211 protein-coding genes, 4 tRNA genes and 5 pseudogenes are annotated in these 220,287 nt (G+C 61.9%); 119 read left to right on the plus strand and 101 right to left on the minus strand.

Annotated elements, in window-relative coordinates:
* Positions 1–98: 98 nt before the first annotated feature.
* Positions 99–530 (plus strand): annotated as a pseudogene (locus BLS08_RS13745) (CHAD domain-containing protein); the annotation flags it as partial.
* An 802-nt stretch (positions 531–1,332) separates the two neighbouring features.
* Here BLS08_RS13745 and BLS08_RS13755 read toward each other — a convergent pair.
* The 3 genes from BLS08_RS13755 to BLS08_RS13765 all read right to left on the minus strand — a co-directional run bounded on the left by BLS08_RS13755 (position 1,333) and on the right by BLS08_RS13765 (position 3,354).
* Positions 1,333–2,082, minus strand: a complete 750-nt coding sequence (locus tag BLS08_RS13755; RefSeq protein WP_186351477.1) for a hypothetical protein — start codon at positions 2,080–2,082, stop codon at positions 1,333–1,335.
* Between the two features lie 51 nt (positions 2,083–2,133).
* A complete protein-coding gene (locus tag BLS08_RS13760; RefSeq protein ID WP_139204237.1) occupies positions 2,134–3,012 on the minus strand; it encodes a hypothetical protein in 879 nt (292 codons plus the stop codon).
* A 72-nt stretch (positions 3,013–3,084) separates the two neighbouring features.
* Positions 3,085–3,354: a DNA-binding protein gene (locus BLS08_RS13765; RefSeq protein WP_090336826.1), complete on the minus strand. Its 270-nt coding sequence runs from the start codon at positions 3,352–3,354 to the stop codon at positions 3,085–3,087.
* A gap of 130 nt (positions 3,355–3,484) precedes the next feature.
* Here BLS08_RS13765 and BLS08_RS13770 point away from each other — a divergent pair, with 130 nt between their 5' ends.
* From BLS08_RS13770 to BLS08_RS13825, 13 genes and pseudogenes are all read left to right on the plus strand, one after another.
* A complete protein-coding gene (locus BLS08_RS13770) occupies positions 3,485–3,700 on the plus strand; it encodes a hypothetical protein (RefSeq protein WP_013715705.1) in 216 nt (71 codons plus the stop codon).
* The gene (locus BLS08_RS26360; RefSeq protein WP_167375886.1) at positions 3,697–3,846 is read left to right on the plus strand and encodes a hypothetical protein; all 150 of its coding nucleotides are present in this window, start codon (positions 3,697–3,699) and stop codon (positions 3,844–3,846) included. The genes BLS08_RS13770 and BLS08_RS26360 overlap by 4 nt, the downstream gene beginning before the upstream one ends.
* Positions 3,843–3,965 (plus strand): annotated as a pseudogene (locus BLS08_RS26725) (Arc family DNA-binding protein); the annotation flags it as partial. The gene BLS08_RS26360 and the pseudogene BLS08_RS26725, both read left to right, overlap by 4 nt.
* A 121-nt stretch (positions 3,966–4,086) precedes the next feature.
* The gene (gene pflM, locus BLS08_RS26550) at positions 4,087–4,386 is read left to right on the plus strand and encodes a lysogeny maintenance protein PflM (protein WP_239690623.1); all 300 of its coding nucleotides are present in this window, start codon (positions 4,087–4,089) and stop codon (positions 4,384–4,386) included.
* A gap of 583 nt (positions 4,387–4,969) precedes the next feature.
* Complete coding sequence (locus tag BLS08_RS13785; RefSeq protein ID WP_090336832.1) at positions 4,970–5,353, plus strand: hypothetical protein; 384 nt, start codon at positions 4,970–4,972, stop codon at positions 5,351–5,353.
* Between the two features lie 15 nt (positions 5,354–5,368).
* Positions 5,369–5,548, plus strand: coding sequence for a hypothetical protein (locus BLS08_RS13790; RefSeq protein WP_090336834.1), 180 nt, complete (start codon positions 5,369–5,371; stop codon positions 5,546–5,548).
* 9 nt (positions 5,549–5,557) lie between these two features.
* Positions 5,558–5,761, plus strand: coding sequence for a hypothetical protein (locus BLS08_RS13795; RefSeq protein ID WP_012018527.1), 204 nt, complete (start codon positions 5,558–5,560; stop codon positions 5,759–5,761).
* 11 nt (positions 5,762–5,772) lie between these two features.
* Complete coding sequence (locus BLS08_RS13800) at positions 5,773–5,979, plus strand: major capsid protein (protein ID WP_021489699.1); 207 nt, start codon at positions 5,773–5,775, stop codon at positions 5,977–5,979.
* A gap of 549 nt (positions 5,980–6,528) precedes the next feature.
* Positions 6,529–7,488: a virulence factor TspB C-terminal domain-related protein gene (locus BLS08_RS26450; protein WP_090336835.1), complete on the plus strand. Its 960-nt coding sequence runs from the start codon at positions 6,529–6,531 to the stop codon at positions 7,486–7,488.
* A 1-nt stretch (position 7,489) separates the two neighbouring features.
* Positions 7,490–7,807 (plus strand): DUF2523 domain-containing protein, encoded by a 318-nt coding sequence (locus BLS08_RS13810; protein ID WP_017676836.1) that lies wholly within the window; start codon positions 7,490–7,492, stop codon positions 7,805–7,807.
* On the plus strand, positions 7,807–8,997 hold the full coding sequence (locus tag BLS08_RS13815; protein ID WP_090336837.1) for a zonular occludens toxin domain-containing protein: 1,191 nt from the start codon (positions 7,807–7,809) through the stop codon (positions 8,995–8,997). The genes BLS08_RS13810 and BLS08_RS13815 overlap by 1 nt, the downstream gene beginning before the upstream one ends.
* A 153-nt stretch (positions 8,998–9,150) precedes the next feature.
* Complete coding sequence (locus BLS08_RS13820) at positions 9,151–10,428, plus strand: hypothetical protein (protein WP_090336839.1); 1,278 nt, start codon at positions 9,151–9,153, stop codon at positions 10,426–10,428.
* Complete coding sequence (locus BLS08_RS13825; RefSeq protein ID WP_090336841.1) at positions 10,428–11,435, plus strand: phage integrase; 1,008 nt, start codon at positions 10,428–10,430, stop codon at positions 11,433–11,435. Before BLS08_RS13820 ends, BLS08_RS13825 begins: the two co-directional genes overlap by 1 nt.
* Before the next feature lie 55 nt (positions 11,436–11,490).
* Here the strand turns inward: BLS08_RS13825 and BLS08_RS13830 are convergent.
* A tRNA-Ser gene (locus BLS08_RS13830) sits at positions 11,491–11,580 on the minus strand.
* Positions 11,581–11,673: 93 nt separating this feature from the next.
* A complete protein-coding gene (locus BLS08_RS13835) occupies positions 11,674–11,892 on the minus strand; it encodes a hypothetical protein (protein ID WP_017676832.1) in 219 nt (72 codons plus the stop codon).
* Positions 11,893–12,079: 187 nt separating this feature from the next.
* Here BLS08_RS13835 and BLS08_RS13840 point away from each other — a divergent pair, with 187 nt between their 5' ends.
* Positions 12,080–12,769 carry a crotonase/enoyl-CoA hydratase family protein gene (locus BLS08_RS13840; RefSeq protein WP_017676831.1) on the plus strand — a complete coding sequence of 230 codons (690 nt, stop codon included), beginning with the start codon at positions 12,080–12,082 and terminating at the stop codon, positions 12,767–12,769.
* A gap of 124 nt (positions 12,770–12,893) precedes the next feature.
* On the opposite strand, the gene BLS08_RS13845 is transcribed toward BLS08_RS13840, so the two are convergent.
* Positions 12,894–13,286, minus strand: a complete 393-nt coding sequence (locus tag BLS08_RS13845) for a hypothetical protein (protein ID WP_003460092.1) — start codon at positions 13,284–13,286, stop codon at positions 12,894–12,896.
* A 154-nt stretch (positions 13,287–13,440) separates the two neighbouring features.
* Here BLS08_RS13845 and BLS08_RS13850 point away from each other — a divergent pair, with 154 nt between their 5' ends.
* The 12 genes from BLS08_RS13850 to cobA all read left to right on the plus strand — a co-directional run bounded on the left by BLS08_RS13850 (position 13,441) and on the right by cobA (position 29,059).
* Positions 13,441–13,755 carry a hypothetical protein gene (locus BLS08_RS13850; protein ID WP_017676830.1) on the plus strand — a complete coding sequence of 105 codons (315 nt, stop codon included), beginning with the start codon at positions 13,441–13,443 and terminating at the stop codon, positions 13,753–13,755.
* 387 nt (positions 13,756–14,142) lie between these two features.
* Positions 14,143–15,426, plus strand: coding sequence for a CmpA/NrtA family ABC transporter substrate-binding protein (locus tag BLS08_RS13855; protein ID WP_017676829.1), 1,284 nt, complete (start codon positions 14,143–14,145; stop codon positions 15,424–15,426).
* A gap of 12 nt (positions 15,427–15,438) precedes the next feature.
* A complete protein-coding gene (gene ntrB / locus BLS08_RS13860) occupies positions 15,439–16,290 on the plus strand; it encodes a nitrate ABC transporter permease (RefSeq protein ID WP_017676828.1) in 852 nt (283 codons plus the stop codon).
* Positions 16,291–16,472: 182 nt separating this feature from the next.
* Complete coding sequence (locus BLS08_RS13865) at positions 16,473–17,264, plus strand: ABC transporter ATP-binding protein (RefSeq protein WP_017676827.1); 792 nt, start codon at positions 16,473–16,475, stop codon at positions 17,262–17,264.
* Positions 17,265–17,360: 96 nt separating this feature from the next.
* Positions 17,361–18,050: a polysaccharide lyase family 7 protein gene (locus tag BLS08_RS13870; protein ID WP_017676826.1), complete on the plus strand. Its 690-nt coding sequence runs from the start codon at positions 17,361–17,363 to the stop codon at positions 18,048–18,050.
* A 48-nt stretch (positions 18,051–18,098) separates the two neighbouring features.
* A complete protein-coding gene (locus BLS08_RS13875; RefSeq protein WP_017676825.1) occupies positions 18,099–18,542 on the plus strand; it encodes a thioesterase family protein in 444 nt (147 codons plus the stop codon).
* Positions 18,543–19,241: 699 nt separating this feature from the next.
* Positions 19,242–20,453 carry a nitrate/nitrite transporter gene (locus BLS08_RS13880; protein ID WP_017676824.1) on the plus strand — a complete coding sequence of 404 codons (1,212 nt, stop codon included), beginning with the start codon at positions 19,242–19,244 and terminating at the stop codon, positions 20,451–20,453.
* A gap of 116 nt (positions 20,454–20,569) precedes the next feature.
* Positions 20,570–22,237: a bifunctional protein-serine/threonine kinase/phosphatase gene (locus BLS08_RS13885; protein WP_017676823.1), complete on the plus strand. Its 1,668-nt coding sequence runs from the start codon at positions 20,570–20,572 to the stop codon at positions 22,235–22,237.
* A gap of 356 nt (positions 22,238–22,593) precedes the next feature.
* Positions 22,594–25,050 carry a nitrite reductase large subunit NirB gene (nirB, locus tag BLS08_RS13890; protein WP_026088558.1) on the plus strand — a complete coding sequence of 819 codons (2,457 nt, stop codon included), beginning with the start codon at positions 22,594–22,596 and terminating at the stop codon, positions 25,048–25,050.
* The gene (gene nirD, locus BLS08_RS13895; protein ID WP_003460074.1) at positions 25,047–25,364 is read left to right on the plus strand and encodes a nitrite reductase small subunit NirD; all 318 of its coding nucleotides are present in this window, start codon (positions 25,047–25,049) and stop codon (positions 25,362–25,364) included. The genes nirB and nirD overlap by 4 nt, the downstream gene beginning before the upstream one ends.
* A gap of 87 nt (positions 25,365–25,451) precedes the next feature.
* A complete protein-coding gene (locus BLS08_RS13900; protein WP_017676821.1) occupies positions 25,452–28,169 on the plus strand; it encodes a nitrate reductase in 2,718 nt (905 codons plus the stop codon).
* A gap of 146 nt (positions 28,170–28,315) precedes the next feature.
* Positions 28,316–29,059: a uroporphyrinogen-III C-methyltransferase gene (gene cobA, locus BLS08_RS13905; RefSeq protein WP_017676820.1), complete on the plus strand. Its 744-nt coding sequence runs from the start codon at positions 28,316–28,318 to the stop codon at positions 29,057–29,059.
* Between the two features lie 115 nt (positions 29,060–29,174).
* Here cobA and BLS08_RS13910 read toward each other — a convergent pair whose 3' ends face one another.
* The 8 genes from BLS08_RS13910 to ppsA form a co-directional block, all read right to left on the minus strand.
* Positions 29,175–30,155: an OmpA family protein gene (locus BLS08_RS13910; protein WP_017676819.1), complete on the minus strand. Its 981-nt coding sequence runs from the start codon at positions 30,153–30,155 to the stop codon at positions 29,175–29,177.
* A 108-nt stretch (positions 30,156–30,263) separates the two neighbouring features.
* A complete protein-coding gene (gene sigX / locus BLS08_RS13915) occupies positions 30,264–30,854 on the minus strand; it encodes an RNA polymerase sigma factor SigX (RefSeq protein ID WP_017676818.1) in 591 nt (196 codons plus the stop codon).
* 82 nt (positions 30,855–30,936) lie between these two features.
* Positions 30,937–31,761: a mechanosensitive ion channel family protein gene (locus BLS08_RS13920; RefSeq protein ID WP_017676817.1), complete on the minus strand. Its 825-nt coding sequence runs from the start codon at positions 31,759–31,761 to the stop codon at positions 30,937–30,939.
* Between the two features lies 1 nt (position 31,762).
* Positions 31,763–32,008: a hypothetical protein gene (locus BLS08_RS13925; protein ID WP_017676816.1), complete on the minus strand. Its 246-nt coding sequence runs from the start codon at positions 32,006–32,008 to the stop codon at positions 31,763–31,765.
* A gap of 55 nt (positions 32,009–32,063) precedes the next feature.
* Positions 32,064–33,050: a zinc transporter ZntB gene (locus BLS08_RS13930; RefSeq protein WP_017676815.1), complete on the minus strand. Its 987-nt coding sequence runs from the start codon at positions 33,048–33,050 to the stop codon at positions 32,064–32,066.
* Between the two features lie 4 nt (positions 33,051–33,054).
* Entirely contained in the window at positions 33,055–33,543 is a 489-nt protein-coding gene (gene rraA / locus BLS08_RS13935; RefSeq protein WP_017676814.1) for a ribonuclease E activity regulator RraA, read from the minus strand.
* Positions 33,544–33,756: 213 nt separating this feature from the next.
* Positions 33,757–34,746, minus strand: a complete 990-nt coding sequence (locus BLS08_RS13940; protein ID WP_026088557.1) for an alpha/beta fold hydrolase — start codon at positions 34,744–34,746, stop codon at positions 33,757–33,759.
* Positions 34,747–34,915: 169 nt separating this feature from the next.
* Positions 34,916–37,288: a phosphoenolpyruvate synthase gene (gene ppsA / locus BLS08_RS13945; RefSeq protein ID WP_026088556.1), complete on the minus strand. Its 2,373-nt coding sequence runs from the start codon at positions 37,286–37,288 to the stop codon at positions 34,916–34,918.
* Between ppsA and BLS08_RS26555 the strand changes: the two genes are divergently transcribed.
* Both BLS08_RS26555 and ppsR read left to right on the plus strand, forming a co-directional pair.
* Complete coding sequence (locus tag BLS08_RS26555; protein ID WP_230874291.1) at positions 37,235–37,432, plus strand: hypothetical protein; 198 nt, start codon at positions 37,235–37,237, stop codon at positions 37,430–37,432. The two genes, ppsA and BLS08_RS26555, sit on opposite strands and share 54 nt — an antisense overlap.
* Positions 37,433–37,468: 36 nt before the next feature.
* On the plus strand, positions 37,469–38,287 hold the full coding sequence (gene ppsR, locus BLS08_RS13950; protein WP_017676811.1) for a posphoenolpyruvate synthetase regulatory kinase/phosphorylase PpsR: 819 nt from the start codon (positions 37,469–37,471) through the stop codon (positions 38,285–38,287).
* 65 nt (positions 38,288–38,352) lie between these two features.
* Here the strand turns inward: ppsR and prpF are convergent, their stop codons facing one another.
* The 5 genes from prpF to BLS08_RS13975 form a co-directional block, all read right to left on the minus strand.
* Positions 38,353–39,540, minus strand: coding sequence for a 2-methylaconitate cis-trans isomerase PrpF (gene prpF, locus BLS08_RS13955; protein WP_017676810.1), 1,188 nt, complete (start codon positions 39,538–39,540; stop codon positions 38,353–38,355).
* Between the two features lie 132 nt (positions 39,541–39,672).
* Positions 39,673–42,282: a Fe/S-dependent 2-methylisocitrate dehydratase AcnD gene (gene acnD / locus BLS08_RS13960; RefSeq protein WP_033377568.1), complete on the minus strand. Its 2,610-nt coding sequence runs from the start codon at positions 42,280–42,282 to the stop codon at positions 39,673–39,675.
* A gap of 14 nt (positions 42,283–42,296) precedes the next feature.
* A complete protein-coding gene (gene prpC, locus BLS08_RS13965) occupies positions 42,297–43,457 on the minus strand; it encodes a bifunctional 2-methylcitrate synthase/citrate synthase (protein ID WP_017676808.1) in 1,161 nt (386 codons plus the stop codon).
* Positions 43,458–43,649: 192 nt separating this feature from the next.
* On the minus strand, positions 43,650–44,537 hold the full coding sequence (prpB, locus tag BLS08_RS13970) for a methylisocitrate lyase (RefSeq protein ID WP_017676807.1): 888 nt from the start codon (positions 44,535–44,537) through the stop codon (positions 43,650–43,652).
* Positions 44,534–45,271 carry a GntR family transcriptional regulator gene (locus tag BLS08_RS13975; protein WP_017676806.1) on the minus strand — a complete coding sequence of 246 codons (738 nt, stop codon included), beginning with the start codon at positions 45,269–45,271 and terminating at the stop codon, positions 44,534–44,536. Before BLS08_RS13975 ends, prpB begins: the two co-directional genes overlap by 4 nt.
* A gap of 306 nt (positions 45,272–45,577) precedes the next feature.
* Between BLS08_RS13975 and rloA the strand changes: the two genes are divergently transcribed.
* Genes rloA through BLS08_RS13990 form a run of 3 tightly spaced genes read left to right on the plus strand, consistent with a single transcriptional unit; the run spans position 45,578 to position 48,637 of the window.
* Entirely contained in the window at positions 45,578–46,114 is a 537-nt protein-coding gene (gene rloA, locus BLS08_RS13980; RefSeq protein WP_026088555.1) for a retropepsin-like aspartic peptidase RloA, read from the plus strand.
* A gap of 5 nt (positions 46,115–46,119) precedes the next feature.
* On the plus strand, positions 46,120–47,646 hold the full coding sequence (rloB, locus tag BLS08_RS13985; RefSeq protein WP_017676804.1) for an osmotic stress tolerance membrane protein RloB: 1,527 nt from the start codon (positions 46,120–46,122) through the stop codon (positions 47,644–47,646).
* Positions 47,647–47,650: 4 nt separating this feature from the next.
* Positions 47,651–48,637 carry an alpha-L-glutamate ligase-like protein gene (locus BLS08_RS13990; protein ID WP_017676803.1) on the plus strand — a complete coding sequence of 329 codons (987 nt, stop codon included), beginning with the start codon at positions 47,651–47,653 and terminating at the stop codon, positions 48,635–48,637.
* Positions 48,638–48,720: 83 nt separating this feature from the next.
* Here BLS08_RS13990 and BLS08_RS13995 read toward each other — a convergent pair whose 3' ends face one another.
* On the minus strand, positions 48,721–51,444 hold the full coding sequence (locus tag BLS08_RS13995; RefSeq protein ID WP_017676802.1) for a helix-turn-helix transcriptional regulator: 2,724 nt from the start codon (positions 51,442–51,444) through the stop codon (positions 48,721–48,723).
* On the minus strand, positions 51,441–54,155 hold the full coding sequence (locus tag BLS08_RS14000) for a winged helix-turn-helix domain-containing protein (RefSeq protein WP_017676801.1): 2,715 nt from the start codon (positions 54,153–54,155) through the stop codon (positions 51,441–51,443). The genes BLS08_RS13995 and BLS08_RS14000 overlap by 4 nt, the downstream gene beginning before the upstream one ends.
* Positions 54,156–54,319: 164 nt before the next feature.
* On the opposite strand from BLS08_RS14000, the gene pabB reads away from it, so the two are divergent.
* Positions 54,320–55,663 (plus strand): aminodeoxychorismate synthase component I, encoded by a 1,344-nt coding sequence (gene pabB / locus BLS08_RS14005; protein ID WP_026088554.1) that lies wholly within the window; start codon positions 54,320–54,322, stop codon positions 55,661–55,663.
* Between the two features lie 61 nt (positions 55,664–55,724).
* Here the strand turns inward: pabB and thrH are convergent, their stop codons facing one another.
* Entirely contained in the window at positions 55,725–56,342 is a 618-nt protein-coding gene (gene thrH / locus BLS08_RS14010) for a bifunctional phosphoserine phosphatase/homoserine phosphotransferase ThrH (RefSeq protein WP_003460030.1), read from the minus strand.
* Between the two features lie 175 nt (positions 56,343–56,517).
* Here thrH and BLS08_RS14015 point away from each other — a divergent pair, with 175 nt between their 5' ends.
* The gene (locus BLS08_RS14015) at positions 56,518–57,138 is read left to right on the plus strand and encodes a phosphoadenosine phosphosulfate reductase domain-containing protein (RefSeq protein ID WP_017676799.1); all 621 of its coding nucleotides are present in this window, start codon (positions 56,518–56,520) and stop codon (positions 57,136–57,138) included.
* Positions 57,139–57,202: 64 nt separating this feature from the next.
* On the opposite strand, the gene cysB is transcribed toward BLS08_RS14015, so the two are convergent.
* The 5 genes from cysB to BLS08_RS14040 all read right to left on the minus strand — a co-directional run bounded on the left by cysB (position 57,203) and on the right by BLS08_RS14040 (position 61,164).
* Positions 57,203–58,177 (minus strand): HTH-type transcriptional regulator CysB, encoded by a 975-nt coding sequence (gene cysB, locus BLS08_RS14020; RefSeq protein WP_017676798.1) that lies wholly within the window; start codon positions 58,175–58,177, stop codon positions 57,203–57,205.
* Between the two features lie 106 nt (positions 58,178–58,283).
* Positions 58,284–58,784 carry a universal stress protein gene (locus BLS08_RS14025; RefSeq protein ID WP_017676797.1) on the minus strand — a complete coding sequence of 167 codons (501 nt, stop codon included), beginning with the start codon at positions 58,782–58,784 and terminating at the stop codon, positions 58,284–58,286.
* 129 nt (positions 58,785–58,913) lie between these two features.
* On the minus strand, positions 58,914–59,819 hold the full coding sequence (locus BLS08_RS14030; RefSeq protein WP_017676796.1) for a 5'-nucleotidase: 906 nt from the start codon (positions 59,817–59,819) through the stop codon (positions 58,914–58,916).
* Between the two features lie 2 nt (positions 59,820–59,821).
* Entirely contained in the window at positions 59,822–60,778 is a 957-nt protein-coding gene (locus tag BLS08_RS14035; RefSeq protein WP_017676795.1) for a putative 2-dehydropantoate 2-reductase, read from the minus strand.
* The gene (locus BLS08_RS14040; protein ID WP_017676794.1) at positions 60,778–61,164 is read right to left on the minus strand and encodes a YbbN family protein; all 387 of its coding nucleotides are present in this window, start codon (positions 61,162–61,164) and stop codon (positions 60,778–60,780) included. Before BLS08_RS14040 ends, BLS08_RS14035 begins: the two co-directional genes overlap by 1 nt.
* Between BLS08_RS14040 and BLS08_RS14045 the strand changes: the two genes are divergently transcribed.
* Positions 61,163–61,576 carry a PilZ domain-containing protein gene (locus tag BLS08_RS14045; protein WP_017676793.1) on the plus strand — a complete coding sequence of 138 codons (414 nt, stop codon included), beginning with the start codon at positions 61,163–61,165 and terminating at the stop codon, positions 61,574–61,576. The two genes, BLS08_RS14040 and BLS08_RS14045, sit on opposite strands and share 2 nt — an antisense overlap.
* 205 nt (positions 61,577–61,781) lie before the next feature.
* Positions 61,782–62,858: a 3-deoxy-7-phosphoheptulonate synthase gene (locus tag BLS08_RS14050; protein WP_017676792.1), complete on the plus strand. Its 1,077-nt coding sequence runs from the start codon at positions 61,782–61,784 to the stop codon at positions 62,856–62,858.
* A 97-nt stretch (positions 62,859–62,955) separates the two neighbouring features.
* Here BLS08_RS14050 and BLS08_RS14055 read toward each other — a convergent pair whose 3' ends face one another.
* Together BLS08_RS14055 and BLS08_RS14060 are read right to left on the minus strand one after the other, a co-directional pair.
* A complete protein-coding gene (locus tag BLS08_RS14055; RefSeq protein WP_017676791.1) occupies positions 62,956–63,228 on the minus strand; it encodes a GNAT family N-acetyltransferase in 273 nt (90 codons plus the stop codon).
* Between the two features lie 145 nt (positions 63,229–63,373).
* Complete coding sequence (locus BLS08_RS14060; RefSeq protein ID WP_026088553.1) at positions 63,374–64,747, minus strand: GntP family permease; 1,374 nt, start codon at positions 64,745–64,747, stop codon at positions 63,374–63,376.
* A gap of 271 nt (positions 64,748–65,018) precedes the next feature.
* Here BLS08_RS14060 and oprI point away from each other — a divergent pair, with 271 nt between their 5' ends.
* A complete protein-coding gene (gene oprI, locus BLS08_RS14065; RefSeq protein ID WP_003239826.1) occupies positions 65,019–65,270 on the plus strand; it encodes an outer membrane lipoprotei OprI in 252 nt (83 codons plus the stop codon).
* 150 nt (positions 65,271–65,420) lie between these two features.
* On the opposite strand, the gene BLS08_RS14070 is transcribed toward oprI, so the two are convergent.
* From BLS08_RS14070 to BLS08_RS14080, 3 genes are all read right to left on the minus strand, one after another.
* Positions 65,421–66,377 carry a L,D-transpeptidase family protein gene (locus BLS08_RS14070; protein ID WP_017676789.1) on the minus strand — a complete coding sequence of 319 codons (957 nt, stop codon included), beginning with the start codon at positions 66,375–66,377 and terminating at the stop codon, positions 65,421–65,423.
* 70 nt (positions 66,378–66,447) lie between these two features.
* Positions 66,448–66,729 carry a hypothetical protein gene (locus BLS08_RS14075; protein WP_017676788.1) on the minus strand — a complete coding sequence of 94 codons (282 nt, stop codon included), beginning with the start codon at positions 66,727–66,729 and terminating at the stop codon, positions 66,448–66,450.
* 89 nt (positions 66,730–66,818) lie between these two features.
* A complete protein-coding gene (locus tag BLS08_RS14080) occupies positions 66,819–67,424 on the minus strand; it encodes an arylesterase (protein ID WP_017676787.1) in 606 nt (201 codons plus the stop codon).
* A gap of 11 nt (positions 67,425–67,435) precedes the next feature.
* Between BLS08_RS14080 and BLS08_RS14085 the strand changes: the two genes are divergently transcribed.
* From BLS08_RS14085 to greB, 3 genes are read left to right on the plus strand one after another with little or no spacing between them, the layout of a single operon-like run.
* Positions 67,436–68,119, plus strand: a complete 684-nt coding sequence (locus BLS08_RS14085) for an ABC transporter ATP-binding protein (protein ID WP_017676786.1) — start codon at positions 67,436–67,438, stop codon at positions 68,117–68,119.
* On the plus strand, positions 68,119–70,623 hold the full coding sequence (locus BLS08_RS14090) for an ABC transporter permease (protein ID WP_017676785.1): 2,505 nt from the start codon (positions 68,119–68,121) through the stop codon (positions 70,621–70,623). The genes BLS08_RS14085 and BLS08_RS14090 overlap by 1 nt, the downstream gene beginning before the upstream one ends.
* A gap of 54 nt (positions 70,624–70,677) precedes the next feature.
* On the plus strand, positions 70,678–71,175 hold the full coding sequence (gene greB, locus BLS08_RS14095; RefSeq protein WP_017676784.1) for a transcription elongation factor GreB: 498 nt from the start codon (positions 70,678–70,680) through the stop codon (positions 71,173–71,175).
* Positions 71,176–71,271: 96 nt separating this feature from the next.
* Here greB and BLS08_RS14100 read toward each other — a convergent pair whose 3' ends face one another.
* Positions 71,272–71,580: a hypothetical protein gene (locus tag BLS08_RS14100; RefSeq protein WP_017676783.1), complete on the minus strand. Its 309-nt coding sequence runs from the start codon at positions 71,578–71,580 to the stop codon at positions 71,272–71,274.
* Between the two features lie 512 nt (positions 71,581–72,092).
* Between BLS08_RS14100 and BLS08_RS14105 the strand changes: the two genes are divergently transcribed.
* Both BLS08_RS14105 and BLS08_RS14110 read left to right on the plus strand, forming a co-directional pair.
* Positions 72,093–73,046: a triacylglycerol lipase gene (locus BLS08_RS14105; protein ID WP_017676782.1), complete on the plus strand. Its 954-nt coding sequence runs from the start codon at positions 72,093–72,095 to the stop codon at positions 73,044–73,046.
* A gap of 86 nt (positions 73,047–73,132) precedes the next feature.
* A complete protein-coding gene (locus BLS08_RS14110) occupies positions 73,133–74,164 on the plus strand; it encodes a lipase secretion chaperone (protein WP_017676781.1) in 1,032 nt (343 codons plus the stop codon).
* Positions 74,165–74,167: 3 nt separating this feature from the next.
* Here BLS08_RS14110 and gntR read toward each other — a convergent pair whose 3' ends face one another.
* From gntR to BLS08_RS14130, 4 genes are all read right to left on the minus strand, one after another.
* On the minus strand, positions 74,168–75,187 hold the full coding sequence (gene gntR / locus BLS08_RS14115; RefSeq protein ID WP_017676780.1) for an HTH-type transcriptional regulator GntR: 1,020 nt from the start codon (positions 75,185–75,187) through the stop codon (positions 74,168–74,170).
* A 177-nt stretch (positions 75,188–75,364) separates the two neighbouring features.
* Positions 75,365–76,378, minus strand: a complete 1,014-nt coding sequence (locus tag BLS08_RS14120; RefSeq protein WP_017676779.1) for a TRAP transporter substrate-binding protein — start codon at positions 76,376–76,378, stop codon at positions 75,365–75,367.
* Between the two features lie 57 nt (positions 76,379–76,435).
* Complete coding sequence (locus tag BLS08_RS14125; RefSeq protein WP_017676778.1) at positions 76,436–77,713, minus strand: TRAP transporter large permease; 1,278 nt, start codon at positions 77,711–77,713, stop codon at positions 76,436–76,438.
* 49 nt (positions 77,714–77,762) lie between these two features.
* The gene (locus BLS08_RS14130) at positions 77,763–78,884 is read right to left on the minus strand and encodes a gluconokinase, GntK/IdnK-type (protein WP_017676777.1); all 1,122 of its coding nucleotides are present in this window, start codon (positions 78,882–78,884) and stop codon (positions 77,763–77,765) included.
* 196 nt (positions 78,885–79,080) lie between these two features.
* Here BLS08_RS14130 and BLS08_RS26770 point away from each other — a divergent pair, with 196 nt between their 5' ends.
* Both BLS08_RS26770 and BLS08_RS26775 read left to right on the plus strand, forming a co-directional pair.
* Positions 79,081–80,334, plus strand: coding sequence for a TonB-dependent receptor (locus tag BLS08_RS26770; protein ID WP_330219713.1), 1,254 nt, complete (start codon positions 79,081–79,083; stop codon positions 80,332–80,334).
* The gene (locus BLS08_RS26775; RefSeq protein WP_330219715.1) at positions 80,316–81,173 is read left to right on the plus strand and encodes a TonB-dependent receptor; all 858 of its coding nucleotides are present in this window, start codon (positions 80,316–80,318) and stop codon (positions 81,171–81,173) included. Before BLS08_RS26770 ends, BLS08_RS26775 begins: the two co-directional genes overlap by 19 nt.
* A gap of 139 nt (positions 81,174–81,312) precedes the next feature.
* Here BLS08_RS26775 and sucD read toward each other — a convergent pair whose 3' ends face one another.
* The 9 genes from sucD to sdhC all read right to left on the minus strand — a co-directional run bounded on the left by sucD (position 81,313) and on the right by sdhC (position 92,718).
* Positions 81,313–82,200, minus strand: coding sequence for a succinate--CoA ligase subunit alpha (gene sucD, locus BLS08_RS14140; RefSeq protein ID WP_017676776.1), 888 nt, complete (start codon positions 82,198–82,200; stop codon positions 81,313–81,315).
* On the minus strand, positions 82,200–83,366 hold the full coding sequence (gene sucC / locus BLS08_RS14145; RefSeq protein ID WP_017676775.1) for an ADP-forming succinate--CoA ligase subunit beta: 1,167 nt from the start codon (positions 83,364–83,366) through the stop codon (positions 82,200–82,202). Before sucC ends, sucD begins: the two co-directional genes overlap by 1 nt.
* A gap of 244 nt (positions 83,367–83,610) precedes the next feature.
* Positions 83,611–85,047: a dihydrolipoyl dehydrogenase gene (lpdA, locus tag BLS08_RS14150; RefSeq protein WP_017676774.1), complete on the minus strand. Its 1,437-nt coding sequence runs from the start codon at positions 85,045–85,047 to the stop codon at positions 83,611–83,613.
* Between the two features lie 66 nt (positions 85,048–85,113).
* Positions 85,114–86,340: a 2-oxoglutarate dehydrogenase complex dihydrolipoyllysine-residue succinyltransferase gene (odhB, locus tag BLS08_RS14155; protein WP_017676773.1), complete on the minus strand. Its 1,227-nt coding sequence runs from the start codon at positions 86,338–86,340 to the stop codon at positions 85,114–85,116.
* Between the two features lie 65 nt (positions 86,341–86,405).
* Positions 86,406–89,237: a 2-oxoglutarate dehydrogenase E1 component gene (locus BLS08_RS14160; protein ID WP_021488967.1), complete on the minus strand. Its 2,832-nt coding sequence runs from the start codon at positions 89,235–89,237 to the stop codon at positions 86,406–86,408.
* Between the two features lie 249 nt (positions 89,238–89,486).
* The gene (locus BLS08_RS14165; RefSeq protein ID WP_003459986.1) at positions 89,487–90,194 is read right to left on the minus strand and encodes a succinate dehydrogenase iron-sulfur subunit; all 708 of its coding nucleotides are present in this window, start codon (positions 90,192–90,194) and stop codon (positions 89,487–89,489) included.
* A gap of 11 nt (positions 90,195–90,205) precedes the next feature.
* On the minus strand, positions 90,206–91,978 hold the full coding sequence (gene sdhA, locus BLS08_RS14170) for a succinate dehydrogenase flavoprotein subunit (protein WP_003459985.1): 1,773 nt from the start codon (positions 91,976–91,978) through the stop codon (positions 90,206–90,208).
* A 3-nt stretch (positions 91,979–91,981) separates the two neighbouring features.
* Entirely contained in the window at positions 91,982–92,350 is a 369-nt protein-coding gene (gene sdhD, locus BLS08_RS14175) for a succinate dehydrogenase, hydrophobic membrane anchor protein (RefSeq protein WP_024308045.1), read from the minus strand.
* On the minus strand, positions 92,344–92,718 hold the full coding sequence (sdhC, locus tag BLS08_RS14180) for a succinate dehydrogenase, cytochrome b556 subunit (RefSeq protein WP_003459981.1): 375 nt from the start codon (positions 92,716–92,718) through the stop codon (positions 92,344–92,346). Before sdhC ends, sdhD begins: the two co-directional genes overlap by 7 nt.
* Before the next feature lie 363 nt (positions 92,719–93,081).
* On the opposite strand from sdhC, the gene gltA reads away from it, so the two are divergent.
* Positions 93,082–94,365: a citrate synthase gene (gene gltA / locus BLS08_RS14185; RefSeq protein WP_017676770.1), complete on the plus strand. Its 1,284-nt coding sequence runs from the start codon at positions 93,082–93,084 to the stop codon at positions 94,363–94,365.
* A gap of 66 nt (positions 94,366–94,431) precedes the next feature.
* On the opposite strand, the gene BLS08_RS14190 is transcribed toward gltA, so the two are convergent.
* The 3 genes from BLS08_RS14190 to BLS08_RS14200 form a co-directional block, all read right to left on the minus strand.
* The gene (locus BLS08_RS14190; protein WP_017676769.1) at positions 94,432–95,031 is read right to left on the minus strand and encodes an START domain-containing protein; all 600 of its coding nucleotides are present in this window, start codon (positions 95,029–95,031) and stop codon (positions 94,432–94,434) included.
* Between the two features lie 66 nt (positions 95,032–95,097).
* A complete protein-coding gene (locus tag BLS08_RS14195) occupies positions 95,098–95,349 on the minus strand; it encodes a YkgJ family cysteine cluster protein (RefSeq protein ID WP_017676768.1) in 252 nt (83 codons plus the stop codon).
* A gap of 218 nt (positions 95,350–95,567) precedes the next feature.
* The gene (locus tag BLS08_RS14200; RefSeq protein ID WP_330219714.1) at positions 95,568–96,641 is read right to left on the minus strand and encodes an NAD(P)-dependent oxidoreductase; all 1,074 of its coding nucleotides are present in this window, start codon (positions 96,639–96,641) and stop codon (positions 95,568–95,570) included.
* Here BLS08_RS14200 and BLS08_RS14205 point away from each other — a divergent pair.
* From BLS08_RS14205 to rhtA, 3 genes are all read left to right on the plus strand, one after another.
* The gene (locus BLS08_RS14205; RefSeq protein ID WP_017676766.1) at positions 96,633–97,181 is read left to right on the plus strand and encodes a 3'-5' exonuclease; all 549 of its coding nucleotides are present in this window, start codon (positions 96,633–96,635) and stop codon (positions 97,179–97,181) included. The two genes, BLS08_RS14200 and BLS08_RS14205, sit on opposite strands and share 9 nt — an antisense overlap.
* A 121-nt stretch (positions 97,182–97,302) precedes the next feature.
* Positions 97,303–97,584 carry a pyrimidine/purine nucleoside phosphorylase gene (ppnP, locus tag BLS08_RS14210; protein ID WP_017676765.1) on the plus strand — a complete coding sequence of 94 codons (282 nt, stop codon included), beginning with the start codon at positions 97,303–97,305 and terminating at the stop codon, positions 97,582–97,584.
* Positions 97,585–97,657: 73 nt separating this feature from the next.
* A complete protein-coding gene (gene rhtA / locus BLS08_RS14215; RefSeq protein ID WP_017676764.1) occupies positions 97,658–98,509 on the plus strand; it encodes a threonine/homoserine exporter RhtA in 852 nt (283 codons plus the stop codon).
* Here rhtA and BLS08_RS14220 read toward each other — a convergent pair.
* Genes BLS08_RS14220 through BLS08_RS14240 form a run of 5 tightly spaced genes read right to left on the minus strand, consistent with a single transcriptional unit; the run spans position 98,506 to position 102,818 of the window.
* Complete coding sequence (locus tag BLS08_RS14220) at positions 98,506–100,263, minus strand: ABC transporter transmembrane domain-containing protein (RefSeq protein ID WP_090336842.1); 1,758 nt, start codon at positions 100,261–100,263, stop codon at positions 98,506–98,508. The genes rhtA and BLS08_RS14220 overlap by 4 nt on opposite strands.
* An 8-nt stretch (positions 100,264–100,271) precedes the next feature.
* Entirely contained in the window at positions 100,272–100,679 is a 408-nt protein-coding gene (locus BLS08_RS14225) for a DoxX-like family protein (protein ID WP_017676762.1), read from the minus strand.
* A complete protein-coding gene (locus BLS08_RS14230) occupies positions 100,672–101,106 on the minus strand; it encodes a thiol-disulfide oxidoreductase DCC family protein (RefSeq protein ID WP_017676761.1) in 435 nt (144 codons plus the stop codon). The genes BLS08_RS14225 and BLS08_RS14230 overlap by 8 nt, the downstream gene beginning before the upstream one ends.
* Positions 101,103–101,693, minus strand: coding sequence for a DUF1287 domain-containing protein (locus BLS08_RS14235; protein ID WP_017676760.1), 591 nt, complete (start codon positions 101,691–101,693; stop codon positions 101,103–101,105). Before BLS08_RS14235 ends, BLS08_RS14230 begins: the two co-directional genes overlap by 4 nt.
* Before the next feature lie 9 nt (positions 101,694–101,702).
* Complete coding sequence (locus BLS08_RS14240) at positions 101,703–102,818, minus strand: ATP-NAD kinase family protein (RefSeq protein ID WP_017676759.1); 1,116 nt, start codon at positions 102,816–102,818, stop codon at positions 101,703–101,705.
* A 290-nt stretch (positions 102,819–103,108) separates the two neighbouring features.
* Between BLS08_RS14240 and BLS08_RS26365 the strand changes: the two genes are divergently transcribed.
* Positions 103,109–103,282: a PA1571 family protein gene (locus BLS08_RS26365; RefSeq protein ID WP_017676758.1), complete on the plus strand. Its 174-nt coding sequence runs from the start codon at positions 103,109–103,111 to the stop codon at positions 103,280–103,282.
* Between the two features lie 41 nt (positions 103,283–103,323).
* On the opposite strand, the gene msrB is transcribed toward BLS08_RS26365, so the two are convergent.
* Positions 103,324–103,719 carry a peptide-methionine (R)-S-oxide reductase MsrB gene (gene msrB / locus BLS08_RS14245; RefSeq protein ID WP_017676757.1) on the minus strand — a complete coding sequence of 132 codons (396 nt, stop codon included), beginning with the start codon at positions 103,717–103,719 and terminating at the stop codon, positions 103,324–103,326.
* A gap of 273 nt (positions 103,720–103,992) precedes the next feature.
* Here msrB and BLS08_RS14250 point away from each other — a divergent pair, with 273 nt between their 5' ends.
* The 3 genes from BLS08_RS14250 (at position 103,993) to htpX (ending at position 106,624) form a co-directional block, all read left to right on the plus strand.
* Positions 103,993–105,204, plus strand: coding sequence for a pyridoxal phosphate-dependent aminotransferase (locus tag BLS08_RS14250; protein WP_017676756.1), 1,212 nt, complete (start codon positions 103,993–103,995; stop codon positions 105,202–105,204).
* A 6-nt stretch (positions 105,205–105,210) separates the two neighbouring features.
* The gene (locus tag BLS08_RS14255) at positions 105,211–105,657 is read left to right on the plus strand and encodes a hypothetical protein (protein WP_017676755.1); all 447 of its coding nucleotides are present in this window, start codon (positions 105,211–105,213) and stop codon (positions 105,655–105,657) included.
* A gap of 94 nt (positions 105,658–105,751) precedes the next feature.
* The gene (htpX, locus tag BLS08_RS14260; protein WP_017676754.1) at positions 105,752–106,624 is read left to right on the plus strand and encodes a protease HtpX; all 873 of its coding nucleotides are present in this window, start codon (positions 105,752–105,754) and stop codon (positions 106,622–106,624) included.
* Positions 106,625–106,682: 58 nt separating this feature from the next.
* Here htpX and BLS08_RS14265 read toward each other — a convergent pair whose 3' ends face one another.
* On the minus strand, positions 106,683–107,339 hold the full coding sequence (locus BLS08_RS14265; protein ID WP_017676753.1) for a thiopurine S-methyltransferase: 657 nt from the start codon (positions 107,337–107,339) through the stop codon (positions 106,683–106,685).
* 53 nt (positions 107,340–107,392) lie between these two features.
* Between BLS08_RS14265 and BLS08_RS14270 the strand changes: the two genes are divergently transcribed.
* From BLS08_RS14270 to BLS08_RS14275, 3 genes are all read left to right on the plus strand, one after another.
* Entirely contained in the window at positions 107,393–108,355 is a 963-nt protein-coding gene (locus tag BLS08_RS14270; protein WP_017676752.1) for a type 2 periplasmic-binding domain-containing protein, read from the plus strand.
* A gap of 94 nt (positions 108,356–108,449) precedes the next feature.
* Complete coding sequence (locus BLS08_RS26560; protein WP_017676751.1) at positions 108,450–108,623, plus strand: PDC sensor domain-containing protein; 174 nt, start codon at positions 108,450–108,452, stop codon at positions 108,621–108,623.
* Positions 108,624–108,715: 92 nt separating this feature from the next.
* Positions 108,716–109,483: a DODA-type extradiol aromatic ring-opening family dioxygenase gene (locus tag BLS08_RS14275; RefSeq protein ID WP_017676750.1), complete on the plus strand. Its 768-nt coding sequence runs from the start codon at positions 108,716–108,718 to the stop codon at positions 109,481–109,483.
* Here BLS08_RS14275 and BLS08_RS14280 read toward each other — a convergent pair.
* Positions 109,480–110,064 carry a TetR/AcrR family transcriptional regulator gene (locus tag BLS08_RS14280; protein ID WP_017676749.1) on the minus strand — a complete coding sequence of 195 codons (585 nt, stop codon included), beginning with the start codon at positions 110,062–110,064 and terminating at the stop codon, positions 109,480–109,482. The two genes, BLS08_RS14275 and BLS08_RS14280, sit on opposite strands and share 4 nt — an antisense overlap.
* A gap of 102 nt (positions 110,065–110,166) precedes the next feature.
* Between BLS08_RS14280 and BLS08_RS14285 the strand changes: the two genes are divergently transcribed.
* Positions 110,167–110,604, plus strand: coding sequence for a hotdog fold domain-containing protein (locus BLS08_RS14285; RefSeq protein WP_017676748.1), 438 nt, complete (start codon positions 110,167–110,169; stop codon positions 110,602–110,604).
* Between the two features lie 37 nt (positions 110,605–110,641).
* Here the strand turns inward: BLS08_RS14285 and BLS08_RS14290 are convergent, their stop codons facing one another.
* Positions 110,642–111,631 (minus strand): YhdH/YhfP family quinone oxidoreductase, encoded by a 990-nt coding sequence (locus BLS08_RS14290; RefSeq protein WP_090336844.1) that lies wholly within the window; start codon positions 111,629–111,631, stop codon positions 110,642–110,644.
* 61 nt (positions 111,632–111,692) lie between these two features.
* Positions 111,693–112,712 carry a protease SohB gene (gene sohB / locus BLS08_RS14295; protein ID WP_017676746.1) on the minus strand — a complete coding sequence of 340 codons (1,020 nt, stop codon included), beginning with the start codon at positions 112,710–112,712 and terminating at the stop codon, positions 111,693–111,695.
* 199 nt (positions 112,713–112,911) lie between these two features.
* Here sohB and BLS08_RS14300 point away from each other — a divergent pair, with 199 nt between their 5' ends.
* The 4 genes from BLS08_RS14300 (at position 112,912) to BLS08_RS14315 (ending at position 116,051) form a co-directional block, all read left to right on the plus strand.
* Positions 112,912–113,610: a histidine phosphatase family protein gene (locus BLS08_RS14300; protein WP_064495426.1), complete on the plus strand. Its 699-nt coding sequence runs from the start codon at positions 112,912–112,914 to the stop codon at positions 113,608–113,610.
* A gap of 56 nt (positions 113,611–113,666) precedes the next feature.
* Positions 113,667–113,978: an SCP2 sterol-binding domain-containing protein gene (locus BLS08_RS14305; RefSeq protein WP_003459932.1), complete on the plus strand. Its 312-nt coding sequence runs from the start codon at positions 113,667–113,669 to the stop codon at positions 113,976–113,978.
* A gap of 221 nt (positions 113,979–114,199) precedes the next feature.
* Complete coding sequence (locus BLS08_RS14310; protein ID WP_090336846.1) at positions 114,200–115,267, plus strand: phosphotransferase family protein; 1,068 nt, start codon at positions 114,200–114,202, stop codon at positions 115,265–115,267.
* A gap of 16 nt (positions 115,268–115,283) precedes the next feature.
* Positions 115,284–116,051 carry an SDR family oxidoreductase gene (locus tag BLS08_RS14315; protein WP_090336848.1) on the plus strand — a complete coding sequence of 256 codons (768 nt, stop codon included), beginning with the start codon at positions 115,284–115,286 and terminating at the stop codon, positions 116,049–116,051.
* Positions 116,052–116,309: 258 nt separating this feature from the next.
* Here BLS08_RS14315 and BLS08_RS14320 read toward each other — a convergent pair whose 3' ends face one another.
* Positions 116,310–116,957, minus strand: coding sequence for a membrane protein (locus tag BLS08_RS14320; RefSeq protein ID WP_017676742.1), 648 nt, complete (start codon positions 116,955–116,957; stop codon positions 116,310–116,312).
* Between the two features lie 102 nt (positions 116,958–117,059).
* Here BLS08_RS14320 and BLS08_RS14325 point away from each other — a divergent pair, with 102 nt between their 5' ends.
* Positions 117,060–117,839, plus strand: a complete 780-nt coding sequence (locus tag BLS08_RS14325) for a TSUP family transporter (RefSeq protein ID WP_003461436.1) — start codon at positions 117,060–117,062, stop codon at positions 117,837–117,839.
* A gap of 47 nt (positions 117,840–117,886) precedes the next feature.
* On the opposite strand, the gene nudC is transcribed toward BLS08_RS14325, so the two are convergent.
* The 7 genes from nudC to BLS08_RS14360 form a co-directional block, all read right to left on the minus strand.
* Positions 117,887–118,708 (minus strand): NAD(+) diphosphatase, encoded by an 822-nt coding sequence (nudC, locus tag BLS08_RS14330; protein ID WP_074856036.1) that lies wholly within the window; start codon positions 118,706–118,708, stop codon positions 117,887–117,889.
* Positions 118,708–120,387: a FimL-related protein gene (locus tag BLS08_RS14335; RefSeq protein WP_090336849.1), complete on the minus strand. Its 1,680-nt coding sequence runs from the start codon at positions 120,385–120,387 to the stop codon at positions 118,708–118,710. Before BLS08_RS14335 ends, nudC begins: the two co-directional genes overlap by 1 nt.
* Before the next feature lie 37 nt (positions 120,388–120,424).
* Entirely contained in the window at positions 120,425–121,237 is an 813-nt protein-coding gene (locus BLS08_RS14340) for a crotonase/enoyl-CoA hydratase family protein (RefSeq protein ID WP_090336851.1), read from the minus strand.
* A 201-nt stretch (positions 121,238–121,438) separates the two neighbouring features.
* Positions 121,439–123,682, minus strand: a complete 2,244-nt coding sequence (locus BLS08_RS14345; protein ID WP_055985718.1) for an Orn/Lys/Arg family decarboxylase — start codon at positions 123,680–123,682, stop codon at positions 121,439–121,441.
* 121 nt (positions 123,683–123,803) lie between these two features.
* Positions 123,804–124,562 carry a DNA polymerase III subunit epsilon gene (gene dnaQ / locus BLS08_RS14350; RefSeq protein ID WP_090336853.1) on the minus strand — a complete coding sequence of 253 codons (759 nt, stop codon included), beginning with the start codon at positions 124,560–124,562 and terminating at the stop codon, positions 123,804–123,806.
* A 73-nt stretch (positions 124,563–124,635) separates the two neighbouring features.
* A complete protein-coding gene (rnhA, locus tag BLS08_RS14355; protein WP_090336855.1) occupies positions 124,636–125,088 on the minus strand; it encodes a ribonuclease HI in 453 nt (150 codons plus the stop codon).
* 41 nt (positions 125,089–125,129) lie between these two features.
* On the minus strand, positions 125,130–125,888 hold the full coding sequence (locus BLS08_RS14360; RefSeq protein ID WP_090336856.1) for a class I SAM-dependent methyltransferase: 759 nt from the start codon (positions 125,886–125,888) through the stop codon (positions 125,130–125,132).
* 72 nt (positions 125,889–125,960) lie between these two features.
* Between BLS08_RS14360 and gloB the strand changes: the two genes are divergently transcribed.
* Positions 125,961–126,734, plus strand: a complete 774-nt coding sequence (gene gloB / locus BLS08_RS14365; protein WP_090336858.1) for a hydroxyacylglutathione hydrolase — start codon at positions 125,961–125,963, stop codon at positions 126,732–126,734.
* 121 nt (positions 126,735–126,855) lie between these two features.
* Entirely contained in the window at positions 126,856–128,430 is a 1,575-nt protein-coding gene (locus BLS08_RS14370; RefSeq protein WP_090336859.1) for a lytic transglycosylase domain-containing protein, read from the plus strand.
* Here the strand turns inward: BLS08_RS14370 and BLS08_RS14375 are convergent, their stop codons facing one another.
* Positions 128,431–129,873, minus strand: a complete 1,443-nt coding sequence (locus BLS08_RS14375) for an HDOD domain-containing protein (protein ID WP_090336861.1) — start codon at positions 129,871–129,873, stop codon at positions 128,431–128,433. It lies immediately after the preceding gene.
* Between the two features lie 147 nt (positions 129,874–130,020).
* Between BLS08_RS14375 and BLS08_RS14380 the strand changes: the two genes are divergently transcribed.
* From BLS08_RS14380 to BLS08_RS14410, 7 genes are all read left to right on the plus strand, one after another.
* The gene (locus tag BLS08_RS14380; RefSeq protein WP_039964729.1) at positions 130,021–131,850 is read left to right on the plus strand and encodes an extracellular solute-binding protein; all 1,830 of its coding nucleotides are present in this window, start codon (positions 130,021–130,023) and stop codon (positions 131,848–131,850) included.
* Positions 131,847–133,706 (plus strand): extracellular solute-binding protein, encoded by a 1,860-nt coding sequence (locus BLS08_RS14385; RefSeq protein ID WP_090336862.1) that lies wholly within the window; start codon positions 131,847–131,849, stop codon positions 133,704–133,706. Before BLS08_RS14380 ends, BLS08_RS14385 begins: the two co-directional genes overlap by 4 nt.
* Position 133,707: 1 nt before the next feature.
* On the plus strand, positions 133,708–134,793 hold the full coding sequence (locus tag BLS08_RS14390) for a microcin C ABC transporter permease YejB (protein WP_003461414.1): 1,086 nt from the start codon (positions 133,708–133,710) through the stop codon (positions 134,791–134,793).
* Between the two features lie 2 nt (positions 134,794–134,795).
* Positions 134,796–135,815: an ABC transporter permease gene (locus tag BLS08_RS14395; protein WP_090336865.1), complete on the plus strand. Its 1,020-nt coding sequence runs from the start codon at positions 134,796–134,798 to the stop codon at positions 135,813–135,815.
* Position 135,816: 1 nt separating this feature from the next.
* Positions 135,817–137,430, plus strand: a complete 1,614-nt coding sequence (locus BLS08_RS14400) for an ABC transporter ATP-binding protein (protein WP_090336867.1) — start codon at positions 135,817–135,819, stop codon at positions 137,428–137,430.
* Between the two features lie 28 nt (positions 137,431–137,458).
* A complete protein-coding gene (gene fabI, locus BLS08_RS14405; protein WP_017676726.1) occupies positions 137,459–138,253 on the plus strand; it encodes an enoyl-ACP reductase FabI in 795 nt (264 codons plus the stop codon).
* Positions 138,254–138,474: 221 nt separating this feature from the next.
* The gene (locus tag BLS08_RS14410; protein ID WP_017676725.1) at positions 138,475–140,022 is read left to right on the plus strand and encodes a phospholipase D family protein; all 1,548 of its coding nucleotides are present in this window, start codon (positions 138,475–138,477) and stop codon (positions 140,020–140,022) included.
* 54 nt (positions 140,023–140,076) lie between these two features.
* On the opposite strand, the gene BLS08_RS14415 is transcribed toward BLS08_RS14410, so the two are convergent.
* From BLS08_RS14415 to tig, 6 genes are all read right to left on the minus strand, one after another.
* Positions 140,077–141,924, minus strand: coding sequence for a SurA N-terminal domain-containing protein (locus BLS08_RS14415; protein ID WP_017676724.1), 1,848 nt, complete (start codon positions 141,922–141,924; stop codon positions 140,077–140,079).
* A gap of 194 nt (positions 141,925–142,118) precedes the next feature.
* On the minus strand, positions 142,119–142,391 hold the full coding sequence (gene hupB / locus BLS08_RS14420) for a nucleoid-associated protein HU-beta (RefSeq protein ID WP_003239952.1): 273 nt from the start codon (positions 142,389–142,391) through the stop codon (positions 142,119–142,121).
* A gap of 135 nt (positions 142,392–142,526) precedes the next feature.
* The gene (lon, locus tag BLS08_RS14425; RefSeq protein ID WP_017676723.1) at positions 142,527–144,923 is read right to left on the minus strand and encodes an endopeptidase La; all 2,397 of its coding nucleotides are present in this window, start codon (positions 144,921–144,923) and stop codon (positions 142,527–142,529) included.
* Between the two features lie 149 nt (positions 144,924–145,072).
* Positions 145,073–146,353, minus strand: coding sequence for an ATP-dependent Clp protease ATP-binding subunit ClpX (clpX, locus tag BLS08_RS14430; RefSeq protein WP_017676722.1), 1,281 nt, complete (start codon positions 146,351–146,353; stop codon positions 145,073–145,075).
* Between the two features lie 107 nt (positions 146,354–146,460).
* The gene (clpP, locus tag BLS08_RS14435; protein WP_004424103.1) at positions 146,461–147,102 is read right to left on the minus strand and encodes an ATP-dependent Clp endopeptidase proteolytic subunit ClpP; all 642 of its coding nucleotides are present in this window, start codon (positions 147,100–147,102) and stop codon (positions 146,461–146,463) included.
* A 94-nt stretch (positions 147,103–147,196) separates the two neighbouring features.
* Positions 147,197–148,507: a trigger factor gene (tig, locus tag BLS08_RS14440; RefSeq protein WP_026088550.1), complete on the minus strand. Its 1,311-nt coding sequence runs from the start codon at positions 148,505–148,507 to the stop codon at positions 147,197–147,199.
* Positions 148,508–149,037: 530 nt separating this feature from the next.
* Here tig and BLS08_RS14445 point away from each other — a divergent pair.
* The 6 genes and pseudogenes from BLS08_RS14445 (at position 149,038) to BLS08_RS26780 (ending at position 154,865) form a co-directional block, all read left to right on the plus strand.
* Positions 149,038–150,175, plus strand: a pseudogene (locus BLS08_RS14445) (contractile injection system protein, VgrG/Pvc8 family).
* 160 nt (positions 150,176–150,335) lie between these two features.
* Positions 150,336–151,511 carry a hypothetical protein gene (locus BLS08_RS14450; protein ID WP_055984928.1) on the plus strand — a complete coding sequence of 392 codons (1,176 nt, stop codon included), beginning with the start codon at positions 150,336–150,338 and terminating at the stop codon, positions 151,509–151,511.
* A 128-nt stretch (positions 151,512–151,639) separates the two neighbouring features.
* Positions 151,640–151,849, plus strand: a complete 210-nt coding sequence (locus BLS08_RS14455; RefSeq protein WP_055984925.1) for a hypothetical protein — start codon at positions 151,640–151,642, stop codon at positions 151,847–151,849.
* Positions 151,850–151,910: 61 nt separating this feature from the next.
* Positions 151,911–152,963 carry a hypothetical protein gene (locus tag BLS08_RS26090; RefSeq protein ID WP_139204239.1) on the plus strand — a complete coding sequence of 351 codons (1,053 nt, stop codon included), beginning with the start codon at positions 151,911–151,913 and terminating at the stop codon, positions 152,961–152,963.
* A gap of 426 nt (positions 152,964–153,389) precedes the next feature.
* A complete protein-coding gene (locus BLS08_RS26095) occupies positions 153,390–154,382 on the plus strand; it encodes a hypothetical protein (protein WP_139204240.1) in 993 nt (330 codons plus the stop codon).
* A 306-nt stretch (positions 154,383–154,688) separates the two neighbouring features.
* The gene (locus BLS08_RS26780; protein ID WP_330219702.1) at positions 154,689–154,865 is read left to right on the plus strand and encodes a phage regulatory CII family protein; all 177 of its coding nucleotides are present in this window, start codon (positions 154,689–154,691) and stop codon (positions 154,863–154,865) included.
* Between the two features lie 290 nt (positions 154,866–155,155).
* Here BLS08_RS26780 and BLS08_RS14470 read toward each other — a convergent pair.
* The 3 genes from BLS08_RS14470 to BLS08_RS14480 form a co-directional block, all read right to left on the minus strand.
* Positions 155,156–155,240 (minus strand) — tRNA-Leu (locus tag BLS08_RS14470).
* 56 nt (positions 155,241–155,296) lie between these two features.
* A tRNA-His gene (locus BLS08_RS14475) sits at positions 155,297–155,372 on the minus strand.
* Between the two features lie 39 nt (positions 155,373–155,411).
* Positions 155,412–155,488 (minus strand) — tRNA-Arg (locus tag BLS08_RS14480).
* Positions 155,489–155,757: 269 nt separating this feature from the next.
* On the opposite strand from BLS08_RS14480, the gene folD reads away from it, so the two are divergent.
* A complete protein-coding gene (folD, locus tag BLS08_RS14485; RefSeq protein WP_017676717.1) occupies positions 155,758–156,612 on the plus strand; it encodes a bifunctional methylenetetrahydrofolate dehydrogenase/methenyltetrahydrofolate cyclohydrolase FolD in 855 nt (284 codons plus the stop codon).
* A gap of 118 nt (positions 156,613–156,730) precedes the next feature.
* Here the strand turns inward: folD and BLS08_RS14490 are convergent, their stop codons facing one another.
* Genes BLS08_RS14490 through BLS08_RS14515 form a run of 6 tightly spaced genes read right to left on the minus strand, consistent with a single transcriptional unit; the run spans position 156,731 to position 162,670 of the window.
* A complete protein-coding gene (locus tag BLS08_RS14490) occupies positions 156,731–158,473 on the minus strand; it encodes an ABC transporter substrate-binding protein (RefSeq protein WP_017676716.1) in 1,743 nt (580 codons plus the stop codon).
* A 51-nt stretch (positions 158,474–158,524) separates the two neighbouring features.
* Positions 158,525–158,797, minus strand: coding sequence for a DUF2160 domain-containing protein (locus BLS08_RS14495; protein WP_003239937.1), 273 nt, complete (start codon positions 158,795–158,797; stop codon positions 158,525–158,527).
* A 12-nt stretch (positions 158,798–158,809) separates the two neighbouring features.
* Positions 158,810–159,610 (minus strand): carbohydrate ABC transporter permease, encoded by an 801-nt coding sequence (locus tag BLS08_RS14500; RefSeq protein ID WP_017676715.1) that lies wholly within the window; start codon positions 159,608–159,610, stop codon positions 158,810–158,812.
* An 8-nt stretch (positions 159,611–159,618) separates the two neighbouring features.
* Positions 159,619–160,482 carry a carbohydrate ABC transporter permease gene (locus BLS08_RS14505; RefSeq protein ID WP_017676714.1) on the minus strand — a complete coding sequence of 288 codons (864 nt, stop codon included), beginning with the start codon at positions 160,480–160,482 and terminating at the stop codon, positions 159,619–159,621.
* Positions 160,479–161,576, minus strand: a complete 1,098-nt coding sequence (locus BLS08_RS14510) for an ABC transporter ATP-binding protein (protein WP_017676713.1) — start codon at positions 161,574–161,576, stop codon at positions 160,479–160,481. The genes BLS08_RS14505 and BLS08_RS14510 overlap by 4 nt, the downstream gene beginning before the upstream one ends.
* Positions 161,576–162,670 carry an ABC transporter ATP-binding protein gene (locus BLS08_RS14515; RefSeq protein WP_017676712.1) on the minus strand — a complete coding sequence of 365 codons (1,095 nt, stop codon included), beginning with the start codon at positions 162,668–162,670 and terminating at the stop codon, positions 161,576–161,578. Before BLS08_RS14515 ends, BLS08_RS14510 begins: the two co-directional genes overlap by 1 nt.
* 259 nt (positions 162,671–162,929) lie before the next feature.
* Between BLS08_RS14515 and BLS08_RS14520 the strand changes: the two genes are divergently transcribed.
* Positions 162,930–164,759 (plus strand): sigma-54-dependent Fis family transcriptional regulator, encoded by a 1,830-nt coding sequence (locus BLS08_RS14520; protein ID WP_017676711.1) that lies wholly within the window; start codon positions 162,930–162,932, stop codon positions 164,757–164,759.
* Here BLS08_RS14520 and BLS08_RS14525 read toward each other — a convergent pair.
* Positions 164,749–165,645 carry a DMT family transporter gene (locus BLS08_RS14525; RefSeq protein ID WP_017676710.1) on the minus strand — a complete coding sequence of 299 codons (897 nt, stop codon included), beginning with the start codon at positions 165,643–165,645 and terminating at the stop codon, positions 164,749–164,751. The two genes, BLS08_RS14520 and BLS08_RS14525, sit on opposite strands and share 11 nt — an antisense overlap.
* 135 nt (positions 165,646–165,780) lie before the next feature.
* Here BLS08_RS14525 and BLS08_RS14530 point away from each other — a divergent pair, with 135 nt between their 5' ends.
* Entirely contained in the window at positions 165,781–166,218 is a 438-nt protein-coding gene (locus BLS08_RS14530) for an Lrp/AsnC family transcriptional regulator (RefSeq protein ID WP_017676709.1), read from the plus strand.
* Positions 166,219–166,230: 12 nt separating this feature from the next.
* Entirely contained in the window at positions 166,231–167,367 is a 1,137-nt protein-coding gene (ampC, locus tag BLS08_RS14535) for a class C beta-lactamase (protein WP_017676708.1), read from the plus strand.
* A gap of 43 nt (positions 167,368–167,410) precedes the next feature.
* Here the strand turns inward: ampC and BLS08_RS14540 are convergent, their stop codons facing one another.
* The 3 genes from BLS08_RS14540 to BLS08_RS14550 form a co-directional block, all read right to left on the minus strand.
* Positions 167,411–168,538, minus strand: coding sequence for an acyl-CoA dehydrogenase family protein (locus BLS08_RS14540; RefSeq protein WP_017676707.1), 1,128 nt, complete (start codon positions 168,536–168,538; stop codon positions 167,411–167,413).
* Positions 168,539–168,622: 84 nt separating this feature from the next.
* Positions 168,623–169,813 (minus strand): acetyl-CoA C-acyltransferase, encoded by a 1,191-nt coding sequence (locus tag BLS08_RS14545; protein ID WP_017676706.1) that lies wholly within the window; start codon positions 169,811–169,813, stop codon positions 168,623–168,625.
* 82 nt (positions 169,814–169,895) lie between these two features.
* Entirely contained in the window at positions 169,896–170,663 is a 768-nt protein-coding gene (locus BLS08_RS14550) for a 3-hydroxyacyl-CoA dehydrogenase (protein ID WP_090336869.1), read from the minus strand.
* An 87-nt stretch (positions 170,664–170,750) separates the two neighbouring features.
* On the opposite strand from BLS08_RS14550, the gene BLS08_RS14555 reads away from it, so the two are divergent.
* The 10 genes from BLS08_RS14555 to BLS08_RS14600 all read left to right on the plus strand — a co-directional run bounded on the left by BLS08_RS14555 (position 170,751) and on the right by BLS08_RS14600 (position 182,850).
* Positions 170,751–171,131 (plus strand): MerR family transcriptional regulator, encoded by a 381-nt coding sequence (locus tag BLS08_RS14555; protein WP_017676704.1) that lies wholly within the window; start codon positions 170,751–170,753, stop codon positions 171,129–171,131.
* 35 nt (positions 171,132–171,166) lie between these two features.
* On the plus strand, positions 171,167–172,330 hold the full coding sequence (locus BLS08_RS14560; RefSeq protein WP_017676703.1) for an isovaleryl-CoA dehydrogenase: 1,164 nt from the start codon (positions 171,167–171,169) through the stop codon (positions 172,328–172,330).
* Between the two features lie 139 nt (positions 172,331–172,469).
* Complete coding sequence (locus tag BLS08_RS14565; RefSeq protein WP_017676702.1) at positions 172,470–174,077, plus strand: carboxyl transferase domain-containing protein; 1,608 nt, start codon at positions 172,470–172,472, stop codon at positions 174,075–174,077.
* Between the two features lie 86 nt (positions 174,078–174,163).
* Positions 174,164–174,958 carry a gamma-carboxygeranoyl-CoA hydratase gene (locus BLS08_RS14570; RefSeq protein ID WP_055984921.1) on the plus strand — a complete coding sequence of 265 codons (795 nt, stop codon included), beginning with the start codon at positions 174,164–174,166 and terminating at the stop codon, positions 174,956–174,958.
* Positions 174,959–174,960: 2 nt separating this feature from the next.
* Positions 174,961–176,889: an acetyl/propionyl/methylcrotonyl-CoA carboxylase subunit alpha gene (locus BLS08_RS14575; protein WP_017676700.1), complete on the plus strand. Its 1,929-nt coding sequence runs from the start codon at positions 174,961–174,963 to the stop codon at positions 176,887–176,889.
* A gap of 186 nt (positions 176,890–177,075) precedes the next feature.
* The gene (locus BLS08_RS14580; protein ID WP_017676699.1) at positions 177,076–177,975 is read left to right on the plus strand and encodes a hydroxymethylglutaryl-CoA lyase; all 900 of its coding nucleotides are present in this window, start codon (positions 177,076–177,078) and stop codon (positions 177,973–177,975) included.
* 221 nt (positions 177,976–178,196) lie between these two features.
* A complete protein-coding gene (locus tag BLS08_RS14585) occupies positions 178,197–180,158 on the plus strand; it encodes an acetoacetate--CoA ligase (RefSeq protein WP_017676698.1) in 1,962 nt (653 codons plus the stop codon).
* A gap of 106 nt (positions 180,159–180,264) precedes the next feature.
* Positions 180,265–181,092: an alpha/beta fold hydrolase gene (locus tag BLS08_RS14590; RefSeq protein ID WP_017676697.1), complete on the plus strand. Its 828-nt coding sequence runs from the start codon at positions 180,265–180,267 to the stop codon at positions 181,090–181,092.
* The gene (locus BLS08_RS14595; protein ID WP_017676696.1) at positions 181,079–182,032 is read left to right on the plus strand and encodes a GGDEF domain-containing protein; all 954 of its coding nucleotides are present in this window, start codon (positions 181,079–181,081) and stop codon (positions 182,030–182,032) included. Before BLS08_RS14590 ends, BLS08_RS14595 begins: the two co-directional genes overlap by 14 nt.
* A gap of 68 nt (positions 182,033–182,100) precedes the next feature.
* Complete coding sequence (locus tag BLS08_RS14600) at positions 182,101–182,850, plus strand: substrate-binding periplasmic protein (protein ID WP_017676695.1); 750 nt, start codon at positions 182,101–182,103, stop codon at positions 182,848–182,850.
* Here BLS08_RS14600 and BLS08_RS14605 read toward each other — a convergent pair.
* Positions 182,847–184,067: a PilT/PilU family type 4a pilus ATPase gene (locus BLS08_RS14605; protein ID WP_026088549.1), complete on the minus strand. Its 1,221-nt coding sequence runs from the start codon at positions 184,065–184,067 to the stop codon at positions 182,847–182,849. The genes BLS08_RS14600 and BLS08_RS14605 overlap by 4 nt on opposite strands.
* Positions 184,068–184,215: 148 nt before the next feature.
* On the opposite strand from BLS08_RS14605, the gene BLS08_RS14610 reads away from it, so the two are divergent.
* On the plus strand, positions 184,216–184,494 hold the full coding sequence (locus tag BLS08_RS14610) for a peptidylprolyl isomerase (RefSeq protein WP_017362973.1): 279 nt from the start codon (positions 184,216–184,218) through the stop codon (positions 184,492–184,494).
* Positions 184,495–184,501: 7 nt separating this feature from the next.
* Here the strand turns inward: BLS08_RS14610 and BLS08_RS14615 are convergent, their stop codons facing one another.
* The 4 genes from BLS08_RS14615 to BLS08_RS14630 form a co-directional block, all read right to left on the minus strand.
* Positions 184,502–185,413, minus strand: a complete 912-nt coding sequence (locus tag BLS08_RS14615; protein WP_017676692.1) for a LysR family transcriptional regulator — start codon at positions 185,411–185,413, stop codon at positions 184,502–184,504.
* A 67-nt stretch (positions 185,414–185,480) separates the two neighbouring features.
* Positions 185,481–185,960, minus strand: a complete 480-nt coding sequence (locus BLS08_RS14620) for a nuclear transport factor 2 family protein (RefSeq protein WP_017676691.1) — start codon at positions 185,958–185,960, stop codon at positions 185,481–185,483.
* Between the two features lie 9 nt (positions 185,961–185,969).
* The gene (locus BLS08_RS14625) at positions 185,970–186,560 is read right to left on the minus strand and encodes a TetR/AcrR family transcriptional regulator (RefSeq protein WP_017676690.1); all 591 of its coding nucleotides are present in this window, start codon (positions 186,558–186,560) and stop codon (positions 185,970–185,972) included.
* Positions 186,561–186,681: 121 nt separating this feature from the next.
* A complete protein-coding gene (locus BLS08_RS14630) occupies positions 186,682–187,239 on the minus strand; it encodes a carboxymuconolactone decarboxylase family protein (RefSeq protein WP_017676689.1) in 558 nt (185 codons plus the stop codon).
* Between the two features lie 90 nt (positions 187,240–187,329).
* Here BLS08_RS14630 and BLS08_RS14635 point away from each other — a divergent pair, with 90 nt between their 5' ends.
* On the plus strand, positions 187,330–187,656 hold the full coding sequence (locus tag BLS08_RS14635) for a winged helix-turn-helix transcriptional regulator (protein ID WP_026088548.1): 327 nt from the start codon (positions 187,330–187,332) through the stop codon (positions 187,654–187,656).
* 7 nt (positions 187,657–187,663) lie between these two features.
* On the opposite strand, the gene BLS08_RS14640 is transcribed toward BLS08_RS14635, so the two are convergent.
* Positions 187,664–188,584: a LysR family transcriptional regulator gene (locus tag BLS08_RS14640; protein ID WP_017676687.1), complete on the minus strand. Its 921-nt coding sequence runs from the start codon at positions 188,582–188,584 to the stop codon at positions 187,664–187,666.
* Positions 188,585–188,723: 139 nt separating this feature from the next.
* Here BLS08_RS14640 and BLS08_RS14645 point away from each other — a divergent pair, with 139 nt between their 5' ends.
* Entirely contained in the window at positions 188,724–189,116 is a 393-nt protein-coding gene (locus BLS08_RS14645) for a RidA family protein (protein WP_017676686.1), read from the plus strand.
* A 45-nt stretch (positions 189,117–189,161) separates the two neighbouring features.
* Here BLS08_RS14645 and nfsB read toward each other — a convergent pair whose 3' ends face one another.
* Both nfsB and BLS08_RS14655 read right to left on the minus strand, forming a co-directional pair.
* On the minus strand, positions 189,162–189,812 hold the full coding sequence (gene nfsB, locus BLS08_RS14650) for an oxygen-insensitive NAD(P)H nitroreductase (protein WP_017676685.1): 651 nt from the start codon (positions 189,810–189,812) through the stop codon (positions 189,162–189,164).
* 125 nt (positions 189,813–189,937) lie between these two features.
* Complete coding sequence (locus BLS08_RS14655; protein WP_017676684.1) at positions 189,938–190,807, minus strand: LysR family transcriptional regulator; 870 nt, start codon at positions 190,805–190,807, stop codon at positions 189,938–189,940.
* 102 nt (positions 190,808–190,909) lie between these two features.
* Here BLS08_RS14655 and BLS08_RS14660 point away from each other — a divergent pair, with 102 nt between their 5' ends.
* The 13 genes from BLS08_RS14660 to BLS08_RS14720 all read left to right on the plus strand — a co-directional run bounded on the left by BLS08_RS14660 (position 190,910) and on the right by BLS08_RS14720 (position 202,978).
* Complete coding sequence (locus BLS08_RS14660; protein WP_017676683.1) at positions 190,910–191,332, plus strand: VOC family protein; 423 nt, start codon at positions 190,910–190,912, stop codon at positions 191,330–191,332.
* Positions 191,333–191,350: 18 nt separating this feature from the next.
* On the plus strand, positions 191,351–192,364 hold the full coding sequence (locus tag BLS08_RS14665) for a homoserine dehydrogenase (protein ID WP_017676682.1): 1,014 nt from the start codon (positions 191,351–191,353) through the stop codon (positions 192,362–192,364).
* 12 nt (positions 192,365–192,376) lie between these two features.
* Complete coding sequence (locus BLS08_RS14670; RefSeq protein ID WP_017676681.1) at positions 192,377–193,078, plus strand: glutamine amidotransferase; 702 nt, start codon at positions 192,377–192,379, stop codon at positions 193,076–193,078.
* 183 nt (positions 193,079–193,261) lie between these two features.
* Positions 193,262–194,176, plus strand: a complete 915-nt coding sequence (locus BLS08_RS14675) for an ABC transporter substrate-binding protein (RefSeq protein WP_017676680.1) — start codon at positions 193,262–193,264, stop codon at positions 194,174–194,176.
* Positions 194,176–195,177 (plus strand): FecCD family ABC transporter permease, encoded by a 1,002-nt coding sequence (locus BLS08_RS14680; protein ID WP_017676679.1) that lies wholly within the window; start codon positions 194,176–194,178, stop codon positions 195,175–195,177. Before BLS08_RS14675 ends, BLS08_RS14680 begins: the two co-directional genes overlap by 1 nt.
* Position 195,178: 1 nt before the next feature.
* Positions 195,179–196,243: a FecCD family ABC transporter permease gene (locus BLS08_RS14685; protein WP_017676678.1), complete on the plus strand. Its 1,065-nt coding sequence runs from the start codon at positions 195,179–195,181 to the stop codon at positions 196,241–196,243.
* Complete coding sequence (locus BLS08_RS14690) at positions 196,240–197,061, plus strand: ABC transporter ATP-binding protein (RefSeq protein WP_017676677.1); 822 nt, start codon at positions 196,240–196,242, stop codon at positions 197,059–197,061. The genes BLS08_RS14685 and BLS08_RS14690 overlap by 4 nt, the downstream gene beginning before the upstream one ends.
* Positions 197,062–197,272: 211 nt before the next feature.
* A complete protein-coding gene (locus tag BLS08_RS14695) occupies positions 197,273–197,806 on the plus strand; it encodes a Csu type fimbrial protein (protein WP_017676676.1) in 534 nt (177 codons plus the stop codon).
* Between the two features lie 52 nt (positions 197,807–197,858).
* Positions 197,859–198,359, plus strand: a complete 501-nt coding sequence (locus BLS08_RS14700; RefSeq protein WP_017676675.1) for a Csu type fimbrial protein — start codon at positions 197,859–197,861, stop codon at positions 198,357–198,359.
* A complete protein-coding gene (locus tag BLS08_RS14705; RefSeq protein ID WP_017676674.1) occupies positions 198,359–198,931 on the plus strand; it encodes a Csu type fimbrial protein in 573 nt (190 codons plus the stop codon). Before BLS08_RS14700 ends, BLS08_RS14705 begins: the two co-directional genes overlap by 1 nt.
* 3 nt (positions 198,932–198,934) lie before the next feature.
* Positions 198,935–199,693 carry a fimbrial biogenesis chaperone gene (locus tag BLS08_RS14710; protein ID WP_017676673.1) on the plus strand — a complete coding sequence of 253 codons (759 nt, stop codon included), beginning with the start codon at positions 198,935–198,937 and terminating at the stop codon, positions 199,691–199,693.
* Between the two features lie 28 nt (positions 199,694–199,721).
* Positions 199,722–202,016, plus strand: coding sequence for a fimbria/pilus outer membrane usher protein (locus BLS08_RS14715; RefSeq protein ID WP_017676672.1), 2,295 nt, complete (start codon positions 199,722–199,724; stop codon positions 202,014–202,016).
* Positions 202,013–202,978, plus strand: a complete 966-nt coding sequence (locus BLS08_RS14720) for a Csu type fimbrial protein (protein ID WP_017676671.1) — start codon at positions 202,013–202,015, stop codon at positions 202,976–202,978. Before BLS08_RS14715 ends, BLS08_RS14720 begins: the two co-directional genes overlap by 4 nt.
* Before the next feature lie 4 nt (positions 202,979–202,982).
* Here BLS08_RS14720 and BLS08_RS14725 read toward each other — a convergent pair whose 3' ends face one another.
* A complete protein-coding gene (locus BLS08_RS14725) occupies positions 202,983–203,288 on the minus strand; it encodes a hypothetical protein (RefSeq protein ID WP_026088546.1) in 306 nt (101 codons plus the stop codon).
* Positions 203,289–203,432: 144 nt separating this feature from the next.
* The gene (gene pdxY / locus BLS08_RS14730; RefSeq protein WP_017676669.1) at positions 203,433–204,305 is read right to left on the minus strand and encodes a pyridoxal kinase PdxY; all 873 of its coding nucleotides are present in this window, start codon (positions 204,303–204,305) and stop codon (positions 203,433–203,435) included.
* 282 nt (positions 204,306–204,587) lie between these two features.
* On the opposite strand from pdxY, the gene BLS08_RS14735 reads away from it, so the two are divergent.
* The 12 genes from BLS08_RS14735 (at position 204,588) to BLS08_RS14790 (ending at position 216,050) form a co-directional block, all read left to right on the plus strand.
* Positions 204,588–205,826, plus strand: a complete 1,239-nt coding sequence (locus BLS08_RS14735; protein WP_017676668.1) for an SfnB family sulfur acquisition oxidoreductase — start codon at positions 204,588–204,590, stop codon at positions 205,824–205,826.
* A gap of 3 nt (positions 205,827–205,829) precedes the next feature.
* On the plus strand, positions 205,830–207,029 hold the full coding sequence (locus BLS08_RS14740) for an SfnB family sulfur acquisition oxidoreductase (protein WP_017676667.1): 1,200 nt from the start codon (positions 205,830–205,832) through the stop codon (positions 207,027–207,029).
* The gene (locus BLS08_RS14745; protein WP_017676666.1) at positions 207,029–208,447 is read left to right on the plus strand and encodes an LLM class flavin-dependent oxidoreductase; all 1,419 of its coding nucleotides are present in this window, start codon (positions 207,029–207,031) and stop codon (positions 208,445–208,447) included. Before BLS08_RS14740 ends, BLS08_RS14745 begins: the two co-directional genes overlap by 1 nt.
* A gap of 19 nt (positions 208,448–208,466) precedes the next feature.
* Positions 208,467–209,261, plus strand: coding sequence for a MetQ/NlpA family ABC transporter substrate-binding protein (locus BLS08_RS14750; protein ID WP_090336871.1), 795 nt, complete (start codon positions 208,467–208,469; stop codon positions 209,259–209,261).
* A gap of 1 nt (position 209,262) precedes the next feature.
* Positions 209,263–210,360 (plus strand): methionine ABC transporter ATP-binding protein, encoded by a 1,098-nt coding sequence (locus BLS08_RS14755; protein WP_090336872.1) that lies wholly within the window; start codon positions 209,263–209,265, stop codon positions 210,358–210,360.
* On the plus strand, positions 210,350–210,994 hold the full coding sequence (locus BLS08_RS14760) for a methionine ABC transporter permease (RefSeq protein WP_026088545.1): 645 nt from the start codon (positions 210,350–210,352) through the stop codon (positions 210,992–210,994). The genes BLS08_RS14755 and BLS08_RS14760 overlap by 11 nt, the downstream gene beginning before the upstream one ends.
* A 128-nt stretch (positions 210,995–211,122) precedes the next feature.
* Positions 211,123–211,425, plus strand: a complete 303-nt coding sequence (locus BLS08_RS14765) for an ArsR/SmtB family transcription factor (protein ID WP_017676662.1) — start codon at positions 211,123–211,125, stop codon at positions 211,423–211,425.
* Between the two features lie 155 nt (positions 211,426–211,580).
* The gene (locus BLS08_RS14770) at positions 211,581–212,555 is read left to right on the plus strand and encodes a zinc-dependent alcohol dehydrogenase family protein (protein WP_090336874.1); all 975 of its coding nucleotides are present in this window, start codon (positions 211,581–211,583) and stop codon (positions 212,553–212,555) included.
* Between the two features lie 44 nt (positions 212,556–212,599).
* The gene (locus BLS08_RS14775) at positions 212,600–212,938 is read left to right on the plus strand and encodes an antibiotic biosynthesis monooxygenase family protein (RefSeq protein ID WP_017676660.1); all 339 of its coding nucleotides are present in this window, start codon (positions 212,600–212,602) and stop codon (positions 212,936–212,938) included.
* 185 nt (positions 212,939–213,123) lie between these two features.
* On the plus strand, positions 213,124–213,390 hold the full coding sequence (locus BLS08_RS14780; RefSeq protein ID WP_017676659.1) for a DUF2790 domain-containing protein: 267 nt from the start codon (positions 213,124–213,126) through the stop codon (positions 213,388–213,390).
* Positions 213,391–213,585: 195 nt separating this feature from the next.
* A complete protein-coding gene (locus BLS08_RS14785; RefSeq protein ID WP_017676658.1) occupies positions 213,586–214,002 on the plus strand; it encodes a hypothetical protein in 417 nt (138 codons plus the stop codon).
* Between the two features lie 143 nt (positions 214,003–214,145).
* Positions 214,146–216,050 (plus strand): patatin-like phospholipase family protein, encoded by a 1,905-nt coding sequence (locus BLS08_RS14790; protein WP_017676657.1) that lies wholly within the window; start codon positions 214,146–214,148, stop codon positions 216,048–216,050.
* A gap of 57 nt (positions 216,051–216,107) precedes the next feature.
* Here the strand turns inward: BLS08_RS14790 and BLS08_RS14795 are convergent, their stop codons facing one another.
* From BLS08_RS14795 to BLS08_RS14810, 4 genes and pseudogenes are all read right to left on the minus strand, one after another.
* On the minus strand, positions 216,108–217,124 hold the full coding sequence (locus BLS08_RS14795) for an ABC transporter substrate-binding protein (RefSeq protein WP_017676656.1): 1,017 nt from the start codon (positions 217,122–217,124) through the stop codon (positions 216,108–216,110).
* Between the two features lie 190 nt (positions 217,125–217,314).
* Positions 217,315–218,181 (minus strand): ABC transporter permease, encoded by an 867-nt coding sequence (locus tag BLS08_RS14800; RefSeq protein ID WP_090336876.1) that lies wholly within the window; start codon positions 218,179–218,181, stop codon positions 217,315–217,317.
* Between the two features lie 13 nt (positions 218,182–218,194).
* Positions 218,195–219,064, minus strand: a complete 870-nt coding sequence (locus BLS08_RS14805) for an ABC transporter ATP-binding protein (protein ID WP_017676654.1) — start codon at positions 219,062–219,064, stop codon at positions 218,195–218,197.
* Positions 219,065–219,069: 5 nt separating this feature from the next.
* Positions 219,070–219,939: pseudogene (locus tag BLS08_RS14810) on the minus strand (ABC transporter substrate-binding protein); the annotation flags it as partial.
* Positions 219,940–220,063: 124 nt separating this feature from the next.
* On the opposite strand from BLS08_RS14810, the pseudogene BLS08_RS14815 reads away from it, so the two are divergent.
* Positions 220,064–220,287: pseudogene (locus BLS08_RS14815) on the plus strand (IS21 family transposase); the annotation flags it as partial.

Raw genomic sequence — 220,287 nt, forward strand, 5'->3', positions numbered from 1 at the left:
CTGCTCAAAAATTGAGCAGAAGCAGTTGAACACCTGGGTCAGTTTTCAGTCGGCAGAACAGCCTCTACTGGGTCAGTTTTCGGTCAGCAGCAACACGCCTTGATCTATGGCCTGGCGAATTTCGTGCAGCTCAGCGAGAAGGCGACTTCGATAGCCTCGCAATAACCATCGTCAACCAGATAACCAAGCAGTCTCGACAGCTAATGTCTGCGCTTGGCAACACCAACCATGATCCGCACGAACTAAGGTTGCTCGCCAAACGTCTTCGCTATTGCGCTGAAGCCTTCCCACGACTGTCACCGCTGCCGTCTGCCACCTTTCAAGCACTCAAGCAGATGCAGTCAGTGCTTGGCGATTGGCATGACCGCTATCAGTGGTGCCTGCGCGCTAATCAAGAAGAAGACCTGCAAGGCCTGGTCCCTGTCTGGGAACAAGAGTCCGTCCAATTGCTGGCTGAGTCCGAACTTATTGCAGCTCGGCTGTCCTCACTGCTTCGTCCAGAAAAGAAAGGCTCTGCAACCTCGACATAGCCGATCCCTTAGTCGCCCTGGAGCGAGCTTACAAGCAAATCAGTTGCCATACTGCTTCCGGCTCTGCCCACTATGACCATGAACTAGACCTGCCTGGTCTTCGTTCCTGACCACTCCAGCGCTATCCCTTCCTTGTGTTCTTCGTCGATCAAGACACCCACAGCGATGTTTTGCGCGCACTGCATGATATGAAAGACATTCCTAATTGGCTTAATGCATAGAACCCAGCACTCTAGGATAGCGAATGACTTAAAGCATGGAATAAACTTTTACTAGCGGCGCACATATACCCAATAGAAATGGCAGCACGTGTTCACTCATGTGCTTTTTGTTAATGCAGTATTTGGATAAAATAATCAAACTCCAACCCATCATCAATAAGACAGGCATATCATAAGATGGCACCTCACCTTTTTTTAAAATTAACCTGATACTCGCTCCAAGTAACACACCACCTAAAAACACTTTTCCGCTTTAAAACATAACTCCCATCCCAATTAAAGCTTCTATCAAGTGAGTATTTTTTCTCACAATAAGCAATGGCTCTGTAACTAACTAGATCGTTCAAGTCCCTCCAAACATTGGCGTCTTTCTCGCTAGACCAGTACTGATAGTACCTTAGAAAAAAGTAAAGCCACACTACCCAGACAATAATGGATAGCGCTGCCGGATTTCCAACCTCAATAGATGTCCCCATCCACCCAACTTGCCTTATCTTAATCTCTGCAAAGTCATAAACAATAAGTACAGAACTTATTGATACAAGGTTGCGCCTCTGCCTTAAAAGCCCTGAATCCATTTTTCATCCCATCGGGTTAAAACTACTCGCCGCAGAGCAATAGCGCGTCTTCATGCGATCACTGCTCGTCTCGCGGTCACTGTCATAGCGGGCACGCCAGGTTCTACACTCTTCATGAAAGTGCTGCTTGGCGGCCTTGCGGCATTCTCTGTAATCGATTGATCCGCGCCGGTGATTGGCGCAAACGCTGGTGCCGTCGATGTAGTTGTTCACCGATAGCCACTCAGCCAGGTAGTTGCTGCCGCCGTTCCAGCTCTTGATCCATCTGGAAGTACGCTCGCGGCTTACCTGCTTGGCTTGGCGCTGCTGCGTCTGCTGGGGTGCCTGGGCTATGCGATGGGGTGCGGGCGGTGTGTAGGTGCTGGCCGGCTGCTTGGGCGTGTAGTTCTTGTCACTGAACACGTTCTGCGAACTGGCAATCGCCCTCGCCTTTTCTTCCTCTGTCCACTGGATCGATGCATGTGGCTGAGGCTGGCTTACCGGCTCGTATGCAACCCGTTGCGCGGGTGGATCGATGGGAATAGATGGCAGCCTTATAGGCTCTTCCGGCTCACTGTAGGGCTGTGGTGCCGGTTGCTGGCTGAACAGGGGTTTGCCGTCTACGTGGATCGCCTGCTTGAGCTGGTCAACATTGATCACGATTGGCTTAGCAAACAACGCGATCACGCTCCAGGTAATCGCGGAACCCACGCCCAGGATGGCCACCATTCGCCATGGGCCGGGCTTTTTCTTGCTCCGGAGATAGGTTGGCATATCTTCCCTGTCAGGTCTCACCTACGACTCCCTTTGTTAACAACTTCGAATTTAGCTCTTTATTTTAGGCTGCTCATGAAGCTTGAGAATGCGCTCTCTCTTTGTGATTATACGATCCTTATCTTTTACATACTTTTCATAAGACGAATCTTTTAGAAAGTCTTTTGCAATCACATCCAAATAAACAAGCTCGGGATTTATACCCCAGAGAGTTCTTTTAGCCTTTGCAATTCGAGGGTATAACTCCGGATATTCAACGCTAATAAAATGAATCGCAGCAGACATCAATACAGGACCAACAGCCGACTGAATCAGAGAATAATGTATCTGATTATTATTAAGCCCCTCCGCAATTTCCAGAAGATTAATAATCTTCCCGACCAACATATATTTGAACTCTCCAAAATCCACAGCACCCCCTGTCATAAATTTAAAGTAATTACCTTTAGATTTAAACCCTTTGTCTACTATTCCTTTCTGCTCCCCTGCTGAAACATAGCAATAAACCGCACTAAATAATGATTTCTCATGTTCAACCTTCTTACAAGCAAGAACAATCGCATTCTTCTCAAACTCCTCCATCACTTTAAAAAAAGTAACCTCTAAGGACTGCAAATGAATTGCTCTCAACTGCGACTCAAGCAACTCATTTCCCTCTTTAACTACAGCCCTAGCCTCTTTCAACTCTACTCTTTGCAGGTTTAGTGTAGAAACCAAAACCACAACAGATATAAAGCCAAGCAATGGATTTAGCGTGCCTCCTACAAAGTCACCAAACTGACCCCACGTATCTTGATCAGGGCTCCATCCTCCATGAAACTTAGAGAAGTAGGCATATAGAACACCACCCACAGCAATAGCAGCGAATGCCACTGCAACTTCCAAATATCGTTTAGAAAGAAAATCTTTGATACTGCTTAGAAAAGACAACGCAACCTCCTTGTCACTTGGTTAAATTAAAACTACGGGCATACCAACGCCTAGCTACTTCCGTCGTAATCGCTATCCCGCGTTTTGATTGGGCAAGTTTGAATTGGCCTCTTCGTATCCAGGCGAAACCTGGCCCTTTGCAGGGTCTACCTCCCCCCTCCACAGCCACAACTCGTATTGAGGAAATACCTTCAGCAGCTCCTCTAGATCCTCGATCCGGGTCTTCACCTTCCGATTGGTCGCCACGGTCTGCCACCTCTGGCGCTCCTTGATCGTAGTGGCCTCAGCCAGCTTCGTGGCCCCTATGTGCCTCACTAGGGTTCTAAGCCTTTCCTCGATCATTCCAAAAAGCTCTTATAAATGATGAATAATTTATTGATAAATAATTCATCAAAGGCCATCATGCCCCTGCATCGATAAATTATTTATTACACGTTTTGTGTAGAACCACACGAATAGTGACGGAACGAGCATGGAACTGGAAGAGCTGGAACCTTCGAAGCTGATAGGCCCGCAACAGGACGTGGAAACCGTCGAGTCCTGGGCCGACCGGAACGGCCTGACCTACGGCACCGCGCGTGCCTGGGCAATGAAAGGCGTTCTCCCCACCGTAAAGCTAGGCAAGCGCCGCATGGTCAACAGCGCCCTGCTCCGCACCTGGCTGCTGGAACAGGAGTGGACGGCATGAATCCTCCCTTCTATACGCAAGCCGCCTTCGCCGCCTTGGCTGGTGTTCCGGTCGAACAGGTCGCGTACTGGATCAGAACCGGCACCGTCGAGAGCGTGAAGCTCGGCAAAACCCGCGTGGTGTTGTTTACGGGGGTGAATCAATGAGCCGCACTGACCAGCAATTCAAGCTGCGCATGCCGCCAGCCCTCCGCGCCCAGGTAGAGCAAGCCGCCAAAAAGGCGAACCGCTCCCTGAACGCCGAAATCGTCACCCGCCTGCAAGCCAGCTTCGCCAAAGCAAAGCCCGAGGTGTCGGCCAATGACCAACACGAGTCAGTACCTGCTGTCACATCCCAGGGAGTGCGGCTGTCCGGGCTGCTTTGCCCGCAATCCCCAGGGCAAGTACATGGCGTTCGTGCGACACCCGCACCCCGAGAACTGCGACTGCTCTGTGTGCTACGTCAATCGAAACTGGGCGACGCTCCCAACATCGTCGAACTCGGCTACCTGCCGATCCACACCATGCACCGACTGCCGCCCCGCGCAATGGTCCGTGGTAAATGGTCGGACCCACGTTACGCCGGCTTATACCTGCGAGAAACACAAGCCGTCGAGCCGGCCGCCGAAGTACTGGAGCGTTGTGCTCGACACCGGCAAACCCACGCCCTTCGTGCCCCTGCGCGAACCGTTCGAACTGGTGGGGTGATCGCATGATTCAAGTCCTCCTGCTTCTCGACCTGCTAGCCATCGTTGGAATTGTGTCCTTCGGCCTTGCTCGTAACTCAATCCAACGCCCCGGCGAACCCACCGTCTGCACCTCGGCCCATCCGGTCAAGGGCCGCGCCCCCGGCTTGTCCGAACACGCTTCACCGTTCGGTCAAACGGAGGCACGGGCAGAGCGAACCCTTGAACACCCACCACCCTGAATAGCCTCCGCTCGTGAGTGTGGGGCAGCTCCACCGCCCCGCGCTCCCGAGCCCTCGGCGGCAAGAGTGGGATGACAAGGGCAAAGCCCTTGGTGTTAACCAGATTAATGATCAAAAGTTAATTATCGCCAAAGTTAAAAGTTCCATTGCGTCACTATTCGGCTCAATAAGTTTTAACCGATGATATTTATGCAAGAGTGACTTTTTAACTTTTCAGTAGCGTATAACTAGGCACATAGAAACCCGTTGCAAGCCGCGTAATCCCTGGCACTGGCGAACTTAGCAAGTTCCTCTGCCTGGGCTAATTCGGCCTGCTGAAAGGCAAAACCGCGCAATAACGCGCAACTAAGCGAGGAAAAACAGATGGCACGTTCGACTATGGAAGTTGCATTTCTCGGCACTCAGAAACTGGCGTTCAACCAAAACGGCACCGACGTAAAAATCGTCAAGGTGTTTTACGGCGATGAGCCAGACGGCATCACCGAAAACGGCCTGTCCATTGTGAGCATGGATGTGCCTGCCGACGTTGCAGATGAGGTGTTCGCCTCTGGCGCCCAATTTGCCCCGCTCGAAACGGTCCGCATCACCTTCGAAGTGGCGCGTGCTGGTAAGCAGAAAGGTAACAACCTGGCTGTGCATATCGAGGCGGTGAACCCGAAAGGCCAGGCCGCCAAGCCTGCTGCCCCGCAAGGCACCCAACAACAGCCCAAGCCGACCGGTGCTCAACCGGACGCGGCCAAGGCCTAACGGGAGGGCGCCGCCGTGCTGATCGTTGATCGCGTGCTGTGTGACTGCTGCGGGCAGTCCATGGGCCAGCTCTACAACCAGTCCGCCCCCCAGCCCGACCTGCTGCCCGATCTGAACACGGCGCCCGACCTCGTCATCTGCCCCGACTGCATCGCCATGGCTGAGGTCATCCGCGACCCCAGCTTGGCCGAGTAAGGGGGCGCCATGAATTTCATTGTGTGCGACGGCGTATGGGAGAGCGCAGGCCAGACCCCGGTTTGTGTCGGCACCCTCTCCACCGTCGCGCTCAGTGAGATAAGCCCGACCGGGCTAACCGCTGAAGACCATGCACAGATCCGCGAACACGCCCTGGTGCTGTTCGCCATCGTCTTCGGTGCTCTCGTGCTGAAAAAGGCACTCAACCTGTAGGAGACACACCCATGCAAAACCTGAAAGTCCTGCGCCGCTCGCTCGGTGCTTCCGCCGCTGTTGGCCTGCTGGCCGTACAGCAAGCTCATGCCGCCCTCCCGGCCGGTGTGACCACTGCCCTCACTGATGCGCAGGTCGATGGCGTCGAGGTCGCGGGCATCGTCCTCGGCGTGATCATCGCGATCGCCGCCTTCAAGTTCATCCGCCGCGCGCTGTAAGGCCGGCTGCAACCAACCAGCCCGGTAACTCGTTATCGGGCTTTTTCACATAAGGGCTTTTCATGGACGCCAACATGCTGACCACGATCATCATCGTTATGGCGTTCTGGGCTCTGTTCTTTGGGCGGGTTTGATATGCGCCGGACACGCTTTTATGTCGCGCTGGCTCTGCTGATTGTTTCGGCTGGGTCTTACTCGGGGCTAACTCAGGCTGAGGATTATTGGTGGATGTGTGGTCTCTCTCGCTGCAATGATATTCGCAACTCCACTCCTCAGGATGCTGCACACCTAAATCTCTCTTCCCAGAATTGGGATATGAATCTTGTTACCCTGTCTGCCTGCTCCCCTGGTAGTAGCGAAAATCTATTTTCTTGTCCTTATGAGCGCCGTAGCGCTACAACTGGCAACGTTGTTGCTCGTGGCGCTGTTACTGTCCAGCGCTCTGGCAATGGTTGTACTCAGCCCGCTGTCTATAACCCTCACACCGGCATCTGTGAGCCCCCGCCATCTCAATGCGAATCCAAAAAGGACCAAAGCACCACCTGGTCCATGCTTCGCCCCGACCTCAACGGCCTTGGCCCTATCGAACATGGTTGCGAGGCCGGTTGCCGTATCGCCCTGGGTACCTCTGAATGTGCCCCTGTTTCCGAAGGCGCTACCACTGGCGTTTGCTGGGGCGTAGGCACGTTCACCGGCGCTGAATGCCAGCCCGGCGACAACCCCACCGGTGGCACCCCGCCGACCGATCCCACCGACCCAACGGACCCGACCGACCCGCCGCCAGATTGCGGCCCTGGCCACTCATGGTCCGGCACCACCTGCGTGCCTGATGAACCTGAGGAATGCGACCCCAGCACCGGCGAAGTCTGCCCGCCCGATGATGGTGACGGCGAAGACGGCGATGGAGAAGACGGGGACGGCGATGGGGATGGAGAAGGTGACGGTGATGGCGAGGGAGACGGCGAAGGGGATGGCGAATGCGATCCCGCGACCGATCCGAATCAATGCAAGGGTGATGGCGATGGTGTGTGCGACCCGAAAACCGATCCCAACCAGTGCAAGGGCAACGATGACGGCGATTGCGACCCCAAAACCGACCCGAACAAATGCGTAAAGCCCAGCGTCGAGGGCGAAGATTGCGACACCGAGCTGAAGTGCGAAGGCGACGTCATCCAGTGCGCCATTCTGCGCGCCAACAAAAACCAGATATGCCAGTGGACGTACAACGAACAGGTTAAGCGCGACATCGAGAGCGAGCTGGCCGGCGAGGACTACCAGCTGGAAGAGAAGTCTATCGCCGTCAGCAGCCTGTTCACCGAAGCCGTGAACAAAGGCCGCTGGCTGCCTCAGTCGTGCCCATCACCACAAAGCTTTTCCGTCATGGGCCGCAGCTACTCGTTTAGCTGGGAGCCCGCCTGCCGTTTCGCCCAAGCCATCGGCCCGCTGATTGTGGCCCTGGCTTCGATCTTCTTTGCAGTCTCCATCGGACGCGGAATCAAGGGGTCTTGATATGCCACTACTACCACTACTCGCCACCTTCCTCGGCTCCATCGTTTCCGGGCTGGTCTTCCGGGCGCTGGCTTCCCTGGGCTTTGCCTACGTTGCCTATGTCGGTATCGGCCAACTGATCGACACCGTCGACAGCTACGTCAAAGGCCTGTTCGGGTCCATCCCGCCACCCGTCGCGGCCATCCTCGGCATGGCCAAGGTCGATGTGGCCATCAACATCATCATCGCCGCTGTCATCGCTCGCCTGATGCTGGCCGGGATGGACCGTATCACCGGCACCATCACCGGCCTCGCCCTGCTCAACAAGGCAGGTGGCTGATGTTCGTCCTGCGCACAGGTCTGCAGGGCAACGGCAAGACCTTGAACACCATCAAGGAAGTAGACGCCAAAGCCGCGAAAGAAGGCCGCCCGGTCTACTACCACAACATCCGCGGCTTCGATCCCAATGCCGAAGTCCTCGAGGCCGTTTGGCAAGAATTCGATGAGCCGCAGAAATGGCACGAGCTGCCGCAGAACGCCATGATCGTCATCGACGAAGCGCAGACCTTCTTCCGTGTGCGCCCTGCCGGCTCTGCCGTCCCCGCCTACGCCAGCGCCCTGGAAACCATGCGCCATCGCGGCCATGAACTGCACTGCATTACCCAGAACCCCGGCCTGATCGACACCCACTTCCGCAAGCTCTGCAACTCGCACATTCACTACGTGCGAGGCCACAAAGGCAAGGTCATCAAGCGCTGGGAGTTCGAGCGCGTGAACATGGACGTCGAGAAGAAGAACGACTTCAGCGACGGCCAGGCGACCCGCGTCCTACTCGATAAGAAGTACTTCGGCGTGTACCAGTCCGTGGCCGAAGGCTCTGAGCATCACATGAAGTTCAAGCCGCCTCGGGCGCTGTTCGTGTTTATCGCCTGCATCATCGGTATCGGCTACTTCGGCTACGGCATCTATGAACGGCGTATCGCCCCGCCCAAGCCCCAGGCCGAAGCCGTCGAACAGGCGCGCGCTACGTCACCGACCGGCGAACCCGTGGCGCAGCAGCCAGCCCCAAACAATGCCGCGCCGCTGTCGCCTGAAGAGTACGTCGCCCTGCGAGTGCCCCGCCTACCCGATGTGCCCAGCTCGGCGCCGATCTACGACGAAATCACCCGGCCCGTCACCTATCCGCGTCTGTCCTGCATGTACTCCACCGATCAACAGATGGTGGCCAGGAATCACAAGCGCCTCGTCCTGGGCTATCGCGACGGCAAGGTCTACGGCTGTCGCTGCAACACCCAGCAAGGCACTAGAGCGGTGGTGTCCTTTGAAGCCTGCATGGCCTACGTCGAAGAAGGTGCATTCGATCCTGCGAAGCCTGATCGCCTGCCCGATCCCAACGGCCAGATTGCTCAGACACAACCAGAACAACAGCCTCCCCAAAACCAGCCCTCGCGCCCTGCTCCTTCTGCCAGCGCTAACGCACCGGTAGGCGCTGCATGGCCGTCGCTGAGCGGCTATCAGGGTGCCCTGTGAGCGAACACCAACGGAACGCCATGCGCGGCGGCGTGGTTGCGTGCGAGGCACGAGCGCGCGTGTGCGCCGCCGCGCGGGCGCTGACGTCCCTGTAGCACGTCAGATAAACCAAGGTTAAACGTGTCGATTCGGCACTATTTGGAGCATTAGAAAATGGCAGTTAAAGACCAACTCCGCGTTGATCGTGAGTTCAAGAAAACCCCGACCGGTAGGCTGTTTTTCGACAGCATGACCGCTCGGATAACTGACCTTTCCAACGTCCGAATCCTGGCCTGCAGCGTCGATACCGTCCGCCAGTTGTATCGCGGCCTGATCCGCCCGGAAATCATGAGCCTGTTCGAGAAGCCAGGGACCATCGTCGACTTCGCTGGCCAACGTTGGCACTCGGGTCGCGTCAGCAAGGATTCTGGCTACCAGTACAAGCTGCAGAATGCTGACCTGGGCATCATCCTGCTGGTGAAGAACTTCAACGCCAAAATCGAGAATATCGGCCCCCACCTGAAAATCGAGGTGTCTCCGCATGCCATCGACCAGTTCTGCCCCGAGCGCCTGCAGGAACGCCTGGACTACTACGCCGACCACGTGCTGACCAACGTCGAACGCAACCAATGCGCGGTCCACCTCGCGCTAGACCTGCAGGGCTGGCAACCGCCCGCCGATCTGGTCGCCCGCATGCACTGCCGCGCACGCGCAGCCCGTGATATCTCCGGCATCAAGGAAATCCAGTGGACGCTGGAGTCTGCCACTTACGGCAAAGGTCAGTCCTACCTGTTCGGCTCTGCTGGTGGCGTCCAGCTCGGTATCTACAACAAGACCGAACAGGCCCGCTCCATCGATAAGCTCGACTATTGGGAAAACGTCTGGAAGCGTCGCGACAGCTTCGACGAAGCCGATCCGGACAACTACAACCCCGAGCAAGACGTATGGCGCGTAGAGCTGCGTTACCACCACTCGGTGATCCAGCAATTCGCCTCCGGCTCGTTCGACCTGCACAGCGGCGAGACCATCGAAACCAACAGCTATGCCGCCTTTGCCCCTCACCTAGACGGCCTGTGGCGCTATGGCCTGCGCCAATTCAAGTTGCTGGCTCGCCCTGGCTACTTTGAGCCCATCTGGACGCTGATCCGTGACGATGTTCGCGTGGATCTGCCGGTGGATTCCCTGGTCGATGAAACCGAGTACAAGCGCCAATACAAGACCTCGCGCGGCTTCTCCGGTAAGAACGTCGAGCTATTCCTGGGAAACTTCGTCAGCCTGCTGGCACGGGAGCGAGTGGGCGCTAGAAAGGCTTTCTATCGGCTCAAGGATTGGGAGTGCTGGCCGGTGATCCGCGACCACTATGCCGCCAAAGGCATGGATGAAGACGGGCTGTATAAGCACATCAAAGGCATCCTTGAAGAACGGCATGTGCGTTGGGGGCGTGCTGTCTGATGGCAATAGAGCAACTGCCTGACGGACGCTGGAAAGTCGACGTTGAACCCATCAAGGGCCGGCGCTTTCGCAAGACCTTCAAGACCAAGGGTGAAGCCCAGCGCTTTGAAGCGACCTGCAGGGCCAATTGCATCGACTCGCCAGCCTGGACGCCCAAGCCGAAAGATCGTCGCCGCCTATCTGAACTCTGCACCCGGTATCACGAACTCCATGGCCATGCTTTAGCTGATGGTGCCGCGATCCTCCGCACCCTGCAGAACCTGGCTAAAGACCTGGGCGACCCCATCGCGGTCAAGCTCACCGGCAATGCCTTCTGCGAAACACGCAGCGAACTGCTCAAGGCTGGCATTCAAGGCAAGACGCTAAACAACCGGCTCGGCTACCTGAAAGCCCTGTTCAACGAGCTGCACCGTCTCGGCGATATCGACTATCCCAACCCGCTGGCCAAGGTCCGCCCGCTACGCCTGCAGGAACGCCCTATTTCCTACCTCTCGACCTGCCAGATAGCCGAACTGCTCGAGGCCCTGGATGACCGCACGACCAGCCCTGGAATTGGCCTGATCGCTCGCGTCTGTCTGAGTACGGGTGCCAGGTGGGGAGAAGCCCAGGCGCTGACACCTGAGCGAGTGAGAAACGGCATGGTGACCTTTGCCAACACCAAGTCGAAGCGAACCCGGTCGATTCCTATCGATAGAGAGCTGGAAAAGGCACTGCAGATCTACTTCAAGCGCCACGGCCTGTTTACCAACTGCATGCTGACCTTTAGCCGTGTACTGGAGAAGACTTCGATCAAGCTCCCGGCCGGCCAGGCAACGCACGTGCTACGCCACACCTTCGCCAGTCACTTCGTTATGCGGGGCGGGAACATCCTGACGCTGCAGAAAATCCTGGGGCATACGTCGCTGGCAATGACCATGCGCTATGCGCACCTGTCGCCGGACCATCTGCAGGATGCTTTGACCCTGAATCCGCTTTTCGACACTTCTTCGACACCTGCCGAAAGCTGAAAAGCAAAAAGCCCCGAAAACTTCTCAGTTCTCAGGGCTTTAGGTATTACGAAAGTGGCGGTGAAGAAGAGATTCGAACTCTTGATACGGTTTCCCGTATACACACTTTCCAGGCGTGCTCCTTCAACCACTCGGACACTTCACCGGATCTCGACGTTTTGGCGTTTACCCCGTCGAGGCGCGCTAATGTAGTCGAATGTTTTCTCGATGGCAAATTTTTTTTAAAGGATTCATGCGCTTAAGAGCGCAGCGGGTTTTCCTCGTGCTTCTCACAGGGCTGCTCGTCGAAGCGAATGTGGCCGAACAGCAGAAAACCCAGGGACATGAACAGGCCCAAGCCGAATAGCAGCAGCACGCCGGATGGGCTGCGCAGGTAGAAGGTTTCGCTGAGCACGACCGATGCCAGCAACAGGCCGATCACGGCAAGCATATAAAGGATGGAGTAGAGGGTGTTCATGGGGCAGCTCCTTCGGTTCGCTGCTCACCATAAAGGCCTGGCTTTGCGTTCGACCAATTGCCATCCGGCATAGCCGCGATAGGCAAAAACACTGACCAGCCAGTCAGCCGCGGCGCTTTACCAGAGCGCTGCGGCTGAGTACCTTCTGCCCACATTCGCCCCCAAGGCTCTAACAAGGAAAACCGCCATGAGCGACCTGATCAGCTATCAACTCGAAGATGGCATCGCCACCCTCACCCTGAGCAATGGCAAGGTCAATGCCATCTCGCCTGACGTGATCGCTGCGTTCAATGCCGCCCTCGACCGCGCCGAGCAGGATCGCGCCATCGTCGTCATCACTGGCCAGCCGGGAATTCTTTCCGGCGGCTATGACCTGAAGGTGATGACCTCGGGCCCGCAGAATGCAATCAACCTGGTGGCTGCTGGCTCCACGCTGGCGCGACGCATGCTCGCCCACCCCTACCCGATCATCGTCGCCTGCCCGGGTCATGCCGTGGCCAAGGGTGCGTTCATCCTGCTGTCGGCCGATTACCGTATCGGCGTGGAAGGTCCGTTCAATATCGGCCTGAATGAAGTGCAGATCGGCATGACCATGCACCACGTCGGTATCGAGCTGGCTCGTGATCGTCTGCGCAAGTCTGCATTCCACCGTTCGGTGATCAATGGCGAGATGTTCGACCCGGCTGGCGCTGTAGATGCCGGCTTCCTGGACAAGGTGGTACCGGCCGAGCAATTGCTGGCCACCACTCAGGCGGTGGCGCAGCAGATGAAGAAGATCAACATGACCGCACACAAGAACACCAAGCTGAAGGTGCGCAAGGCGCTGCTGGAAACCCTCGATGCCGCCATCGAGATGGACAAGCAACACCTGCTTTAAACGCAACTCTCGGTAACCCATAAATGAAAAGCGCCGCTTCCGTTGAGGTCGCGGCGCTTTTTCTTTGCGCGTCTCGCCAATTACCCCGCCGGCGAATGTCGGTGCGCGCGGCGCACCCAACGGGTCAGCCGGAATAATCCAGGGCCGTCCAGGCTCGGCTCAGGCCTTGCGCGAGCACGCAGCCGGGCTTGCTCAGTTGCTCGTTGAAGGCGGCCGGCAACAGCGTGGTTTCACCCTCTGCAGCACCATGGCGCTCGGTCAGCCACTGCAGCTTGCCGCAGTTGGGCGTTTCGATCACGTAACTGGCGGCAATGTTGGAGTGATGGCTGGGCAGTCGAATCACGTCGAGCACTATGCCCGTCTCCTCGACACGCTGGCCATCGGAGACCAGCACGGCCCAGGCCTGCTCGCCCTCGATCACCAGGTAGGCACCGTTGGCCTGTGGTCGATCAATCTGCGGTTGCGCGCAGCCGCTCAGCAGGGCCAATAGCACAATCGTCATCAGCATCTGTTGCATTGCCAATACCCCCTCGCAAGGCGCCCACCTTCAGGTGGTGGACGGGTTGTTGTCGCCTAAGTGAGGCCAATATCACTCAATACTGTTTATTTGTACAGTATTTTTCGATTAGGCTATATCGCAGGTAAATGATCGATTGCACAGGAGCGCCATCATGCTGGACGTACTGCAGCTAAAACACCGAGTGAACCGCATGCCGCTGGAGCGGGTACGCGAGATGGTCGAGGAACTGCAGCTCGAGGGCATCGTCACCGAGAGCCGCACCCCTTTCAATCGTCAGCACTTCAATACCTGCTTCGCCGAGATCGAGGCGCTGCTGCAGCGCGCCGGCTACCATCGGCAACTGGATGTGGTCGGCTACCAGGGTCTGGCCTATGCGCTGTTCGATCCGACTCGCTGGGAAGCCGTCGAAGTGCTGCGCTGGCTGCGCGACTTCGTCGAGGAGGCGCGCGTTCAACCGGCTTCCTGAGCCTACGATACGAACCAAAAAGGCTCAGCGACGCCCGCTCATGCACGGCATTGGCTCAGAAGCATGCGGGGTGAGCCAAGCCTGCGCTCGCTCCACACACTTCAACCCCCCCTCAAAACACAGCTGCAACTTATTGATCCTAAACAGCTAGCCTCTGGAAAGCCGGCACCCAGCCCCTACCGGTCAGGTACCACATGCCGCTGCTCGGCCGCTGTGCACGAAAGCTGGCAAGCCCCTTGCTAAGTCCTTGTCAATCATCCTGCGTAGCACGCCAACGGCGGCGGGCCGAGGATCACGGACAACGGCGTCCGTCAGGTCACCTTCCTCTCATTGAGGTGGCCTGGCGTACGCCGTTTTTTGTTTATGCGCCTGACAAGGATTAGACCCATGACCGATCGTGATTCGAACAAGTCCCTGGCCACCAGCCGCCGTAACTTCCTCAAGCAATCAATCGCCCTGGCCGGCGCCGTGAGCGGCATCGCCGCACTTGGCCTGTCGGCGCCGGCTTCGCTGCGCAGTGCAGCCTGGGCGGCCGGCTCCGACGCGCCGGAAAAAGCCGCGCTAACCGTCGGCTTCATTCCCCTGACCGATTGCGCTTCGGTGGTGGTCGCCGCCACCCAGGGTTTCGGCGAGAAATACGGCCTGACCATCAATCCGAGCAAGGAAGCCTCCTGGGCCGGCGTGCGCGACAAGCTCAATACTGGCGAACTGGATGCTGCCCATGTGCTCTACGGCATGATGTACGGCGCTCAGCTCGGCCTGGCGGGGCCGCAACGGGACATGGCAGTGCTGATGGGGCTGAACCAGAATGGCCAGGCCATCACCCTGTCCAAGCAACTGCGTGAGGCCGGTGTGACCAACGGTGCGCAACTGGCCGAACACGTGAAAAAAGGCGGCAATCCGCTGACCTTCGCCCAGACCTTTCCCACCGGCACCCACGCCATGTGGCTGTATTACTGGCTGGCCAGTGTCGGCATCAACCCGATGAGCGATGTGAAGACCATCGTCGTGCCGCCGCCGCAGATGGTGGCGAACATGCGCGTCGGCAACATGGACGGCTTCTGCGTCGGCGAGCCCTGGGGCGCGCGGGCTATCTTCGACAAGATCGGCTTCACCGCCACCACCACCCAGCAGATCTGGCCGGATCACCCGGAGAAGGTGCTTGGCACCACCCGCGCCTTTATCGAGCAGTATCCCAATGCCGCCCGCGCGCTAATCATGGCGATTCTCGATGCCAGCCGCTTCATCGAGGCCAGCGAGGAGAACCGCAAGAGCACCGCCAAGCTGATTTCCGGCAAGGCCTACGTCAACGCGCCGGTGCAGGTGATCGAGCCGCGCTTTCTCGCCCAGTACGAGGACGGCCTCGGCAACAGTTGGAAGGACGAACATGCCATGGCCTTCTGCAAGGACGGCAGCGTCAACTTCCCCTATCACTCCGACGGCATGTGGTTCCTCACCCAATTCAAGCGCTGGGGCCTGCTCAAGGATGCACCGGATTACGCGGCCGTGGCCGCACAGGTCAACCAGACCGCGCTCTACGCCGAGGCTGCCGGGGCCCTCAAGCTGGCGGTGCCGAGCAGCCCGCTGCGCAGCAGCACATTGATCGACGGCGTGGTCTGGGACGGCAGCAATCCAGCCGCCTACGCCGACTCCTTCGCCATCAAAGCCTGACCGGAGGTGAGCATGAATGCGCCCCTGAAAACACCACTGCCGCCAATCGCCAAGCCGCGCCTCTCTGCGCAGGCCTTGCTGCCCAGCGCCGCCGCACTGGGCAGCCTGCTCAAGACCGGCATCGCCCCGCTGCTGGGCATCATCGCCTTCATCGGCTTCTGGTCGTTGCTGGCGCAATACAGCGAGGGCCTGCCCGGCCCCTTGAGCACCTGGCAAGCCGCGCTGGTGCTGTTCGCTGATCCTTTCTACGACAACGGCCCCAATGACATGGGCATCGGCTGGAACATCCTCAACTCGCTCGGCCGCGTCGGGGTCGGCTTCGGCCTGGCGGCGCTGGTGGGCATTCCCCTGGGGTTCGCCATCGGCCGCTTCGCCTTTCTCGCGGGGATGCTGGCACCGATCATCAGCTTGCTGCGGCCGGTCTCGCCGCTAGCCTGGCTGCCGATCGGCCTGCTGGTGTTCGAGGCGGCCGGCCCGGCGTCGATCTGGGTCATTTTCATCAGCTCGATCTGGCCGATCATCCTCAACACCGCAGCCGGCGTGGCCAGCGTGCCGCAGGACTACCTGAACGTGGCCCGCGTGCTCAAGCTGTCGGAGTTCAAGGTGCTGACGCGCATTCTGTTTCCTGCCGTGCTGCCGCACCTGATGACCGGCATCCGCCTGGCCATCGGCGTGGCCTGGCTGGTGATCGTCGCCGCGGAGATGCTCACCGGCGGCATTGGTCTGGGCTTCTGGGTGTGGGACGAATGGAACAACCTCAACGTCGAGCACATTCTCATCGCCATCATCATCGTCGGCCTGGTCGGCCTGGCACTGGAGCAGATGCTGCTGTTGATCGCCAAACGCTTTGACTACGCGAGCTGAAGAGGCGCGTTCGGCCAACTCGTAGCCCAGATGCAATCCGGGAACGCGATCTCCGTTTCCCCGGATTGCACCCGGGCTACGCAAGCTTACAAATCAGTTCAATAGTAGACGCCAAGTCTTTGTTTTAAATAAAAGTGTCACTGATTAAATTCGGGGCACAGCGCCAGAACGGGAGAACTCCGATGGACAAATTCGTGGAGCTGACCGCTGTCAGCAAGCACTTCGACACCAAGAAAGGCCGCTTCCAGGCACTGGCCGACGTCAACCTGAGCATCGCCCGCGGCGAGTTCGTCGCACTGATCGGCCACTCCGGCTGCGGCAAATCCACCGTGCTCAACCTGATCGCCGGCCTGCTCGACGCCAACGAAGGCGGGCTGATCTGCAATGGCCGCGAGATCGACGGCCCCGGCCCCGAACGCGCCGTGGTGTTCCAGAACCACAGCCTACTGCCCTGGATGACCTGCTTCGGCAACGTCCACCTGGCCGTGGAAAAGGTCTTCGGCGCGCGCGAAAGCAAGGCCCAGCTCAAGGCCCGCACCGAGCAGGCGCTGAACATGGTCGGCCTCAGCCATGCCATGCACAAGCATCCCAATGAGATCTCTGGCGGCATGAAGCAGCGCGTCGGCATCGCCCGTGCCCTGGCCATGGAGCCCAAGGTGCTGCTGATGGACGAGCCGTTCGGCGCCCTCGATGCCCTGACCCGTGCACATCTGCAGGACGAGCTGCTGCGCATCGTCGGGCAGACCCAGAGCACCGTGGTGATGGTCACCCATGACGTCGACGAGGCCGTGCTCCTGTCCGATCGCATCGTGATGATGACCAACGGCCCGGCCGCCACCGTCGGCGAAATCCTCGCCGTCGACCTGCCGCGCCCGCGCGACCGCCTGGCGCTGGCCAATGACTCGCAGTACCACGCCTACCGTACCGCCGTGCTGGAGTTTCTCTACCAGCGCCAGCAGCGCCCGGCCGCCTGAGGGTCAAAACCGCTCTGGCTCAAGGGCTGGGGCGGCGGAACCTCTGGCCCTTTGCAGGGACGAACAAGGGCCCTCAACCGACAAGCAGAGAACCCCGTGCTCGACCTCACCACCTGGAATCTGTCGATTCCCACCGAACCAGCGCCGACCACCATCACCACCGAACGGCTGAATAACGGCTATACAAGCCGTTACTTTCGGCGCAATGCCGACGGCAGCGTGACCTTCTGGGTGCCGGTCACCGGCTCGACCACCGCCGATGCCCGCTATCCACGCAGCGAGCTACGCGAAACCCAGCACGACGGCAGACTCGACAACTGGCTCCACGCCAGTTCGGACAGCTATCTCAGCGCCGTGCTGCAGGTTGACCAGGTGCCCAGCCGCAACAAGGTGGTGATCGGCCAGATCCACAGTACCGACGTGCCGGGCAGCCAAAACGACCCGCTGCTCAAGCTGCAATATCACTATCGACGTGGCGTTGGCCGGGTGGAGCTGCTGCTGCGCGCTCGCCCAGGCGACAGCGACGTGCAAAACATCCTGCTGGCCGAGAACATTCAGCTTGGCGAGCGCTTCGGCTACGACCTGCGCGTCACGCCCAGCGGACGCATCGGCATCAGCGTGGCCAGCACCGATGGCGACAATGGCTCGCTCTACCGCCAGTTGAGCAGCAGCTGGAGCAAGCAGTACCTGTACTTCAAGGCGGGCGCCTATATCCAGGACAATTCCGGAGCGGATAGCGAAGGTGGTCGCGTCACGTTCTATCACCTCAACAGCCTGCACCGCTGAGGAACGCGGCGGTTTACAATCGCCGCCCTCCTAGACGAAGGCTCGACCATGGCACGCCTGACCCTCGATTTTCCCGAAGACCAGTACTGCTACAGCACTCACCTGACCGTGCGCGTTACCGACATCAACGGCGCCAACCATCTGGGCAATGACTCGATGATCTCGATGATTTCCGAGGCACGTGCCCGTTTCCTCTTCGAGTTCGGCATCCGCGAAACCGACGGCAAAGGCACTGGAATCATCGTCACCGACCTGGCCACCACCTACAGGGCCGAGGCCCATGCCCGTGACCAGCTGCTGTTCGAGGTCGGGGTGATGGATTTCAACCGATATGGCGGTGACATCACCTTCCGCATCACCCGTCCGGCTGACGGCACGCTGGTGGCCATGGCCAAGTCCGGCTTCGTGTTCTTCGATTATCTGCAGTCGAAGGTGGTGCCAATGCCGGAATCCTTCAGCGCCAAGTTCCCCAAGGTCAATCGGCTCGACTGACTCAGCGATTCCACTGCTTCAGGGCCCAGGGCGAACAGGCGTCTGCAAACTTGCACAGTTATTGCTGCTAATAACGTGACACATCGTCATTCGTCTGCTACGCCTAGGTCAGAACAGAAAAAAGGGGGGATCGAGGATGACCGACACCTACCGCCGTGCCCGTCAGGCGGGGCTGCTCAGCAATCTGCTGGCGCTCGCCCTGCTGACCGCGCCGCTACCCACTCACGCAACCAGCGTTACCCAACTTTCCAGCGTCCAGTCTCAAGCCACTCTCAGTACGCAGCGATCGCCCCATTCGGGGGCATAGACGGCGCAAACGCCTCGTTTTACGGCAGTACTGCGCGTATTGAAGGTGCGTAGCGCCTGACCCCAGGGCCTCTGTTCGGTTGGCTCGGCTCTTGCTTATTCCCTCGCACCAGGTAGCCAACGGCGGCCACCTCCCTCACGACAAAGACGTCGCCTCACCTCGCCTTCATGGCCTGTGGTGAAGCGGCGTTTTTTTTCGTGTTCGCCCCAGTGACCGGGGCCGGCGCAGGCATCGCGATCCGAGCCTGCACCGCAATCGCTCAAACCTGCTGTGGCTTCGGCCGCAGGGCTCTGCACCACAAGTGCACGGCCTTCCCGGCAGGCACGGCCGCCGTGTCCACGACCACGGTTCGCCGCGCCTGGCCGGGCTCCTTCTCGCTGATGAGGTGATAGATGAATACAAGTTTCTGGAAAGCCGGCCACGCCCCCACACTGTTTGCCGCCTTCCTCTATTTCGACCTGAGCTTCATGGTCTGGTACCTGCTCGGCCCACTGGCGGTGCAGATCGCTACCGACCTCGACCTCAACGCCCAGCAACGCGGCCTGATGGTGGCCACGCCGATTCTCGCCGGCGCCGTGCTGCGTCTGCTGATGGGCTTTCTCGCCGACCGTCTGTCGCCGAAGACCGCCGGCCTGCTCGGCCAGGTGGTGGTGATAGTCGCGCTGTTCTGCGCCTGGCAGATCGGCATCGGCAGCTACGAGCAGGCGCTGCTGCTCGGCCTGTTCCTCGGCTTCGCCGGCGCGGCGTTCGCCGTGGCCCTGCCGCTGGCCTCGCAGTGGTACCCGCCGCAGCACCAGGGCAAGGCCATGGGCATCGCCGGCGCCGGTAACTCCGGCACCGTGCTGGCAGCGCTGTTCGCCCCCGGCCTGGCCGCGCTGTCCGGCTGGCAGAACGTGTTCGGCTGGGCGCTGATCCCGCTGCTGGCGACCCTGGTGATCTTCGCCCTGGTGGCCAAGAATGCGCCGGAGCGGCCCAAGCCCAAGGCCTTCGGCGACTACCTCAAGGCCCTCGGCGATCGCGACAGCTGGTGGTTCATGTTCTTCTACAGCGTCACCTTCGGCGGCTTCATCGGCCTGGCCAGCGCCCTGCCCGGCTACTTCAGCGACCAGTACGGGCTGAACCCGGTGACCGCCGGTTACTACACCGCCGCCTGCGTCTGCGCCGGCAGCCTGCTGCGCCCGCTGGGCGGCGCTCTGGCCGACCGCATCGGCGGCATTCGTACACTGCTGATGATGTATACCATCGCCTCGCTGTGCATTGCCGTAGTGGGCTTCAACCTGCCCAGCGCGAACGCCGCCCTGGCCTTTTTCGTCGCCGCCATGCTCGGCCTTGGTGCTGGCAATGGCGCGGTGTTCCAGCTGGTACCGCAGCGTTTTCGCAGGGAAATCGGCGTGATGACCGGGTTGATCGGCATGGCCGGCGGCATCGGTGGTTTCTTCCTCGCGGCAGGCCTGGGCACCATCAAGCAGCACACCGGCGACTACCAACTGGGCCTCTGGCTGTTCGCCAGCCTCGGCGTGCTGGCCTGGGTCGGCCTGCATGGGGTCAAGCAGCGCTGGCGCACCACCTGGGGTAGCGCCGCGGTGACCGCCGCACGGGTGTGAGCGAGTTCTCAACGACCGGCCACACTCCGTAGGGCGCGCCGCGTGCACCAGCGATTTGCGTCGAGCCTGGTACGCACGGCGCACCCTACGGTCCAAAGATCTACGGAAACCGCATCATGGCCCTGCAACTGAGCATCGGCGAAACCAGCGCCATCGGCCCGCGCAGCGAGAATCAGGACGCCCTGCGTGTGGTCACCCCGGCGCCGGCCCTGGCCGCCAGCAAGGGCTACCTGCTCGGTCTGGCCGATGGCGTCAGCCAGTGCGCCGACGGCGGCCTGGCCGCACGCGCGACCCTGCAGGCGCTGGCACTGGATTACTACTCCACCCCGGAAACCTGGCCGGTGCAGCACAGCCTGGACCGCCTGCTCATTGCGCATAACCGCTGGCTACAGGCCAACGGCGGCGGCCAGCCGCTGCTGACCACCCTCACCGCCCTGGTGCTGCGCGGGCGGCGCTACACCCTGGCGCACATCGGCGACAGCCGCGCCTACCTGTGGCGCGACGGCCAGCTGCTGCGCCTGACCGAGGACCATGTGTGGGAACAGCCGGGCATGCAGCACGTGCTCAAGCGCGCCATGGGCCTGGATCAACACCTGGTGGTGGACTACCGCGACGGCGAGCTGCAGGCCGGTGACCGTTTCCTGCTGGTCAGCGACGGCGTCTGGGCCTGCCTCAACGACAAACGCATCGGCGAGTTGCTGCAACGAGACGATGACGCCGAAGCGATCTGCCAGGCACTGGTCGACGAGGCGCACCACGCCGGTAGCCAGGACAACGCCAGCGCCTTGCTGGTGCACATCGAGCAGCTCCCAGAAGCCGCGCTGGCCGACACCCTGGCCCAGCTCGAACATTGGCCTCTGCCGCCGCGCCTGCGTGAAGGCCAGGAGTTCGAGGGCTGGCAGGTCGAAGGCCTGCTCGGCGAATCGCGCCAGTCGCTGATCTACCGGGTGCGCGATGCTGACAACCTGCCCTGGCTGCTCAAGACCATGCCGCCCAGCCGCGCCGGCGAGGAGCAGGCCGGCCCGGCGCTGCTGCAGGAGGAATGGTTCCTGCGCCGCGTCGCCGGTCGCCACTTTCCCGAGCTGCATGCTCTGCCGCAGCGCCAGCATCTGTATTACGTGCAGCGCGAATATGCCGGCCAGACCCTGGCCGCGCGCCTACGCCAGCACGGCCCGCTGAGCCTGGCCGACTGGCAGGACCTGGCGCCGCGCCTGATCAAGGCCCTCGGCCTGTTGCACAGGCGCAATATCATCCACCGCGACATCAAGCCCGAGAACCTGCTGCTCGGCGACGACGGCGAACTGCGCGTGCTCGACTTCGGCCTGGCCTACTGCCCGGGCCTGACCCGCGACGAGGCCCACAGCCTGCCCGGCACGCCCAGCTATATTGCCCCCGAAGCCTTCGCCGGCAGCCTGCCCAGTGCGCAGCAGGACCTCTACGCCGCGGGCGTGACGCTCTATCACCTGCTTACCGGACACTATCCCCATGGCGAAGTCGAAGCCTTCCAGCACCCGCGCTTCGGTCAGCCGGTGCCGGCCAGCCGCTACCGCCCGGACTTGCCTGCCTGGCTCGATGAGGTGTTGAGCCGCGCGGTAGCCGCCGCCCCAGCGCAGCGCTTCGAGACCGCCGAGGAGTGGCTGCTGGCCCTGGAAAGTGGCGAGCGCCAATCCCTGAACAACCGCCCACGACCGCTGCTGGAGCGCGAGCCGCTACTGGTGTGGCGCAGCGTGGCGTTGGTGTCGCTGCTGCTCAACCTGCTGCTGGCGTTCCTGCTGCTCAAATAGCCCACCCCGCACCAAAGCAGCGCAAAACGCCTCTCAACGGTGCATAAACCCAACCTACAGCGCCAGCCAAGTGACTGAAAAGCCTGAAAAACCGTGACCTGATCGAGTTGGCACAAGGGCTGCATTCACAACTACCACAAACCACATAAAGCGCGACCTTCAACGACGAAGGCTGCACTTCCCGATAGAACGGGACCTGGACAAAGGCGTCCTCGCTAGGTGACTAGCGGGACGCCTTTTTTGTTTTTTATGGCCTGCCATCCCTGGCGGCCACTCTTCGAGCCGTCGCGGAGCGACGTTAAAAATTGCTCCCGACAATTTTTTCGACCGTGATTTTTCTTCAGGAGATGGCCGGCATGCAAAAACTCAAGCTGGTGATGATCGGCAACGGCATGGCGGGTGTACGCACCCTCGAGGAGCTGCTCAAGCTCGCCCCCGATCTCTACGACATCACCGTGTTCGGCGCCGAGCCGCACCCCAACTACAACCGCATCCTGCTCTCCCCGGTACTGGCCGGCGAACAGACCTTCGAGGAGATCGTGCTCAACGATCTCAACTGGTACGCGGAAAACGACATCAAGCTGCTGCTCGGGCGCAAGGTGATCAAGATCGACCGCAAGAAGCGCCTGGTGATTGCCGACGATGGCAGCGAGGCCGAGTACGACCGCCTGCTTATCGCCACCGGCTCCAACCCCTTCATCCTGCCGATTCCGGGCAAGGACCTGCAGGGCGTGATCGGCTATCGCGACATTGCCGACACTCAGATGATGATGGACACCGCCAAGACTCATAAGCACGCGGTGGTCATCGGCGGCGGCCTGCTCGGCCTGGAAGCGGCCAACGGCCTCAAGCTGCGCGGCATGGACGTCACTGTGGTGCATATCGGCGACTGGCTGCTGGAACGCCAGCTCGATAGCACCGCAGGCCGTTTGCTGCAGAAATCCCTGGAAGACCGCGGCCTGAAGTTCCTTCTGCCCAAGCACACCGCCGAGCTGCTGGACAACGGCGAAGGCCGCGTCTGCGCGGTGAAATTCAAGGACGGCGAGGTGATTCCCGCCGACCTGGTGGTGATGGCCGCCGGCATCCGCCCCAACAGCGAACTGGCCGAGAGCGCCGGCATCGCCTGCAACCGCGGCATCCTGGTCAACGACACCATGCAGACCTATGACCCGCGCATCTACGCCATCGGCGAGTGCGCCAGCCACCGCGGCATCGCCTACGGCCTGGTGGCGCCGCTGTTCGAGCAGGCCAAGGTCTGCGCCAACCACCTGGCCCAGCTCGGTTTCTCCCGCTATCAGGGCTCGGTAACCTCGACCAAGCTCAAGGTCACCGGCATCGACCTGTTCTCCGCCGGTGAATTTATGGGCGGCGAGGGAACGGAAACGATAACGCTGTCGGACCCCATTGGCGGCGTGTACAAGAAGCTGGTGATCAAGGACGACGTGCTGGTCGGCGCCTGCCTGTACGGCGACACCGCCGACGGCGGCTGGTACTTCCGCCAGATTCGTGAGAATCACAACGTCAGCGAGATCCGCGACCACCTGATGTTCGGCGAAGGCGCCATCGGCGACGTCGGCCACCAGGGCGCCGACAAGACCGCCAACATGCCCGACAGCATGGAAATCTGCGGCTGCAACGGCGTGTGCAAGGGCACCATCGTCAAGGCCATCCAGGAGAACGGGCTGTTCTCGGTCGACGAGGTCAAGAAACACACCAAGGCTGCCAGTTCCTGCGGCTCCTGCGCCGGCCTGGTCGAGCAGATCCTGATCAGCACGGTCGGCGGCGCGGCGGATGTCAAGCCCAAGAGCGAGAAGGCCATCTGCGGCTGCAGCGACCTCAACCACGGGCAGATTCGCAAGGCCATCCGTGAGCAGCACCTGACGTCCATGGCGCAGACCATGGCCTTTCTCAACTGGAGCACGCCCAACGGCTGCGCCACCTGCCGCCCGGCGCTCAACTATTACCTGATCTCCACCTGGCCGGGCGAGGCCAAGGACGACCCGCAGTCGCGCCTGATCAACGAACGCGCCCACGCCAATATCCAGAAGGACGGCACCTACTCGGTGGTGCCGCGCATGTGGGGCGGCGTTACCAATCCCTCCGAGCTGCGCCGCATCGCCGATGTGGCCGACAAGTACAACGTACCCATGGTCAAGGTCACCGGCGGCCAGCGCATCGACCTGCTCGGCATCAAGAAAGACGACCTGCCGGCGGTGTGGAAGGATCTGGACATGCCTTCCGGCCACGCCTACGGCAAGTCCATCCGTACGGTGAAGACCTGCGTCGGCAGCGAGTTCTGCCGCTTCGGCACGCAGAACTCCACTCAGCTGGGCATCGACCTGGAGCACGACCTGTTCAACATGTGGTCGCCGCACAAGGTCAAGCTGGCTGTCTCCGGCTGCCCGCGCAACTGCTCCGAGGCCGGCATCAAGGACGTCGGCATCATTGGTGTGGACTCCGGTTTCGAGATGTATATCGGCGGCAACGGCGGGATCAAGACCGAGGTGGCCGAGTTCTTCGTCAAGGTCAAGACCGCCGAGGAAGTGCGCGAGTACAACGCCGCCTTCCTCCAGCTGTACCGCGAGGAGGCCTTCTACCTCGAGCGCACCGTGCACTACCTGCAGCGCGTCGGCATGGAGCACATCAAGAAGGCGGTGCTGGAAGACGAGGCCAACCGCAAGGCCCTGGCTGCGCGCCTGCACTACGCCCTGTCGTTCGAACATGATCCCTGGAAGCAGCGCATCGAAACGCCGCAACTGAAGAAAGAGTTCGACACCATCAAGGTCGTGCAAATCGAGGAGGCCACCGTATGAACTGGCTGGATATCTGCGCCCTGGAAGAGATCAACGTGCTCGGCTCGCGCATCATCGCCGGGCCGAAAGGCGATATCGCCATCTTCCGCACCAGTAACGATGAAGTATTCGCCCTCGACGACCGCTGCCCGCACAAGGGCGGGCCGCTGTCCCAGGGGCTGATCTACGGCAAGCGCGTGGCCTGCCCGCTGCATAACTGGCAGATCGAGCTGGAGTCCGGCGAGGCCGTGGCGCCGGACGTGGGCTGCGCCCATCGGCACCATGCCAAGGTGGAGAGCGGCCGCGTGTTGCTGGCATTCGCGCAACGCAACTAGCCAGCCCTGTGGGAGGCGCTTCAGCGGCGACGGTCGCGGCTGAAGCCCCTCCCACCAGAACGTCCCCGCGCCTCAGGAGCTCCGAACATGGCCAGCCCCACTCAAGTCACCGCCTCCACCTGCTGCTACTGCGGCGTGGGCTGCGGCGTGCTGATCGAGCACGACGGCGAGAAGATTCTCGGCGTCGCCGGCGATCCCAGCCACCCGGCCAACTTCGGCAAACTGTGCAGCAAGGGTTCGACCCTGCACCTGACTGGCGACCTTGATGCCCGCGCCCTGTACCCCGAGCTGCGCCTGGGCAAAGGCCTGGCCCGCACCCGCACGGACTGGGACAGCGCCCTGGACCACGCCGCGGCGGTGTTCGCCGAGACCATCCGCGAGCACGGCCCGGACAGCGTGGCCTTCTATATCTCCGGCCAGTTGCTGACCGAGGATTACTACGCCTTCAACAAGCTCGCCCGCGCCCTGGTCGGCACCCACAATATCGACTCCAACTCACGGCTGTGCATGTCCAGCGCGGTGGTCGGCTACAAGCGCAGCCTCGGCGCCGACGCCCCGCCCTGCAGTTACGAAGACATCGAGCGAAGCGACTGCCTGCTGATCGCCGGCTCCAACATGGCCTACGCCCACCCGGTGCTGTTCCGCCGCCTGGAAGAAGCCAAGGCTCGCCGCCCCGAGATGCAGATCATCGTCATCGATCCGCGGCGCACCGACACCTGCGAGCTGGCCGACCTGCACCTGGCGATCCTGCCCGGCACCGACGTGGCGCTGTTTCACGGCATCCTGCATATCCTGCTGTGGGAAGGCTGGATCGACCGCCGCTATATCGACGCCCATACCGAAGGCTTCGAGGCGCTGAAGAACCTGGTGCGCGACTACAGCCCGGCGGCCACCGCCGATATCTGCGGCATCAGCCTGGACAGCCTGCAGCGCTGCGCCGAGCTGATCGGCAAGGCGCCCTCCTTCCTTTCTCTGTGGTGCATGGGGCTCAATCAGTCCTCGTCCGGCAGCGCGAAGAACAGCGCGCTGATCAACCTGCACCTGGCCACCGGACAGATCGGCAGGCCCGGCGCCGGCCCCTTCTCGCTGACCGGCCAGCCCAACGCCATGGGCGGCCGCGAGACCGGCAGCCTGAGCAACCTGCTGCCGGGCCACCGCGAGGCAGGCAACGCCGAACACCGCGCCGAAGTCGCCGCCTACTGGGGCGTCGACGCCCTGCCGGAGACGCCGGGGCTGTCCGCCATCGAGCTGTTCGATGCGGTGCACGACGGCCGCATCAAGGCGCTGTGGATCGCCTGCACCAACCCGGCGCAGTCGCTGCCGAACCAGAACAAGGTGCACGAGGCTCTGGCCACCTGCCCCTTCGTTGTCGTTCAAGAGGCCTTCTTCACCACCGAGACCTGCCGCTACGCCGACCTGCTGCTGCCCGCCGCCAGCTGGGGCGAGAAGGAAGGCACGGTGACCAACTCCGAGCGCCGCGTCAGCCATGTGCGCCGCGCCGTGCCAGCGCCCGCAGAGGCGCGGCCCGATTGGTCGATCACCTGCGACTTCGCCCGTCGCCTGGAAACTCTGCTCCGCCCCGGCCTGCCCAGCCTGTTCGATTTCGCCGACAGCGAAGCGCTGTTCGAGGAATACAAGCACCTGACCGCCCAGCGCGACCTCGACCTCTCGGGGCTGAGCTACGCGCTGATTGATGACCAAGGTCCCCAGCAATGGCCGTTCCCGGCCGGCGCACGCCACGGCACCGCGCGGCTCTATGCCAATGGCCGCTTCCCCACGGCCAGCGGGCGCGCGCAGTTTCATGCCGACCCCTACCGTGCGCCGAAGGAAAAGCGCGAGGCGCGTTACTCGCTTACCCTCAATACCGGTCGCCTGCGCGATCAGTGGCACGGCATGAGCCGCACCGGCACCGCCGCGCGCCTGTTCGGCCATGTCGAGGCCGCCGTGCTCGGCCTGCACCCGGACGAGCTGCGTCGTCGTCGCCTGCAGGACGGCGATCTGATCAAGCTGCGCAGCCGTCGCGGCAGCCTGATCCTGCCGGTACAAACCGACGAATCGGTGCGCCCCGGTCAGGCCTGGCTGCCGATGCACTGGGGCGATCGCTTCCTCAAGGGTTTGGGCACCAACGTGCTGACCCAGCCGGCTTTCGATCCGTTATCCAAACAACCGGAGCTCAAGCATGCTGGTGTCGAGGTGGACAAGGTCGAGCTGCCCTGGCAGCTGTTCGCCCTGGTCGAGGGAGAGGTGCAGAGCCGCTTCGAGGCCCTGCGCCCGCTGTTCGAGGAGTTCGCCTACGCCAGCCTCACCCCCACCGGCCGCGAGCGCCCCGCTCTGCTGATTCGCGCCGCCAGCGCCGTGGCGCCGCAGCCAGAGCTGCTGGCGCAGATCGACCGCCTGCTGCGCCTAAATGAAGGTCCGGTGCTGGCCTACGACGACCCGCGCCGTGCGGTGGGCAAGCGCGTGCGCATCGAGGATGGCCGCATCGTCAGCATCCGCCTGGCCGGCGAAACCGCCGCCAGCGAATGGCTCAGGAGCCTGTGGCTGGACGGCCAGGCCGACGCCGATCTGCGTCGCTGGCTGCTCGCCCCGGTCTCCGCGCCGCCAGGCAATGCAGCCGCCAACACGCGCGGCAAGACCCTGTGCAACTGCCTGAACGTCAGCGAAGGCGCGGTGTGCGCCGGCATCGCACGCGGCCTGGACCTGGACGGCCTCAGGCAGGAGCTCAAGTGCGGCACCAGTTGTGGCTCCTGCGTACCCGAAATCAAACGTCTGCTGGCGCAACAGCCCACTGCAGTGAACGCATGAGTTGATCGTACCCACGCTCTGCGTGGGTACGCAGGCCGAGACGCTCCGCGTCTCATGGGACGCAGAGCGTCCCCCGAATCCTTTCCACGCCGGAGCGTGGGAACCAGCGGCAAACGCCGGCACGTGACACGAGAGAGGTGGTGAACATGAGTGCAAAAGTCTGGCTGGTAGGCGCGGGCCCCGGTGATCCCGAGCTGCTGACCCTCAAGGCGGTCAAGGCGCTGAACCAGGCCGAGATCGTGATGATCGACGATCTGGTCAACCCGGCCGTGCTCGAGCACTGCCCCGGCGCGCGTATCGTCTCGGTGGGCAAGCGCGGCGGATGCCGCTCCACCCCGCAGGCCTTTATCCATCGCCTGATGCTGCGCTATGCACGCCAGGGCAAGTGCGTGGTGCGCCTCAAGGGCGGTGATCCTTGCATCTTCGGCCGCGGCAGCGAGGAAGCAGACTGGCTCGGCGAGCACGGCATCGAAGTGGAGATGGTCAACGGCATCACCGCCGGACTGGCCGGCGCCACCTACTGCGGCATTCCTCTGACCCTGCGCGGTGTGGCCCGTGGCGTGACCCTGGTCACCGCCCACACCCAGGACGACAGCAGCCTGAACTGGGCGGCACTGGCGCAGAGCGGCACCACCTTGGTGGTTTATATGGGTGTCGCCAAGCTAGCGGATATTCGCGACGGCCTGCTCGCCGGCGGCATGAGCGCCGAGATGCCGGTGGCCATGATCGAGAACGCCTCGTTGCCCGCACAGCGTGAGTGCCGCAGCCAACTGGGCGCGATGCAGGACGATGCAACAGCCTTCGCCCTGAAGAGCCCGGCCATTCTGGTGATCGGCGAAGTCGCCCGCGCCAGCACACAGATCAGCATGCCTCAGCTCCTGCATGCCTGAAAGCTTCGCGCTCCTGCGACGAAGTTGTCTGCCCGTCGCCCCCTCGGCAGGCTTTTTTATTCCGGAAAAGAAAAAACCCGGCCGAGGCCGGGTTTTTCTTGGAGCTCCAGAAGCATTACTGCTGGATCTGGGCTTCCACTTCAGCTTCAACGCGACGGTTGATAGCGCGACCGGAGTCGGTGGCGTTGTCAGCAACCGGACGGGTTTCACCGTAACCAGCAGTGTTTACGCGGCTACCGTCAACACCGTACTGGTTGACCAGAACGTCACGAACGGCGTTTGCACGACGCTCGGACAGTTTCTGGTTGTAAGCGTCGCTACCAACGGAGTCGGTGTGACCTTCAACAGTGGTGGTGGTCTGCGGGTACTGGTTCATGAAGTCAGCCAGGTTCTTGATGTCGCCATAGCTTTCTTCTTTGACGCGGTCTTTGTCGAAGTCGAACTTGACGTCCAGCTCAACGCGAACAGCTTCCATCACCGGCTCAGGAGCGGGCTCAGGCATCGGCTCGGGCGCTGCAGCCACGACCGGAGCCGGAGCAGGCTTGCTGCCGCCACCGAAGTTCAGACCAACACCCACGCCAGCTTGCCACTCGGTGTCGCCCTGGTCGATGTTGTACAGAGCGTCAACGCCAGCACGGGCGTAGAACATTTCGGTGAAGTAGTACTTGGCACCAGCGCCAGCGATAGCCAGGGTGGAGTGGTTACGACCACCGCTGTTGGCGTCGCCGATGCTCTGATGGCCGAAACCGGCAGAGACGTACGGACGCAGACCAACACCCGGCTGACCGAAGTGGTAGATGGCCTTCAGGTCGGTCAGGTTGCCCTTGATATTCTTGCTGCCTTGCGAACCTTCGCCACGCAGGTCGTGGTATTCGCCATAGGACAGCGCCAGTTCGACGTCGTCAGTCAGGTAGTAGCCAATGCTGCCACCGAACAGGTTGCCTTCGTTGTGCGCGTAATCACGCTGAACGTCGGTGAAGTAGCGATTGACGAAGCCCTCCACCTCGACAGCGCCTTGGCCTTGCGCCAGCGCGCCGAAGGAGGTTGCGGCAACGAGAGAGCCAATGACTACGCCCAAGGTGTTTTTTACTTTCATCCGTTAAATCCCCATCTTGGTGGTTAATAAGTCGCCGTTAACTTCAGTCGGCAACTTGGCGGCGATTATATCAGGGTTCGCCACTCCCTTAGTGGTCGGGAAGCTGAACTAAGTTTCGGAAGTGTCCGAAAATTTATCCCGCAACCGATCCAATGCTCGCTTGTAGCGCATCTTCGTTGCGCTCAAGCCCATGTGCATGATGTCGGCAATCTCTTGAAACTCGAGCTCTGCGACAAAACGTAGCACCAGAATCTCGCGATCGATCGGGTTGACGTGAACCAACCAGCGATCCAGACCGCCTCGCTCCTCGACTTTGGGTGTCTTGTCGTCGGAAGCCTCTTCGAGCGGGTCCAAACTTAAGGCGTCAACCAATCGACGCTTTCGCCGCTCTTTTCGATACTGAGTAATGCATTCGTTGTAGGTGATGCTGTAGAGCCAAGTTTTGAACTTGGATTTACCCTCAAAGTTCTTAAGGCCATAGAGAACTTTGAGCATCACCTCCTGACAGACATCATCAGCATCCCTTTCGTTCCCCAAATAACGCGCGCAAACGTTAAATAATGTTCGCTGGTAGCGCCTCATCAGCTCTTCATAAGCACGAGTTATATGAAACAGCTCGTCGTGGGCGCGCGCCACCAGCTCTTCATCAGTGAGCTCGCGGGGGTCGTAGCGCGTGGGCAAGGGCTGGGCTTTGTTCAAAACGAGTCGGGCCGACAGTCAGGACGAAAAGTGCCCGGCAGGTCACGCCTGCCGGGCAGCGGCATAAAATAACAGATTGGCGTCAGCGACTGTTCACGCGTTGTTCGAGCATCACTCGATTTGCCACCGATACCAGCTCACCGGTATCGGTCAACAGGGTGGTTTTCACTGTGCCGATCTCTTCGATCTGCCCTTCGACCTCACCAACCTGCACTTGTTGCCCGACCTGATACAGCTCGCGCACATAAATGCCAGCGAGAATCTGGCTGGCGATATCGCGACTACCCAGGCCCAATGCCAGCGCGACCGCCAGGCCAACGGAAATCAGCACGATGGCGATCACGTTGTTGAGCAGGTCGGTCTTGATCTCCAGCTGACCGATGGCCACGGAGATGCTGATGATGATGACCAGACCTTGCGCGACCCGCCCCAGCCCGTTGGCATACTCCAGACCGACGCCTTCGGCAGCGCCGCGCACCAGGCTGCTGACCAGTTGCGCCAGCAGCACACCGGCAAGCAGCACCAGGGCGGCGCCGAAGACTTTGGGCAGGTACAGCGCCAGCACGTCGAGGGTCGCGGAAACCCGTTGCAGACCAAGCGATTCAGCGGCCGAAACCAGGAAGATCAGCAGCACGAACCAATAGACGATCTTGCCGATCAGGGTCGATACCGGCGCGTGAATGCCGACGCGCGCCAGCAGCTTGGTCAGACCGGTACCTGTCATCAGGCGATCCAGTCCGACCTTGCCGAGCAGCTTGGACAGCAGCGTGTCGAGCAACTTGGCCACGACGAAGCCAAGCAGTACCAACACCAGCGCAACGAACAGGTTGGGAATGAATCCGGCAACCTTGGTCCACAATGCGGTCATCGCGGAGATCAGGCTTTGGGTCCAGGGATCGAGTTCCATTTCAGTCAGCCTTATCAGCAGAAGCAGAGGATTGGGTACGGCGCGAAACCGGCGCGACATGCGCCGAACCGTTGTTCAGGGCGATCATCAGGGCCTGCGCCCAGTGGCCTACCAGGCTGAACAGGTCACCAGCGCCGACCTGGCGGTTGGCGGTCTTGAGAACCCGGTGCAGGCAAGCATCGTCGTCATGGCTGGACGACGAGGACTTGAGCAAATCGCGTAGAGACTCTTCGAATGGATCGTGCATGCGCACCTCACGGGATGTCACGGCTAGACGCAGTAGCCGGCGGATGAGTCACACATCACAGCCAACGCCAACGTCGAAAAAGCAGCAGTTGACCCAGCGCCAGAAGGACCATAAGGCCGCAGGCGATGAAGAAACCAATCGGACTTTCAGAACCCGGAATCCCGCCGACATTGATGCCCAGCAGCCCCGTGAGAAAGGTCAGCGGCAGGAACATCCCGGTGATCACGGTGAAGCGATACATGATGCGATTCATGCGCTCACCGAGACGCCGGCTTTCCGCCTCCAGTACCAGGCCGACGCGCTCGCGAATCAGCTCCAGCTCTTCCAGATAGCGGGTCAGGCGATTGTTAAGCTCGTTCCAGTAGTCACCGTCGTCCTCGACGAACCAGGGCTGTCGATTACGCACCAGCTGCGCGTAGAGATCGCGCTGCGGCGCGAGAAACCGACGCAAGCTGGCCGCACGCCGACGCACCTGCAACACCAGGCCGTGATCGGGACGATACCGCTCATCACCATCGAGGCCATCCTCCTCGACGTCGAGCTGCTCGCTCAACTCGGCGATCAGATCATCGACGCGACTGGTGAGGTGACGGGCGAGCTCCAGGAGTAGCTCTGACGACGTCTTCGGCCCCTTGCCCGCCAACAGATCGGCAATCAGTGCATCGGTCGCGAGCAATGGACGCTGACGCAGGGAGATAACCCGCCGGGCATCGGCGAAGATACGTACCGAAACCATGTCTTCCGGTTCTGCGCCGGGATTACGGTTGACCCCGCGCAAGAACAACAGCAGCTCATCGTCGGGCAGGGGCAATAGACGCGGCCGGGTATTTTCCTCGAGCAGCAGGTTGCAGCTGAATTCATCCAGCCCGCTGTGCTCACGTAACCAGCGCTGTGACTGCTCCTGGCCGCGATCCCAGTGCAGCCACAGGCTTTCCTGCTCGCCTAGCTGCAGGCCATCCAGTTCATGCCGAGTAATGCTGCGTGCACCGCCCCGACCATCGAGCACGAAGGCATGCAGCAACGCCGAATCCTGATCCTGCATCGGCTTATTCCGGCATGCTCAGGGCTTGCGGGGAAACGATGATGCCGTTGTTGTCGGCGTACAGATAATCGCCCGGCTTGAAGGTCACGCCGCCAAAGCTGACGGGCACATTCAGGTCGCCAATGCCGCGCTTGTCGGTCTTCATCGGATGACTGGCCAGCGCCTGCACGCCCAGATCGGTCTGCGCGATGACGTCGACGTCACGGATGCAGCCATATACGACGATGCCTTCCCAGCCGTTCTTCGCGGCCTTCTCGGCCAGCATGTCACCGAGCAGCGCACGTCGCAGGGAACCGCCGCCATCCACGACCAGGACCTTGCCCTGACCAGGCAGATCGACCTGCTCCTTCACCAGCGAGTTGTCCTCATGGCACTTGATGGTGACGATCTGACCGCCGAAAGAATCGCGGCCGCCGTAGTTGGCGAACATGGGCTCGACGACCTGAACCAGTTCCGGATAGGCATCGCACAGATCAGGGGTGATGTAGTGCATGACAGAACTCCTTTCGACAATGGATGAGAAGGCAGCCACCTTCATGGACCTGCTTGAAGCGGGACAATTCAGCATCGCGCTATCGCTGCGAACTCGCCCGACATGAACGACAAACAAGCACTTGAACCTGAAATGACCACCCACACATGATGCGTCACATCTTACCGCTAAGCCCGTGCCGAAGAAACGGCCGGGACGATCTCAAGCAGCAGCTCAAGATCCTATAGCAGAGGCCTGATCGGCAAAGCCGGCGGGCAGTTGCAGATGCTGCAACCAGTATTCGGTCAAGGGCCACACCTCGCGCTGCGCCTCCTTGCTGACCAGCATTTCGATATGCCCGAAGTCACTGGAGAAACCGTTCTCCTTGCCCAGCAGCAAGAACCGCGACGGCGCCGCACTGCACTGTTCCAGCAGCTTGCGACAGGCCCAGGCTGGATCCTGCTGATCGGCCGCAGCTCCTACCGCCAGAATCGGCACGCGCACCTGAGCCAGGCCCGCCCACCAATCCTGATCAGCATCACCGAAACGCCCGAACAGCCTGAGCCAGCGTAGGGTTTCCAGTGCCAGGCCGGTCGGCTCGTCTTCAGGGCCGCGCTTCAGCCGACGCCCGGACAGGTAGGGAAAGGCACGCAGCAGCAGGCGACCGCCCCACTCCACAGGCGGCAGCTTGAGCGGCCAGTAGATACGGCTGACCTGGCTGCCGAACAATGCCGCCGAACGCGCACGCGACTCGTCGAGATAACCGCCCCCCAGCGCCGCCGCCAGAATCACTCCACCGAGGGAGTGGCCGACCCAGTGCGCGGCTTGCCCGGTCTGCTCGATGATGAAATCAGCAATGGCTGGCAGGTCATAGCGCACGTACTGCGCCACGTGGTTGTCTCGATAGTTTTCGTTGCGCGGCGACAGGCCGTGGCCGCGCATTTCGGCGATCCACACATCGAACCCCGCGCGCGCCAGGTAAGGCCCCAGGCCAATGCCCTTGGGCGAATACCAGAAGCGCCGATTGGAAAAGCTGCCGTGCAGCAATACCACGGGCACGCCACGCTCGCCTTCTGCCCCTGCGCGGCCGAGCCGGGTCAAGGCCAGCTCGACGCTGGAGTCCGGGCTGTTGTTGGGCTTGAGAAGATAGACGTCTTCACTGAGATCGCCACGCAGTTCGGCACTCATCAGGGAAACGGGAAAAAGCTCACTACTGCTTTGCATGGATCAGATGACCGCACTGGCGAGACGCCATAAAAGAATAATGACACGCATAAAAAACCGCCGGGAGCGATATTGCATATCGCTGGCGACGGCTTGGGATGACTGGCAAAACACGATGACCACCAAAAAGGGCGGGATCAACCCGCCCTTTCTGGATCGATCACAGACCTCAGGCTGGCTGAGCCTCAGCCAGGAAGAACCAGGTGTCGAGTACCGAGTCCGGATTCAGCGACACGCTCTCGATCCCCTGCTCCATCAGCCACTTGGCCAGATCTGGATGGTCCGACGGACCCTGGCCGCAGATGCCGATGTACTTGCCAGCCTTGTTGCAGGCAGCGATGGCATTGGCCAACAGCTTCTTCACCGCAGGGTTACGCTCATCGAACAGATGGGCAACGATGCCGGAGTCACGGTCCAGGCCCAGAGTCAGCTGGGTCAGGTCGTTGGAGCCGATGGAGAAACCGTCGAAGAACTCGAGGAACTCTTCGGCCAGAATGGCGTTGGACGGCAGTTCGCACATCATGATGACTTTCAGGCCATCCTGACCACGGGCCAGGCCATTGCTGGCCAGCAGCTCGACCACTTGCGAGGCCTCACCCAGGGTACGCACGAACGGCACCATGATCTCGACGTTGGTCAGCCCCATCTCGTTGCGCACTTTCTTCAACGCGCGGCATTCCAGCTCGAAGCAGTCACGGAAGGATTCGCTGATGTAGCGCGAAGCACCACGGAAGCCCAGCATCGGGTTTTCTTCTTCCGGCTCGTACAGCTTGCCGCCGATCAGGTTGGCGTATTCGTTGGACTTGAAGTCCGACAGGCGCACGATGACTTTCTTCGGCCAGAAGGCGGCGGCCAGGGTGCTGATACCCTCGACCAGCTTCTCGACGTAGAAGTCGACCGGATCGCCGTAACCGGCGATGCGTTTCTCGACGCTGTCCTTGATCTCCGGCGGCAGGCTGGAGAAGTTCAGCAGCGCTTTCGGGTGCACGCCGATCATGCGGTTGATGATGAATTCCAGGCGAGCCAGGCCAACACCTTCGTTCGGCAGTTGAGCGAAATCGAAAGCGCGATCCGGGTTACCGACATTCATCATGATCTTGAACGGCAGATCCGGCATGGCGTCGACCGAGTTCTTGCGAATGTCGAAGCCCAGTTCGCCTTCGAAGATGAAACCGGTATCGCCTTCGGCGCAGGATACGGTCACGCCCTGACCGTCCTTCAGCACGCTGGTGGCATTGCCGCAACCGACCACGGCCGGAATGCCCAGCTCACGGGCGATGATTGCCGCGTGGCAGGTACGCCCGCCGCGGTTGGTGACGATGGCGCTGGCGCGCTTCATCACCGGCTCCCAGTCCGGGTCGGTCATGTCAGAGACCAGCACGTCGCCCGGCTGCACCTTGTCCATCTCGGATACGTCGTGGATCACGCGTACCTTGCCGGCGCCGATGCGCTGGCCGATGGCACGGCCTTCGACCAGCACAGTGCCCTTCTCTTTCAGCAGGTAGCGCTCCATCACGGTGGCGCTGGCGCGGCTCTTCACGGTTTCCGGACGGGCCTGCACGATGTACAGCTTACCGTCATCACCGTCCTTGGCCCACTCGATGTCCATCGGGCGGCCGTAATGTTTCTCGATGATCAGCGCCTGCTTGGCCAGCTCGCTGACCTCGGCGTCGGTGATGCAGAAACGCGCGCGCTCGGCACGGTCGACTTCGACGGTCTTCACCGAGCGACCAGCCTTGGCTTCGTCGCCGTAGATCATCTTGATCGCCTTGCTGCCCAGGTTGCGACGCAGGATCGCCGGACGGCCCGCTTCCAGGGTTGGCTTGTGCACGTAAAACTCGTCAGGGTTCACCGCGCCCTGCACCACGGTCTCGCCGAGGCCGTAGGCGCCGGTGATAAACACCACATCACGGAAACCGGATTCGGTGTCCAGGGTGAACATCACACCGGCGGTACCAGTTTCCGAACGCACCATGCGCTGCACGCCGGCAGACAGAGCGACCAGCTTGTGGTCGAAGCCCTGGTGCACGCGGTAGGCGATGGCACGATCGTTGAACAGGGAAGCGAAGACTTCCTTGGCAGCGCGAATCACGTTGTCCACACCGCGGATATTGAGGAAGGTTTCCTGCTGCCCCGCAAAAGAGGCGTCCGGCAGGTCTTCGGCGGTGGCGGAGGAACGCACGGCCACGGCCATGTTGTCGTTGCCGGCGCTCATGGTGGCGAAGGCTTCGCGGATCTGCTTGTCCAGCTCAGCCGGGAACTCGGCGTCCATCACCCACTGGCGAATCTGCGCGCCGGTCTTGGCCAGGGCGTTGACGTCATCGACATCGAGTGCGTCAAGCGCCGCGTGGATCTGCGCATTCAGGCCGCTTTGCTCGAGAAAATCGCGGTAGGCCTGAGCCGTAGTGGCGAAACCGCCGGGAACCGAGACACCGGCACCGGCCAGGTTACTGATCATCTCGCCGAGGGATGCGTTCTTGCCCCCCACATGCTCAACATCGTGATTGCCGAGCTTATCGAGGGAAACTACGTACTCTACCAAGGTGATCTCTCCACTAACTGTATTGGAAAAGCTCAGTGGGCTGCGCAATGTCGAACGACCGAGGTCGCGCGATTGTGGCCTTGCCCTTGTATAAGTAACAATGCCGAACCCGGTGGGCCCGGCGTAAAACGCGGCCTATCATAGCCAAGAATCGAACTCAGCTTAAGGCCTTTGGCGCAAATGAAACGAACCGCTTTCTTCATCTCCGACGGCACCGGCATCACGGCCGAAACCTTGGGCCAGAGCTTGCTCGCACAGTTCGAGAACATTCAGTTCACCAAACTGACGCGCCCTTATATCGACAGCATCGAAAAAGCGCGCGCCATGGTACAACAAATCGATGCCGCCGCTGAAAGGGACGGCGCCCGCCCGATCATCTTCGACACCATCGTCAACCGCGATATTCGTGCGATCCTCGATACCGCCAATGGTTTCATGATCGATATTTTCTCGACCTTCCTTTCCCCCCTGGAGCAGGAGCTGAGCTCGCACTCCTCCTACTCGGTCGGCAAGTCACACTCCATCGGCCAGCACTCCAACTACATGGAGCGCATCGAGGCGGTGAACTTCGCCCTCGACAACGATGATGGCGCCCGCACCCACTATTACGACAAGGCCGATCTGATCCTGGTCGGCGTGTCGCGCTGCGGCAAGACGCCTACCTGTCTGTACATGGCCATGCAGTACGGCATCCGCGCCGCCAACTACCCGCTGACCGAAGACGACATGGAGCGCCTGCAGCTCCCAGACTCACTGAAAAAGTACCGCGACAAGCTGTTCGGCCTGACCATCGACCCGGATCGTCTCACCGCCATCCGCCACGAGCGCAAGCCCAACAGCCGCTACGCCAGCTTCGCCCAGTGCGAGTTCGAAGTGCGCGAGGTGGAAGGCCTGTTCCGCCGCGAAAACATTGCCTTCATCAACTCCACGCATTTCTCGGTCGAGGAAATTTCGGCCAAGATTCTGGTGGAAAAAGGTGTTGAAAGACGCCTTAAATGATCGCTGCAAGCCCATGTTTAAAAAGGGAAAAGGCTCGAAACTTCGAGCCTTTTCTCATTCAGGGCCTAGAAGCTTTCAGCGGGTACGCGCACCCAGCCTTCCATCAGGATGCGCGCACTGCGGCTCATCACCGCCTTGGTCACCGTCCACTGACCATCGACCCGCTTGGCCTGCGCGCCGACACGCAAGGTGCCGGACGGATGGCCGAAACGCACCGCCTCGCGCTCGCCGCCACCAGCCGCCAGGTTGACCAGCGTGCCCGGAATCGCTGCCGCCGTACCGATGGCCACCGCGCAGGTGCCCATCATCGCGTGGTGCAGCTTGCCCATGGACAGCGCCCGCACCAGCAAATCGACCTCGCCGGCCTTCACGTCCTTGCCGCTGGAGGTGCGGTAGTCCTTGGGCGGACTGACGAAGGCGATCTTCGGGGTGTGCTGACGTGTCGCAGCCTCCTCGGCCGTTTTGATCAGTCCCATGCGCAGCGCACCGGCAACGCGGATCTGCTCGAAGCGCGCCAGTTGCGCCGGATCGCCGTTGATAGCCTCGCGCAGCTCGGTGCCTTGGTAGCCGATGTCCTCGGCATTGACGAAGATCGTCGGGATACCAGCCGTGATCATGGTCGCCTTGAAGGTGCCGACACCCGGCACTTCGAGGTCATCGACCAGATTGCCGGTGGGAAACATCGAGCCACCCTCTTCGCCGTCATCGGACGGATCGAGGAACTCCAGCACGATCTCCGCTGCCGGGAAGGTCACACCGTCCAGCTCGAAGTCGCCGGTTTCCTGCACCTGGCCATTGCTGACCGGCACATGGGCGATGATGGTTTTCTGGATATTGGCCTGCCAGATGCGCACCACGCAGGTGCCGTTCTCGGGAATCCGCGCGGGATCGACCAGGCCGGCGTGGATGGCGAAGGCGCCAGCCGCCGTGGACAGGTTGCCGCAGTTGCCGCTCCAGTCGACGAAGGCCTTGTCGATTGAGACCTGACCGTAGAGGTAGTCGACATCGTGATCAGGCTGGCTGCTTTTCGACAGAATCACGCATTTGGAGGTGCTCGACGTGGCGCCGCCCATGCCGTCGATCTGCGCCGAGTACGGATCGGGGCTGCCGATCACTCGCATGAACAGCCTGTCGCGCGCCTCGCCCGGCACCTGGCAACGCTCAGGCAGATCCTGCAGGCGGAAGAAAACGCCCTTGCTGGTGCCGCCACGCATGTAGGTGGCGGGGATTTTCACTTGCGGTAAATGGGACATACACGCAGCCCTGAAAAAGTAGCCCGGATGCAATCCGGGAATGACGACGCAGTTCTCCCCGGATTGCATCCGGGCTACGCGCACCTATAGGAGTTGTGCCGGCCCATTGACGGGCCGGCATGTCGCGTCAGGTCAAGCCACCGTGCCTTCGAGGAAGTCCTTGGCGAAGCGCTGCAGCACGCCGCCAGCCTGGTACACGCTGACATCGGCAGCAGTGTCCAGACGGCAGGTCACCGGTACGCGCAGCACCTCGCCATAGCGGCGATTGACCACCAGGATCAGGTCGCAGCGCGGCGAAATCTCGCCTTCCACGTCATAGGTCTCGGTGCCGTCCAGACCCAGGGTCAAGCGGGTGGTGCCCGGCTTGAACTCCACCGGCAGCACGCCCATACCCACCAGGTTGGTGCGGTGAATACGCTCGAAGCCTTCGGCGACGATCACCTCGACACCCGCCAGACGCACGCCTTTGGCCGCCCAGTCACGGGACGAACCCTGGCCGTAGTCGGCACCGGCGACGATGATCAGGTTCTGCTTGCGGTTCATGTAGGTTTCGATGGCCTCCCACATGCGCATCACCTTACCCTCCGGCTCGACGCGGGCCAGCGAACCCTTCTTCACCTGTCCGTCGATCACGGCCATCTCGTTGACCAGTTGCGGGTTGGCGAAGGTGGCGCGTTGCGCGGTCAGGTGGTCGCCGCGGTGGGTGGCGTAGGAGTTGAAGTCCTCCTCCGGCAGGCCCATTTTCGCCAGGTACTCACCGGCGGCCGAGTCCGCCAGGATGGCGTTGGACGGCGACAGGTGATCGGTGGTGATGTTGTCCGGCAGGATCGCCAGCGGACGCATGCCCTTGAGCGTGCGTTCACCGGCCAGCGCTCCTTCCCAGTACGGCGGGCGGCGGATGTAGGTGGACATCGGGCGCCAGTCGTACAGCGGGCTGTCGGCTTCCTTGACGGTGCCCAGATCGAACATCGGGATATAGATCTGCTTGAACTGCTCCGGCTTGACGCTCGCCGCGACTATGGCGTCGATCTCCTCGTCGCTCGGCCACAGGTCCTTGAGGGTGACCGGCTTGCCATTCAGGTCATGGCCTAGCACGTCCTGCTCGATATCGAAGCGCACGGTACCGGCGATGGCGTAGGCTACAACCAGCGGCGGCGAAGCAAGGAAGGCCTGCTTGGCGTAGGGGTGGATACGTCCGTCGAAGTTGCGGTTGCCCGAGAGCACAGCGGTGGCGTACAGGTCCCGGTCGATGATTTCCTTCTGGATCTTTGGTTCCAGCGCGCCGGACATGCCGTTACAGGTGGTGCAGGCATAGGCGACGATGCCGAAGCCGAGTTTCTCCAGCTCCGGCAGCAGGCCGGCCTCCTCCAGGTACAGCTTGGCGACTTTCGAACCCGGTGCGAAAGACGTCTTCACCCAGGGCTTGCGCACCAGGCCCAGCTCATTGGCCTTCTTCGCCACCAGACCGGCGGCGATGACGTTGCGCGGGTTGGAGGTATTGGTGCAACTGGTAATGGCGGCGATGATCACCGCGCCATCGGGCATCAGCCCCTGGGCTTCCTCGCCCTTGCCGGCTTGCAGCTTGACCTCATCAGCGATGCCGCGCTCGGCCAGAGCCGAAGTGGGCAGGCGACGATGCGGGTTGCTCGGGCCGGCCATGTTGCGCACCACGCTGCCCAGATCGAAGCGCAGCACCCGCTCGTACTCGGCGGTCTTCAGCGCGTCGCTCCACAGGCCGAGGGTCTTGGCGTAGTTCTCCACCAATGCAACCTGCTCCGGCTCGCGCCCGGTGAGCTTGAGGTAATCGATGGTCTGGCCGTCGATATAGAACATCGAGGCGGTGGCACCGTATTCCGGGCACATGTTGGAGATGGTGGCGCGGTCGCCGATGGTCAGGCTGTCGGCGCCCTCGCCAAAGAACTCGACCCAGGCACCGACCACGCGCTCCTTGCGCAGGAACTCGGTAATCGCCAGAACGATGTCGGTGGCGGTGATGCCAGGCTGGCGCTTGCCGGTCAGCTCGACGCCGACGATATCAGGCAGACGCATCATCGATGGATGGCCAAGCATCACCGTTTCGGCTTCCAGGCCGCCGACGCCGATGGCGATCACGCCCAGGGCATCGACGTGCGGGGTGTGCGAGTCGGTGCCGACGCAGGTGTCGGGGAAGGCGATGCCGCCGCGCGCCTGGATCACCGGGCTCATCTTCTCCAGGTTGATCTGGTGCATGATGCCGTTACCGGCCGGGATCACGTCGACGTTCTTGAACGCGGTCTTGGTCCAGTCAATGAAGTGGAAGCGATCCTCATTGCGGCGATCCTCGATGGCGCGGTTCTTCTCGAAGGCGTCCGGGTCGAATCCCGCTGCCTCGACGGCCAGGGAGTGGTCGACGATCAGTTGGGTCGGCACCACCGGGTTGACCTTGGACGGGTCACCACCTTTTTCTGCGATGGCGTCACGCAGGCCGGCCAGGTCGACCAGTGCGGTCTGGCCAAGGATGTCGTGGCAGACCACGCGCGCCGGGTACCAGGGAAAGTCCAGGTCGCGCTTGCGGTGGACCAGCTGCTCCAGCGAGGCGGTCAGATCCTGCGGATCGCAGCGGCGCACCAGCTGCTCGGCGAGCACGCGCGAGGTGTAGGGGAGCCTCGCCCAGGCGCCGGCCTGGATCGCCTCGACCGCCTCACGGGCGTCGAAGTAATCCAGCGCGGTGCCGGGCAGGCGCTTGCGGTATTGGCTATTCACGGTGTCATTCATGGTTATTTACGATCCTTGAGCGGCACGAACTTCAGGTCTTCGGGGCCTGTGTAGTTGGCGCTCGGACGGATGATCTTGCCGTCGATGCGTTGCTCGATAACGTGGGCGGACCAGCCGGCGGTACGGGCAATGACGAACAGCGGGGTGAACATGGCGGTGGGCACGCCCATCATGTGGTAGCTCACAGCGCTGAACCAGTCGAGGTTGGGGAACATCTTCTTGATCTCCCACATCACGCTTTCCAGTCGCTCGGCGATGTCATACATCTTGGTGTTGCCCTGCTCCACGGACAGCTCGCGGGCCACTTCCTTGATCACCTTGTTGCGTGGGTCGCTGACGGTGTAGACCGGGTGACCGAAGCCGATCACCACTTCCTTGCGCCCTACCCGCTCACGGATGTCAGCCTCGGCCTCGTCCGGGCTGTCGTAGCGCTTCTGCACCTCGAAGGCCACCTCGTTGGCGCCGCCGTGCTTCGGCCCGCGCAGCGCGCCGATGGCGCCGGCGATGCAGGAAAACAGATCGGAACCGGTACCGGCGATCACCCGCGAGGTGAAGGTCGAGGCGTTGAACTCGTGTTCGGCGTAGAGGTTGAGCGAGGTGTGCATGGCGCGCACCCAGGACTCCCGCGGCTTCTCACCATGCAGCAGGTGCAGAAAGTGGCCGCCAATGGAGTCGTCGTCGGTGTCCACCTCGATGCGTTTGCCGTTGTGGCTGTAGTGGTACCAGTACAGCAGCGCCGAACCCAGAGAGGCCATCAGCTTGTCGGCGATATCGCGGGCGCCAGGGTGGTTGTGATCGTCCTTCTCCGGCGCCAGACAGCCGAGCACGGACACGGCGGTGCGCATCACGTCCATCGGGTGCGCCGAGGGCGGCAACTGCTCAAGGGCGGCCTTGACCCCGGCCGGCAGGCCGCGCAGGGCCTTGAGCTTGGCCTTGTAGCCGGCCAGCTCGGCGACGTTGGGCAGCTTGCCATGCACCAGCAGGTGGGCGATTTCCTCGAACTCGCAACGGTTGGCGAAATCGAGCACGTCATAGCCACGGTAATGCAGGTCGTTGCCGGTGCGGCCAACAGTGCACAGGGCGGTGTTGCCGGCGGCGGTGCCGCTAAGGGCGACGGATTTCTTCGGCTTGAAGCCTGGAGTGGTGGTTTCGGTGGTGCTCATCGCTATCTCCTCGACTCTTTTTGTTCTATTGCGCTTTCCGTAGGGTGGGCTTCAGCCCACCAGCAGCACTGATGCGGTGGCTGAAACGGATCGCCGCCCGGGCCACCCTACTTGCTCGTGCTCTACGCGCGTGGCCCGGAGGCAATCCGACAACCACGATAACCATTCCCGGATTGCATCCGGGCTACAGCCTTACTTCTTGCCGGCGGCGAACAGCGCATCGAGCTTCTGCTCGAAGGCGTGGTAGCCGATGCGGTCGTAGAGTTCGGCGCGGGTCTGCATCAGCTCGATCACATCCTTCTGGTGGCCGTTCTGGCGGATCGAGGTGTAAACACTTTCGGCCGCCTTGTTCGCCGCGCGGAAGGCCGACAGCGGATAGAGCTGGATAGCCACGCCGACCGAAGCCAGCTCGTCGCGGGTGAACAGCGGCGTGGCGCCGAATTCGGTGATATTGGCCAGCACCGGCACCTTCAGCGCCTCGACGAAACGCTTGTAGGTGGGCAGGTCGTAGGCCGCCTCGGCAAAGATGCCATCGGCACCTGCCTCGACGTAGGCCTGGCAACGCTCGATGGCGGCATCCACACCCTCGGCCTGGATGGCGTCGGTGCGGGCGATCAGGAAGAAGTCCGGGTCGGTCTTGGCATCGGCGGCGGCCCTCACGCGGTCTACCATCTCCTCGCAGGAGACGATCTCCTTGCCCGGACGGTGGCCACAGCGCTTGGCGCCGACCTGATCCTCAATGTGCGCAGCTGCGGCGCCGGCCTTGATCAGGTTCTTGATGGTGCGCTCGATGTTGAAGGCCGAGGGGCCAAAGCCGGTGTCGATGTCCACCAGCAGCGGCAGGTCGCAGACATCGGTGATACGGCGTACGTCTGTGAGCACGTCATCCAGGGTGTTGATGCCCAGATCCGGCAAGCCGAGAGAACCGGCCGCCACGCCGCCACCGGACAGGTAGATGGCGCGAAAACCCGCACGCTTGGCCAGCAATGCATGGTTGGCGTTGATCGCACCGATTACCTGCAGCGGTTGCTCTTCGGCAAGGGCCTGACGGAAACGCTGGCCGGCGGAAAACTGGGTCATGAATCACCTCGAGTCTTGGATGAAGGGATGAGCGCTTGCTGTCCGTTTTGGGAGGCGTAGTGGCGCTCGATATTGCGCTTGGAGGCGCCGATGTGGCGGCGCATCAGCAGTTCGGCCAGTTCACCGTCGCGAGCTTCGATGGCGTCGAGAATGCGGTGGTGCTCGGCGAAGGCCTGATGCGGCCGATTGGGTGTGGTGGAAAACTGCAGGCGGTACATGCGCACCAGTTGGTACAGCTCGTCGCACAAAAGCTTGGCCAGGGTGCGATTGCCGCTGCCCTGGATGATCCGATAATGGAAGTCGAAGTCGCCTTCCTGCTGGTAATAGCCGACACCAGCCTTGAACGCAGCATCCTGCTCATGCAGCTCCAGCACCCGGCGCAGCTCGCCGATCTCCTGCTGAGTCATGCGCTCGGCGGCCAGGCGACAAGCCATGCCTTCGAGCGACTCGCGAATCTCGTACAGCTCGACCAACTCGGCATGACTGAGCGACACCACACGCGCCCCCACATGCGGCACGCGCACCAGCAGCTTCTGCCCTTCCAGGCGATGGATCGCCTCGCGCAACGGCCCTCGACTGATGCCATAGGTGCGCGCCAGCTCAGGCTCGGAGATTTTGCTCCCGGGGGCGATCTCGCCCTTGACGATGGCAGCCTGGATCAGACGGAAGACGTGCTCGGAAAGTGTTTCCGAATCCACCTGCGGCGCTGTAGACACATCTGATTCGAGCAGCATGATTGTCAACACCAATAGCTTTTCATGGCGATAAAACTACGCCATGAAGGCAAATTCGTCAAAGCAGACCAAAGTATTGTCGACAATATCTCCAGCTCGCCCGATCAGGCAAACCGCGACCCTACTTGCAGAAAGCTACATAAGCGTCTGTCGGCACGGAAAATCCCCATGTTAGAATCCGCCCGTTCGTGCCCGGCCATCGCCTTTTGCCATGCCTGCTAGACTTCACGGCAGAAAGTTGTATGGCAGGATGCCTGCCAGTTGCTGCCCTCCATCCCGCCCCTGGCAATACCTTCTCAAGGACACATGAGACTGAAACCCTTCTCTTTGCTGATCTGCCTGCTGACCTTGTCCTGCCCGGCTCTGGCCATGGGCAAGTCGATCTATGGTCTGAATGAATATATTCACGTAGAAGAACTGGACCTGCAGGTAGCCGCCAAACTCGACACTGGCGCCAAAACTGCGTCCTTGAGCGCCCGCGATATCAAACGTTTCAAGCGTGACGGAGAAACCTGGGTGCGTTTCGTGCTGGCCATCGACGATGCCCATGAGCGCACTATCGAGCGTCCGCTGGCGCGAATCAGCAAGATCAAACGCCGTGCTGGCGATTTCGACCCCGATGAAGGCAAGACCTATACGGCACGTCCGGTAATCGACCTTGAATTGTGCATGGGCAAGACCCTGCGCACGATCGAAGTGAACTTGACCGACCGAAGCGCATTCCAATACCCGCTTCTGATCGGCTCCGAAGCGCTCAAGCACTTCGAAGCCATGGTCGATCCAAGCCTTAAATATGCAGCCGGCAAACCCGACTGCACCAATGACGCAACCCCTGGCGAGTAATTCCCATGCGCTCTCTGAACCTGCATCTGAAAGTCCTGATCACCCTCTTGGTGGCCCTGGGCGTTCTGATTACGGCATACCAAATCTTCATTCTCGGCATTCCGGTGACCGAGGACGAGACCGACGATCTGTGGAACATCGATGCCAAGGTCGAATTCCAGGCGACGCCGCGTGAGCCGGTGAAGCTGCAGATGTTCGTGCCGCCGCTGAACCAGGATTACGTGAGCCTCAACGAGAGCTTCATCTCCAACAATTACGGCGTCAGCGTCAACCGTGTCGATGGCAACCGCCGCGTCACCTGGTCGGCACGCCGTGCCAATGGCAAGCAGACCCTCTATTACCGACTGGTTCTGACCAAGCGTTACAGCGGCGAGCAGACGCCTGCTAAAGGCCCGATCTTCCGCGACAGCATCCCGGTCGAAGGCCCCGAGAAGATCGCAGCCGAAGCCCTGCTCGCGCCCATTCGCCAGCACTCGGCGGATGTCGAGACCTTCATCAGCGAAACCATCAAGCGCGCCAACAACGTCAACGATGACAACGTGAAACTACTGCTCGGCGGCGATGCCTCCACCGCCAACAAGGCCAAGGTCGTCGACCTGCTGCTGTCCATCGCCCACGTGCCGATGGAGCGCGTACACACCATTCGCCTGCAGGCCGAGGTCGCTCAGTCGCCGGAGCTGTGGCTACGTAGCTTCAATGGCCAGAAATGGCTGTACTTCAACCCGGAATCCGGTGAGCAGGGCCTGCCGGAAGACCGCCTGGTCTGGTGGATCGGTGACGGTGATCTGGTCAGCCTCGAAGGCGGCCGTCAGGCGCAAGTCAGCTTCAGCCTGAACAACAGCGAGATGAACGCCATCCGCCTGGCCAAACTGACCGATGAGAACACCGACGCCAGCTTCCTTGAATACTCGCTGTACGGCCTGCCGCTGCAGACCCAGCAGACGTTCATGATCATGGTAATGATCCCGATCGGCGTGCTGGTCATCCTGATCCTGCGCAACCTCGGCGGCCTGCAGACCCTGGGTACCTTCACCCCGGTGCTGATCGCCCTCGCCTTCCGCGAAACCCAACTGGGCTTCGGTATCTTCCTGTTCACCGTGATCACCGCGCTAGGTCTGTCATTACGCTCCTATCTGGAACATCTGAAGCTGCAGATGCTGCCGCGCCTGTCGGTGGTACTGACCTTCGTCGTGGTACTGATCGCCGCCATCAGCCTGTTCAGCCACAAGCTGGGCCTGGAACGCGGCCTGTCGGTTGCGCTGTTCCCGATGGTGATTCTGACCATGACCATCGAGCGTCTGTCGATCACCTGGGAAGAACGTGGCGGCAGCCATGCCTTCAAGGTCGCCATCGGCACCCTGTTCGCCGCCACCATCGCGCACCTGCTGATGAGCGTGCCGGAGCTGGTGTACTTCGTGTTCACCTTCCCGGCGATCCTGCTGATCCTGGTGGGCTTCATGCTGGCGATGGGGCGTTACCGCGGCTACCGCCTGACCGAACTGTTCCGTTTCAAAGCCTTCCTCAAGGACTAAGACCATGTTCGGCCTGATCAAGACGTGGAAGGCCCTTGAAGCCAAGGGCATCATGGGCATCAACCGACGCAACGCGGACTACGTGCTGAAGTACAACAAACGGCACCTGTACCCGATCGTCGACGACAAGATCATCACCAAGGAGCGGGCCATCGAGGCCGGCATCGATGTGCCGGAACTGTACGGCATCATCGACACCGAGAAGGGAATCGACAAGCTCGACGAGATCATCGCCGGGCGCACCGATTTCGTCATCAAGCCGGCGCAGGGCGCCGGCGGTGACGGCATCATGGTCATCGCCGACCGCTTCGAGGACCGCTTCAAGACGGTGTCCGGCAAGATCGTCAGCCACGAGGAGCTGGAGCAGCAGATTTCCAGCATCCTCTCCGGCCTGTACTCGCTCGGCGGTCACCGCGACCGTGCGCTGATCGAGTACCGCGTCACCCCGGACACCATCTTCAAAAGCATCAGCTACGAAGGCGTGCCGGACATCCGCATCATCGTGCTGATGGGCTACCCGGTGATGGCCATGCTGCGTCTGCCAACCCGCCAGTCCAACGGCAAGGCCAACCTGCACCAGGGCGCCATCGGCGTGGGTGTGGATCTGGCCACTGGCGTCACCCTGCGTGGCACCTGGCTGAACAACAAGATCAGCAAGCACCCGGACACCACCAACGCGGTGGACGGCGTGCAACTGCCGAACTGGGACGGCTTCATGAAGCTTGCTGCCGGCTGCTACGAGTTGTGCGGCCTGGGTTACATCGGCGTGGACATGGTGCTGGACCAGGACAAGGGCCCGCTGATTCTCGAGCTCAACGCCCGCCCGGGTCTGAATATCCAGATCGCCAATGACTGTGGTCTGACCCACCGCGCCCATGCCGTGGAAGCCCGCCTGGAAGAACTGAAAGCCAAGGGTATTCAGGAAGACGCAGAAGAGCGCGTGCGTTTCTCCCAGGAGCTGTTTGGTCACATCGCCAGCAAGGAAATCTGACCAGCGAACGTCGTAAGGTGCCGCCGCACCTTACGACTCGCTCGATGCACCCTCGCCGGCTCGCCCCCCCTCACCCCACCGTCTCATGCCTCGCTCAGTAGCCCCAGGCTCTTGCCCTTGAGTACGGCTTGCGTGCGGCTGCGTACGCCCAACCTGGAAAACAGGTTATGCAGGTGCCATTTGATGGTGGCCTCGGACAAGTGCACCGCCTCGGCGATATCGCGATTCGACAGCCCCGCTGCCACGAGCCGCAATATCTCCCGCTCGCGATGGCTGACCCCCTGATTTTCCTCGAGACTTTCTGGATCGATAGCCAACCTGCGACACTGCTCGCGTAGCATTTCGGCAACGCCCTGCCAGACAGCGGCACACTTGGGCTCGGCGCGGCTCCAGGCATTCCAGAGTGGCAGCAGCCACAGTGCATCGTCCTGAAACAAGCGGCGATAGCCGCATTGCCAGGCCTCTTCGAGTGTCGCCTGCAACAGCGCGAAGGCTTTTTCGCCGTTACCTTTGCTCCAGTAAGCCACTGACAGCAGCAGGCTCAGGTGCAGGCGCCGATCACGCTGGTGGTCCGCTCCCTGCTTGGCCAGGCACGCCTCCAGGCTGGCCTGGGCTCTTTCCGCCCATTGCTCGCTCAGCGCCAGGCGCGCCTGGCTCAGCGCCAGCGCCGTGTGTGCATCGCCATAGCGCTCGATGGGCAATACAGCGAGATGACGCTCCAACTGCAGATAAATACGCTGCGCCTCGTTGGGCCTGCGTAGCCACAGCAGGAACTGCACCTTGCAACCCATGGCGATGGCAAATACCCGCTCGTAGCCTGGCCCCTGCAAACCGCTCAACCACTCGTCGAGTTCTTCCAGCCCCTGCTCACCGGCACCGGCAAAGAAGCGCGCACGCGCCATGACCAGCTTGCCGCGGCTGATCAACTCCACCGGCGTGGCAACATCACGCCAGGTGGTGGCCAGCGGCAGCTCGGCGAGAATCGCAGCGTGGCGATCCTGTTCGTAAAGCAGATCGGCATAGGCAAGCCCGAGCGGACCACCAACCCGGCTGCGCCGCCCAAATACTTGCTCGACCCTGGCCCGCGCGGCCTCGGCCAGGGAGCGACCGCGCTCCAGTTCGCCGTACTCCTTGCAGATCAGCGCCTCGATCAGGCTGGCCATCACGTGCAGGTACTCACTCTCGCACTGACGCAGGTTCTCCCGCGCCACGGCAATCGCCTTGGCCGCCTCACCGAACTCACCGAGCAGAGCGAACGCCGCTGCCTGCACGCAGGCCAGGCTGGCGCGAAATACCGGCTGATTCTTTGGTACCAGCGCCAGCCAGTGACTGGCGACCTTGAGGCAGGCGTCGAGTTTGTCCTGATAGAGCAACACCAGTGCCTTGAGCACCTGAGCGGCAGCCAGCAGCTCGATCAGGCCGAAGTGGATACCCTTGCCGCGCCCTTGCGTCAGGCGTGCGCTGACCTCCTCGATCAACGCCTCGGACTCGGCAAACTTCTGTTCAAAGGCCAGCTGCCAGGCATAGAAGATCTGGAACACCGGCTGCTCGGTGATCACCAGCGGTGGGATGTCCTTGAGAATGGCGAGGATGCCGTAGACCCGATTACCGGCGATCAGACGCGCGCCCTGACGCTCCAACAGCTCGGCGGCGAAAGCATAATCGCGAGCGCGCAGGGCGTACTTGATCGACTTGTCGGCCAGATCATGGTTTTCGCACCAGCGCGCAGCGGCGTGCAACAGATGAACCGGATCGCCGCGCCTGGCCAGGCGCCCCTGAAGAAAGTCAGCAAACAGGTGGTGATAACGGAACCATTGGCCCTGCTCGTCCAGCGCGATCACGAAGAGTTGCTCGGCCTGCAGCCGGCGCAGCATGTCGCGACCGTCCTGGCGCCCAGTCAGTGCGTTGCACAACTCAGCGTTGAATTCGTCGAGGACCGAGGTCTGGTCGAGAAACAGCTGCACTGTTTCCGGCAGGCTGGCCACCACATCTTCGGCCAGATAATCGGCGATGTTGCGTTCGGTCCCTGACAGCCCGGCGAGAAAGGCCTTGCGATCATGCTGGCGCGGCAAGGCCAGCGCCGCCAGGTGCAGCGCAGTGATCCAGCCTTCCGTGCGCGTATACAGCTGGTTGAGTTCACTTTCCTCAAGCGCGAGACCTTTGATCTTGCGCAGATACGCAGCCGCTTCCGCACGAGTCAGACGCAGGTCCTCGGCCTTGAGCCAGAACGCCCAGGCGCCGAGCGACGGCGGCTCTTCGAGAAAGCGCGGCTGATAACGCGTGCTGACCACCAGGCGCACTTGCTTGGGCAGGCGCTCGATCAGATAGCGCGCGCCTTGACCGAGGGATGGATGGCGAATGCGGTGAAAGTCGTCGAGCATCAGATAGAGCGTTTCCGGCAGTCCTTTCAGATCGTCGAGCAGCGCATCTATCACCGCCTCCAGCGGCCAACTGATCTCGCCCTGCAACAGCGCCGCGGCGCTACTGCCGAAGCCGGGACAGGTGGCGGCAACCGCCGCGACCAGATACTGCAGAAACCTCGCTGGTTCGCTATCGCTTTCATCGCACGACAGCCAGGCGACCCGCGTCCCCTGCCCCTGCAAACGGCTACGCAGCTGGCTGAGGACAGTGCTCTTGCCAAAGCCGGCGGGTGCGCTGAGCACGATCAGGCGCTGCTCGCTGGCGTCCAGCAAACGTTCGAGCAAGGCCACACGCTCCAGCAGCGGCGCGCCCTCGGCATGGGCGGGATACAGCTTGGTACGCAACAGCGGTGCGGCGGATTGGCAGGACGGATTCTGGCTGTTCATGATTCGAGTAGGCTCAGTTCGCGGGCACGGCGGATGGCTTGAGTACGATTACGCACCTTGAGCTTTTCGTAGATGTTGTGCAGGTGCCATTTGACGGTACCCAGGGCCAGCGCCAACTGCTGGCCGATCTCTTCATTGGACATGCCCTTGGCGGCCAGACAGACCACCTCACGCTCGCGCTCGGTCAGCCCCTCCTCCAGCACGACAATGGCATGCGGCGATTCCTGGCCGGGCCAGGCGCTCAACAAGCTGCGGATGAACGCCTGCAGCGCCGGCTGGCGCTCGACGGATTCCAACTGCTGCAGCAACTGGCGTATGGCCTCGCCTTCCTCGATGAACAGGCTGCGCGCTTCTTCCCGCTCGGCGCCGATCAGGCATTGCACCAGCAGGCTCTGCGCGCGTTCCCGGTAGCCCAGGCGCTGGTAGCTCAGCGCAGCGAGCAGATCCAGGCGCAGCTGATGCAGCCCGTGCCGGCCATCCTGCAACTGGTTGCGCAACTGGGTGATCTCATGCAGCGCCTCGCTGAAATGGCCCCGCGCCTGCTGCAGACGAACACGGGTCAGGCCGAGCACCCACGGCACCGGATTGAAACTGCGCTGCGTGTAATACCCCGCCAACTTGCTCCAATCCACCGATTTCAGGCGCTGTTCTGCACGCTTGCTGCGGTCAGCCATCGGCTCCTGCAGAATCAGCGCAATTTCCTCGCCCACGGCCTGCACGTAGAAACGCCAGGATTGATTGCGCGCCGCCAGGTTCTGCATCAGCACCAGGGTAGCAATCGCTTCTTTCGGCGCGTCCTGCTGGCGCTGAACCCGTGCCAGGCAAAGCATCGCCTGGGCATACAGGTCGATCGGGTTGATCACGTCGACCGTGGCCAACGCCCAGCGCAGCCGATCCTGTAGACCGTCCAGGCGGCCCTGGTGATAGGCGATCAGCGACTCGCTGATGGTTGGCAGAACCAGGGCTCGGGACTTTTCGCCGAACCAGGGCATCATCCGCGCACGCAACTGCTCGAACAGCAGCTGCGCCTGCTTTACCCGCCCTTGCTCCAGACACAGGAGCACTTCCACGTTGGCCAACTGCATGTCCAGGTAACGGCCTTCGAGGAAATGGTTGCGCTGCTGCGCCAGCGCCAGCAGTTTGCGCGCCTGCTCGGCCTGACCAAGCATGACGTTGGCCAGGGCGCCAACGGTGAGGATCGCCACTTCGAGAAACGCGGTGTGCTGCCCCAGCTGCGCCTCGATGCGCCGCGCCAGATCGACGCAGGTATCCAGGTCGTCCTTTTGCAAGGCGATCACCGCCTTGATCGCCAGCGTCGCCAGCACCTTGTCACTCAACGGCCCACTGGTGCGCGAATCGGCCCAGCGCTCCAGCAGCTCATCGAGCATGCCGTTGGCCTCGTTCAGACCCAGCTCGGCCGCACGGGTCCAGACATCGGCAAGCACCAGCACCGGAAAGCGCGCGGCGATTTCGTCCGGCACATGCTGTCGCCATTTGTAGATGAGGTTGAGCTGGCCGCGGTTGATCAGCTCCAGACCGCAGCCGTCGAGCAGCGCGGCGAGCATCTCGGCATCTTCGGCCAGGCAGGCGTGCTCGATAGCCAGGTTCTGCATATGGTGGTTGGTGAACCACAGGCTGGCATTGAAATGCAGCTGCTTGAAGCGCTCGGGATCGCGATCCTTGAGACGGCTGCGGAGAAACTCGGCGAACAGATTATGGAAGCGATACCACTGGCGTTCGCGATCCATGGGCAGGAGAAACAGCTGCATGGCCTCCAGCTCTTCCAGCAGCTGCTGGCCATCCTGACGCGCGGTCAGGGCGTTGACCAGCTCGCCACTGAGCTGCTGCGCCACCCCTAGCGCCAACAGCTGTTCCTGGCGCTCGCCAGGTAACTGCTCGAACACCGAGCGCAGCAAGTAATCGCCAACCACGTTCTTGTCTGCGCCCAATTCGGCCAGGCGCTCGGTCGGTTGCGGGTGGTTGCGCAGCCACAAGCAGGCCAGATGCACCCCCACCACCCAACCCTCGGTATGACGGTAAAGTGCGCCGAACGTCTCTGGATCGAGCTGCAGGCCGCTGCGTTCCAGATAACCGCGCGTTTCTTCAGGATTGAGCCTGAGCTCATCACTGCCCAGTTCCAGCAACAATCCCTTGGCGCGTAACGTGGCAAGACTCAGGGCGGGCTGCGAACGGCTGCCGATGGCCAGGGTGAAATTCGGGGGCGCCATCTTGACCAGGCGATTGAGTGCAACGAGCAGCTCGCCATCCTGGATCAGATGCAGATCGTCGAGCACCAGCAGCAGCGGCTCCGAACGCTGCGACAGATCCACCAGCAGACTTTCCATCACGGCCTCGACCGGCACCCGCATGGTATTGCGCAGGTAGCCCAGGGCGTAATCACCCAGGCCGGGCAGTGAACGCCCCAATGCTTCGATCAGTTGCTGGAAGAAACGTACCGGCTCATCATCAGCAGAGCCCAGCGATAGCCACGCAACAGCGCTGCCGCCCTGACGACGCTGCTCGACCAGCATCGCCAACGCGGTGGTCTTGCCAAAGCCAGCAGGCGCGCAAAACAGCACGAGGCGGGCGTGGGGGTGGGCCGAAAGCGCGGCTTCCACCTGGGGCCTTGTCAGATAGTCCACGGATGCCTGGGGCGGCGACAGTTTTGAACGCAGCAGGCTTCCAGCGGCTGGGCCGATCACTACATCCATGGCCTGGATTCCTTCATTCATTATTGTTTTGGTACGGCAGTTCAACATCCTGGCACGACTCCATACTAATCAGCCGAGCGTACCGGAGCAAACCTGGCCGAAGCCCTAGGATGAATATTAGCGGCGGACTACAATCGCTCTTTCAACCCATTCGACTGCCACGCATGCCCAGCTGCTCTCTGCACCCTCTTCCTTACCGCACCGACCCCAGCGACTACTTCCAGCGCATTCGCCAGGCCCCCGGCGCCGTACTGCTGGATGCCGGACGACCGAGTGCCACGCGTGGACGCTATGACCTTATGAGCGCCTGGCCATTGGCAGAACTGGCGCCCACGCCCGACGAATCGGCCAACGACTTTCTGCAACGCCTGCGAGGCGCATTGCAGAGCCTCGGGCCCGCCGAAGTGCCAGCGCAGCAGGAGCTGCCATTCGTCGGTGGTTTGATCGGCTACCTGTCTTATGACTTCGGCCGCCGCCTGGAAGTGCTACCCGAACAGAGCGTCGATGATCTCGACCTCGAGGATGCCCGTTTCGGTCTCTACGCCTGGGCGCTGATCAGCGATCACCAGCTGGGTACCAGCGCCCTGCTGTTTCACCCGGCGCTGCCGGAGGCAGAGCGCCAGCGCCTGCGGACGCTGTTCGATGCAGCGCATGGCGAGGAACTCGCGCCCTTCCGACTGACCCAACCGTTCCAGGCCGCTATCGACCAGCACCGCTATCGCCAGGCGATCGAACGCATCCAGGGCTACATCCTCGCTGGCGATTGCTATCAGGTGAACTTCGCCCAGCGCTTTCAGGCGCCCTGCGCGGGCGATCCCTGGGCGGCTTACCTGGCACTGCGCCAGGCCTGCCCCACGCCGTTCTCGGGTTTCCGGAGCCTGGGCGATGGCGACGCCATTCTCAGCCTGTCGCCCGAGCGCTTTCTCAAGGTCAGCAACGGTCAGGTGGAAACCCGTCCGATCAAGGGCACTCGGCGCCGCGGCGATAACACCGACGATGATCAGGCGCAGGCGCAGGAGCTGTTGGCGAGCAGCAAGGACCGAGCCGAGAACCTGATGATCGTCGATCTGCTGCGCAACGATCTGGGCCGCAGCTGCCGCATCGGTTCGGTGAAAGTACCGGAGCTGTTCGCCCTGGAGAGCTATCCCAACGTGCATCATCTGGTCAGTTGCGTCACCGCCGAGCTGGCGCCTGGCAAGGATGCGCTGGACCTGATCGCCTGCAGTTTCCCCGGCGGCTCCATCACCGGCGCGCCGAAGATCCGCGCCATGCAGATCATCGATGAGCTGGAGCCGACACGTCGCGGGCTCTATTGCGGCTCCTTGCTGTATCTCGACGTACGCGGTGAGATGGACAGTTCCATTGCCATTCGCAGCCTGCTGGTCAAGGACGGCAAGGTCAGTTGCTGGGGTGGCGGCGGTATAGTCGCCGACTCCAACTGGCAGGCCGAATATCAGGAGTCCATCACCAAGGTGAAAGTACTGCTGGAAACGCTGGAGGGGCTTTAGAAACGTAGGGCGGGTGCAACCCGCCAGATCGCGATGGCGGGTTGCACCCGCCCTACGTCAGCTACAGGCTCAGCTTGCGGTTCGATGCCTTGAGGAATTCCTGCTTCAGATCCTCGTAGGTATGCACCGCCGGGAATTGCGGAAACTCGCGAATCACGTTTTCCGGCGCATGGAACAGGATGCCGGCATGGGCTTCGCTGAGCATGGTGGTGTCGTTGTACGAGTCGCCAGCAGCGATAACGCGGTAGTACAGGCTCTTGAAGGCGATGACCGACTGACGCTTGGGATCCTTCTGGCGCAGTTGGTAGCTGACCACGCGATCGTTCTCGTCAGTGATCAGGCGGTGGCACAGTAGAGTCGGGAAACCGAGCTGACGCATCAGCGGCTGGGAGAACTCGTAGAAGGTGTCGGAGAGAATCACAACCTGGAAACGTTCACGCAGCCAGTCGACGAACTCCACGGCGCCATCGAGCGGCTTCAGGGTAGCGATCACGTCCTGTATGTCCTTCAACTTCAGGCCGTGCTCATCGAGAATGCGCAGGCGTTGCTGCATCAGTACGTCGTAATCGGGGATGTCGCGGGTGGTCGCCTTGAGCGACTCGATGCCGGTTTTTTCCGCAAAGGCGATCCAGATTTCCGGAACCAGAACACCTTCCAGGTCGAGACACGCGATTTCCACAGGCCACTCCTCGGTTGAGCCAAAAAGGAGCCGGCACTCTAGCCGCTGGGCCTGACTGGCGCAACGTAGCCTTCTTATAACTGAAACGAAGGACGTAAAATGCCTTAGTTATTTAGCCGCATAATCGGGCTTTGTTACCATCGCGCCCTCACGCACACGATCTGGAATCCTCACCATGGAACTCGACCTGGACGCGCTCAACGCCGAATTCGGTAACCAGCCTGAAAAGCTGGTGCAGTGGGCCATAGGGCTGGGCAAACCCGCCATCTGTACCACCAACTTCCGCCCTTTCGAAGCGGTGATCCTGCACATGGTCAGCCAGGTCAAACCGGATATCCCGGTGGTCTGGATGGACAGCGGCTACAACACCGAAGCCACCTATCGCTTCGCCGACGAAGTGACCCGCAAGCTGGGCCTTAACCTGATCACCTACCTGCCCAAGCGCTCGCGCGCGCACCGCGAGGCCATCGACGGCCCGGTGCCAGGCCTGGATGATCCGCGCCACGCCGCGTTCACCGAAGAGGTGAAACTCGAGCCTTTCGCTCGCGCTCTGCGCGAGACCGCACCCAGCGTCTGGTTCACCGCCCTGCGTGCCACCGACACCGCCGTGCGCGCGCAGATGAACCCCATCAGCATCAACCCGGACGGCCTGATCAAGGTCGCCCCGCTGCTGCACTGGTCCTCCAAGGATCTGTATCAGTACCTGGTCGCCCACGACCTGCCGAACGAGTTCGATTACTTCGACCCGACCAAGGGTGAAGACAATCGCGAGTGCGGCCTGCACCTCAGTCATTGATTGAAGCTGGCTAGAACGAAACATGGCGCCCAAGGGCGCCATGTTTCGTTTCAGTTGTTTTGCTTCAGTGCATCGGTAACTCGACACCTGCGAACAGCTCTTCGAGTTCGGATTTGTTGTGGCACTGCACCGCCTTGGCCAGCATCTCGCGGGTCAGGTGCGGGGCGAAACGCTCGATGAAGTCGCACATGAACCCCCGCAGGAAGGTGCCGCGACGAAAACCGATCTTGGTCACGCTGGGCTCGAACAGATCATCGGCATCGAGCACCACCAGATCCGGATCGAGCTTGGCGTCGACCGCCATCTTGGCCACGATACCAACGCCCAGGTTCAGGCGTACGTAGGTCTTGATCACGTCGGCGTCGGCGGCGGTGAACACCACCTTGGGCGTCAGACCGCGATGACTGAAGGCTTCGTCCAGTTTCGAACGCCCGGTGAAACCGAATACGTAAGTGACGATGGGGTGCTCGGCCAGGGCCTCGAGGGTCAGCTTCGGCAACTTGGTCAGCGGGTGCCCCTGCGGCACCACCACGCAGCGGTTCCAGCGGTAGCAGGGCATCATGATCAGGTCGTTGAACAGCTCGAGACCTTCGGTGGCGATGGCGAAGTCGACACTGCCATCGGCCGCCATCTCGGCGATCTGCGTCGGCGTGCCCTGGTGCATGTGCAAGGCAACGTCCGGGTACTGCTTGATGAAAGCGCTGATCACCGGCGGCAGCGCGTAGCGTGCCTGGGTGTGGGTAGTGGCGATGGACAGCGTGCCCTTCTTCTCGTTGGAGAACTCCTGGGCGATCTGCTTGATGCTTTCGACCTTGCGCAAAATCTCGCCAGCGGTGGTGATGATGCGCTCTCCGGCTGGGGTCACGCGGGTCAGGTGCTTACCGCTGCGGGCGAAGACTTCCACGCCCAGCTCATCCTCGAGCAAGCGAATCTGCTTGCTGATCCCTGGTTGCGAGGTGTACAGGCTCTGAGCGGTAGCCGATACGTTGAGGTCGTGGTGCGCAACTTCCCAGATGTAGCGCAATTGCTGAAGCTTCATATGTTTCCCTCAGAGCAGTAAGGCAGGCCAACAACTGCCAATGCCGTATATAACCATATTATTGGTTTAATCGAACAGCCTAGAACGTTTTATCAGGTTCCCCCTTTTACAAATCTCCATGACCTCGATGCTGCAGCATGGGCACCAGGTACACCGGCGCCTCCGACAACTGCACGATGCGCGCAGCCGTACGTCCCAGCGGCACGGCAAGGTCTGCGCCATGGCTATGACTGCCTACGACCAACAGATCCACCCCAAGTTTCTGCGCTTCCTCAAGAATCACCGCAGGCGGATCCCCCTGAAGCACCCGCACCGCACGAATCAACTGGAGATCCTGCTGACCATCACCCAGTTCGTCGCGAAAGCCCTCCAGCACACGCTGCTCGATACTGGCCATGACGGTATTCAGCCCATTACGACGCAGCTCCCCGAGGGTGTCCTCGTCCAGGTATGTCTGCAGCACGGATTCGGCGAATAGCCCCATGGGCTCAACCGCGTGCACCACATACAAATCGGCCTTGAAGCTGCGGCTCATAGCGAGGGCGTGCTGCAGCACGTAGGAGGCGTAAAGCCCCAGATCGGTGGCATAGAGTATCGAGCGGATCACGCGGCCTCCTCGACTGCTGGCGCAGGCCCTTGATTGAGCTTAGCAGCGCATCAGACAAAGCAAGATCGGCAGCGTTATTTAGGACGAATGGCTATATGCAGGCGCTTGGGCGCCTGCACAGGCACAGGCTCAGGGCACTAACTCGTTGCTGACGCCATGGGGGACATGACCGGTCGCCACCACCTGGCGAGCTTTTTCGCAGTGTCCGGTCTGGTCATCGAAGAACACATCGGCAGCGAAGGCCTCCAGCACCGCCGACTTGTCCAGCCCGCCAAGGAAGAAGGATTCATCCAGACGGATGTTCCATTCGCGCAGGGTGCGAATCACACGCTCATGTGCCGGGGCCGAGCGCGCGGTAACCAACGCCGTACGAATCGGGCATTCGGCTTCGGGAAATTCCTGCTGCAGCGCATGCAACGCGGCGAGAAACGGCTTGAAAGGCCCGCCTGGCAGGGCCTGCCGAGCAGCTTCGCGCTCATGATCCTGGAACGCGTTGAGGCCGCCACTCTGGTAGACGCGCTCGGAGTCGTCGGAAAACAGCACGGCATCGCCATCGAAGGCGATACGCAGCTCGTTGCTGTTCGCCCGCCGCGCGCCGCCGGAAAGCAGCGTGGCCGCGCCAAAACCGGCTTTCAGTGCGTTGCGCACGTCATCGGCGTGGGTAGACAGAAACAGATGACAGCCAAAGGCCGCCAGATAAGGATCGGGGCTACGACCGCCGACGAAGGCGGCGCGGGATATGCCGAGCCCGTAGTGCTGGATCGAGTTGAACGCACGCAGCCCGGTATCGGCGCTGTTACGCGACACCAGGATGACCTCCACGCGCTGTTCGCTGAGCCGTGTGTTCAGCCCAAGCAGCTTCTCCACCAGCGGAAAGGCGTCGCCCGGCATCAGCACTTCGTCTTCATGCTCGATCTGATAGCGGCGATAGGCTTCCACCCCTTCGCTTTCGTAGATCTGGTGACTTTCACTCAGATCGAACAGCGCCCGCGAGGAAATCGCCAGCACCAGTTTGTCCCCCAGCCCCTTACCCATGCTTAAGCCTCCCGGCGAGCCTGAATGAAACGTAGCGCCTGATACAGGGCGCGCACCTTGGGCATATCGAAACCTGCTGCATCGGCAGCCGCCAGAGGCGCTTCATAGATGGCGTGCAGCTCGGCCGGTCGCCCCTGGGCAAAGTCGTGGTACATGCTCGGCAGGTAATCGGGCATGCGCTGCGTGGCGGCCAGCAATTTGTCCGCATAGCTGTCCGGCATGACGTAGCCCAGTACCTGAGCAGCCTGCACCACTTCCTGCATCATGTCAGCGATCAGTGCGCGGCTGTCGGCATTACCCATCAGGCGCCGCGTATCGGCATCGAGCAGCACCGACAGGCCGTTATAAGGGATATTCCATACCAGCTTCTGCCAGCGCGTCTGCGCCAGATCACGCATCGCCGCCGAATCCAGACCGGTGCTGCGCAGCAGGCTGGCGCCCTCCTCGGCCAGCGCCAGTCGCGCCTCATCGTCGGTCAACGGTCCGGAGTGATAGGCCAGGTTGATCGCCCCCAGCGCCTGATGCTCGATCACGCCCGGCGCACTGCGATGAACGCAGATGTAACAGAGCCCGCCCAACAGATGCAGGTCATCGCTCAACAGTGGGCGCAGTTCATCTTCCACTGCCAGGCCATTTTGCAGCAGCACCACCTGGGCGCCCGGTGCAGCAGCCTTGGCAATCAGCGGCGCCAGCTCGGCATTGGCCGTGGTCTTGGCACCGACCAGCAACCAGTCGCACGGTGGCATCTCGTCGACATGCTGGTAGGCCTGTACCGGCGCCTGGTTCAGTGCGCCATGTACCGCGCTGTTCAACTGCAGGCCTCGCTCGACCACCGCGCCGTACTCGCTGCGCAGCAAAAAGTGCACGTCATGACCCGCGCGAGCCAGCAGCATTCCGTAGAAACCGCCAATGGCACCGGTGCCGATGATGCCGATACGCGGCGCAGGGTATTGAGACATCAGGGAAGCTCCTCAGCCGGGCGAAGCAGGGCCTCGCCCATGGCGTTAACCAGATCGGAATGGGTAAGACGCGTGTGCAATGCGCCAAAGAAATGACCGTCCTTGACCAGAAACAGCGCCGGCAGATGGAATACCTCGTATCGCGTCACCAATCCGGCGTTATGCCCGGCATCGACCCAGCACAGGCGTTCTATGGGCAGCGGCATGCCAGGCAAGGCCTGACGTGCCCAGCGGCAGCTGGCACAGCCCGTGCTTGTGAACACCAGTAGCGAGGTACCGGGAAGATCGAGTAGCCGGCGGTCGGCATCCAGATCGGTCAATTCCAATTGCGTCGCTATACTGAATTCATTGATGTCAGTTTGCCTGCATTCAAGGTCGGTGTTCATGCGTAAGTTTCTGCGTCATCCAAGCGACATGCCGGTTGAACTGGTGCTGCGCAAACAAGCCTGCATTCCTCGGCAGCGGCTGAACAATATCAGCCTGGGTGGGGTTGCATGCAACTCGACACGCGGCTTTCGCCGCGGCACCTCGGTCGAACTGCGCATCCCGCTACTGGGCGAACAGGCACGCTACCCCGGCGTAGTGGCCTGGTGTCGGCGCCAGGATACCGATTATCTGGTAGGCATCGCCTTTCTCGATGAAGACACTCTGTTCCGCGCGCGCATGGTCGAGCAGGTTTGCCAGATTCAGCATTACCGACAACAGCTGGAGCAGGCATCAGGCCACCCAATGGCCATCGAGCAGTGCGCTCAGGACTGGATTGCCAAGCATGCCGCCGAGTTTCCCTATCTCGCCTGAATACGCTGCAGCCACCCAATAACGAGGGTAATAAGCCACCTCATACTGCCACTCTATGAGGCTTATTGAACTTAACGCCCATTGTCGCGCAGCCCCGTACGCGCTAAGGTTCGGCTCCCCCTGCGCCAACTAGCTGTGCACCGCCATAGGGGATCGCTGGCGGCCGGCACCCGTGACCTGACGACCTGACCCGATGAATAGCACGATGGCTGATTTACCGATCGACGACCTCAACGTCGCTTCCAACGAAACCCTGATCACCCCCGATCAGCTCAAACGCGAAATCCCCCTGACCGATGCCGCACTGAAGACCGTGGCCCATGGCCGTCAGGTGGTACGCGACATCCTCGACGGCAAGGATCATCGCCTGTTCGTGGTCGTCGGCCCTTGCTCCATCCACGATATCAAGGCCGCTCACGAGTATGCCGAACGCCTCAAGGTACTGGCTGCCGAGCTGTCAGATAGCCTGTTCCTGGTCATGCGCGTGTACTTCGAGAAGCCACGCACCACGGTCGGTTGGAAAGGTCTGATCAACGATCCGTACCTGGACGACTCGTTCAAGATTCAGGACGGGCTGCACATCGGCCGCAAGCTGCTGCGCGACCTGGCGGAAATGGGCCTGCCCACCGCCACCGAGGCGCTCGACCCGATTTCCCCGCAGTACCTGCAGGACCTGATCAGCTGGTCGGCCATCGGCGCGCGCACCACCGAATCCCAGACCCACCGCGAAATGGCCTCGGGCCTGTCCTCGGCCGTTGGCTTCAAGAACGGTACCGACGGCGGTCTGACCGTGGCCATCAACGCCCTGCAATCGGTTTCCAGCCCGCACCGTTTCCTCGGCATCAACCAGGAAGGTGGCGTATCCATCGTCACCACCAAGGGCAATGCCTATGGCCACGTGGTACTGCGCGGTGGCAATGGCAAGCCGAACTACGACTCGGTCAGCGTTGCCATTTGTGAGCAGGAACTGACAAAAGCCGGCATTCGCCCGAACATCATGGTCGACTGCAGCCACGCCAACTCCAACAAGGACCCGGCTCTGCAGCCGCTGGTGCTGGAGAACGTGGCCAACCAGATTCTCGAAGGCAACAACTCCATCGTCGGCCTGATGGTCGAGAGCCACCTGGGCTGGGGCAGCCAGTCGATTCCAAAGAATCTGTGCGACCTCAAGTACGGCGTATCCATCACCGATGCCTGCATCGACTGGGATACCACTGAGAAGAGCCTGCGCGGCATGCACGCCAAGCTCAAGGACGTACTGCCCAAGCGCCCTCGCGGCTAAGGGCGCAGCAACAATGAAAACGCCGGGCATTGCCCGGCGTTTTTGTATCCGCATTCACACGTAGGGTGGGCTTCAGCCCACCACCCCGAACCGACTCCTACTGGTGACGCGAACGTCGCTCCATGTAGCGCTCGACATAGGAGCACGACGGAATCACCGTGTAGCCCTTGCCTTCGGCATATTGCAGGGCATGCTCGGTCAGCGCAGCGGCGATGCCACGGCCACGCAGCCCATTGGGTACGAAGGTGCGATAGATGTCCAACGTCTGCTTGCCCAGATCCATATAGGCCAGATAGGCACGATCACCGTCGACGGTGGTCACGAACTGGTGACTCGCCTGGTCATGGTGGATGGACAACCCGTCGCTCATCTTCACTCCTCTAGCCGCAAACCGTTAGCGGCGCATCTATTTTTACTTCATACCGGTGCTTTGGCAAAAGCGCAAATTCCGCTGCCACTTCCGACCATGCCATTGGCCAAGCTTATCAGCCGCCGAACCGCCCAGCCACGAGCAATCAGAAGCTCAAGACTGCAATGCAGAGCAGAGCCGCAATTACCGGGATAACTACCGTGATGACGAAGATATCCTTGTATGCCTGCTTGTGAGTCAGCCCCATGATCATCAGCATCGCGATCACCGCCCCGCAATGCGGCAGCGAATCGAGCCCGCCAGCAGTGATATTGGCGATACGGTGCAGCACCTCGGGCTCCACACCCATCTCGAGATAACGTGGCGCCAGGGTCTGCATGAAAATCTGCAGGCCACCAGACGAGGAACCGACTATCCCCGAGACCACGCTGACCGAGGCGAACACCGACAACAGCGGCGGCAGATCCACCCCCAGTATCCATTGGGCGAATTGGGCGAAACCTGCGGTCTGAGTGACCACCCCGCCAAAGCCGATTACCGCAGCAGTATTGAGCAGCGGCATGATCGCATCGTCAGCCCCCTGCCCCAGCAAGCCGACAGTATTGCGGCGCAACGCCGGAAACATCAGCACAGCCACCCCAGTAGCGATCACCAGGGCCAGACTGGGCCAGAGAATCGGCTGCGCCTGGCTGAAGGCCAACAGCCCACCCAGTGCCCCCTCACCTGGTACAGCCGCACCAGACAGAGCGAGCAGGCGCGGCAGGAGAATGATCCCCAGCACAACGATGATCGGCACCAACGCCATACCCCAATGCGGACCGCTACCCGGCACACCGGCCAACTGCTGCATACGCTCGTCCTGTGCGTTAGGCTCGAATCCCTCGCCGCGCTCGCGCGCCAGGCGCCACTCACGCTGCAGATAGGCCATGCCCAGGCCGATCATCACCAGCGAGGCGAACAGACCAATCCAGGCACCAGCGAACAGGTCCGTACCCAGCGCACTGGCTGCGATCACGTTATGAATCGACGGAGAGCCAGGCAAGGCCGTCATGGTGAAGGTCCCCGCCCCCAGTGCAGTGGCGGCGCAGAACAATCGCTTGGGCAGATTGGCCTCGCGCATCAGGGTGATGCCCAGCGGATACATGGTGAAGATCACCACGAAAACTACCACTCCACCATAGGTGAGAACCGCACACACCAGCATCGCCACCCAGAGCGTGCGCTGCGTGCCCAGGCTGCGGGTAATGGCCTGCGCAATACTGCTGGCTGCCTGGCTGGCCGCCATGACCTTGCCGAAGATCGCACCACAAAGAAACAACACGAAGAACTTGCCAGCAAAGGTGAATGCGCCCAAGGGGCCGAATGGAAAGTGCTCGAGCAGCGCACCTGATACGGCGACGCCATTGGTGAGAGCCACCAGAATCGAACACAGCAATGCGGCGATGAATATGTTCACCCCGCGCAACGCCATGAAGATTAGTAGCGACAAGCCCAGCAAAAGCCCCAAATTCCCAAGCATCTGCATCTCCCTCTTTTATTGTTTTAGTTTGAAAACCGGGACAGTTATAACAGCTCGTACAACCTCAGCACTGTATCGAATGCGTAACTGTCTATTTTTTAGCCAGCCCACGCAGGTTCTAGCCTTCAGCGTCCCGTCCAAAGAAAAAAAACTGCAACTCTTGCCCTGGCTCCGTTTACTTACTAAAAGTAATAGGTAGTATGTACGCCGGCTAATTTCCCGCAGTTGGGGAATTGCTCTTTATGGAAAACTCCACCTCAAGGGGAACACGATGAACAACGTTCTGAAATTCTCTGCTCTGGCTCTGGCCGCAGTTCTGGCTACCGGTTGCAGCAGCATGTCCAAAGAAACCGAAGCTCGTCTGACTGCTACCGAAGACGCAGCTGCTCGCGCTCAAGCCCGTGCTGACGAAGCCTACCGCAAGGCCGATGAAGCTCTGGCCGCTGCTCAGAAAGCTCAGCAGACTGCTGACGAAGCTAACGAGCGCGCTCTGCGCATGCTGGAAAAAGCCAGCCGCAAGTAATTGCGACTCGTTTTTTCGAAAGCCGCCCCAGGCAACTGGTGCGGCTTTTTTATTACCTGCTCATGCCTGACCCTCTCCGAACAGCTCGATTGCCGGGCAATAAAAAACCCGCATACACGAATGCAGGCGGGCTTTTACAACTTTGCCGAATCAGAACGGGTTGTCGTTGCTCGCCACCACATTATCGGTCTGCGCCGCGATAGGTACCGGCATACCGTCCTCGGCAGCAACCACCTCACGGACCATCTCCCAGTCAAGGCGCAGGCCGCTGAGTTCATCACGCTTGAGCAACGCATTGATCACCGCAGTGTGCTTGTCGACAACAGAGGGGTCACCCTCGTCATCCAGTGGCGCATGCGCTTCCAGATAGATCTTGCCGCTGCTTACACCAAACTTGTAGGGCTCGTTGATGATGCGTACCGGCGTGCCGACCGGTACCATGCCCGCCAGCTCCAGCACGTTGTGGTTGAGCATGCGGAAGCAGCCGTGGCTGACGCGCATGCCGATACCGAACTTCTTGTTCGAACCATGGATCAGGTAGCCAGGAAACGACAGCGTCATCTTGTAGGGGCCCAGCGGATTGTCCGGGCCAGGCGGCACCACGGTGGGCAGAATGTCGCCCTCGGCCGCATGCTCTTCGCGAATCGACTTCGGCGGATACCAGGCCGGGTTCGGCGTTTTCACGGTCACGCGGCCTGTGCCCAGCGGCGAACCCCAGCCCTCACGGCCAATGCCCAGCGGGAAGGTGTGCACCACGTTCTGGCCTTTCGGGAAGTAGTACATCCGGTACTCGGCCAGATTGATCACGATGCCTTCGCGCGGACCGGGTGGCAGCACGTAACGAGTCGGCAGGATGATCTCGGTACCCTCGCCCGGCAACCAGGGATCGACGCCCGGGTTGGCCGCGACCATTTCCAGATAGCCGAGATCGTTTGCCGTTCCCAGATCGGCGAAGGTGTCTTCGTACTTGGCCTTGATCACCTGTACCTGGCCCACCACATCCTCGCCCGGCGGCGGCAGTGGAAGTTCGAGTGCCTGTACCGCAGCGCTGGAGCACAGTGCGACCAGAGTCAGACAGCGGTTGACCGCAGAGAAGCGCGACAACATCCGGGAGTCCCTTGAAGAGTTGAATGATATTGCGGCGATTGTACACCGCCGTTCGCAAGCCGGGCAGACGTCAGCCATCCGCCCAATTCGAGCACAGCCCCTGGCGCTGCGCCTCGAATGCCGCCAGGCAAGCGGGACACAGACGACGGTCACGCAGCCAGACCTTTTCCAGCGCCCGCCAACGCGGTTGCGCCGGCAACAAGCCACCGCAAAGCGTGCGATCAGCATGCCCACCCAGGCGCAACTGGCGAGCCACCAGATGCACACGCACCTCACGACAAGCGAACAGATCCAGCTGCTCATCCGGCTCGATCAGTTGGTAGGCATAAAGGGACCAGGCGGGACGCGGCATCTGGGGCTCCGTGACAGGTCGGCCACATTAGCCGAAAGGCTTGAGGCGGAAAAGCCTGTGCCTACTGTGTTTCCGCCGAAAACAGGCACTTACAGCAGCGGTTTGAGCGTCGGCCAGACATTCTCCAGCAACACCGCCTGCGCGGACTCGGTCGGGTGAATGCCATCGGCCTGCATCATCCCCGGCACACCACCGACACCCTCGAGAAAGAACGGCACCAGCGGCACCTTCTTCTGCTCTGCCAAATCAGCGAAAACCTGGGCGAAAGACGTGGTGTAGCGCGCGCCATAGTTGGGTGGCAAACGCATACCGAGAAGCAGCACATCGGCACCGGCAGACTGCGACTTATCGATCATCGACGCAAGATTCTGTTGCAATTGCGCTGGGGGCTGGCCACGCAGACCATCGTTGCCTCCCAACTCGATGATGACCAGCTCCGGCTTGTGCTCTGCAAGCAGCGCAGAGAGCCGCGCAGCGCCGCCTGCGCTGGTGTCGCCGCTGATCGAGGCATTGACCACCGAGTGCTCGAAACCCTCTTCATTCAGCCGCTTTTCCAGCAAGGCGACCCAGCCCTGGCGGCTATCCAGGCCAAAAGCGGCGCTGATACTATCGCCGACCACAAGCAGGGTGCCTGCAACCGCCCCCTGAGCCCAGAGCATCAGGGTCAAGGCACCACTCAACCACCATGCACGCATTTGGAATCTCCATGACTTCGAGCATTCTCGCTGCGCGGAACCTTAGCAAAGTGGTCAGCAGCGCGGAAGGCGAGCTGACCATCCTCCATGATCTCGATCTCGAACTGAGCAAAGGCGACAGCCTGGCCATCGTCGGCGCCTCAGGCTCTGGCAAATCCACCCTGCTCGGATTGCTCGCCGGTCTGGACCTGCCCAGCGGCGGCGCGGTACTGCTGGCCGGCAAAAACCTTAGCGAACTCGATGAAGACCAGCGCGCGCGCCTGCGCGCCGAGCATGTGGGTTTCGTCTTCCAGTCGTTCCAGTTGCTCGACAGCCTCAACGCGCTGGAGAACGTGATGCTGCCGCTGGAGCTGGAAGGCCACGCCGATGCCCGCCAGCGCGCCCGGACTCTGCTCGAACGCGTCGGACTGGGTCAACGTCTGACGCACTACCCGCGCCAGCTATCCGGTGGCGAGCAACAGCGCGTGGCCATTGCCCGCGCCTTCGCTGCAGAACCGGACGTGCTATTCGCCGATGAGCCCACCGGTAACCTCGACAGCCACACCGGAGAACGCATCAGCGACCTGCTGTTTCAGCTTAACCAGGAACGCGGTACCACCCTGGTGCTGGTCACCCACGACGAGCGCCTGGCGCACCGCTGCCAGCGCCTGATTCGCCTGGAAGCCGGACACCTGATCGATCGCGTGGAGCCCTGATGAAACGCGTACCCGTCACTCGCCTGTTTTCGCTCGCTGCCCGCCAACTGCTGCGCGATGCCCGCGCCGGCGAGTTGCGGGTGCTGTTCTTCGCCTTGCTGGTCGCTGTGGCCGCCAGCAGCGCCATCGGTTATTTCAGCGCACGCCTGAATGACGCCATGCTGCTGCGTGCCAGCGAGTTTCTCGCTGCTGATCTACGCCTGAGTGGCAGCTCGCCGGCCAGCCAGCAACAGATAGACGCGGGGCTCAAGCTGGGTCTCGATCACGCACAAGCGGTGGAGTTTTCCAGCGTGGTGGCGGCCCAGGAAGGCATTCAGCTGGCCAGCGTCAAGGCAGCCAATAGCCTTTATCCGCTGCGCGGCGAACTGAGGAGCGCTGCTGAACCCTACGCACCAGAGGAAGCGGGTTCCGGCCCGCGCCCCGGAGAAGTCTGGGCCGAAGCGCGCCTGATGGTCGCGCTGAATCTGAAGATTGGCGATGAACTGGAAATAGGCGCCAAAACCCTGCGCTTGAGCCGTGTGCTCACCTATGACCCCGACACTGCTGGCGACTTTTACAGCCTGACGCCGCGCGTGCTGATGCACCTGGACGACCTTGCTGCGACTGAAGTGGTACAACCCGGTAGCCGCGTGCGCTTCCGCGAACTCTGGCGCGGCGATGCCAATGCCCTGGCGGCCTACCGTCAGGCAGTCGAAGCAGGCCTGGAACCCAATCAGCGCCTGGACGACGCTCGCGATAGCAATCGCCAGGTCGGCGGCGCCCTCGGCCGCGCCGAACGTTATCTGAACCTGGCCAGCCTGGCAGCCGTGTTGCTCGCTGGTGTCGCGGTAGCACTCTCGGCGGCTCGCTTCGCGGCGAGGCGCTTCGATGCCAGCGCGCTGCTGCGCTGCCTCGGGCTGTCACGGCGTGAAGCGTTGGCCCTGTTCGGCCTGCAACTGGCGTTGCTCGGGCTGATCGCCTGCCTGATCGGCGCGCTGCTGGGCTGGGCCGGCCAACACGTGCTCTTCTATTTGCTGCGCGGGCTGATCCCGGATGATCTGCCGCCGGCCGACCTGTGGCCCGCATTGGCCGGCATGGCCACCGGTCTGGTGGCGCTGGCCGGTTTCGCCCTGCCGCCGCTGGCCGCACTCGGCCGCGTGCCACCGCTGCGAGTGCTACGCCGCGATATGCTGCCGGTACCGGCCAGCTCCTGGCTGGTCTACGGCGCAGCGCTGATCGCACTGGGTTTGATCATGTGGCGCCTGAGCCTGGATCTGCGCCTGACGCTGGCACTGCTGGGTGGCGGACTACTCGCTGCATTGCTGCTCGGCGGTCTGTTGTTGCTCGGCTTGCAGAGCCTGCGCCGCCTGCTGCAGCGCGCCGCCCTGCCCTGGCGCCTGGGCCTGGGTCAGTTGCTGCGCCATCCGCTGGCTGCAGCCGGACAATCGCTGGCGTTCGGCCTGATCCTGCTGGCCATGGCGCTGATCGCCCTGCTGCGCGGCGAGCTGCTCGATACCTGGCAGGACCAGTTGCCGGAGGACGCACCCAATCATTTCGCCCTCAATGTGCTGCCTGCCGAGCGCGATGCGTTCGCCGCACGCCTGGCCGAGCTATCGCCGCATCCAGCCCCGCTGTATCCCGTGGTGCCGGGCCGACTGATCATGATCAACGGTGAGCCGGTTCGCCAACTGGTAACCAAGGAAAGTCGCGGCGAGCGCGCTATCCAGCGCGACCTGAGCCTGACCTGGGCCGAGGATCTGCCATCCGACAACCTGATCACCGCTGGCAATTGGTGGGGCGCCGCGCACGCCAGCGAGCTGCCTGGCGTTTCCGTCGAATCCGAGCTGGCCGAAAGCCTGCAACTGAAGCTCGGCGACCAGTTGCGTTTCAATGTCGGCGGTATCGAACGCGACGCGCAGGTCACCAGCCTGCGCCAGGTGGATTGGGACAGTTTCCAGCCCAACTTCTACATGATCTTCGAGCCGCAGACCCTGCAGGACCTGCCTGCCACCTACCTGACCAGCTTCTACCTGCCGCCCGGCCAGGACGCGGAGCTGGTAGCCCTCAGCCGCGCCTTCCCCAGCGTGACGCTGCTGCAGGTCGACGCCCTGCTGGCGCAACTGCGCAGCATCCTCGCTCAGGTCACCCTGGCCATCGAGTACGTACTGCTGTTCGTGCTCGCCGCCGGCATCACCGTGCTGCTCGCTGGGCTGCAGGCGACACTGGACGAGCGTATTCGCCAGGGCGCGCTGCTGCGCGCACTGGGTGCCGAACGCCAGCTGCTGATCAGCGCTCGCCGCGCCGAGTTCGGCCTGCTCGGCGCTGCCGCTGGCCTGCTGGCCGCGCTGGGCTGTGAGCTGGTGAGCTTTCTGCTCTATCGCTACGCATTCGACATGAGCTGGCAACCGCACCCCTGGCTGCTTCTGCTGCCGCTGATCGGCGCGCTGCTGATTGGTCTGGCCGGCGTGCTCGGCACTCGCCGCGCACTGAATGCCAGCCCGTTGAGCGTGCTACGCGAAGGCTGAGAACCGTGAGAGGGGTTTGCTAAACTTGGCGCCCCTCTTCCTACCCGAGACACCATGAGCCGCTATCGCCCCCCTCGCCCTGCCGGCACACCACTGATCACGCCAGAGGGCGAAGCGCGCCTGCGTGCCGAGCTTCACGAGTTGTGGCATGTACGCAGGCCACAGGTGACGCAATCGGTCAGCGAAGCGGCGGCCCAGGGCGATCGTTCGGAGAACGCCGAATACACCTACGGCAAGAAGATGCTGCGCGAGATCGACAGCCGTGTGCGCTTTCTCACCAAGCGTCTGGAGAAACTCAAGGTCGTCAGCGACAAGCCGTCCGATCCGAGCAAGGTGTACTTCGGCGCCTGGGTCACCATCGAAGACGAAGACGGCGAACAGTCGCGCTACCGCATCGTCGGCCCCGACGAGCTGGACCTGAAACAGGGCCTGATCAGTATCGACTCGCCCCTGGCCCGCGCCCTGGTCGGCAAGGAGCTGGACGCCGAAGTGCGGGTGCACAGCCCCAGTGGTGAGAAGACCTGCTATATCGTCGAGATCGAATATCCCTAGGTGCTGTAGGAGCTCTGCTCGCGAATACTGGCGCTTAAAAAGCTTCGCGAGCAGAGCTCGCTCCTTACGCAGATGGCCGGCTTCCCCACAGCCCAACTAGCGCCGGGTGATCAGCCCCTGACGCGCCACCCGCACCAGCTCACCGACGGTTTGTGCCAGGTCCTCGGCGCTGGGGGCCTGGATCACGGCAAGGTCGAAGCTGTCGCGCGCGAAACGACTCAGCGACTCGCCGTTCTGCACGAACTGGATGCGAAAGGCACGCGACCCGGCCCAGCGCTTGGGCCAGCCTTCGAGATAACGCAGCAAGGTAGGCTGGTGGCTGCCGCCCAGCAGCACGCGTGGATTGCGCAGCAGCAGGCCCGAGGTGATGGGCGCCAGACGAATAAGGGGTTGGGGACAGATCATGGTCGAGTCTCCGCCTCGAGAATCCCGCTGGGCAGCGGTGAGAGGCGACACCGAACCAGCGCTTTAGCGGAATTTCAGGCGTTGATGACAACCCCCTGTGGCGCCCCGCAAGTAGCTGTTTAAATCGGCGCAGGGCGCATCCTAGAGAAGCCCACGGCAAACTGTCAAGGCGCCCCCGACTTCGACCCCAACCTTCGATTGGGCCCCGGTCAATTCGCGCATTTCCATCCGCTCAAAAGACCCGTTCCTGGCCATGGACGCCCCGCCTGGCCAGATCGATTGCGGCCCTCGGCGCGACCTGACGTTTCGGCACGTAACAGAAAGTACGCAGCGATATCGAGGCCAAGTCGCCCGAAAATCCTGGAAAGCGCCTGTATAGAGGGTTCGCCGGAAACTGCAGGACGATGGCATGTTTCCTGCCATCGTTCTTGCGCCGTACGCGCCACGGAATGGGCGTGATCTGTGTTGCAGGAAGCAGCTGACTGCCTCAACAAACCCCATCGAGAGCACCCATGAAGAACAATAAAACCCTGCTCGCCCTCTGTCTCGGTACCGGCCTGCTCGCCAGCGGCCAGACCCAGGCTTTCTGGTTCGGTTCATCCGGCTACACCCAGACCAAGTACCCGATCGTCCTCGGCCACGGCATGCTCGGCTTCGACAGCATCCTCGGCGTCGATTACTGGTATGGCATCCCGGCGGCACTGCGCCGTGACGGTGCCAGTGTCTACGTCACCGAAGTCAGCCAGTTGGACACCTCCGAAGCACGTGGCGAGCAATTGCTGCAGCAGGTCGAGGACATAGTCGCCATCAGCGGCAAAGGCAAGGTCAACCTGATCGGCCACAGCCATGGCGGCCCAACCACCCGCTACGTCGCCGCCGTTCGCCCGGATCTGGTGGCATCGGTCACCAGCGTCGGTGCACCGCACAAGGGTTCGGCCACCGCCGATTTCCTCAAGGGCATCAGCGACGGCCCGGCCGGTCCGGTCGCCACCCCGCTGCTGGTTGGCATCGTCAACGGCCTGGGGACGCTGATCAACTTCCTCTCCGGCAGTTCCAGCACCACCCCGCAGAATGCGCTGGGCTCGCTGGAGTCGCTCAACAGCGAGGGCGCAGCACGCTTCAATGCCAAGTTCCCACAAGGCATACCCACCAGCGCCTGCGGCGAAGGTGCCTACAGCGTCAACGGCGTGCGCTACTACTCCTGGAGCGGTACCAGCCCGCTGACCAACCTGCTCGACCCGAGCGACCTGCTGATGGGCGCCTCCTCACTGACCTTCGGCAACGAAGCCAATGACGGCCTGGTCGGCCGCTGCAGCTCGCGCATGGGCCAGGTGATTCGTGACAACTACCGAATGAACCATCTCGACGAGGTCAACCAGACCCTGGGCTTGACCAGCCTGTTCGAGACCGACCCGGTGACTGTCTATCGCCAGCACGCCAACCGCCTGAAGAACGCCGGGCTCTGAACCGCTGCGCTTCGTAGGGTGCGCCGCGCGCACCCTGCGAGGTACCAGCGCTGAGCAATGGTTCGAACGCCTTACTGGAACCTGCCGTGAAGAAAACCCTGTTCGCCCTGCCTTTACTGATCGTTACCGGCCTGGCATTGATGCTTTACCTGCAACCCGGACACCAACCGACCCAATTCACGCCTCCCGCCGCCACTGCCACGCCTACGCAGTCCGGGCCGGCGCCGGCTGCAGAGGCCTTAACACCGCCCAACCAAGATACCCAGAAGAAGGCCACAACGCCGGCCCTGCCCCGCTCCTTCGTCGGCACCAAAGTCGACGGCAGCTTTCGCCTGGACGCTGCCGGCAATCTGATCATCAGCGAAGACATCCGCCGGATCTTCGATTACTTCCTCGCCAGCATCGGCGAGGAAAGCCTGGATGCCAGCGTGTCACGCCTGCGCAACTACATCGACAGTCAATTGCAGGAACCTGCGCGTGCCCGCGCGCAAGCACTGCTGGAGCAATACCTGAGCTACAAGCGAGAGCTGGTGCTGCTGGAGCGCGACCTGCCGCAAATGGCCAGCCTGGATGCCATGCGCCAGCGCGAGACCGCCGTGCAGGCCCTGCGCGCAAGACTGTTCGACAGCGAAACCCACCTGGCCTTCTTCGCCCGCGAGGAAGGCTACAACCGCTTCACCCTGGAACGCCTGGCCATCCAGCACGACAGCACAATGAGCGCAGAGGAGAAAGGCGTTGCCGTCGACCGCCTGCGCGCATCCCTGCCTGAAGAGCTGCAGGACGCCGTACTGCCGCAACTGCAGCAGGAACTGCGGCAGCACACCGCGCGCCTGCAGGCCGAAGGCGCCAGCGCGGCGCAGATCCGCCAGATGCGTCAGCAGTTGGTAGGCGCCGAAGCCACCACGCGCCTGGAGGCGCTGGATAGCCAACGACAGAGTTGGCAGCGGCGTCTGGATGACTACATCACCGCCAAGACGAAGATTCAGGTCAACGAGGGACTCAGCAGTGGCGACAAGCGCGCGGCGATCGAGGCGCTGGCTGCAGAACGTTTCGATGAGCGTGAACGCCTGCGCCTCGACGCCGCCGAGCAATTGGCGGCGGCCAACAAGAAGCAGTAGGTCTCAGGCGCTGTCGCGCATCACCAGCTCGAAGCCAACGTCGATGCAATGCTGCTCCGGCGTTTCACCACGCATCAGCGCCAGCAGCATGTTCGCCGCCAGCTCACCGACACGACCACGGGTGGTACGCACGGTACTCAAGGCCGGATGCATCCAGGCTGCCGCTGGCAAATCGTTGAAACCGGCGATGGCCAGGCGTCCCGGCACGTCCAGGCCCAGTTGACGCGCGCGGAACAGCGCGCCCATGGCCAGGTCGTCGTTGTTGAAGAACACCGCATCGATCTGCGGCTGCTGCGCCAGCAGGCGATCGAGCAACTCGGCGCCCAAGCCGATGGATGACAACTGCGGTGTCAGCAATTCCAGCGCCGGATCATGTCGATTGAGGTAGCGCATCACCTGACGGTAGCCTTCTGCACGCTGCAGGGTGCGTGGGTCAAGCTGCGCTGCGGCGAAGGCGATATGGCGGTAACCACGCTGCACCAGGGCACGGGTCATGGCAGCGCCGGCTTCGACCTGAGAGAAGCCGACGCAGTAATCCTCCGGCTCCTCGCTCAGCTCCATCAACGTCACCAATGGGCAACTGCTGGCGCCGAGGATTTCGCGCGCCGCGTCGCTGCGCTCGAAACCCGTAAGCAGCAAGCCAGCTGGCTGGTGCGCCAGATAGGAACGCAACAGACGCTCATCCTCCTCGACCCGGTAGTGACTGACGCCGATCATCATTTCGAAGCCGGCCGGCATCAGCACCCGCTGGATGGCCTCCACGGTATCAACGAACACCGAGTTCGACAGCGACGGGATCACCACAGCCACGAGGTTCGAGCGTGAACTGGCCAATGCCCGCGCTGCCGGGTTGGGCACGTAACCCAGCGCCTGGGCCGCGCGCATCACCTGCTCGCGCAACGCATCAGACACCCGCCCCGGTTGCGACAGCGCGCGCGAAGCGGACATCAACGAGCAGCCCGCGGCCTTGGCCACGTCGGACAAGGTGACACGTTCTGCGGACCGGCGACGGCGTTGGCTCATAGCGCCTCCAATGATTTCAGCGGCCGATTCTACCAGCCCCGCCGGGGAATAAAGCGCGGGACACGCCGCCCGGGGTAACGCCACCATGCAAGGAGCGATACCACCTGCGTGCCCCGCGAAACTGCGAACCTGCCCAGAATCAGCGGCGCACTGGCCTAGCCGATCCTGGGCAAGCCCTTATAGAGCGGCCTTTTCGGCCTCAGTCTGCACCTGATCGAACAGTTGCTGACCGACTGTGTCGACGACCTTCTGGATCGCCGGCGCGGCCTGCTCACGCATGCGCTGCACTTCGGTTGGCTCCACTTCGTTGATCTGCATGCCCTTGTCTTTCAGCTCGGCCAGGGCACGGGCTGCTTCCTCGCGGGTGTCCTTACGCTCGAAGTCACGCGCCTTCTTGGCCGCCTCCAGCAGGATGTTCTGCTCGGTCTGCGACAGACCATCCCACCAGCGCTTGGATACGGTGACGATCCACGGGCTGTACACGTGGTTGGTCACGGTCAGGTACTTCTGCACCTCGTAGAACTTCGAGGAAAGAATGGTGTTGAAGGGGTTTTCCTGGCCGTCGACGGCCTTGGTCTCCAGCGCGGTGAACAGCTCGGAGAACGGCAGCGGCACGGCATTGGCGCCCATCAGCTTGAAGGTCTCGAGGAATACCGGGTTGGGCATCACGCGCAGTTTGACGCCGGAGAAGTCCTCCAGCTTGCTGATCGGCCGCGTGTTGTTGGTCAGGTTGCGGAAGCCGTTCTCCCAGTACACCAAGCCGACCAGGCCCTTCTCCTCCAGCTTGTCCATGACCTGGCGGCCCACCGGGCCGTCGAGCACGGCATCGGCCTGCTCAGCACTGCTGAACAGGAAAGGCGTGTCCCACACCGCCATTTCCTTGGTGATGCCCACCAGGGTCGCGGTGGAGCCGACCATCATTTCCTGCGCGCCGCCAATCAGCGCACTCTGCATCTGATCATCCGAGCCCAGGCTGGCGGCACCGAAGGTACGCACCTTCAGTTTGCCGTCGGAGGCCTTGGCGACCTCCTCGGCGAACAGCTTGGCCGCGCGGCCCTGATTGCTGTTCTCGTTGAGACCGTAACCGAAGCGGATCATGCGCGAACGCACGTCATCGGCATGGGCGGTGAAACTGGCGAGCGGGCTGCACAGCATGGCAGCGGTGAGGATGGCGAGCAGTGGACGTTTCATCGGGACTACCTCTTATTGTTGTGAATGATGTCGGCGCACCAACGCCGTCAGGTCAACTCAGCGCAGCCAGGCCAGCGGCACGGTGACGATGGACGGGAACGCCACCAGCAACGCGACGATGATCAGGTAAATCAGGAAGAACGGCATGACGCCGCGTACCAGCACCTCCATGCGCAACTTGCCGATACCGCCGACGACGTTGAGCACGGTGCCCACAGGCGGCGTGATCAGGCCGATGGAGCCGATCAGCACGAACATCACGCCGAAGTACACCGGATCGACCCCTGCCTTGATCGCGATGGGCGCCAGCACTGGCGCCAGAATCAGGATGGTCGGCGTCAGGTCCAGCACCATGCCCACCGCGATCATCAGCAGCATGATCGCCAGTACCAGCAGTTTGGGGTGCTCGGCCAACGGCCCGAGCATGGCGCCGATTTCGTCAGGCAACTGCGCCAGGGTAATCATGTAGGCCGAGACCGTGGCCGCGGCGCACAGGAACATCACCGAGGCCGTGGTGCGACTGGCACGGGTCAGGGTCTCCATCAGGTCGTTCCAGCTCAGCTCGCGGTAGAGCAAGGTGGACACGGCCAGCGCGTACATGGCGGCTACCACGGCGGCCTCAGTGGGCGTGAAGATGCCGAAGCGCAGACCGCCAACGATGATCACCGGCAGCATCAGGGCAGCGGCGCCGTCGATCAGCACGCGGCGACGCTCGGCAGCAGTGGCCTTGGGCGGCGTCGGTTCGGTGAAGCCGCGAGCGATCAGTGTCCAGGCGACGATCAGGCCGGCGCCCATGATCAATCCCGGCACCAGGCCGGCCATGAACAGCTGGCTGATGGAGGTGTTGGTGACCACGCCATAGATCACGAACGGCATTGACGGCGGAATGATCGGCGCGATGATGCCGCCAGCGGCTACCAGGCCCGCCGAGGAATGCACCGGATAACCGCGCTGACGCATCATCGGCAACAGCAAGGTGGCCAGTGCCGCGGTATCGGCCAGTGCCGAACCGGACATGCTGGCCAGCAGCACGGCGGCCGCAATGGCAACGTAGCCGAGGCCACCGCGCAGGTGGCCAAAGTAGGCCTGCGCCATGGCGATGATGCGCCGGGAAATGCCGCCGGCGTTCATCAGCTCGCCGGCCAGGATGAAGAACGGCACCGCCAGCAGCGGGAAGCTGTCAGCGCCGGCGAGCAGGTTCTGCGCCAGCAACTGCACGTCCCAGAAATCCAGGTACCACATCAGTACGGCCGCAGTGAGGATCAGGGCGAAGGCGATGGGCATGCCGAATGCCATGAACCCCAGCAGGGAAGAAAGAAATACCGCGACAGTCATCGGCAGGTCCTCGCTGGGCAGTGCCCGTCTTGTTGGAATTGGGCCAGCATCATTCGACGTGCGCCTGGGTCAGCGTCGCCTGCGGCGTACGCCGCCAGAGGTTGACCAACTGCACCACCGCCAGAATCGCCAGCACCAGCATGCTCGCCAGCACCGGCAGCATCGCCAGCACCACCGGATAACCGACCACGGTACTGACGTTGCCCCAGCCGAACTGCACCTGATTCCAGGCGCCCAAAGCCGAGAGCAGGCTCGCTCCTGCCACGAGAATCCAGCTCAGCGAATCCACCAGTCGCTGCGCCAGCAGCGGGAAGCGGTCGCGAATCATGCGGAAGGTCATCAGCTCGCCACGGCGCATACCAGAGGCCACACCGACGAAGACCAGCCAGACGAACGCCAGCCGTGAAAGCTCCTCGGCGCCCGGCCAGCCGGTGCCGAAGGCGTAGCGCAGTACCACGTTGGTGAACACCGCCACCACCATGAAGGCCATCAGCACCGCCATCAGGCCATCGGTCAGGCGATCGAACATACGCGCGATGCGACCCTCATAGATCGGTTCGGCGCCTAGCTGGGCTGCTTGGTTAGCGCTATCAATTTCGCTATCGAGCATATCCTGGGCCTGGCTCGACACGGCCTCCGTGGCTTCGCGACGAACCCAGGCCTGGATATCGGCCACCAACGCTTGCCGCGACTGCTGCGCATCGACGACTCGTACGTATGGCTCACCTGCCGGTTTTTCGAGGGTGGCGAACTGGCTGTCGACCAGCGAAGTCGGCATGAAATGTCCGGGCCGAGCGCCGACACGTTGCACCGCGGTGGCGTGATCGATATCCAGATGCACGAACTGCAACCCCGGAACCGCCTGACGCAGGCGCTCGCGGTAAGCGCGCTTGAGCGCCGAGCAGGCCAGCACGAAGCATTCACCTGCGGCCTGCGCGGCCAGCATCTGCTCGCACAGTGCATCCAGCCAGTGGCGACGGTCTTCGTCGCTCAGCGGGATGCCCGCGCGCATGCGCTCTACGTTTTCGGGAGGATGGAAATGATCGGCTTCGATATGGCGCCAACCGAGTGCGGTGGCGACCGCCTGGCTGATCTCGCTCTTGCCGGAGCCACTGACCCCCATGACCACCAGGGTGGTACGGGCAGGCAATGCGCAAGGCTGCTGTTGCATGGGAACTCCATGGGCACCATCGAGGTGGCGCCGCTCATTGTTTGATCCGGATGTTAGCGCTATCCAAATCATCCGACAACCCTATTTCGGCAACATTTCGTAGAGCATTTCCGCTAATGGCTATCACCCAGCTCTGGTCCGCTGCTGACTGACACGTTCAATATCGCCTACCTGCCACAAGAGAGACATTTCGCTTATGTACCGGCTGAGCCCCTGCTTCTGGCTGCCCGCATTGTTCCTGCCACTGACTGCACAGGCCGAAAACGCCACCTACCAGGGCGACCCACTGGTAGTCACCGGCAGCCGTTATCAGGCCAGCGGCTGGCAACTGCCCTTCTCGGTCAACCGCATCGATGCCGAACAAGCCACCCTGGGCAAACCAGGTGTCAACCTCTCCGAAGCACTCGGCAGCGTCCCGGGGCTGGTGGTGCAGAATCGACAAAATTATGCGCAGGACCTGCAAATATCCTCACGCGGCTTCGGCGCCCGCTCGGCCTTTGGCATTCGTGGCATCAAGCTGCTGGCCGATGGTGTGCCGCTGTCCAACCCGGACGGCCAGGGCCAGGCGGCGACCTTCGACCTCGACACCCTGGAGCGCATCGAGGTCCTGCGTGGGCCATTCGCCAGCGTCTACGGCAGCAACTCAGGCGGGGTCATCCAGCTGTTCTCGCGCGATGGCGAAGGTGCCCCCAAGGTCGCGCTCGACACCTCCCAGGCCGCGTACGGCACCAGCCGTACCCGCGTCTCGGCCGAAGGCGGCAACGACAGAGCCGGTTTCATCATCAACCGCTCGCATTTCGAGACAGACGGCTACCGCGACCACAGCGGCGCCATCCTCGACAAGACCTTTGCCAAGCTGACCCTGTACCCGGATGACCTCAGCAAGCTCAGCCTGAGCTTCAGTGAACTGGATCAGAACGACACCCAGGACCCGCAGGGTCTGACCTGGTCTCAGGTACAGAGCAATCGCCGCGCCGCCGCCCCCAGCGCACTGCAGTTCGATACGCGCAAGACCGTCGATCATCGCCAGTTCGCCCTCAACTACGAGCGCAGCTTCGCCGCCGGCGCCTGGCAGAACACGGTCTACAGCGGCACGCGACGGGTAATTCAGTACCAGTCGATTCCTGTAGCCGCGCAGATTCCGACCTCTCAGTCCGGTGGCGTGATCGACTTCGAGCGCCGCTTCCATGGCATCGGTAATCGCTGGATCCAGTCGTTCGACCTGGGTAGCAGCCTGCTGACTGTCACCACCGGCCTGGACTACGACTATTCGCGCGATGACCGCCAGGGCTACGAGAACTTCATCGGCACCACCCTGGGCGTGAAAGGTAATCTGCGCCGCGACGAGCGTAATGAGGTCACTAGCCTGTCGCCCTACGTCCAGGCAGCCTGGCAGCCTGGCAGCTGGGCAAACTCGACCTGCAGGCTGGTCTGCGCCACAGCCAGGTAGAGTTCGACGTGGATGACCGCTTCCTGAGCAATGGCGACGACAGCGGCTCGGTCACCTACCGTGAGCTCACGCCCACTCTTGGCGCCAGTTACGCCCTGCTACCAGATCTGAATATCTATGCCAGCTGGGGCAAGGGGCTGGAGACACCGACGCTGAATGAGCTGTCCTATTCCGGCCCCGACAACAGCTTCGGCTTCGAGCTGAAACCAGCCACCAGCGAGCAAATTGAAATTGGTCTCAAGGCCCGCCTCGCACAAGCGACCAGCCTGCAACTGGCGTTGTTCCAGATCGACACCGATGACGAGCTGGTGGTGGAGTCGGCCAACGGTGGCCGTAGTCGCTTCCAGAACGCCGCGCAGACTCGCCGCAGGGGCCTCGAGCTGGCACTGGAAAGCCGCTTGAGCGACACCCTGCGCGCCAACCTCGCCTACACCGAGATCGATGCCACCTACAGCAAGGATTTCACCAGCAACGGCCGCCTGATCGAAGAAGGTAACCACCTGCCCGGCATTCCCGCGCGCACGCTGTATGGTGAGCTGGCCTGGCAACCGCTGGACTGGTTCAGCACCGCCGTCGAAGGACTGTACCGCAGCCAGCTCTATGTCGAGGACAGCAATACCGCCAAGACGGCGCCCAGCCATGCGCTGTTCAACTGGCAGGCGCGCTTCGAGCAGAAGGCCGGCGCACTGACCTTCAACCAGGTGCTGCGCATCGACAACCTGCTGGATCGCGAGTACATCGGGTCGGTGATAGTCGGTGACGGCAACGGCCGCTACTACGAACCCGGCCCGGAGCGCGCCTGGTATGTTGGCGCGGGCGTGCAGTACCAGTTCGATTGAGCTTGGCGAAGCATGCGCGCATCCAATACCCGGCCCTGAGCCCCCTGCCCCACTTGTGGGGTAAGGCTCCAGATACGCACGCGTTCAAAAACAAAAAGGCCACCCGAAGGTGGCCTTTTCGCGAGCAGTCAGCGAAGGCTTAGGCCTTCTTGACTTCCCAACCGGTCAGCTCGGCCAGGGCCTTGCCGATGTCAGCCAGGGAGCGCACGGTTTTCACGCCGGCGTCCTGCAGTGCAGCGAATTTCTCGTCTGCAGTGCCCTTGCCGCCGGAGATGATGGCGCCAGCATGGCCCATGCGCTTGCCGGGAGGAGCGGTCACACCAGCGATGTAGGAAACTACAGGCTTGGTGACGTTGGCCTTGATGTAGGCAGCCGCTTCTTCTTCAGCCGAACCGCCGATCTCACCGATCATGACGATCGCTTCGGTCTTCGGATCTTCCTGGAACAGTTTCAGGATATCGATGAAGTTGGAGCCCGGGATGGGGTCACCGCCGATGCCCACGCAGGTGGACTGGCCGAAGCCGGCGTCAGTGGTCTGCTTAACGGCTTCATAGGTCAGGGTGCCGGAACGCGACACGATACCTACCTTGCCTGGCAGGTGGATGTGACCCGGCATGATGCCGATCTTGCACTCGCCGGGAGTGATCACGCCCGGGCAGTTCGGGCCGATCAGGCGAACGCCCAGCTCGTCGCAGATGACCTTGGCGTCCAGCATGTCCAGGGTAGGAATGCCTTCGGTGATGCAGACGATCAGCTTGATGCCACCGAATGCAGCTTCCAGGATCGAGTCTTTGCAGAACGGAGCCGGAACGTAGATGACCGAAGCGTCAGCGCCAGTGGCTTCGACAGCTTCTTTCACGGTGTTGAACACTGGCAGGCCCAGGTGGGTAGTGCCACCTTTGCCCGGAGTCACGCCGCCAACCATCTTGGTGCCGTAGGCGATGGCTTGTTCGGAGTGGAAAGTACCCTGCGAGCCGGTGAAGCCCTGGCAGATGACTTTGGTGTCTTTATTGATCAGGACGCTCATTACTTGCCCTCCGCAGCTTTGACGACTTGCTGAGCAGCGTCGGTCAGGCTGGTTGCCGCGATGATGTTCAGGCCGCTTTCAGCCAGGACCTTGGCGCCCAGCTCAGCGTTGTTACCTTCCAGGCGGACGACCACCGGAATTTTCACGCCGACTTCTTTCACGGCGCCGATGATGCCTTCGGCAATCATGTCGCAACGAACGATGCCGCCGAAGATGTTCACCAGAACGGCAGCGACGTTGCTGTCGGACAGGATGATCTTGAAGGCTTCGGTCACGCGCTCTTTGGTTGCGCCGCCACCTACGTCGAGGAAGTTGGCTGGCTTGCCGCCGTGCAGGTTGACGATGTCCATGGTACCCATGGCCAGACCGGCACCGTTGACCATGCAGCCGATGTTGCCTTCCAGGGCCACGTAGTTCAGCTCGAAGCTGGCAGCGTGGGCTTCACGAGGATCGTCTTGCGACGGGTCGTGGAAGGTCTTCAGCTTCGGCTGACGGTACATGGCGTTAGCGTCGATGTTGATCTTCGCGTCCAGGCAGTGCAGGTCGCCGTCGGCCTTGATGACCAGCGGGTTGACTTCCAGCAGAGCCAGATCGTGATCCTTGAACAGCTTGGCCAGACCTACGAAGATCTTGGCGAACTGAGCGACCTGCTTGCCTTCCAGACCCAGCTGGAAAGCCAGCTCGCGACCTTGGTACGGCTGAGCGCCGACCAACGGATCAATGGTGGCCTTGAGGATCTTCTCAGGGGTTTCGTGGGCCACTTTCTCGATGTCCACGCCACCTTCGGTGGAAGCCATGAACACGATGCGACGGCTGGAGCGGTCCACTACAGCGCCCAGGTACAGTTCCTTGGCGATGTCGGTGCAGGATTCGACCAGGATTTTGCTGACCGGCTGACCATTGGCGTCAGTCTGGTAAGTCACCAGACGCTTGCCCAGCCAGTTGGCGGCGAAGGCCTTGGCGTCTTCTTTGCTCTTGACCAGCTTTACGCCACCGGCTTTACCGCGGCCACCAGCGTGGACCTGAGCCTTGACGACCCACTCGCTGCCGCCGATTTTTTCGCAGGCTTCTGCGGCTTCTTCCGGGGTGTCTACCGCGAAGCCCTTGGATACAGGCAGGCCGTATTCAGCGAACAGCTGCTTACCCTGATACTCGTGAAGATTCATGCTTGTCTACCGTCTTCGTTTAGGTATTGCGCATTCGGCGCTGTACTTGTGATACCGCGCCACCTGTGACTGCCGAAGCAGTCCGCCGGGCCTTCCGCCGCGAGTCGAACTCGACGCGGGCCACCCGACGTGGTTCTGCTTGCAAACACCACCGTGGCGATGAGGCGATTACACGACGCCCCGCCTACCACGGCGGCTTACAACAACTACTGCAGTGGCCGGACGCTACCGGCCACTTGCACACTCAGCGCTTCTTGCGATTGGCGATATGAATCGCGCCACCGTTGACCGCCAGGGCCGCTTCGTGCAGCGCCTCGGACAGGGTCGGGTGGGAGAAGACCATCATGCCCAGGTCTTCGGCGCTGGTGCCGAATTCCATGCCGATCGCGCCTTGCTGTACCAGCTCGGCAGCGCTTGGGCCGATCACGTGAACGCCCAGTACACGGTCAGTGTTGGCGTCAGCGATGACCTTGACGAAGCCGCCGGTGTCGTTGGCCGCCATGGCACGACCGCTGGCAGCGAACGGGAAGGTGCCGACGTTGACGGCAACGCCTTCGGCCTTCAGCTGCTGCTCGGTCTTGCCGACCCATGCAATTTCCGGGTGGGTGTAGATCACGGACGGGATCAGGTCGTAGTTCATCTGCGCCTTGTGGCCGGCGATACGCTCTGCAACCATCACGCCCTCTTCCGAGGCCTTGTGCGCGAGCATGGCACCGCGCACCACGTCACCGATGGCATAAACGCCTGGAACGCTGGTTTCGCACTGGTCGTTGACGAAAATGAAGCCGCGCTCGTCCAGGTCCACGCCGCTGTCAGCAGCCAGCAGATCAGTGGTCACCGGACGACGGCCTACGGCCACGATCAGCTTGTCGAAGGTCATTTTCTGCTCGCCATTGGCGTCAGTGAAGCTGACCACAACCTGCTTCTTCTTGACTTCCGAAGCGGTCACGCGAGCGCCCAGGCGGATGTCCAGGCCCTGCTTGGTCAGGGTCTTCTGGGCTTCCTTGGCGATCTGCTCATCGGCAGCAGCGAGGAACTTGTCCATGGCTTCCAGGACAGTGACTTCGGCACCCAGGCGAGCCCATACCGAGCCCAGCTCCAGACCGATCACGCCAGCGCCAATAACACCCAGCTTCTTCGGTACGCTCTGGAATTCCAGGGCACCGGTGGAGTCAACGATGACGTCCTGATCGACCGGGGCCGGCGGGATCTCGACCGGCTTGGAGCCAGAGGCGATGATCACGTGAGCGGCTTCGACCACCTGGGTCTTGCCGTCGGTGCCAGTGACTTCCACTTGCTTGCCGGCCAGCAGCTTGCCGTGGCCTTCGAGCAGGGTCACGCCATTGGCCTTGAACAGGCCGGCAACACCGCCGGTGAGGTTCTTGATGATGGTGTTCTTGCGCGCCACCATGGCCGGAACGTCGATGGTCACGCCCTTGGCTTCGATACCATGCACGGCGAAGCCGTCTTTCGCTTCGTGGTACTTCCAGGAGCTGTCCAGCAGCGCCTTGGACGGAATGCAACCGACGTTCAGGCAGGTGCCGCCGAGAGCGACCTTACCGTCGCTGCCCTGGTACTTCTCGATGCAGGCAGTCTTCAGGCCGAGCTGCGCTGCTTTGATGGCGGCTACATAGCCACCAGGGCCGGCACCGATGACTACCACGTCGAATTTCTGGGTCATAACGTATTCCTTCTCGAATAAACCGGACGGCCCTGAGAACAGGGCCGCCGTGGAGGAGACTGGCTTTTAGATTTCCAGCAGCAGGCGAGCCGGGTCTTCAAGCAAGTTCTTGATGGTCACCAGGAAGGTCACGGCTTCCTTACCATCGATCAGGCGGTGGTCGTAAGACAGCGCCAGGTACATCATCGGACGGATCACCACCTGACCATTGATCGCCATCGGACGCTGGATAATGTTGTGCATACCCAGGATGGCAGCCTGCGGCGGGTTGACGATCGGCGTCGACATCATCGAACCGAAGGTACCACCGTTGGTGATGGTGAAGGTGCCGCCGGTCATTTCTTCGATCGACAGCTTGCCGTCTTTGGCTTTCTTGCCGAAGGTAGCGATGCCGCTCTCGATTTCAGCCAGGCTCATCTGCTCGGCATTACGCAGCACCGGAACGACCAGACCGCGGTCGCTGGACACGGCAACGCCGATGTCGGCGTAGCCGTGGTAAACGATGTCGTTGCCGTCGATCGAGGCGTTGACTGCCGGGAAGCGCTTCAGGGCTTCGGTGGCGGCCTTGACGAAGAACGACATGAAGCCCAGGCGCACGCCATTGTGGGACTTCTCGAACAGGTCCTTGTACTTCGAACGCAGGGCCATGACTTCAGTCATGTCGACTTCGTTGAAGGTGGTCAGCATGGCCATGGAGGACTGAGCCTCGACCAGACGCTCGGCGATCTTGGCGCGCAGGCGAGTCATCGGCACACGCTTCTCGGTGCGATCGCCAGTGGCGACGACAGCAGCGGCGGCAGCAGGAGCAGCAGCCGGCTTGGCAGCAGCGGCCGGAGCGTTCTTCTTGGCTTCAACGGCAGCGACCACGTCTTCCTTGGTCACACGGCCACCTTTGCCGGTGCCAGCGATGCTGTTGGGGTCGATGCCGTTCTCTTCAGCCAGCTTGCGCGCGGCAGGCGAGAGGATGGCGTCGTCGCCAGCGGCGGCCGGGGCAGCAGCCTGAGCCGGAGCGGCGGCAGCGGGCGGAGCGGCAGCCGGAGCAGCGGCGGCAGCGCCACCTTCGGACAGCTTGCCCAGCAGTTCGTTGGAAAGAACGGTGTCGCCTTCGTTCTTGATGATTTCAGCCAGAACACCATCGGCCTCGGCCAGTACTTCGATCACCACCTTGTCGGTTTCGATGTCGACGATCAGCTCATCGCGCTTGACCGCTTCGCCCGGCTTCTTGTGCCAGGTGGCCACGGTGCCGTCGGCAACCGATTCCGGGAAGGTTGGGGCTTTGATCTCGATAGCCATTGTATGCGTTTCCTTAAATTCGGTTTTACCGCCAGGTGGCACCTGCCACCTGGCGGATGAAGGCGTTAAACAGTAAAGGCGTCCTGCAGCAGTTTTTCCTGCTGCTCGGCGTGCATCGACGCATAACCGCAGGCTGGCGCTGCCGACGCATCACGACCGGCGTACTCCAGGAACAGCGACTTCTTGTGCGCGGTAGCGACGCGACGCATGTGGTGCTGGCTGCAGTACCAAGCGCCTTGGTTCATCGGCTCTTCCTGACACCAGACGATGTGCTTGAGGTTCTTGTACGGCGCCAGCGCCTCGGCCAGATCGTCTTCCGGGAACGGATAGAGCTGCTCGATACGAATGATGGCGATGTCTTCGCGACCCTCGGCACGACGTTTTTCCAGCAGGTCGTAGTAGACCTTGCCGCTGCACAGCACCAGACGCTCGACCTTTTTCGGGTCCAGCGAATCGATCTCGCCGATGACGGTCTGGAAGGAGCCTTCGGCCAGATCTTCCAGGGTCGAGATGGCCAATTTGTGACGCAGCAACGACTTGGGCGTCAGCACCACCAGCGGCTTGCGCAGCGGACGAATCACCTGGCGACGCAGCATGTGATAGACCTGCGCCGGGGTGGTCGGCACGCACACCTGCATGTTGTGCTCGGCACAAAGTTGCAGATAACGCTCCAGACGCGCCGAGCTGTGCTCAGGCCCCTGCCCTTCATAGCCGTGCGGCAGCAGAACGGTCAGACCGCAGAGACGGCCCCACTTGGTCTCGCCGCTGGAAATGAACTGGTCGAATACCACCTGGGCACCGTTGGCGAAATCGCCGAACTGGGCTTCCCAGATCACCAGCGCGTTCGGCGTGGTGGTGGCATAGCCGTATTCGAACGCCAGTACCGCTTCCTCGGAGAGGTAGGAGTCGTACAGTTCGAACTTCGGCTGACCGTCGTACAGGTTCTTCAGCGGAACGTAGGTCGAGGCATCCTTCTGGTTGTGCAGCACCGCGTGACGGTGCGAGAAGGTGCCACGGCCGATGTCCTGACCGGTCATGCGGATCGGATGACCTTCGACCAGCAGAGTGGCGTAAGCCATGGTCTCGGCGAAGCCCCAGTTGATCGGCAAGCCGCCCGCGCCCATCTTCTGACGGTCTTCGAGGATCTTCGCCACCTGACGCTGAACCAGGAAGCCCTCAGGGATTTCCAGCAGCTTGGCAGACAGATCCTGCAGGGTCTTCAGATCGAAACGGGTGTCGTGACGCGCGGTCCAGGCATGACCCAGGTAAGGACGCCAGTCGACGAACAGCTCCTTGTTCGGCTCCTTGACCAGGCTCTTGACCACGTGCTGACCGTTGTCCAGCGCGGTGCGGTACTCGTCGATCTTGGCCTGCACGTCGTCGCTGCTCTGCACGCCGGCGGCAATCAGTGCATCGGCGTACAGCTCACGAGTAGTGCGCTGCTTGGCGATCTGCTGGTACATCAGCGGCTGGGTACCGTTCGGCTCGTCGGCCTCGTTGTGACCACGACGGCGGTAGCAGACCAGATCGATGACCACGTCACGCTTGTACTGCATGCGGTAATCGACAGCCAGCTGAGTCACGAACAGCACGGCTTCCGGATCGTCGCCATTCACATGGAAGATCGGCGCCTGGATCATCTTCGCCACGTCGGTCGCGTACTCGGTGGAGCGCGCATCCAGCGGGTTGCTGATGGTGAAGCCGACCTGGTTGTTGATCACGATGTGGATAGTGCCGCCAGTCTTGTAGCCGCGGGTCTGCGACATCTGGAAGGTTTCCATGACCACACCCTGACCGGCGAAAGCCGCGTCACCGTGGATGGAAATCGGCAGTACCTTGTCGCCAGTAGCGTCACTGCGACGATCCTGACGAGCACGCACCGAGCCCTCGACCACCGGAGAAACGATTTCCAGGTGCGAGGGGTTGAACGCCAGCGCCAGGTGCACTTCGCCACCGGCAGTCATGACGTTGGAGGAAAAGCCCTGGTGGTACTTCACGTCACCGGACGACAGACCTTCGGTCTTCTTGCCTTCGAACTCGTCGAACAGGTCGCGCGGGTTCTTGCCGAAGGTGTTGACCAGAACGTTCAGACGGCCGCGGTGGGCCATGCCGATGACCACTTCCTTGGTGCCGTAGGAGCCGGAGCGCTGGATGATTTCGTCCAGCAGCGGGATCAGGCTCTCGCCACCCTCCAGGCCGAAACGCTTGGTGCCCGGGTATTTGGTGCCCAGGTACTTTTCCAGACCTTCGGCAGCGGTGACGCGCTCGAGCACATGCGCCTGCACTTCGGCAGAAAACTGCGGACGACCGCGCACGCTTTCCAGGCGCTGGGCGAACCAGTTGCGCTGGCCGGAATCGACGATGTGGGTGAACTCGGCACCGATGGTGCGACAATATGTCTGCTGCAGCGCATCGCGGATTTCGCGTAGCGTTGCCTCTTCCTTGCCGATATACAGCTCGCCAGTGCGGAATGTGGTGTCCAGATCCGCGTCGGTCAGGCCGTAGTGATTGATCGACAGGTCAGACGGCGCAGTGCGCACCCACAGACCCAGCGGGTCGAGCTGGGCGGCCTGATGGCCACGCATGCGGTAGGCCTGGATCAAGCGCAGCACTTCCACCTGCTTCTTTTCGTGCTCGCTGCTGACGGCCCCGGCGGAAACCGGCTGGGCACGACGCGAATTCTTGGCGAGCAGGACGAAATGATCGCGAATGGTTGAATGCGATACATCCGTTGCAGCGCTGCCGTCGGTCGGCAACTTCTGGAAGTAAGTGCGCCACTCTTCTGGCACAGCGTTGGGATCGTGCAGGTAGAGCTCGTAGAGCTCTTCCACGTAGGCAGCGTTGCCACCGGATAGGTGGGCACTGTCCCACATGCGCTGCATCACGCTTTCTTGCATGCTTGGTCACCCTCGGTAAGGGGACACCACCGGCGCGAATACCGCATGGTCCTGATCAAAGTCATGATGCTGCGACTCGGATAAAGCCACTTGGGTTCCCGCAGATAGTCCGGGTACCAGCCCGGATGCCCCTGCTGGTCGTCATATTTTTCGAGTATGAGCCGCGGCTTTGTGGGCTGCGGCTCTGGCTTTACTGCGAGGCCGGCCTGAGCCGGACTCGCAGGTGTTACAGGTATAGCAACTTGCGAATCAGGTACCGCTCTGCAGCAGCATGTTACGCACGTGACCGATCGCCTTGGTCGGGTTCAGACCCTTGGGGCAAACGTTCACGCAGTTCATGATGCCGCGGCAGCGGAACACACTGAACGGATCGTCCAGCGAGGCCAGGCGCTCAGCGGTCTTGGTGTCACGGCTGTCGGCCAGGAAGCGATAGGCCTGCAGCAGTGCAGCGGGACCGAGGAACTTGTCAGGGTTCCACCAGAACGACGGGCAGCTGGTCGAGCAGCATGCGCACAGAATGCACTCGTACAGGCCGTCGAGCTTCTCGCGCTCTTCCGGAGTCTGCAGACGTTCGATGGCCGGAGCCGGCGTATCGTTCTGCAGGAACGGCTGCACCTTCTCGTACTGCTTGTAGAAGATGCTCATGTCGACGACCAGGTCACGAATGACCGGCAGGCCCGGCAACGGACGAATCACCAACTTGCCGCCCTTGAGGCCGGCAGCGGAGATCGGCGTGATACAGGCCAGGCCGTTCTTGCCGTTGATGTTCATGCCGTCGGAACCGCATACGCCTTCACGGCAGGAACGACGGTAGGAGAAACCTTCATCCTGTTCCTTGATCAGCGCCAGCACGTCGAGGACCATGATGTCCTTGCCGCCGGTGTCGACCTGGAAGTCCTGCATGAACGGAGCAGCGTCCTTCTCCGGGTTATAGCGATAAACACTGACTTGCAACATATCAGTCACCCTTAATAAGTCCGAACCTTGGGTTCAAATGCCGGAACGGTCTTCGGCGCGAAGTTGACATCACGCTTGGCAACGCGCTTCTCGCCTGGGAAGTACAGGGAGTGGCACAGCCAATTCTGGTCATCGCGCTCCTCGAAGTCTTCACGAGCGTGGGCTCCACGGGACTCTTTACGAGCCTCGGCGGCAACCGCAGTCGCTTCAGCCACTTCGAGCAGGTTTTGCAGTTCCAGCGCTTCGATACGCGCAGTGTTGAACGCCTGGCTCTTGTCCGCGATTTTGACTTTCGCGATGCGCTCACGCAGGTCGGCCAGTTGTTGGATGCCCTTCTGCATGTATTCGCCAGTACGGAATACACCGAAGTAGTTCTGCATGCACTGTTGCAGCTCTTTACGCAGCGGGGCGACGTCTTCACCGGTGCTGCGCTCGTTGACACCAGCCAGACGCGACAGCGACTGTTCGATGTCGGTTTCGCTGGCACCACGGACTTCCACGCCTTCTTTCAGCGCTTTTTCCAGGTGCAGGCCAGCGGCGCGGCCAAATACCACCAGATCCAGCAGCGAGTTGCCGCCCAGACGGTTGGCACCGTGTACCGATACGCACGCCACTTCACCTACGGCGAACAGACCTTCGATGATCTTGTCGTTGCCGTTGGCGTCCTGAGTGATGGCCTGGCCATGAATGTTGGTCGGCACGCCGCCCATCATGTAGTGGCAGGTCGGGATCACCGGGACCGGAGCGACGACCGGGTCGACGTGAGCGAAGGTCTTGGACAGTTCGCAGATACCCGGCAGACGGCTGTGCAGCACTTCTTCGCCGAGGTGGTCGAGCTTCAGCAGTACGTGGTCCTTGTCCGGGCCACAGCCGTTGCCGGCGATGACTTCCTTGACCATGGAGCGGGCAACCACGTCGCGGCCAGCCAGGTCTTTGGCGTTCGGCGCATAACGCTCCATGAAACGCTCGCCATGGGCGTTGATCAGATAACCACCCTCGCCACGGCAACCTTCGGTGACCAGTACACCAGCGCCGGCGATACCGGTCGGGTGGAACTGCCACATTTCGATGTCCTGCACCGGCACGCCGGCACGCAGGGCCATGCCCACGCCGTCACCGGTGTTGATCAGGGCGTTGGTGGTGGAGGCGTAGATACGACCAGCACCGCCGGTGGCCAGAACCACGGCCTTGGAGCGGATGTAGACGGTTTCGCCAGTCTCGATGCAGATGGCGATGACGCCGACGATGGCGCCGTCCTGATTCTTCACCAGGTCAACCGCGTACCACTCGTTGAGGAACGAGGTGCCGGCTTTCAGGTTGGCCTGATACAGGGTGTGCAGCAGTGCGTGACCGGTACGGTCGGCAGCAGCGCAGGTACGAGCAGCCTGAGTCGGATTGTCCGGACCCTTGGACTGACCACCGAACGGACGCTGGTAGATGCGGCCCTGCTCGGTACGGGAGAACGGCAGGCCCATGTGCTCGAGCTCGAACACCGCTTCCGGACCGACGGAGCACATGTATTCGATAGCGTCCTGGTCACCGATGTAGTCGGAACCCTTGACGGTATCGTACATGTGCCAGCGCCAATCATCGTTCGGGTCGGCCGAAGCGATGGCGCAGGTGATGCCACCCTGAGCGGAAACGGTGTGCGAACGAGTCGGGAACACTTTGGTGACCACGGCAGTCTTGTGACCGCCCTGGGCAAGTTGCAGCGCAGCACGCATGCCGGCGCCGCCGCCACCCACGATGATGGCGTCATAGGAAAGAGTACGGATGCTAGCCATGAATCAGAAACCCCACAGAATCTGCACGCCCCAGACGAACATCGCGAACATCGCGATGCCACACACGGCCTGGAACAGGAAACGCACACCAGTCGCCCACTTGCCCAGCGCCATCGGCGTCAGGTAGTCGGTGGAGATGGTCCACATGCCAACCCAGGCGTGCACGCTCAGTGCAACAAGGGCCAGCAGGCTGAAGATGCGCATTGCGGTATGCGAGAACAGACCATGCCATTCGGCGTAGCCCATACCCGGATTACAGATCACATAGCCCAGCAGAAACAGCGTGTAAGCCGCGAGAACGACCGCAGAAACGCGCTGAGCCATCCAGTCATAGAGGCCCGAACGCGAGAAATTCGTGACATTAGTTACCATATCCACACCCCCAGCAGCACGATCACGACCGCCGAGACGGCGATGACGATTTGCGAGCCCAGCTTGCCGCCTTCCAGCGTCTCACCGATGCCCATGTCCATGATCAAGTGGCGTACACCGGCCACCAGGTGGTACAGCAGAGCGGACAACAGACCCCAGATCACGAACTTGGCCAGCGGACTGGTCAGGCATTCTTTCACCTGGGCGAAGCCCTCCTCGGAGGTCAACGACTTGTCGAGGCCAAACAGCAGAATGGCGATACCGACAAAGAGGATGACACCGGAGATACGGTGAAGAATGGACGTGTAAGCGGTGATCGGAAGCTTGATAGTCCGAAGGTCTAGGTTTACAGGTCGTTGGCTATTCACGGCTTTTTTATCACACTGAGAGCCCCTAACGATCAGGGCAAAGTTGTTGGGAAGTGCACTGGCAAGGTACCCATCACCCAATGAGTGACAACCGCCATGACACGGCCCTAAAGCCTGTGGCGGTCGGCCGCAGAGTATAGACAGTTAGCAGACTAATGACAATGCAATGCCCTCCCCCAAAAAGCGCATTGCAGCCTTTAAACAAATGGCGTAAATAGCGGCCTTTTTTCGTTGAAAACACCGTTCAAACCCTTCTACTGCCTGGGTTCTCGCAAATTGACTTTCGGATTTATCCCACTATAGTGGTGCGGGCCCTGCGTGGGGGGCTGTCTGATGATTTCAAGCATAACTAGGAGGCCACATATGGCTGACAAAAAAGCGCAGTTGATCATCGAGGGCAATGCCCCCGTCGAACTGCCCGTTCTGACCGGCACTGTTGGTCCCGATGTAATCGATGTGCGGAGCCTGACCGCCACGGGTCGGTTCACCTTTGATCCTGGTTTCATGTCGACCGCCTCTTGCGAGTCGAAGATCACCTATATCGACGGCGACAAGGGCATCCTGCTGCACCGCGGCTACCCCATCGAGCAGCTCGCCGAGCAGTCTGACTACCTGGAAACCTGCTACCTGCTGCTCAATGGCGAACTGCCGAGCAAGGAAGAAAAGGCCAAGTTCGTCAGTACCATCAAGAACCACACCATGGTTCATGAGCAGCTGAAGACCTTCTTCAACGGTTTCCGCCGCGATGCCCACCCGATGGCCATCATGTGCGGGGTGGTTGGCGCCCTGTCCGCCTTCTATCACGACTCGCTGGACATCAATAACCCGCAGCACCGCGAAGTGTCGGCCATGCGCCTGGTGGCCAAGATGCCGACCATCGCTGCCATGACCTACAAGTACTCCATGGGTCAGCCCATGATGTACCCGCGCAATGACCTGAATTACGCGGAAAACTTCCTGCACATGATGTTCAACACCCCGTGCGAGATCAAACCGATCAGCCCGGTGCTGGCCAAGGCGATGGACAAGATTTTCATCCTCCATGCCGACCATGAGCAGAACGCCTCCACCTCCACCGTACGCCTGGCTGGCTCCTCGGGCGCCAACCCGTTTGCCTGTATCGCAGCCGGTATCGCCGCGCTGTGGGGGCCGGCACACGGCGGCGCCAACGAAGCCGTACTGGCCATGCTCGACGAGATCGGTGACGTTTCGAACATCGACAAGTTCATTGCCAAGGCCAAGGACAAGAACGACCCGTTCAAGCTGATGGGCTTCGGTCACCGCGTGTACAAGAACCGCGACCCGCGCGCCACCGTGATGAAGCAGACCTGCGACGAAGTCCTCGGCGAGCTGGGCATCACCAATGACCCGCAGCTGGAACTGGCCATGCGCCTGGAAGAGATCGCCCTGACCGATCCGTACTTCAAAGAGCGCAACCTGTACCCGAACGTCGACTTCTACTCGGGCATCATCCTCAAGGCCATCGGCATTCCGACCTCGATGTTCACCGTTATCTTCGCCCTGGCACGTACCGTGGGCTGGATCTCGCACTGGAAGGAAATGCTCTCGGGTCCGTACAAGATTGGCCGTCCGCGCCAGCTGTACACCGGTTACGAGCAGCGCGATCTGCCGACCAACCGAGACTGATAGCGCCCTGAGACGAAAAAGGCTGCCAATCTGGCAGCCTTTTTTATTGCCTGGCGAGTATCTCGCTCAGCGCCCTTCCACCTTCGCTCGCAAACCCTGCAGCGTCTGCAGCGGCGCATCGACGACGAAGCTGTTGGCCAGCCAGGAGGGCACGCTTCCACCCGGCTCGGTGTGCACCTCGTAGGTCACCTCCACCCTGCCCTGGTCCAGCGGTTTGAGATGCCACTCGCCATCGACACGCTGCACCCGCACGAAATCCTTCTCCTCCGGCAATCGCTGCGGCACCGCCTTGAGCAGGCGCGTGACAGCGCCGTCAGCATCGGTGCGCGTGGTCACCTGGATCACCGAATCACGCGCCTTCACCGGCCAGGGCATCTCGAAACGGGTGTACAGCTCGCTCACATTACCCTCGGTCTCGAGCAGTCGCTGCTGCTGGCAGCTGAATATCCAGGAGCAGGACCCCGCGACATCCTCCTGCGCCGCCTGTACCGCGGCCAGGTCAGCGTTGATCGTCACCACACCGCGATAGGCCTTGTACTTGGATCCAGGCACGTCAGCCAGGTAAACGCTGACACCGTCTTCTTCGCGCTCCAGCTGCCACTGCCTCTCGGCAGCCTGGACAGCGGTCGCGCACAACAGCATGGCCAGAAAGGAATAACGCATCATCTTCGAGCAACTCCCGGCGGGACTGTTTGCGTTTCGACCCGCACGGGCCGTGAGCGGTTCACATCGTCAGGCAGTCGCCTGCTCCAGCCAACCCAACATACGAATGGCGCTTTCGCGATCATCCGCACACAGCTGCTCTTCCGCCTTGAACCCACCGCACACTGCGGGCCTCTCCGGGCGACCGAAGATGGCGCAGAGAAACTCGGCATTGAGATGGATACAGCGCACGCCAGCGGGCTTGCCGTCAGGCATGCCCGGAATCGGTGAGCTGATGGAAGGCGCGATGCAGCAGGCACCGCAACCGGCACGACACTCCATGAAACGACCTCGACTACAAACGAACGGCGGCAATCCTAACAGGCCGCTGAAAAACTACCTACGTTGCCATTGCTGCGTTAAAAACAGCCTCAAAATGCTCATTTACGAAACGTAAACTGCGCTTTTTCGGCTGCTTTTGCCTTGCACTGGCTGCCTCGCCTACGTTTTTTCAACGGCCTGCTAATGAGGCGCGCGCCGTCCGTCGAGGCCTTTGGCGATCAGCGGTTACGCTGCAGGCGAGCCAGCAGGCTGGAGGTATCCCAGCGCCCGCCGCCCATGGCCTGAACGTCGGCGTAGAACTGATCGACCAGCGCCGTCACAGGCAGTTGGGCACCGTTGCGACGCGACTCCTCGAGCAGGATCGATAGATCCTTGCGCATCCAGTCGACTGCGAAGCCGAAATCGAACTCGCCCGCCAGCATGGTCTTGTAGCGGTTTTCCATCTGCCAGGACTGCGCCGCGCCCTTGCTGATCACATCGACCACCGCATGGCCATCCAGCCCTGCGCACTGAGCGAAGTTGAGCGCCTCTGCCAAGCCCTGAACCAGACCGGCGATGCAGATCTGATTGACCATCTTGCTCAACTGGCCGCTGCCGGCCGGCCCCATCAGGCGCATCATGCGCGCGTAGCTCTGGATGACCGGCTCGGCAACCGCATAGGTTTCGGCCTCGCCACCAACCATCACGGTCAGCACGCCATTGACCGCACCGGCCTGACCACCGGATACCGGCGCATCGAGAAAACCCAGGCCACGCTCGGCCGCAACAGCCGCCAGCTCACGCGCCACACCGGCCGAGGCGGTGGTGTGATCGACCAGAATGGCGCCCGGCGCCATACCGGCGAACGCACCCTGCTCGCCCAGAATCACGCTGCGCAGGTCGTCATCGTTACCGACGCAACACATCACCAGTTCGGCGCCCGCCACCGCCTCACGCGGGGTCGGCGCAGAGCTGCCGGCATATTCCCCCATCCATTGCTCGGCTTTGCCCGGCGAGCGGTTATAGACCGTCACCTGATGCCCTTTGCGAGCCAGATGCCCGGCCATCGGATACCCCATGACGCCCAAACCGAGAAACGCGACCTTTGCCATAGCAACCTCCTGCAGATATAGGCGCCAGAGCCTAACACGACGTTTGCCCTGGTCGAAAAGGCCTTCCATACTGCCTGCGGTTCGATTCAGAACGGGTGTTTGAGCTTGGAGCCTTGGCCCTGATGCCAGGAACCTTTTCCATGCAGCGAGGCCGAAGCGCAAGAGATCGCAGACAGGTTCTAAGGAGCGCCCATGGGGCATTGGCTAGTCATCGACCTGGAGGCCACCACCGATGAGGGCGGCTGGGCGATGGAGGAAATGGAAATCATCGAGATCGGCGCCAGCCTGGTTGGTGTGGACGGCCATGAGCGGGATCACTTTCAGCGCATCGTCAAACCACAGCGCCGCCCGTGCCTGACCGACTTCTGCCGCGAACTCACCCACATCAGCCAGACCGACGTCGACAATGCAGCGCCCTTACCTCAAGTCTGGGCTCAGTTCGAACGCTGGCTGATGCAGCATGCATCGCGCCTGGTCGGCTGGAGCAGCTGGGGGGATTATGATCGACGCCAACTGGAACAAGAGTGGCGCCAGCACCGCTTGCATAGCCTGCTGGCCGATGTGCCACACCTCAATCTCAAGCAGGCTTTCGCCAAGGCTCGCCAGCTACAGCGCCCGGTAGGCCTGCACAGCGCGCTGCAGCTGGCGGGCATGCAGTTTCAGGGACAACAGCACCGCGCCCTCGAAGATGCACGCAACACCTCGCGCCTGTTGCCGCTGGTACTGCCTCTCAAAGACTGATGACGAAGAAAAGACGCTTGGGCATACTGGCGACCCTTTTAAGGCCTGCCTTCGGGTCGTCGCGACGCGGCGTTTAAAATGGCTCCCTGCAACTTTTCCAACCCCTTTCGAGGAATCGCAGATGTTCAAGGTCAACGAATACTTCGACGGCACCGTCAAATCCATCGGTTTCACCATGGCTGAAGGCCCCGCCACCATCGGCGTAATGGCCCCGGGCGAATACGAATTCGGCACCAGCCAACTGGAAGTCATGCATGTCGTTGCCGGCGCCCTGACTGTCAAACTGCCGGGTAGCGACAACTGGAACACCTTCGAAGCCGGCAGCAAGTTCACCGTCGAGGCCAACAGCAAGTTCCAGCTCAAGGTGGCCGTAGACACCGCCTACCTCTGCGAATACCGCTAAGCAACTAGGCGCCACGAAGAACCGGCCCCAGCGGCCGGTTTTTTCTTTGATGATCACCACCAGGACATAGCCCATGCCACGCAGTGCACTTCTCGTCCCCATTGCCTTGTTGCTGGTGGCCATGGTTTCGATCCAGAGCGGCGCGTCGCTGGCCAAGAACCTGTTCCCGCTGGTCGGCGCCGAAGGCACCACAGCCCTGCGCCTGGTGCTCGGCGCGATCATTCTGTCGCTGGTGATGCAGCCCTGGCGGGCCAGACTGGATCTGCGCAAGTGCCATGCCCTGCTCGCTTACGGCCTGGCATTGGGCGGCATGAATCTGATGTTCTACATGTCCCTGCAGAGCATCCCGCTGGGCATCGCCGTGGCGCTGGAGTTCACCGGGCCGCTGGCTCTGGCGCTGTTTTCCTCGCGCCGCCTGCTGGACTTCGTCTGGGTGATTCTGGCCATCATCGGGTTATGGATGCTGCTGCCAACCGGCGCCACGCAAAGCGCCATCGACCCTCTCGGCGCAGCTCTGGCCCTTGGCGCGGGTGTGTGCTGGTCGCTGTACATCATCTTCGGGCAGAAAGCCGGCGCCCAGCATGGCCGCCACACCGTCGCCCTGGGCACCTGGGTCGCCGCCTTGCTGGTACTGCCCATTGGCATCTGGCATGCCGGCACGGACCTGCTGAGCGTGGACCTGCTACCCATCGCCCTCGGTGTCGCGGTGCTGTCCTCGGCCCTGCCCTACAGCCTGGAGATGGTCGCCCTGACGCGCCTGCCAGCGCGCACCTTCAGCGTGCTGATGAGCCTGGAGCCGGCAGTCGCGGCAATGTGCGGCCTGGCCTTTCTCGGCGAGAAGCTGCTCTGGGGCCAGTGGCTGGCCGTCGGTGCGATCATCATCGCTTCGGCCGGGGCAGCCGCCACCATCAAACCCAAGAGCTAGTTGCCGAACTGCAACTCGGCCAAACGCGCATAGAGCGGACTACTCTCGATCAGCTCGGCATGACTGCCGATGGCAGCCAAACGGCCATGCTCGATCACCGCAATGCGATCCGCCTGCTTGACCGTAGCCAGGCGATGGGCGATCACCAAGGTGGTACGCCCGGCCATCAGTGACGGCAGCGCCTGCTGGATCAGGTGCTCGCTCTCGGCATCCAGCGCGCTGGTGGCCTCATCGAGCAGCAGGATCGGCGCATCGGCGAGCAAGGCACGAGCAATCGCCAGGCGCTGACGCTGGCCACCAGAAAGCCCAAGCCCAGCCTCCCCAAGATGCGTCTGGTAACCCTGCGGCAGGCGCTGAATAAACTCATGCGCATGCGCCGCCCGCGCGGCCGCCTCCACCTCGGCCTGGCTGGCATCCAGGCGACCATAGCGAATGTTGTCCTCCACCGAGCCGAAGAACAGCGCGGGATTCTGCGAGACCAGGGCGAAACTGGCGCGCAGCTCGCGCGGGTCGAGCTGATCGATCGGCACACCGTCGATGAGGATGCGCCCGCCCTGCGGATCGAAGAAACGCAGCAGCAGATCGAACAGCGTCGATTTGCCAGCCCCGGACGGCCCCACCAGTGCCAGCGTCTCACCCGCCGCCACCTGCAGGTCGACGCCATCGATGGCGTAGCTGTCCGAACGCGACGGATAGGCGAAACGCACATCCTGCAGCTCGATACGCCCCTGTACCGGCTGCGGCAGATGCTGCGGCTGCTCCGGCGCCACGATGGCATTACTGGCGCGCAATAGCTCGCCGATACGCTCGGCGGCGCCTGCGGCGCGCTGCAATTCACCGATCACTTCGCTCAGAGTGCCGAAGGACGAGCCAACGATCAGGCTGTAGAACACGAAAGCCGCCAGCTCACCACCGGAGATACGCCCGGCGATCACGTCCATACCGCCGACCCAGAGCATCACCCCCACCGCACCGAGCACCAGCACGATGACCACGGTGATCAGCCAGGAACGCTGGGCGATGCGCTTGCGCGCCACATCGAAGGCCGCCTCGGCAGACTCGCCAAAGCGGCGCTTGTCCTCTTCCTGGTGGTTGTAGGCCTGTACCGTCTTGATCTGCCCCAGCACCTCGCCCACGTAGCTTCCGACATCGACCACGCGGTCCTGGCTCTGCCGCGACAGCGCACGCACACGGCGGCCGAACAGCAGGATAGGCGCCACCACCAAGGGTAGAGCCAACAGAACGATACCGCTGAGCTTGGGATTGGTGACCACCAGCAGCACGCTGCCACCGATCAACATGATCAGGTTGCGCAGTGCCATCGACAGCGACGAGCCAATCACCGACTGCAACAAGGTGGTATCGGCGGTCAATCGCGACTGGATTTCCGAGCTGCGATTGCTCTCGTAGAAGCCAGGATGCAACTCGATCAGGTGATCGAACACCCGCCGGCGGATATCCGCGACCACCCGCTCGCCGATCCACGACACCAGATAGAAGCGCGTGTAGGTGCCGAAGGCCAGCGCCAATACCAGCACGAAAAACAGCAGCAGGGATTGGCGCAGCGCGGCCGGCGACTGTGTGGCCAGTCCCTGATCCACCAGCAGCTTGATGCCCTGGCCCATGGACAGGGTGATCGCCGCCGTGAACATCAGGGCCAGCAGCGCGCCCAGCATTCGGCCGCGATAAGGCGCGATAAAGCGCCAGGCCAGGCGTATGGCGCCACGCTGGCGAGAAGAAAGCATCGATGTCATGACGGGTCTCAGGAGTCAGCAGCCGAGGGCGCTTCAGCCAGCCAGGCCACTGCGCACAAGGCCAGCGCAGCCAGGTTGGTCGAAAGCGGATTGAACGCCTGAATCAACAGATGGGGGCTCAGCAGCACAACATCAAGCAGCAATACCAGCAACACACCGCCAGCGACCAGCAAGGGCCAACGCTGGCGACGCAGCGTCAGCAGCAGGATGCCCAGAAGGATCTCGGCAATACCGCCGGCAGCCGCGATCAGCTGCGGCGCGAACAGCGGATGATCTGGCAGGCCATGGGCCGCGATCATCGCTACCTCGTCAGGGCTGAGCCAGAGAATTTTCGGCACCAGGCCATGCCAGATGAACACCAGTGCCAGAGCCAATCGAGCGAGCCAGGCGATCTGCGCCAGGCGTCGTTCAGTCATGCAAAAAGCGCTCGGCATGGTCGGCGCTGGGCAGCAGGCAGACCTCGTGCCGCCCGAATAGGCGATAGCGATTCAACGCGATGCGGTCATAGCACCAATCGCGCAGCGGGCGCGGGATAAGACGCAACCAGGCAAGCGCACGCCAGGGCTGTGGCAGGCGAGCAAGGATGCGCAGCAGCGCACCCGAGCGTACATGCAGCCCCGCCTCATCGATCAGCGCCATGGTGTCGAAACGGTCGGTCGGCAGCCCATACCAGGCCAGCAATGCCTGGCCTTGCTCCGATTGCACCGAGGCCAGACGAAACAGCAGCTGCCGATCATGACGAATGAGAAACTTCGCCCAGCTGTTGCACAGCTTGCAGACGCCGTCGAACAGCACCACGCGCTCGCCAGCGGCAAGACCGGGCGGCAGCGATTGCCTGGTCATTGCGCAGCGCTCGCCCGCTGGGCAAGCGGGCGGTAATGGCCGGTGATGCGGTAGGCGAACAGAATGTCCTCCTCCTGCGTGCCGCGACCAATGTTATGCAGCACCAGCGGCGTAGCCGTTGGCGCCTGACGATCACTGACGATGCCGATATGAGTGAGGCCACGGCCCAGATCCCAGGTGACGATATCACCGGGCTGGTATGCCGCGGCATCCTGCTTGACCGGCAGCGACCAGCCCTGACGCTTGAACCAGGTCATCAGATTGGGCACGCGGCGGTGATCGATATTGCTGTCCGGGCGACTCAGCCCCCAATTCTTCGGATAGACGGAGAAGTTGCCGCGCATGTCGCGATGCACCGCTTCCTGCAGATCCAGCCCCTGCTGACGCAGTGCACGGATCACCACGTCGGTGCAGACCCCGGTGGCCACGGGCACATCGCCGCCCGGATAGCTCAAGCGGCGATAGGCAGGGTCATAGCTCAGGGTCACGCCCACCTGCTGGCGCGCATCGAGCACCAGCCTGTCCGCCTCGATGGCCTGCACGGCAAACGCCAGCGACCCGAGCAGCAGTGCAATCAGCATGCGCATATCGATCTCCTATCGACTCAGGGGGTACAGCAGTTCTTCCTTATAACCAGCCCAGACCCGCACGGCATCGGGAAACGCGTCGTCCAGGCTCACGTCGCCACTGTCGACCAGCAGCGGCCGACCTTCCAGCGTCGCCAGCTTGCGCTTGGTCGCCACCACGCGCAGGCGCTCCAGCCCCCCGGCGCGCAGCACGCGCGGGCTGATCTGCTGGTTGCCGCGGCCGATGATATGGCCCTGACCGCCAATCGCGGTCACCAGCAGATAAGTCGGGTGCCCTTCGACCAGGGCGAACAGCTCGGTTTCATTGACGTCGCGGGCGATGACCCGGCCATCCTCGATCACATCGACGCCGAGCAAGGTGGTTTCCAGACCAAGATTCTGCGCCAGACCGTGCAAGGTCGAGCCGGGACCGAACACGTAGCGCGCACCCGGCTCCCACTCGCTCTCGAGCCAGGCGGCCAGATCAGCCAACACCAGCTCTTCGGACTCCACGCCACCCTGCTTGACCGCCTGCACGTAGCCGCCCTCCTGCGGCACGCACAGCTCGCCGTACCAGCGCGCGGTGACGCGGCCTTCGCGCAGGGCGCTCTCGTCGATGTCACGCACCTCGCCGCTGGCCAGTCGTACCAGGCCGCCCTCCACCAGGCGCGCAGTCAGCTCGCCTGCCGCTCGCGGGCTGATGGCGTAGACGCCGGACTGGATCTTCACACCGGCCGGAATACCCAGCACCGGCTGGCCGTCCCTGGCTGCGGCACAGACATCACGCGCAGTACCATCACCGCCAGCGAAGAGAATCAGCGCCACACCGGCGTCCTGTAGCTGCTGCACTGCCTGGCGGGTGTCTTCGGCAGTGGTCGGCTGCGCACCGACCTGCCCCAGCAGACGATGCTCGAAGCCCATCTGCGCCAAAAGATCGCCACCCATGGCGCCCGGATAGCTGACGAACTCGATGCGCTCACGCAGGCTCAACAACTGCTCAAGCGCGGTGCGTGTACGTTGCGCCGCCTTTGGCTCGACACCCAGAGCCAGCGCCTGCTCGGCCATGCCGTCGCTGCCCTTGAAAGCTGCAGGACCACCCAGCCCGGCCAGTGGATTGATGATCAAACCGATATGAAAACGCGACATGAATTCCTCGTTCCACACAGGCTGGCACGCAGCCTGCAATACGACTTTCGCAATGTGTTTTGTGACGGAGTTCCGCCGTCTTGGAATCTGCTTAAAGTATCGCGAGCTAGAGCCAGGCAAGGCGAAATCGGGCGAAGAAGCGGAGTTTACGAGTAGTAAATGAGCTTTCTGAGCCCGATTTCAACGCAGCATGGCCGACGCGCAGCAGACTTTGAGCAGGTTCCCAGCTGTCACCGCGCCTTCATCTGGATGTCCTAGACTGGCGCGCATTACTGATGAGGAGACAGGCCATGAGCTTGCAAGACAACGCTGCCCAGTACCCCACCACCAAACATCAACAGGAGCCGGTGGGCGGTTTTATCATTGATGGTCAGGGCCGCGAAGTGCCCATTACCGAAGAGATGATCAAACAGGCCTGCGACGCCCTGGAAGAAGGCCGCCAGCGCGCCAGCCAGCAGGCTTGAACCTACGGCGCCAGGCACGCAATGTGCCTGGCGTGCCTGCCTCAATCGCGTGGCACCAGTTTCAGCGACAGTGAGTTGATGCAGTAGCGCAACCCGGTCGGACGGGGTCCATCGGGAAACACGTGCCCCAGATGCGCGTCGCACTTGGCGCATTTGACCTCGATTCGATGCATACCGTGGCTGTAGTCGTCGAGGCTGGCGATCACCTCGTCGTTGATCGGCTGAAAGTAGCTCGGCCAACCGCTGCCAGAGTCATATTTGGCATCCGAATCGAACAGCGCCTCACCACAGCAGGCGCAGTGGTAGATGCCGGGGGTCTTGCTGTCGTGATAAGCGCCGGTGAACGGCCGCTCCGTGCCGCCCAGACGACAGACATGAAATTGCTCGTCAGTCAGCTCTTCGCGCCAGCTATCCAGGGGTTTGTCGACTTTATCCACGAACGGGGTTCCTCCTCGGTAATTGGGCAATACGCAGCAGTACAGGCAGCACCAGCATTTGACAGCTTCGAGGGTGAGGCTTCTGCGACTACAGCGCCTCTGTGCGCCGCGTGGCAGGCCAGAAAAAAGCAGGACTGATACCTTTGCCGCGCTCAGGTCGCCACGTATGATTCGACCCCAGTCTGTCACCCACGTTACGGGCTGCCAAGATTCCCCGCCGGGAGAATTTTGCAGCGTACTTCAGTGGGTTCTCCATAGCTCGGGAATCCTTACATGCAGGTCAGCAAATCGAACAAGCTCGCCAACGTCTGCTACGACATTCGCGGGCCAGTGCTCAAGCACGCCAAGCGTCTGGAGGAGGAAGGCCATCGCATCCTCAAGCTGAACATCGGCAATCCGGCGCCGTTCGGTTTCGAGGCCCCGGAAGAAATTCTTCAGGACGTCATCCGCAACCTGCCCACCGCCCAGGGCTACAGCGACTCCAAGGGACTGTTCAGCGCGCGCAAGGCGGTGATGCAGTACTACCAGCAGAAGCAGGTCGAAGGCGTCACTATCGAGGACATCTATCTCGGCAACGGGGTCTCCGAGCTGATCGTGATGGCCATGCAGGCACTGCTCAACAACGGTGACGAGGTACTCATCCCGGCGCCCGACTATCCGCTGTGGACCGCCGCCGTGGCGCTGTCCGGCGGCAAGCCGGTGCACTACCTGTGCGACGAGCAGGCCGGCTGGTTCCCGGACATCGCCGACATGCGCGCCAAGATCACGCCCAATACCAAGGCGCTGGTGCTGATCAACCCGAACAACCCCACCGGCGCGGTGTATTCGAAGGAAGTGCTGCTGGATATCGTCGAACTGGCACGCCAGCACAACCTGGTGATCTTCTCCGACGAGATCTACGACAAGATCCTCTACGACGAGGCCGTGCACATCAGCACCGCCTCGCTGGCACCGGACGTGCTCTGCCTGACCTTCAACGGCCTGTCCAAGAGCTACCGTGTAGCGGGTTTCCGCTCCGGCTGGGTGGCCATCTCCGGGCCCAAGCACCGTGCACAGAGCTATATCGAAGGCCTGGATATACTGGCCAATATGCGCCTGTGCGCCAACGTGCCGAGCCAGCACGCGATCCAGACCGCGCTCGGCGGCTACCAGAGCATCAACGATCTAGTGCTGCCCAACGGCCGCCTGCTGGAACAGCGCAACCGCGCCTGGGAACTGCTCAACGACATTCCCGGGGTCAGCTGCGTCAAACCCATGGGCGCGCTTTACGCCTTCCCGAAGATCGACCCCAAGGTCTGCCCGATCCACAACGATGAGAAGTTCGTCCTCGACCTGTTGCTGTCGGAAAAACTGCTGATCGTCCAGGGCACCGCCTTCAACTGGCCGTGGCCGGATCACTTCCGTGTGGTCACCCTGCCCCGCGTCGACGACCTGGAGCAGGCCATCGGTCGTATCGGCAACTTCCTCAAAGGTTACAGCCAGTAAGCCGACATGGACCTGCAGATCGACGATTTCTACAAGGACGCCGCCAGCGGCCTGCTCATGCTCTATCAGGCCTTCCCGCGCAAGCTGGCGCTGTACGTGGAAGACCTGATCGGACGTGAGGAGCCGGATGAATTCGGCCTGCCCAGCAAGCGTCACCAGGCCTGCCTCGGCGCGCTGCTGTGGCTGGCCGAGGAAGGCTATCTGCGTTTCGAGTCGACCATCGCTTACGACGCGTTGGATCAGGCGGTACTGAGCGAGAAAGGTTTTCTGCGCCTGTCACGCGCCATTCCCCACGCTTTGCGCGAGGGTGAAGTGCTGCCGCCAAGCGTGCGCCGCGTACATGCCACATTGGCATTTCAGCTGCGCGAGGCCCTGGCCCAGCAGCACGGCGAGCGCACCGCCCGCCTCACTCGTCTGCTGTTCGAGAGTACGCTACAAGGTCAAGAGACATAGTTTGAAATAGTCGCTGGTTGAAAGCCCCGGGGGTGCGCCCTTATATAGCCGGCATTACTCGTACGTCTTTCCCCGTGAGGAGTCCGTTCACACCATGATGCGCATTATGTTGTTCCTGGCCACCAACCTGGCGGTTCTGGTTATCGCCAGCATCACCCTCAAACTGCTGGGGGTCGACCGCTTCACCGGCCAGAACCATGGCAGCCTGCTGATTTTCTGCGCCGTGTTCGGTTTCGCCGGCTCGCTGGTGTCGCTGTTCATCTCCAAGTGGATGGCGAAGATGAGCACCGGCACACAGATCATCACCCAGCCGCGCACCCGTCACGAACAGTGGCTGCTGCAGACCGTCGAGGAGCTGTCGCGCGAAGCCGGGATCAAGATGCCTGAAGTCGGCATCTTCCCGGCCTACGAGTCCAATGCCTTCGCCACCGGCTGGAACAAGAACGACGCACTGGTCGCGGTCAGCCAGGGTCTGCTCGAGCGCTTCTCCCCTGATGAAGTGCGCGCGGTACTGGCTCACGAGATCGGCCACGTCGCCAATGGCGACATGGTCACCCTGGCACTGATCCAGGGCGTGGTGAACACCTTCGTCATGTTCTTCGCGCGCATCTTCGGCAACTTCGTCGACAAGGCGATCCTGAAGAACGAAGACGGCCATGGCATCGGCTACTTCGTCGCGACCATCTTCGCCGAGCTGGTACTGGGCATCCTGGCCAGCATCATCGTCATGTGGTTCTCGCGCAAGCGCGAGTACAAGGCCGACGAAGCCGGGGCTCGCCTGGCCGGCACTGGCGCGATGATCGCCGCGCTGCAACGCCTGCGCGCCGAACAAGGCGTACCGGTGCAGATGCCTGACAGCCTGACTGCCTTCGGCATCAACGGCGGCCTGAAGAACGGCCTGGCCGGTCTGCTGATGAGCCACCCGCCGCTGGAAGATCGTATCGAGGCGCTGCGCCGCCGCGGCTGATCCATCCGGCACGGACAAAAAAGGCGACCTTCGGGTCGCCTTTTCATTGGGACTGCCGCTAACGGCGGGTCAGATGGACGACTCGCTCATCCACTGCAGCGAGACCGCTGTCGCTGAAACGCGGATTACCAGCCAGCACGTCCTTTTCCTCGACCATGCGCAGCGCCCAACTGGCCGCGAAATGTCGCTCCACCTCGGCGTCTTCGACCGAGAATGGCGGGCCATCCATCCGTTGCTGGTCGTACACCAGGGTCACCAGCAAGCCCTGGCAGGCTTGCGGCAAAATCGCCTGCAGGTGGGCGGCGTAGCGCTCGCGCATTTCTGGCGGCAAGGCGATCAGCGCAGCGCGGTCATAGAAAGCCCGGCACTCGGCAACCTCGTCACGGCTCAAGGCGAAAAAGTCGCCGCACAAAATCCGCAGCGCGCCCGCCTGGTAGACCTTGAATGCCCCGTGCTGCGACACCTGCGGCTGTACATCGCGCTCAGCGAAGAAATCCTGCACCGCGCGCTCGGCCAGCTCCACACCGATCACAGCATGCCCCTGCTCCGCCAACCAGACCAGGTCGAGACTCTTGCCACACAGCGGCACCAGCACCGCCGCACCTTTCGCCAGCCCGAGCGCGGACCAGTGACGACGCAGGTAGCCGTTGACCTTTTCCTGATGAAAACCGATCTGATCGCGCGCCCAGCGCTCCTGCCAGAATGTCGCGTGCATACCCACTCCCCTCACCTAAACTGGAAATAACAACCCATACGCCAAATGACTCGATGCCAGCCCGCCATCTGCTGCCCTGCCTGTTACTGGCTGTCTCGACCTTGGCGCAGGCCAATGACCAAGACAACTCAACCGTGCGCCTCGACACCAGCCTCGAGGATCCTTACCAACTGGTGGTAGACGGCGAACTCAGCGGTAGCTCGGTAACTGTACTCGAATGCATCTTCAATCGATTGCAGCGGCCTTATCAGATCCAGCTCACATCGCTGAGTCGAGCCCGTCAGAATGTCAGTAGACGCATCGCCGATGGTTTCTTCAGCTCGGCACCAGACAGCCAGGTCGATGGCTACGCGCAGCTGTCCGCCCCGCTTCTGATGGAGAAATGGTACTGGTACGCCCAGGATCCGCTGATCCTCAACAAGCCGATTTGGGACCGCGAGCTGCGCATCGGCAGCGTGCTGGGGAGCAACAGCATGACCTGGCTGGAGGCTCGCGGCATCGCCGTAGCGCAGAAGGTACCGCGCCTGGAGCAATTGATCGAATTGCTGCAACGTGGGCGCATCGATCTTTTCCTGGCCGATGACAATGCCATGCGTAGCGCCCTCTCTGAGCAGCCACCCCAACAAGCTCTGCAGCGACGCTTCGTACGCTACTCACCACTGGGCGTCTATTTCTCTCACGATTTCCTGCAGCACCACCCTGATTTCCTCAGCGCCTTCAATCGTCAGGTAGAACACTGCGCCCCCGAAAGTAGCGCGCTGACTGAAGCCGAAGCCCATTATCTGCGCCAGTTGACCGCCCAGCATCTGAAGCGCTGGGCCTACCATGACGAACTGTTGAACGCCCTTCGCCAGGTAGCCGCGCGCAATACGAGCATGGAGCGCATTAACGAACTGGACCGGCAATGGCTGCGTGAGCTCCTGCTTGAGGAAAAGCCACTGATCCGTCGCCTGCTGCAGACGCCGCCGTCACGCCTGCTGGCCAACATAGCGCGTCAACATCCTCCTGTTCAATGAGATCTTCCTCAGCGACCACTCCGGCCAATTAGTCGCCATCAGCGAGGTCACCAGCGATTATTGGCAAGCTGACGAAGATGACTTTCGACAAGCCATGCGCCTGGCGCCTGGCCAGATCCATATCGGCGATATCGAGTACGATGGTTCGACCCAGAGCTTTCAGAGCAAGGTTTCTGCGCCTATCCACGACCCACGGAATGGGCAGTTTCTCGGCGTGCTCAGCCTGGGCATCAATATCGAGACCGCTTTTGGCGACAACCTGCGCTAAACATCTAACCAGTCGATTGATACCGCGGAAAAACATCATTATTAATCGATGAAGACCTCGGAGAAAATGTGAGCACATTTCTGGAGGTCGTCATGCTGCCCAGCCTGTTCATTTCCCACGGTTCCCCCATGTTGGCCCTGGAGCCCGGTGCCAGCGGCCCGGCGCTGGCCAAACTGGCCGCCGATATACCCAGACCCAGCGCCATAGTGGTGGTATCGGCGCATTGGGAAAGCCAGCGCCTGCTGCTGACGGCGGGCGAGCACCCGCAGACCTGGCACGACTTCGGCGGCTTTCCAGCCGAGCTGTATGCCGTGCAGTATCCGGCCCCCGGCGCACCGAAGCTGGCCGAGGAGATCGCCCAGCAGCTGAACGACGCGGGTCTGCCTGCACAGCTCGATGCGCAACGCCCCTTCGATCATGGTGCCTGGGTGCCGCTGTCGCTGATGTATCCGCAAGCCGACATCCCCGTTCTGCAGCTATCGCTACCCAGCCGTCTCGGCCCCGAGTTGCAGACCCGCGTGGGCCGCGCTCTGGCCAACCTGCGTGCACAAGGCATCCTGTTGATCGGCTCCGGCAGCATCACCCACAACCTGGGCGAGCTGAACTGGCGTGCCGGCCCGGACGTCATCGCACCCTGGGCCAAGGCGTTTCGCGACTGGGTGGTGGAAAAGCTCGAAGCGAACGACGAAGAGGCCTTGCACCATTACCGCCTGCTGGCGCCGGATGCCGTACGCAATCACCCCACCGAAGAACACCTGCTACCGCTGTTCTTCGCCCGAGGTGCTGGCGGTACCTTCACGATTGAGCACAGCGGTTTCACCTACGGCGCCCTGGGGATGGATATCTATCGCTTCGGCTAACCGCTGTTTTTCACACTATCCCAGGCGATCTGCGCCAGTAGCTCGCGGCACTCGCCAAGATTGCTCTGGGTGCGGCCAGCCAGCCAGTTGCGCGCCAGATCATGCGTCGGGCCGATCACCACCGAAGCGAAACAGTCATCCGGCAGCGCCTTGAACAGTCCCTGCCGACGGTACTCGGCGAGCGCCGTGAGAATCTGTGCGAAATGCTGGCGATTGGCTTCGCGCAGTGCATCGCCCATTTCCCCCGCTTCGACCCGACTACGACTGTGCAGGATGAAACGCGCCCAATCAGGATTGGCCAGCACCCAGTCGATGTAGCTGGTCACCAGCAACTTGACACAGGCCTCGGCGCTGGCCGCGCTGGCAAATCCGCGCTGCAGCAGCTCGGCGTATTGTGCGGTGCCGGCCAGATAGAGCGCGGCGATGATCCGCTCCTTGTTGCCGAAGTGGTGATACAGACTGCCGATGCTCGCACCAGAACGGTCACGGATCATCTCGATGGTGGTGACATCGACGCCGTGCTCGGTGAAGCAGGCCAGCGCAGCCTGCAGGATCTCGTCTTTGCGTGATGGACGGGCCATGCCGCTCCTTATGACTAGAATATTATTCTAGAATAACTTTCTAATTCTCGTATACTGCTCCGGCGCGCGCTCATCTTCAATCGCAAACAGCAGGAGAGAGTCATGAGTCAGATGTTGCAGATGTTCCAGCAGGCCGGCGCTGCCCAGTTCAGCGCGATGATCGGCCAGGTCGCCCCCTACTTCGCCAGCATCGCCCCGCAGATGGTCGAGCTGCGCCCCGGCTATGCCGAGGTCCGCTTCGCCAAACGCCGTGAAGTGCTGAATCATATCGGTACGGTGCACGCCATAGCCCTGTGCAATGCTGCCGAGCTCGCCGCCGGCAGCATGACCGACGCCTCCATTCCTGACGGTTACCGCTGGATTCCCAAAGGGATGACGGTGGAATACCTGGCCAAGGCAGACGGCGACATCCGCACGGTGGCCGATGGCAGCAAGGTGGATTGGGATCGGACCGGCGACATCAAGGTGCCGGTGATGGCCTACGTCGGTGACAAGCCGGTGTTCCGCGCAGAGATCACCATGTACGTCAGCCAGGCCTGAAATGCAGAGGCCCGTCATCGACGGGCCTCTGATCCACTCAGTCGAGTCGCACCAGGATACGGCCCACCATACCGCCGGAGAGTATCCGCTCGATGGCCGTCGGCAACTCCGTCAGGCCTATTTCCTCGCATAGCGGCGAAAGATTGAGCTTCCACTGCAGCGACAGCTTGTCCCACATCGATGCCTTGACCACCAGCGGCAGCTCCACCGAGTCCACGCCCAGCAGGTTGACGCCACGCAGGATGAACGGCAGCACGCTGGCCTGGAAGCCGACGCCGGCAGTCAGCCCGCAACAGGCCACGCTGCCGCTGTGGCGCAGCGACTTGACCACATTGAACAGGATGTCGCCACCCACTGTGTCTACCGCTCCCGCCCAGCGTTCCTTGAGCATCGGCCGCTCATTACCTTGCTGCAGCTCTTCGCGGCTGACGATCTCGTCTGCACCGAGACCACGCAGGAAATCGCCCTGTTCGGCCTTGCCGGTCGCAGCGGCTACGCGATAACCGAGCTGCTTGAGCAGCACCACGGCGATGCTGCCAACGCCGCCCGTGGCGCCGGTGACCAATACGGTGCCTGACTCCGGGGTGACACCGGCCTGCTCCAGCTTGTCCACACAAAGGGCAGCGGTCAGGCCGGCGGTACCGAGAATCATCGCCTCGCGCAGCGGCAAGCCTTTTGGACGCTTGATCGCCCAGGCGGCCGGTACGCGGATGTACTGGCCGAAACCACCGGCTGTGTTCATGCCCAGGTCGTAGCCAGTGACGATCACCTCGTCGCCCACGGCGAACTCGGCAACACTGGAGGCTTCGACTACACCGGCCGCGTCGATACCGGGCGTATGCGGGTAGGCCTTGGTCACACCTCGATTGCCGCTGGCGGACAGAGCGTCCTTGTAGTTGAGCGAGGAATAGCGCACGCGAATCAGCAGCTCGCCCTGCGGCAGTTGCTCGACGTTGCGCTGGACCACTTCACGCTGGAAACCGCCATCGGCGCCTTCGCTGACCAGCAAGGCCTTGAACTCGGTCATCACCCTCTCCTCTTGTCGTGGTTCGCGGCTACGCGGCGCGCAGCCCATCATGAACGAAGCGTTACCAGAAGCGCTGCTGATTGAGCCTGCTCAACCAGGTCAGGACGAAGCGATCTGCCGCCATGCTGGCCGCCAGCCCGACACGCTCCTGCAAACTCTTTTTATGAGCGAAATGCAGATGGAACAATTCAGCCTCGGCGGCGCGCTCGGCCAGGTACTGGTCGCTGGTCTTCAGTTCGTCAACCAGCAGGCGCTCTTGCGCCGCCATGCCCAGCCAGACCTCACCGGTGGCGATGGCATCGATGTCCAGCTGAGGGCGGTAGCGGGCAACGAAGCCCTTGAACAGTTCGTGGGTGGTCTCCAGGTCTTCCTGGAATTTCTCCCGGCCCTTTTCGGTGTTCTCACCGAATACGGTCAGCGTGCGCTTGTATTCGCCGGCCGTCAGCACCTCGAAATCGATTTCGTGCTTCTTCAGCAGACGATGCACGTTAGGCAACTGCGCCACCACGCCGATGGAGCCGAGGATGGCAAAAGGTGCACTGAGAATCTTCTGGCCGATGCAGGCCATCATGTAACCGCCGCTGGCCGCTACCTTGTCCACGCAGACGGTCAGCGGGATGCCCGCATCGCGGATACGCACCAGTTGCGACGAAGCCAGGCCGTAGCTATGCACCATGCCGCCACCACTTTCTAGGCGCAGCACCACTTCGTCCTCGGCCTTGGCCATGGACAGCAGCGCCGTCACCTCATGGCGCAGGTTGTCGGTGGCTGAGGCCTTGATATCGCCATCGAAATCCAGCACGAACACCCGCGGTTTGCTGGGCGGCGCTTTCTTTTCCTGCTTGGCCGCCTTGGCCTGCGCCTTGCGCGTGGCCTTGAGCTGATCCTTGGACAACACGCTGTGCTCCAGGCGCTCACGCAGATCCTTGTAGAAATCATTGAGCTTCTGCACCTGCAACTGACCACTGCCGCGCCGCCCTCTGCCGCGCGTGGCGGCGATCGCCACCAGCACCACGACGATGGCGACCACCAGGGTCAGGGTTTTCGCCAGAAAACTGGCGTACTCGCTAAGAAACTCCACGGATCCCCCTTGGACAATGCAGCGGCGCCTGAGCGCACAAAGGCCCAAGCATACCGGCGCAGCGCCTCGCCGGCCAAGCGCGGCAGCACTGCACAATGGACATACAGGCAATTCAAACAAGCGTATGTTTTTTCGTTGACAGCCCCCAAGCTTCCTCATACCCTCGCCAAACATTCAACGTGCCGGGACCAATACGGACGTGGGCAGCATCTATCTGATTCGACATGGCCAGGCCTCATTCGGTGCAGACGACTACGATGTCCTGTCTCCCGTCGGCGTGCGCCAGGCCGAAGTGCTGGGCAAGCACCTGGAGCAACTCGGCATCAGTCTCGATCGTTGCATCAGTGGCAGCCTGCGCCGCCAGCAACACACTGCCAACGCCGCCCTGGAGCACATGAGCAGGGCACCGGCGCTGGATATCGACGAAGCCTTCAACGAATTCGATGCCGATGCGGTGATTCGCACGCTGCTGCCGGATCTGCTCCCGGAAGAACCCGAAGCCCTGCATATCCTGCGTAACGGTGCACAGAACCGCGCCGAGTTCCAGCGTCTGTTCGCCAAGCTGATCGGCCGCTGGATTTCCGGGGAGCATGACAAGCCCGGCCTGCAAAGCTGGCAGGCCTATGTCGAACAGGTCGAAGGCGGTCTGCGGCGCATCCTCGAACAGGCCACCAGCAAACAGAATATCGCCGTGTTTACCTCCGGCGGCACCATCACCGCCCTGCTCCGCCTGATTACCGGCGTCCCGGCGGCAAAGGCCTTCGAACTGAATTGGCAAATCGTCAATACCTCGCTCAGCCAGCTGAAATTCCGCGGCAGCGAGGTAAGTCTGGCTTCCTTCAACAGCCATGTGCATTTACAGCTGCTGAAGGCGCCGGAGCTCATCACCTACCGATGAGCTCCAGCCCACTGCGGCCGTGAGGCTGCGCGAAAAAACCGAAAAAGGATAAGACCATGAGTGTTGCTGACATCGCCCAAACCATGCAGTCCAAGTTCAACGCCAGCGCCGCTGCAGGCCTGGATCTGGTATTCCAATTCAACATCGAAGATGGCGAGAACTACGCGCTGATCGTAAAAGACGGCACGTGCGCCCTCGAGCAAGGCGACAACCCGAACGCCAACGTGACCCTGATCATGGACAGCGAAACCCTCAAGGGCATCGTCAGCGGCGAAACCGACGGCATGCAGGCTTTCATGGCCGGCAAGCTGCGCGCCGAAGGCGACATGATGCTGGCGATGAAGCTGGGCGAACTGTTCCCGGTCTGATCGGCGAGCTGAGCGCAAAACACGAAAACCGGAGTCCTGGCACTCCGGTTTTTTTTGCCCGTGATTTGCGGCCAAGGTGACAAACCGAAATGACTGATCAGGCAGTTTGATCGAGGTGCAACACGCCCGCCTATAACGGCGCGTATTGCTTGTGACAGCCTGAGCACAGCATTAGATTAACCAATTATCTAGGGCACCCATCATAAGCAGAAGGGATAAGCATGGCGCTCACCGACCAATCCACCCGCATCCGCACTGGCGAAGAACTCGATGCCGACGTCATCGACGCTTATCTGAAAGCCAATATTCCGGGCCTGAGCGGCACAGCCAAGATCAGCCAGTTCCCCGGCGGCGCTTCGAACCTGACCTACCTGATCGAATACCCGCAGCAGGAATTCGTCCTGCGCCGCCCGCCGTTCGGCCACAAGGCCAAATCGGCCCACGACATGGGCCGTGAGTACCGCATTCTCAACCAGCTCAACGCTGGCTTCCCTTACTGCCCCAAAGCTTACGTGCACTGCACCGACGAGTCGGTGATCGGCGCCGAGTTCTATGTGATGGAGCGGGTCAAGGGCATCATCCTGCGTTCGGAGATGCCGGCCGAGCTGAACTTCAGCCCCGAGCAGACCAGCACGCTGTGCAAGAGCTTCATCGACAAGCTGGTCGAGCTGCATAACGTCGATTACAACGCCTGCGGCCTGGGTGATCTGGGTAAGCCCGAGGGTTATGTCGGCCGTCAGATCAAGGGCTGGAGCGAGCGCTACGAGAAAGCCCTGACTCCGGACGCACCGACCTGGGAGCCGGTCAAGGCCTGGTTGAATGACAAGATGCCGGCCGATCACCACAAGCCGGGCATCGTGCATAACGACTACCGCTTCGACAACGTGATCCTCGACCCCAGCAACCCGATGCAGATCATCGGTGTGCTCGACTGGGAGATGACCACCATCGGTGACCCGCTGATGGACCTGGGTAACACCCTGGCCTACTGGATCGAGGCCAGCGACCCGGCGCCAGTGCAACTGATGCGTCGCCAGCCGAGCAACGCGCCGGGCATGCTTACCCGCCAGCAGTTCGTCGACTACTACGCTGAAAAAGCCGGCATCGAGATCAGGAGTTTCGACTTCTACTACACCTACGGCCTGTTCCGTCTGGCCGGCATCGTGCAGCAGATCTACTACCGCTTCTACCACGGCCAGACCCAGGACAAGCGCTTCGCCCAGTTCATTCAGATGAACAAGCTGCTGGAGCAGATGTGCCTGCAGGTCATCGGCAAATCCACTCTCTAACCCCGGGGTAATCACAATGTCCAAGACCCAACTGTTCGATCTCGACGGCAAGATCGCCTTCGTTTCCGGCGCCAGCCGCGGCATCGGCGAAGCCATTGCCAAGCTGCTAGCCCAGCAAGGCGCCCACGTGATCGTATCCAGCCGCAAGATCGAAGGCTGCCAGGCCGTAGCTGACGCCATCACCGCCGAGGGTGGCAAGTCCACTGCCATCGCCTGCCACATCGGCGAGATGGAGCAGATCACCAACGTCTTCGCGCAGATCAAGGAACAGTTCGGTCGTCTCGACATCCTGGTCAATAACGCTGCTACCAACCCGCAATTCTGCAACGTGCTGGACACCGATCTGGGCGCCTTCCAGAAAACCGTGGACGTAAACATCCGCGGCTACTACTTCATGTCCATCGAAGGCGGCAAGCTGATGAAGGAAAACGGTGGCGGCTCGATCATCAACGTTGCCTCGATCAACGGCGTCTCCCCCGGCGAATTCCAGGGCATCTACTCGGTGACCAAGGCCGCGGTGATCAGCATGACCAAGGTGTTCGCCAAGGAGTGCGCGCAGTTCGGCATTCGCTGCAACGCTCTGCTGCCAGGCCTGACCGACACCAAATTCGCCTCGGCACTGACCAAGAACGACGCCATCCTCAAGCACGCGTTGCAGCGCATCCCACTCAAGCGCGTAGCCGACCCGAGCGAGATGGCCGGCGCGGTGCTGTACCTGGCCAGTGAAGCATCCAGCTACACCACCGGCGTGGCGCTGAACGTGGACGGCGGCTTCCTCTCCTGAGGCCAGACGCCATGAACGACAAAGGCACCTCAGGGTGCCTTTGTCGTAAACAGGATAGGCCTAGCGCACCACAATTGTAGGGTGGGCCGGGCGGCGCTCCGTTTTATCCCACCAATGAAGCCCACCCTACAAAAATTGATGAACCTCTCCCGCTTGATGGGGAGGGTGCGTGAAGGGCGGGAGAGGGGAGCGAAGTTGGCGTTAGCGTTGGTGACGTAGGGTGGGCTAAAGCCCACCCTACATCCCCCCGCCCGGCCGCTACCAATCCTTAAGCGCAGCTTCGGCTGCGGGGTTCATCGGCTCAGCCAACAGGCCGGTCGGCGTCAGGCTGACGCTATAGACCGCATCGGCGGCAATCGGCAGGTAGTTCACACGCAACGCCTGTGGGTCGAACAACAGCAGATCACGCTGACTCATGCGCAGCCAGCGCCACAGGTCCACGCCATAAGGGCTCTCGGCCAATTGCACGCGACCATGTTGCGCCAGCGCCTGCTGCTCGATGGCCAGAAAACGCCCGGATAGACGTTCCAGACGGTAGCCAGGCTCAAGACCAATCAGCTCAGCCAGGCCTTTCCAGCGAATCAGTCGGCCGTCGAGTTGCCACATGTCGCCCTCGAGCGTGACAGTGCGCTCGCGCCCCCCTTCGAGCAGCGTCACCTGATAACGCTGCGGACCATCAGCCTTGAAGCTCAGCGTCACCAGCGGCTTGCCCGGCTGCAGCGGCTCGTAGGCATACAGATCGTAAGCTACCAGACCGACCAGGCCGGCCAGGGCGAGAAATGCCAGACCACAGGTGCCACGCAACCAGCCGAGGAACCAGCCCGTATTGAGCAGAATGCGCAATGCCACCAGCAGCGCCAATACGGCCAACAGCGCCACGGCCCAGGCCAACCCGTCGTATTGCATCGATTGCGTTCCTTCTCTGACGAAATCCCGGCATTATGCGCAGCTCTCCCCACGACGAACAGCCAGCAGGCTGCGCACTCGCCCACAAGTCGACACTTTAATATGCCCTTCGCTCTCGAGCTCGCCATCGATCCCAGCACACTGGCCATTCTCGCTCTGGTCGCCTTCATCGCCGGCTTCATCGACGCCATTGCCGGTGGTGGCGGCCTGCTGACCATCCCTGCTCTGCTTACCGCAGGTTTACCGCCGCACCTGGTGCTGGGCACCAACAAGCTGTGCGCCACCTTCGGCTCGGGCACCGCGGCTCTCACGTTTTATCGCCGCAAGCTGTTCGATCCGAAACAATGGCGCAACGCGTTGCTGGCAACCCTGATCGGCGCCCTGCTCGGCGCCGTCATCGCGCACTGGATGCCGGCCGCCTGGCTCAACCAGATGCTGCCGGTGATCGTCTTCGCCTGCGGTGTTTACCTGCTGTTCGGACGTATGCCGGAGGCACCAGCCGAACACGACCTGCCGATAGCGCGCGGTCGGCAATGGCCGCAAGGGCTTGGCCTGGGACTCTACGATGGGGTGGCGGGCCCCGGCACCGGCGCATTCTGGACGGTCAGCAGCCTGCTGATGTATCCACTCGACCTGGTGCGTGCCAGCGGCGTGGCGCGTACCATGAACTTCGTCAGCAATGCGGCGGCGCTGGCGGTGTTCATCGCCTTTGGTCAGGTAGCCTGGGGGCTCGGTCTGAGCATGGGCGCCGCCTTGATGGTCGGCGCCTTTCTCGGTGCGCGCACCGCGATCAAAGGCGGTTCGAAGTTCATTCGCCCGGTGTTCATTACGGTGGTATTGGCGCTGGCCGCGCGCCTGGTCTGGCAGCACTGGGTCGCGTAGGGCGGGCGCAACCCGCCAGAGTATCGATTTGGCGGGTTGCACCCGCCCTACGACAGACTCGGCTCGGGCAGACCGAGGCGGCGCGCAACGTAGAGGTCGATCAGATGGCGAGCGATGGAGCGCGACGCCGGCAACGGCGGCAAGTCATCAACGCGAAACCAGCGCGCATCCTCGATTTCGTCTTCCTGCATGACGATATCGCCACCGGCATATTCGGCATGGAAGCCAAGCATCAGCGAATGCGGAAACGGCCAGCCCTGGCTGCCGATGTACTGCAGATTCTTCACCTCGAGCCCGACTTCCTCGCGCACCTCGCGTGCCACGCAATGCTCCACCGACTCGCCTGGTTCGACAAAGCCTGCCAGGGCGCTGTATACCCCTGTCACGAAACGCGGCGAGCGCGCGAGCAGGACTTCATCGCCACGCGTCACCAGCACGATCATGCTCGGCGCCAGGCGCGGATAATGCTGCGATTCGCAGCTGTCACAACGCATGGCCCGCTCGCCAGGAAGCTGTCGGGTCGGCGTACCGCAACTGCCGCAGAAACGATGCTCGGCGTACCAGGTGCCGATCTGCGCGGCGTAGGCGAGCATGCGGAAGGTTTCCGCCTCGCCCTGCAACATAAACTGGCGCAGGCTCTGCCAGTTGCAGCCATCCAGCGCGGCCGACGGTTTGACCTGTAGGAGATAGACGGCGTCCTCACCGAAATGGCCAATGCCCTGCTCGCCGATGATCGGCAGATCCTGGCGCTTGATCCAGTCACGCGGAAACAGCACGCCATTGCTGTCGGCAAGAAAGTTCTGCTGGCTGTAGAGCAGCGCCCAGCCACCCGGCTGGGCCGGATCGAGGAACGTATTACGCCAGACCATCAGGCAGCCACCGGCATGCCCAGCGCCTTGACGCTCTCTTCGGCGAGGTCGAGCACGCTCGGGCGGGTTTCAGGACGCATCACCGCGCCCGCTTCCAGGTAGTACTCCAGGCTGCTCAGCGCATCAGCCAGGGTTTCCAGCATCTGCTCCGAAGGCATCTGACCGCTGTCGAGCATGCGCGTCTGGATGTAGTCGGCACAGGCACCGACCAGTATCGCGGCACGACGCTGCTCGAGAAACCACAAGCCGCCACGCACGGCCTGCAGGCTGAACGGCACGTTGGACAGGTGCATCTTGTCGCCAGCCGACTCCAGATACGCGGTGATCGCGCGCTTGGCCAGAGCCAGACCGGCCTGTGCCTCGTCGACCACGACGATACGGGCTTCGTTGAGCTGATGAGTAGCGAAAGAATCGGCCTCATTGCCCGGCTCGACGGCAGCCGGCCTGATATCGCGACCTTCGCCACGTTCCAGGCTGGCCACCATGCCTTCGACATAGAGCACGGCATCGGCCAGCTTGTGCAACTGCTCAGCCTGTGGCGGCGCGTCTTCGCTCCAGGCGGCGACCAGCGGCAACTGCGCACCGAGTGAGTTGCCGGCAGAGGTCAGACCGACCATGCCCAAGGTCTTGGCCAGCTTACCCAGCATTGCATGCAGGGTGCCCAAGGTTTCGCCTTGCAAGGTGCCGCGCTCGAGCAGGTCGAGCATGTCCTTGACGCTGGCCAGCTCTTCGCGAATCGCCGTGGACAACGAACGCATCACCGCCTGGCCCGGCCCGGCCAGGCGCCGGTATTCCTCTTCCAGCAGGTGGTCAGTGAACGGCAACGGCGTGAGACCGAACACTCCGCGCATGGCGCTGGCGTGCGGGCCGTGGCTGTCAGCCAGCGCGACCAGATACAGCAGCTCTTTCAGCAAGCTGCGCGGTGCTTCGTACTGGGGGTTGCCGAGCATCAGCTTGAGTTCGCGATCGACCCGCGAGAACAGCTGCTTGCGCGATTTACGTGGCAGCAGTTGACCATCGCACTGCGCTTCGATGGCGGCAGCGCCAATCCAGCACATGCGCCCACGCGGCTCATTGGCGAACAGGCTGTCCAGGCGCGCCATCGCACGCATCATCAGCTTGAGGCTGGCCTGCGGATTCTGCTCACGAATGAAGCCCAGCAGCCCTACCTGATACATGTGACGCAGGCGCTTGCCTTCGCTCAGTTTGGCCGCGCCATCGAGTGGCTGGGTAGCCGTATGTGGCCGCGCATGATCGAGGCGCACGCTGAAGAAGAAACTTTCCGGCAGCGGCTGCTGCGCGCCAGCCTGACGCAAATCGTTGATCGCCGGCAGCAGCAGTTCAGGCATTTCCTGCCGATGAGTGTCGACGTTTTCCAGATAACGGCGCAGCACATGCAGGGCATTGCTCAGGGCCGCCAGTTGTACGTCGCGCTCCTCACCGGCACCGGCCGGGATATCGGTGGCCTGATCGAGCACTTCCTGCGCCAGCAACTCGGCACCGGCCAGCTCGATCAGGTTGAGCGTACCGCGCACCTGCTGCAGGTTTTCCACCGCCTGCTGCAGCAGGCTGCCGTTGTGTCGCTCGGCGATGAAGTGCTCCAGGCTCTGCTCGGCCTCCTCCATGGTGACGAACAACTCGTCGCGCACCAGGTTCAGCGATGTGGCTCCACTTACCATGCTCTGGGCCTCGCAGCGAACATCAGCGAATACGGCATCAGTCGGCGAACTCCGGCTTCTGTTTGGTCATGTGCGCGGCCATGGCCAGGCGCAGGTCTTCCGACTGCAGCATGGCGGCGTTCCAGGTGGCGATATATTCGAGGCCATCTTCGACGCGGTGGTCGCGCATGTAGCGAATCATTTCCTTGGTACCGCGCACGGCAATCGGTGACTTGGCGGCGATCTGCTCGGCAATCTCCATGACACCAGCCAGTAACGTCTCATGGTTTTCGTAGGCCCGGTTGGCCAGACCGATGCGTACGGCCTCGTGACCATCGATGCTGCGCCCGGTATAGGCCAGCTCACGCATCATGCCGTCGCCGATGATGCGCGGCAGGCGCTGCAGCGTGCCGACATCGGCGGCCATGCCCATGTCGACTTCCTTGATCGAAAACTGTGCATCGACCGTGCAGTAACGCATATCGCAGGCGCTGACCAGATCGATGGCGCCACCGATGCAGTAGCCCTGAATCGCCGCCAGCACGGGTTTGCGGCAGTTGTCGACAGCGTTGAAGGAGGCTTGCAGCTCGAGAATCTTGCGCCGCAGCGCGGTGGCGTTGCGACCGACATCCTTGCCCAGTTGCGCACCGACCGAGGCCAGCAGCATCAGATCGATGCCCGAGGAAAAGTGCTTGCCGGCACCGGAAAGCACCACCACGCGGACCGCATCGTTGTCATCGACCCACTGGAAGATCTCGATGATCTCGCGCCAGAAGTCGGCATTCATGGCGTTGACCTTGTCCGGTCGATTGATCTGCACGTGAGCGATCTTGCCCACCAGCTCGATGCGGAAGGCTTTGTAGTCGGACATGGCAGGCATCCTCAGCAACGGCGTGGCAGCGCGATGATTATTTTGTGATTAATAACCGGACAACTATAACAAGCGCGTCATAAAAGTCGATGCTTGCCAGCGTGACGCAGGCCACAGCCCGGGCGTTATCAACTGCTTTGAATATCAGAGATAAGCATTTGATCTGCCGAAGAACTTGCGCTTCGGCAGATCCGGGGTGGTTTATTCCACCAAGCAATCCACCGTGTAGTGTCCGGCGTCGGTTTGCAGGCCATGTACATCGACGTCAAAGCCGGGGAAAGCCTTGTCGAAGGTGCGCGCGAACGCCAGGTAGTCGAGAATCGAACGACTTTGCGTGGTAAAGCGCTCACCCGGCATGATCAGCGGAATGCCGGGCGGGTAAGGCACCAGCATCACCGCCGCGATACGCCCCTGGAGCTGGTCGATCGGTACCGCTTCGACCTCGCCCCGCACCAGGCGGTCATAGGCATCAGCCGGTTTGATCGCAATCTCTGGCAGTGCCGTGTACATGCTTCGCAGCGCCTTGGCCGTGGCGTTGTCGCGGTAGCACCCATGCAGCGCATCGCACAGATCGCGCAGCCCCATGCCGTGGTAGCACCCGCTACCGGCATGGGCGATGGAAGGCAGCACGTCGATCAGCGGCAAGTTGGCATCGTAGCTGCGTTTGAACTCCAGCAACTCGGTCAGCAGCGTGCTCCACTTGCCCTTGGTGATGCCCATGGAGAACAGCACCAGAAAGGAATACAAGCCGGTTTTCTCCACCACCAGGCCGCGCTCCCAGAGGAACTTGCTGACCACCGCAGCAGGAATCCCCTGCGGCTCCAGCTTGCCGGCGGCGCTGAGCCCCGGCATCACCAGGGTGACCTTGATCGGATCGAGCAGCACATAGTCATCGGCCACTTCGCCAAAGCCATGCCAGTCGGCGTCCGGCTGCAGCACCCAGTCGGCCGTGGCAAGGCTGTCGGCGCCATCGGCTGCACCCGGCTGCCAGATGCTGAACCACCAGTCCTCGGCGCTCAGGTTACGCCGCACATTGGCCAGGGCACGGCGGAAGCTCAGCGCCTCGTCGAAGGTTTCCTGAATCAGCGAACGCCCGGCCGGGCCCTCCATCATCGCCGAGGCCACATCCAGCGAGGCGATGATGCCGTACTGCGGCGAGGTGGAGATGTGCATCATGAAGGCTTCGTTGAAGCGGTCGCGATCCAGCTGGCGCTGCCCGCCATCCTGCACGTGAATCATCGAGGCCTGGCTGAAGGCTGCCAGCAGCTTGTGCGTGGAATGGGTGCTGAACACCAGCGGTGAATGCTCGTCGTACTGGGTGCCCATGCCATAGCGGCCAGCGTAGAACTCGTGAAAAGCGGCGTAGGCGTACCAGGCCTCGTCGAAGTGCAGCACTTCCACCGAGTCTCCAAGCGCCTGCTTGACCATCTCGGCGTTGTAGCAGAGCCCGTCGTAGGTGGAGTTGGTCACCACCGCCAGCTTGACCTTGGGCGCCCTGCCGCGTGCCAGCGGGCTGGCGTCGATCTTGGCCTGGATCGACTCTTTGCTGAACTCGGAGAGCGGAATCGGCCCGATGATGCCCAGCTCGTTGCGCTCCGGGCACAGGTACAGCGGAATCGCGCCGGTCATGATGATCGAGTGCAGGATCGATTTGTGGCAGTTGCGATCCACCAGCACCAGGTCATCGCGGCCGACCATCGAATGCCAGACGATCTTGTTCGCCGTCGAGGTGCCGTTGATCACGAAAAAAGTGTGATCGGCGCCAAAGTTGCGCGCCGCACGCGCCTCGGCCTCGGCCAACGGTCCGGTGTGATCGAGCAGCGACCCAAGCTCCGGCACCGACACGGACAGGTCGGAACGCAGGGTGTTCTCACCGAAGAACTGGTGGAAGGCCTGGCCCACCGGGCTCTTGCGATAGGCCACGCCCCCGCCGTGACCTGGCGTGTGCCAGGAATAGTTGGATTGCGCGGTGTGCTGCACCAGCGCCTTGAAGAACGGCGGCAGCAGACCGTCGAGGTAATTGTGCGCCGCGCGCGCCACCTGACGGGCCAGGAAGGACACGGTGTCTTCGTAGAGATAGAGGATGCCCCGCAGGTGATTGAGATCGGCCATGGCTTCGGCCGGCGCATTCTCGATAGTGACCTGCTCGCCCAGGGCGAAGATCGGCAATTGCGGCGCCCGCACCCGCGCCACACGAATCAGCTCGACCATGTCCTGCAGCAGGCGGCTGTTCTCCCCCGCCCCCTCGGCCGCCACCAGGATGCAGGCCAGACCGTGATGGGTGGAGGCGACGATGCGCCCCTCGGCAGCGCTGGCCGTGGGCAGGATGCTGAAACCGTCCTGGGTGAGTTCCTGAGCGATGGCGCGCACGCGATCACCGGCCACGGTGTCGGCCTTGATGTCGCGATGCACGATAAGGACGGGGAATTTTAGATCTTTATACATTGTGACGTCCTGAAGGCTGGCAGGCTTGGCCTGCCCATCGCCTCAGGTTAGAGGCTCGCTCTGATCGGCGGAACCCCCTGTGCATCACGCTATAAGAAAAGGTCGCAATTGCGCTGTTCGGTTATTCCGGCGCCTTTTCCAGCTGCGCCCACAGCGATGGGCCACCAGCTGATTTCTCGATCACGGCCAGACGTGCCATGTGCGCCGCAAGTTCGTCGTCGCTGGCGCGAATGACGCGAGTGCGCGGACGAGAGGCGTCCAGACGGCGGATCGGCGTGGCCTGCTGGCGCCCGCTGCCATCGCCATCGGCGTCCTCACCGGCCAGAGACAGATTGGTCTGCCCACCAGTCATTGCCAGGTAGACGTCGGCGAGAATCTCCGAGTCGAGCAAGGCGCCGTGCAGTTCGCGGTTGGAGTTGTCGACGCCGTAACGCTTGCACAACGCATCCAGGCTGTTGCGCTGCCCCGGATGACGCTCGCGCGCCATCATCAGGGTATCGAGCACCGAGCAATAATCACTGACGTCGGCGCGTTCGCTCTGCCCCAACAGGGCGAACTCGTTGTTGATGAAGCCAACGTCGAACGCCGCGTTGTGGATGATCAGTTGGGCGCCCTTGATGAACTCGTAGAATTCATCGGCGACCTCCCGGAAGCGCGGCTTGTCGGCCACGTATTCGTTGGTAATGCCGTGAACCGCGATGGCGCCTTCGTCGATCTCGCGATCAGGGTTGAGATAGACATGGAAATGACGCCCGGTCAGGCGGCGCCCCAACAACTCGACACAACCGATCTCGATGATGCGGTGCCCGTCAGTGACCGGCATACCCGTGGTTTCGGTATCCAGCACTACGTAGCGTTTGACGGTGTTCTCGGTTGTCACGCCTTGCCTCTCTCATCTATTCGGGTTGCCGCACATTCAGCGCAGCATCTTAACTCAGGTGCCATGTCACCGCTCAGCGCGCCGTACGCACATCGTCGACACCGCGATTGGCCAACTGGTCCGCTCGTTCGTTGCCGGGGTGGCCGGTATGGCCACGCACCCACTGCCAGCTCACCTGATGACGATTCACTTCCTCGTCCAACTTCTGCCAGAGGTCGGCATTTTTCACCGGCTCTTTCGAAGCCGTCTTCCAGCCGCGCTTCTTCCAGTTCGGCAGCCATTCCTGAATACCCTTCATCACGTACTGCGAGTCGGTCACCAGCTTGACCGAACAGGGCCGGGTCAATGCGATCAGGCCGGCGATCGCCGCCATCAGCTCCATGCGATTGTTGGTGGTATTCGGGTCACCGCCCCACAATTCCTTTTCTGCGCCTTTATAGACCAGCAGCGCACCCCAACCTCCGGGACCAGGATTGCCCTTGCAGGCGCCATCGGTGTAGATCACCACTTCATCGGTTTCGGACATTCATAAGCTCTGTACAGATTTGACGGGCCCGGGCATGGCCTTTAGTTGTCGACGTCTCGCCGACTGATCTTGGCCACCGGCATCGGCAGCAACTTGCCCATTGACTCACGGCGCGACTGGCGCAAGGGGCGCAAGCCGACCACCAGTTTGCGCGCCACCAACAGGTAGAAGCCGGCACCCGGCAAATGCCAGGCATTGCCCCAGCTTTCCATTCGCCGCAGGCGCATTTGCCAGGCCAGCGAAGCGAGCGGCGGACGATAGCACCCGAAGCGGCGTTTCTCCAACGCAAAGCCCAGCAGGCTCAGCCAGTCGACGACACGATTGGGCGCGATACAACGCGCTCTGGCCAGGCCATCCCGAGCAAACAGACGCCGTGCCCCCCAGGCGCTCCAGGGGTGAATACCGAGAATCAACAGATGCCCGCCAGGCCTGACACTGCGCGCCGCTTCACGTAACAGACCATGCGGTGACAGGCTGAAATCCAGACCATGCTGCAACACCACCACATCAGCGGCATGCTCACCCAGGGGCCAGGACTGCTCCTCGCAGACGATCTGCACACCCGGCATTGGCGCCCCCAGGCGCACGTTATGCTGGATCTGCCCGGCCTTAGGCGGGCCTTCGGCGCCAGGGCCGAAGCTCACCAGATAACCGCCGAAGAAGCGTGCCAGCTCTTCTTCCAGCAAGCGTCGTTCTTCCTCCAGCAACAGCTGGCCGAGCGGCCCGGCAAGCCAGTCGCGCGCCTCGCCAATGAGCTTGAGCCACTCAGGGTCAGCCTGGGCGAATGCCTGATCAGTCATCGCTGCCTCCGCATGACAGGTTCTGCATGTCCTGTCTAAGATGCACCTTTATCAACAGCTTAGCGACCCGCAATGATTCAGATCGACGCGTTGCCCGCCTTCAATGACAACTATATCTGGCTGCTGCAGGATACCGACACCAGGCGCTGCGCCGTGGTCGACCCCGGTGATGCTGCACCCGTTCTGGCCTGGCTGGAAAGCCATCCGGGCTGGACGCTCAGCGATATCCTCATCACTCATCATCACTTCGACCATGTCGGTGGCGTCGAGACGCTGAAGCACGCCACCGGTGCCCGTGTCGCCGGCCCGGCAGCGGAGCAGATCCCGGCCCGCGATATCGACTTGAACGACAACGACACCATCGAGGTCCTCGGCCTGCGCTTCGAGGTCATGGCTGTCCCTGGCCACACGCTTGGTCATATCGCCTACTACCAGGCTGAACAGGCTTTGCTGTTCTGTGGTGACACCCTGTTCGCCGGTGGCTGCGGCCGTCTATTCGAGGGCACGCCACAGCAGATGCATCAATCCCTGAGCCGCCTGGCCAATCTGCCCGGCGAAACAGCAGTGTACTGCACCCACGAATACACCCTGAGCAACCTGCGCTTCGCCCATGCCGTCGAGCCAAGCAACACACGCCTGAATGCACGCCTGGCCGAAGTCACGCGATGGCGCGAAGACGGTCGAATCAGCTTGCCGTCGACCATCGAACTGGAACGCGCCACCAACCCCTTCCTGCGTACCGCCGAACCTGCGGTAATCGCGGCGAGCAAGGGACACGACGACCGGCAGTCGAGCGAGCCAAGCGCCGTATTCGCTAGTCTGCGTGCCTGGAAAGACAGGTTTTAGTCGCTGAGAAAAAGGTCGACAGGCCCGCAAAAGACCAGATTAAGACTGGTGAAAACTTGACCACCCCCGGCCCGATTCCTAGAATCGCCCGACCTTTTCGCCGGGACATACACCTCACCCAATGCCTTTATCATCACGCAAACCATTGAATATAAAGGCGTTAGCGCGAAACTCCCGAGCGCTCGCGGTGATGTGCAGCATGATCCTGGCCGGCTGTCAGAGCCTGCCCAGCGATACTCCGGACCGTTCGGCTGATACCTCTCGAGCCGTGGGCCTGGAGCGCGAGCCGGAGTGGCTCAACAATCAGGTCAAGCCGCGTGAATACGCCGATATCTGGGAACGCGTACGCGACGGCTTCAAGCTGCAGGATGAAATCGGCATCAACCCGCGCATCGAACGCGTGCGCCTGTGGTACGCCAGCAATCCAAAACACGTCAATACCGTCAGCGAACGCAGCGCGCCTTATATCCACTACATTGTCGAGCGCCTTGCCGAGCGCGACATGCCGATGGAGCTGGCGCTGCTGCCGGTGATCGAAAGTGCTTACGATCCACTGGCCTACTCCTCGGCACATGCGGTCGGCCTCTGGCAGTTCATTCCCTCGACCGGCCGCCATTACAACCTGCGCCAGACCAACTGGTACGACGGCCGCCGCGACGTCACTGCATCGACCGAGGCAGCGCTCAATTATCTCAGCCGCCTGCATGAAATGTTCAACGGCGACTGGCTGCTCGCCCTGGCCGCCTACAATGCTGGCGAAGGTCGCATCAGCCGCGCCATCGAGCGCAACGAAAAGCTCGGCCTGCCCAGCGACTACTGGAACCTGTCGCTGCCCAAGGAAACCGAGGACTACGTGCCCAAGCTACTGGCGCTGTCACAGGTGATCCTGACGCCCGAAGCCTACAGCGTGAGCCTTTCGCCAATCGCCAACGAACCCTACTTCGAACAGATCGCAATCAAGCAGCACATGGATCTGTCGCGCGTCGCCAAACTGGCCGACCTGGATGAACAGGAGCTGCTGCAGCTCAACCCCGCCTACAAGCGCGGGACTACCCTCGACGGCCCGCAACACCTGCTGGTGCCGACCGATAAGGCAGAAATGCTCAGCGCCAACCTGGCCCTGATGAAACCGCAGGAAATGGTCGACTGGCAAAGCTATACCGTACGCTCCGGCGACAGCCTGCACGCCATCGCCAACCGTCACCACCTGTCGGTCAACATGCTCAAGGACGTCAATCGTCTGAGTGGCAACAACCTGAGCATTGGCCAGGTGCTGACCATTCCCGCCAAGCCCGGTGCTCAACCGAGCGAACCGCTGTATCAGCAGCGCAGCGTCGCGCAGAGCGCGAGCACGCGGATCTATCAGGTAAAGAACGGCGACAACCTGTGGCAGATCGCTCGCGCCAACCAGGTCGCGGTGCACGACCTGAAGCGCTGGAACAAGCTGCAAGGCAATGCGTTGAAAGTCGGCCAGGTGCTCACACTGGCAGCCGCCGACAGCGGCGCGCGCGCCGCCAGCGCCAATCGCAGCACCGCCACCTCACGAGACAAGGCTACCTACTACCGCGTAAAGCATGGCGACTCACTGTATGTGATCGCCAAGCGCTTCAATATAGACCTCAAGCGCCTGCAGGCCTGGAATCCACGCAGCAGCAAGCTGCAACCAGGGGAAAAGCTGACCCTCTATCTGCCGTGATCAGCGCTTGCTGATCGCCTCCAGGCAACGCCTCGCCAGTTGCGTGAAACGCTGAAACGCCACGAATTGCTCGTGTCGCAGCGCCCGCCCGGACAGCCTGCTGTCGGCATACAGCACGCCGATTTCCCGGGTACCCGCGATGATCGGTGCAATGAAGAACATGCCGGCGCCAAGACTGCGCCGAATCGGCTGGGTCACCAGCTCGGCCAGGTTGTAGCTGGCGGGCACGCCCATCCAGATCGCCTCGCGATGGCGCAGCGCATAACTGAAGATATGCGGCTGCTCCACCTGCTCGGCAGGCAGCACGAAGTCCTCCAGCCATTGCTGAGACTTTTCACCGATCACCCGTTTGGCGCGGAAGCGGCTTTGCCCATCGGCCAGCACCGCGAGCATCACCCGCTCCAGGCCAACGCCCCGATGCAGGCCTTTGAGCAAGGTGTCGAGCACCAGCCCGACATCGGCCCTGGCATTGACCATCAGGCCAAGATCCTGCAATGCCTGCTGCATCACCAACAGATCCGGCTGCAGCAAACACGCACGACGCGCCTCCTGCTGCTGGCGAATCTGCTCGAGATCGGTATTGGGAATCAGCCGGCACAACTTGCTGGCACCGAAGGTCGAGGCAACCTTGACCGCCTCATCAGCACTGGCCAGCACCTGCTGCAGGGTTTCCTCCGGAGTCAGGTCGATAAACGCCGCCACCTTGCCCAGCACGCCCTCCATTTCTGCACAATCCCAGCCATCCAGCGCCGCCTCGCTGATGCGCACGCCCAACTGTACGGCGTAGGCGGCCGGATCATGCTGGCTGGCGCCCGCCTGGGCGAGGATGGCGGTTTCGCCGAGGTTCCAGCTTTTCAGCAACGCCTGGGTAAGTTGACGAAAGCTGGCACCGAGCATCTCACGCACTGCCTCATCGACATCGACACCGGGGCGCTCAAGGTCATCGGCCAGTTCGTCAGCCTGCGCCCCACCACAGCCCCAGAACGCCAGCTCGCCCAGATGATGGAGCAGCGCAGCGATGAACACTTCTTCGCTGTGCCTGGAAATGACATAGCCAGCCAGGTTGCGCGCCTGCACCGCGGCATGGAAAGAACGCGCGAGTAACATCTGCAACTGCTCACGCGGCGCGCGGGTAAGCAGCCCGTCTATCAGGCTCACCGAAAGACTGATCAGGCGTACATTGTCGAAGCCGATCAGTACGATGGCCCGCGAAATGGTCTTTATGGTTTCCTGGGACGGGTTGTAGTAGACGCTGTTGCCGACCCGCAGCACCTTGCTGGTCAGCGCCGCATCACGCAGCAACACATCGGCCAACTGCTGTACTGAAGCAGAATCCTGCTGCGCAAGGCGCTGCAGATCCTGCACCACTGCAGCCAGCGCGGGCAGTTCGGCTTGGTTCAGGCGATCGATCCATGACTGCAAACCATGGCTTCGTTCCGACAAATTCGTACCCTCATGGTGTGTCCCTGAAGTGTATGCCGTAGCGTCGTAAGCGAGCGCCCACCGCTGCACTCTTTTTCCTGCCCATACAAGCTGTTACTGTACCGACCCAGAAGCCCAAACGCCGCCATGGATCGGATCTCACCCCCGATGCGTCCCCTCCTACTGCTGTTCCTCAGCCTGGCCTTGAGCTTTCCCGCCTCTGCGACTATCAGCGAGAGCCACGGCTACGCCCAGTTCGGGACACTCAAGTATCCTGCCAGCTTCAGTCATTTTGACTGGGTCAACCCCGATGCGCCCAAAGGCGGCACGTTGCGCATCATGGCGTCGGGTACTTTCGATACGCTCAACCCCTACACGTTCAAGGGCAGCAGCCCGATCTCGACCGCACATTTCCTGCAGTACGGCGCCAATGAGCTGAACGAACCCTTGATGGTCGGCACTGGCGCTTACGACCCCTCGGGGGATGAGCCTGCCTCCAGCTATGGCCTGATCGCCAGAAGCGTCGAGTACAGCGAGGACCGCAGTTGGGTGGTCTTCAACCTGCGTCCGGAAGCGCGTTTTCACGATGGCAAGCCGATCACGGCCTACGACGTGGCCTTCTCCTATCGCCTGCTGCGCAATGACGGCCACCCGCAGTACCGCACCAACCTGCAGGAAGTGAAACGCGTCGATATTCTCGGCCGCCACCGCATCCGTTTCGTCTTCAAGCGCACCGGTAACCCACTGTTGATCCTGCGCCTGGGTGAACTGCCGGTCCTGCCGCAGCACTACTGGAAAGATCGCGACTTCAAGAGCACCACCTTCGAGGCGCCGCTGGGCAGCGGTCCCTACCGCATCGTCCAGGTGGTACCTGGCCGGCGCCTGGTATTCGAGCGGGTGAAGGACTGGTGGGGCAAGGATCTGCCGGTCAATCGCGGCAAATACAACTTCGACCGCGTCGAGGTGGAGTTCTACCGCGACAACCATGTCGCCTTCGAAGCCTTCAAGGCCGGCGAATTCGACTTCTATATAGAGAACCAGGCAAAGAACTGGAGCAACGGCTACCGCTTTCCGGCCGTTACCCGCGGCGAGGTGATTCGTGCCGAGATACCGCACCAGATTCCGACCCAGACCCAGGCGCTGTTCATGAACACGCGCCGCGATCTGTTCAGCGACCGCCGGGTGCGTGAGGCGCTGGGGCTGATGTTCGATTTCGAGTGGACCAATCGCACGCTGTTCAACAACGCCTACGTGCGCGCCGCCAGCTACTACCCCAACAGCGAATTCTCGGCCACTGGCAAGCCCGAAGGCGCGGAGTGGCTGTTGCTCTCGCCGCATCGCGACAAGCTACCCGCACGCCTGCTCACCGAGCCACCGACACAACCGGTAACTGACGGTCGCGGCATCCCTCGGGAAACCTTGCGCCGCGCCCTCGGTCTATTGACCGATGCCGGCTGGAAACCCTCCGGCCAGGAGCTGCGTAATGCTCGCGGTCAACGCCTCGAGTTCGAGATCATGCTGGTCAACCCCAGCCTCGAACGCATTCTCCAGCCCTATACTGCCAACCTCGCCAGTATCGGCATACGCGCCAACCTGCGCACTGTCGATCGCGCCCAGTACAAGCAGCGCCTTGACCAGTTCGACTACGACATGATCCTGCTGACCCTGCCGCAAACCCTCAGCCCGGGGCTGGAACAATCGCTGTACTTCCATTCCAGCCAGGTGAACATCAAGGGCGGCAAGAACTATGCCGGCGTCAACGATCCGGTGGTCGACGAGATGATCGACAAGCTGCTCTCGGCGCAGACTCGAGACGAACAGGTAGCCGCCACGCGGGCCTTGGACCGAGTCCTGCTCTGGCAGCACTACAGCATTCCCAACTGGTACATCAATTATCACCGCCTGGCGTACCGCAATCGGTTCGCCTTCGTCACCACGCCGCCCTACACACTGGGCCTGCGCACCTGGTGGCTGAAGCCTACGGAGAACGCTCGATGACCCACCCGCTGCGCAGTTTCCTGCTCCACGGTAGCAGCCTCATCCTGCTCGGTCTGGCCGGCCTCGCCTTCGCCGCCCCCAAGCATGCCGTCACCCTGTATGACGAGGCGCCCAAGTACCCCGCCGACTTCACCCACTTCGAATACACCAACCCCGACGCCCCCAAAGGCGGTACCTTTCGCGAAGCGGGTTTCGGCGGCTTCGACAGCCTCAACCCCTTCATCAGCAAAGGCGTGGCCGCCGACGAGATCAACCTGATCTACGACACCCTTGCCGTGCAAAGCATGGACGAACCCTTCACCGCCTATGGCCTGGTGGCAGAAAAGATCGAGAAGGCACCTGACAACGCCTGGGTGCGTTTTCTACTGCGCAAGGAAGCGCGCTTTCACGACGGCACGCCGATCACCGCCGAAGACGTCAAGTTCACCTTCGATACGCTGATGGAAAAAGGCGCGCCGATGTACCGCGGCTACTACGCCGATGTCGAGCAGGTTGAAGTGGAATCGCCGCACAGCGTGCGCTTCGTGTTCAAGCACGCCGGCAACCGCGAGCTGCCGCTGATCGTCGGCCAGTTGCCGGTGCTGCCCAAGCACTGGTGGGCCGAGCGCGACTTCGCCAAGAGCAATCTCGAGGTACCGCTGGGCAGCGGCCCGTACAAGGTCGGCCGCGTCCAGGCCGGCCGCAGCATCCGCTACGAGCGTGTCGACGACTGGTGGGCCAAGGATCTGCCCGTGAGCCGCGGCTTCTACAACTTCGACAGCATCCAGATCGACTATTACCGCGACAACACCGTGGCCCTGGAGGCGCTCAAGGCCGGCCAGTTCGACTACTGGCTGGAAACCAGCGCGAAGAACTGGGCCACGGCCTACAACACCCCGGCGGTTGCCAACGGCCAGCTGATCAAGGAAGAAATCCAGAACCGCAACCCCACCGGCATGCAGGGTTTCATATTCAACACCCGCCGTCCGCAGTTCCAGGATCGCCGCGTACGTGAGGCGCTGGGCCTGCTGTACGACTTCGAATGGGCCAACAAACGCCTGTTCTACGGCGCCTATTCCCGCACCCGCAGCTATTTCGACAATTCCGAACTGGGCTCGCAGGGGCTACCCGGTGAAGACGAACTGGCGATTCTAGAACCGCTGCGCGGCAAGATTCCGGCCGAGGTGTTCAGCGAGGAATTCCGTGTACCGGTCACCGACGGCAGCGGCATCATTCGCGAGCAACAGCGCCGCGCCTACCAACTGCTGCAACAGGCCGGCTGGCGCATCGAAGGTGATCGCATGCTCGATGCCAACGGTCAGCCGGTCAGCTTCGAGTTCCTTCTCGCACAAACCGAATTCGAGCGTGTGCTGCTGCCATTCAAGCGCAATCTGGCTGACCTTGGCATGGATCTGGTGATTCGCCGCGTCGACGTTTCGCAGTACATCAACCGCCTGCGCTCGCGTGACTTCGACATGATCGTCAGCGGCTTCGGCCAGTCCAACTCGCCGGGCAACGAGCAACGCGAATACTGGCACTCCTCCAGCGCCGACAATCCCGGTAGCCGCAATTTCATCGGCCTCAAGGACCCGGCCATCGATCAGATCGTCGAAGGTCTGATCAACGCCGACTCGCGGCAGAACCTGATCGCCCATACCCGTGCCCTCGATCGCGTGCTGCTGTGGGGCTATTACGTGATCCCCAATTGGCACATCAAGACCTGGCGTGTCGCCTACTGGAACCGTTTCGAGCACCCAAAGGTGACGCCACTCTACGATATCGGCCTGCACACCTGGTGGATGCGCCCAGGCCTGGAGCAGCCGAGCGAAGCTCAGCAGCAAGCCGCCGAACAAGCGACCGAAGAGGCGAAGCAATAACATGCTGGCCTATATCTTTCGTCGCCTGCTGCTGATCATCCCGACCCTGTTCGGCATTCTGGTCATCAACTTCATCATCATCCAGGCCGCGCCCGGCGGCCCGGTCGAGCAGATGATCGCCAAGCTGGAGGGTTTCGATGCGGCTGCCGGCGGCGCCACGGGGCGCATCGGTGGTGGCGGCGCCGAAGTGTCGGTGGCCGGCTCCAACTATCGCGGCGCCCAGGGCCTTGACCCACAACTGATCGCCGAGATCGAGAAGATGTACGGCTTCGACAAGTCGGCGCCCGAGCGTTTCTGGATCATGCTGAAGAACTACGCTCAGCTGGACTTCGGCTCCAGCTTCTTCCGCGACGCCCAGGTCATCGACCTGATCATCGAGAAGATGCCGGTGTCGATCTCGCTCGGTCTGTGGAGCACCCTGATCATGTATCTGGTGTCCATACCGCTGGGGATCGCCAAGGCCACCCGCCACGGCAGCGCCTTCGACGTCTGGACCAGTTCGGCGATCATCGTCGGCTACGCCATTCCGGCGTTCCTCTTCGCTATCCTGCTGATCGTGCTGTTCGCCGGCGGCAGCTACTGGGACTGGTTCCCGCTACGCGGTCTGACCTCGAACAACTTCGAGCAGCTCAGCCTCGGCGGCAAGATTCTCGACTACCTCTGGCACCTGGTGCTGCCGGTTACCGCCCTGGTCATCGGTAACTTCGCCACCCTGACCTTGCTGACCAAGAACAGCTTCCTCGACGAGATCAACAAACAGTACGTGGTGACCGCCCGCGCCAAGGGCCTGACCAACCACCGCGTGCTCTACGGGCATGTGTTCCGTAACGCCATGCTGCTGATCATCGCCGGCTTCCCCGCCGCCTTCATCGGCATCTTCTTCACCGGCTCCCTGCTGATCGAGGTGATCTTCTCGCTCGACGGCCTGGGCCTGATGAGCTTCGAGGCAGCGATCAACCGCGACTATCCGGTGGTGTTCGGCACCCTGTTCATCTTCACCTTGCTGGGGCTGATCGTGAAATTGATCGGTGACATCACCTACACCCTGGTCGATCCACGCATCGACTTCGAAAGTCGGGAGGGTTGAGCATGAAACTATCCCCTCTCAATCAGCGCCGCTTCGACCGTTTCAAGGCGCACAAGCGCGGCTGGTGGTCGCTGTGGTTGTTCCTCATCCTGTTTGGCCTGAGCCTCGGTGCGGAGCTGATCGCCAACGACAAGCCACTGGCCGTGCGCTACGACGGGGAGTGGTATTTCCCGGTACTCAAGCGTTACCCGGAAACCGTGTTCGGCGGCGAATTCCCGCTGCAGGCCAATTACAAGAGCCCGTACATTCAGGACCTGATCACGGAAAAGGACGGCAAGATGATCTGGCCGCCGATCCCCTTCAGCTATTCGAGCATCAACTACGAGCTGGAAGTACCAGCCCCCGCACCACCCTCGGCACAGAACTGGCTGGGCACCGACGATCAGGGCCGCGACGTCCTGGCGCGGGTGATTTACGGCTTCAGGATCTCGGTACTGTTTGCCCTGATCCTGACCCTGGCCAGCTCGGTGATCGGCGTGATCGCCGGTGCGCTGCAGGGCTTCTATGGCGGCTGGGTCGACCTGCTTGGCCAACGCTTTCTGGAAATCTGGTCGGGCCTGCCGGTGCTCTATCTGCTGATCATCCTCGCCAGCTTTGTGCAGCCGAACTTCTGGTGGCTGCTGGGCATCATGCTGCTGTTCTCCTGGATGAGCCTGGTCGACGTGGTGCGCGCCGAATTCCTGCGTGGCCGCAACCTCGAGTACGTGCGCGCGGCGCGGGCGCTGGGCATGGAGAACGGCGCCATCATGTTCCGCCATATTCTGCCCAACGCCATGGTTTCGACCATGACCTTCATGCCCTTCATCCTCACCGGGGCGATCGGCACTCTGACCGCCCTGGACTTCCTCGGCTTCGGCCTGCCACCCGGCTCACCATCGCTCGGCGAGCTGGTGGCCCAGGGCAAGAGCAACCTGCAGGCGCCCTGGCTAGGCATCAGCGCCTTCGCCGTGCTGGCGATCATGCTGAGCCTGCTGGTGTTCATCGGCGAAGCCGCCCGCGATGCCTTCGACCCGAGGAAATGACATGAGCCAGAACGAAACCCTGTTGCAAGTGCGCGACCTGGCCGTCGAGTTCGTCACGGGCGAGCAGTGCCAGCGCGTGGTCGAAGGCGTCAGCTTCGACATCCGCAAGGGCGAGACCCTGGCCCTGGTTGGCGAGAGCGGCTCGGGCAAGTCGGTCACGGCGCACTCGATCCTGCGCCTCTTGCCCTACCCGCTCGCACGCCACCCGCACGGCAGCATCGAGTACGCCGGCGAAAACCTGCTCAAGCTCAGCGAAGGTCGCCTGCGCGGCATTCGCGGCAACCGCATCGCCATGGTCTTTCAGGAGCCCATGACCTCGCTCAACCCGCTGCACAGCATCGAGAAGCAGATCAACGAAGTGCTCGCTCTGCACAAGGGCCTGCGCGGCAAGGCCGCCAGCGCGCGCACCCTCGAGCTGCTGGAACTGGTCGGTATTCCCGAGCCGAAGAAACGCCTCAAGGCCTACCCGCACGAACTCTCCGGCGGCCAGCGGCAGCGCGTGATGATCGCCATGGCCCTGGCCAATGAACCACAGCTGCTGATCGCCGACGAGCCGACCACCGCTCTGGACGTCACCGTACAGCTGAAAATCCTCGAATTGCTCAAGGATCTGCAGGCACGCCTGGGCATGTCGCTGCTGCTGATCAGCCACGACCTCAACCTGGTTCGCAGAATTGCCCACCGCGTATGTGTCATGCAGCGCGGTCGCATCGTCGAACAGGCGTCGTGTGAAGAATTGTTCCAGGCTCCGCAGCATCCCTACACCCAGGAACTGCTCGGCGCCGAGCCCAGCGGCGACCCTGCGGCCAATCCTGCGGGCCAGCCGTTGCTGGAAGTGGACGACCTGCGCGTGTGGTTCCCGATCAAAAAGGGCCTGCTGCGCCGGACGGTGGATCATGTCAAAGCGGTGGACGGCATCAACTTCAGCCTGCCCCAGGGCCAGACCCTGGGCATCGTCGGCGAAAGTGGTTCCGGCAAGTCCACACTGGGCATGGCCATTCTGCGGCTGCTCGCCAGTCGCGGTGATATTCGCTTTCAGGGCCAGCAGTTGCAGGGCCTCAGCCAGCAGGAAGTACGTCCGCTGCGGCGGCAGATGCAGGTGGTGTTTCAGGACCCCTTTGGGAGCCTGAGCCCACGCATGTCGGTGAGCCAGATCGTCGGTGAAGGTCTGCGCATTCACGGCATGGGCAACGAGGCGGAGCAGGAACAAGCCATCATCGACGCGCTTTTGGAGGTAGGGCTGGACCCGCAGACGCGGCATCGCTACCCCCACGAGTTTTCTGGCGGGCAACGGCAGCGGATTGCCATTGCCCGGGCACTGGTGTTGAAACCGGCGCTGATCCTGCTGGACGAGCCCACTTCGGCGCTCGACCGTACGGTGCAGCGTCAGGTGGTGGAGTTGTTGCGCGGCTTGCAGGCCAAGTACAACCTGACCTATCTGTTTATCAGCCATGACCTGGCGGTAGTCAGAGCGCTGAGCCACCAGTTGATGGTGGTCAAGCAGGGCCAGGTGGTCGAACAGGGGTCTGCCGAGTCGATCTTCAGTGCACCGCAACACCCTTATACGCAGCAGTTGCTGGAAGCCGCTTTTCTGGCCCCGGCAACGGCTCACTGATCCTTGAAACAGGAAGAGGAATAGCACAATGGGTTTTCTAACCGGTAAGCGCGTACTCATCGTTGGCGTTGCCAGCAAACTGTCCATCGCCTCGGGTATCGCCGCCGCCATGCACCGCGAAGGTGCCGAGCTGGCCTTCACCTACCAGAACGAGAAGCTCAAGGGCCGTGTGGAAGACTTCGCTGCCGGCTGGGGCTCCAGCGCCGACCTGTGCTTCCCTTGCGATGTGGCCAGCGACGAGGAAATCGCCGCGGTGTTCGAAGCACTGAGCAAGAAGTGGGATGGCCTGGACTGCATCGTCCACTCGGTCGGCTTCGCTCCGGGCGACCAGCTCAATGGCGACTTCACCGACGTCACCACCCGTGAAGGCTTCAAGATCGCCCACGACATCAGCGCCTACAGCTTCGTCGCCCTGGCCAAGGCCGGTCGCGAGATGATGAAAGGCCGCAGCGGCAGCCTGCTCACCCTCTCCTACCTGGGCGCCGAGCGCACCATGCCCAACTACAACGTCATGGGCATGGCCAAGGCCAGCCTGGAAGCCGGCGTACGCTACCTGGCCGGCAGCCTCGGCCCGGAAGGCACTCGCGTCAATGCCATCTCTGCCGGCCCGATCCGCACCCTGGCTGCCAGCGGCATCGCCAGCTTCCGCAAGATGCTGGCCGCCAACGAGAAGCAGACCCCGCTGCGCCGTAACGTCACCATCGAGGAAGTCGGCAATGCCGGCGCCTTCCTCTGCTCCGACCTGGCCTCGGGCATCAGCGGCGAGATCATGTACGTCGACGGCGGCTTCAACACCACCGCCATGGGCGCCATGGAAGACTGAGAAGGTCGCCGGACATCGTAGAGCGATGCCCGGCTCTGCCGTACCTCATGCACGGCCCAGCCGTGCCTGAACCCACAACGCCGCATATTGCTCAGCAAGTGCGGCGTTGTCGTTTCTGGCTTTTGTCAGCATTCAGCTACCCGAACCGAAACGCCATCGCTACTCGGCACGCTTCAACCTTGGCGTTGTCCTAGCTGGAAGCCTGGAACCGAGATGGGTCAATGATCCCGACAGACAAATGGCGTGCCTGCCTGATCTGCGTACTATGCAGCCTTGTGGTCGGCTGCGCCTTGCCACCGCTGGATGGCCGTACCGAGAGCCAGGCCTTCACCCAGGCCGAAACGGCCAATACCACGCTGGGGCAAGCACTGGGCAGCGAACGCGACGCCCACCCCGGCCTGTCCGGCATTCTTACGCTGGCGGCTGCCCGCGATGCCTTTGCCGCGCGCATGCTCCTGGTCGAAGCGGCCGAGCGCAGTCTAGATGTTCAGTACTACATCTGGCGCAACGACATTACCGGCACCCTGCTACTCGATGCGCTGCTCAGAGCCGCCGAACGAGGCGTTCGCGTTCGCCTGCTGCTGGACGACAATGGCATCGCCGACCTCGATCAGACCCTGAGCACGCTCGATCGCCACCCCAACATCGAAGTGCGCCTGTTCAATCCCTTCTCCCTGCGCCAGGCCAAGGCGCTGGGTTATCTGACCCACTTTCCACGCGCCAACCGGCGCATGCACAACAAGTCCTTCACCGTGGACAACCAGGCCACCATCATCGGTGGACGCAATATCGGCGACGAATACTTCGACGCCAGTGAGGGGGTGCTCTTCGCCGACCTCGATGTACTGGCAATCGGCCCGGTCGTGGCCGATACCTCCGCCGACTTCGACCGCTACTGGGCCAGCGACTCCAGCTACCCACTGGAGCTGATCGTGCCTCGCAGCCGGAGCGCTCCACAACCCCTGCACGATATCGCGGCAGACCTTTCCAGCTCGCCTGCAGCCAGCGGTTACGTAAAGACCCTGCAGGAAAGCGAGTTCATTCAGCGCCTGCTGGACAAGAAGCTTGGCTTTGAATGGAGCGAGACCACACTGGTCAGCGATGATCCCGCCAAGGGTCTTGGCAATGCCAGTGACGGCGAGCTGCTGATCAGCCACCTGGGCGAAATGCTCGATATTCCACAGGCACGCGTCGACCTTGTATCGCCCTACTTCGCCCCCACGCAAACCGGCGTCGATATCTTTACCGGCCTGGTACAACGCGGTGTTGAAGTGCGCATCCTGACCAATGCGTTGGAGGCAACGGACGTGACGCCAGTACACGCCGGCTACGCCAAGCGCCGGCGTGCCCTGCTCGAAGGCGGCGTCAAACTCTATGAAATGCGTCTGGGTGCGGACGACGAAGGCCTCCGGGAGAAAGCCGGCCCATTCGGCAGCTCCGGCTCGAGCCTGCACGCCAAGACCTTCGCCCTCGATGGCCAGCGAGTGTTCATCGGCTCATTCAACTTCGATCCACGCTCTGCCAGCCTCAATACGGAAATGGGTTTTCTTATCGAAAGCCCGAAACTGGCGGCAGCCATCGGCCAGGCATTCGAAAGCGATATCCCGGCCAATGCCTACGAGCTGCGACTGGACGAACACGACCGAATCTACTGGCTGCAGCGCGTGGATGGCGAGCAACGGCGATTCGATAGCGAGCCCGGTACAGGCCTGCTCAAACGCCTGGGCATTCATCTGCTCTCGTGGCTGCCCATCGAATGGTTGTTGTAACCCAGAAACAACAAAGCCCCGCACTTGGCGGGGCTTTCTCGTGACGGACAGCGATCAGAAACGCTCGATATCAGCCTTGGCTTCCAGCTGCTTGCGCAGCGCGGCGAAGTCCTGCTGGCCGGCACGCGACGCCAGGAAGTTGCGGTACATGGCGAGCTCTTCGTCAGCCAGCGCTTCTTCCGGCACATTCACACCATCGAGGCGCAGCACGACGTAATCGCCATTGTTCAGCGTCACGCCGGCGAAGGTGGGCTCGCTCGCCTTCGCTGGCTTGGGCATACGGAACAGCGCCTGCAGCACTTTGGGCTCGATGCCGTCCTGGCTACGAGTGGCCGCCTCCTGAACCTGCCAATCAGCAGCAGACTGCTCACCGGCCTGGGCAGCAGCCAGTTGCTTCTCACCTTCGGCCTTGGCCGCGGCACTGGCACGCTCCTGCTGCAGATGGGCACGAATGCTTTCAGCAACCTGCTCCAGGGGCAACTGCTCGGGCTTTTTGTGTTCCTTGACGCGCACGACGACCACGGTGCTCGGGTCCAGCTCGATGGTCGAGCTGTTGGTGCCATCTTCCAGAACTTCAGGACTGAATGCAGCCTGCAGCACCTGGCGGTTGGCAGTGATGCCAGTTGCACCACCCTCACGACCGAAGGCTTCGCTGGTTTTGACCTCAAGACCCAGCTCCTGGGCAGGCTGAGCCAGATCCGATGCTTCGAACGCGGCGTCTTCCAGCTGCTTGGTCGCCTCGACGAAGCGCTGCTCGACCTGTTGCGCTTTGAAGTCACGCGCCAGCTTGTCCTTCAGACTGTCGAAGCTTGGCACTTCTGGAGCCTGAACACCCAGCAGCTTGATCAGGTGCCAGCCGAACTCGCTCTGCACGGGGTCGGAAACCTGGCCCTGCTGCAGCGCATAGAGCGCCTCCTCGAAGGCCGGATCGTAAACGCCAGGGCCAGCGTAACCCAGATCACCGCCATCGGCAGCCGAACCTGGGTCCTGCGAGAACTCCTTGGCCAGGGCAGCGAAATCTTCGCCAGCATCCACACGCGCCTTGATCTCTTCGATCTTGGTACGCGCAGCCTGGTCATCGCCCTCGATAAGTATGTGCGCAGCCTGACGCTGCTCAGCCAGGTTGGCGATCTCGCTCTCGTACAGCGGCTGCAGATCTTCATCGCTGACTTCGACCTGATCGAAGAAGCTGTCCTTGTGCAGCTCGACGTACTCCAGCACGACCTGCTCAGGGCTCATGAACTCGCCAGCGTGCTCGTCGTAATAGGCGTTGACGTCGCTGTCGCTCAACTCGATCGCAGCGCTATCGGCCTTGATGGTGAGACTGGCGAAGTCACGGGTCTGGCGCTCGAGATTGGCGAAGGCACGCGCCTCCTGCTCGGTGACGAAGCTGCTGGCGCCGAGACCGGCACGCAGCTGCCCAATCAGCATTTCCTCTTCCAGCATCTGGCGGAACTGCAGGCGGGTGTAGCCCATCTGGCGAATGACCTGATCGAAGCGCGCGGCATCGAAGCGGCCATCTACCTGAAATTCGGGAGTTTGCAGAATCACCTGGTCCAGCGATCCCTGCGAGAAGGCGAAATGAGCATCACCGGCTGCCTGAAGCAGCAGCTTGCGCTCGATCAAGCCCTTGAGCGACGCCTCACGCAGCAGGTTGTCATCGAGCAGCGAGGCATCAAAATCGCGACCCAGTTGCTGCAGCAGCTGACGACGCTGCATTTCAACGGCCTGGTTGAGCTCGTTGAGGGTAATGGTGTCACCGTTCACGTCAGCCGCATTGTTGCGATTGCTGGTCCCCGTGACGATGGCTTCGAAACCGGTAAACGCCATCAGCATCACAATGAGGCCGATGATGATTTTGGCAATCCAACCGCGTGAATTGTCCCTGATGTTTTGCAGCATGCTTCCCCCAGAACGACTGTACAGAGTCACCAGCCGCGCAGTGTGGGTAATGTCCAGATAGAAGAAAGGCGCATCCTTGGATGCGCCTTCTCGTAACGCGTTAAGCGGTCAGAGCAGAAGAGTCTAGGACTACCTGCGCTGCCCCCTAACAGCCGCCAGACGGAGCCTGACGGCGAGGCAAACCCAGAAGACGCTTAGTTGACGGCGTCTTTCAGAGCCTTGCCAGCTTTGAAGCCTGGGATCTTGGCAGCAGCGATGCTGATCGGCTTGCCGGTCTGCGGGTTGCGACCAGTGCGAGCAGCACGCTCTTTGACAGCGAAGGTACCGAAGCCTACCAGCACAACGGAGTCACCAGCCTTCAGAGCGCCAGTGACGGATTCAATCACTGCATCCAGCGCGCGGCCAGCAACAGCTTTCGGGATATCAGCAGATGCAGCGATGGCATCGATCAGTTCCGACTTGTTCACTCTAAGTCCCCTTATTTCTGTTGAGTTTGTTTCTTGATTTTTAGTGTAAGCAAAGCGGGTGCTGGATGGCCTGCCGACACAATAAAAGCCGCTTTATAACAAGGGCTCAAAAATTGTGTCAAGGAAGCCCCCCGGCTAATGCGTGCTGATTCGCTCCTTGGAATCAGACTCGCGCTTGTCATCCGTTGCAACCATCTCCGGAGCCGCATCGGGCAAGGGCTCCGGGGCGTATTGCAGCGCAATTTGCAGGACCTCGTCAATCCATTTAACCGGTTTAATCTGCAGGTCTTGCTTAATATTTTCCGGAATTTCCTTCAGATCACGCACATTTTCTTCGGGAATGATCACGGTCTTGATCCCACCCCGATGAGCCGCCAGAAGTTTTTCCTTGAGACCACCGATAGCCAGCACCTGACCACGCAGGGTGATTTCCCCGGTCATGGCCACGTCCGCCCGCACCGGAATCTGCGTCAGGGCCGATACCAGTGCCGTGCACAAACCAATGCCCGCGCTCGGGCCATCCTTGGGCGTGGCACCTTCGGGCATATGGATGTGAACGTCGCGCTTCTCGTTGAAATCAGCCGGGATCCCCAGGCTTTTCGCGCGACTGCGAACCACCGTCATGGCCGCCGTCATCGACTCTGCCATGACATCACCCAGCGAACCGGTCTTGATCAGATTGCCCTTGCCAGGCACCACGGCCGTCTCGATGGTGAGCAGCTCACCGCCGACCTGAGTCCAGGCCAAACCGGTCACCTGACCGATCTGATCCTGCTGTTCGGCAAGGCCATAGCGATGCTTGCGCACACCCAGGAAGTGCTCCAGGGAATCGGCGCTGACGGTGACCTGAAAGCGTTTCTCGCGGACATGCTCCTTGACCACCTTGCGGCAGACCTTGGCGATTTGTCGCTCCAGACTGCGCACACCAGCTTCACGCGTGTAGTAACGAATGATGTCGCGAATCGCCGACTCATCCAGTTCCAGCTCGCCCTTCTTCAGGCCATTGGCCTGTATCTGCTTGGGCGCCAGGTACTTGATGGCGATGTTGACCTTCTCGTCCTCGGTGTAACCCGGCAGACGGATGACCTCCATCCGATCCAGCAGCGGGCCGGGGATGTTCATCGAGTTGGCGGTGCAAAGGAACATCACATCCGACAGGTCATAATCGACCTCCAGATAGTGATCGTTGAAATTATGGTTCTGCTCAGGGTCGAGGACTTCGAGCAATGCCGAGGCAGGATCGCCGCGCATGTCCTGGCCCATCTTGTCGATCTCGTCGAGCAGGAACAACGGGTTGCGCACGCCGACCTTGGTCATCTTCTGAATCAGACGACCCGGCATCGAGCCGATGTAGGTACGGCGGTGCCCCCGAATCTCGGCCTCGTCACGCACGCCGCCCAAGGCCATGCGCACGAACTTGCGGTTGGTCGCGGTGGCGATGGACTCGGCCAGCGAGGTCTTGCCCACACCGGGCGGGCCCACCAGGCACAGCACCGGCCCCTTGAGCTTCTTCACCCGCTTCTGCACGGCGAGATATTCAAGAATGCGTTCCTTGACCTCCTCCAGACCGTAGTGATCGGCATCGAGAATGCTCTCGGCACGCGCCAGATCCAGTCGTACCTTGCTTTCGGCCTTCCACGGCACATTGACCAGCCAATCGATGTAGGAGCGCACCACAGTAGCTTCAGCGGACATCGGCGACATCTGCTTGAGCTTGTTCAGCTCGGCATTGGCTTTGGTCAAGGCTTCCTTGGTCAGCCCCGCGTTATCGATGCGCTTGCGCAGTTCGTCGAGCTCGCTATGACCTTCATCGATATCGCCAAGCTCTTTCTGAATGGCCTTCATCTGCTCATTCAGGTAGTACTCGCGCTGACTGCGCTCCATCTGTTTCTTCACGCGACCGCGAATACGCTTCTCGACCTGTAGCAGGTCGATCTCGGCATCCAGCAGGGCCAGTACATGCTCGACGCGAGCGGACAGCGCGGTGATTTCGAGGATTTCCTGCTTCTGCTCGATCTTCAGCGCCATGTGCGCGGCCATGGTGTCGACCAGGCGGCTGGGCTCATCGATGCTGTTGAGCGAAGACAGGACTTCGGCCGGGACCTTTTTGCCCAGCTGCACGTACTGCTCGAACTGACTGAGCAGACTGCGGGTGAAGACTTCCGATTCGCGCTCGGCAGTTTCGCCCTCCTCGATCAGTTGCACCTCGGCACGGCAATGATCATCGAGATCGATGAAACGCTCGATCGAGCCGCGCTGCTCACCCTCGACCAGCACCTTGACGGTGCCGTCGGGCAGTTTGAGCAACTGCAGGACGGTGGCAACGGTGCCAACGCGATAAAGATCCTGATCATCCGGATCATCGACGGCCGGGTTCTTCTGGGCTACCAGCAGGATCTGCTTGTCACCCGTCATCGCCGCCTCGAGGGCCTCGATGGATTTCTCACGCCCGACGAAAAGCGGGATGACCATGTGCGGATAGACCACTACATCGCGCAATGGCAGGAGAGGCAATTCGATGGTTGTCTTCATGATTTCGGCTCAGCGGCGGCCATAAGGCCGTAAACAGGCGGGATTACCCTTGGCTTTTAAGATGGGGGTAGCTCCCGTAAAAAACAAGCGCAATGTCCACAAAAGCGAAGGGGCCCGAGGGGCCCCTTCTTTGCATCGTGTAACAGCCGTCAGGCGTCTGGCGCGGCCTTCGCCGGCGGTTCGCTGTTCTCGTAGATCAGCAGCGGCTTGGACGAACCCTCGATGACGCTCTCGTCGATCACCACCTTGCTCACGTCCTGCTGGGACGGGATCTCGTACATGGTGTCGAGCAGAATGCCCTCGAGAATCGAACGCAGGCCACGCGCACCGGTCTTGCGCTCCAGTGCCTTCTGCGCCACGGATTTCAGCGCATCGGAACGGAACTCCAGATCCACACCTTCCATCTCGAACAGCTTGGCGTACTGCTTGGTCAGCGCGTTCTTCGGCTCGGTGAGAATCTGCACCAAAGCAGCCTCGTCCAGCTCCTCCAGTGTCGCGATCACCGGCAGACGACCGACGAACTCGGGAATCAGGCCGAATTTGACCAGATCGTCCGGCTCGACCTCGCGCAGAGACTCGCCGATCTTCTTGCCTTCCTGCTTGCTACGCACTTCTGCACCGAAACCGATACCACCTCGGGTGGAGCGAGCCTGAATGACTTTCTCCAGGCCGGCGAACGCACCGCCACAGATGAACAGGATGTTACGCGTATCAACCTGCAGGAACTCCTGCTGCGGATGCTTGCGCCCGCCCTGCGGCGGAACCGAGGCCACGGTGCCCTCGATCAGCTTGAGCAGCGCCTGCTGCACGCCCTCGCCCGACACGTCACGAGTGATCGACGGGTTATCGGACTTGCGCGAGATCTTGTCGATTTCGTCGATGTAGACGATACCCATCTGGGCCTTCTCGACATCGTAATCGCACTTCTGCAGCAGCTTCTGAATGATGTTCTCGACGTCCTCACCGACATAACCGGCTTCGGTCAAGGTGGTGGCGTCAGCGATGGTGAACGGCACATTGAGCAGGCGTGCCAGCGTTTCGGCCAGCAGCGTCTTGCCCGAACCAGTCGGACCGATCAGCAGAATGTTGCTCTTGCCCAGCTCGACATCGTCTTTCTTGTCGCGCTGATTGAGACGCTTGTAGTGGTTGTATACCGCTACCGACAGCACTTTCTTGGCGCGCTCCTGACCGATCACGTACTGATCGAGGATGCCGCTGATTTCCTTGGGTGCCGGGAGTTTGTGCGCGCTGCTCTCGGCCTGTGCTTCCTGCACCTCCTCGCGGATGATGTCATTGCACAGGTCGACGCATTCGTCGCAGATGAAGACGGAAGGACCGGCGATCAACTTGCGCACTTCATGCTGGCTTTTGCCGCAGAAGGAGCAATAAAGCAGTTTGCCGTTGTCCTCACCGTTACGGGTATCAGTCATTCGATCAATCCAATACGGTAGGCTTGAAACACAAGATGAAGGCAAATGCGGGCATTTTCAAGGGCGCAAGTCGCGCCAGTGAAGGATGCCCACAGCCGGCGCCTCATCTAGACCGGCATTTGACGCTTTTCATGGACGGCATCGACGAGACCGTATTCCACGGCGCGCGAAGCGCTCATGAAGTTGTCGCGGTTGGTATCACGCTCGATGGTTTCCAGGCTCTGACCGGTGTGCTGAGCCAGCAGCTCGTTCAAGCGCTCACGGATAAAGAGGATTTCCTTGGCGTGGATCTCGATGTCCGAGGCCTGCCCCTGGAAGCCGCCCAGCGGCTGGTGAATCATCACGCGCGAGTTCGGCAGGCAGAAACGCTTGCCCTTGGCGCCGCCAGCCAGCAGGAAAGCACCCATGCTGCAGGCCTGACCAATGCAGGTGGTGGACACATCCGCCTTGATGAACTGCATGGTGTCGTAGATCGCCATGCCGGCAGTCACCGAGCCACCCGGCGAGTTGATGTACAGATGGATGTCCTTGTCCGGATTCTCTGCTTCCAGAAACAGCAACTGGGCGCAGATCAGGTTGGCCATGTAGTCCTCGACCGGGCCAACCAGAAAGATCACGCGCTCCTTGAGCAGACGCGAATAGATGTCATAGGCACGCTCGCCACGAGCGGATTGCTCGATGACCATCGGCACCAGGCCGCCAGCGGCCTGGATTTCAGGCATGTTTTGCATAAAAGGATTGCGGGACATGTCTTGCGCTCACTCCCTAATAGTCATGTCTCAAATACACATAAGCCAGCACGGAGGCTGGCTTAAGGTGGTGTACTCGAACGAGGTTACCAGATCAGTCGGCTTTAGGAGCTTCCGCCGGCTTGACTGCGTCTTCGTAGGAAACCGCTTTATCGGTCACGTTGGCCTTCTGCAGAACAGTATCTACAACTTGCTCTTCCAGTACAACCGAACGCACTTCGTTCATTTGCTGGTCGTTCTTGTAGTACCAGGCAACGACCTGCTCAGGCTCCTGGTAAGCCGAGGCCATCTCTTCGATCAGCTCGCGCACGCGGGCTTCGTCAGGCTTGAGTTCGAACTGCTTGACCACTTCAGCGACGATCAGACCCAGCACCACACGGCGCTTGGCTTGCTCTTCGAACAGCTCGGCCGGCAGTTGGTCAGGCTTGATGTTGCCACCGAATTGCTGAACGGCCTGCACGCGCAGACGATTCACTTCGTTACCGATCAGCGCCTTCGGCACCTCGACCGGGTTGGCAGCCAGCAGACCGTCCATTACCTGGTTCTTAATCTTGGACTTGATGGCCTGACGCAGTTCACGCTCCATGTTCTTCCGAACTTCGACACGGAAACCTTCCAGACCGCCGTCCTTGATACCGAACAGGGCGAAGAACTCGTCGTTCAGCTCAGGCAGTTGCGGAGCGGAAACGCTGTTTACGGTAACGGTGAACTCGGCGGTTTTGCCGGCCAGATCGAGGTTCTGATAGTCCTCGGGGAAGGTCGGGTTGATCACGCGCTCTTCACCAGCCTTGACACCGACCAGGGCGTCTTCGAAGCCCGGGATCATGCGGCCGGAGCCCAGCACCAGCTGGGTGCCCTTGGCGCTACCGCCAGCGAATGCTTCGCCGTCGATCTTGCCGACGAAATCGATGTTCAGCTGATCGCCGTTCTCGGCAGCGCGCTCAACAGCTTCGAAACGAGTGTTCTGCTTGCGCAGGATGTCGAGCATGTTGTCGACGTCACTGTCAGCCACATCGGCTTCGAGGCGCTCGATGGCGATGGACTCGAAACCGGAAACCTGAAACTCGGGGAATACTTCGAAGGTAGCGACATATTCCAGATCCTTGCCCTTCTCGAAGGACTTCGGCTCTACAGCCGGAGCGCCGGCCGGGTTCAGCTTCTGCTCGACCACGGCCTCATAGAAGGTAGCCTGGATCAGGTCGCCCAGCGCTTCCTGACGAGCGGCATCTTCATAGCGCTGACGAATCACGCTCATCGGCACCTTGCCAGGACGGAAGCCAGGAACCTTGGCACGACGGGCAGTCTGTTGCAGACGCTTGTTGACTTCGGTCTCGATGCGCTCGACGGGTACGCCGACAGTCATGCGGCGCTCAAGAGCAGAAGTGCTTTCAACAGAAACTTGCATGGATATTCCTCGTTGCACAGACATAAGCCGGCTCGAACCGGCCCCGAATCAAGGCCAAGCATTCTAGAGGGTCAATGTGCAGAAGTCACCCTAGAAGCAGGCGGCAGTCGGGAGGGGCTATATAAAGATGGTGCGGACGGAGAGACTCGAACTCACCACACCCCGACTGCCAGGCCTGGAGGCCTTGATTTGTGTGAATGGGCGCAAGTGCGTGAGCGTGAATCTGTTCCCAGCTTGTTCCCAGTGAGAACGAGCACGGGTGCTCAGCACCGCAGGCGGCGGCATTCTACACGGATTTATTTTGAGGCAAAGCAAAAAGGTAATTTTGGCAATCGGCATGCTCTATATGCCTGAAAGCCAGCTTTATCAAAGGGTTAGCGTGGATTCAGAAACGTCATAAATTGGTAAGCCCCAGGCAAGGAAATCACCTAACCAGGCGACTAAAGCGACTCAAATTAAAACCCTTAAAAATCAATAACATAAAATAAATCACCGTCCTTCTCAAGCGCACTAATAACAGTCGCACCGATATGCCCGGCAGCCAGGAGCCGCGCCTTATCAGCATCGAGCTGACTGACAATCGCGAGCTGGAGGCCGACCAGCGCGACTTCACCATCAGTGACCACGACGGCCTGCTCGCCATCCCACCGCGCGGCGCCACCCTAAACTTGTGGTAACACCGGGCTGATCGACAAAGGCACCTACACCGTCGACGAAACCGAGCACAGCGGCGCGCCGGACATCCTCTGCATTCGCGCCCGCCGCGCTGACTTGCGCGGCGGCCTCAAGGTGCGCCGGGAACGTTCCTGGGACGCCACACCACTGGCCTTCATCATCAGCGCCATCGCCGCCTATGGCCTCACCCCGCTGGTCAGCGCCGTGCTCGCCGGCATCGAGCTGCTGCAGGTCGATCAGGCCAATGAGTCAGACGCCAACCTGCTCAGCCGCCTCGGCCGCGAGCATGACGCCATCGCCACCATCAAAGCCGGCCGGCTGCTGTTCCTGCCCACCGGCAAGGCCACCACCGCCAGCGGCCTCGCCCTGCCCCACGTCACCCTCACCAGGGCAGACGGCGACCAACACCGCTTTCTGCAGGCCGACCGCGACGCCTACACCGGCGTCAAGGCCTACTACTACGACGTAAACAGCGCGGACAAAAAAGAGGCCATCGCCGGCGCCGGCGACAACCTCAAGGAACTGCGCCACAGCTACACCGAACAGGCCAGCGCCCTGCAGGCCGCCCGCGCCGAGTGGAAGCGCCTACAGCGTGGCACCGCCACGCTCAGCTACACCCTGGCCAAGGGCCGCCCCGAGCTGATCCCCGACCAGACCTACAGCCTCACCGGCATCAAGGCCGAGATTGCCGCCATCGTCTGGCTCGGCGGCAACATCCGCCACAGCTTCACCCCCGACGCCTTCACCACGTCCCTGGATCTGGAATCGCAATTGCCGGACGGCGACGATATCGCCGGCCTGGCCGACCAGGGCGCCGGCTATACCGGCATCGTCGCCTGGTACCGCGACGCCACGACCGGCAAGCAACACAAGATCACCGAGGGCGACCAGAGCAACCCGCGCCGCCTCACCCACCTCTACGAGAGCAAGCCCAGCGCGCAGCGGGCGGTCAAGCGGGAGTGGATGCGCACTCAGCACGCTGAGTCGCTGTAACAGCTACATCACCAGACTAGCGTCGAAATCGAAGCTATCTGACAACCAGTTGTAAGATTTGCCAGCAACATAGCCCTCGACTATACCAATTAAATAGCCTGTCATTCTAAAACCACTAGCCAGCATAACAATAAAGCGAGTTATTTCAGGGAAGACCTAAATGATCACGTTAGCAATGGCCCGCTGGACAATCTCCCTCATTCATAGCAGTCCAATACCTGGTTTTTTTCTCGAACAAGGTAATCGCCATAATTTCCACATGGATATGGTTGCCATGTACAATCGTGACCTAATTGCAGACGTTGGGTATGAAGGTGCCGCACATACGGAATATAGCAATAACGACGAGACGTATATTTCTTGGGTAACTCAAGCTTTTATAACTGTTCCATGCCTTCGACTCGAATTAGAAGACCCCAACGGCGAATTCATGCTTTATATCAGGGAGGTAGATCGCAACCACACTCGTACATTAGCACTATCCAATCCGCAAGTATTACTTTCATTACTTGACATTCTGAATGTGCCTTCCGTTGCCTCAAAAATTGTTGACTACTTGAGTGTGAAGGACGCTGCCTCACTTGGCTCTACCACCAAGCAGGTAAGAGCTTCGATTGGGTATGACCCTTTCAAGGGCCACAATCGCCATGAAATGCTCGGCTCAACCAGCCACTTGTTCAACAACAGTCGCAAGGATTTAATTGAAGCATTGGCACTGCATGCGTTCAACAATATCTACGACGTTATACAGCCGCATGTAAAAAAAGGAGGTCTATCCAGAAGGCTGGACCTACAAGTAAAAAATATATCAACAAGAACCACATTCGGGAAGTATGCAAGACCACTTATAGCAACCAACTGTTTAGCGCTAACCACAACAGCCAGTGGCGAAACAGAGGGCGCCGTGAATTTCATTTTCAATGACCGGCAAGCCCTCCTCGACAACAGCGAGCTCCATCTTAGAGCGGGGGATTACGACCGAATATCTAACATGCACGCTGAATTACGTCTAATGGAGCGCCAACACGACAGAGGCATTTTTCGACCTATATACGTGGATAAGCTTTGCTGCCCATTTTGCGCTGTACAATTCATTGCTATGGGGCTCATTAGCTTTACCCCTGGGGCCGTGAACAACACGCTGGCCTGGTATACATTTACGCCTTACATCATTTATTTTAAATCACGCCGTGCACGCATGTGGGGCCAAGATATAGAAAGTAAGTTTTCGCAACTTACACCAAGCGAAAAGTCATACTTTTTATATAAGCTCGCATTGGCGTGCTCCCTAACAAAGCATAATGTGCCCATCCCTATGTATCGAATCAATTTCTAGACGCGCCCGAGCCACAACGTTCTAACTCGCATCACGGCGGCAACAGCGCTGCCGTCTGGCTCGGCGGCAACATCCGCCACAGCTTCACCCCCGACGCCTTCACCACGTCCCTGGATCTGGAATCGCAATTGCCGGACGGCGACGATATCGCCGGCCTGGCCGATGAGAATGCCGGCTATACCGGCGTGCTGGCCTGGTACCGCGACGCCAAGACCGGCCAGCAACACAAGCTCACCGAGGGCGACCAGACCCCCCCCCCGAAGCGCCTCACCCACCTGTACGCCAGCAAGGCCAGAGCGCAGCGGGCGGTTAGACGAGAGTTTGCTTCGCAGCCTTGAAAGGGCATGGCTTTATGCCATGCTCCATGGTGTATACCCCAAATCCCAGGGAAGATTCATCATGAAACTCGCTCTCCAGAGTCTGACGATCGTCGCCTGTGTGGCACTGCAAGCGTGTTCAATCCTCTCTCCATACACCCCCGTAGCGGAGGTTTACTGCTCCGAGACAACAGGGGACAGCAAGCCTGACCCTAAATCAGGTAAAGAAATGGCTTGCCACTTCAGCCGTGAGTACGAGTCAAACGCAATCACCGCTTCGTATTACTCAAGCACGTCAACCATTGCCTTAGCGGGAGTTCTAGGGTTAGGCGCTTACAAAGCGGCTGTTGCAAGTAGCGGCCACCAATACCTTGCACTCGCAGCAGGTGGAGGTGCTCTCTATGGCACTGGTTTGGCTTTATACAAACCCACCAGAGAGCAAATCTGGATGGGGGGCTCGGCTGCAATGTCTTGTCTCATTGAATTCTATAGCGTATTCGATACTAAAGAAGCAGTAGAACTTTATGGAAAGAACCATACAGCTTTAGAGCCATATGAGGGCAGATACAACGCAGCAATCAAGATTGCACATAAGTACGACCTGCAGATGAAGACCAACATTCGCATTACGGCTAACGCTGTAAATAGACTACAAAGTAATTTACAGCCCACCACAGCCGAATCTTACAAAGCAGTATCAGATGCAGTGCAAGAAAGCATGCCGTCTAAAGACAAAAATCTTAGACTCGATGACAATGTAGATCCAAACGTGCTAGCGGTTATTAATTGGATTGATTCAGTAGAAGAGCGACATGCGGAAATTCAAAGAGATTCATTAAAGCCTCAATGCAGCATATTTAGCTCAGACTTTGTGATTGCAGGCTTTCCAAGCAACGGCAAGCTCACCATAAAGATTGGAGAAACAAAGAATTACCAGATACTTGATGGCTCTGGCTTCTTTACTATCAAGTCATCACCAGAGTCCACGGCAATTGAATCAAAGTTTGAGTCAAACAACGGTATTCGCTCAATTGTGCTCAAAGGGAAGACGAAAACCACAGCACCTGTATTCCTTACCTTCATTGACTCAGATACAGGAGTTTCGAGAACCCTAGAGGTGACAGTGACCGATTAGGTTCTGTCTCTTGAGAAAGCCCCGCATCGGCGGGGCTTCTTCTTTCACTTGGGCGAATCTCGCGTCACCATGGCTTCAATCGCACGGCGCATAAACGCCTGTTCGCCCTGATCAAGCTGGCGATAGAACCTCAGCAATAGCCGTTCCTCTGGCGTGACCCACTCTTGTAAGGGCTGCACACCCTGATCCTCAGGTTGACCGGCGCAGCCTCTCGAACATCACTACGCATCTGCATACTCCGTCATTGGCAGTTGTCCGCAGACCATACTGCCGCTTCAGGATATGCACGCTCCTAAGCACCGGCTGCAGGGCACCGGCTTCAACCATCCAGGGGCTCAACTCCCCCAAAGCATGAGTAACAGATGAACAAGACCACTCCGCGATGTTAAATTGCCTGCTTTGCACTCCTGGACAGCGAGACACCGAATGGATGCGCTTTACCTAATAGCAGTTATCTACCTGTATTTCCCTATCATGTGGGGGCTGCTTGCCAACCACGCCAGTCGTCATGGTCACCCGGATATCTCAACAGCTCGGTACGCCATAAAACTCGCCAAAACACTTGAGCGCGACGAAAGAACCATTTATTTTCTTTCAGTCATATTTGCACTCTTCCTGCCTTTAGCCTTTTATTCTATTTTAACAAAGAGCAGTGATGGTCTTGTCACATCCTCGGCAGTTACACTACTTCTAATAGCCACCGTATTGTCCGCCATATCAGTATTCACCTCCCCAACAATTAGAGCGATATACAAGAAATACACCGCACAACTGAATGCCAGTGCAGTAATTTTAGTGGCAGTAAACTATTCAGTAGCGACTAGCTACGCAGAAGGTGTGATTGGACACCTGACAGGCGTTAGAGCCAGCGAACTACCAACAGCCATGTCTTGGCTGAGCATCATTATGGTTCCGCTCGCATGGATAACCATGTTAGCAACTGTATTCCTGGTATTGTATGCAGCAGCCCTATTTGGCGCAGGTGTTAAATCAGGGGTGAAGAAGCCACTGAGCAGCCCATTGGGTCAGGTACATGTTAAGTCTCGTGCACCCGAAGAACACACCAAGCTTTATGCGCTCTCGTTTTGCTGCGCAATTCTGGCGCTGAACCCTATAATTCTTATAAGCGCGCTACTTAAAACGGACTGGGCAGAAACAAAGATCCGCGAGCAACTTGTGAGCGCCAGCTTTCATATTAAACCGAAAGCCTGTGACCTTGATGAAGTCGAGGGTGCAAAAATTGCTCTCTTAGAGGTAGGCAAAGCAATAATCGCAATTCCCGACCAAAGATACGGCTATAAGTTCGGGCTAGTACAGTGCACAAGAGAGTGGATGACGCCTGACGAGTTTAGGAAAGCGTACAACACAGAAGTCGCCGAGAAATCGCAGAGGCAATCTTCGTCAGCCGACATCAACTAGATTCACAACGGATCGCCCACCAGCACGGCCTTGCCGATATCGCCCTCGCATTCCCCCTCACCGGGGCGCCTTCCCAGGGGGCCGCGAATGCGCCGCCACCTGCCCGGGGCTGGACCTCAAGCAGTTCGACAACAAGCTGTACGAGAACCCCGGCAACCGCCCGCTGACGGACGAACAAGTGCGCCAGCTGGAGAAGGTCGCCGGCACCAGCTATCTGCCCGACTACCTCACCAGCCTCTACAACGGCGTTTACGTCCCCTGCCCGAGCTGACAGACACGGACAACATTGACCTGCTGGCCCGCGCCATGGGCACGGCGGTAAAGCGCGGCAAGGTCGACGCGATGATCCTCAAGGCCCTGGAAGACGGGCAAATCGACGAAGCCGAGCTGGCCAGCATCATCACCGCCCACCGCCAGCACATCGCCGCGCGCCACGCCGAAGTGGGCGCCATCCTCGCCCTGCACAGGAAGCCCCAGCCATGACCACCAACAGCGGCGGTTACAAGTGCCTCTGCCCAGCCTGCGTCAGCCGTATGGAAGCACACGACAATCGCAATGCTCGAACGTCATTACGGCAAGTACATCAGCAAGGACGGCCCGGACATGATCCCGCTCCTGGAGCACGCGCTAAAGCTGTGAATCCAGGCCCTAGAAACGACAAAAGGCAGCCCTCGCAGGCTGCCTTTTTCGTTCCACCATTCCCAAAGTGTTCCCAAAACGCTCCCATCTGAGAAGCGATCCGGCTAGAACCCCCGGAAATACTGGCTTGTACATGGTGCGGACGGAGAGACTCGAACTCTCACACCTTGCGGCGCCAGAACCTAAATCTGGTGTGTCTACCAATTCCACCACGTCCGCGTGGCTTTGCAGCTTAAAACAAAAACGCCAGGCTTTTGGCCTGGCGCTTTGGAATATGGGGTGGACGATGGGAATCGAACCCACGACACCAGGAGCCACAATCCTGTGCTCTACCAACTGAGCTACGCCCACCATATTGCATTTGCTTACTCAACTTGCCTGACCGCCAAATGGCGCACCCGGCAGGACTCGAACCTGCGACCATCCGCTTAGAAGGCGGATGCTCTATCCAGCTGAGCTACGGGCGCTTATCCATCCGCTAGTGCAGACTTACAAGCTTTCGACTTGAGCCTTGCCACGAGGACTTGACTCTTGCCGTCTCACCCAGCGAGTGGCTGTTCCTGAGAAGCGGGGCGAATGTTATAGACGGCTCCCAACCTCGTCAACAGAAATTTTCAAAAAAATTCAGCGATTTAAAGGAGTTACGCGAAAACGATGGCAGGCGCCTTTGCCCAGGTGAGCGCCCATGCGAGAATGCGCGTCCTTTTTTCATCCTTATTAATGGTTAACCAGCGCAATGACCGCACAACTGATCGACGGCAAGGCGATCGCCGCCAGCCTCCGCCAGCAGATTGCCCAACGTGTCGCCGAACGCCGCCAGCAAGGCCTTCGTGCGCCAGGCCTGGCCGTGATCCTGGTCGGCACCGATCCCGCCTCCCAGGTCTATGTGTCACATAAACGCAAGGATTGCGAAGAAGTCGGCTTTGTTTCCCGCGCCTATGATCTGCCGGCAGAGACCAGCCAGGCCGATCTGCTCGCCCTGATCGACGAGCTCAATGAAGACCCGGCCATCGACGGCATCCTGGTACAGCTGCCGCTGCCGGAGAATCTCGACTCGTCCCTGCTGCTCGAACGCATTCGCCCGGATAAAGATGTGGACGGCTTCCATCCCTACAACATCGGCCGCCTGGCCCAGCGCATGCCGCTGCTGCGCCCCTGTACCCCCAAGGGCATCATGACGCTGCTGGAAAGCACGGGCGCCGATCTCTACGGCATGCATGCAGTGGTAGTTGGCGCGTCCAATATCGTCGGCCGACCAATGGCCATGGAGTTGCTGCTGGCCGGTTGCACCGTGACCGTCACCCACCGCTTCACCAAGGATCTGGCTGCTCACGTCGGCCAGGCCGATATTGTCGTGGTCGCTGCCGGCAAGCCTGGGCTGGTCAAGGGGGAGTGGATCAAGCCAGGCGCCATCGTCATCGACGTCGGCATCAACCGCCAGGAAGACGGCAAGCTGGTCGGCGACGTGACCTTTGATGCCGCCCTGCCCCGCGCCAGCTGGATCACCCCGGTTCCAGGCGGCGTTGGCCCAATGACTCGCGCAGGTCTCTTGGAGAACACCCTGCACGCGGCCGAGCATCTGCATAAATAAGCGGTACGGCTGAATGAAAAACGGCACCCTAGGGTGCCGTTTTTTATCGCGGCTGAAGCCGCTCCCACAGGGAAGGAAGCCCCCTCGCCGAAGGGCTTCAGCCACTGCGCCACTTAGATCAGTTGCGCGACTGTTCCCAGGACTTGAGCAACTCGTCGTAGGCAATAGTCTCGCCTTTGGGTTTCTCGTTGGCCAGCTTGGGCTTCGGTGCGCCCGGCTGATCGAACCAGTACTGCGGATCACGCGGCTCGTTCAGCTTCGGCCCGCATTCGCCCAGCACGCCGGAGCGCTCCAGGCGGCCGAGCATGGTGTCCTGCGCAGCCGCCAGGCCATCCAGTGCCTGTTGCGGGGTCTTGTCGCCGCTGGCCGCCTCGGCAATGAACTGCCACCACAGCTGAGCCAGACGCGGATAGTCTGGTACGTTGGTGCCGGTCGGCGTCCACTGCACGCGCGCCGGGCTGCGGTAGAACTCCACCAGGCCACCGAGCTTGGGCGCGGCGTCGGTCATGGCCTGGGAGTTGATGTCCGACTCGCGAATCGGCGTCAGACCGACCAGGGTCTTCTTCAGCGACACGGTCTTGGAGGTGACGAACTGGGCGTAGAGCCAGGCGGCCAGACGCTGCTTCTCCGGCGTGGACTTGAGGAAGGTCCAGGAACCGGCGTCCTGATAGCCGAGCTTCATACCCTCCTCCCAGTACGGTCCTTTCGGCGAAGGCGCCATACGCCACTTCGGCGTACCGTCTTCGTTGACCACCGGCAGGCCCGGTTTGGTCATGTCGGCGGTAAAGGCGGTGTACCAGAAGATCTGCTGGGCGATGGCGCCCTGCGCCGGCACCGGGCCGGATTCGGAGAAGGTCATGCCCTGCGCTTCCGGCGGTGCGTACTGGCGCATCCAGTCGACGTATTTCTGCGTGGCGAACACCGCCGCCGGGCCGTTGGTATCGCCGCCACGGGCAACGCTGGAGCCCACCGGACGGCAGCCATCGACGCGAATGCCCCACTCGTCCACCGGCAAACCGTTGGGCAGGCCCTTGTCGCCGCCGCCGGCCATGGAGAACCAGGCATCGGTGAAGCGCCAGCCCAGCGACGGGTCTTTCTTGCCATAGTCCATGTGGCCGTAGACGCGCTGACCGTCGATTTCCTTGACGTGCACCGAGAAGAACTCGGCGATGTCCTCGTAGGCCGACCAGTTGACCGGTACGCCCAGCTCGTAGCCGTAGATCTCCTTGAACTTGGCCTTGAGCTCCGGGCGCTCGAACCAGTCGGCGCGGAACCAGTAGAGGTTGGCAAATTGCTGGTCGGGCAATTGATACAGCTTGCCGTCCGGCCCGGTGGTAAAGGAAGTGCCGATGAAGTCTTCGAGATCCAGAGTCGGTGAAGTGAAGTCCTTGCCCTCACCCGTGATCATGTCGCTGATCGCCACTGCCTTGCCGTAGCGCGCGTGGGTGCCGATCAGGTCGGAGTCGTTGACCCAGCCGTCGTAGATGTTCTTGTCCGACTGCATCTGCGTCTGCAGCTTCTCGACCACGTCGCCTTCCTGCAGCAGGTCGTGCTTGAGCTTGATCCCGGTGATCTCGCTGAACGCCTTGGCCAGCACCTTGGACTCGTACTCGTGGGTAGTGATGGTTTCCGACACCACGCTGATGTTCATGCCACGAAACGGCTCGGCGGCCTTGATGAACCATTTCAGCTCTTCGAGCTGCTGCTCAGGCGTCAGGGTAGATGGGTTGAATTCATCGGCGATCCATTTCTTCGCGGCCTCTTCATAGGCATCCGCCCAGGCCGCACCGCTCAAACCGGACAACGCCAGCAAGGCGGCCAACGCCATGCTATGTCGGGTCTTGTTGTTATTGTCGAACATAGAGACCTCCATCTCAGGATTTGGGGAGAGGCATACCGGCGGCAGCCCGGCTCAGCCCCAGCGCATGACTGCGCACAACCACAACAGCGATAGCAGCGATGCTATCCACACGCTCCAGTCGGTCACGCCTATCACCAGCAGGTGCAGGTAGGCGCTGCCGAGCAGACCGATGAACAACCGATCACCCCGGGTGGTGGTGATCGGCAGAAAACCCTTGCGCTCGACGCACGGCCAGCGCAGCTCGACCAGCGTCATGCCGGCCAGCAGTACGGCGATGCCGCCGAAGAACAGCGCGGTTGGTAGAGTCCAGGCCATCCAGCTCATGACGAACCTCCCTTACACGCGACCGAGGGCGAAGCCCTTGGCCACATGGTTGCGAACGAACCAGATCACCAGCATCCCCGGAAGGATGGTCAGTACCCCGGCAGCAGCCAGCACGCCCCAGTCGATGCCCGAGGCGGACACGGTACGGGTCATCACCGCCGCGATGGGCTTGGCGTCCACCGAGGTCAGGGTGCGCGCCAGCAGCAACTCGACCCAGGAGAACATGAAGCAGAAGAAGGCGGTGACGCCAATGCCGGAGCGGATCAGCGGGATGAAGATCTTCACGAAGAACTTGGGGAAACTGTAGCCGTCGATATAGGCCGTCTCATCGATTTCCTTCGGCACGCTGGACATGAAGCCTTCGAGGATCCACACCGCCAGTGGCACGTTGAACAGACAGTGCGCCAGTGCCACGGCGATATGGGTGTCGAACAGGCCGATGGACGAATACAGCTGGAAGAACGGCAGCAGGAACACCGCCGGTGGTGCCATGCGATTGGTCAGCAGCCAGAAGAACAGGTGCTTGTCGCCGAGAAAGCGGTAGCGCGAGAATGCATAGGCTGCCGGCAGCGCCACGCTGAGCGAGATCAGCGTGTTGAGGCTGACGTAGTACAGCGAATTGAGGTAGCCCTCGTACCAACTGCGGTCGGTAAAGATCACCCGGTAGTTGTCCAGGGTGAAGCTCTGCGGCCACAGGCTGAGGCCACCGAGGATCTCGGTATTGCTCTTGAACGACATGTTCAGCAGCCAGTAGATCGGCACCAGCAGGAACAGGAAATAGATCAGCAGTACCAGGCGTTTGCGTAGCGTCATGGTCGGCCTCAGCGGGTTTTGTCGTCGTGGGTCATGGCGGTGTAGAACAACCAGGACACCAGCAGGATGATCAGGAAGTACACCAGCGAGAACGCCGCTGCCGGGCCCAGATCGAACTGGCCGATGGCCATTTGCGTCAAGGTTTGGCTAAGGAAGGTGGTGGCGTTGCCCGGCCCGCCGCCGGTGAGCACGAACGGCTCGGTGTAGATCATGAAACTGTCCATGAAGCGCAGCATCACCGCGATCAGCAGCACGCTTTTCAGCTTGGGCAGCTGGATATGGCGAAACACCGCCCAGTTCGACGCGCGGTCGATGCGCGCCGCCTGGTAATAGACGTCAGGAATGGCGCGCAGGCCGGAGTAGCACAACAGCGCCACCAGCGAGGTCCAGTGCCAGACGTCCATGATCAGCACCGTCACCCAGGCATCCATGGTGTTGGAGGCATAGTTGTAGCTGATGCCCAGCTTGTTCAGCGCCCAGCCCATCAGGCCGATGTCGGCGCGGCCGAAGATCTGCCAGATAGTACCGACCACGTTCCACGGGATCAGCAGCGGAATGGCCATCAGGATCAGACACAGCGACGCCCAGCGCCCGCGTGTCGGCATGCACAAGGCAATGGCGATGCCCAGCGGGATCTGGATCAGCAGCACGCAGGCGGAAAAGATGAACTGGCGCAGCAGCGAGTCGTGCAGGCGCGGGTCCTGCAACACCTGGCGATACCAGTCGACGCCGACGAAGTAGCGCGTGGACGGGTCGAAGATGTCCTGCACCGAGTAGTTGACCACCGTCATCATCGGCACGATGGCGCTGAACGCCACCAGCAGGAATACCGGCAGCACCAGCCACCAGGCCTTGTTGTTCTGCACCCTCATGGCGCCACCTCCACCAGGTAGTCGTCGGCATAGAGCATCAGCCACTGTGCTGGGAAGCTGAGGTAGACCTGCTCGCGCGGCACAGGCTGATCCTCCTGCAGGCGCACCTTGAGCACCTGGCCGTCGAGATCGAAGGTGAGAATCTTGTAGGTGCCGAGATCCTCGACATGCAGCACCCGGCCACACAGCGCGTCCTCATAGGCGCCATCCCAGACATGCACGAACTCGGGACGTATGCCCACCTGCAGGCGCTTGCCGTCCAGCTCGGCCAGGCGCTGGTTGAGCGCGGCGGACAGCGGCAACACCGTCCCGGCAAAACGCACGCCGCCCTCGCAGCGCTGCACCTCGATCAGGTTCATGCCCGGGCTGCCGATGAAGTAGCCGACGAAGGTATGTCCGGGGCGCTCGAACAGCTCGCGCGGCGTGCCGAACTGGACGATCTGTCCGCCATACATCACCGCGATCTTGTCGGCGAAGGTGGAGGCCTCCAGCTGGTCGTGGGTGACGTAGACCATGGTGATGTTGAACTGCTCGTGGATCTGCTTGAGCTTGCGCCGCAGCTTCCATTTCAGGTGCGGGTCGATCACCGTCAGTGGCTCGTCGAAGAGAATCGCCGACACGTCGTCGCGCACCAGGCCACGACCCATGGAGACCTTCTGCTTCTCGTCGGCGGTGAGGTTGCGCGCCTTCTTGTGCAGCAGCGGATGCAACTCCAGCACCTCGGCGATCTCGTGCACCTTGCTCATCACCCGCGCCTCGTCCATGCCCTGATTGCGCAGCGGGAAGGCCAGGTTGTCGAACACCGTCATGGTGTCGTAGACCACCGGAAACTGGAAAACCTGGGCGATGTTGCGCTCCTGCGGCGACAGCCTGTTGACCGCCTTGCCGTCGAACTGCACTTCGCCCTGCGACGGGCTGAGCAGGCCGGAGATGATGTTGAGCAATGTGGACTTGCCGCAGCCTGACGGCCCCAGCAGCGCATAGGCACCGCCCTGCTGCCAGACATGGTTCATCTCGCGAATCGCGTAGTCTTCCGGCGCCTTCGGCACGCCGCTGTAGCTGTGCGCGAGGTTGTGCAAGCGAATCTCGGCCATCAGGCGGCCCTCCCCTGGCGGCGGCTGGGCGCCTGCACCAATTGCCCATCGGCGGCGAAGACGAACAGCTTGTGGGTCGGGATGTAGATCAGAATCGGCGTATCCACCGCATACTCGTGCACCCCCGGCAGGTGCAGCACCAGCACGAACTGCTCGTTGCGCACGTGGAGGAAGGTTTCCGAACCGCTGATCTCGGCCAGCTCGACGGTTACCGCCAACTCCAGATCATCGTCATTGGACGGCACCAGGCCGATATGGCTGGGGCGCACGCCGAAGCGATATTCACCCTCGGCGATGCCGCGCAGATCGGGGTTGAGCGGAAAATGCACGCAATCGGCGAAGCTCACCTCAGTGCCACTGATGCGTCCAGGCAGCAGGTTGATCGCCGGTTCCGAGAACAGCTCGGCGGCCAGCATCTGCTGCGGACGGTGGTAGACCTCGGCGGTCCTGCCGCTCTGCACCACCCGCCCCTCGTGCAGGATGGTGGTGGTGCCACCCAGGGCCAGCGCCTCGTTGGGCTCGGTGGTGGCGTAGATGGCGATGGTGTGGCGCGCCTGGAACAGCTCGCGCATTTCCTGGCGCAGCTCCTCACGCAGCTTGTAGTCGAGGTTGACCAGAGGCTCGTCGAAGAGAATCAGCGAGGCATCCTTGACCAGCGCCCGGGCCATGGCCGTGCGCTGCTGCTGGCCGCCGGACAGCTCCAGCGGAAAGCGCGACAACAGTTTGTCGATGCGCAGCATGCGCGCGGTAGCCTCGACCTTCTCGACGATCTGCTCCTTGGCCACACCGGCCTGACGCAGCGGCGAGGCGATGTTCTCGAACACCGTCAGGGTCGGGTAGTTGATGAACTGCTGATAGACCATCGACACGTTGCGCTGGCGCACCGGCATACCCGTGACATCGGCGCCGTTCATCAGCACCCGGCCGCTATTGGGCCGATCCAGACCGGCCATCAGCCGCATCAGGCTGGTCTTGCCGGCCAGGGTGCGGCCGAGCAGGACGTTGAATGAGCCGGGTTCGAAACTCAGGCAGGCATCGTCGATATGCACCTGGCCATCGACGATACGGGTGACGTGTTCGAGCTTGAGCGACATGGCCTGTCCTTTTTCTTGTCGTGCCATTCGGTTGCGAACATCGATAGCGACAAGCGTGCCAGTGCCCAAAAATCAGACGTATCTCTTTGATAGAAATCAAAAAAGCCATTCAAGCTCATTAGCACGCGGGTATTCCACTGAACACTTTTGAACAGTCGAATGTGAACAACTGAACAATTCGTTCGTTGACTTTGAACAGGCTTGAACGAAACTGGATCGATCGCGGCGCAGATCGCGAACCAACAAGAAGAGATCATGTATGACAGAAGCTGCCCGCGCCCCGGCGCACGACACCCTCATCCAGGAGTCCTGGTCGCGCTGTCGTGACTATGGCCTGACCCATCAGAGCTCGCCGCGCTTCGACCCACCGCCTGCCGGCGAACTTTCGGCCCTGCTGGAAAGCCGCCAGGCCCTGGTGCAAACCACCCACCAGGAAGTGCTGCCCTACTACGGCACCATCCTGTCCAACTCCAACTGCCTGATCATGCTCGCCGACGACCAGGGCCGGCTGCTGCAATCCTGGGGCGACCAGCGCTTCATCGAACCGCGCCAGGCCGCCGGCTTCGTCGCTGGCGCCAGCTGGCTGGAGCGCTACACCGGCACCAACGCCATCGGCACTGCGCTCAGTTGCGGCCAGGCCGTGCATATCCAGCACGACGAGCATTTCCTCAAGGCCAACCGTTTCATGACCGGTTCGGCCTCGCCGATCTTCGACGAGCAACGGCGCATGATCGCCGTGCTCGACGTGTCCAGCGACAGCTACCTGCCGCCAGCGCACACCTTGGGCATGGTCAAGATGATGAGCCAGTCGGTGGAGAACCGCCTGATCCTCAAGCTGTTTGCCGACCAATATCACCTGCTCAGCTTCAACACCAGCCTCGATAACCTCGACAGCCCCTGGGCCGGCCTGGTCGTGTTCGACGAGCAGGGCCACGTGGTGTCCGCCAACCGCCGCGCCGATAACCTGCTGGGCCAACCCCTGACCTACGGCGCCATCGAGCAGCTGTTCGACGTGCCGCTGCAACAGTTGCTCAACCAACCGGACGGTCAGCCCTTCAGCCTGCGCACCAGTGGCCATTTTCGCTTTCACGCTCGAGTACGCCGCCCTGCCCGGCCGGCGCCGATCCAGGCCCGCGACTTCCGCCCGCAAGCTACCCAGAGCACGCCGCAAGAGCCACACCTGCATACCCTGAGCGCTGGTGATGCGCGCATGGACAAGGTCGTGCGCCAGGCCGAACGCCTGCTGGAGAAGGACATTCCGATCCTGATTCAGGGCGAAACCGGTGCCGGCAAGGAGGTTTTCGTCAAGGCGCTGCACCAGGCCAGTTCGCGCGCCAGTCAGCCGTTCATCGCGGTCAATTGCGCAGCCATTCCCGCCGAGCTGGTGGAGTCGGAGCTGTTCGGCTACGAGAAAGGCGCCTTTACCGGCGCCAGCCAGAAGGGCCACATCGGGCTGATCCGCAAGGCGCACAAGGGCACGCTGTTTCTCGACGAGATCGGCGACATGCCGCTGCGCGTGCAGGCGCGCCTGCTGCGCGTGCTGCAGGAACGTTGCGTGCAGCCGCTGGGCAGCAGCGAGCTGCATCCGGTCGACGTGCGCCTGGTCTCTGCCACCAACCGCCCGCTGCGCCAGGACGTCGACAGCGGCCAGTTCCGCGCCGACCTGTACTACCGCATCAGCGGCCTGAACCTGGAGCTGCCGCCACTGCGCGAACGCAGCGACAAGCAGGCGCTGTTCCATAAACTGTGGGAGCAGCACCGCGAACCCCACCAGCGCGCGGGTATCAGCCGCGAGGTACTGGAGCTGTTTCAGCACCACCCATGGCCAGGCAACCTGCGCCAACTCAGCAGCGTGCTGCGCGTGGCGCTGGCCATGGCAGACGATCAGCCCATCCGCGCCGAACACCTGCCGGACGACTTTTTTCTCGACCTGCCGACGGACACGACCCTGCAAGCACACCCCGAGCCCGACGATCTGGCCAGCCAGTACCAGGCCTGCGGCGGCAACATTTCCTACCTTGCCCGCCACCTCGGCCTGAGCCGCAACACACTGTACAAGCGCCTACGCGAACAGGGCGTCAGACCCTGACGGCACGCCGGGTCTTTATGCCCAGCCGCCAGCCCTGCTGCATGCCCGCGGCCGCTAGCAGAATGGCCGCCACACCGAGCCACTGCAGCGGGCTGAGCCAGTGATCGAAGGCCAGCCAGTCGACGAGGATCGCCGCCACCGGATAAATGAACGACAGCGCGCCGGTCAGCGCCGTCGGCAGTTTCTGGATGGCGCCGTAGAGCAGCATGTACATCAGCCCGGTATGCACCACACCCAGGGTTGCCAGGCTGGCCCAGGCCGCCTCGCCTTGCGGCAACTGATGCCCAGCCAGGGGGGCCAGCATCAGCACACCGGTCAGCAGCTGAATAAGCGCGATCAGATGCGGCGGCGTAGCGCTGAGGCGTTTGACGATCAATGCGGCGACCGCATAGAGCAGCGCCGCCCCCAGCGCCAGGGCGATGCCCAGCAGGTAGTTGCCAGCGGCCACCGCGCCCCGCCCGTGGGCACTGACGATGGCCAGCATGCCGATGAAAGCCAGCGCCAACCAACCGAGCTTGAGCCAGGTGATGCGCTCGCCGAGAAACAGCGCCGCCAGGCCCACCAGCATGAACGGCTGGACGTTGTACACCACGGTGCTGACGGCGATGGAGGCCTGCGCGTAGGAGGCAAACAACAGCAACCAGTTGCCGACGATGGCCACGCCGCTGAGCGCCGCCAGCAGCAATACGCGCCGCCCCAGAAGCTCGGCACGCAGCAGGCCGAGCACGGCGCAGACCAACAGCAACATGCCGCCGCCGATCAGGCAGCGCCAGAACACCACATCCACCACGGCCTGGCCGGATACCAGGACGAACCAACCGATGGTGCCGGAAATCAGCATGGCGGCGACCATTTCCAGCGATCCGCGTTTGAGGTTGTTATCCATGAGGGGAGCCTCTTCGAGAGATGACGATAATTATCCGAAGGTGCAACTTCCCTCTCCATGGAGAATCTGAGGCAGAATCCAGTCCTCGCCTTTTTTACAACGGCATATTCCGGCTTTTACCTAACGAGGCCTGCAATGACCGATGAAATCGACCAGACCCTGATCGCCGCCCTGATGGAAGACTCGCGGCGTTCACTCAAAGCCCTGGCGCAGATCAGTGGCCTGTCCTCCCCCAGCGTGGCCGAGCGGCTGCGCCGTCTGGAGGAACGCGGCGTGCTCAAGGGCTATACGGTGGAGATCGATCCGCGCCATTTCGGCTATCAGTTGCAGGCCATCGTTCGCGTGCGACCGCTGCCCGGCAAGCTGCATGAAGTGGAGCGACTGATTCAGGCCACGCCCGAGTTCACCGAATGCGACAAGGTCACCGGCGAGGACTGCTTCGTGGCTCGCCTGCACGTGCGCTCCATGGAGCAACTGGACGAGGTGCTCGACCGCATCAACGGCTATGCCGAAACCAACACTGCCATCGTCAAGAAGACCTCGGTGCCCCGCCGCCTGCCCCCGATGAACTGACAAGGAACGATCATGCGCCCATCCCTTCGCCCCCTGCTCGTCACGCTCGGCCTTTGCCTGGGTAGCCAATCGGCCTTCGCCGAGCTGAACCAGGCCGTCGATGCTGCCGTGAAACCGATGATGCAGACCTATGCCATCCCAGGCATGGCCATCGCCATCAGCCACAAGGGCCAGCAGCATTTCTTCGAATACGGCGTCGCCTCACATGAAAGCGGCCAGGCGGTGGATCGCCACACCCTGTTCGAACTGGGTTCGATCAGCAAACTGTTCACCGCCACCCTCGGCGCCTACGCCGAAGCGCGCGGCACGCTGAACCTCAGCGACAACGCCAGCCAATATCTGCCAGAGCTGCGCGGCACTGCCTTCGATCACATCAGCCTGCTGGATCTGGCTACCTACACCCCGGGTGGCCTGCCACTGCAATTTCCGGACGCGGTCAGTAGCGAACGGCAGATGCTCGACTACTACCGCAACTGGCAGGCGGTTTATGCGCCGGGTATGCAGCGGCTGTATTCCAACCCCAGCATCGGCCTGTTCGGTCACCTGGCAGCGGCCAGTATGGCCAAGCCGTTTCAGCAGTTGATGGAGAAGGACCTGTTGCCGCAACTGGGCATGCAGGAAAGCTACGTGCAAATACCGGCCGAGCAGATGACGCGTTATGCCTGGGGCTACCGCGACGACAAGGCCGTGCGCGTGAGTCCCGGCGCGCTGGATGCCGAAGCCTACGGCTTGAAATCCACTGCCGCCGACATGCTGCGCTTCATCGACGCCAACCTGCACCCCGACAAGTTGCCCGCACCGCTGCTTCAGGCCGTCAGTTCCACCCATCGCGGTTACTACCAGGTTGGTGACATGACCCAGGCCCTGGGCTGGGAGCGCTATGCCTACCCCATCAGCCTGGCGAAACTGCAGGCCGGAAATTCTGCAGAAATGGCGCTGCAACCCCAGCCGGTGGAGCGTTTCAGCGTGCCCAAGCCAGCCGAAGGTGACCTGCTACTGAACAAGACCGGTTCGACCAACGGCTTCGGCGCCTACATCCTGCTGCTGCCGGCGCGTGATATCGGCCTGGTGATACTCGCCAACCGTAACTATCCCAATGCCGAGCGCGTGCGCCTGGCGTTGCAGTTGCTCGAGAGCCTCGAACCCTAGGCTGGTTTGCAAGGCATCGGTGCGCAGGATGCGCACCTTACCCTTACAGACTGCGCGCGATCACCATCCGCTGCACGTCGCTGGTGCCTTCGTAGATCTGGCACACGCGCACGTCGCGGTAGATGCGCTCGACCGGGAAATCTTTCAGGTAGCCATAACCGCCCAGGGTCTGGATCGCCGCCGAACACACCCGTTCGGCCATCTCCGAAGCGAACAGCTTGGCCATCGACGCCTCGGTCAGGCATGGCTGGCCTGCCTCGCGCAGGCTCGCCGCGTGATGCACCATCTGCCGCGCCACGGCGATCTGCGTGGCCATGTCGGCCAACCGGAACGCCACAGCCTGGTGTTCGATGATCGGCTTGCCGAAGGTCACCCGCTCGTGGGCGTAATCGCGCGCCGCCTCGAACGCGGCGCGGGCCATGCCCACCGACTGCGCGGCGATGCCGATGCGTCCGCCTTCCAGGTTGGCCAGGGCAATGCGATAGCCTTCGCCCTCCTCACCCAGGCGCAGCTCGGCCGGAATGCGCACTTCGTCGAACTGGAGCTGGCAGGTGTCGGAGGCGTGCTGGCCGAGCTTGTCCTCGACCCGCACCACCGAGAACCCTGGCGTATCGGTGGGTACGATAAAGGCGCTGATGCCCTTCTTGCCCGCCTGCGGATCGGTGACGGCGAAGACGATGACCATGCCGGCATGGCTGCCGGAGGTGATGAATTGCTTGGCGCCATTGAGGATGTAGTGATCGCCATCGCGCCGGGCGCGGGTGCGTAGATCGCTGGCGTCGGAGCCGGCCTGCGGCTCGGTCAGGGCGAAGGCACCGAGCATGCTGCCCTCGGCCAGCGGACGGAGAAAACGCTGTTTCTGCGCCTCGCTGCCGTATTTGAGGATCGGCATGCAGCCCACCGAGTTGTGCACGCTCATGATGGTGGAGCAGGCGCCGTCGCCCGCGGCGATCTCCTCCAGGGCCATGGCGTAGGCCAGATGACCGGTTTCGGCACCGCCCCACTGCTGCGGCACCAGCATGCCCATAAAGCCCAGCTGGCCCATTTCGGTGATGGCCTCGGTTGGGAAACGATGCTCGCGGTCCCAGTCGGCGGCGAAGGGCTTGAGCCGTTCCTGGGCGAACTGGCGGGCCATGTCACGGATCAGTAGTTGTTCTTCGTTGGGCAGCATGGCTGGCTCCATACGTAGGGTGCGCCGTGCGCACCGCTGATTGGCAGAAACTCTCGGTGCGCACAGCGCACCCTACGGGTCGGTTCAATACAACTCGATGGCTACAGCGGTGGCCTCACCGCCACCAATGCACACGGACGCCACACCACGTTTAAGACCTCGCTGCTGCAACGCTGCCAACAGGGTCACCAGGATGCGAGCGCCGGAGGCGCCAATGGGATGTCCCAGGGCGCAGGCGCCGCCGTTCACGTTGAGTTTGGCGTGGTCGATGCCCAATTCACGCATGGCCACCATGGGCACCACGGCGAACGCCTCGTTGATCTCGAACAGATCGACCGTCTCCAGCGGCCACTCGATGCGCGCCAGCAAGCGCTGGATCGCCGACACTGGGGCCGTGGTGAACAGATTCGGCGCCTGGGCATGGCCGGCATGACCGATGATGCGCGCCAGCGGTTTCAGACCACGTTCCTGAGCCTCGGATAGGCGCATCAGCAGCAGCGCGGCAGCGCCATCGGAAATGGAACTGGCATTGGCCGCCGTGACCGTGCCGCCCTCACGGAACGCCGGCTTCAGGCCAGGGATCTTGTCCGGCCGAGCCTTGGGCGGCTGCTCGTCGGTATCGACCAGGCGCCGCTCACGCCCCTGCGGCGCCTCCACGGCGACGATCTCACTGGCGAAGCTGCCGTCCGTTATCGCCTGCTGGGCGCGGCGCAGCGACTCCAGGGCATAGGCGTCCTGCTCCTCACGACTGAAGCGATACTGCTGCGCACAATCCTCGGCGAAGGTGCCCATCAGCCGGCCGCGCTCGTAGGCGTCCTCCAGGCCGTCGAGAAACATGTGGTCGAGCACCTGACCATGGCCCATGCGATAACCGCCACGGGCGCGCGTCAGCAGGTACGGCGCGTTGGACATGCTCTCCATGCCGCCAGCCACCAGCACCTCGCTGCTACCGGCGAGCAACTGGTCATGACCGAGCATCAATGCCTGCATGCCCGAGCCACACATCTTGTTCAGCGTGGTGCACTGCACCGCCTGGCTCAGCCCGGCGCCCAATGCGGCCTGGCGCGCCGGTGCCTGGCCCTGGCCGGCCTGCAACACGCAGCCCATCAGTACCGTGTCCACCGCCTCGGCCGCGAGCCCGGCAAGCTCCAGGCTCGCACGGATGGCTGCAGCACCCAGTTCGGCCGCCGTAAGGCCGGCCAGATCACCAAGAAAGCCCCCCATGGGCGTGCGCACTGCACTGACGATAACGACGGGACCGAGTTGCTGTTTCATGAGTTTCACCTTCGAATCACATGGCCCGGATGCAATCCGGGAAATATGTGGGGGCCCGGATTGCATCCGGGCTAGCTATCGGTTACTTCGCCGCCATGCGCAGCGCGCCATCGAGGCGGATCACTTCACCGTTGAGCATCGCGTTCTCGACGATATGCCGTACCAGTGCGGCGTATTCGTCCGGCCGACCCAGCCGTGGCGGGAACGGCACGTTGGCCGCCAGCGAATCACGTACCTCCTGCGGCATACCGGCCATCATTGGCGTCTCGAACACGCCGGGGGCAACGCACATCACACGGATACCCGAGCGCGCCAGATCGCGCGCCGCCGGCAGCGTCAGTGCCGCGACGCCGCCCTTGGACGCAGCGTAAGCGACCTGGCCCATCTGCCCGTCGAACGCCGCCACCGAGGCGGTATTGATGATGACCCCGCGTTCGCCCTCGGTGTTCGGCGTGTTCTGCGCCATGGCCTCGGCAGCCAGGCGCAACAGGTTGAAGCTGCCGATCAGATTAATCTCGACGGTACGGCGGAAACTGTCCAGGCCATGTGCACCGTTGCGGCCCAGTACCTTCTCGGCCGGCGCGACCCCGGCGCAATTGACCAGCCCGTGCAGTGCGCCGAACGCCGCCAACGCCTGCGCCACGGCGGCCTGGCCATCCTCTTCACGGGTGATATCGGCGCATACGAAACGGGCGTTGCCGCCCAGCTCGGCGAGGGCCTGCTGGCCCGCTTCTGCGTTGATATCCAGCAGCACCACCTTGCCACCGCGCCCGACCAGCTCACGGGCTGTGGCCAGGCCAAGACCAGAGGCGCCGCCGCTGATCAGGAATACGGATTCGTCGATACGCATGCTCAACCTCTGTGATTGTTGTGGAGTGAGATTGACAGCCAGATTTGCACAGGTTTACGTTAACGTAAAGGTAAACGAGCAATGACCATGGCAACCACCTACTCCATCTCCGATCTGGCCCGCGAACTGGACATCACCACTCGCGCCATCCGCTTCTACGAGGAGCAAGGCATGCTCGCGCCGGAGCGGCGTGGCCAGGAACGCGTCTACAGCGCCAAGGACAAGGTGACGCTGAAACTCATCCTGCGCGGCAAGCGCATCGGCTTCTCGCTGGCCGAATGCCGCGAGCTGATCGAGCTCTACGACCCGGAAACCGGCAGCCGCAAGCAGCTGGAGACCTTCATGGGCAAGATCGCCGAGCGCCGTCTGCAGCTTGAACAACAGTTACTGGATATCCAGCAGATGCAGCTGGAACTGGATACCGCCGAGGAGCGCTGTCTCGCTGCCTTGGCCGAAACGACCGCGTAATCGCCCCCACGACAAGAACAACAGCAGGTGACCCCATGAGCTACCCCACCCTCAATTTCGGCCTCGGCGAAACCCTCGACATGCTGCGCGACTCGGTACATCAGTTCGCTCAGAACGAGCTGGCGCCACGTGCCGCGCAGATCGACCGCGATAACGAATTCCCCATGGACATGTGGCGCAAGTTCGGCGACATGGGCCTGCTCGGCATGACGGTCAAGGAAGAGTATGGCGGCACCGACATGGGCTATCTGGCGCATGTGCTGGCCATGGAAGAGATCAGCCGTGCCTCGGCCTCGGTGGGTCTGTCCTACGGCGCGCACTCCAACCTCTGCGTCAATCAGATCCACAAGAACGGCAGCCACGAGCAGAAGCTCAAGTACCTGCCCAAGCTGTGCTCCGGCGAGCATATCGGCGCTCTGGCCATGAGCGAGCCCAATGCCGGTTCCGACGTGGTGTCGATGAAGCTGCGCGCGGAAAAACGCGGCGACCGCTACGTGCTCAACGGCAACAAGATGTGGATCACCAACGGCCCGGACGCCCACACCTACGTGATCTACGCCAAGACCGACATCAACGCCGGCTCGCGCGGCATGACCGCCTTCATCGTCGAGCGCGACTTCAAGGGCTTCTCCCGCCACCAGAAGCTGGACAAGCTGGGCATGCGCGGCTCCAACACCTGCGAACTGGTGTTCGAGGACTGCGAAGTACCGGAAGAGAACATCTTAGGCGTCGAGGGCGGTGGCGTGCGCGTGCTGATGAGCGGCCTGGACTACGAGCGCACCGTGCTCTCCGGCGGCCCGACCGGGATCATGAGCGCCTGCATGGACGTGGTGCTGCCCTACGTGCATGAGCGCCAGCAGTTCAAGCAGTCCATCGGCGAATTTCAACTGGTGCAAGGCAAGCTCGCCGACATGTACGCCGGCATGAATGCCTCCAAGTCCTACCTGTACAACGTGGCCAAGGCCTGCGACCGCGGCGAGGAGTCGCGCAAGGACGCCGCCGCCGTGATCCTCTACACCGCCGAGATGGCCACCAGGATGGCCCTGGATACCATCCAGCTGCTGGGCGGCAACGGCTACACCAACGAATACCCGGCCGGCCGCCTGCTGCGTGACGCCAAGCTCTACGAGATCGGCGCCGGCACCAGCGAAATCCGCCGCATGCTGATCGGCCGTGAGCTGTTCAACGAGACCAAGTAAGGCATCTGTGATGGTTCCCACGCTCTGCGTGAGAACCTGAAACCGGACGCTCAGCGTCCGTTCTGGGGACGCTGAGCGTCCCTGGCGAAACTCCCACGCAGAGCGTGGGAGCGATCAAATCAAAATCGGAGCGCCACCGATGGCCATCCTGCATACCCAGATCAACACCCGCTCCCCAGAGTTCGCCGCCAACAGCGCGGCCATGCGCGAGCAGGTCAGCGACCTGCGCGCCCTGCTCGCCCGCCTGCACGAAGGCGGCGGCGCGAAGGCCCAGCAGCGCCACACCGCACGTGGCAAGCTGCTGCCGCGCGAACGCATCAACCGCCTGCTCGATGCCGGCTCCCCCTTCCTCGAGATCGGCCAGCTCGCCGCCCATGAGGTCTACGGCGAAGACGTGCCGGCCGCTGGAGTGATCGCCGGTATCGGCCGCGTCGAAGGCGTGGAATGCATGATCGTGGCCAACGACGCCACGGTTAAAGGCGGTTCCTACTACCCACTGACGGTGAAGAAGCACCTGCGTGCCCAGGCCATCGCCCGCGAGAACCGCCTGCCCTGCATCTACTTGGTGGACTCCGGCGGCGCCAACCTGCCGCGCCAGGACGAGGTGTTCCCGGACCGCGAGCACTTCGGGCGGATCTTCTTCAACCAGGCCAATATGAGCGCCATGGGCATCCCGCAGATCGCAGTCGTGATGGGCTCCTGCACTGCCGGTGGTGCCTATGTGCCGGCCATGAGCGACGAGACCATCATGGTGCGCGAACAGGCGACCATCTTCCTCGCCGGCCCGCCGCTGGTGAAGGCCGCTACCGGCGAAGTAGTCAGTGCCGAGGAGCTCGGCGGCGCCGATGTGCACTGCAAGACCAGTGGCGTGGCCGACCATTATGCAGAGGACGACGAACACGCCCTGGCCCTGGCCCGGCGCAGCATCAGCAATTTGAACTGGCGCAAGCTCGGCCAACTCGACGCCCGCGCCCCCATCGCCCCACGCTACGCCGCCGAGGAGCTGTACGGGGTGATCCCGGCCGACGCCAAGCAGCCCTTCGATGTACGCGAGGTGATCGCGCGTATCGTCGACGATTCGCAGCTGGATGAGTTCAAGGCGCTGTTCGGCACCACCCTCGTGTGCGGCTTCGCTCGCATCAATGGCTACCCTGTGGCGATCCTGGCGAATAACGGCATCTTGTTTGCGGAATCGGCGCAGAAAGGCGCGCACTTCGTCGAACTGGCCTGCCAGCGCGGCATTCCGCTGCTGTTCCTGCAGAACATCACTGGCTTCATGGTGGGCAAGAAATACGAAGAAGGCGGCATCGCCAAGCACGGCGCCAAGCTGGTCACCGCCGTGGCCTGCGCCCAGGTGCCGAAGTTCACCGTGATCATCGGCGGCAGCTTCGGCGCCGGTAACTACGGCATGTGCGGCCGTGCCTACGACCCACGTTTTTTGTGGATGTGGCCCAACGCACGAATTGGCGTGATGGGTGCGCAGCAGGCCGCCGGCGTACTGGTGCAGGTCAAGCGCGAACAGGCCGAGCGCGCCGGTCAGCATTATTCCGACGAGGACGAACAGCGCCTCAAGCAACCCATCGTCGAGCAGTATGAGAAGCAGGCGCATGCCTACTACTCCAGCGCGCGGCTGTGGGACGACGGCGTGATCGATCCGGCGCAGACCCGCGAGGTCCTGGCCCTGGCCTTGTCCGCCAGCCTCAACGCACCGATCGAACCGACCCGTTTCGGCGTGTTCCGCATGTAACACCAGTCTGTAGGAGCCCGCTTGCGGGCGATCAAAAGCATCGCCGGCAAGCCGGCTCCTACACCAGAGTTCTGAGAGCGACAGACATGACCGAATTCACCACCGTACAACTTGAGAAAGACCCGCGCGGCTTCGCCACCTTGTGGCTGAACCGCCCGGAGAAAAACAACGCCTTCAACGCCGAGATGATCCGCAAGCTGATCCTCGCCCTCGATGCCGTCGGTGAAGACAAGAGCCTGCGTTTCCTTATGCTGCGCGGCCGTGGCAAGCACTTTTCCGCTGGCGCCGACCTGGCCTGGATGCAGCACGCGGCGACCCTGGATTACAACGCCAACCTTAGCGATGCCCGTGAACTGGCCGAGCTGATGTACAACCTGCACGGTCTTAAGATCCCGACCCTGGCCGTGGTGCAAGGCGCCGCCTTCGGTGGTGCAGTGGGTCTGGCCAGTTGCTGTGACATGGCCATCGGTAGCGAAGACGCACTGTTCTCGCTGTCCGAGGTGCGCATCGGCCTGGCCCCGGCGGTGATCAGCCCCTTCGTCGTGCAGGCCATTGGCGAGCGCGCCGCCAAGCGCTACGCGCTGACCGCCGAGCGTTTCGACGGCAAGCGTGCCCGCGAACTGGGCCTGCTCGCCGAATGCTTCCCGGCCGATGAGCTGGACGCTCAGGTCGAAGCCTGGGTCGCCAACCTGCTGCAAAACAGCCCGCAAGCCATGCGCGCCAGCAAGGATCTGCTGCGCGAAGTCGGCAGCGGCGAGCTGACCCCAGCCCTGCGCCGCTACACCGAGAACGCCATCGCCCGCCTGCGCGTCAGCGCCGAGGGCCAGGAAGGCCTGCGTGCGTTCCTGGAAAAACGCCAACCTAGCTGGCAGGAGCAATGACCATGATCGACACCCTGCTGGTCGCCAATCGTGGCGAAATCGCCTGCCGTGTGATGCGTACGGCCAAGGCCATGGGCATTCGTACCGTCGCCGTACACAGCGCCATCGATGCCAATGCACGGCATGTGCGCGAAGCCGACGTCGCGGTGAATCTCGGCGGCGCCAAGCCTGGCGAAAGCTACCTGCTGATCGACAAGATCATCGCCGCCGCCAAGGCCAGCGGCGCGCAGGCCATCCACCCGGGCTACGGTTTTCTCTCGGAGAACGCCGGCTTCGCCCGCGCCATCGAACAGGCCGGATTGATCTTCCTCGGCCCGCCTGCCTCGGCTATCGACGCGATGGGCAGCAAGTCGGCGGCCAAATCGCTGATGGAAGCTGCCGGCGTACCGCTGGTGCCGGGCTACCACGGTGAGAAGCAGGATCTTGGTACCTTCCGCGAGGCCGCCGCACGTATCGGCTACCCGGTACTGCTCAAGGCCGCTGCTGGCGGCGGGGGCAAAGGCATGAAGGTCGCCGAGTCGGAAGCGCAGCTCGCCGAGACGCTGGAATCCGCGCAGCGTGAAGCGCAGTCGTCCTTCGGCGACTCGCGCATGCTGGTGGAAAAATACGTACTCAAGCCGCGCCACGTGGAGATCCAGGTATTCGCCGACCAGCACGGTAACTGCCTGTACCTCAACGAGCGCGACTGCTCGATCCAGCGTCGCCACCAGAAGGTGGTGGAAGAAGCGCCGGCGCCGGGCCTGAGCCCCGAGCTGCGCCGCGCCATGGGCGAAGCTGCGGTCAAGGCGGCGCAGGCCATCGGCTACGTCGGCGCCGGCACCGTGGAGTTCCTACTCGACGAGCGTGGCGACTTCTTCTTCATGGAGATGAACACCCGCCTGCAGGTCGAGCACCCTGTCACCGAAGCCATCACCGGCCTCGACCTGGTGGCCTGGCAGATTCGCGTCGCCCGTGGCGAGCCGCTGCCGCTAACCCAACAGCAGGTGCCGCTCAATGGCCATGCGATCGAGGTGCGCCTGTACGCCGAAGACCCGGATCACGATTTTCTCCCCGCCACCGGCACCCTGGCGCTGTACCGCGAGGCGGGTAATGGCGACGGCCGGCGCGTCGACAGCGGCGTGGCCGAGGGCGACAGCGTCTCGCCCTTCTACGACCCGATGCTGGGCAAGCTGATCGCCTGGGGCGAGAACCGCGAGCAGGCGCGCCTGCGCCTGTTGGCCATGCTCGGCAATACCCTGGTCGGCGGCGTGAAGACCAACCTGGCGTTCCTGCGGCGCATCCTCGCCCATCCGGCCTTCGCCGCGTGCGAGCTGGATACGGGCTTTATCCCGCGCCATCAGCAGCAGTTGCTGCCTGCACCGGGCGAGTTGCCGGAGGCCTTCTGGCAACTGGCAGCCGATGCCTGGGTACAGAGCGAGGCGCCGATAGAGCGCGACGACGACCCGCATTCGCCCTGGGCGACCCGCAGTGGCTGGCGCGCCGGTGGCGTGACGGAAATCGAGCTGCACCTGAGCAGTCAGGGCGAGAGCCGCAAGGTACGCGCGAGCAACCGGGCGTGCTTGCAGGGCGAAGAGCTGCTGGCGGAGATCGACGGCACGCGCCAGCGTCTACGAGCCATTCGCCGTGGCGAAAACCTCTACCTGCAATGGCGCGGTGAACTGCACGCGATCACACGCTTCGACCCCATTGCCGCCGCAGAAGCCAGCCATGCCCAGCACGGTGGCTTGAGCGCGCCCATGAACGGCAGCATCGTCCGTGTACTGGTCGAACCCGGCCAGGCGGTCGAGGCCGGCGCAGCCCTGGTGGTACTGGAGGCGATGAAAATGGAACACAGCATCCGCGCGCCCGAAGCCGGGACGGCCAAGGCGCTGTATTGCCGTGAAGGGGAAATGGTCAGCGAAGGTGCGGTGCTGGTGGAACTAGAGCCGTAGGGTGGATCACGCTTCACCGATCTACCGCATTCGCCTTGGATAAGGTGGGCTGAAGCCCACCCTACCAGCAGATCTTCGTAGGGTGGGCCGGGCGGCGATCCGCTTCAGTCGCGTAGGGTGGGCTTCAGCCCACCGTTTTGCAGAAGGTGCGCACGGCGCACCCTACGATGAAAACGAGGACATCCGATGAACCTGCCCACATCCGTACGCCTGGTCGAAGTCGGCCCGCGCGACGGCCTGCAGAACGAGAAGCAACCGATCAGCGTCGCCGACAAGGTGCGCCTGGTGGACGATCTAACAGCAGCCGGTCTGAGCTATATCGAGGTAGGTAGCTTCGTCTCGCCCAAATGGGTGCCGCAGATGGCGGGCTCTGCCGAGGTGTTCGCCGGCATTCAGCGCCAGCCAGGCGTCACCTACGCAGCCCTGACACCCAATCTGAAAGGCCTCGAAGCCGCGCTGGAGGCAAAGGTCGAGGAAGTGGCGGTGTTCGCCGCCGCCAGCGAGGCCTTCTCGCAGAAGAACATCAACTGCTCCATCGCCGACAGCCTGCAGCGCTTCGTACCGCTGATGGAAGCGGCGAAGGCGGCGGACGTACGCGTACGCGGCTACGTGTCCTGCGTACTGGGCTGCCCCTACGATGGCGAAATCGCGCCCGAGCAGGTCGCCAGCGTCGCCCGTGAGCTGTACGCCATGGGCTGCTACGAGGTATCGCTCGGCGACACCATCGGCACCGGCACCGCTGGCGCCACCCGTAAGATGTTCGAGGTCGTCGCTCGCGACATCCCGCGCGACAGGCTCGCCGGGCATTTCCACGACACCTATGGCCAGGCCCTGGCCAACATCTACGCCAGCCTGCTCGAAGGCATCAATGTGTTCGACAGTTCGGTCGCCGGCCTCGGCGGCTGTCCCTACGCCAAGGGCGCCACCGGCAACGTCGCCACCGAAGACGTGCTCTACCTGCTGCAGGGCCTGGGTATCGAAACCGGCGTGGACATGGATAAGCTGATCGCCGCTGGTCAGCGCATCTGCGAGGTACTGGGCAAGGCCAATGGCTCGCGGGTTGCGCGTGCTCGCCTGAGCCGATAGATGCCATCGCCTTCTGCACTTTAGGAGCGGATTCATCCGCGATTTTCGCGGCTAAAGCCGCTCCTACAAGGGGCTGCAGCGTATCGCCCCGTCGTTTTATCCAGAGTTTCGGAACCGATGAGAAAGTCGGTGCGATAGCAGCAAAGGTCGTCTGAGTTAAAGGTCAAATGCCCCGAACGCACTAAGCTGAAGCCCAGGGACAAGAACGACGAGGACTGACCATGCAGCAACCTCTGTGGACGCCTTCCGCCGAGCGTATCGCCGCCAGCCGAATGGATGCCTTCCGCCGCTTCATAAACGACCGCCATGCCCTGCACCTGGCCGACTACCCTGCCCTGCATGCCTGGAGCGTCGAGCAACGCGAAGCCTTCTGGCAGGCCATCGTCGATTTCTTCCAGATCCACTTCCACGCGCCCGCCGAACGAGTACTACGCGAAGGCCCGGCAATGCCCGATGCACAGTGGTTTCCCGGTACCGCCCTGAATTTCGCCGAGCATCTGCTGCGCCGCCGTGACGGTCATCCAGCGCTGGTGGCCATCGGCGAGGATGGCAGTCGCGAACAGCTCAGCCATGCGCAACTGGCTGCCCATGTCGCCGGGCTGCAACGCGCCCTGCACAACGCGGGCGTGGGCATCGGTGATCGGGTGGCTGCATTCATGCCCAACACCTGGCAAACCGTGGTGGGTATGCTCGCCACCGCCAGCATCGGCGCCACCTGGTCGAGTTGCTCGCCGGATTTCGGCACCCAGGGGGTGATCGACCGCTTCGGTCAGATCGAGCCCAAGGTACTGATCGCCGCCGCCGGCTACCGCTACGCCGGCAAGCGAATCGACCTGACCGACAAGCTCAACGAAATCCTCCCGCAACTGCCCAGCCTGGAACGGCTGGTTATCGTGCCCTACTCACGCGACGAGGCCAGCCCTACTGATTACAAGTCAGTTGCTCTAACGACCCTCTGGCAGGACTTCTACCAACCCGGCGGCGCGCCGCAGTTCACGCCTGTGCCCTTCGACCAACCGCTGTATATCCTCTATTCCAGCGGCACCACTGGCGTGCCCAAGTGCATCGTCCACGGCGTCGGCGGCACCCTGCTGCAACACGTCAAGGAGCTGGGCCTGCATACCGACCTTGGGCCCGACGACACTCTGTTCTACTACACCACCTGCGGCTGGATGATGTGGAACTGGCTGATTTCCGGCCTGGCCCTGCGCGCCACCCTGGTGCTCTACGACGGCTCGCCCTTCCATCCCGAACCGGCCCGCCTGATCGATCTGATCGACGCCGAGGACATCTCCATCTTCGGCACCAGCGCCAAGTTCATCGCCGCACTGGAGAAAGCTGGCGTCATACCTCGTGAAAGCCACAAGCTGAGCAGGCTCAAGGCCATTCTTTCCACCGGCTCGCCACTGGCCCACGAGAGCTTCGAGTACATCTACCGCGACGTGAAACGTGACCTGTGCCTGTCGTCGATTTCCGGCGGCACCGACATCGTCTCCTGCTTCGCCCTGGGCAACCCGACCCTGCCAGTCTGGCGCGGTGAACTGCAGTGCAAGGGCCTGGGGATGGACGTGCAGGTGTGGAACGACAATGGCCAGGCGGTGACAGGGGAAAAAGGTGAACTGGTCTGCGCCAGACACTTTCCTTCAATACCCGTGGGCTTCTGGAACGACGCAGATGGCGAGAAATTCCACGCTGCCTATTTCGCCACGTTCCCCGGCGTCTGGGCCCACGGTGATTATGCCGAGGAAACCGCGCATGGCGGCCTGGTCATCCACGGCCGCTCCGACGCCGTGCTCAACCCGGGCGGCGTACGCATCGGCACCGCAGAGATCTATCGCCAGGTGGAAAAGGTGCCGCAAGTGCTGGAGTCAATTGTCATTGGCCAGGATTGGCAGGGCGATGTGCGCGTGGTGCTGTTCGTGCGTCTGCGTGATGACGTGACGCTGGACGACACCCTGCGCGAAGAGATTCGCCAAGTGATCCGCGCCAACACCACGCCGCGACACGTGCCGGCGAAAATCATCCAGGTCGCCGATATCCCGCGCACCCTCAGCGGCAAGATCGTCGAGCTCGCAGTACGCAATGTCGTCCACGGCCGCCCGGTGAAGAACACCGATGCCTTGGCGAACCCACAAGCGCTGGAGCTGTATCGCAGCCTGGCAGAGCTGCGAAACGAGTTGTAGCCATAAGCCACCAGTCAGAAAAAATCACTATACTGGCGCCATTTTTTCGTCTTCACAGCAGCTGAGTCCTGGCCAAGACCAACTCGGCAAATGGCAAGGTGGCGACATGAACATCATCCAGCGCAACAACGTTCAACGCTTGAAAGCGGAAACGACCGATGCCCCAACGTTCATCTACGGCCACGGCTTCGGTTGCAATCAGGAGATGTGGAGCAAGGTCACGCCGGCCTTCAGCCAGCACTGGCACCAGGTGCTGTTTGACTATGTCGGCAGCGGCCGCTCCGATGCCAGCGCCTTCCACCCTGCCCGCTATGCCCAGCTGGAGGGTTACGTGGAAGACCTTCTGGAAGTATGCGATGTGCTCGAACTCTCGGGTGATCTGACCTTCGTTGGCCACTCGATCAGTTGCAGCGTCGGCATTCTTGCTGCCATCAGGCGGCCCGAACTGTTCTCCCGGCTGATTCTTCTCGGCCCCTCCCCCTGTTTTCTCAACGATCCGCCCGACTATCGCGGCGGGTTCGAACGCAGTGACCTGGAGGGGCTGCTGGAGCTGATGGCCCATAACTATCTGGGCTGGGCCCAGCAGTTCGCACCACTGGTATCGGCCGACGAGACTCCCGCAGTCACCCGGCAGCTCTCCGACAGCTTCTGCTCGACCGACCCAATCATGGCCCATGCCTTCGCTCAAGCCACCTTCTTCTCCGATATCCGCCCGGCGCTACAGTCGTGTCCGTCGCCCAGCCTGATCCTGCACCACCAGCGTGATGCACTGGTTCCCACATCAGTTGCCGACTATCTGCATACCGCACTCACGGGCAGCACCCTGGAAACGCTGGACGTCAGCGGTCATTGCGCGCACATGAGCCATCCTGAACTGGTGAGCGCCGCCATGCATCGCTACCTGCAGGGAGCACGCACACGTGTTCTATCTTGATCGCCTACCCGGCCCGGTACTGGTCACTGACTGCAACGGCCGAATCAAGCACTCCAATTGCGATTTCAAGCGCCTGGCAGGTGCGGGCGCGGCCGAAGGCATGGATCAGTTCTTTCCGCCGGCCAGTCGCATCTTCCTGCATACCCACGCCTGGCCCCTGTTGCTTCGCAACGGCGAGTTCAGTGAGCTTTACCTGCAACTGCAATCAGAAAACGGCCAGTCAATACCCGTCATGGCCAACGCACGCATCAGCGAAGTCGATGGCGCGCCGGAGGTCATCTGGCTGTTCTTCGTCGCCAAGGATCGCCAACGTTTCGAAGCAGAGCTGCTCAAGGCTCGCGAACAGGCGCAGGAAAGCGCAGCACAACTGGCCAAGGCCAACCTGGCGCTGCAGAGCGCCTACGCCCAGTTGGCCAACTATGCGGTGGAAATTCAGAGTGAAGCCGAGCAGCTTGCACAACTGAGCCATACCGACCCACTGACTGCGCTGAGTAATCGCAGGGCACTGTCAGTGCATGTCGAGCAGTGGCTCGGCAACGTCAGCGACCTGGCTTGCGGCAGCCTTTTGTTGATCGATATCGACCACTTCAAACAGATCAATGATCGCTTCGGCCATGCCGAGGGAGATCGCGTTCTGGTGGATATGGCGCAACGTCTTCTGGCCAGCGTGCGCAGTGGCGACAGCGTGGTGCGCTACGGCGGCGAAGAGTTCGCGATATGGCTGCCCAACGCCGATCTCGCTGAAGCCAGCGACATCGCCGAGCGCGTGCATGATCAGATCAAGGCGCTTGAGGTCGCCAACGAACCGGTCACGGTAAGCATCGGCATCGCCAGCCTGAAACCCTGCGAACGCTACCTGGAGCGTCTGCTGGCGGCAGCCGACAAAGCCCTTTACACAGCCAAAGCCCAGGGCAGGAATCGCAGCATTCGGCACGAGTAGCCGGCTCAGGATCGGTCGCTGCATCGGGCCGCAAACGCCTCCTATACTGGAGCGACAATGACAACAGGATGTTCGTCGTGAACACGTTTTTCTGCCTGCTGCTGGCGTTGATGCTAGCTGGAACCGCATCCGCCCACGAGCCCATCAAGCTATACATGCCAGACGCGCCACCCCTGACGCTGCATCACTACGAGGGCGGCCATGGCATGGCAGGTGACGTGGTACTGGCTGCGCTGGCCAGGATCGGCAAACTCACCGACATCGTCGCCGAGCCCTGGCCACGCGCCCAGGTCAACGTGTCCAGGGGCAGAAACATGCTGATCATTCCCCTGTCACGAACGCCCGAGCGCGAGGAGCTATATACCTGGATTGCCTCGATCATGGAGCTGGAGCGCGCCTTCTTCAGCCTCGACGAGCCGGTCACCAGCTTCATGCAGGCCCGTCAGCGTTATCGCCGCATAGGTGTCGGCATGGGCACGGCGCAGGTGGGCATCCTGCAGCGCCAGGGTTTCAGCGACGAGCAGATCGTGCAACTCAAGCTGGGCGAAAACCCGGCCCATCTGCTCAGCCTTGGACGTATCGACGCCTGGTTCACCGGGGTGCCGGAGGCGCTGTACATCTGGGAAAGCTCGGCCTATCGCGAACAGAACCTGCGCAGGAGCCCCACCCTGGCCAGCACCGGCCTGTATCTGGGCTGCTCGAAGGACTGCGATGCGCAACTGGTCGAACAGCTGCGCGCCGCCATCAGCGAACTGGAAGAGGACGGCGTCAGCCAGCGGCTGCGTCAGGCCTATCTGCCGCTGCAGCCCGACCCTTAAATCCCCTGTCGCCCCGGGTCTTCCGGCGGTTGCTCCTGCTCGATGTCCTCCAGTTTCAGCTCCAGCCCCCAGTCGCCTGCAGCAGCGGCTTTCGCTGCAGGTGCCGGCGTGACAACCGGCGCAGCGGCGGCGGGTGCAGGCATGGCATTGGCCGGATTGTCGCGATGGAGCTTGAGCTTCAGGCGCACGTTGTTCGCCGAGTCAGCGTTCTTCACCGCCTCCTCCTCGTCGATCGCACCTTCGTGCACCAGGTCGATCAGCGCCTGATCGAAGGTCTGCATGCCGAGGTTCTTGGATTTCTCCATGATTTCCTTGAGCTCGGAAAACTCGTTGCGCTTGATCAGATCGCGCACCGTCGGCGTACCCAGCATTACCTCCACCGCGGCGCGGCGCTTGCCATCGACGGTTTTGACCAGACGCTGCGAAACGAATGCCTTGAGGTTGTTGCCCAGGTCGTTCAGCAGTTGCGGGCGGCGATCCTCGGGGAAGAAGTTGATGATGCGATCCAGCGCCTGGTTGGCGTTGTTGGCATGCAACGTGGAAATCGCCAGGTGCCCGGTATCGGCGAAGGCCAGGGCATGCTCCATAGTCTCGCGGTCGCGGATCTCGCCGATCAGGATCACGTCCGGCGCCTGGCGCAGGGTGTTCTTCAGTGCGGCATGGAAGCTGCGGGTATCCACGCCCACCTCGCGCTGGTTGATGATCGACTTCTTGTGCCGGTGCACATACTCCACCGGGTCTTCGATGGTAATGATATGGCCGCCGCTGTTGCGGTTGCGGTAGTCGATCAGCGCCGCCAGGGAGGTCGACTTGCCCGAACCGGTACCGCCGACGAACAGCACCAGGCCGCGTTTTTCCATCACCGTGCCGAGCAGCACTTCGGGCAGTTTGAGGTCTTCGAAGCGCGGAATATCCAGCTTGATGTTGCGCGCGACGATGGATACCTCGTTACGCTGTTTGAAGATGTTGATGCGAAAACGCCCCACACCGGCCAGCGATATCGCCAGGTTCATCTCCAGTTCGCGCTCGAATTCCTCACGCTGGGCACTGTCCATGATCGAATCGGCAATGGCCGCCACATCGCCCGCCTTCATCGGCTCCTGGCTCAGCGCCTTGAGCACGCCATTGAACTTCGCGCAGGGCGGCGCGCCGGTAGAAAGATAGAGATCGGAACCATCCTGAGTGGACAGGATTTTCAGCATTGCTTGGAGATCCATGGCGGCGTTTCCGTGAGCGCGATTGAAATACCATAGGCCATGATTGATCCGCGCTGCGGACAACACACAACCCATAAAATTGACGCCATTCTGCTGGCGCAATGAATGCTGGCACAATAGCGCCCTGACAGATTTGAGGACCCCATCAATGGCAAAGGCAATGGCCCGCCACATCCTGGTCAAGACCGAAGCGGAAGCCGCCGCGCTGAAGAAGCGCATTGCCGCCGGCGAAGCCTTCGATGTGCTGGCGCGCAAGCACTCCACCTGCCCCTCCGGCAAGAAAGGTGGCGACCTAGGTGAAGTGCGGCCCGGGCAGATGGTGCGTGCGGTGGATCAGGTGATCTTCAAGAAGGCGCTGCGTGAAGTGCACGGCCCGGTGAAGACCCAGTTCGGCTACCACCTGATCCAGGTGTTCTATCGCGACTGAGCCCTGCTCAGGCGCCTGGCTCGCCCATGAACTCGATGATCTTGCTCCTCAGCCAGCGCTCGGCGGGATCGTTGTCGGTCACCCCACTCCAGACCATCGACAGATCCGAATTGACCAGCTCGAATGGCGGGTCATCGGCACGCAGGCGGGTCCCTTCGATCAGTGCTGCCGCGGCGAAATCCGGTACCGTGGCGAGCATTTCCGTACCGGCGATGATCGAGCGCAAGCCACTGAACTGCGGCACCGCCAGCACCACGCGACGCGAGCGATCCAGGCGCGCCAGGTCGTTGTCGATGTTGCCGCACAGATCTCCCGAAAACGACACCAGCGCATGCGGACGCGAACAGTACTCGTCCAGCGTCAGCGCGCCAGGGCGGTCGTCACCGCGCAGCACCTTGACCTTCATCTCGCGCAGCTTGCGCCGCTTGGCGTTGGCCGGCAGCTCGGTGGTGTAGCTGACGCCAACGGAAATTTCCCCCGAGGCCAACATCGCTGACATCAACAGGAAGTTGACCCGGCGCACCACGATCACCACCTCCGGCGCCTCTTCGCGAATCTGCTTGAGCAACGCCGGGAACAGACCGAACTCGGCATCATCGGACAGACCGATGCGGAAGGTGTCGCGGTTGCTGGCCGGGTTGAACTCTCGGGCACGGCTGACCGCGCCCGAGATGGTATCCATGGCCGGCTGCAGCTCCTTGAGAATCGCCAGCGCTCGCGCCGTCGGTTCGAAACCACGGCCGTTGCGCACCAGCAACGGATCGTCAAACAGATCACGCAGCCGGGCCAGCGCCGCACTGACCGCCGGCTGGCCAAGAAAGAGCTTCTCGGCGGCACGGGTCAGGTTCTTCTCGAACATCAGGGTTTCGAAGATCACCAGCAGATTCAGGTCGACGCGGCGCAGGTCGTTGCGATTCATTCAGGGCTCTCGAGCACGGTGTGATTGACGCATTAAAGCAGCAACCTCCGTGCCCACATAGCCCAGATCAGAGGCCCAGCTCGGACAACCCCGGATGATCGTCAGGACGACGCCCCTGGGGCCAGCGAAACTTGCGCTCGGACTCCTGAATGGGCAGATCGTTGATGCAGGCATAGCGATTGATCATCAGGCCGTCGGCGCCGAACTCCCAGTTCTCGTTGCCGTAGGAGCGAAACCAGTTGCCCGAATCGTCGCGCCATTCATAGGCATAGCGCACGGCAATGCGGTTGTCGGTGAACGCCCAGAGCTCCTTGATCAGACGGTACTCCAGCTCCTTGGCCCACTTGCGCTCGAGGAAGGCACGCGCCTGATCGCGGCCATTGGCGAACTCGGCGCGGTTGCGCCAACGCGTATCGAGGCTGTAGGCCAGGGCTACCCTGGCGGCATCACGGCTGTTCCAGCCATCCTCGGCCAGGCGCACTTTCTCGATGGCGCTCTCGCGAGTGAACGGCGGCAGCGGCGGACGAACTTCATTATTTGACGACATGACGGCACCTCAGGCTTGCGGGGGATTTAGCCCATCACTGGGCAACAGGGTTTGCAGGAGCAGTTGCGCGGTGCGACCAGCACTGTCGGCCGCGTCGGCCTGGCCGGTGACCATGGCGACGGCCGTTGCGCCATCGATCAGCAGGAGAAACTGCCTGGCCATCGCCTCGGGATCGGCAAAGCCGCAAGCCGTGGTCAGCTCGTTCAGGTAGGCCAACAGGCGTTGTTTGTGCAGCAACGCGACGGCGCGGATCTCGCTGTCGGGATCACCGACCTCCCCTGCCGCATTGATGAAGGCGCAGCCATGGAAGTCAGGTGCGCAGAACCAGCTGCGCAGCAGTGGGAACACGGCCAGCAGCCGCTCGCTCGGCGATCCCGCAGAAGTGCCGGCGATGAACCATTGCATCCAGCGTTCATCACGCGCGCGCAGCGCAGCGGCAACCAGCATTTCCTTGGTTGGATAGAGGCGGTAAATGCTTTTACGCGCCACCCCCGACGCCTTAACGATGGCGTCCATGCCAGTGGCGTTGATACCACCGGCATAGACCAGGCTTTCGGTGGCTTGCAGCAAGCGCTGCTGTAGAGAGACATCTTCGAGCATGGTTCAAACCATAGAGAATGATCGTTCTCAGCAAGATAGAACGATCATTCTCAAAGGTCAAGCAAATGCATAAACGTCGGGTCAAGTCCCCCTGCGAAACGTCAACTGGCGCCAAGCTACGCTAGCTGCAAAGGAGGTATTCACTGAATCTCGCCACCCCCTGCTCCAGCGGTAGATCAAGTCCGTTGGCAAGGTAGGCGACCGTTCGATAGAAACCAGCCAGCATCAATATCTCCAGAACCTGCTCATCATCGAAGTACTCCCGGATGCGGGCGAACTCCTCATCGCTCAGCGTTGCACGCTCGTGCAGCGCATCGACGGTGATCAGCAAAGTAGCTTCTTCGACAGACCACATTTCAGGACGCAATGGCCTGTCCAACGTAGCGCTCACCTCCTCCCTGCTCAAGCCAGCCGCTTCGCCGAAGACCGTCACATGAACGCCCCATTCGTACTCACAGCCAGTCAGTGCGCAGCATCTGTCGATGACCAGCTCGCGCTGACGCAGCGTCAGCAGCTTGCCGTCCAACAGGGCTCCCGCCGTGAACTTTTGCCATGCGCGCCTGCTGCTCGCCAGGGTCCTGAATAGCACCAGAGGCGGTACACCTGCGCCCATGATCCTGTCGAAGGACGCCTGGATTTCCTCCGCATAGGGTTCGTTCAGTGCCGAGATTCTGCTCATGCTGTATTCTCCGCTATCGAATATGTAGCAACAGTATTGCTACATATTTTGTAGCAAACAAGAGCGATAAACAGAGGTGATAAGCCCAGCATGACTTCATCGATTATCAATGGACGCCGCCCGATCATGGCGCTGCTGGACCTGCTCGGGCAGAAATGGGCGCTGCGGGTTATTTGGGAGCTGCGCAATGGCGCGCTCAACTCCAGGGCCTTGAGAAGTGCTTCAGGGGAGATATCGCCAACGGTGCTGCAGAGCCGAATCAACGAGCTACGAGCAGCAGGCATCGTCGTATCGGGCGACAACGGTTACTCACTGACTGCCTTGGGGGTCGAGCTCTCAGAGACGTTCATCCCGCTTTATCACTTTGCCGGCAAATGGGCGGATCATCTCGAGCAGAATTCGGAGCAAGACGGTTAGTCGAGCATCAGCGCCGTGACAACACTGGCGCATGCTCGGCCATCAGCGCTACCACCCAGTCGATGAATACCCGCAGCTTGGCACTGACATGGCGGTTCGGCGGGAAGGCCAGGTACATCGGCATCGGTTTCATCTGCCAGTCCTCGAATAAACGCACCAGCTCCCCGCTGGCCAGGTGTGGTTTGGCCATGTAGTGCGGCAGCCAGAGCATGCCCAGGCCCGCCAGGCCCGCAGCCAGATAGGCGTTGCCATCGTCGACCGTCAGCAGCGGGCGGCCATGGGCCTCGATGCGTTCTTCACCCCGCTGCATCGCATAGGGCAAGGCCTTGCCGGTGCGCGACCAGAGAAAACCCACCGTGTGATGGCCAGCCGCCTCCAGCTCGCGCGGATGCATCGGCGTGCCGGCGCGTTGCAGGTAACCCGGCGTGGCGTAGATGCCGAGCTGCAGATCGCCGACATGGCGCGCGATCAGCGATTGATCGGTGATCTCACCGCCGCGCACCACGCAGTCGACGTTCTCACCGATGATGTCGATGAGCCGATCACTAACGCCCATGGTCAGCTGAATTTCCGGATAGCGCGCATAGAAAGCCGGCAAGGCCGGGATCAGCAGCATGCGCGCGAAGGGGCTGGGCACGTCCACGCGCAGGCGGCCACGCGGCGCCATCGATGCGCTGGACAGGCTGGTCTCGGCATCGTCGACATCTGCCAGCAAGCGCACGACGCGCTCGTAGTAGGCGGCCCCGTCAGCGGTGACGTTGACCTTGCGCGTGGTGCGGTTGAGCAGGCGCACGCGCAGCCGCGCCTCCAGTTGCTGCACGAGTTGGGTCACGCTGGTCTTGCTCATGTGCAGGGTGGCGGCTGCCTTGGTGAAACTGCCGGTTTCCACCACGCGGGCGAAGGCCTGCATCGCATCGAAACGATCCATTTCACGTCTCTCTCGGCTATTGATTGTTTGGATTCTACAAACAGTCATGACCAGAGTTGCTCGTTTATCCAGCCCCGCCGTGTTTTTAAAGTGATTCCATCGTTAACAGCGGGCCGTAGTGGCCCAGATGGAGGCAACAATGACCAGCAAACGTGATGTGGTTTTCCCGGCCGACCGCCATGACCTGTATGAACTTCATCGCTATTCACCGGCGATTCGTTCCAACGGCTTTCTGTTCGTTTCCGGCCAGGTCGGCAGTCGCAAGGACGGCTCGCCCGAGCCCGACCTGAAGGAGCAGGTACGCCTTGCCTTCGCCAACCTCAATGCGATCCTCGCCGAGGCCGGTTGCAGCTTCGAAGACGTGGTTGACACCACCGTGTTCATGGTCGATCCGCACGCGCAGTTCGAGACCATCTGGGAGGTGGTAGCCGACTATTGGGGCGAAGCCCCTTATCCGACAGTGACCGCTATCGGCGTGACCTGGCTGTCCGGCTTCGACTTCGAGATCAAGGTGATCGCCAAACTGCCGTAATGAGCAGCGGTTGCGCCCCTGCAGACGAGGGCGCGACCGAAAGGCTTAGAGGTGAGTGAAGACGCGCTCGGCTGGCAGACGCGACTTCGGCAGCGCGGCATTGAAATCGCCGTCGCTGTGATACCCCAGCGCCACCGCGACCATGCTGCTCAGCCCCTGAGCGGCCAGCCCCAGCTCTTCATCCAGCGCCTCGCGGTCGATGCCCTCCATCGGCGTGGCGTCCACGCCCTTGGCCGCAGCGCCCAGGAGCAAGGTGCCCAGCGCCAGATAAGCCTGTTTCTCCGCCCAGTGCGGGATATCGCCGAGGCCACGGTGCAGTTCGACGTAGCTGCTGCGGGTGTTGTGCTGGGTGGTGCGCGCCGCGTCATCGCGGAAGCGGCCATCATCGGCCTCCTGCTGCAGCACATCGGCCAGGTACGCATCATCGAGGTCACGACGGGCGCAGATCAGGATCACGTGCGAGGCATTGAGGATCTTCGACTGGTTATAGGCGAAACCGCCCTGAGCGCCCTTGGCCAGGCGCGCCTTGCCTTCTGCAGTGCTCGCCACGACGAAGTGCCAGGGCTGCGAGTTGACCGAAGACGGCGACAGGCGCAGCAACTCCAGCAGCTCGTCGATGATCGCCTGATCCACCTGGCGGCTGGCATCGTAAGCCTTGGTGGTGTAACGCTGACGCGCGAAGGAAATGGGGCTCATGAACACTCTCCTGATCGATGGATGACGCGAAGTGGACGCCAGTCTGCAGCATGCCTGTGCACGAAAAAAGCTGGCAAAGCCGCTAGGAGTTTCAAAGCAAAGATGAAAATGCAGGCATCAGCCCTCTAGCGAGCCACGCCAGCGGTCTGCAAACACTCGATAAAACCCGCCACGGCCGCCGAACGACTGGCCTTGGGATACAGCGCGCCGATCTCGCGATGAATTGCCGTCGGGCCGAGCGCGATTGCGCGAACACTGGCCGGCAGCGGCAGGATGGTTTCCGTCAACGGCACCACGGCCACGCCAAGGCCACTCTCGACCATCGACAGCATCGCCTGTATATCGTCGACCTCGATCCACTCCTGCAGCGTTAAAGAATGGTCGCGTAGAAAGCGCTCCACTTGGCGACCTCCGAAGGAGGAGCGGCTATAACGGATAAAAGGCTGCTCGCGAATCACCGACAGCCAGTCATCGCCAGCCACGTTGCTGGCGGCAAGCAGCACGTAGTTCTCGCATGCCAGCGGCGCCCACTCCAGTTCCCGCGGCGGCTCGAACGCCGGACGAATGAGGATCGCCAGGTCGAGCTCCCCCGCTTCGACTCGATCCATCAACTGCAGGGAAACGCCTGGCGACAGATTCACCCGGCAGTTGGCAAAGCGCTGGCGGAACGGCACCAGGGCGCGCGTGAGGATGGTCGCGTGCACCGAGGCGATCGCGCCGATCTCCAGCGGTTTGGCCCATTCCTCGTCCTGGGTCGGCTCGCCCAAGGCATCGAAACCAGCGACCAGCGCCTCGGCACGCGCCAACGTACGCAGCCCTGCAGCATTCAGCGTGGCCGAGCGACCGGTGCGATCGAACAGGGCGAAACCCAGGCTTTCTTCCAGGCGGCGCATATGGCCACTGACGGCCGCCTGGGTCAGGCCGATACGCTCACCAGCGGCGCTGAAGGTGCCATAGCGCGCCACCGCGATAAGGGTTCGCAGTTCGATGATCATGTCGATTGATAAGATTCTGTTTTGCTCATGATCAGAACATATAGTTTTTTAAGAGGCTTGTCGCCGAATAGGATGATTCCACTCACCAACGAGGGAACCCCGATGACCGCACTATGCCCGTTCCACCTGGCCTTTCCGGTTGACGACCTGACCGCCGCTCGCGACTTCTACGGCAACCTGCTCGGTTGCAGCGAAGGTCGCAGCTCGTCAGAGTGGATCGACTTCAATTTCTACGGCCACCAGATCGTCGCCCACCTGGCGCCTGACGAAGCAGGCGCAGTACCGGCCAACGCGGTCGATGGCCACGGCGTGCCGGTGCGCCACTTCGGCGTCGTCCTGCCGATGCACGACTGGCAGGTCGCTGCCGATAAACTCAGCGCCGCCGGTGTCGAGTTCATCATCAAGCCCTATATCCGCTTCAAGGGCGAGCCAGGCGAGCAGGCGACGATGTTCTTCAAGGACCCGAGCGGCAACGCCGTCGAAATGAAGGCGTTCGCCGACATCAACAACCTGTTCGCCCGCTGACAGCGAAAGGAACACCCCATGCAAACGCTCAAGGTTGCAATTGCCGGTTTCGGCGGTGTTGGCCGCACCACGGCCAACCTGCTGCTGCAACGTCGCGACCGCTATCGCCAGGTCTATGGCGTGGATGTGCGACTGGTTGCCGTATGTGGCTCACGCGCCGGCCTGGCCGATGCCAATGGCCTGCAGGCCAACCAGCTGGACGACCTGCTGCCCGGGCTGTCCGGCCCGGACTTCGTCGCAGCGAGCGGTGCCGAGGTGCTGATCGAGGCCGGCCCCAGCGATTTTCGCAGCGGCGGGCCAGGCCTGGACTACTTGTGTGCGGCACTTTCCGCCGGGCGGGACTGCATCGTCATCTCCAAGGGCGCGCTGGTGCACAGCGGGCCGCGCCTGCGCGAACTGGCGCGCGCCTCCGGGGCGCAGCTGAAGCTCAGCGGTGCAGCCGCGGCCGCCCTGCCCACGCTCGACCTGCTCGAGCACAGCCTGGCCGGCTGCAAGGTGCTCAGCGTCGAGGGCATTCTCAACGCCACCACCAACTACCTGCTCGACGCCATGCGCACCCAGGGGCTTGGCTTCGATGCGGCGCTACGTGAGGCGCAGGCCGGCGGCTTCGCCGAGGCGAATACGCGCAACGACACCGAAGGCTGGGACACCGCCTGCAAACTCCTGCTGCTGGCCAACTTCGGCCTTGGCGCCGAGCTGACAATGGCTGACGTCGAGGTCGATGGCATCCATTCGATCACCGCGCAGCGTATCGAAGCCTGGCAAGCACAGGGCCTGGTTCCCCGTCTGGTCGGCAGCCTCAGCTACGTGAACGGCGCGATCCGCGCCAGCGTCGGGATCAAGACCTACCCGCTGTCCGATCCCTTCGCTCAGGTGAACGGGAAGAACAAGGCCATCCGCATCAGCAGCGACGCCATGGGCGAGACGATCGCCATCGGCGGCGGCGCTGAACCCCTCGCCACCGCTGCCGCCGCGCTGAAGGACTTCGAACATATTCTCCAGGCCAGGGGGCGCTCCCCCCTGCTTTATTGACGGACATTGCGCATGACCCAACTTACCCTGCAAGCCATCCGCCACGTCGGTTTCGAGGATCTCGGCAGCTTCGAGGCACCGCTGCGTACTGCCGGCTACCAGATCGAGTACATCGACGCCGCGGAACGTGACCTCAGCCAACTCGACCCGCTCGCAGCCGACCTGCTGGTGGTGCTTGGCGGCCCTATCGGCGTCTATGACCACGACCGCTACCCGCTCGTCTCCACTGAACTGGAACTGCTGCGCGTACGCTTGGCAGCCGATAAGCCGACGCTGGGCATCTGCCTCGGTGCGCAGCTGATGGCAGCAGCACTGGGCTCCAGCGTCTATCCAGGGCCAGCCAAGGAAATCGGCTGGTCGACCCTGGAACTGGCAGCCCCCGACTATCAGCCACTTGCCGCCCTGCGCGATATCGCCGTACTGCATTGGCATGGCGACACCTTCGACCTGCCGGAAGGCTGCACCCTGCTCGCCTCGACCCCGCTATGCCGCCAACAGGCCTTCGCTCGCGGGCAAAACGTGCTGGGCCTGCAATTTCACCCGGAAGTGCGCGGCGACCTCTTCGAGCATTGGCTGCTGGGCCATGCCAGCGAACTGGCCAACTCGGGCATCGATCCCGTCACCCTGCGTCACGACGCCAAGCGTAATGCCAGCGCCCTCGAACAAGCGGGCACCATCATGCTCGGCGCTTGGCTGGCCAAGCTGAAGCACTGAGCACAGCAGCAGGCCCGAGCCTCATGAAAAGGCTCGGGCACCGCCGCCTCATTCAGCGCCTACAGCCTGTAAACACTTCGTAAATGCGATGGATTTTCATTAACTCACCTAGTAAAAGATAGCTTGCTTTCGATCCTGTCTGGAGCAGCGCTTGCTGCTGCTCGTTTCGCCCCGGAGTCCAGCATGTCTATCCGCTCTCACCTGCAACGCACAGCGGCGGCGATTACCACGTCGCTGCTGCTCGCCCTGCCCCTGCATGCCAGCGAACGCACGCTGGACAGCGCCTACGGTCCAGTGACAATCAGCGGCACTGTGCAGCGCGTGGTGGCACTGGGCGACAGCGCCCTGGATGCGGCGCTGTCGCTCGGCGTGCAACCGGTCGGTACCCTGGCCAGTCGCGGCGGCGACGACGTGCCGGACTATCTCAAGACCACGGCAGGCAAGATCACCCTGGTGGGCAGCGTGCGTGAACCCAACCTGGAAGCCATCCTGCGCCTGCAGCCGGACCTGGTACTGGCCTCCAGCGATCTGTCACGCGACCTGTACGCCAAACTGAGCCTGATGGCGCCCACCGTGGTACCCGCCGGCAATTCCTTCCAGGACTGGCGCGAGACCTACATGACCTATGCCCAGGCCCTCGGCAAACAGGAAGAAGGCCAGCAACGCCTTGCCGAGATCGAGAAACGCAGCGCCGAACTGCGCCAGCGTCTGCCGCAGGGCCAGGCAGTCAGCGTAGTGCGCTGGAACCCGCAGGGGCCGGTGATCATGTCCAGCCACCTGTTCGTTGGCCAACTGCTGAAAGACCTCGGCCTGCGTGCCAACGAACTGGCCGCAGCCCAGGCGCAGAAACCACACAGCGACGTACTGAGCCTGGAGAACCTGTCACGCATCAATGCCGACTGGATCTTCCTCGCCACGCTCAATCCAGATGGTCGCAAGGCCCTGGAAGACGCGCGCAAGCAGCCTGCCTTCACCCGCCTGCCAGCCGTCGCCGACGGTCATGTGGTAACCGTCGACGGCCAGATCTGGAGCAGCAGCTCCGGCTACCTGGCGGCTCAGCAGGTACTCGATGACGTGGAGAAGGCCCTGCTCGACTGATGCTCGCGTCACGCCTTTCCGTTCCCAAGGCATTGGCCGGCGCAGCGCTGTGCCTGATGCTTTTGTGCGTCGCCAGCCTGCTGTTGGGCGCGGGTGACATCGGCCTCCTGCCCAGCCTGCAAGCCCTGCTCGGGGGCAGCGATGACGATGCCCGCTTCATTGTCTTCGAATTGCGCTGGGTGCGTACCGAACTGGCCCTGTTGGTCGGCCTCGCCCTAGGCGCGGCCGGTGTACTGCTGCAAGCGGTGACGCGCAATCCGCTGGCTGAACCCGGACTGCTCGGGGTCAGCGCCGGCGCCTCGTTCGCCGTGGTGCTGGCGATCAACCTGGGCGCCTCGGCTGCAAGCCTGCACATGGGCGTCGCCATGCTGGGTGCGCTGGTGGGTTGCGTGCTGGTGCTGCTGGTCACGCGCATGCGCGGCGTCGGTGATGACCCTGTGCGACTGGTGCTGGCCGGCGCTGCTTTCTCCGGCATGCTCGGCGCGTTCAGCAGCCTGCTGCTGTTATGGGATCAGCGCACCGCCGATGAAATGCGCTTCTGGGTCATCGGCGCCCTGGCGGGCCGTCCGCTGGACACGCTCGACTGGAGCCTGCCCGGACTGATCGGCGGACTATTGGTGGCGCTGCTGGTGGTGCGTCCGCTGGCCGCCCTGGCGCTGGGCGAACGCGTCGCCAGCGGCCTTGGTCATCATCCGCAACTGACGCGCCTGGGCACCCTGCTGGCCGTGGCGATACTGGTCGGCACCGCTACGGCTGCCGCCGGCCCCATCGCCTTTATCGGCCTGATCGTGCCCTATATCGCTCGCCGCCTGGTGGGCTCCGATATCCGCCGCACCCTGGGCCTGAGCATGCTGCTCGGCCCCTGCGTCCTGCTACTGGCCGACGTCATCTCGCGCCTGCTGGTACGCCCCTACGAACTGCCGGTGGGCGTGGTGACCGCCTTCGTCGGCGCGCCGATCCTGATTGCCGTGGTGCGCAACCAGCGCCTGCCGACCCTGTGACATGAACATTTCTTCCTCACGCCCCCTACTCGCCCCGGCCGGACATCACCTGCTGCGCCTGGGTGACTGCAGCCTGCTGCTGCACCGGCGCAGCATGGTCGTCGCATTGCTCCTCAGCCTGCTGCTGGTCGCTGTCGCCACCTGGATACTGGCGGCAGGCGACGACACCCTGACGCCCTGGAAAGCCCTGCAGGCCGCCTTCGGTCAGGGCGAGGCGTTGCAGGTGTTCCTGATTCAGGAGCTGCGCATGCCCCGGCTGATCGCCGGCCTGCTCAGCGGCGCCGCCCTTGGCGCTTCCGGCTGCCTGCTGCAGACCCTGGCGCGCAATCGCCTGGCCACGCCAGGGGTGATCGGTATCGACAACGGCGCAACCGCCTTCGCCGTCGCCTCCATCGTCGCCGTGCCCACCAGCCTGGCGCCGTCGGCCCTGGCGCTGAGCGGCGCCGCCACCGCAGCGGTATTGACCTTTGCCCTGGCCGCTGGCGGTGGCGCACGTGGCTATCGCTTCATCGTCGTTGGCATTGCCATCGGCGCGTTGTTCGGGGCGCTGACCAACCTGATGCTGGCACGCAGCGACATGGACGCCGCCAACGCCGCCTACCCCTGGACGGTCGGCAGCCTTAATGCACGCCCGGCCGACTCGGTGCTGCTGCTCGGCATCGGCCTGGCCGTGGGCCTGCCGCTGGCCAAGTTGCTGGTCAATGCCCTGAGCCTGATGCGCTTTTCCGACAACGTCGCCATCGGCCTTGGTGTACGTCTGCAACGCATGCGCCTGCTCACCCTGGCGCTGTGCGTCTGGCTCACGGCGTTGGCCGTTGCCGTGGTCGGCCCGGTCGGCCTGATCGCCCTGGCGGCGCCGGAAATGGCCCGTCACCTGGGCAACCGACACGGCGTGCCGCTGCTCAATGCAGCGCTGTCCGGCGCGCTGATGATGATTCTCGCCGACTGGCTCGGCCGTACCCTGCTGGCGCCCATCGAAATCCCGGTTGGCATCATCGCCGCCGTGGTCGGCGGCCCCTACCTGCTGTGGATTCTGCTGCGTCAGGCCCCACGGAGTTCGACATGACCCTGCTTTCCTCACTGCTCGGCGACGCGCGCCAGTCCGACGTGCACCTCGAAGCCCGCGATCTGAGCATGGGCTACGCCCAGACCCGCATCATCGAAGACCTCGACCTGCTGATTCCCAGTGGCCAGGTCAGCGCCATCGTCGGCCCCAACGGCTGCGGCAAATCCACCCTACTGGCCGGTCTTGCTCGCCTGCACAAGCCCATCTCCGGCAGCGTACTGCTCGACGGCAAGGCCATCGGCAGCCTGCCGTCGCGTGAAGTGGCGCGCCGGCTCGCCCTGCTGCCCCAGGACGCCTCAGCTCCCGATGGCCTGACGGTCAGCGAACTGATCCGCTTCGGCCGCCAACCGCACCAGAGCCTGCTGCGCCAATGGAGCGAGGAAGACCAGGCCATCGTCGACGCGGCATTGGTAGCCGCCGATCTGGTCGAACTGGCCGATCGACCGCTGGAGTCGATGTCCGGCGGCCAGCGCCAGCGCGCCTGGATCGCCATGGCCATCGCCCAGGCCACGCCTCTGCTGCTGCTCGACGAACCCACCTCGGCACTGGACCTGGGCCATCAGATCGAAGTGTTCGAGCTGATCCGCCAACTGGCCGCCGCCGGCAAGACCATCGTCATGGTGGTGCACGATCTCTCCAGCGCCTGTCGCTACGCCGACCACCTGATCGCCATGCATCAGGGCCGGATCGTCGCCAGCGGCCGCCCCGACGAGATCGTCACCTCGGCGCTGGTCGAGCGCCTGTACGGCGTACGCTGCACGCTGCTGCGCGATCCAATGAGCGGCACGCCGGTGATTGCGGGGGTGAGCAGGCTCTGATCCCGAAATCATCTTGCAATCTTCGTCTGAAAAACATGTAGGTAATTGGCTAGTGAGATGTGTCGCCATCTCTTACGCGAGCAGAGTTTTTGTTGACCAATCAATCAGTTATATGTGCCCTCTGACCTGCAAACCGAGAACGCGTATTTTTTGAGCATGAAGGAGGTCTGGACTATGGTCCAAACAACTCCATTTCGAAGGGACTCGACCGATGAAGCCCATCACGAGAACCGCCACCCTGGCACTTTCGCTCTTCGCTGCACCGGCGTTCTCAGCCGGTGAGCTGCAAGGTCAACTCAACGTTCAGATCACCATCGGCACCGGTTGCACGGTAACCAACGGTACGGCCAGCGGCTCCAGCAACACCTTCGGCTCACTGTCCTTCGGTGACTACAACGACCTCGCCAACCTGATCGATGGCCGCTCCTTCGGCAGCGCCGGGGGCAGCTCGTTTGGCTTGCAATGCAGCCTGGGAACCGACTACAGCGTTGCACTGAACGCCGGGCAGAACGCTTCCGGCAGCCAAAGGCGCATGATCAATGCCGGTGAGTACGTCGCGTACAACCTCTATCAGGACAGCGGCCGTACCGAACCCTGGGGCGACGGTGGCGCCACAGGCACAGTGCTTTCCGGCACTGGCACCGGTGCCAACGAAGAAGTGATCGTCTACGGCCGCGTGCCCTCGCAGGACACCCCAAGCCCAGGCACCTACACGGACACCGTGCAAGTCACCATCGCCTGGTAAGTACCGCACAGTCAAAGCAAGAGGATCTCGAACCTTTCCGGGAAGAATCGCCATGCGCTGCCTGATCGCCTCCCTGCTTTTGATGGCCCCGGCAGTCCTGCCGGCGGTCGACAAGACCGCCACCATCGGCCTGAATGTCGAGGTGTTACCGGCCTGTCAGGCAGGTAGCAGCAGTGGTTCGGGCGTCAGCTTCGGGACCCTGGATTTCGGCACCCACCTCAGACTCGACAACCTGATAACCCAGGTCGGTCAACCGGACGCAGGCGCCCTGCGCGTCAATTGCCAGCAGAATATCCCCTATCGCGTGCTGATCAATGCCGGCCACAGCGGCACCACCAGCAATCGGCAGATGGTCGGTCCCGGCTCCGCCGTACTCAGCTACAACCTGTATACCGGCGCGGACTACACCACCGTCTGGGACAACAGCACGGGGGTCAGCGCCGTTGGCAATGGCCAGGATCAGTGGCTTGCGATCTACGCCCGGGTGCCAGCACAGAATGTTCCGCCCCCGGGAAGCTACAGCGATACCCTGACCGTCACGGTGAGTTGGTGATGCCGTGCCGGGCCCATTCACTCGCGGTCACTCACCTTCTCTGCCTGACCGTACTGGTCATGCACGCCTTGCCTGCTCGTGGCGACACGGGCATCAACGACCAGATCGTCAGCCAGAGCTTCCAGTTGCGCGCGGAAATCGTACCGGGTTGCCTGCTCGGTGCCGGGGGCAGCGACGCCACCTCGTTCGGCAGCATCTCATTCGGCCAGATCAGCACCCTGCCCAGCAACCTGGATGCGGCCAGCACAACGGACAACGGCTCCATCGTGCTGCAGTGCTCACCCGGTACGGCCGTCACGCTGTCGCTCAATGCCGGGCTCAATACCGGCAACGTGGGCGGTGGGCGCTACCTAGCGCGTGGCGCGGAACGCCTGCGCTACCAGCTCTACCAGGACGCTGCGCGCAGCATCATCTGGGGCGATGGCAGCAACGGTGGCACGCGCATGAGCATCAATTTTCCCGTGGGCGGCGCCACCCAGACCTACACGGTCTACGCCCGCCTGTTCAGTGTCAGCCCGCTACCTTCGGCCGGCATCTACACCGACACCATCACCGTGACCGTGAGTTATTGAGCCATGAGGACACGCACCCTCTTCGCCTGCTGCCTGACGCTGACCACAGCGCTGGCGAGTCTGGCCACACAGGCCGCCAGCTCCATTCTGATCTGGCCGATCAACCCACTGATCGAAGCCGATCGCCAGAAATCAGCCGCGCTGTGGCTGGAAAATCGCGGGCAGGAAGCGGTGGATTTACAAGTACGCGTACTGGCCTGGGAGCAGGAGGAATTCGAAGATCGCCTGACGCCGCAGAAGCAGGTAGTGGGCAGCCCGCCGATGGCAACGCTGCAACCGGGCAAGCGGCAACTGGTCAGGCTGGTCAACCTGGAGCCGCCGAGCGCCGGCACGCTGCGCACCTACCGTGTGCTGGTCGACGAGGTGCTACCGCCACAACCGCGGCCGTCCCAATTGGGCGTGCAATTCCAGATGCGTTACTCGGTTCCCTTGTTCGTGGTCGGGCCTGGGGCCTATCTGGATGACGGTGCGCGAGAAGCGCCAGGCCAGGGCCAGCCACTGGCTCCCGAGCTGCGCTACCGCGTCGTTGACGGTAGCAACGGCGCCTTCCTTTACCTGCGCAACCTCGGCCCCGCCCCGGCCAGGCTGTCCCAGGTCGATCTATCGCGAGACAGCGGCAAACAGCCACTGGCCGAAGGCCTTCTCGGTTATGTACTACCTGGTGCGCAGATGCGCTGGCCTCTGCCGGCAGGCGTGCGCAGTGGCCAGGTGCAGGCACGCATCAACGAAAGTCGACACAAGCAGCCGCTGGCCGCTGAGTAGATCGCTGGTACTGCTGCTACTGGCTACCTTGCTGTCAGTCCCGTCAGCCCATGGCGATGACGCACAGCAGTTCGCCGAGGCGCAGTTGCTCTACCTGGAGTTGATCGTCAATGAGCTGTCCAGCGGCAAGGTGGTGGAAGTGAGAGAACATCAGGGCCGTTTATTCGCCCAACGCGACGATCTGCTCGCGGCGGGCGTGCGCCTGCCCTCGGAGACGACAGCCTGGATCGCCCTGGATCGGATCGATGCCCTGCGCAGCGAATATCAGCAGGACAGCCAGCGCCTGCTACTCACCCTGCCCAGCGAATGGCTACCGCACCAGCGTTTCGGCCCCAGCAGCCTGAGCGAGCCGATGCAGGCACAGAGCGCGTTCGGTGTGCTGTTCAACTATGACCTCTACTACAACCACACCGAGAATGCCGGCCACTACGCCAACACCTGGCTGGAACAGCGGGTGTTCGACGGCTTCGGCATGATTTCCAACACGGGCGTCTATCGCCACAGTTTCTCCGGGCCGGGCTATCGCGATGGCTATACCCGCTACGACAGCACCTGGCGCTTCAACGATCAACAACGCATGCTCAGCCTCACTGGCGGCGACCTGATCACCGGCGCACTGACCTGGAACAGCGCGGTCCGCCTTGGCGGGCTGCAGATTTCGCGCAATTTCTCGCTGCGCCCGGATCTGATCACTTACCCATTACCGCGGTTCGATGGCGATGCTGCGGTGCCCAGCACCGTGGATCTGTTCATCGACGACGCCCGCCTCGGCCAACAGGAGCTGCGCCCCGGCCCCTTCACCCTCAACACCGTGCCTTACATCAGCGGCGCCGGCACCGCGACACTGGTGACCACGGATGTGCTGGGGCGCCAGGTCTCCACCACCGTACCCTTTTATGTGACCGATACCCTGCTGCGACAGGGGCTTTCGGACTTCTCCCTGTCGCTGGGCAAGCTGCGCCGCAACTATGGCGTGGACGACTTTTCCTACGGCAGCCTGGTGAGCAGCGGCAGCCTGCGCTATGGCCTGACCGACAGCCTCACCCTGGAAAGCCATGCCGAAGTCGGCGCAGGCCTGCGCCAGGCTGGTGTCGGCGCTACCGTCGGACTTGGCCTGATGGGCACCCTGACCAGCTCCGTAAGCCAGAGCAGCGGTATCGGCAACGGCCAACAGTACAGCCTTGGCTACAGCTACTATGCGCGTCGCTTCGGTATCACCGCGCAGCGCATCCAACGCACCTCGGACTATGCCGACCTAAGCGTCGCGCATGCACTGGACAACGACCTGGCCGGCGGCCCGCTGAGCAAGATCCTCGACCAACTGACCTTCAGTTTCAGCCCGGAGGGGCTCGGCTCATTCGGCATCGGCTACTTCGCCAGCGAAGAGCACAGTGGGCAGCGCACACGTCTGCTCAACCTGTCCTGGTCACGCAGCCTGTGGGGCAGCGCCAGCTTCTTTCTCTCCCTCAACCGTCAACTGGACGACGCCTCGCACGCCATCCAGGCACAGCTGGTCATCCCGTTCGACCTGTACTCCACCCTGACCACAGGCGTGGAGCGAGACAGCAACGGCAACCAGCGCGCGCGCGCCAATTACAGCCGCAACCCACCCAGCGACGGTGGTCTGGGCTGGAACCTTGGTTATGCCGACGGCGACAATGAATACCGCCAGGCCGACCTGACCTGGCGCACCCAGCATGCCCAGGTGCAGGCAGGTGTCTACCAGAACGACGGCATCACCACCCGATGGGGCGGCGTCAGCGGCTCGCTGGTTGCCATGCAGAGCCAGGTATTCGCCAGCAACCGGATCGATGACGCCTTCGTGCTGGTCAGCACCGAGGGCTATTCAGATGTGCCCGTGCGCTACGAACATCAGCTGCTGGGCCGCACCGACTCGGCGGGTTATCTGCTGGTGCCCTGGGTGCCGTCCTACTACCCCGGCCAGTACGAAGTCGACCTGCTGAATCTACCGAGCAACCTGCAACTGTCGGAATCCCAGAAGCGCATCGCCGTGCACCAGGGCAGCGGTGCGTTGCTCGCCTTCCCCATGGTGATGAGCCTGTCAGCCAGCATCCAGTTGGTCGACGGCCTGGGACAACCACTGCCCCGCGGCAGCCAGGTGCTGCATCGTCCCAGCGGTCGACGCACCTATATCGGCTGGGACGGCCAGCTGTATTTCGAAGGGCTGGCGAAGGACAACCAACTGGAGGTACTTCTGGCCGATGGTAGCCGTTGCAGCAGCCACTTCTCGCTGGACGACAGCGCCGTGGAAATGGCCGTGGTCGGCCCCATCACCTGCTTGCAGGAGGACGGTCAGCCATGATCCGCCGGCTGATTTACGCACTCCTGCTGTGCGGCACCTTGGTGAGCATGCCGACCTATGCCTGCAGCACCTATGCAGGTGGCTCGGTCAATCTGGGCAATACCAACTCTCTGAGTCTGCGCACCACGCAGCAGCAAGCAGCAGCCGGCGCCGGCCTGGCCTGTCCGGGGTTACTTCAGGTACTGGCGGGTGCATACGTTCGGGTCACGCTGCAAAACCCCGGCACCCTGGCCTTGCAGGACGGCCAGGGCAATCAGATTCCTTTTCAGGTGTTTCAGGACGCCGGCTACAACCAGGCGCTAGTAGCCGGCCAGCCGCAACAGCTCGGTGCAATCAACCTGCTCGCCCTCGGTGGCAACTCCACCGCCATCGGCCTGTATTTCCGCACCAACCCCGGCCCCAACGTGCCAGCCGGCACCTACACCGCCACCATCACCCTGCGCTGGGACTGGGCGATCTGCACAGTCGGCGCGCTCAATATCTGCGCCTGGAACCGCAGCCCCGGGTTGACGCAAAGCTGTGTCGTGATCTGCGGTGCCCCCACCAACTGGGGCACAGGGTCACTCGCCACACTGACCGTCACCCTGGTGGTCAGCAAAGCCTGCCGCGTCGATACCTTGCCCAACGTGGACTTTGGCGCCAACGCCCTGATCAGCCAGTTCAGCGCGCAGCAACGCACCTTCGCCGTGACCTGCACCAACACCGAGGGCTACACGCTGAGTTTCGACAACGGGCAGAACTACCAGGCGCCCTGGCGACGCCTGACTAATGGTAGCCAGTTCATTCGCTACAACCTCTACTACAGCGGCAGCAGCCTGATCTGGAACGCCGCCTCACCGCTGACGGCCAGCGGCACGGGCAACTCACAGAGCTTCAACTACCAGGCGATTCTCGACCCCGGGCAAGCTAACGCGCCGGTGGGCGTCTATACCGACAACGTGTTGCTGATCATCAACTACTGAAGCCTTACCAGTAGATCACCAGCGTCGAGCCGGCATTCTCGAGGGCGTGGAAGGGAATGGTCCCAGCCTCGGCCTCGCGCACCACCGGCAAGGTGCGCTCGTTGCCATCACGGACCTGGTAAGCGGCATGCTCGCACCCATGCCCCGTCAGCTGTACGGCGAAATCGTCGCTGCGCGCAGAGACTTCACAGCGTTTGAGAATGGTCAGACTGATCTGCAACTGCCCGCTGATCTGCTCAGCAAGAGAAAGGTTGGCAGTGGCGCACAACGCGGAGGCCACGAACAAGGCAAGAAATCGGTGAAACGACATGATGACGGTCTACGGTAAGGATGGCCTGCTGCGGTGAAGGTCAAAATCCATCCGTAGAAACGGTCACGACATCAGAATGTGGACCGCAGGCAAAAGAATAAGGCGATATCACATTGAAATCACCGTCATTCCGACGAACGTGGTTCAGGCCAGGGTTTGTGCGACGAAGCGCTTGCCCGGCGCCACGATCTGCTCCTGCGCGGCGACCAGCGGCAGGTCGCGCGCGCCGTCCGCAGTCTGCTCGACCAAGGCGTAGAGCGTTGCGGTAGCCAGCTCCAGAGCCTGTGGCAACGCCTGCCCGGCCAGCAACCGGCCCAACAACGTGGCCGAGAACACATCGCCCATGCCATTGGGCAATGGATGCAGCGCCAGGCGCGGGGTGCTCACCAGCCAGGCGCCCTCGCCGTTCACCGCCAGCGTGCCCAATTCGCTTTCAGGGATATCCGGCGTCGACAGGCTGGTGACGATCACCACGTCAGGGCCTCGACCACGCAACTGCCGGGCGACTTTCACCGCCTCCTGCAAATTGGCCGGTTTAGAGCCCGTGAGCAGTTCGAACTCGAACTGGTTGGGCGTGATGATATTGGCGAAGGGAATCGCCTGATCACGGAGGAAATCGGGAATCGCCGGGTTGACGAACACGCCGCGCCCGACGTCGCCCATCACCGGATCGCACAGGTAACGCAGTGACGGGTTGTGCTGACGAATCTCGCCCACCGCTTCAAGGATTACCCGCCCGGTATCGGCATCGCCCAGGTAACCGGACAGCACCGCCGCCAGGCGCGGCAGCACCCCACGCTCACGCAGCCCCAACAGCACCTCGCGTACATGCTCGGCACCGAACACCTGGCCGCGAAACTGGCCGTAACCGGTGTGGTTGGAGAACTGTACGGTGTGAATCGGCAGCACCTCGAAGCCCAACCGCTGCAACGGAAACACCGCAGCAGCATTGCCGACATGGCCCCAGGCGACATGCGACTGAATGGACAGAACGAGGGGCGGTAGCGTAGCGCTCATGACGATCTCTGCTGGCTGGGTACGACGAGGCGCAGATTATTCGCCAAGCGGCCCGGGCATACCACCCATCAATGATCTGAAAGGTTCAGGCCGGACCATCCACGCATCGGGCATTTATCACCTAACTTTCCGACACATTCATATTCTAAAATCGTATTTATTTTTAATATTTAAAACCAATAAGGTATAAACAACCGGACCACCGGAGCCTCGATATTCCCGCCGCTCCGTTGCGCCCTCATCTCGGTGCCGTTGCGCGCACATCCACAAGATGAGGTTTGCATGACCAGTCCGATTACCCTTGAGGACAGCGACCAGGACGTCGCCCCTGCGCTACATCCTGCCGCCATTCTCAGCACCGACGCCGAAGCCCTGCAGGCCGCACAGGCCCTGGCAGAAGCGGCGCAGACAGAAGTCATCCAGCGCGACCGTGAACGCCGCCTGCCTTGGGAACTGGTGGAGCGTTTCACCGCCAGTGGCCTCGGCAGCATCGCCGTGCCGCGCACCTTCGGCGGCCCGCAGCTGTCCTACGTGACCATCGCCGAAGTGTTCCGCATCATCTCCGCGGTCGACCCGGCCCTGGGCCAGATCCCACAAAATCAGTTCGGCCTCCTCGGCCTGTTGCAAGCCGGCGCCAACATTGAGCAACAGCAGCGCCTGTTCGCCAGCGTGCTGGCCGGCTGGCGCATCGGCAACGGCGGCCCCGAACGGGGCAGCAAACACACCCTGGATATCCAGGCACGCCTGGTGAAACGTGACGGTCGCTGGCTATTCAGCGGCGAGAAGTTCTACTCCACCGGCGCCCTCTTCGCCCACTGGATCGCCAGCAAGGCGCTGGACGAACAGGGCCGCCCCTGGCTGGCCTTCATCCAGCGCGGGCGCGCCGGATTGCGCATCGTCAACGACTGGTCCGGCTTCGGCCAACGCACCACTGCCAGCGGCACCGTGCTGCTCAACGAGGTGGAAGTCGACGAGAACAACCTGATCCCGCTCTGGCCGCTGGCCGACAAACCGAGCATCCAGGGCGCTTTCTCTCAGTTGATCCAGGCCGCCATCGATCTGGGTATAGCCGACGGCGCGCTGCGCGACACGCTGGATTTCGTGCGGCATAAGGCTCGCCCGTGGATCGACGCCAAGGTCGAGCGTGCTGGTGACGACCCCTACGTGATCGCCGATGTCGGCCGCCTGCAGGTTGAACTGCACGCCGCCGAAGCGCTGCTGCACAGGGCCGGGCGCGTGCTCGATGAGGTCGCTGCAAGCGCCATCGATGCCGACGCTGCCGCCCGCGCCTCCATTGCGGTGGCCGAAGCCAAAGCGCTCACAACCGAAATCAGCCTCCAGGCCAGCGAGAAGCTGCTGGAACTGGCCGGCAGCCGCGCCACCCTGGCCGAGTTCGGTCTCGACCGCTACTGGCGCAACGCGCGCACCCACACCCTGCACGACCCGGTGCGCTGGAAGTACCACGCCGTCGGCGCCTGGCACCTGAACCAACGTCACCCTGCCCGCCATTCCTGGATCTGAGCCATGAACGCACCTCTGACGAATACGGTGGCGCTGATTCGCAGCGACGCCGAAGCCCTCGGCGTGGCCGAAGCCCTGGCCCAGGTACTGAGCCCTGGCAGCGCCGAACGCGACCGTGAACGGCGCCTGCCACACAGCGAGCTGGAACTGTTCAGCCACTCCGGCCTGTGGGCCATCAGCGTACCCAAGGCCTTTGGCGGCGCGGGTGTATCCAGTGTCACACTGGCCAAGGTCATCGCCCGTATTGCCCAGGCCGATGCCTCGCTCGGGCAGATTCCGCAAAACCACTTCTATACCCTGGAAGTGCTGCGCATCAACGGCAGCGAAGCCCAGCAACGCCGCCTCTACGGCGAAGTGCTGGCCGGACGACGCTACGGCAATGCCCTGGCCGAACTCGGCACCAAGACTGCGCTGGATCGCAACACGCGGTTGAGCCGCGATGGCGAGCACTATCGCGTCAACGGGCGCAAGTTCTACGCCACCGGCGCGCTCTATGCGCAGCGTATTCCCACCCTCGCTGTGGATGATGAGGGCCGCGGCCAACTGGCCTTCATCCCGCGTCAGGCGGCAGGCCTGCAAGTGATCGATGACTGGAGCGGCTTCGGCCAGCGCACCACCGGCAGTGGCTCGGTGCTGCTCGACAATGTGCCGGTGGACGCCGACGACGTGGTGCCGTTTCAGAGCGCCTTCGACCGTCCGACCACCGTCGGCCCTTTCGCCCAGTTGCTGCATGCGGCCATCGACACGGGCATCGCCCGCGCCGCCTACGAAGACCTGCTGCAGTTCGTCCGTCACAAGTCGCGCCCATGGATCGACGCCGGCATCGACAAGGCCAGCGACGATCCACTGACCCAGCAGGAAATCGGTCGCCTGGTGATCCGCCTGCACGCCAGCGAAGCGCTGCTGGAGCGCGCTGGCGAATTCGTCGACCGCGCCCAGACTGCGCCAGATGAACACAGCGTCGCCGCCGCCTCGATCGCCGTGGCCGAAGCCCGCGCCATCAGCACTGAAGTCTCGCTGCTGATTGCCAGCAAGCTGCTGGAGCTGTCCGGCAGCCGCGCCACCCTGGCCGAATTCGGCCTCGACCGCCACTGGCGCAACGCGCGCACCCACACCCTGCACGACCCGGTGCGCTGGAAGTACCACGCCATCGGCGACTACGTGCTCAACGAGCGCCTGCCGCCACGCCGGGGGACCATCTGATGGCCCGGGAAATCCTCCTCAACGCCTTCAACATGAACTGCGTCGGACATATCCATCACGGGCTGTGGACGCACCCGCGCGACCGCTCGACGGATTTCAACCAACTGAGCTACTGGACGGACCTGGCCCAGTTGCTCGAACGCGGCCTGTTCGACGGGCTGTTCATCGCCGATATCCTCGGCGTCTACGACGTCTATCAGAACGGCATCGACCTGCCCCTGCAGGAGGCCATCCAGCTGCCGGTCAACGACCCTCTACTACTGGTCTCGGCCATGGCCGGGGTGACCCGGAACCTGGGTTTCGGCGTGACCGCCAACCTCAGCTACGAGGCGCCCTACACTTTCGCCCGACGCCTTTCGACCCTCGACCATCTCACTGGAGGTCGAGTGGGCTGGAACATCGTCACCGGCTACCTGGACAGCGCGGCCAAAGCCATGGGCCGCCCTCGGCAGGTCGAGCACGACCGCCGCTACGACCAGGCAGACGAGTACCTGCAAGTGCTCTACAAGCTGCTCGAAGGCAGTTGGCAGGATGATGCGGTTCTGGCCGACCGCGAACGCCGCGTCTACGCCCAGCCCGGCAAGGTGCACAAGGTGCGTCACCACGGCGAGTTCTATCAGGTCGAGGGCTATCACCTCAGCCAGCCGTCGCCGCAGCGCACGCCGCTATTGTTCCAGGCCGGCTCGTCGCCACGCGGCCTGCGTTTTGCCGGCGAGCATGCCGAGTGCGTGTTCATCAGCGGCAACGACCATGCGGCGGTGCACGCCCAGGTCGACAAGGTGCGTGCCAGCGCCGTGGCGGCCGGTCGCGCGGCCGGGGCCATCAAGGTGTTCATGGGCATCGCCGTGATCGTCGCGCCGAGCGAGGCCGAGGCCCGCGACAAGCACGCCGAATACCTGCGCTACGCCAGCCCGGAAGCCGGCATCGCGCATTTTTCCAGTTCCACCGGCATCGACCTGGCCGCCTTCGGCCTGGACGAGCCGATCCAGCCGCACAAGACCAACGCCATCGAGTCGGTGGTCAAGACCTTCAGCGGCTGGACCAAGCGTCGCCTGCTCGAGCAGCACGCCCTCGGCGGTCGCTACCCGCTGGTGGTCGGCTCACCGGAGCAAGTGGCCGAACAACTGATCACCTGGATCGACGCCACCGGCCTGGACGGCTTCAACCTCACGCGCATCGTCACTCCGGAAAGTTACGCCGACTTCATCGATCTGGTGATCCCCGAGCTGCAACGCCGTGGCCGCTACAAGACCGCCTACGCAGACGGTGCCCTGCGCCACAAGCTGTTCGGCCAGGGCCCGCGCCTGCCATCCGATCACCCCGGTGCCGCCTGGCGCGACCCCGCCCGCCTGGAGCACCAGCACAGCATCACCCACGAACTGCGAGGCCTCAGCAGCAACGCGCTGAGCCTGCTCTGAACCCTACAAGGACGCCATCATGCTCAAGACCCTGAAAACCCTGACCCTCGGCACCCTGCTCGCCGCCAGCACCCTGGCCCAGGCCGAGCCGGCCCTGAAACTCGGCACCACCGCCGCTTTCGCCCCACCGCTGGAAGTGGCCGTGGCCGAGGCCAAGAAACAAGGCCTGGAAGTCGAACTGATCGAGTTCACCGACTGGATCGCGCCCAACGTCAGCCTGGCCAATGGCGACATCGACGTGAACTACTTCCAGCACATTCCCTTCCTGGAAAACGCCAAGAAGGAAGGCAGCTATGACTTGGTCCCGGTGGCACGCGGCGTGCTCAACAACGTCGGCCTGTACTCGAAGAAGCACAAGGACTTCTCCACCCTGCCGGACGGCGCCAAGGTGGCCATCGCCAACGACCCGATCAACGGCGGGCGTGGCCTGCAATTGCTGCGCAAGGCCGGGCTGATCGAGCTCAAGCCGGACGTCGGCTACAAGGCCACCCTGGACGACATCACCGCCAACCCGAAGAACATCCGCATCATCGAGCTGGAAGCCGTACAACTGGTGCGTGCCCTGGATGAAGTGGACGTAGCCCAGGGCTACCCGCACTACATCCGCCTGGCCGGCACCCATGATCCGGAGTCGGCGCTGCTGTTCGACGGCCTGGACAACCCCGAGTACATCATCCAGTTCGTCGCCCAGCCGGCCAAGGCCAAGGACGCCCGCCTGCTCAAGTTCATCGACATCTACCAGCACTCGCCGGCCGTGCGCGCGGCCCTGGACAAGGCCCACGGCAAGCTCTACCAGCCAGGCTGGGAAAGCTGACATGAGCGGTTTCGACCCACATCTGCAGCAGGCCGCACAGGCCAGCCAGGCGGTCGAGGCGCACCTGCGCTTCGACAACCTGGGCAAGGCCTACGACGGCGCCAACGGCCCGGTGCAGGCGCTGCGCGACATCGACCTGGCGATCGCCCGTGGCGAAGTGTTCGGCATCATCGGCCGCAGCGGCGCGGGCAAGTCCTCGCTGCTGCGCACCATCAACCGCCTGGAGCAGCCCAGCAGCGGCCGCGTACTGATCGACGGCATCGACATCGCCCTCTACGACGAGGATCGGCTGGTCGCCCTGCGCCGGCGCATCGGCATGATCTTCCAGCACTTCAACCTGATGTCGGCCAAGACCGTGTGGCAGAACGTCGAGCTGCCACTGAAGGTCGCCGGCGTGCCGCGCGAAGCGCGCCAGCGCAAGGTGCGCGAACTGCTCGAACTGGTCGGCCTGCAGGACAAGCATGCGACCTATCCGGCGCAGTTATCGGGCGGGCAAAAGCAACGTGTCGGCATCGCTCGCGCGCTGGTTCACGACCCGCAGATATTGCTCTGCGACGAAGCCACCAGTGCGCTCGACCCGGAAACCACACAGTCGATCCTCGGCCTGCTGCGCGAGATCAACCAACGCCTGAACCTGACCGTGGTGCTGATCACCCACGAAATGGCAGTGATCCGCGAAATCTGCGACCGCGTGGTGGTGCTGGAACAAGGCGAAGTGGTCGAGCAAGGCCCGGTGTGGCGCGTCTTCGGTGCGCCGCGCCATGAGGTGACGCGCACCCTGCTGGCGCCGCTGCAGCATGCGCTGCCCGCGCGTCTGCAGGAACGCCTGCACAGCGAACGCGAAAACCCTGACGACGATCTGATCCTGCGCCTGCACTACGCCGGCAGCGGTCTGGAGCCGGACCTGCCCGCCATCGGCGCGGCCCTGGGCGGCCGCGTGACGCTGCTCGACGCCAGCCTGGAGCAGATCCAGGGCCATGCGGTGGGCCATCTGATCATTGCCGTCAGCCAGTCGCCGTTCGATCCAACCACCCTGCTCGAAAACCTACGGCCACTAGCCGATCACCTGGAGGTACTGGGTTATGTCGCTGCTGCTTGATCGCCTCTGGCAAGGCCTGCTCGACACCCTGCTGATGGTCGGTGTGTCCTCGCTGCTGGCACTGCTGGCTGGCATTCCGCTGGCGGTGTTTCTGGTCACCAGCAGCAAGGGCGGCATCTTCGAGGCGCCACGGCTGAACCAGGTGCTGGGCGCCATCGTCAACCTGTTCCGCTCGATCCCGTTCCTGATCCTGATGGTGGCGCTGATCCCCTTCACCCGCCTGATCGTTGGCACCACCTACGGCGTCTGGGCCGCCGTGGTGCCGCTGACCATCGCCGCCACGCCGTTCTTCGCGCGCATCGCCGAAGTCAGCCTGCGCGAAGTCGACCACGGCCTGATCGAAGCCGCCCAGGCCATGGGTTGCAGGCGTTGGCACATCGTCTGGCACGTATTGCTGCCCGAGGCCCTTCCAGGGATTGTCGGCGGCTTCACCATCACCCTGGTGACCATGATCAATTCCTCGGCCATGGCCGGCGCCATCGGTGCCGGCGGCCTCGGCGATCTCGCCTACCGCTACGGTTACCAGCGCTTCGACAGCCAGGTGATGCTCACCGTGATCGTCGCCCTGGTGGTGCTGGTCAGCCTGATCCAACTGAGTGGAGACAGACTGGCAAAGCGCTTGAACAAGCGCTGAGATGGGCGTCAGCCATATATCCGGGCCCTGCTGCGGGGCCTCCCCGCAGCTCGATGGCTGGCCACCCGCGCGACGAACGGCAGATATATGAATTGACATATCGGTAAATCTCGATATTATCGCCACCCATGGACCTGATCAATGTATTCAAAGCCCTCTCGAATCCCACCCGCCTTGGCATCCTCAAGGGGCTGAAGGATCCGGTGAAGAACTTTCCTCCACAAGATGAAGGGGACGTTCATACCGTGGGCGTGTGCGTCAGCAGTATTCAGGAAGGTGTCGGTCTGTCGCAGTCGACGGTGTCCGATTACCTCGCGACGTTGCAACGGGTCGGTCTGGTCGAAGTCCGCCGGGTTGGTCAGTGGACCTACTACAAACGCAATGAAGCCAATATCCGTGCCCTGGCCGAGCTCATTGGCAAGGAGCTGTAATTTTTTGACCCAGTATATCGATATTTCTCGATATCCCTTTTAACCGAAGCAAGGACTGACAATGGAGAGACCCTAGGCACAGTCGAGTAAATTTTTTTGCATCACTATATCGAAAATTCCCTATATCCCTTTTTCCAGAAACAAGGAACCACACAATGAAAGCGCAAATTCTCAAATCCTTTGGCGGCCCGAACGCGTTCGAACTGAGCGAAGTGGCCAAACCCGTACCGCAGGCAGGGCAAGTTCTGGTGCGGGTTCACGCTACCTCCATCAACCCGCTGGACTACCAGGTACGCCGTGGCGACTACGTCGATTACGTCCCCCTCCCCGCCATTACCGGGCATGACGTCTCCGGCGTGGTCGAAGCGGTCGGCCCAGGTGTGACGAGCTTCGTGCCAGGCGATGAGGTCTGGTACACCACGCAGATTTTCGAAGGTGACGGCAGTTACGCCGAGTACCACGTTGCGTCCGAAGGCATCATCGGCAAGAAGCCGGCATCGCTGAGCCACCTCGAGGCAGCAAGCCTGACGCTGGTAGGCGGGACCGTATGGGAAGCACTGATTGGGCGTGTATCGCTGCGGGTCGGGGAAAGCATTCTGATCCACGGCGGTGCGGGTGGCGTCGGCCATGTCGCGATCCAGGTGGCAAAAGCCATTGGCGCCCGAGTATTCACCACCGTGCGTGAAGAGAACTTCGAATTCGCCCGGGGCCTGGGTGCCGACGTAGTCATCGACTACGAACAAGAGGATTACGTGGACGCCATCCTGCGGGAAACCGATGGCCACGGCGTCGATGTGATCTTCGACACCATCGGCGGCGACACCTTGACCCGTAGCCCCGACGCGCTCGCCCAGCTTGGCCGTGTGGTTTCGATCGTCGACATCGCCAAACCGCAGAACCTGATTCAGGCCTGGGGCAAGAACGCCAGCTACCACTTCGTCTTCACCCGCCAGAACCGCGGCAAGCTCGATGAGCTGAAGGCATTGGTCGAGCGCGGCCAACTGCGCCCCCATATTGGCGCGGTCTATTCGCTCGCTGATATCTCAAGCGCGCATGCGCTGCTGGAGACGCCCAACAACGGTCTTCGCGGAAAAGTCGCGATTGCCGTCGAGCCCTCGCTCGCCCCGTAAGTACATAGGTTCAACTACCAAACTGACTCTAGAGGAATACCGCAATGATTTATGAAATCGCCGTACTGCCTGTTCACAGTGCACAGATCCAACAGTTCAAACAGGCATTTGCCGAAGTAGTTCACTTGCTCCAACGCGCCAAGGGTTACCACGGCCATATGTTCGCGCAGGGAATCGAAAGCCCCGAGACGTTCAACCTGATCGTGCGTTGGGCTTCACTTGAGGACCATGCGCCGGGTTTCGAAGCGAGTGACGACCATCAGACTTTCATGCTGGGCCTGGAGAAATACTTCTCGCAAGAGCCGACTGTCTACCACATTCAGGAGGCCGCCTTTACCAATGGGAACGATCAGGCCTTCGATATTGCAGTGCCAAAAGCTTAAGCCTGCAGCCCTGACTTCGCCGCTGCTCGTGGCCACCATTTGATCTGACAGTATTTGAAATACAAGACTGTCAGATCAACTTACCTGAACACAATTCCGTCGTTTTGCTCCGAGAGTGAGTTGGCAACCACGCTCAACTCTCCTGGAGGCATTCGACATCCATTTAGCTTTTTCGGAGTTTAAAAATGATCAGCAAACATGCAAAAAACCTGGCAAACATTTTAATTACCAGCCTTGTCTTGGTTCTATCCGGTAATGCCCTCGCTGAAAGCCCGGCCACCACTTACAAGTATGGATTGAAACTTGATGTAGCCAAGGTTCTGTCCATATCAAAACCAAAAACCCATACCTGCAAGCCTGTGGATCACCTGATGAAATACATAGACTCTGCTGGAAACATCCAGACCCTGAAATTCAAGGCGCTCTCTGATGCCTGCAGCAAAGGTCACTGACATAACGCCAGTGGCGCCAGGGATGGCAATTTGCCGTAGAAATGAGCAACTGCATGCATTCTGTCGGACAACGTAAGCACAACGATAAATTCGTCCCATTATTGCCATTCGCCCTGAATGGCGTCGTCCCGACAGTTGATCGGCAAGCTAGTGTTGAGGCATCACTTACGTCGCAATCCAGCACAGGGAGGTTTCATGTCGACCAAGGCGCTTTACGTTCTGCCAATACTCGCCAGCCTGATACTGAGCGGTTGCATTGGCAGCCCCATGGAACGAGCCATTCCCAATATCCCTGGATTGATGGCGAAGCAGTCCTGGCCAGGCAAGCCCGCCTCCGAGGCCATTGCCCAGTATGGTGAACCGCACGTGATCAAGGATCTCGGCGACGGCCGCCAGCAGTATCTGTGGTTCGATAACTGGGATCGCAGCTGGGAGGAGCTTTCGTCCAGTTACATTGCGCCTGGCCCGGGCGGCTGGTATCGCTACAACGAGTACTCGACGCGCTCGCGCCGTTACAGCTGCTCGGTGATGATGGACATCGACCAGAACAAGATCGTCCAGCGCTTCGACTACCACGACAACATCCGTGGCGCCTGTGGCAACTACTTCTAATGGCTGACTATCCCTCGCCCAAACCGACGCCCGGTGTCCATGCGGCTCCAGCGCCAGCGCTCGCTCGCAATACTGGCATATAGCCGTCAAAGCCGCGTTATCATGCTCGCGCCAGCGTTCGGCATGACGACAAGGAGCAGTAGATGAGCGATTCGCGCCAGGCGGCCTTTGCCCGGGAATGCGATCTGATCATGAAAGGTGGCATCACCAGCGGCATCGTCTACCCGCTGGCCATCACCGAAATCGCCAAGGCGTTTCGCCTGCGCAGCATCGGCGGCACCAGCGCTGGTGCCATCGCCGCGGCTGCAGCTGCCGCTGCCGAACTGGGCCGCCAGCGCTATCAGCAGGGTGAATTGAGCAGCGACCCAGCCGGCTTCGCGACAATCGAACGACTGCCCCAATACCTTTGCGTGCCCGCCGCGAATGGCCATGGCACCAAGCTGCTGGCGTTGTTCAAGCCTGCCCCGGCAGTGCGCGCACTGTTCGATACCTTCATCGCCATCCTCGAGGTCAAGGGAAAAGGTCCCTGGACGCGGTTGTTCGCGCCACTGAAGGTCATGCTCATGCGCCACAAGCTCGCCGCCCTAGTCGGCGCCCTGCTGGCAGGCGGGCCGCTGTGGTGGAGCGCTGCCAGCAGCGCCAGCGTGATGGTCTGGCTATGGGTCTTGCTGTTCGCAGCGCTGGGTGGCGTGCTTGCCGTGATCGTGCGCCTGGCCCTGGTGGCATCGCGTGAATTGCCAGCGAGCGGTTTCGGCCTGTGCAGCGGCATGCCAGAGGCCGATGACGACGCCCCGAATGAAGCCCTGACCACCTGGCTGACCCAGTACTTCGATCAGCTCAGCGGCCAGCGCGAATACTGCGCCAATCAGGCGGATGCCATCGAGTGCGAACGGCCATTGACCTTCGGCGACCTGCGTCGCCATGGCATCGACCTGCAGGTGATGACCACCTGCCTGAGCATGGCGCGGCCTTTCCGCCTGCCCTTTCGTGACGACGAGCAGGTACGCGAGAACAACCAGTTCCACTTCCGCCAGGAGGAGTTCGCGCGGCTATTCCCTCAGCGCGTGGTGGCCTGGATGGGCGCTCACCAGCGCCCCGGCGATGATCGCGGCGACGGGTATCTGCGCCTGCCACTACCCGATGACCTGCCGGTAATCGTGGCCGTACGTATGAGTCTGAGCTTTCCCCTGCTGCTCAGCGCCGTACCACTGCACGCCGTGGACTACCGCAAGAGCGGGAAGACGCTGGAGCGCTGCTGGTTTACCGATGGCGGCATCAGCTCCAACTTTCCCATCCACTTCTTCGATGCCGCGCTGCCCAGGCGCCCCACCTTCGGCCTCGATCTGGGACCGACCGATGGTGCCGACGAGCAACGCGTGCGCTTCCCACGTAACAATGGCGATGCACGGCTAGCCTACTGGCGCCGTTTCCCCCAGAGGGGTTTGCCAGCCCTGCGCGGTTTCCTCGCCCTGCTCAGCAACGTCGCCAAGGACTGGAACCACGAAACCCTGTCGCTGATGCCCGGCTTTCGCGACCGTATCGGCTTGATCCAGCTGACCCGCGAAGAAGGCGGCCTCAACCTGACCATGCCCACCGAGCGCATCGAACGACTGACCCGCTACGGACGCGAAGCCGGCCAGCAGTTCGTCCTGCGTTTCGGCGACCCGCAGCATTGGCAGCCGGGCGCCGAGGCCTCGCCGATGAACTGGGAGAACCACCAGATCATTCGTCTGCGCCTGCAACTGGCCAGCGTCGCCGAACAGCTGCAGAGCCTGGAAAGAGCGTGCCGCGAACTGCACGGCACCGAGCAGAACTACCAGCGCTTCTTCACCGCCGATGCCAAACGCTACAGCTATCCCTTCAAAGGTCTTAGTGACCTGGAACAGGACCCGGACACTGGCCTGTACCGCACCCAGGCCGGCCTGGCGCAGGCCATACTGGGCAAGCTGCGGGAGATCGCCCAGATGATCGAACAGCACCCGGACAGCCACCCGGCCAAGGGGGCGCCCAAACCCACGCCCGAACTCAAGCTGCGCCCACGCCTGTAGGCCGTCGACAAACAACAAGGCTCCCAGATGGGAGCCTTGTACGAACAGCGCCGTTGATCAGCTACCCGGATGGGCGTAGGCCTCTTCGAAGAAGTAGTCCTTCCAGGACGCCGCCTTGTTCTTCAGCACGCCCAGTTCATGCAGCTGCTCGGCGTAGATGAAGGTGCGCTGCGGCGAGACGGTGAAGTCGTTTTCCGGGTCATCGATGATCTTCTTCACGAAGTCCAGCGGCAGCTTGGAGTTCTCCACGCGAATGTAGGTCTCGGCGGCAGCGGCCGTGTCCGCCTTGATGATCTGCTCGGCTTCCACCAGCGCGTCGTAGAAGGCCTTGTAGGTCTTGGGATTCTCGTCGTGGAATTTCTCGGTGGCATAGAGCACGTTGAACGTGGCCTGGCCACCGAGGATGTCGTAGCTGCTGATCAGCTTGTGCACCTTGGGGTTCTCCAGCGCCTGGTACTGGAACGGTGGGCTGGAGAAGTGCGCGGTGATTTCCGAGCCACCCTTGGTCAGCGCAGCGGTGGCGTCAGGGTGCGGCAGACTGACGGAAATCTGGTCGAAACGCTGGAAATCGTCCTTGCCATACAGCTTGGCGGTCTCGATCTGCAGGGTGCGCGACTGGAAGCCAACACCTGCGGCCGGTACGGCGATACGGTCCTTCTCGGACAGGTCCTGCAGTGTTTTCACCTCTTCACGGTTGCTCAACAGGTAGTTGGGCAGCGAGCCCAGCGAGGCGACCGCCTTGACGTTCTGCCGGCCATGGGTGCGGTCCCATACGGTGAGCATCGGCGGCACGCCGGCCGATACTACGTCGATGGCACCGGCCAGCAGCGCTTCGTTCATCGCAGTGGCGCCGGAGATGGTGCGCCACTCGACCTCCACCTTGTCCAACCCCTGGGCCTTGGCGTGCTTCTCGATCAGTTGCTGATCCTTGACCACGTGCAGCACCAGGTAACCGATGCCGAACTGCTGGGCGATGCTGATCTTGCCTTCGGCCTGCGCGGCCAGCGGAGTTGCCAACGCGCCGAGCAGGCCCAGTGCGGCGGCCAGTCGGCCGAATGTGAATGTGTTGGTCATGGTCGTTTCTCGTTATGTGATCAGTGAATTATTCGTGTGTAGGTGGGCCAGGCGGTGATCCGACCCCGTATGTAGGGTGGGCTTCAGCCCACCGGCGGTGCGTCCAGTTGGTGGGCTAAAACGGATCGCCGCCCGGCCCACCCTACGATTCGGACCGCACAGGTGGATCGGTGACGTGGCCCCCTACGTATCAACGCTGCATCCCCCAACGTTTCACGGTCACCCGCTCCACCGTGGCGAACACCAGGTTCTCCACCAGCAGGCCGATCAGGATCACCGCCGCCAGGCCAGCGAAGACCTTGTCGGTGTACAGCTCGTTGCGGTTCTGGAAGATGTACCAGCCCAGGCCGCCCTTGCCGCTGGAGGCGCCGAACACCAGTTCGGCGGCGATCAGGGTGCGCCAGGCGAAGGCCCAGCCGATCTTCAGGCCCGCCAGGATCGACGGCAGCGCCGCCGGGATCAGGATGAACAGCACGAAGCGCAGGCCCCTTAGGCCGTAGTTGCGCCCGGCCATGCGCTGAGTCTCCGACACGCCGAGAAACCCGGCGTAGGTATTGAGCGCCAGCGCCCACAGCACCGAATGCACCAGCACGAAGATCAGGCTGTTCTCGCCCAGACCGAACCACAATAGCGACAGCGGCAGCAGCGCGATGGCCGGCAGCGGGTTGAACATCGAAGTCAGGGTCGACAACAGATCGCGCCCCAGCTGGGTCGACACCGCCAGGGTGGTCAGCAGGAAGGCCAGGCCAATACCGAGCAGGTAGCCCTTGACCAGCACCGACAGCGAGATCACCACCTTCTCCAGCAACTCGCCAGTGCCGATGCCCTCGAAGAAGGCTTTGGCCGTCTGCAGGAAGCTGGGCAGCAGGAGGTCGTTGCCCTGGTAACGCGCTGCCAGCTCCCAGATCAGCGCCAGGGCCAGCAGGATCAGGGTCTTGCGCAGCCAGCCCTGCTGCCAGAGCCGCTGTGCCAGAGGCAGCTCGCGCTCCAGCTTGAGGTCCGGCAAGGGTTGCAGCGGTATTTCGTATTCCTCACGCCGTGCGGGGGAAAGACTCATGGTTGCACTCTCCTCAGTAGGCGATGCGGATGTCGTGGAAGCCCAGCTCGGCAGCGGCGCGCGCGCCCTCCTCGCTGTCCTCCTCGAACAACAGGCGATGAATGCGCTGCGCTGTCTGCTGGAACGCCGCGCCACCGAGGCTGTGCAGGTCGAACTGGTGGCTGCCCACCTCCGCCCGCACGCGCCCCGGGTGCGGCGACAGCAGCAGGATGCGGTTACCGACGATCAGCGCCTCCTCGATCGAGTGGGTGACGAACAGCAAGGTGAAGCGCACTTCTTCCCACAGCTGCAGCAGCTCCTCCTGCATCTTGCGGCGGGTCAGTGCGTCGAGCGCGGCGAAGGGCTCGTCCATCAGCAGGATCTTCGGCTGCATGGCCAACGCACGGGCAATCGCCACGCGCGCCTTCATGCCGCCGGACAGGGTGTGCGGGTAGGCATCGGCGAAGGCGGCCAGGCCGACCTTCTCCAGATAGTGCAGCGCACGTTCTTCGGCCTCGCGACGGCCCAGAGTGCGCGAGGCCAGCAGCGGGAACATGACGTTCTGCTTCACCGTCTTCCACGGCGGCAACTGGTCGAACTCCTGGAACACCACGATGCGATCCGGGCCGGGCTCGCGCACCTCGGCGCCATCCAGACAGATGCTGCCGCCGACCGGCTCGATGAAACCGGCCACGGCCTTGAGCAGCGTGGACTTGCCGCACCCCGAAGGGCCGAGCAGCACGAAACGGTCCGAGCGATCCACTTCGAAGCTGACTTCGTGGGTGGCGCGCACTACGCGCTGTGGGGTGCGGTATTCGAGGCTGACCTTCTCCACCTCGAGCAGGGTGTCGAAGGCACCTGTGCTTTGCGTGCTGGCCGTGTGGCCTTGCAAGGGGGCATTCATGGGGTTCAGCTTCCTTGACCGATGGCGGGGTCTTCGAAGAAGTAGTCCTGCCAGGAGGCCGGCTTGTTCTTGATTGCGCCGACGCGCTGGAGGAATTCAGCCAGCGGGTAGGTGTTGGTCGGCGTCACGCTGAACTGGAACTGCTCGTTATCGATGATCTTCAGCAGCTCCTCACGGCTGATCTTGGCGCCGGTCACGCGGATGTAGGTGTCGGCGGCCGCGCCCTTGTCGTTCTGGGCGAACTGCGCAGCCTCGGCCAGCGCGGCGACGAAGGCCTTGTAGGTCTTAGGGTTGTCGTTGCGGAATTTCTCGGTGGCATAGAGCACGGTCGGCGAGTTCGGGCCGAGCAGCTTGTAGGTGTCGAGCACCACATGCACATTGGGGTTCTCCAGCGCCTGGTTCTGGAACGGCGGGTTGGAGAAATGCCCGGTCAGCTCGGTACCGCCGGACAGCAGCGAGGCGGTGGCATCCGGGTGCGGCAGCGCCACGGTGTACTTGTCCAGGCGGTCGAACTCCTTGTCGCCCCACTGCTTGGCGGCGGCGTACTGGAGGAAACGCGACTGCACCGAAACGCCCACCGCCGGTACGGCGATGCGATCCTTCTCGGTGAAATCGGCGATGGTCTTGACCTTGGGATTGTTGCTCAGCAGGTAGTACGGGAAGTTGCCCAGCGAAGCCACACCCTTGACGTTCTGCTTGCCGTGGGTGCGATCCCAGACGGTGAGCAGCGGGCCGATGCCGGCACCGGCGATGTCGATGGCGCCGGACAGCAGCGCATCGTTGATAGCCGCGCCGCCAGAGAGTTGCTGCCAGTCGACCTTGATATCCAGGCCATCGGCCTTGCCGTGCTTCTCGATCAACTGCTGGTCACGCACTGTTGCCGCTGACCGAAAACTGACCCAGTAGAGGCTGTTCTGCCGACTGAAAACTGACCCAGGTGTTCAACTGCTTCTGCTCAATTTTTGAGCAGGAGAACACAGGGTGATCAGTATGGAAATGATGGGCAAAATTCGCCGGATGTATTTCCGCGACAAGCTGTCGCTGCATGAGATAGCCAAGCGCACCGGGTTGGCGCGCAACACGATTCGCAAGTGGGTCAGAGCACCTGAGGCCAAGCCGCCGGTCTACCAACGCCGCGCGATCTTCAACAAACTCAGCCCTTTTCACGCCACGCTGGAGCAGGCGCTAAAAGCCGATTCGCTGCGGCCCAAGCAACAGCGGCG

The sequence above is a fragment of the Ectopseudomonas chengduensis genome, assembly GCF_900102635.1.
GTDB lineage: Bacteria > Pseudomonadota > Gammaproteobacteria > Pseudomonadales > Pseudomonadaceae > Aquipseudomonas > Aquipseudomonas chengduensis.

Excerpts from the sequence above, each read along its gene's own strand:
- BLS08_RS13755 (WP_186351477.1), bottom strand. The coding sequence starts at position 2,082 with ATGCCAACCTATCTCCGGAGCAAGAAAAAGCCCGGCCCATGGCGAATG.
- BLS08_RS13765 (WP_090336826.1), bottom strand. The coding sequence starts at position 3,354 with ATGATCGAGGAAAGGCTTAGAACCCTAGTGAGGCACATAGGGGCCACG.
- BLS08_RS13770 (WP_013715705.1), top strand. The coding sequence starts at position 3,485 with ATGGAACTGGAAGAGCTGGAACCTTCGAAGCTGATAGGCCCGCAACAG.
- BLS08_RS26360 (WP_167375886.1), top strand. The coding sequence starts at position 3,697 with ATGAATCCTCCCTTCTATACGCAAGCCGCCTTCGCCGCCTTGGCTGGT.
- pflM (WP_239690623.1), top strand. The coding sequence starts at position 4,087 with ATGGCGTTCGTGCGACACCCGCACCCCGAGAACTGCGACTGCTCTGTG.
- BLS08_RS13785 (WP_090336832.1), top strand. The coding sequence starts at position 4,970 with ATGGCACGTTCGACTATGGAAGTTGCATTTCTCGGCACTCAGAAACTG.
- BLS08_RS13795 (WP_012018527.1), top strand. The coding sequence starts at position 5,558 with ATGAATTTCATTGTGTGCGACGGCGTATGGGAGAGCGCAGGCCAGACC.
- BLS08_RS13800 (WP_021489699.1), top strand. The coding sequence starts at position 5,773 with ATGCAAAACCTGAAAGTCCTGCGCCGCTCGCTCGGTGCTTCCGCCGCT.
- BLS08_RS26450 (WP_090336835.1), top strand. The coding sequence starts at position 6,529 with ATGCTTCGCCCCGACCTCAACGGCCTTGGCCCTATCGAACATGGTTGC.
- BLS08_RS13810 (WP_017676836.1), top strand. The coding sequence starts at position 7,490 with ATGCCACTACTACCACTACTCGCCACCTTCCTCGGCTCCATCGTTTCC.
- BLS08_RS13815 (WP_090336837.1), top strand. The coding sequence starts at position 7,807 with ATGTTCGTCCTGCGCACAGGTCTGCAGGGCAACGGCAAGACCTTGAAC.
- BLS08_RS13820 (WP_090336839.1), top strand. The coding sequence starts at position 9,151 with ATGGCAGTTAAAGACCAACTCCGCGTTGATCGTGAGTTCAAGAAAACC.
- BLS08_RS13825 (WP_090336841.1), top strand. The coding sequence starts at position 10,428 with ATGGCAATAGAGCAACTGCCTGACGGACGCTGGAAAGTCGACGTTGAA.
- BLS08_RS13835 (WP_017676832.1), bottom strand. The coding sequence starts at position 11,892 with ATGAACACCCTCTACTCCATCCTTTATATGCTTGCCGTGATCGGCCTG.
- BLS08_RS13840 (WP_017676831.1), top strand. The coding sequence starts at position 12,080 with ATGAGCGACCTGATCAGCTATCAACTCGAAGATGGCATCGCCACCCTC.
- BLS08_RS13845 (WP_003460092.1), bottom strand. The coding sequence starts at position 13,286 with ATGCAACAGATGCTGATGACGATTGTGCTATTGGCCCTGCTGAGCGGC.
- BLS08_RS13850 (WP_017676830.1), top strand. The coding sequence starts at position 13,441 with ATGCTGGACGTACTGCAGCTAAAACACCGAGTGAACCGCATGCCGCTG.
- BLS08_RS13855 (WP_017676829.1), top strand. The coding sequence starts at position 14,143 with ATGACCGATCGTGATTCGAACAAGTCCCTGGCCACCAGCCGCCGTAAC.
- ntrB (WP_017676828.1), top strand. The coding sequence starts at position 15,439 with ATGAATGCGCCCCTGAAAACACCACTGCCGCCAATCGCCAAGCCGCGC.
- BLS08_RS13865 (WP_017676827.1), top strand. The coding sequence starts at position 16,473 with ATGGACAAATTCGTGGAGCTGACCGCTGTCAGCAAGCACTTCGACACC.
- BLS08_RS13875 (WP_017676825.1), top strand. The coding sequence starts at position 18,099 with ATGGCACGCCTGACCCTCGATTTTCCCGAAGACCAGTACTGCTACAGC.
- BLS08_RS13880 (WP_017676824.1), top strand. The coding sequence starts at position 19,242 with ATGAATACAAGTTTCTGGAAAGCCGGCCACGCCCCCACACTGTTTGCC.
- BLS08_RS13885 (WP_017676823.1), top strand. The coding sequence starts at position 20,570 with ATGGCCCTGCAACTGAGCATCGGCGAAACCAGCGCCATCGGCCCGCGC.
- nirB (WP_026088558.1), top strand. The coding sequence starts at position 22,594 with ATGCAAAAACTCAAGCTGGTGATGATCGGCAACGGCATGGCGGGTGTA.
- nirD (WP_003460074.1), top strand. The coding sequence starts at position 25,047 with ATGAACTGGCTGGATATCTGCGCCCTGGAAGAGATCAACGTGCTCGGC.
- BLS08_RS13900 (WP_017676821.1), top strand. The coding sequence starts at position 25,452 with ATGGCCAGCCCCACTCAAGTCACCGCCTCCACCTGCTGCTACTGCGGC.
- cobA (WP_017676820.1), top strand. The coding sequence starts at position 28,316 with ATGAGTGCAAAAGTCTGGCTGGTAGGCGCGGGCCCCGGTGATCCCGAG.
- BLS08_RS13910 (WP_017676819.1), bottom strand. The coding sequence starts at position 30,155 with ATGAAAGTAAAAAACACCTTGGGCGTAGTCATTGGCTCTCTCGTTGCC.
- BLS08_RS13920 (WP_017676817.1), bottom strand. The coding sequence starts at position 31,761 with ATGGAACTCGATCCCTGGACCCAAAGCCTGATCTCCGCGATGACCGCA.
- BLS08_RS13925 (WP_017676816.1), bottom strand. The coding sequence starts at position 32,008 with ATGCACGATCCATTCGAAGAGTCTCTACGCGATTTGCTCAAGTCCTCG.
- BLS08_RS13930 (WP_017676815.1), bottom strand. The coding sequence starts at position 33,050 with ATGCAGGATCAGGATTCGGCGTTGCTGCATGCCTTCGTGCTCGATGGT.
- rraA (WP_017676814.1), bottom strand. The coding sequence starts at position 33,543 with ATGCACTACATCACCCCTGATCTGTGCGATGCCTATCCGGAACTGGTT.
- BLS08_RS13940 (WP_026088557.1), bottom strand. The coding sequence starts at position 34,746 with ATGCAAAGCAGTAGTGAGCTTTTTCCCGTTTCCCTGATGAGTGCCGAA.
- BLS08_RS26555 (WP_230874291.1), top strand. The coding sequence starts at position 37,235 with ATGCTCAACATCGTGATTGCCGAGCTTATCGAGGGAAACTACGTACTC.
- ppsR (WP_017676811.1), top strand. The coding sequence starts at position 37,469 with ATGAAACGAACCGCTTTCTTCATCTCCGACGGCACCGGCATCACGGCC.
- prpF (WP_017676810.1), bottom strand. The coding sequence starts at position 39,540 with ATGTCCCATTTACCGCAAGTGAAAATCCCCGCCACCTACATGCGTGGC.
- prpC (WP_017676808.1), bottom strand. The coding sequence starts at position 43,457 with ATGAGCACCACCGAAACCACCACTCCAGGCTTCAAGCCGAAGAAATCC.
- prpB (WP_017676807.1), bottom strand. The coding sequence starts at position 44,537 with ATGACCCAGTTTTCCGCCGGCCAGCGTTTCCGTCAGGCCCTTGCCGAA.
- BLS08_RS13975 (WP_017676806.1), bottom strand. The coding sequence starts at position 45,271 with ATGCTGCTCGAATCAGATGTGTCTACAGCGCCGCAGGTGGATTCGGAA.
- rloA (WP_026088555.1), top strand. The coding sequence starts at position 45,578 with ATGAGACTGAAACCCTTCTCTTTGCTGATCTGCCTGCTGACCTTGTCC.
- rloB (WP_017676804.1), top strand. The coding sequence starts at position 46,120 with ATGCGCTCTCTGAACCTGCATCTGAAAGTCCTGATCACCCTCTTGGTG.
- BLS08_RS13990 (WP_017676803.1), top strand. The coding sequence starts at position 47,651 with ATGTTCGGCCTGATCAAGACGTGGAAGGCCCTTGAAGCCAAGGGCATC.
- BLS08_RS13995 (WP_017676802.1), bottom strand. The coding sequence starts at position 51,444 with ATGAACAGCCAGAATCCGTCCTGCCAATCCGCCGCACCGCTGTTGCGT.
- BLS08_RS14000 (WP_017676801.1), bottom strand. The coding sequence starts at position 54,155 with ATGGATGTAGTGATCGGCCCAGCCGCTGGAAGCCTGCTGCGTTCAAAA.
- pabB (WP_026088554.1), top strand. The coding sequence starts at position 54,320 with ATGCCCAGCTGCTCTCTGCACCCTCTTCCTTACCGCACCGACCCCAGC.
- BLS08_RS14015 (WP_017676799.1), top strand. The coding sequence starts at position 56,518 with ATGGAACTCGACCTGGACGCGCTCAACGCCGAATTCGGTAACCAGCCT.
- cysB (WP_017676798.1), bottom strand. The coding sequence starts at position 58,177 with ATGAAGCTTCAGCAATTGCGCTACATCTGGGAAGTTGCGCACCACGAC.
- BLS08_RS14030 (WP_017676796.1), bottom strand. The coding sequence starts at position 59,819 with ATGGGTAAGGGGCTGGGGGACAAACTGGTGCTGGCGATTTCCTCGCGG.
- BLS08_RS14035 (WP_017676795.1), bottom strand. The coding sequence starts at position 60,778 with ATGTCTCAATACCCTGCGCCGCGTATCGGCATCATCGGCACCGGTGCC.
- BLS08_RS14045 (WP_017676793.1), top strand. The coding sequence starts at position 61,163 with ATGCGTAAGTTTCTGCGTCATCCAAGCGACATGCCGGTTGAACTGGTG.
- BLS08_RS14040 (WP_017676794.1), bottom strand. The coding sequence starts at position 61,164 with ATGAACACCGACCTTGAATGCAGGCAAACTGACATCAATGAATTCAGT.
- BLS08_RS14050 (WP_017676792.1), top strand. The coding sequence starts at position 61,782 with ATGGCTGATTTACCGATCGACGACCTCAACGTCGCTTCCAACGAAACC.
- BLS08_RS14055 (WP_017676791.1), bottom strand. The coding sequence starts at position 63,228 with ATGAGCGACGGGTTGTCCATCCACCATGACCAGGCGAGTCACCAGTTC.
- BLS08_RS14060 (WP_026088553.1), bottom strand. The coding sequence starts at position 64,747 with ATGCTTGGGAATTTGGGGCTTTTGCTGGGCTTGTCGCTACTAATCTTC.
- oprI (WP_003239826.1), top strand. The coding sequence starts at position 65,019 with ATGAACAACGTTCTGAAATTCTCTGCTCTGGCTCTGGCCGCAGTTCTG.
- BLS08_RS14070 (WP_017676789.1), bottom strand. The coding sequence starts at position 66,377 with ATGTTGTCGCGCTTCTCTGCGGTCAACCGCTGTCTGACTCTGGTCGCA.
- BLS08_RS14075 (WP_017676788.1), bottom strand. The coding sequence starts at position 66,729 with ATGCCGCGTCCCGCCTGGTCCCTTTATGCCTACCAACTGATCGAGCCG.
- BLS08_RS14080 (WP_017676787.1), bottom strand. The coding sequence starts at position 67,424 with ATGCGTGCATGGTGGTTGAGTGGTGCCTTGACCCTGATGCTCTGGGCT.
- BLS08_RS14085 (WP_017676786.1), top strand. The coding sequence starts at position 67,436 with ATGACTTCGAGCATTCTCGCTGCGCGGAACCTTAGCAAAGTGGTCAGC.
- BLS08_RS14090 (WP_017676785.1), top strand. The coding sequence starts at position 68,119 with ATGAAACGCGTACCCGTCACTCGCCTGTTTTCGCTCGCTGCCCGCCAA.
- greB (WP_017676784.1), top strand. The coding sequence starts at position 70,678 with ATGAGCCGCTATCGCCCCCCTCGCCCTGCCGGCACACCACTGATCACG.
- BLS08_RS14100 (WP_017676783.1), bottom strand. The coding sequence starts at position 71,580 with ATGATCTGTCCCCAACCCCTTATTCGTCTGGCGCCCATCACCTCGGGC.
- BLS08_RS14105 (WP_017676782.1), top strand. The coding sequence starts at position 72,093 with ATGAAGAACAATAAAACCCTGCTCGCCCTCTGTCTCGGTACCGGCCTG.
- gntR (WP_017676780.1), bottom strand. The coding sequence starts at position 75,187 with ATGAGCCAACGCCGTCGCCGGTCCGCAGAACGTGTCACCTTGTCCGAC.
- BLS08_RS14120 (WP_017676779.1), bottom strand. The coding sequence starts at position 76,378 with ATGAAACGTCCACTGCTCGCCATCCTCACCGCTGCCATGCTGTGCAGC.
- BLS08_RS14125 (WP_017676778.1), bottom strand. The coding sequence starts at position 77,713 with ATGACTGTCGCGGTATTTCTTTCTTCCCTGCTGGGGTTCATGGCATTC.
- BLS08_RS14130 (WP_017676777.1), bottom strand. The coding sequence starts at position 78,884 with ATGCAACAGCAGCCTTGCGCATTGCCTGCCCGTACCACCCTGGTGGTC.
- BLS08_RS26770 (WP_330219713.1), top strand. The coding sequence starts at position 79,081 with ATGTACCGGCTGAGCCCCTGCTTCTGGCTGCCCGCATTGTTCCTGCCA.
- sucD (WP_017676776.1), bottom strand. The coding sequence starts at position 82,200 with ATGAGCGTCCTGATCAATAAAGACACCAAAGTCATCTGCCAGGGCTTC.
- sucC (WP_017676775.1), bottom strand. The coding sequence starts at position 83,366 with ATGAATCTTCACGAGTATCAGGGTAAGCAGCTGTTCGCTGAATACGGC.
- lpdA (WP_017676774.1), bottom strand. The coding sequence starts at position 85,047 with ATGACCCAGAAATTCGACGTGGTAGTCATCGGTGCCGGCCCTGGTGGC.
- odhB (WP_017676773.1), bottom strand. The coding sequence starts at position 86,340 with ATGGCTATCGAGATCAAAGCCCCAACCTTCCCGGAATCGGTTGCCGAC.
- BLS08_RS14160 (WP_021488967.1), bottom strand. The coding sequence starts at position 89,237 with ATGCAAGAAAGCGTGATGCAGCGCATGTGGGACAGTGCCCACCTATCC.
- BLS08_RS14165 (WP_003459986.1), bottom strand. The coding sequence starts at position 90,194 with ATGTTGCAAGTCAGTGTTTATCGCTATAACCCGGAGAAGGACGCTGCT.
- sdhA (WP_003459985.1), bottom strand. The coding sequence starts at position 91,978 with ATGGCTAGCATCCGTACTCTTTCCTATGACGCCATCATCGTGGGTGGC.
- sdhD (WP_024308045.1), bottom strand. The coding sequence starts at position 92,350 with ATGGTAACTAATGTCACGAATTTCTCGCGTTCGGGCCTCTATGACTGG.
- gltA (WP_017676770.1), top strand. The coding sequence starts at position 93,082 with ATGGCTGACAAAAAAGCGCAGTTGATCATCGAGGGCAATGCCCCCGTC.
- BLS08_RS14190 (WP_017676769.1), bottom strand. The coding sequence starts at position 95,031 with ATGATGCGTTATTCCTTTCTGGCCATGCTGTTGTGCGCGACCGCTGTC.
- BLS08_RS14195 (WP_017676768.1), bottom strand. The coding sequence starts at position 95,349 with ATGGAGTGTCGTGCCGGTTGCGGTGCCTGCTGCATCGCGCCTTCCATC.
- BLS08_RS14205 (WP_017676766.1), top strand. The coding sequence starts at position 96,633 with ATGGGGCATTGGCTAGTCATCGACCTGGAGGCCACCACCGATGAGGGC.
- BLS08_RS14200 (WP_330219714.1), bottom strand. The coding sequence starts at position 96,641 with ATGCCCCATGGGCGCTCCTTAGAACCTGTCTGCGATCTCTTGCGCTTC.
- ppnP (WP_017676765.1), top strand. The coding sequence starts at position 97,303 with ATGTTCAAGGTCAACGAATACTTCGACGGCACCGTCAAATCCATCGGT.
- rhtA (WP_017676764.1), top strand. The coding sequence starts at position 97,658 with ATGCCACGCAGTGCACTTCTCGTCCCCATTGCCTTGTTGCTGGTGGCC.
- BLS08_RS14220 (WP_090336842.1), bottom strand. The coding sequence starts at position 100,263 with ATGACATCGATGCTTTCTTCTCGCCAGCGTGGCGCCATACGCCTGGCC.
- BLS08_RS14225 (WP_017676762.1), bottom strand. The coding sequence starts at position 100,679 with ATGACTGAACGACGCCTGGCGCAGATCGCCTGGCTCGCTCGATTGGCT.
- BLS08_RS14230 (WP_017676761.1), bottom strand. The coding sequence starts at position 101,106 with ATGACCAGGCAATCGCTGCCGCCCGGTCTTGCCGCTGGCGAGCGCGTG.
- BLS08_RS14235 (WP_017676760.1), bottom strand. The coding sequence starts at position 101,693 with ATGCGCATGCTGATTGCACTGCTGCTCGGGTCGCTGGCGTTTGCCGTG.
- BLS08_RS14240 (WP_017676759.1), bottom strand. The coding sequence starts at position 102,818 with ATGTCGCGTTTTCATATCGGTTTGATCATCAATCCACTGGCCGGGCTG.
- BLS08_RS26365 (WP_017676758.1), top strand. The coding sequence starts at position 103,109 with ATGAGCTTGCAAGACAACGCTGCCCAGTACCCCACCACCAAACATCAA.
- BLS08_RS14250 (WP_017676756.1), top strand. The coding sequence starts at position 103,993 with ATGCAGGTCAGCAAATCGAACAAGCTCGCCAACGTCTGCTACGACATT.
- BLS08_RS14255 (WP_017676755.1), top strand. The coding sequence starts at position 105,211 with ATGGACCTGCAGATCGACGATTTCTACAAGGACGCCGCCAGCGGCCTG.
- htpX (WP_017676754.1), top strand. The coding sequence starts at position 105,752 with ATGATGCGCATTATGTTGTTCCTGGCCACCAACCTGGCGGTTCTGGTT.
- BLS08_RS14265 (WP_017676753.1), bottom strand. The coding sequence starts at position 107,339 with ATGCACGCGACATTCTGGCAGGAGCGCTGGGCGCGCGATCAGATCGGT.
- BLS08_RS14270 (WP_017676752.1), top strand. The coding sequence starts at position 107,393 with ATGCCAGCCCGCCATCTGCTGCCCTGCCTGTTACTGGCTGTCTCGACC.
- BLS08_RS26560 (WP_017676751.1), top strand. The coding sequence starts at position 108,450 with ATGCGCCTGGCGCCTGGCCAGATCCATATCGGCGATATCGAGTACGAT.
- BLS08_RS14275 (WP_017676750.1), top strand. The coding sequence starts at position 108,716 with ATGCTGCCCAGCCTGTTCATTTCCCACGGTTCCCCCATGTTGGCCCTG.
- BLS08_RS14280 (WP_017676749.1), bottom strand. The coding sequence starts at position 110,064 with ATGGCCCGTCCATCACGCAAAGACGAGATCCTGCAGGCTGCGCTGGCC.
- BLS08_RS14285 (WP_017676748.1), top strand. The coding sequence starts at position 110,167 with ATGAGTCAGATGTTGCAGATGTTCCAGCAGGCCGGCGCTGCCCAGTTC.
- BLS08_RS14290 (WP_090336844.1), bottom strand. The coding sequence starts at position 111,631 with ATGACCGAGTTCAAGGCCTTGCTGGTCAGCGAAGGCGCCGATGGCGGT.
- BLS08_RS14305 (WP_003459932.1), top strand. The coding sequence starts at position 113,667 with ATGAGTGTTGCTGACATCGCCCAAACCATGCAGTCCAAGTTCAACGCC.
- BLS08_RS14310 (WP_090336846.1), top strand. The coding sequence starts at position 114,200 with ATGGCGCTCACCGACCAATCCACCCGCATCCGCACTGGCGAAGAACTC.
- BLS08_RS14315 (WP_090336848.1), top strand. The coding sequence starts at position 115,284 with ATGTCCAAGACCCAACTGTTCGATCTCGACGGCAAGATCGCCTTCGTT.
- BLS08_RS14320 (WP_017676742.1), bottom strand. The coding sequence starts at position 116,957 with ATGCAATACGACGGGTTGGCCTGGGCCGTGGCGCTGTTGGCCGTATTG.
- BLS08_RS14325 (WP_003461436.1), top strand. The coding sequence starts at position 117,060 with ATGCCCTTCGCTCTCGAGCTCGCCATCGATCCCAGCACACTGGCCATT.
- nudC (WP_074856036.1), bottom strand. The coding sequence starts at position 118,708 with ATGGTCTGGCGTAATACGTTCCTCGATCCGGCCCAGCCGGGTGGCTGG.
- BLS08_RS14335 (WP_090336849.1), bottom strand. The coding sequence starts at position 120,387 with ATGGTAAGTGGAGCCACATCGCTGAACCTGGTGCGCGACGAGTTGTTC.
- BLS08_RS14340 (WP_090336851.1), bottom strand. The coding sequence starts at position 121,237 with ATGTCCGACTACAAAGCCTTCCGCATCGAGCTGGTGGGCAAGATCGCT.
- BLS08_RS14345 (WP_055985718.1), bottom strand. The coding sequence starts at position 123,682 with ATGTATAAAGATCTAAAATTCCCCGTCCTTATCGTGCATCGCGACATC.
- rnhA (WP_090336855.1), bottom strand. The coding sequence starts at position 125,088 with ATGTCCGAAACCGATGAAGTGGTGATCTACACCGATGGCGCCTGCAAG.
- BLS08_RS14360 (WP_090336856.1), bottom strand. The coding sequence starts at position 125,888 with ATGACTGATCAGGCATTCGCCCAGGCTGACCCTGAGTGGCTCAAGCTC.
- gloB (WP_090336858.1), top strand. The coding sequence starts at position 125,961 with ATGATTCAGATCGACGCGTTGCCCGCCTTCAATGACAACTATATCTGG.
- BLS08_RS14370 (WP_090336859.1), top strand. The coding sequence starts at position 126,856 with ATGCCTTTATCATCACGCAAACCATTGAATATAAAGGCGTTAGCGCGA.
- BLS08_RS14380 (WP_039964729.1), top strand. The coding sequence starts at position 130,021 with ATGCGTCCCCTCCTACTGCTGTTCCTCAGCCTGGCCTTGAGCTTTCCC.
- BLS08_RS14385 (WP_090336862.1), top strand. The coding sequence starts at position 131,847 with ATGACCCACCCGCTGCGCAGTTTCCTGCTCCACGGTAGCAGCCTCATC.
- BLS08_RS14390 (WP_003461414.1), top strand. The coding sequence starts at position 133,708 with ATGCTGGCCTATATCTTTCGTCGCCTGCTGCTGATCATCCCGACCCTG.
- BLS08_RS14395 (WP_090336865.1), top strand. The coding sequence starts at position 134,796 with ATGAAACTATCCCCTCTCAATCAGCGCCGCTTCGACCGTTTCAAGGCG.
- BLS08_RS14400 (WP_090336867.1), top strand. The coding sequence starts at position 135,817 with ATGAGCCAGAACGAAACCCTGTTGCAAGTGCGCGACCTGGCCGTCGAG.
- fabI (WP_017676726.1), top strand. The coding sequence starts at position 137,459 with ATGGGTTTTCTAACCGGTAAGCGCGTACTCATCGTTGGCGTTGCCAGC.
- BLS08_RS14410 (WP_017676725.1), top strand. The coding sequence starts at position 138,475 with ATGATCCCGACAGACAAATGGCGTGCCTGCCTGATCTGCGTACTATGC.
- BLS08_RS14415 (WP_017676724.1), bottom strand. The coding sequence starts at position 141,924 with ATGCTGCAAAACATCAGGGACAATTCACGCGGTTGGATTGCCAAAATC.
- lon (WP_017676723.1), bottom strand. The coding sequence starts at position 144,923 with ATGAAGACAACCATCGAATTGCCTCTCCTGCCATTGCGCGATGTAGTG.
- clpX (WP_017676722.1), bottom strand. The coding sequence starts at position 146,353 with ATGACTGATACCCGTAACGGTGAGGACAACGGCAAACTGCTTTATTGC.
- clpP (WP_004424103.1), bottom strand. The coding sequence starts at position 147,102 with ATGTCCCGCAATCCTTTTATGCAAAACATGCCTGAAATCCAGGCCGCT.
- tig (WP_026088550.1), bottom strand. The coding sequence starts at position 148,507 with ATGCAAGTTTCTGTTGAAAGCACTTCTGCTCTTGAGCGCCGCATGACT.
- BLS08_RS14450 (WP_055984928.1), top strand. The coding sequence starts at position 150,336 with ATGATCACGTTAGCAATGGCCCGCTGGACAATCTCCCTCATTCATAGC.
- BLS08_RS26090 (WP_139204239.1), top strand. The coding sequence starts at position 151,911 with ATGAAACTCGCTCTCCAGAGTCTGACGATCGTCGCCTGTGTGGCACTG.
- BLS08_RS26095 (WP_139204240.1), top strand. The coding sequence starts at position 153,390 with ATGGATGCGCTTTACCTAATAGCAGTTATCTACCTGTATTTCCCTATC.
- BLS08_RS26780 (WP_330219702.1), top strand. The coding sequence starts at position 154,689 with ATGGGCACGGCGGTAAAGCGCGGCAAGGTCGACGCGATGATCCTCAAG.
- folD (WP_017676717.1), top strand. The coding sequence starts at position 155,758 with ATGACCGCACAACTGATCGACGGCAAGGCGATCGCCGCCAGCCTCCGC.
- BLS08_RS14490 (WP_017676716.1), bottom strand. The coding sequence starts at position 158,473 with ATGTTCGACAATAACAACAAGACCCGACATAGCATGGCGTTGGCCGCC.
- BLS08_RS14495 (WP_003239937.1), bottom strand. The coding sequence starts at position 158,797 with ATGAGCTGGATGGCCTGGACTCTACCAACCGCGCTGTTCTTCGGCGGC.
- BLS08_RS14500 (WP_017676715.1), bottom strand. The coding sequence starts at position 159,610 with ATGACGCTACGCAAACGCCTGGTACTGCTGATCTATTTCCTGTTCCTG.
- BLS08_RS14505 (WP_017676714.1), bottom strand. The coding sequence starts at position 160,482 with ATGAGGGTGCAGAACAACAAGGCCTGGTGGCTGGTGCTGCCGGTATTC.
- BLS08_RS14510 (WP_017676713.1), bottom strand. The coding sequence starts at position 161,576 with ATGGCCGAGATTCGCTTGCACAACCTCGCGCACAGCTACAGCGGCGTG.
- BLS08_RS14515 (WP_017676712.1), bottom strand. The coding sequence starts at position 162,670 with ATGTCGCTCAAGCTCGAACACGTCACCCGTATCGTCGATGGCCAGGTG.
- BLS08_RS14520 (WP_017676711.1), top strand. The coding sequence starts at position 162,930 with ATGACAGAAGCTGCCCGCGCCCCGGCGCACGACACCCTCATCCAGGAG.
- BLS08_RS14525 (WP_017676710.1), bottom strand. The coding sequence starts at position 165,645 with ATGGATAACAACCTCAAACGCGGATCGCTGGAAATGGTCGCCGCCATG.
- BLS08_RS14530 (WP_017676709.1), top strand. The coding sequence starts at position 165,781 with ATGACCGATGAAATCGACCAGACCCTGATCGCCGCCCTGATGGAAGAC.
- ampC (WP_017676708.1), top strand. The coding sequence starts at position 166,231 with ATGCGCCCATCCCTTCGCCCCCTGCTCGTCACGCTCGGCCTTTGCCTG.
- BLS08_RS14540 (WP_017676707.1), bottom strand. The coding sequence starts at position 168,538 with ATGCTGCCCAACGAAGAACAACTACTGATCCGTGACATGGCCCGCCAG.
- BLS08_RS14545 (WP_017676706.1), bottom strand. The coding sequence starts at position 169,813 with ATGAAACAGCAACTCGGTCCCGTCGTTATCGTCAGTGCAGTGCGCACG.
- BLS08_RS14550 (WP_090336869.1), bottom strand. The coding sequence starts at position 170,663 with ATGCGTATCGACGAATCCGTATTCCTGATCAGCGGCGGCGCCTCTGGT.
- BLS08_RS14555 (WP_017676704.1), top strand. The coding sequence starts at position 170,751 with ATGGCAACCACCTACTCCATCTCCGATCTGGCCCGCGAACTGGACATC.
- BLS08_RS14560 (WP_017676703.1), top strand. The coding sequence starts at position 171,167 with ATGAGCTACCCCACCCTCAATTTCGGCCTCGGCGAAACCCTCGACATG.
- BLS08_RS14565 (WP_017676702.1), top strand. The coding sequence starts at position 172,470 with ATGGCCATCCTGCATACCCAGATCAACACCCGCTCCCCAGAGTTCGCC.
- BLS08_RS14570 (WP_055984921.1), top strand. The coding sequence starts at position 174,164 with ATGACCGAATTCACCACCGTACAACTTGAGAAAGACCCGCGCGGCTTC.
- BLS08_RS14575 (WP_017676700.1), top strand. The coding sequence starts at position 174,961 with ATGATCGACACCCTGCTGGTCGCCAATCGTGGCGAAATCGCCTGCCGT.
- BLS08_RS14580 (WP_017676699.1), top strand. The coding sequence starts at position 177,076 with ATGAACCTGCCCACATCCGTACGCCTGGTCGAAGTCGGCCCGCGCGAC.
- BLS08_RS14585 (WP_017676698.1), top strand. The coding sequence starts at position 178,197 with ATGCAGCAACCTCTGTGGACGCCTTCCGCCGAGCGTATCGCCGCCAGC.
- BLS08_RS14590 (WP_017676697.1), top strand. The coding sequence starts at position 180,265 with ATGAACATCATCCAGCGCAACAACGTTCAACGCTTGAAAGCGGAAACG.
- BLS08_RS14600 (WP_017676695.1), top strand. The coding sequence starts at position 182,101 with ATGTTCGTCGTGAACACGTTTTTCTGCCTGCTGCTGGCGTTGATGCTA.
- BLS08_RS14605 (WP_026088549.1), bottom strand. The coding sequence starts at position 184,067 with ATGGATCTCCAAGCAATGCTGAAAATCCTGTCCACTCAGGATGGTTCC.
- BLS08_RS14610 (WP_017362973.1), top strand. The coding sequence starts at position 184,216 with ATGGCAAAGGCAATGGCCCGCCACATCCTGGTCAAGACCGAAGCGGAA.
- BLS08_RS14615 (WP_017676692.1), bottom strand. The coding sequence starts at position 185,413 with ATGAATCGCAACGACCTGCGCCGCGTCGACCTGAATCTGCTGGTGATC.
- BLS08_RS14620 (WP_017676691.1), bottom strand. The coding sequence starts at position 185,960 with ATGTCGTCAAATAATGAAGTTCGTCCGCCGCTGCCGCCGTTCACTCGC.
- BLS08_RS14625 (WP_017676690.1), bottom strand. The coding sequence starts at position 186,560 with ATGCTCGAAGATGTCTCTCTACAGCAGCGCTTGCTGCAAGCCACCGAA.
- BLS08_RS14630 (WP_017676689.1), bottom strand. The coding sequence starts at position 187,239 with ATGAGCAGAATCTCGGCACTGAACGAACCCTATGCGGAGGAAATCCAG.
- BLS08_RS14635 (WP_026088548.1), top strand. The coding sequence starts at position 187,330 with ATGACTTCATCGATTATCAATGGACGCCGCCCGATCATGGCGCTGCTG.
- BLS08_RS14640 (WP_017676687.1), bottom strand. The coding sequence starts at position 188,584 with ATGGATCGTTTCGATGCGATGCAGGCCTTCGCCCGCGTGGTGGAAACC.
- BLS08_RS14645 (WP_017676686.1), top strand. The coding sequence starts at position 188,724 with ATGACCAGCAAACGTGATGTGGTTTTCCCGGCCGACCGCCATGACCTG.
- nfsB (WP_017676685.1), bottom strand. The coding sequence starts at position 189,812 with ATGAGCCCCATTTCCTTCGCGCGTCAGCGTTACACCACCAAGGCTTAC.
- BLS08_RS14655 (WP_017676684.1), bottom strand. The coding sequence starts at position 190,807 with ATGATCATCGAACTGCGAACCCTTATCGCGGTGGCGCGCTATGGCACC.
- BLS08_RS14660 (WP_017676683.1), top strand. The coding sequence starts at position 190,910 with ATGACCGCACTATGCCCGTTCCACCTGGCCTTTCCGGTTGACGACCTG.
- BLS08_RS14665 (WP_017676682.1), top strand. The coding sequence starts at position 191,351 with ATGCAAACGCTCAAGGTTGCAATTGCCGGTTTCGGCGGTGTTGGCCGC.
- BLS08_RS14670 (WP_017676681.1), top strand. The coding sequence starts at position 192,377 with ATGACCCAACTTACCCTGCAAGCCATCCGCCACGTCGGTTTCGAGGAT.
- BLS08_RS14675 (WP_017676680.1), top strand. The coding sequence starts at position 193,262 with ATGTCTATCCGCTCTCACCTGCAACGCACAGCGGCGGCGATTACCACG.
- BLS08_RS14680 (WP_017676679.1), top strand. The coding sequence starts at position 194,176 with ATGCTCGCGTCACGCCTTTCCGTTCCCAAGGCATTGGCCGGCGCAGCG.
- BLS08_RS14685 (WP_017676678.1), top strand. The coding sequence starts at position 195,179 with ATGAACATTTCTTCCTCACGCCCCCTACTCGCCCCGGCCGGACATCAC.
- BLS08_RS14690 (WP_017676677.1), top strand. The coding sequence starts at position 196,240 with ATGACCCTGCTTTCCTCACTGCTCGGCGACGCGCGCCAGTCCGACGTG.
- BLS08_RS14695 (WP_017676676.1), top strand. The coding sequence starts at position 197,273 with ATGAAGCCCATCACGAGAACCGCCACCCTGGCACTTTCGCTCTTCGCT.
- BLS08_RS14700 (WP_017676675.1), top strand. The coding sequence starts at position 197,859 with ATGCGCTGCCTGATCGCCTCCCTGCTTTTGATGGCCCCGGCAGTCCTG.
- BLS08_RS14705 (WP_017676674.1), top strand. The coding sequence starts at position 198,359 with ATGCCGTGCCGGGCCCATTCACTCGCGGTCACTCACCTTCTCTGCCTG.
- BLS08_RS14710 (WP_017676673.1), top strand. The coding sequence starts at position 198,935 with ATGAGGACACGCACCCTCTTCGCCTGCTGCCTGACGCTGACCACAGCG.
- BLS08_RS14720 (WP_017676671.1), top strand. The coding sequence starts at position 202,013 with ATGATCCGCCGGCTGATTTACGCACTCCTGCTGTGCGGCACCTTGGTG.
- BLS08_RS14725 (WP_026088546.1), bottom strand. The coding sequence starts at position 203,288 with ATGTCGTTTCACCGATTTCTTGCCTTGTTCGTGGCCTCCGCGTTGTGC.
- pdxY (WP_017676669.1), bottom strand. The coding sequence starts at position 204,305 with ATGAGCGCTACGCTACCGCCCCTCGTTCTGTCCATTCAGTCGCATGTC.
- BLS08_RS14735 (WP_017676668.1), top strand. The coding sequence starts at position 204,588 with ATGACCAGTCCGATTACCCTTGAGGACAGCGACCAGGACGTCGCCCCT.
- BLS08_RS14740 (WP_017676667.1), top strand. The coding sequence starts at position 205,830 with ATGAACGCACCTCTGACGAATACGGTGGCGCTGATTCGCAGCGACGCC.
- BLS08_RS14745 (WP_017676666.1), top strand. The coding sequence starts at position 207,029 with ATGGCCCGGGAAATCCTCCTCAACGCCTTCAACATGAACTGCGTCGGA.
- BLS08_RS14750 (WP_090336871.1), top strand. The coding sequence starts at position 208,467 with ATGCTCAAGACCCTGAAAACCCTGACCCTCGGCACCCTGCTCGCCGCC.
- BLS08_RS14755 (WP_090336872.1), top strand. The coding sequence starts at position 209,263 with ATGAGCGGTTTCGACCCACATCTGCAGCAGGCCGCACAGGCCAGCCAG.
- BLS08_RS14765 (WP_017676662.1), top strand. The coding sequence starts at position 211,123 with ATGGACCTGATCAATGTATTCAAAGCCCTCTCGAATCCCACCCGCCTT.
- BLS08_RS14770 (WP_090336874.1), top strand. The coding sequence starts at position 211,581 with ATGAAAGCGCAAATTCTCAAATCCTTTGGCGGCCCGAACGCGTTCGAA.
- BLS08_RS14775 (WP_017676660.1), top strand. The coding sequence starts at position 212,600 with ATGATTTATGAAATCGCCGTACTGCCTGTTCACAGTGCACAGATCCAA.
- BLS08_RS14780 (WP_017676659.1), top strand. The coding sequence starts at position 213,124 with ATGATCAGCAAACATGCAAAAAACCTGGCAAACATTTTAATTACCAGC.
- BLS08_RS14785 (WP_017676658.1), top strand. The coding sequence starts at position 213,586 with ATGTCGACCAAGGCGCTTTACGTTCTGCCAATACTCGCCAGCCTGATA.
- BLS08_RS14790 (WP_017676657.1), top strand. The coding sequence starts at position 214,146 with ATGAGCGATTCGCGCCAGGCGGCCTTTGCCCGGGAATGCGATCTGATC.
- BLS08_RS14795 (WP_017676656.1), bottom strand. The coding sequence starts at position 217,124 with ATGACCAACACATTCACATTCGGCCGACTGGCCGCCGCACTGGGCCTG.
- BLS08_RS14800 (WP_090336876.1), bottom strand. The coding sequence starts at position 218,181 with ATGAGTCTTTCCCCCGCACGGCGTGAGGAATACGAAATACCGCTGCAA.
- BLS08_RS14805 (WP_017676654.1), bottom strand. The coding sequence starts at position 219,064 with ATGAATGCCCCCTTGCAAGGCCACACGGCCAGCACGCAAAGCACAGGT.